Origin of the sequence: Puerhibacterium puerhi (assembly GCF_009846865.1) — a bacterium.
GTDB classification, from domain to species: domain Bacteria; phylum Actinomycetota; class Actinomycetes; order Actinomycetales; family Cellulomonadaceae; genus Puerhibacterium; species Puerhibacterium puerhi.
In genome coordinates this window covers 1-206,356 of the sequence record NZ_WUWN01000002.1, presented here as the reverse complement: position 1 = coordinate 206,356, position 206,356 = coordinate 1, and the positions used below count along the sequence as shown (strand labels likewise).

The window sequence follows — 206,356 nt, the reverse complement described above, 5'->3', positions numbered from 1 at the left end:
GCCGCGCGCGCCAGGCCCTGGGCTCGGCCGGCGACGGCGCGGGCGCGCTCCTCGGAGGTGCGCAGGGCGAGCCGGGCCTCCGTCTCGGCCGCACGCGCCCCGGTGGCGGCCTGCTGGGCGGCGTCGCGCGCCGCCTGGGCGCCGGCGATCTCCTCCTCGGACTGCGCGGGCTCGGCCTCCGCCACCTCCAGCCGCCGGGCGAGCTCGGCGAGCTCGGCCCCGTCCGCCTCGCGGCGGGCGAGGGCCTGCTCGAGCGTCGTGCGGTGGCGGTCGGCCTCGGCGCGCGCGGCGCGCTGCGCCGAGCCCAGGGTGCCGAGCCGCTCGGCGACCGCCGCCAGCGCGGCGTCCGACTCGTGCAGCCGCTCCAGCGTCTCGTCGTACCGGTCCTGCGCCGTCGCCAGGCGCTCGCGCGCGGCGACCAGCTCGAAGCGGCAGCGCTCCCCCTCCGCCGTGGCCTCGGCCGCCTGCTGGCGCGCCTCGTCGAGCGCAGACTGCAGGTGCAGCACGCTCGGGGCGGCCGCCGAGCCGCCCCACGCGCGGGTGCCGCCGAGCAGGTCGCCGGCCCGCGTGGCCGCGACGACGTCGGGCCGCGCGCGGACCAGCGCCCGCGCCTGGGCGAGGTCCTCGACGACGACGACGTCCGCCAGCAGGGTGCGCAGCGGCGCCGCCGCCGGTCCGCTGACGCTGACCACGTCGAGCGCGCGGCGGGCGCCGTCCGGCCACGCGGGGTCCGGCGCCGCCGGGGCCGCGTCTGCCGCGGCGTCCCCGTCGGGCGCGCCGACGACCAGCCCGGCGCGGCCGGCGTCGTCGTCGCGCAGCATCCGCAGCGCGTCGACCGCCGCGTCCAGGTCCGCGACGGCCACGGCGTCGGCGAGCGGGCCGAGCGCCGCGGCGACCGCCGCCTCGTACCCGGGCTCGACGCCGAGCAGCGCCGCCACCGAGCCCAGGACGCCCGGCGCGTCGGCCGCGAGGAGCGCGCCGGCGCCGTCCTTGCGGTCGAGGCTCAGCTCCAGCGCCTCGACGCGCGCCGACCAGGTGGCGCGCTCCTTCTCCGCCGCGTCCGCCCGCGCCTCGAGGTCGACGACGACACCGCGAGCGTCCTCGAGCGCGTCGGCGGCGGCCTCGTGCTCGGCGTCGAGGCCCTCCTCCCCGGCCTCGGCGCCCACGACCTGCGTCTCGAGGGCGACGAACTCCCGGGTCGCCTCCTCGGCGCGCCGCTCGGCGTCCTCGAGCGCCGAGCGCAGGCGCTCGATCTCGGACTCGGTCGCCTCCACGCGCGAGCGGCGGGCCGCCACCTGGCCGGCGAGCCGGGCCAGGCCCTCGCGGCGGTCGGCGGCGCCGCGCTGGAGGGTCGCGAGCTCCTGCTCCCCGGCCCGGGCGGCCTCCTCGGCGGCGGTGCGGGCCTGGACGGCGGCCTCGAGCGCCGCGCGGGCCAGCTCGACCTCGCGCTGCAGCTCCGCCTCGGCGGCGCGGGCGCGCTCGGCCTGCTCCTCGAGGGCGTCCGGGTCCTGCCCGCGGTGCTCCGGCTCGGCGGTGCCGAGCAGGCGCACCCGCTCGTCGGCCAGGGTCTGCAGGCCGCGCAGCCGCTCGCGCAGCGCCGACAGCGCGTGGAAGGTGTCCGCGGCGCGGGACGCCGCCGCCGTCGTGCCGGCCGCCGCGACCTCCAGCTGCGACAGCCGCGCCCGCGCCGCCTCGAGCGCCGCCTCGGTGGCGCGCTGCCGCTCGCGCAGCGCCGCCTCGTCGGCGGTGTCGGCCTCGATCTGGGCGGTCAGCTGGGCGAGGTCGTCGGCGAGCAGGCGGGCCTTGGCGTCGCGCAGGTCGGCCTGGACCGTGCGCGCCCGGCGGGCGGCCTCGGCCTGCCGGCCGAGCGGGCCCAGCTGGCGGCGCAGCTCGGCGGTCAGGTCGGTCAGGCGCGCGAGGTTGCCCTGCATCGCGTCGAGCTTGCGCAGCGCCTTCTCCTTGCGCTTGCGGTGCTTGAGGACGCCGGCTGCCTCCTCGACGAACCCGCGGCGCTCCTCGGGCGTGGCCCGCAGCACGGCGTCGAGCTGGCCCTGGCCCACCACCACGTGCATCTCGCGGCCGATGCCGGAGTCGCTGAGCAGCTCCTGGATGTCGAGCAGGCGGCACGGGCTGCCGTTGATCGCGTACTCGGACCCCCCGCTGCGGAACAGGGTCCGGGAGATCGTGACCTCGGTGTAGTCGATCGGCAGCGCGCCGTCGCTGTTGTCGATCGTCAGGGAGACCTCGGCGCGGCCCAGCGGAGGGCGGCCGGTGGTCCCGGCGAAGATGACGTCCTCCATCTTGCCGCCGCGCAGCGACTTGGCGCCCTGCTCGCCCATGACCCAGGCCAGGGCGTCGACGACGTTGGACTTGCCCGAGCCGTTGGGGCCCACGACGCACGTGATGCCCGGCTCCAGGTGCAGCGTCGTCGCCGAGGCGAACGACTTGAAGCCCCGGAGCGTGAGCGTCTTGAGGTGCACGGGCGGGAGCCTAGCCGCCGGCCCCGACGCGGCAGCGCACGCGGGCGCCGCCGAGGGGTGCCCGGAGCATCGTCGAGCCGGCGGTCGCAGCGCCCCTCCCCGCCGGCGGCCGACCATCGCCGCCGGGCGCACGTCGGTCTTCGCCCTGGCCCGGCCTTGGCCCGTTCGTCCCGACCCTGCCCGTGGCCCGGGCCTTGTCCCAGCCCCGGGCCGGCCCCGGGCCGGCCCCGGGCCGGCCCCGGCCTTCTGTTCGGTGATTCGTTGGCTGTTCGGCGATCCGGATCGCCGAACAGCCAACGAATCACCGAACAGTCGGCCAGCCGGAGGGTCGGGGCCGGGGCACGGCGCACTCGGACGGACGCGCACCACCGGCCCGCGCCAGCAGGCCCGCACCACGGGCCCGTGCCACAGGCCCGTGCCACAGGCCCGCGGCAGCACGCCCGCGCCACGGGGCCCGGACGACGGACGCCTCCGCCCACCGACGGACGTCGGCGCGCGGAGGCGTCAGGGCGACGGCGCGGGGCCGTCGGGCCGGTCCCCGGTCAGAGACCCGGGAACCAGAGCTTGATCTCGCGCTCGGCCGACTCCGGGGAGTCCGAGCCGTGCACGATGTTCTGCTGCACCTTCAGGCCCCAGTCGCGGGCGAGGTCGCCACGGATGGTGCCGGGCGCGGCGGTCGTCGGGTCGGTCGTGCCGGCGAGGGAGCGGAAGCCCTCGATCACGCGCTGGCCCTCGGCGACGACGGCGAGCGTCGGGCCGGACAGCATGAAGTCCACGAGCGGCTGGTAGAACGGCTTGCCCACGTGCTCGGCGTAGTGCTCGGCGAGCAGCTCGGGCGTCGCGGTGACCAGCTGCACGGCGGCCAGCGTGTAGCCCTTGGCCTCGATGCGCCGGAGCACCTCGCCGACCAGGCCGCGGCGCACGCCGTCGGGCTTGACCAGCACGAGCGTGCGCTCGACGGCGGGGGAAGCGGAGGGGGTGGCTTGCGTCATGGGCGGAAGCCTATCGGCCGGCCCGTGCCGCCGTCCCTGCCGGCGCCCGTCCGGTCACGGGCAACGGGCACGGCACCGGGCCACAGACGCAGACCGCCCCGCCGTCGGCGGACGGCGGGGCGGTCGGTGGAGTGCGGCGACGGGGCCGTCAGACGTTCGGCGCGGTCTCCGGGTGCTCGGCGTCGTAGGCGGCACGCTCCCGGTCGATCCGGGCGCCGAGCCGCAGCGAGACGACCCACATGATCACGAAGATGATCGCGACCACCCACATCATCGTCAGCACCAGTCCCGTCGCGAGCACGGGGATCTGCGCGACCGACCCGGCGACGTAGCCGCCGGGCGTGCCCATCATGCGCGAGAGCACGAGCAGCACGACGAACAGCGTGCCGCCGACGACCCAGATCGACGCCGGCGACGGCAGCTCGAAGGGGCCCTTCTCGTACGGCATGTCGCGCAGGCCGTACAGCGCCACCGCGGCGAAGGCCACGCAGAAGGCCTCGAGCGCCAGCACCGTGGAGGTGAACTGCACGCGGGCTGGCTTCTTCGGCTTGATGCGGTCGCCGGGGGCGGGACGGTCCTTGCTCACCGGTCCACGATATCCGCGGCGGGCCGCACGTCCGAAGCCGGGTTCCGCGCCGGACCGGCCGTCGCGTCGGCGACCGGGTCACCGGCGTCCGCCGTGGCGGGGTCCGCGGACCCCGGCACGAGCACCGTGTCGCCCTCGGCAGCGTCGGCACCGTCGGCAGCGGCGGCCTTGGCGGCCTTGGCCGGGTCGGCCTGGGCCTCGCCGCGGGCCACCATGCCGGCGACGTCGGACAGCTTGACCTCGCGCAGGAAGAACGCCAGCACGACGCCGACCACCACGAGCGGCAGCAGGTACCAGAACGCCGGGGCGAGCGCGTCCGCGTAGGCGTCGATGACGCCGGTCCGCAGCGGCTCGGGCAGCGCCTGCACCGCGGCGGGCGTCAGCGTCGCCTCGGACGCCGCGGCGTCGGTCCCGCCCTGGGCGCCGAAGACGCCGGTGAGGTTCTCCGTCAGGCGCGAGGTGAAGATCGTCGTGAACAGGGCGGTGCCCACCGCGGCGCCGATCTCGCGGAAGAAGTTGTTCGACGACGTCGCCGTGCCGAGCTCGTGCGGGTCCACGGCGTTCTGCACCGCGAGCACGATCGTCTGCATGACCAGGCCCAGGCCGGCGCCCAGCACGAAGATCATCGCGCCGAACAGGACCAGCGACATCTCGCCGGTGATCCGGGTCAGCCACACCATGCCGAGGGCCACCACGATCAGGCCCACGACCGGGAAGACCTTGTAGCGCCCGGTCTTGGAGATCGCGATGCCCGACGCGATCGAGGTGAGCATCACGCCGGCCATCATCGGCAGCATCAGCCAGCCGGACTCGGTGACGCCGGCGCCGGTGGACATCTGCAGGAACGTGGGCAGCATCGCCATGGCGGAGAACATGCCCATGCCCACGACCAGGCCGATCAGCGTGGTGATCGTGAACGTCGGGTTCTTGAACAGCCGCAGCGGGATCAGCGGCTCGGCGGCGCGGGTCTCGACCAGCACGAACGCGGCCACGGCGGCCAGCGTCACGGCCAGCAGGGTGGGCAGGCGCCAGTCGGTCCAGTCGTAGCCGCCCTCGGCGATGGTCTCCCAGCTGGTCAGCACGACGATGCCGGTGGTGGCCACGGCCATGGTCACGATGCCCGCCCAGTCGACGGGGCGCCCGGCGCGGTGGGTCGGCAGGCGCAGCGCCCACCAGGCGACGGCGAACGCCGCGATGCCGACGGGCACGTTGATCCAGAAGGTCCAGCGCCAACCGGGGCCCTCGGTGAGCCAGCCGCCCATCAGCGGGCCGATGACGGCGGAGATGCCGAACAGGGCGCCCATCGGGCCCATGTACTTGCCGCGCTCGGAGGCCGGGACGATGTCGGCGATGATCGCCTGCGACAGGATCATCAGGCCGCCGCCGCCCAGGCCCTGCACGGCGCGCCAGGCGACCAGCTCGGGGAAGTTCTGCGCGAACCCGGCGCCCGCCGAGGCGATGGTGAACAGGCCGACGGCGACCAGGAACGGCCAGCGCCGACCCCACAGGTCGCCGAACTTGCCGTACAGCGGCATCGCGACGGCGATGGCGAGGATGTAGGCGGTGATCACCCAGCCCTGGTGCGCGACGCCCTCGAGCTCGCCGACGATCGTGGGCATCGCGGTGCCGACGATGGTCTGGTCGAGGGACGACAGGAACATCGACGCCATGAGGGCGCCGAAGATCAGCCAGACGGTGCGTGGGGTCAGGACGACGAGCGGCTTGTCCGCCGTCGCTGTCGGGGCGTGGCTCACGGTTCTCCCTGAGTCGTGGTGGGTGAGGCTGGCCGCTCCCGGGCGCGGCCGGGAGCGAGATCGGTCGGCCGCCCGGCGGTGCCGGGCGGGGGCTGACGTGCAATGAGGCGTGCGGAGCGGTGTGCGGAGTAGCGCGGGGTGTGTCGTCAGGCGCCGGCGGTCAGGCGGTCAGGAGCCGGCCACCGCGGCGAGGTCCTCGACGGCGGCGTGCACGTGCACGGCGATGTCGCGCCCGCGCCCGGCGGCGTCCCACCGCTCACCCGTGGCTCGGACGAGCGTGAGCACCAGGTGCGAGCAGAACGTCGGGCCGGCCGGCAGCGGTCGGGCGAGGTGACGCTGCGCCAGCAGCGTCTCGACCTGCGCCCGGTGCTCCTCCAGCCAGCCGAGGTGGCGGGCGACGAGCCGCGGCTCGGCCGCCATCACGCGGAACGCCCGCTCGCCGCGCTCCGGGTGCTCGGTGGCCCCCTCGACGAGCGCCAGCAGCAGCACCTCGAGGTCGGGCAGGAACTGGCCGGTCGGCCCGCCGGCGACGAACGCCGCGGTGACCGCCGCGTCCAGGTCGAGCTCGCGGTGGCCGAGCACCGCCGCGTCCTTGGTGTCGAAGTAGTTGAAGAAGGTGCGCGGCGAGACGCCCGCCTCCTCGGCGATCGCCTCCACGGTGACCGCGTCGAGCCCGTGGGCGAGCACGAGCCGCTGGGCGGCGTCGACGATCGCGTCGGCGCGCGCCTGCTTCTGGCGCTCGCGCAGGCCGGGGGTCGCGGTGGTCACCCCACAATCATGCAGTCACTGCAAACTTGCACCAAGCGCAATTCGATGTGATGCCGGTCACGTCTCGGGGTTCTGCTCCAGCAGCGCGACGACGGCGCGCACGGCCTCGGCGGCGCCCGGGCCGCTCGCGGCGACCTCGACCTCCGTGCCGCCCCGCACGCCGAGCGTCATGAGCTGCAGCAGGCTCGCGGCGTCGGCGCCGTCGACGGTGACCGGCACGCCGAGCTCGGCCACGGTCCGGGCGAGGACGGCGGCCGGGCGGGCGTGCAGGCCGAGCGGGTCGCGCACGACGACCCGCGCCACCTGCCGGTCCTCGGCGGCCGTGCGGCCCGCCGCGCCCGGCGCGGGCGCCGACTCCACGCCGGCCCCGACGGCCGCGGCGGCCCGCGCCTGGGCCGGTCCGCCCGCCGCCTCCGGCTTCGTGGCTCCCCCGCCCGGCTGCACCGCTCCCCCGCCGGGCGTCGCCACGAACGTCGCCCCGGCCGCCTCGGCCGCGGCGACGACGTCGGCGAGCGCCTTGCCCTGCTGCGCCGCCACGGCGGCGGCCACGGCGCCCTCGACGAACGGCGCGGTGGCGAGCCGCACGCGCCCGGCGAGGTCGTCGTCGAGCTCGAGCACGGACTCGACGGTCAGCACCGCCGAGCCGAGGTCGGCGAGCACGGCGGCCGCGTCGGCGCGGGCCAGCGCGGCGTCCACGGCGGCGCGCACCACGTCGTAGGACGTGCCGAGCGTGCCGTCGGGCATCCCCGCGCCGGGCAGCACCGCGACGTCGGGCGCCATCTGCCCGGCGAGCTCCGCCGCGCCCTCCGCCAGCCGTGCGGAGTGCGAGACCAGCACCAGGGCGACGCTCATGCGGGGTCGGCCGCCTCGGCCGCCACCACCGCCGCGCGCAGCAGCAGCGCCGTCGAGCGCGCGCCCGGGTCCTCGTGGCCGGCGGACCGCTCCCCGAGGTAGGAGGCCCGGCCCTTGGTGGCCACGAGCGGGATGGTCGCCGTCGCGCCGGCGTCGGCGGCGTCGGCCGCCGCCCGCAGCACGGCCACGCCGTCCCCGCCCTCGCCCGCGACCTTGCCCGCCGCGTCGACGGCGGCCTGCCACGCGTCGACCATCGTCTTCTCGCCGGTGCGGGCGTGGCCGCGCGCCTCGATGCCCTCGAGCGCCGCCTCGAGCATCGCGACGACGCTCGGCGCCTCGATCGCCTCGCGCCCGCACACCTTCGACGCGCGCAGGAACGCCGTGCCGTACAGCGGGCCGGCCGCCCCGCCGACCGTCGACATGAGCGTGGTCGCGACGAGCTTGAGCACGTCGCCGACCTGTGCGGGCCCGCCGTCCGGCGCCGCGGCGACCTCGTCCAGCCGCGTCACCACGGCGCGAAACCCGCGGTCCAGGTTGGCCCCGTGGTCACCGTCGCCGATCTGCCGGTCCAGCTCCGTCAGCTCGTCCCGGTTCGCGGTCACCGCGTCCGCAGCCGTGCGGACCCACCGCTCCGCCCACTCGACGTCGAGCGTCATCCCTCGGTCCTCCGCCTTCCTCGTCCCGCGGGCCCGCGCGGGCCCGCGTGCCGACCTCCGTGCGGCGCGCTCACCACTGCAGCGCCGCGGTGCGCACCGGGGCGTCCCACAACGCCTCCAGCTCGTCGTCGAGGCGCAGCACGGTCACGGACGCGCCCTGCATCTCGAGCGACGTCACGTAGTTGCCCACGAGCGAGCGCGTGACCTCCACGCCGCGCTTCGAGAGCAGGTCGTGCGCCCGACCATAGACCACGTAGAGCTCGCTCAGCGGCGTACCGCCCATCCCGTTGACGAACAGCAGGGTCCGCTCCCCCGCCTCCAGGGTCAGGTCCTCGACGACGGGCTCCAGCAGGGCCTGGGTGACCTCGGTGGCCGTCGACATGGGGACGCGCCGCCGCCCGGGCTCGCCGTGGATGCCGATGCCGATCTCGATCTCGTCGTCGGCGAGGTCGAAGCCGGGCCGCCCGACGTGCGGCACGGTGGCCGGCGTCAGCGCGACGCCCATCGAGCGCACGCCCGCGATGACGCGCTCGGCGACGCCCCGCACCCCGGCGAGGTCGTCGCCTCGCGCCGCCGCGGCGCCGGCGATCTTCTCGACCAGCACGGTGCCGGCGACGCCGCGCCGCCCGGCCGTGTACAGCGAGTTCTCCACGGCGACGTCGTCGTCCACGACCACCGTGGCGACCTCGACGCCCTCGGCCTCGGCGAGCTCGACGGCGGTCTCGAAGTTGAGCACGTCGCCGGTGTAGTTCTTGACGATCGCCAGGACGCCCGAGCCGGAGTCCGACGCCTGGATCGCGGGCTGGATCTGGTCGGGCGTCGGCGAGGTGAACACGGCGCCGGGCACGGCGGCGTCGAGCATGCCGTCGCCGACGAAGCCGGCGTGCAGCGGCTCGTGGCCGGAGCCACCGCCGGAGACGAGTCCCACCTTGCCGGAGACCGCGCCGCCGGCCCGGGTGACGTAGGTGGGCGCGTAGTGGACCTCGACCAGGTCGGCGTGCGCGAGCGCGAAGCCGGCGAGCGAGTCGTCGACGGCGTTCGCCGGGTCGTCGAGCAGCTTCTTCATGGGTGCGTCCTCTCCCTGGTAGCCCTCGCCGTCGAGGGCCTCCGGGGCCATTCCACACCCGGCGAGGGCCCTGCGCACAGAGCCCTCGCGCCCGTTCACCCCGACGGGCGGGCAGGCCGCCGCCGGTCTCAGGTGTAGTACAGCGCCACGCGGCGCCCGTCCACCTCGTGGATCGTCACGTCGACCTCGTAGACCTCCGTGAGCACCTCGGTGGTGATGACCTCCTGCGGCGAGCCGTGGGCCACCACGCGCCCGTCGCGCATCGCCACGACGACGTCGGACCAGCAGGACGCGAAGTTCACGTCGTGCAGCACGGTCACGACGGTCTTGCCGAGGTCGTCGGCGGCGCGGCGCGCGAGGGCCATCATGGCGCGCGCGTGCTTGAGGTCGAGGTTGTTCAGCGGCTCGTCGAGCAGCACGTAGTCGGTGTCCTGCGCCAGCACCATGGCGACGAACGCGCGCTGGCGCTGGCCGCCGGACAGCTCGTCGAGGAACCGGTGCTGCAGGTCGGTCAGCTCCAGGTACTCCAGCGCCGCGTCGACGTGCGCGCGGTCCTCGGCGGTCGTGCGGCCCTTGGTGTGCGGGTAACGGCCGAAGGTCACGAGGTCGCGCACGGTGAGGCGCACCGCGAGGTGGTTGTCCTGGCGCAGGATGCCCAGGCGGCGTGCCATCACGTCGCCCGCGGTGCGGGCCACGTCGTCGCCGTCGACGACGACGCGCCCGCCGTCGGACGGCAGCAGCCGCGCGACCATCGACAGGAACGTCGACTTGCCGGCGCCGTTGGGCCCGATGATCGAGACCACGCCGCCGGCGGGCAGGTCGATGGACACGTCGTCGACGACGACGGCGGTGCCGTAGCGCTTGGTGACGCCCTCGGCGCGGATGGACCGGGCGCGCGGCGCGGCCGCGCCCGGGGTGCCCGCCGCGCCGGCGGGCGCGCTCGCCGTCGCCGTCATCGCCGCCTGCTCCCCGCGACCAGCATGCCGATGAACACGATCCCTCCCAGGAACTCGACGACGACGCTGAGCACGGTGTCCTGGCCCAGCAGGTGCTCCAGCACGGCCTGCCCGCCCACGAGCGTGACGACGGCGAGCAGCGCCGCCGCCGGCAGGGTGACCGCGTGCCGGTGGCTGCCCGCCAGCGCGTACGCGAGGTTCGCGACGAGCAGCCCGAAGAAGGTGATGGGCCCCACGAGGGCCGTGGAGACGGAGACGAGCACCGCCACCAGCGCGATGAGCAGCAGCGACGTGCGGCGCACGTCGAGGCCGAGGGCGACCGCCGTCTCGCGGCCGAGCGCCAGCACGTCCAGGCGGCGGCGCATCGCCCACAGCACGGCGCTGCACACGGCCACGACGGCCGCCGCGACGGCGAGCAGCCGCTCGTCGACGGCGCTGAAGCTGGCGAACAGCCGCCCCTGCAGCACCTGGAACTCGCTGGGGTCCATGACGCGCTGCAGCAGCGCGGTGACCGAGCGCAGCAGCGTGCCCAGCACGACCCCGACCAGCAGCACGAGGTGCAGCGAGCGGCGCGCCCCGCCGAACAGCCCGAGGAACAGCGCCAGGGACGCGCCGAGCATGACGACCACCGAGACGCCGAACTGCGGCAGCGCGCCGATGCCGGCGACCGCGACGCCGCCGAGGACGAAGACGAGCGCGGTCTGGATCGCCTGGTACAGGGCGTCGAAGCCCATGATCGACGGCGTGAGGATGCGGTTGGCGGTGAGCGTCTGGAAGACGACCGTGGAGACCGCCACCGCGACGCCGACCACGACCATGGCCGCCACGCGCCGGCCGCGGAACGGCAGCACGAACGCCCACCCCGCGCGCACGTTCACCGTGAGGTAGACGGCGACCACGACGAGCGCCAGCAGCGCGAGGCCGGCGAGCACGAGCACCTCGCGGCGGCGGCGCCGGCGCTCGGCGTCGGAGCGCCCGGGGCCTGCGCGTCCGGGCCCCTGGGCCACCGGACCGGAGCCCGAGGCGCCCGAGACGCCCGCGGCGCCGAGCGGGTGCGGCAGGACCTCAGCCGACATCGGGGGCCTTTCGCAGCAGGAGCCAGAGGAACACGGCGGCGCCGACCACGCCCATGACGACGCCGATGGGGATCTCGTACGGGCGGATCACCAGGCGGCCGACGACGTCGCACACCAGCACGAGCGCGGCGCCGAGCACCGCCACCCAGGGCAGCGAGCGGCGCAGGTTGTCGCCGACGAGCATGCTGACCACGTTCGGCACGACGAGCCCCAGGAACGGCAGCGCCCCGACGGTGACGACCACGACCGACGAGGAGACCGCGACCACCGCCAGGCCGAGTGCCATGACGCCGCGGTAGCCGAGGCCGAGCGCCGTGGCGACGTCGCGGCCCATGCCCACCACGGTGAAGCGGTCGGCGACCAGGTAGACGACCAGCGTCATCGCGCCGACGAGCCACAGCAGCTCGTAGCGGCCCTCCATGACGCCGGAGAAGTCGCCGGTCAGCCAGGCCGACAGGGTCTGCATGAGGTCGTACCGGTAGGCCAGGTAGGCGGCCAGCGCGCCGACGACGCCGCCGAGCATGATGCCCACCAGCGGCACCGTGACCACCGAGCGGATCGGCACGGCGCGCAGGACGCCGAGGAACAGCAGGGTGCCCAGCACCGCCGCGAGCGACCCCACGGCGATCTTGCCGGTCATGCTGAGCGCGGGCGCCCAGATGGTCACCGCGAGCAGGCCGAGCGAGGCGGACTCCGTGGTGCCGATCGTCGACGGCTCCACGAAGCGGTTGCGCACGAGCATCTGCATCACGACGCCGGCGACGGCCGTGGCCGCCCCGGCCAGCAGCAGGGCCACGGTCCGCGGCAGGCGGGACAGGCGCACCAGCTCCCAGGCGTGCGGGTCGCCGGCCAGCAGCGCACCGGGCGAGACGTCGCCCGCGCCGACGAGCAGGGAGACGACGGCGCCGGCGGCGAGGAGGGCCAGCCCGCCCGCCCACAGCAGCGCGCGGCGCGGGCCGGAGGGCGCCGCGCGCTCCCCGGCCCGAGCCGCCACGGTGGCCGCTGCCAACGTCAGGCCTTCTCGTCCAGCGCGGCCGAGACGTCGTCGGCGATCTGCTGGAGGGCCACGACGCCGCCGCCCATGATGTACCAGCTGGTCGGGTCGGCGTAGACGATGCGGTCGTTCTTCGCGGCCTTCGTGCCGTTCACCAGCTCGTTGTCCATGACCTGCTGGGCCGCCTCGCCGCCCTCGCCGGTGGCGGCGTCGCGGTCGATGACGAAGATCCAGTCGGGGTCGTGCTCGGCGATGAACTCGAACGAGATCGCCTGGCCGTGCTGGGCCTCCTCGGTGACCTCCGCGGCGGGCGCGAAGCCGAGCTGGTCGTGCAGGAAGCCGAAGCGGCCGCCGGGGCCGTAGGCGGTGACCTTGCCGCCCGAGGTCAGGACGATGAGCGCGTTCCCCGCGTCCTGGGACTTCTCCGCGACCTCGGCGACCTTCGCGTCGAGGTCGTCGACCAGCTGCTGGGCCTCGGCGGTCTTGCCGAAGATCTCGCCGAGCTTCAGGGCGTTCTCCTCGGACGAGGCGACGTTGTCGGCCCAGTCGTTGGACAGGTCCACGGTCGGGGCGATCTTCGCCAGCTCCGGGTAGGCGGCCGAGGAGCGGCCCGCAACGACGATGAGGTCGGGCGCCTCGGCGGCGATCGTCTCGTAGTCGGGCTCGAACAGCGTGCCGACGTCGACGACGTCCTCGTCGGCGGCGAGGTCCTCGAAGCCGGCCGGCGGGTTGCTCTTCGGGATGCCGTCGATCTCGACGCCGAGCTCCTGCATGACCGCGGCAGCGGCGAAGTCGAAGACGAAGACCTTCTGCGGCGTGCCGTCGAGCTCGGTGGAGCCCTGGGCGTGCTCGACGGTGATCGGGCCGGACGCCGCGGCGGGGGCGGACGAGGCGGGCTCGCCGGCCTCGGAGGTGCCGCCGCAGGCGGCCAGGACGAGCGCGACGGCGGCGGCCGGGGCGGCCAGCCGGGCGGCGCGCAGGGCGGAGCGGACGGTGGTCACGCGGGACTCCTCGGTGGGGACTGAAGCTGCGGGGCGCAGCACGGGCACGGGTCGTCCGGCGCTGACGCGCGGGCGACTTAGCGCTGCCTAACCTAAGTGACGGTCGTCGCCTCGTCCAACAATTCCGCAACGGCGGTGTTGCGTAAATGTCCCGGTAGATGACGTGTCAGAACCCTGGTGCGCTCTGGCGCACCAGGGTTCTGACAGTCGCGTTCCGGCGCGGGGCCGGTGGGTGACGCCCGCTGCGGGCCAGCGGCGCCCGAGGGTGCGGTCAGCCGCGCCCGAGCAGGATGCGCGCGTCGGCCACCGTGATCACCGAGCCGGTCACCAGGACGCCGGTGCCGATGCCGCTGCCGACGGGGTCGTGCCGCTCGGCCAGGTCGGTCGCCACCTGGAGCGCCTCGTCGAGCCGCTCGGCCACGTGCACCCGGTCCTCGCCGAAGACGTCGCGGGCGACCTCGGCCAGGTCCTGCGGGTCCGCGGAGCGCGGCGCGGAGTTCCGCGTGACGACGATCTCCGCGAGCGTCGGCTCGAGGGCGGCGAGCAGCCCCTCGGCGTCCTTGTCGGCCATGATCGCGACCACGCCCACCAGGTGGCGGAAGTCGAACGCCTCGTCCAGGGTGGCGACCAGGGCCTCGGCGCCGTGCGGGTTGTGCGCGGCGTCGGCGATGACTGTCGGCGAGGCGCGCACCAGCTCCACGCGCCCGGGCGAGGTGACGCCCGCGAAGCCCGCCTCGACCAGGGCGCCGTCGAGCGCCCCGCCCCCGCTGAGCAGCGCCTCGGTGGCCGCGAGCGCCAGCAGCGCGTTGTGCGCCTGGTGCTCGCCGTGCAGCGGGACGAAGACGCCGGTGTACAGCCCGGCCGGGGTGCGCAGGTCGACCATCTGGCCGCCCACGGCGAGCTGGCGGCCGGCCACCTCGAGCTCGACGCCCTCGCGCAGCAGGTGCGCCCCGACCTCGGCCGCCCGCGCGCGCAGCACGGCGTCGGCCTCCTCGGTCTGGGCGGCGACCACGGCGGTGGAACGCGCCTTGATGATCCCGGACTTCTCGGTGGCGATCTCCTCGACCGTGGAACCGAGCCAGCGCTCGTGGTCCACGGCCACGGGCGTGACCACCGCGACGTCGCCGTCGGCGACGTTGGTGGAGTCCCAGAAGCCGCCCATGCCCACCTCGACGACGGCGACGTCCACCGGGGCGTCGGCGAACGCGGCGAACGCCATCACGGTGAGCACCTCGAAGAAGCTCAGCCGCGGCCCGCCCGCCTCCTGCGACTCGCGGTCGACCACGCCGATGTACGGCGCGACGTCCTCGAACACCTCGACGAACCGCGCCGCGCTCAGCGGCTCGCCGTCGACCTGGATGCGCTCGGTGACGCTGGTCAGGTGCGGCGAGGTGAACAGGCCGGTGCGCAGGCCGTGCTCGCGCACCAGGCTCTCGACCATGCGGGCCGTGGAGGTCTTGCCGTTGGTGCCGGTCAGGTGCACCACGCGGTAGGCGCGGTGCGGGTCGCCGAGCAGCTCCAGCACGCGGCGCACGCGGTCCAGCGTCGGGTCGATGTCGTGCTCCGGGGCGCGCGACATGATCTCCCGGTAGACCTCGCGGAGCGACTCCTGCGCGGCGACCTCCTCGGCGGCCTGCTGGGCCGCCTTGCGGCCCGAGCCCTTGGCGCCCCGGGCGCTCATCGGGCCTCCCCCGCCTCGGTGGCGGCGCCGGACCCGGCCGCGGCGTCGGCCTTGGCGACGCGCACGGCGCGCTCGGCGCCGTCGGCGGGGGCCACCACGAGCTCGACCGCGAGCGTCTCGGTCATCACCAGCTCGCGGTGCGCCTCGACGTCGCCCACGTGCTCGGCCGGCACGTCGAGCTCGAGGCGGATGCGGTCGCTGACCTCGAGGCCGGCGGCCTTGCGGGCGTCCTGGACGTCGCGCACGACGTCGCGGGCGTAGCCCTCGGCCTCCAGCTCCGGGGTCAGGGCCAGGTCGAGGACGGCGAACCCGCCGCCGGGCAGGACGCTGGCGGCGACGTTCTCGCCGGCCTCGTCGCCCACCACGGTGGTCAGCTCGTACTCGGTCTCGAGCAGCGGCACGTCGCCGTCGTCGGTGGTGACGACGACGCCGTCCGCCGTCTGGCGCCACGCGCCGGCCTTGGCGGCCTTGATGACCGCCTGCACCCCCCGGCCCAGGCGCGGGCCGGAGGCGCGGGCGTTGACCGCCAGCCGCTCGGTGATGCCGAACCGCTCGGCCGCGCCCGCGTCGGCCTGGACGAGGTCCACGGCCTTGACGTTGAGCTCGCTCGCGAGCAGGCCCACGTAGTCGCGCAGCGCCTCCGGGTCCTCGACGGCCACGGTGAGGCGGGCCAGCGGCTGGCGCACGCGCAGCTTGTTCGCCTTGCGCAGCGCCAGCGCGGTCGACACCACCGCGCGCACCTCGTCCATCGCGGCGACCAGGGCGTCGTCGGCCACCAGGGCGGCCTCGGGAACCTGGTGGACCGCGACCGCGTACATGCCGTCGGCACCCTCGAACCGCTCGCCGACCTCCTGCGTGGTGGCCGGCCAGTCGGCCAGGTGCACCGACCGGCCGCCGGTCAGGCCGCGCCAGACCTCCTCGGCCAGGAGCGGCGCGAGCGGGGCCATGACGCGGCACAGCACCTCGAGGGCGGTGTACAGGGTGTCGAACGCGTCCGCGTCCTCCTCCCAGAACCGGTCGCGCTGGGTTCGCACGTACCAGTTGGTCAGCACGTCGAGGTGCTCGCGCACCGACTCGCACGCCCCGGCGATGTCGTAGACGTCCAGCTGCTCGGTGACGCGCACGACGAGGTCGTGCGTGCGGGCCAGCAGGTAGCGGTCCAGGGCGGGCAGGCTCGGCACGCGCTCGGGCGTGACCTGCTGCGCGGTGTACCCGGCGCCGCCCTTCGCGGAGTTCGCGTACAGGGTGAAGAAGTAGTACGTGCTCCACAGCGGCAGCAGCACCTGGCGCACCGAGTCGCGGATGCCCTCCTCGGTGACCACGAGGTTGCCGCCGCGCAGGATCGGCGAGGACATGAGGAACCACCGCATGGCGTCGGAGCCGTCGCGGTCGAACACCTCGTTGACGTCCGGGTAGTTGCGCAGCGACTTGCTCATCTTGCGGCCGTCGGAGCCCAGCACGATGCCGTGCGAGACGGACGTGCGGAACGCGGGCCGGTCGAAGATCGCCGTCGCCAGCACGTGCAGCGTGTAGAACCAGCCGCGGGTCTGGCCGATGTACTCGACGATGAAGTCGCCGGGGTAGTGGTCCTCGAACCACTCGCGGTTCTCGAACGGGTAGTGCACCTGGGCGTACGGCATCGAGCCGGAGTCCACCCACACGTCCATGACGTCCTCGACGCGGCGCATCGTCGACCTCCCGGTCGGGTCGTCCGGGTTGGGCCGGGTGAGCCGGTCGATGTACGGCCGGTGCAGGTCGGTGACCTCCACGCCGAAGTCGCGCTGCAGCTCCTCGAGCGAGCCGTAGACGTCGACGCGCGGGTACTCGGGGTTGTCCGACTTCCACACCGGCACCGGCGAGCCCCAGAACCGGTTGCGCGTGATGGACCAGTCGCGGGCGCCCTCGAGCCACTTGCCGAACTGGCCGTGCTGGATGTGCTCCGGCGTCCAGGAGATCTGCTCGTTGAGCTCGAGCATCCGCTCCTTGATCTTGGTGACGGCCACGAACCACGACGACACGCCCATGTAGATCAGCGGCTGCCGGCAGCGCCAGCAGTGCGGGTAGGAGTGCGCGTACGACTCGCGGCGCAGCAGCACCGTGCCGGCGCTGGTGGCGCCCAGGGCGCCGACCTCGGCCGCGGGCGCGCCGCCGCCCTGCGCGGCGTCGAGGCGGGTGCGGGCCTTGAGGTGGTCGATGATCACCGGGTTGGCGTCGAAGACCTGCAGGCCCTCGTAGTCGACGACCGGGAAGGTGAACTTGCCGTCCGCGCCGACCGGGATGACGGGCTCGACGCCCTCGCGGTCGGTGACGACCTTGTCCTCCTCGCCGAACGCGGCGGCGTTGTGCACGAGGCCGGTGCCGTCCGTCGTCGTGACGTAGTCGGCGGCCACCACGCGGTGGGCGCGGTCGTGGCCGCGGTAGTAGGTGAACGGCGGCTCGTACGCGGCGCCGACCAGGTCGGCGCCCCGCAGGCGCGCGACGACCTGCGTCGCGACGTCCTCGACGCCCTCGTCCTTGAGCTCGCGCTCGTAGGCGGCCAGGCGGTCGGCGGCGAGCAGGTAGCGCTCCGCGACGCCGGTGAAGCGCGACTCGACGACGACGTACTCGATGTCGTCGCCGACGGTGACCAGCAGGTTGCTGGGCAGCGTCCACGGCGTCGTCGTCCAGATGAGCACGAGGTCGCCGGCGCGCACGCCCGCGGCCTCGGCCGACGCCGGGACGTCGGTGAGGCGGAAGCCGACGGTCACGGCCGGGTCCTGGCGCTGCTGGTAGACGTCGTCGTCCATGCGCAGCTCGTGGTTGGACAGCGGCGTCTGGTCGTTCCAGCAGTAGGGCAGCACGCGGAAGCCCTCGTAGACCAGGCCCTTGTCCCACAGCTGCTTGAAGCCCCACATGACGGACTCCATGTAGGACAGGTTCAGCGTCTTGTAGTCGTTGTCGAAGTCGACCCAGCGCGCCTGGCGGGTGACGTAGTCGCGCCACTCGGACGTGTACCTCAGCACCGACTGGCGGCAGGCCTCGTTGAACTTCTCGATGCCGAGCTCGAGGATCTCGTCCTTGGTCTTGATGCCGAGCTGGCTCATGGCCTCGAGCTCGGCCGGCAGGCCGTGGGTGTCCCAGCCGAAGCGGCGCTCCACGCGGCGCCCACGCATCGTCTGGTAGCGCGGCACCACGTCCTTGGCGTAGCCCGTCAGCAGGTGGCCGTAGTGCGGCAGGCCGTTGGCGAACGGCGGGCCGTCGTAGAAGACGAACTCGTTGCCGCCGTCCTCGCCCGCGGGGTTCTTCTCCACCGACGCCTTGAAGGTGTCGTCGGCCGCCCAGTAGGCGAGCACGCCGCGCTCCAGCGCGGGCAGGTCCGGGGAGGCGGGGATGCCGAAGGCGGCGCCGGGCCGGTTCTCGGCCTGGTCCTGACCGGCCTGGTTCTCGGACGACGCGTGCAGCGGATAGGCCATGGCGGGCGGCTCCTCGAGCGGTGGTACGGGCACGTTCTCGGCTGCGAGGACGACGTCGCCCGTGCGCTGCGCGCCCGGTGCGGTGCCGCGGTACCACCCCGCTTGCCGGCCCTCCGCCGCCGCACGGCCTGCGCGGGGGACGCGCGTCGTGCGGCGACGAGCGGGCCGACCGCTCGTTCACGGCTGTGACGGGCCTACCCGTCCGGTTCTACTGAGCGGACCCGCTGGTCGCGGGGCCGCCGTTCTTCCGGAGGCTCGCCGGTGATGGCCGGGTCGACGCCTGTGCCTCCATGGTAGCCAGGGGCGCAACTCCGCCTCGCCCTGCCCCGCCTCTCCGCCCTCCGCGCTCCCGACCGCCGGTTCACGCCGAGACTTGAGTTGTGGTTGCCTCCGAGGCCTCGGAGGCAACCACAACTCGAGTCTCGGCACGGGGCTGTGGACGGCGCCGGCGGGCGCGCGGTCTCCCGGAGCACGCTGTGGCGCATGTCGCGACCCGCACCGCTGCCTCGCGCTCTCGCCGGCCGAGCCTTCACCGTGCACGAGGCTCGCCGTGCCGGTCTGAGCCGTGGCCGCCTGCGGTCGGCGGACCTCGCGCGCCCGACGCGCGGGGCGCGCATGCCGACGGTGCTCGCCGACGACCACGTCGAGCGCTGCCGCGCCGTGCTCGCAGCGAGTCCGCCGTCGGCCGTGGTCAGCTACGTCAGCGCGCTGCGGCTCGTGCGCGTCGAGATCCCGCGGCGGCTGTCCGGCGACGAGCGGGTGCACATCACCGTGCTGGAGGGCGACGTCGCCCCGCAGCGCCGCGGCGTCGTGACGCACACCCACGCGTCCGACGGGCGCCGATATCGAGGACGCCCCCTGCCGACGGTCACCGCCGCAGGGCTGCCCGCGGTCGCGCCCGAGCGTACGTGGCTGCAGCTGGCGGGGTCGCTGACGGCCGACGAGCTGGTGGTGCTCGGCGATGCGATGACGCGACGCAAGTCGCCGGTGACCACCGTCGTCGCCCTGCGTGGGGAGGTCAGTGCCGCGCCACCGGGCACTCGCGGGATCCGCCGCGCCCGCGATGCCGTCGAGCTGGTCCGGCCCGGCACCGACTCGTCACCGGAGTCCTGGGTCCGGCTGCACATGGTCCGGGCGGGGCTGCCGTGCCCGCTCGTCAATGCCAAGATCTACGACGACCGCGGCGGCTTCGTGGCCATGCCGGACCTGGCCCTGCCCGCGCTCAAGATCGCGATCGAGTACGACGGCGACGTGCACCGCACCGACCGCGAGACGTGGATGCGCGACGTCGCCAAGCGCGAGCAGCTCCGGGACCTCGGCTGGCTCGTGGTCGTGGTCGTGGGCGCGCACCTGCGCGACCCCGACGCGCTCGTCGCCATGCTGCGGCGCGCGGTCCGCTCGCGCTCCTGAGCGCCAACTCCGACGCACCGAGACTTGAGTTGTGGTCACCTCCGAGGCCTCGGAGGCGACCACAACTCAAGTCTCGGCGCCCAGCGGGGGCGGGCGCCGGGTCAGACGCCCGTGCGGACCGTCTTGACGTTGTTCGCCTGCGCGCGCGGACGCACCACGAGCAGGTCGACGTTCACGTGCGCCGGGCGGGTCAGCGTCCAGGCGATGGCGTCGGCGATGTCGTCGGCCACCAGCGGCGTGTACCCCTCGTAGACGGCGGCGGCGCGCTCGGCGTCGCCCTCGAACCGCACCAGGGAGAACTCCTCGGTGGCCACAGCGCCTGGCGCGATCTGCACCACGCGCAGCGGCTCGCCGGCGATCTCCCAGCGCAGGGTCGTGGCGAGCATCCGCTCGGCGTGCTTGGCGGCCGTGTACCCGGCGCCGCCCTCGTAGGCGTCGTGCGCCGCCGTAGAGGTCACGACGACGACGTCGGAGCCGCCGGTGCGCTGCGCCGACTCGCGCAGCAGCGGCAGCAGCGCCTTCGTCACGCGCAGCGTGCCGAGCACGTTGAGCTCGTACATCTGCCGCCAGCCGTCGAGGTCGGCGTCCTCGACCTTGTCCAGCCCGAGCGCTCCGCCGGCGTTGTTCACGACGGCGTCCAGGCCCCCGGTCGCGCGCAGGTGCCCGGCGAGCGCGGCGACGGCGTCGTCGTCCGTGACGTCGAGCGGGTACGCCTCCGCGCCGGTCTCGGCCGCGAGCGCCTCGAGCCGGTCCGCGCGGCGCGCGGCGACGACGACGCGCCAGCCCTCGGCGGCCAGGCGCCGGGCGGTGGCGGCGCCGATGCCGGAGGAGGCCCCGGTGACCAGGACGCGGCGCGCGGCGTCGGCGGACGGGGTGGGCTCTGCGGAGGCGGAGCGGTGCTCGGCGGGGGTGGTCGTCATGCCTCGCACCCTAGCCGCGACCTGCGCGGCCGATCCCCGCCGCCCCCCTTTATCGGCGCACGCGACCAGCGCACGCTGGGAGGTGTCGTCATCCGTCACGGTCCGAGGAGGGACACCATGACGACCCCTCTCTCCCCCGCGGTCCCGGCCGAGCTGCTGGCGACCGTCCGCACCAAGCACCACGCCCTGTGGGCCTCCGGCGACTACCCCGCCGTCGCGGAGGTCGTGGCCGGCCTCGGCCCGGCGCTCGTCGAGGCGTGCGAGGTCCGCCCCGGCCAGCGCGTCCTCGACGTCGCCGCCGGCTCCGGCAACGCCGCCATCCCCGCCGCGCTCGCCGGCGCCGACGTCGTCGCCTCCGACCTGACGCCCGAGCTGTTCGACGCCGGCCGGGCGCGGGCCGCCGCACAGGGCGCGCAGCTGCGCTGGGAGCAGGCCGACGCCCACGCGCTGCCGTACGCCGACGGCGAGTTCGACGTCGTCATGTCCTGCATCGGCGTCATGTTCGCGCCGTTCCACCAGCTGGCCGCCGACGAGCTCGTCCGCGTCACCCGGCGCGGCGGGCGGATCGGCGTGGCGTCGTGGACGCCCGACGGGTTCATCGGCGAGCTGTTCGCGACGCTGCGCCCCGACGCGCCGCCGTCCCCACCCGGCGCGCAGCCGCCGCCCCTGTGGGGCGACGAGACGCACGTGCGCGAGCTGCTCGGCGACCGCGTCCGGCACCTGCGGGCCGAGACGCGCACGCTCACGGTGGACCGGTTCGCCAGCGGCGCCCAGTTCCGCGACTTCTTCAAGGCGACCTACGGCCCGATGATCGCCACGTACAGGCACGTCGGCGACGACGCCGAGCGCGCCCAGCGCCTCGACGAGGAGCTCGCCGCCCTCGGCGACCGCTACCTGACCGGCCACGACGGCAGCAGCACGATGGAGTGGGAGTACCTGCTGGTGACGGCGACCCGCCGCTGAAGCACTCGCCGCCACAGCACCCGCCGCTGGGCCCGCAGCCGCGACGCGGCGCGGGGCAGTCGCGACGACGGCGTACTAGGCTCACCGGCGGACCGCGGGCCGCGCATCTGGCCCGTCGGCGCGACCCGTGCGTTGGGGCCGCGGGTCCGTGGACGCGAGATGGCGCGTCGGTCAGCCACCCGGCACCCTCAGCCACACCTGGAGTCACTCGCGTGCGCCTGCGCCCCACCCGTCGCCCCGCCCTGCCCGCCGTCCTCGCCGCCACCGCCTCCGCCGGCCTCGTCCTCGCCCTCGCCGCGTGCGGCGGCGACGTCGACGGAGCCGCCGGCGCCGGAGCCACCGCGGCGACCACCCCGGCGGCGTCGTCCGACGCCCCCGTGGCCACGACCTACCCCGTGACGCTCGACAACTGCGGCTTCGCCGTGACGATCGACGCCGCCCCGCAGCGCGTGGTGACGATCAAGTCCTCGACGGCGGAGATGCTCCTCGCGCTCGGCCTGGGCGACCGGATCGTCGGCTCCGCCTACCTCGACGGCCCGGTGCCCGACTCCCTCGCCGACGCCGCCCGCGGCACGGCCGTCGAGACGCCGTTCAGCGACGAGGTGCCCGGCACCGAGGCCACGCTCGCCCTCGAGCCGGACCTCGTCTACGCCGGCTGGGAGTCCAACGTCACCGCCGACGGCGCGGGCGACCGCGGCACGCTGGAGCAGCTCGGCGTCGACACGTACGTCTCGCCGTCGGCGTGCAAGGGCGAGGGGTACATGCCCGACCCCCTGACGTTCGACCAGGTCTTCGCCGATATCACCGAGGCCGGCGAGATCTTCGACGCCAACCAGGCGGCGGCCCACCTGGTGGCTCAGCAGCGTGAGACGCTCGCGGGCGTCACCCCGGACGACCGCGGCCTGAGCGCCCTGTGGTACTCCTCCGGCGGGGACACGCCCTACGTCGGCGCCGGCATCGGCGCGCCGCAGATGATCATGGACGCCGTCGGGCTGGAGAACGTCGCCGCCGACGTCCACGACACCTGGACCTCGATGTCCTGGGAGCAGGTCGTGGCCGACGACCCGGACGTCATCGTGCTGGTCGACGCCACCTGGAACAGCGCCGAGGACAAGATCGCCCGGCTCGAGTCCAACCCCGCCACCGCGCAGCTCACCGCGGTGCGCGAGCACCGCTACCTCACCGTGCCGTTCCCGGCCACCGAGGCGGGCGTGCGCAACGTCGACGCCGTCGTCGACCTCGCGGCGCAGCTGCAGGAGCTGGACCTGCGGTGACGAGCGCCCCGACCGGCACCTCGGCCGACGCCTCGACCGGTACCGCGGCGGCACCGCGGGCGACGAGCGGCGCGCGCCGCACCGGCCCGTGGGCCGCCGTCGGCGCCGTCGCGCTGCTGGCCTCCGTCGTGCTGGCCGTGGCCGTGGGGCCCGCCGACCTCGCGCCGGGCGACGTGTGGCGCTCGGTCGCCACGCACCTGGGCCTGGGCGACGCGCTCGGCCTGGCGCCGCTCGACCGGCTGCCCGACGCGATGGTGTGGCAGCTGCGGCTGCCGCGCGTGCTCACCGCCGCGGCGGTGGGCGCCGGGCTGGCGGTGTGCGGCGTCGTCATGCAGTCCCTGACGCGCAACCCGCTGGCCGACCCCTACCTGCTGGGCCTGTCCTCCGGCGCGTCGCTCGGCGCGGCGGCGGTGCTGGTGCTGGGCGCGACGGTGCTGCTGCCGGTCGCGGCGTTCGTCGGCGCGACGGCGGCGCTGGTCGCCACGCTGGGCCTGGCCGCGGCGTCCGGGCGCGGGCGGGGCATCGCCCCGGCCCGCACCGTGCTGGCCGGCCTCGCCGTCGGGCAGCTGGCCGCCGCAGCGACGAGCTTCGTCATCTTCTGGTCGGCCAAGGGCGACCAGTACCGCGAGATCCTGTCCTGGCTCATGGGTTCGGTGGCCGGGGCGACGTGGACGTCGGTGGCCGTGGCCGGCGGCGCGGTGCTCGTGCTGGGCACCGCGCTGGCGTGCACCGGCTCGCTGCTGGACGCGTTCACCTTCGGCGACACCGCCGCCGCGACGCTCGGCGTGCCCGTGGCCCGCGTGCGGTGGGTGCTGCTAGTCGGCGTCGCGCTGCTCACCGGCGCGCTGGTCGCGCAGTCGGGGTCCATCGGGTTCGTCGGGCTGATCCTGCCGCACGCCGTGCGGCTGCTCGTGGGGGCCCGGCACCGCGCCCTGCTGCCGCTGTCCGCGCTGGCCGGCGGCACGTTCCTGGTCTGGGCCGACACCCTGGCGCGCACCGTGTTCGAGCCGCGCGAGCTGCCGGTCGGCATCGTCACCGCGGCGATCGGCGCGCCGGTCTTCGCGGCCCTGCTGTGGCGGGGGCGGGCCCGTGCCTGACACGACGACCGGTCCCGCGACGACCGCGACCCCGACGACGGCGGCCTCGACGGCGATGCCCGCGACGACCGCCGGCGACCGCCCCGCGACCACCGCGAGCCCCGCCGGCGCGCCCACCGGGCTGGCCGCCGAGCGCGTCGCCTGGGGCGTCGACGGCCGGCTCGTGCTCGACGGCGTCGACGTCACCGCTCCCCCGGGCGCCGTGACCGGGCTGCTCGGCCCGAACGGGGCGGGCAAGTCGACGCTGCTGCGCATCGTCGCCGGGGTCCAGCGGCCCGACGGCGGTCGCGTGCTGCTGGCGGGTGGCGACGACGACGGTGCGGACCTGCTGGCGATGCCGCGCCGGCGCCGGGCCCGCACCCTGGCGCTCGTGGAGCAGGACGCCGGCACGGACCTGCCCGTCACCGTGCTGGACGCCGTCCTGCTGGGCCGCACCCCGCACCGCTCCTGGCTGGCCGGCGACTCCGCCGACGACCGCGAGGTCGCCCGGGGCGCGCTCGCCCGCGCGGGCGCCGCGCACCTGGCCGACCGCGAGGTCACGACGCTGTCCGGCGGCGAGCGCCAGCGGGTCCACCTCGCGCGTGCCCTGGCCCAGCAGCCGCGCGTGCTGCTGCTCGACGAGCCGACCAACCACCTCGACGTCGCCGCGCAGCTCGCCACGCTGCGGCTGGTGCGCTCGCTGGCCGACGACGGGGTCACGGTGCTCGCCGCGCTGCACGACCTCACGCTCGCCGCGGGCACGTGCGACCACGTCGTGCTGCTGGCGCCCGGGCGCGACGGCGCCGGCGGACGCGTCGTGGCGGCGGGGCCGGTCGAGGACGTCCTCGTGCCCGCGGTCATCGACCCGGTCTACGGCGTGCGCACCACGGTGCTGCGCCACCCGCGCACGGGGCGGCCGGTGCTGGCGTTCGACTGAGCACGCCGGGCCCGGGCGCCCGGCGCGTCGCGGACGCCCGGCTCGTCCCGGTCCGCGGTCCTCCGGTCGTGCACCCCCGTCCTGGCCGCCGTCAGACGGGGACGCGCGCGGGCCGGTGCAGCACCCCGCGCAGGAGCCGGCCCACGCCGAACGCCTTGAGGGCCGCGGTCAGGCCGGGCCCGAGCGCCGCGTCGTCGACGTCGACCAGCTCGAGCCCGTCGGCCAGGTACTCCTCGCCGCGGCGGGTCAGGCTGAACCGGCCGGCGGCCCGCACGTTGCGGCACCAGTCGGTGTCGGCGCCCCACGGCAGGGGGATGTAGACGTGCACGTCGCGGTCGCTGCGGGTCACCACGGGCCGGCCGGGCACGGCGGTCGCGCCCGGGTCGATCGGGGCGCGTGCCGCGAAGGCGACGAGCGGGGTCCGGTAGGCGTGCCCGCTCGTGCGCCCGACGTGCTGCACCACCACCCACGGCGGCACCTTCGCGGCGACGCGGAGCATGGACGGGTTCGCGCGCCGGGCGACCGGCTGCATCGGTGCGGGCAGGCCCATGGCCCCATGGTGCGACGGCGTGCCCGACGGCGCGAGAGAGCGCGCCGGGCCGCCTCGGTCAGCCGATGAGCAGCTCGGTCGTGTCGACCACGCGCTCGTACCCCAGGCGCTGGTACAGCGCGTTGGACACGGGGTTGGCCTGGTCGGTGAACAGGCACACCCGGTGCCCGGCGTCGAGCAGCGCCTGGCTGACGTGGGCGACCAGCGCGCCCGCGTACCCGCGGCCGCGGTGCGCCGGCGGGGTGAACACCGGCCCGACCCGCGCGACGCCGAGCGCCGGCCCGGCCACCCCGGTCATGTGCACGGTCTCCCCGGCGTCCTCCCACAGCCAGACGCGCCCGTCGGCGACCCGCCGCGTCACGTCGTCGGCGGACAGGAAGTGCCCCGCCCGGCCCTTCGGAGCGCGGCCGGCCTGCCGGGCAGCCTCCGCCCCGAACGCGTCGAACCACCCCTGCACCGTCGCCAGGTCGGCGGTGGTCGCGAGGCGCGGCCCGCCCGGCGGCGTCCGGACCGGCCGCACCACCGTGCGCACCTCGAACAGCCGCGTGCGGACGGCTGCCGTCACCGCGGCGCCGGAGCGCGCCGCGACCCGCTCGGCGACGAGCCGGGCGGCCGGCAGCGCGCCGTTGGCCCCGCCCGGCAGCTCCCCACGGGCGACCAGCGCGTCGGCCAGCGCGACGGCGGCGTCGTCGGGCATGGGCAGCAGGTACAGCGGGTGGGGCGGCATGGGCGCGGTCCGCATCGCCACCCCGACGACGTCGCCGCGGTCGCGCGTGACGGCGAACCAGTGCGGGTGCTCCGGCGGCCCCTCCCCGGCCGCCGCACGTGCCGCGAGCCGCTGCGCGGTGGTCGACACCACGGTGGCGAGCACCGGGTCGGCGGCGAGGTGCTCGCCCGCCACCGCCAGGAACTGGGCAGGGTCGATGAAGAAGTCCCAGGTCGCGACGCTCATGCGCGCACTCTGCACCACCGCGGGGGCGTGGGCCACGACGTCGGGCGCGCGTCGCCGATCCGGACCGCCGGCGGCCGGCGGCGCGGCGTCCGGCTCCCCCGCGCGCGGCTCAGCAGTCGGTGTGCCCCGGGGCGCACCAGCGGTGGCCGACGTCGACCACCAGCCGGGACCCGTGGCCCGGTCCCGGCACGACGAACGCCCGGAAGGGCAGCCGCGCCCGCACCCCCAGCCCGACCGTCGTGACGCCCTCGAAGCTGCCGGCGTACACGACGTCGCGGAAGGTGCGGAAGCCGGCCGTGCCGGCGAGCCGGGTGCCGGGACGGACGGCGAGCGGACCGTCCGGGTCGATGCCGACCCGCGCGACGACCTCCATGCGGGCCCCGCCGCGGACCGGCACGACGTGCCCCGACCCGTCGGCGACGACGCGGCTCACGTACCGCACCGACCAGCCGGTCAGCGGGCGGCTCACGTCGAGCACGAGCCGGTCGAAGCAGGCGTGGCGGCCGGCGCGCACGTCGGTGAGCTGCCCGCGGGACATGCCCGGGTCGCTCTTGGCGAGCGAGGTCCACGCCTGCCCGCAGTACGGATGGGCCGCTGCCGTCGGGGCCACGAGCACGGTCCCGGCGAACAGCAACGACAGGACGGCCAACCAGGCGAGCAGTCGACGGCGCATGGTGCACTTCCTTCGTACGCCACCAGGATCCTCCGTGCGCCGGGCCTGGTCAACGGCCTGCCGCGGCGTCGTCGGCCAGAATGGGCGCATGACCTCCGCCCTGTGGCTCACCGGCGACGCCGAGTCCGACCAGCTGCTCTCCGACGACCCGTTCGCGCTGCTGGTCGGCATGCTGCTGGACCAGCAGTATCCGATGGAGGCCGCCTTCGCCGGCCCCCGGAAGATCCGCGACCGCATGGGCACCCTGGACCCGCGCGCGATCGCCGACGCCGACCCCGACGCGTTCGTCACGATGGCCACCACGCCGCCGGCGATCCACCGCTACGGCCGCTCGATGGCCGGCCGCGTGCAGGCGGTGGCGCGCGCCGTCGTCGACGACTACGACGGCGACGTGACCCGCATCTGGACGACGCCGGGCGCCGCGGGCGAGGCGCCCACCGGCGCCGAGGTGCTCGCGCGCCTCGAGGCGCTGCCCGGGTTCGGCACGCAGAAGGCACAGATCTTCCTGGCCCTGCTGGGCAAGCAGCGCGGCGTCACCCCGGCCGGCTGGCGCGAGGCCGCCGGGCACTACGGCGACGAGGGCTCGTTCCGCTCGATCGCCGACGTGACGAGCGCGGACGCCATGGCCAAGGTGCGCGAGTTCAAGAAGGCGCAGAAGGCCGCGGCGAAGCAGGCGGGGACGAAGCAGGCGGGGACGAAGCAGGCGGCCGCGAAGGCCTGAGGCCCCGCCGGACCCGCCCGCAGACCTCACCCGCTGACCGGGGGTCTCGGGCGCGCGAGGGGTCGGCGCCCGTGTCATCCTGCAAGGAACCAGGCGACCAGTAGCCAGGGGGGACTGGCCGTTCACCCAACCCAGCAATCGTTGGGAGTCGCCATGGATGACAAGCTCAAGCTCGCCGCGCTCGTGATTGGCGGGTATCTGCTCGGCCGTACGAAGCACGGGAAGACGGCGCTCGCCCTCGCCCTGGCCATGGCCGGCCGTGGACTGGCCGGCGGCGAGGAGTCCAAGGGCGAGGCCGGTGGCGCCGGCGCCGCCGGTGGGGCGCTGGGCGGCCTGTCGGGCCTCCGGGACACGCTGATGTCGTCGCCGGAGATCAAGAACCTCACCGACCAGCTCACCGGCAAGCTCGTGGACGCCGCCAAGACCGCGGCGTTCGCCGCCGCCACCCGCGGCGTCGACTCGCTCAGCTCCAACCTGCAGGAGCGCACCGACCGCCTCCAGCACACCGCCGGCGAGGCGGCCGGTGGCGCGGCAGGAGCTGCCGGGGACGCGGCGGGGGCTGCCGGGGACGCGGCAGGGACCGCCGGCGAGACGGCCGGGAAGGCCGGCAAGAGCGCCGGGCGGGCCGCGAGGGGCGCGGCCGGCAAGGCCACCGGCGCGCTGTCCGGGCAGGGCGAGGAGGAGCCCGCCGAGGACGAGGCCCCGGAGAACGAGGGCGCCGAGCCGGAGGCGCCCGAGGAGGAGGGCCCGACCGACGAGGCCGCAGAGGACGAGGGTCCCGAGGAGGAGGCGCCCGAGGAGGAGGGCACCGACGAGGGCCCCGAGGAGGAAGCCCCGGAGGAGGCCCCCGAGGACGAGGGCACCGAGGTGCAGGGCGACGAGCCCGCGAAGGAGCCGGAGGAGCGCCCGGCGCCGCGGCGGACGGCTCGGTCGTCGTCCACCGCCCGCCGGCCCGCGCCCCGCACGGGCTCGCGAGCCCGCTCGTCGAGCGGCTCCTCGGCCACCGCGGAGCGGGCCTCCGGCACCACCGAGAAGCCCCAGCAGACGCGGCGGCGGTCCTCCGGCTCGAGCCGGTCGAGCTGACCGGGCCCCGGGCGAAGGAGCAGCGCGATGAGCGACAACACCCTCAAGCCCGACGTGCCGAAGCCGGGCCTCGGGCTGCCGATGGCGGTGCTGAAGGCGGCGGCCGGCAGCTACGCCAAGGCCGTCGGGGGCCGTGCGGTCAACCGGCTGTCGGAGTCCGCCGGCAACCTCACCGACCGCCTGACCCAGTACGCCGAGGGCGGCGGAAGCGGCAGCAAGGGCGGCGGGAAGAACGGCGACGGCAAGAACGGCGACGGTGACGACGACGGCGGAGGCAAGAGCAGCCCGATGGCGTCGGCGGTCGCCGAGGGCGCGAGCAAGGTCGCCGAGGGCGGCTCCCCCGTCAAGGCCGGGCTCTCCGCCGTCGGCACGGGCCTGAAGGAGACGGTCAAGGGCATCTTCGGCCGCGGCGAGGGCGGCGGCGGCAAGGGCAGCGGCAACAAGAAGTTCAAGTTCAACAACATCGTCGAGGCCATCGACGTCGGCGCCCCGGTCGACGTGGTCTACGACGCCTGGACCACCTACGACCAGTGGCCCGACTTCATGAAGAAGCTCGAGAAGGCCGAGCTCGACCCGGACGAGGGCAAGGCGAAGTTCAAGGGGCAGGTCTTCTGGTCGCACCGCGAGTGGGAGACCACGATCAAGGAGCAGGTGCCCGACCGGCGCATCGTCTGGGACTCCTCGGGCCCCAAGGGGCACATCAGCGGCGCGGTGACCTTCCACGAGCTGGCCGAGGACCTCACCCGCATCGTGATCGTCCTCGAGTACCACCCGCAGGGGTTCATGGAGAAGACCGCCAACATCTGGCGGGCGGCCAACCGACGGGTGCGGCTCGAGCTCAAGTTCTTCGTCCGGTACGTCATGAAGGACGCCGTGCTGCACCCCGACGACTTCGAGGGCTTCCACGCGGAGATCCACGACGGCGAGATCGTGCGCAGCCACGAGGACGCCCTCGCCGACCGCGAGGAGCAGGACGAGGGCGACGAGGGCGACGAGGGCGAGGCCGCGGAGGGCGCCGAGGGCGAAGGCGCCGAGGACTACGACGCCGGCTACGACGAGGAGTACGAGCCGGAGTCCCACGAGGGCGACGACGGGGCGTACGACGAGGGCGAGTACGACGAGGAAGAGCCGGCCGACGAGTACGACGAGGAGGACTACGGCGACGAGGGCGAGGAAGCCGACGAGGGCGAGGAAGGCGACGAGGACTACGCCGAGGACGAGTACGCCGAGGACGAGGAGGAGCCTGCCGACGAGGACGAGGAGGAGGCCGACGACGAGGCCGCCTCGCAGGAGCCCGCCCCGGCCCGCCGTCGGAGCCGTCGGTAGCGCCCGGAGACAGCAGACGAAGGAGGCACCATGAGTGCGGTCACCACCACCCGCAGCGGCGGGTATCTCGATCGTCCGTCGTCCGCCTCGCTGGCCGACGTCATCAACATCATCCTCGACAAGGGTCTCGTCATCGACATCTTCGTGCGGGTCTCCGTGGTCGGCATCGAGCTGATCACCATCGACGCCCGCATCGTCATCGCCAGCGTGGACACCTACCTCCGGTTCGCGGAGGCCACCAACCGCCTCGACCTCACCCAGACCGGCGGCAAGGACCTCACCGAGCTCACCGAGGGCATGATGCGCGGCGGCGCCCGCGGCAAGTCCCGCGGCGTGATCGACTCGGTCAAGGAGGCCTTCACCGGCGACGACGACGATGACGACGACAGCGGGCAGCGGCAGGAGGAACCGCGTCGGCGCCGGCCCGCTCGGCAGGGGCGCTCGTGAGCGCCGCGGTGTCGACAGACGTGGGGACGCAGGTGGCGGGGCTCTACTTCTACGGGATCGCCCCGCCGGGCACCGCGCTCCCCCGCGGCCTGACGGGCGTGCACGGGGCCCCGGTGCAGGTGCTGCCGCTCGGGGAGGTCGCCGCGCTGGTGTCGGACCTCGACGGGCGGGCCGTGGTCGGCCTTCCTGTTGAGGTGCGCGACCACGTCGCCGTGCTCGACGCCGTCGCCGCCGCCGGCCCGGTGCTGCCGGTCCGCTTCGGCACCACCGTCGACGACGTCGACGCGATGGGCGCAGCGTTCCCCGCGCCGCAGCAGCGCGACCACGCGGACCGCCTGCGCGACCTCGCCGACGTGGTCCAGATGACCGTCCGGGCCCGGTTCGTGCAGGACGCCGTCATCGCGCAGCTCGTGGCGGAGGAGCCGGAGATCCGCCACCTGCGCGAGCAGACGCGCCAGCACCTCGAGGAGGAGACGTACCGGGCCCGCATCCGGCTGGGCGAGCTGGTCGTGGCGGGCTTCGAGCGCAAGCGCGCCGAGCAGGCCGCGGCGCTCGAGCGCGCTGCCGCGCCGTACGCGGTGGAGCTGCGCCAGCGGCCCACGTCGCAGGTGGACGACGTCGCCGAGGTCGCGGCGCTGGTGCGCCGCCGCGACACCGCGACGTTCGAGGGCGCGCTCGAGCGGTACGCCGCCCGGACGGCCGGCCTCGTGGCGGTCCGGCTGGTGGGCCCGCAGGCGCCCTACGACTTCGTCGAAGGGGCCTGACATGGGCCTGCTCGGCGCCCTCTTCTCGCTGCCCCTCGCCCCGGTGCGCGGCACGGTCTGGGTGGCCGAGCAGGTCCGCCGCGAGGCCGAGCGGGTCTACTACGACCCCGGCAGCATCCGCAGGCAGCTCGAGGACGTCGAGCGGGCCCGTGCCCAGGGGGTGCTCGACGACGCCGAGGCGGACGCGCTGGAGGAACAGCTCGTGGCGCGGCTCGTCGAGGCGGGCCGTCGTGACCGGGAGGGGCAGCCGTGAGCGAGACCAGCACGAGGGACACCGAGCGGGCGCCGGAGCGGCGCCCGCGGCGGCGCGCAGAGGACGCCGACCGCCCGGAGCGGCGCGCGCGTCCCCGGCCTGGCCGGCGCGAGAGGGCCGAGGGGGCGGAGCGGCGCCGGCGGCCGACGTCGGACGACTCGGCCGTGCACGACGGGTCCGCCGAGCGGGACGACCGGGACGAGCGCGCCGAGCGGGCGGAGCGCGGTGAGCGCCGCGAGCGCCCCGCGGGCGACCGGCGCCAGCAGGCGCCGCGGCGGCCGACCCGCCGGCGCGACGAGCAGGCCGACGTCCGCGACGGAGCCGGCGACGACGTCGACGTCCACGACGGTGACGGCGACGGCCAGGGTGACGAGGCGCGCCGCGGCCGCCGGCGTCCCCGCCTCGGCGCCGGCGAGGCGGCGCGGCGCGCGCGGGACGAACTCGCCGCGCTGATCCGCCACGAGGTCGAGGGCGTCGTCGCCGTCGAGCGCTCCGAGGACACGTGGCTGGTCACGCTGGACGTGGTCGAGGACCCGCACGTGCCGAGCAGCTCGGACGTGCTGGCCGAGTACGAGGTGCGGCTGGACGCCGACGGCGACCTGCTCGCCTACCGGCGCGGCCGGCGGTTCGTGCGCGGCCGGGTGGAGGGCTGAGCGAGCGTCCCGGCGCGGCAGCCGCGCCGGGACGGACGGGAGCGCGCCGGGACGGGCGCGCTCCGACGGAGGGAAGGCGACCGATGACCGTGGTGGGTGGCGGCCCGGGCCGGGCCATGGAGCCGCAGCGCGAGCGCGAGGGCACGCTCGCGCACGTCATCGAAACCCTGCTCGACAAGGGCCTCGTGCTCAACGCCGACATCATGGTCTCGGTCGCCGGGGTCGAGCTGCTGGGCATCCGCATCCGGGCGGCGCTGGCGTCGTTCGACACCGCCGCGCGCTACGGGCTGGAGTTCCCGTCCGGCACGGACACCGACACCGTCGCCTGGCGCGCCGCCACCGAGGCCAAGGAGACCTGCCCCAGCTGCGGCAAGGCCTCCCCCACCCGGCAGCTGCTCGAGGAGTACTGCCCGTGGTGCGGCTGGCGCAGCGCCCAGGCGCTGCGCGGCGAGCGAACCGGGCCGGGCGCGGACCGGGTGATCGAGGCCGAGGACCCCGACGAGGACCCCGACGAGGACTCCGGACGGGACCCCGGCGAGGACGGCGCCGCGCCGCCGGACGCACGCGACGACGACGTCGACGACCCCGAGGCCGTCGGGGCGCAGGAGGTGGGCCGCGATGACTGAGCTGCTGAGCGACGACCGGCCGGGCCGGGGGGCGCCCGACGCCCTGGAGCCGACACGCGACCTGCGCGCCACGCTGCCCGACCTGGTCGACGTGCTGCTCGACAAGGGGGTCTACCTCGACCTCGACCTCATCGTCACGGTCGCCGACATCCCGCTGATCGGCGTCAACCTGCGCGCCACGGTGGCGGGGATCGAGACCCTGCTCGAGCACGGGATGATGCGCCGCTGGGACGCCCAGACCCGGGCGTGGGTGCGCCGGTCGGTGGCCCGGCACCTGCCGCTGGCGGACGACGAGGACGTCGTGGCGCGCATGGCGGGCGGCCACCGGCAGGAGGAGCCGGTGCCGCTGTGGCGGCCCGGGACGATCTACCTCACCACCCGCCGGCTGCTGGTGTGGCGCGCGGACCCCCGCGAGCTGCTCTGGCAGGCGGACCTGGCCGACGTCGTCGGCATCGCGCTGCGCGCGGAGCCCACCATCGGCGGCGAGGACCGCACGCGGGTGGTCGTCGAGACGTCGGCCGGGACCACGCTGCTCTCCGCGGCGGCGCCGGAGCGCCTGCGCGACCTGCTCGTGCAGCACGGCGCCCGGCCGGCGGCCGGCGGCCCGGCGCGCGACGAGCCCGCCCCGCCGCTGCTGCGGGACCACGCGTGGTACTGCGAGCGGCTCGCCGGCCGCAGCACGTGGCGCGGTGGCACGGCGACGCTCGACGAGACCGCCGGGCTCGTGTGGCAGGGCCCGCTCGACTCCCGCCCGGCCGTGCGCCTGCGGCCCGACCGCATCGCGGCGGTCGACGTCGAGCGCGGCCGCACGCCGACGGGCGCGCGGGTGCTCGTCGTGCACGGCCGCACGGGCGACGGCACCGCGACCACGGTGCGGCTCGCCGTGGCGGACGCGAGCCGCTGGGCGCGCGCGGTGGCCGAGCTCGCGGGGCTGCGGGCGCTGGAGCCCACGGGAGGGCCGCGATGACGCTGCGCGTCGACGAGGGCAGCCTGAAGAACGGGGTGCTGACGCTCGTCGTGACGCTGGTCGAGGTGATCCAGGAGGCGCTGGAGCACCAGGCGCTGCGACGCATCGAGGGCGGCGACCTCACCGAGGAGGAGCAGGAGCGGCTCGGCCAGGCCCTGCTCGACCTCGACGACGCGCTGGAGCAGATCAAGGCCGACCACGGCCTCACCGCCTCGGTGGCCGACCTGCACCGCGGCCTCGACGACGTGGTCGACGAGCTGGTGGACAAGCTGGTCAACCCGGCACGGTGGGCCGAGCAGTCCCGGCGGGAGGGGCCGTGAGCGCCGCGGCATCCCCGGAGATCCCGGGCGTGGGCACCGGGCTGTACGTCTACGCCGTCGTCGCGGGGGCGCCAGCGGACCTGGGCACCGGGATCGACGGCGCCGCGCTCGACGTCGTGCCCGCGGCCGGGGTCGCCGCCGTCGTGCACCGGCACGCCGACGGGCCCTACCAGGGCGCCGACGACGACGTGCGGCGCTGGATCGTGGAGCACAGCGACGTCGTCGACCGGCTGTGGCAGGCGGGCGTGCCGGTGCTGCCGATGAGCTTCAACGTCATCGTCGCGGCCGAGGAGGACGGCGACAGCCCGGCGGACCGCGACGGCGACGGCCCGGCGGACGGCGAGGGCGCCCTGGACGCCGGCGTCGCGACGGCGCGCCGCCGCCTCGAGCGATGGCTCGGGGCGCACGCGGCGGACCTGCGCGACCGGCTCGAGGCGCTGCGCGGCCGGGTCGAGCTGCGGGTCGACGTCGCGCTCGACCAGCACGCCGTCGGGCAGCGCGACGAGGCCACCCGCGCCGTCCGGGCCGAGCTGGAGTCCCGGCCGCCGGGCGTCCAGCGGCTGCTGCGCCGGCGCCTGGACCGGCTCGAGCGGGACGCCGCCGACGCCCTGGCCGACGAGCTCTACCCCGCCCTGCGGCGCCGGCTCGCGCAGGTGGCGGAGGAGCTCACGGAGAACCGCCGGGCCCGGCCCGAGGAGGGCCACGTCCCGGTGCTCACCGTCTCGCTGCTCGTGGCCCGCGAGGCGATGCCGAGCGTGGGGCGCGAGCTCGCCGCGGTCCGGGACGAGCAGCCCGCCGCGCGCATCCGGTACCTCGGCCCGTGGCCGCCGTACTCGTTCGCGGACGTGCCGGGGATCGAGGCGCCGGGCAGCGAGGCACCGGGGATCGAGGCGCCGGGCAGCGAGGCCCCGGGCAGCGAGGCACCGGGCAGCGAAGGGCCGTCGAACGATCTGACCGAACCGTCGGGCAAGTCCGACCCGTCCCCTAGAGTTGAAACATGAACGACGTCGCGCCCTCCCCCACGTCCGAGCGCCCCGAGCACGCGCAGGGCGGCAGGTACACGGTCAAGGGCCAGGAGTACGTGCGCGACCAGCGGTACATCACCACCCGGATCACCCGCGGCGGCGGCGCGCCCGACGGCGGGCACGACGCGGCGTCGGACACCTACCCCGTCGAGGCCGGCCGCTACCGCCTCGTCGCGGCGCGCGCCTGCCCCTGGGCGAACCGCAGCATCATCGTGCGGCGCCTGCTCGGGCTCGAGGACGCGATCAGCCTGGGCCTGCCCGGGCCGACGCACGACGAGCGCAGCTGGACCTTCGACCTCGACCCCGGCGGCAAGGACCCGGTGCTCGGGATCGAGCGGCTGCAGGAGGCGTTCTTCGCCCGCCAGCCCGGGTACCCGCGGGGCATCACCGTGCCGGCGATCGTCGACACCCGCGACGGCGCCGTCGTCACCAACGACTTCGCGCAGATCACGCTCGACCTGTCCACCGAGTGGGCCGAGCACCACCGGGCGGGTGCGCCGCGCCTGCTGCCCGCCGACCCGGACGAGCGGGCCGAGATGGACGCGGTGATGCAGCGCGTCTACACCGAGGTGAACAACGGCGTGTACCGCTGCGGGTTCGCCGGGTCGCAGGAGGCGTACGAGGCCGCGTACGAGCGGCTGTTCGTGGCGCTCGACTGGCTCGAGGAGCGCCTGACCGACCGGCGCTACCTCATGGGCGACCACCTCACCGAGGCGGACGTGCGGCTGTTCACCACGCTGGTGCGGTTCGACGCCGTCTACCACGGGCACTTCAAGTGCAACCGCAACAAGCTGGTCGAGATGCCGAACCTGTGGGCCTACGCCCGCGACCTGTTCCAGACGCCGGGCTTCGGCGACACGGTCGACTTCGTGCAGATCAAGCAGCACTACTACGTGGTCCACAAGGACATCAACCCCACGCAGATCGTCCCGGCCGGCCCCGCGCTGGACGGCTGGCTCGAGCCGCACGGCCGCGAGCGCCTGGGTGACAAGACGTGGGGCGACGGCGGCACCGCGCCCGGGCCGGTGCGCGAGGGCGAGCAGGTGGCCGCGGGGCACAACCCGCTGTACCCGGCCTGAGCCGAGCCGCCGACGTCGGTCGCACGCCGGCACCCGCCCGGACCCTGTGCCGCACCACCCGCACCGACGCCCGGCCGGCGGCGACTCCGGCCGGGCGCCGGCGTCGGTCCCGGCTCACCAGTCGTGCACGGTCCCGTCGACGAGGCGGTTCACCGGCAGGTAGCCGGGCCGGTACGGGAAGGCCGCCGCCGCCTCCTCGTCGAGCTCGACGCCGATGCCCGGCGCCTCCCCCGGGTGCAGGTACCCGCCCTCGAACGTGTACGCGTGGCGGAACACCGCGTTCGTGGCGTCGGTGTGCCCGGAGTACTCCTGGATGCCGAAGTTGTGCGCCGCCAGGTCCAGGTGCAGGCCCGCGGCCATGCCGACCGGCGAGATGTCCTCGGGCCCGTGGATGCCGGTGCGCACCTGGTTCACCGCCGCGTAGTCGAACAGCTTGCGCATCGGCGTGATGCCGCCGAAGTGCGTGACGGCGGAGCGCACGAAGTCGACCAGCTGCTCGTCGAGCAGCGTCTTGTAGTCATGGATCGTGTTGAACACCTCGCCGATCGCCAGTGGGGTGGTGCTGTGCTGGCGCACCAGCCGCAGCGCCGCCTGGTTCTCGGCGGGCGTGCAGTCCTCCAGCCAGAACAGGTCGTACGGCTCGACGGACTTGGCCAGCCGGGCGGCCTGCTGCGGCGACAGGCGGTGGTGCACGTCGTGCAGCAGCGGCAGCTCGGGGCCGAACTCCGCGCGCACGGCCTCGAGCACCGTCGGCACGTGCCGCAGGTAGGCGGCCGTGTCCCAGTCCTCGACCAGCGGGCGGGCGTCCTCGCTGCGCGACCGGTCGCCCGAGGGCACCGGGTCGCCGGAGTGCACGCCGTAGACCCGCCTGAGCCCGGGCACGCCGGTCTGCACGCGCACGCTGGTGTGGCCCTCGGCGAGCCGGGCGCGCACGGAGTCGAGCAGCTCGGGGATGTCGCGGCCGTTGGCGTGGCCGTAGGTGCGCAGGCCCTCGCGGGAGGCGCCGCCGAGCAGCTGGTACAGCGGCAGCCCGGCCACCTTGGCCTTGACGTCCCACAGCGCGACGTCGACGGCGGCGATCGCGGCCATGGTGACCGGCCCGCGCCGCCAGTAGGCGCCGCGGTACAGGTACTGCCAGGTGTCCTCGATGCGGTGCGGGTCGAGCCCGATCAGCAGCGGCACCACGTGCTCGCGCAGGTAGGCGACGACGGCCTGCTCGCGGCCGTTCAGCGTGGCGTCGCCCAGCCCCGTGACCCCCTCGTCGGTGGTGATCTTGAGGGTGACGAAGTTGCGCCCCGGGCACGTGACGATGACGCGGGCGTCGACGATCTTCATGGCGGCCTTTCGGTGTGGTGCAGGTGGTGGGAGGAGATGCGGGAGCGGGGGCGCTCAGCCCTTGGTGGCGCCCGCGGTGAGGCCGGCGACGAGGAACTTCTGCCCGAAGACGGCGGCCAGCAGCACCGGGACGATCATCAGCGTGGAGGCCGCCATGAGGCCGCCCCAGTCGGTGCTCGCGTAGGAGATGAAGTTGTACAGCGCCACGGGCATGGTCTTGGTGGTCTCGTCGGCGAGGATCAGCGCGAACATGAAGTTGTTCCAGCTGAAGATGAACGCCAGCACGCAGGCGGTGGCGGTGCCGGGCGCGGCCAGCGGCAGCGCGATGTGCCGGAACGCCCCGAACGCACTGAGCCCGTCGGTGCGGGCGGCCTCCTCCAGCTCGATCGGCAGGCCCTCGAAGAAGCCGATCATGATCCACAGGATCAGCGGCACCGAGACGAACATGTGGCTGAGCACCAGGACGGTGTAGCTCCCGACCAGGCCGAGCTGGGCGAAGATGTAGTACCAGGGCACGAGCAGCGAGACCGCCGGCACGATGCGGGCCACGAGCACCAGCGAGCCGGTGCGCCGCATGCGGAACCGGCCCACGGCCCAGGCCGCCGGCACCGCGACGAGCGCCGACAGCACCGTGGAGACCACGCCCACCAGGGCGGAGTTCCCCAGCGAGCGCACGATCTCGCCGTCGGCGAGCACGTTGCCGAAGTTCTCGAGCGTCGGGGTGAAGAACAGGCCCACCGACGGATCGGTCACCTGCACGTTCGTCTTGAACGCGGCGGCGATCATCCACACGACGGGCAGCGCCAGGACGAGGCAGACCACCACGATGAGGGCGGCACGCACCCAGGACCAGGCGGTCAGGCGGCGGTCGGTGCGCAGCGCCTGCGGGCGCGGGGACGACGACGCGCGGTACGTCGCCGGGGCGGTGGCGCTCATGCGGACTCCTTCCCGGAGCCGCGGCGCAGCAGCGCCACGACGCCGACGATGAAGATCGTGAACAGCACGAGCACGGCCGCGGCCAGCCCGTACTCCTGGTAGTCGAATGTGAGGCCGTAGGCGTAGACGTTGAGCGTCTCGACCTCGAAGTCGGAGCCGCCGCCGGGGCCCTTGGTGGCGTAGAGGATGTCGAACGTCTTGAGGGCGTCGACGGCGCGCAGCACGAGCGCCGTGATCAGCGTCGGCGCGAGCATCGGCAGGATCACGAACCAGAAGCGCTGCCAGACGCCGGCGCCGTCCACGCGGGCAGCCTCCTCCGGCTCCTCGGGCAGCGTGGACAGACCGGCCAGGAACAGCAGGGTCATCATGGGCGTCCACTGCCACACGTCGATGAGCATGAGCACCGGCAGCGACTGGCGCACCGAGCCGAGGAACTCCTGCGGCGGCACGCCGAGGTAGCCGAGCAGGTGGTTGGCGATGCCGTTGGTCGGGTCGAGGATGAGCAGCCAGAGGATGCCGACGGCGACCGGCGTCGCCAGCAGCGGCACCATGAGCACGGTGCGCACCACCCGCATGCCGCGGAACGGCCGGCGCAGCAGCACCGCCAGCGCGAGGCCGAGCACGGTCTCGAGGACGACGGCCCCGACGGTGAATCCGACGGTCCGCCCGACGGCGGGCCAGAACCGGCGGGTGTCGGTCAGGGCGTCGCCGAAGTTCAGCAGGCCGACGTGCTGGCTGCCGGCGTTCACCGCGCCGAAGGCGTCGGTGAGGCTGAGGTTGAGCGTGAACACCAGCGGGAAGACGATCAGCAGGCCCACGAAGCCCAGGGCGGGCGAGAGCATGAGCCACTTGAGCCGCCGGTTCTCGCCGGCGAACGAGCCCGCGCGACGACGGCGTCCGGCGGGGCGGCGCGAGGCGGGCGCGGGGTCGGCCACCGGTGCGCGGCCGAGCGTCCCGCTCGTGGTGACGGACATCAGAACTCCTGGTGGCGGTTGTCGCGGACGAGAAAGTCGGCGAACTCGGCGTCGGCGGCCGCGGCGGCGGCCGCCACGTCCTGGCCGACGATGGCGGCGACGAGGGGCTGGCCGACGATGTCGCGGGCGCGGCCCACCTGGATGACCTCGGGGCGGTCGTGGCCGATGCCGTTGGCGGCGTTGACGCTCATGGTCTGCGCCAGCTCCTCCGGGAAGGCCGCCAGCGTGCTGGGGTCGTCCCAGGCGGAGGAGCGGGCACCGGGGATGCCGTCGGCCTGCAGGTCCTTGACCATGTCCGGGCCGGCGGCCCAGCGGACGAACGCCCACGCGTCGTCCCGCAGCCGGGAGAAGGCGCTCACGCCCAGGCTCCACGAAGGGATGTTGTGCGGGCGGGACCCGGCCGGCCCCGCCGGGAACGGCGCGAAGCCGACGGTGTCCTGGACCGTGGAGATGTCCGGGTCGAGGAAGTTGGAGTAGATCGCGTCGGCGTCCACGTAGAACGCCGCCTTGCCCTGGGCGAAGATCGGCATGGCCTGCTCGAGGCTCATGTTGGTCACGCCGGGCGGGCCGACCTCGTTCAGCAGCCCGCCGTAGTACTCGTAGGCGGCCACGGCCTCGGGCGTGCCGATGCCGGACCGGCCCGCGTCGTCGGTGAAGTCGCCGCCGTACGAGTACAGGAAGCTGGACCACTGGCTCACCGCGCCGTTGCGCTGACCGCGCGCGACGAAGCCGAAGACGCCGGGGTTCGCCCCGGCGATCTCGAGCGCCTGCTCGCGCATCTCCTCCAGCGTCGCCGGCGGCCCGCCTAGGTCGGCGACGAGGTCCTTGCGGTAGTACAGGGCCGGGCGCTCGGTCACCACGGGTACCGAGAACACCTTGCCGCGGGTGACCGAGCGGTCGCGTGGCGCGTCCTGGAAGTCGTCCCACGCGAAGTCGGCGTCCGCCACGTCGCCCGTCAGGTCGGCCATCCAGCCGTTGCGCGCGAACAGCAGCTGGTCCTGCAGGGGGCGGACCATCATCACGTCGATGTCCGTCGCCGACGCGTTGAGCTTGACGTTGTAGCTGTTGGAGAGCTGGTCGGCGGTGAGCATCTGCACGCTCACGCGCCGGCCGATCTGCTCTTCGAGCTCCTCGACCCGCTCGAGCATCGCGTGCGTCCACACGTGGTTGATCGCTGCCACGCGCAGGGGCGTCGACGCCGACGGCGCTCCCGCGCCGCGCGGGGCGCATCCCGCCACGGCGGCGGTACCGGCGGCGGCCGCGAGCAGGCGGCCGAACGAGCGTCGACTGAGCTCAGTGTCTGTCCACGGTGTCCAGGACTTCATCGTCACCTCGTCGTGAGTCCGCAGCGATGCGGAGGGGGCATGGTGGTCCAACTGGTAGGACCAGTTGGACCATAGCAGCCCGACGCCGGCGGGCCAACCCTTCGGAACGTCGGCGTCGCTCCCCTGCCGCCGGCACTTCGGCGGGCGAGCGCGACGCTCGCCGCGGGACGCTTCGCCCCGAGGCGTCCGTGGCCTCAGCCCTCCCCGGCGCCGCCGGTCGCCTCGTCCTTCGCCTCGGCGAGCAGCGATTCGATGTGCCGCGTCGCCATGGCGTCGAGGCTGAGGTCGAGGTCCGGGCCGTAGGTCCGCAGACCGAGCGCCAGGTGCTCGCGCATGCGCTCGCGGGCCAGGTCGACGTCGTGCGCCGCGATGGCGGCGAGGATCTCCGGGTGGTGCGGCACGCCCGGCTCCGCGATCCGTGGGTCGGTGTTGGAGCGCAGCATCATCTCGAACATGAGGTTCGACGCGGCGGCGAGCATGCTGCGCAACACGGGGTTGCCGCTCGCGGCGGCGATGGCGTCGTGGAACCCGACGTCGGCCCGGGCCTTCTCCACCGGGTCGACGGCGTCGACCATCCGCTGCTGGGCGCGCTCCAGCGTGCCCAGGTCGGCGTCGGTGGCGCGGGCGGCGGCGAGCCCGGCGATCTCGACCTCCAACGGCATCCGGGCCTCGATGAGCTGGCGCACCGTCGCGCGGCCGGAGCGGTACTCGGCCTCGAAGCCCGAGGCTCGGTCGGTGGACTCCCGCACGAACGACCCGCGCCCAGGCTCCACGTCCAGCAGGCCGTGCGCCTCCAGGCGGCGCAGCGCCTCGCGCACCACGTTGCGGCTGGCGCCGAACTCCTCGGCCAGGCGGCGCTCGGAGGGCAGCTTGCTCCCGGGGACCAGCACGCCCTTGCGGATGTCGGCCTCCAGCCGACGCGCCACCCGCTCGGTCAGCAGGCCCCGCGTGGGCAGCGACGACGCCGCGCTGGCTGCGTCGGTGGGCTCCGCTTCAGGCATGGGACGAGGGTACGGGACCGCGCCCGAGCAGCGGCTTCACCCGCCGACAGCGACCTCGCCTGCGCCGAGCGCCTGCCGCGCCAGCGCGACGCCGACGCGCGTCGGGAAGTCGCCCGGGTAGCCCCGCCCGTCCGGGTGGAACCCGCCGAGGCGCTCCAGCAGCACCCGGGTGGGCCGCGCCTCGGCCCGTACGTCGGCGAAGTCGACGTCCAGCGCCTGCGCGGCGTCCCCGCCGAGCGAGGCGTACGCCTGCCCGGCGCGCCCGTCGCGGTCGACGAGGAACCCACGCTCGGCGAGCGGGTCGTCGGCGCCGCCGCGGTGCGCCGCCGACCCGAACGCGGCGCCCGCCCCGCCGCCCGCGCCCCGCGGCACGGCGCCGTCGGACCCGGCGAGCCGCAGCAGCAGCACCGCGCCGGCGTCGCGCAGCGCCGGGTCGTCGCCGACCGGCAGGCCCGCGGCGATGCGGTCCCATAGGGCGCGCGGGTCGTCGACGAGGGCGGGCGCGTCGGCCGCGGCGGTCAGGCGGCCTCGCTCCGCCCGCAGCAGGCCGAGGTCGGTCAGCACCTCGCGGAACCACAGCACCGGCCGCACGTCCTCCTCCGCGCCGAGGTCCGCGCCGGGCCCCGCGCCGCCGGCCGGGGTCGGCTCGTCCAGCCCCAGCCGCTGCGCCGCCTCGCGCACCAGCACGGGATCGAGGTAGCCGTCTGCGGTGAGGGCCGCGCCGTCCGTCCCGACCCGCCGCACGAACCACGCGACGGCGTCGACCGCGGCCGCCACCTCGGCGGCGGACACCCGCACCGGCGCCGCGCGCAGCACGTCGCGGTAGAGGCTGAGCAGGGCGGCATCGTCGGTGGCGCGGTCGAGCAGGTCGCGCAACAGCGGCGGAGCGGACTCGGCCAGCGTCCACACGCCGGCCAACAGCCGGGCCGCGGCCGCGACGTCGAACGCGTCGAGGGCGGCCAGGATCTCGGCCGGGGCGAGGCCCGGGTACTCGGCCGCGAGCGCCTCGGCTACCTCGTCCGGCACGCGCCGCCCGTGCTGCAGCATCGCGGCGGCGTCGCGCAGCACGTCGTAGCCGACGACGCCGCCGACGTCCTCGGGCGGGCAGGCGCGGGCGCCGTCGAGCAGCCGGACGGCGGAGCCGGTGTCCGCCGGCTCCTCGGGCGCGTCCGCGGTCAGCACCGCCTCCAGGCGGACGGTGTGCCGCCAGGAGTCCGCGAGGTCGTAGAGGTAGCCGAGGGTGTCGCCCGGGGCGGCGAGCACCTCGTCGAGCCGGACCTCGGACTCCGGCCGCCCCGCGTCCGGGCCGCCGGCCTCGTCGTCCATCACGACCAGCGATCGCGGGTCGCGGAGGTCGCCCGACGGGGCGAACAGGTGCCGGTGGGCACCCGACCAGCCCATCGCGAGCTGCAGCGCGCGGTGCACGTCCCGCATCGGCAGGTCGGCCGGGACCTCGAGGCGGCGCCACACCGGCGGCTCGATCTCGTCGAGCCGGACGTGCAGGCGGTAGCGGGCGGCGGTGCTCACCGCAGCATCCAAGCAGCGCGCCCGCGGCCGCGCGAGGGGCCGAGCGTGCCCCGGCGCCGGCTCACTCCCCCGCGACGACGCCGGCCGCCCGCAGCCGGGCCAGCGCCGGCTCCAGCGGGACGGCGTGCCGGGTGCCGCGGTGGCCCACCATCGTCGTCGCGGTGAACACGGAGTCGAGCAGCGCCTCCTCGACGGCGTCCATCGTGGCGGCGAACAACGGGTCGAGGCGGGCGTCCGCGGCGAGCGGCGCGTCCGGCGCGGCGGTGCTGAACGCGAGCGCGTAGTCGCCGCTGCCGTGCGAGAAGTCGGCGCCGACGCGACCCATCGCGAAGACGGCGCGGCGCGCGACGCGGGCCAGGCGGCGGGCGTCGAGCGGGGCGTCGGTGGCGACGACGATCATGCAGGAGTTGCCGTCGTCGACGCCGTTGGCCGCCTCGGCGGCGCGCTGTTCCTCGGCGAGCAGCGCCGTCGCGGGCAGCGGCACGCCGCGCACCGTGAGCGTCCCGCCGAAGTTGCTCTGCACCAGCGCCCCGACGGTGTGCGCCCGCCCGGCGATGTCGACCACGCGCGAGGCGGTGCCGATCCCGCCCTTGTAGCCGAGCGCCGCCGTGCCGCTGCCGGCGCCGACGCTGCCCGTAGCCACCGGACCGAACATGGCGCCGTCGAGCGCGGCGAGCACGTGCGCCTCGGTGACCGGCCGGGCGCGCACGTCGGACAGCAGGCCGTCGTTGGTCTCCCCCACCACCGGGTTGAGGGTGCGCACGTCCTCGTAGCCAGGGCGCGCGAGCATCCAGGTGGTCAGCGCGTCGGCGGCGCGGAACGCCGAGAGCGTCGCGGTGAGCACGACCGGCGTCTCGATCGCGCCGAGCTCGGCCACCTGAGTCGCGCCGACGAGCTTGCCGAACCCGTTGCCGACGAACAGCCCGCACGGCAGGGTGGCGCGCTCGCGGCCGGGTAGGCCAAGGCCGAGCTGGTCGGGCACGACGGCGGTCACGCCCGTGTGCACGCGGTCGCCGTCGTGCACGGTGGTGTGGCCGACGCGCACGCCGGCGACGTCGGTGATCGCGTCGTGCGTGCCGGTGGGCAGCGGGCCGATCGTCATGCCGAGGTCGCGGACGCGGCGGGATGCAGGCATGCGCGGATCGTCCCACGGAGGCGCCGGCGCCCTGACGGCCACGGTCGCAACGGGGTCGCAACGGGCCGGCAACATCCGCCGCTCCGGAGTATTGGATGAGTGAATTCGTTATCCGTAGGGGTTGACGTGGCGGATTCCCCCATCCACGATGGCGCACATGCAGGAGTCCTCCATCCGGCTCGACGCGCTCGATCGTCGCGTCATCGCCGCGCTCCAGGTCAACGGTCGCGCGTCGTGGAAGCAGGTCGCCTCCGCGATCGACGCTCCCGAGTCGACCGTGACCCGGCGCGGCACACGGCTGCTGGCCACGCGCTCGGTCTTCGTGACCGGCGTGCTGGACCACCTGCGCACCGGGCTGGGCATCTCGGTCTACATGCGCTTCCGCGCCCGGCCCGGGCGCGCGCTGTCCGTGGCGCAGGCCCTCGCCGCGCACTCCGCCCCCCGGTTCGTCACCGTCATGCTCGGCGCCTTCGACGTCGCGGCCGAGGTCGTCGTCAAGACGCCCACGGACGTGCTGACCGTGCTCAGCGACCTGGAGAACATCGACGACGTCGTCGAGTCCGAGTCGACGGTGGTGCTGCGCAAGTTCGCCGCGTTCGAGGAGTGGAACCCCCAGACGCTGTCCCCCGAGGGGGTCACCCTGCTCCAAGGGGCCAGCGCGGCGCCGTCGTACCCCCACCGCGAGTGGGTCGAGCCGGAGACGCTCACGTCGCAGGAGCTCCAGATCGCCCGGGTGCTCGCCCGGGACGGTCGCGCCTCGTACGCCGCGGTCGCCGCGGCGGTGGGGATCAGCGAGTCGACCGCGGCGCGGCGCGTGGAGTCCCTGACCACGCGGGGCTGCCTGCGCTTCCGCACCCTGTTCGCCCCGCGGCTCATCGGCCTGGGCATCGAGTTCATGCTCTGGCTCGACGTGGCCCCCGACCGGGTCGACGAGGTCGGCGAGAAGCTCGCGACCCTGCCGTCGACCCAGTACGTCAGCGCCGCGACGGGCCGGCACAACCTGATCCTGCAGGGCGTGCTGCCGAGCCACGGCGACCTCTACCCCTACCAGACCCAGGTCATCGGCGCCCTGGACGGCGTCCGCTCCGCCGACATGACCCTGCAGATCCAGACCCTCAAGCGCGCCTGGGTGCCGATCGGCACCGACGGGCGACCCGAACCTCAGGAGGACTGATGTCCCAAGAGCCCTGGCAGTGGCCGGAAGCCACGTGGCGCGGCTACGTCGAGAAGGTGCGCGCCGGCCGGAGCCTGCAGCCGGCGAGCTGGCCCGGCGGCGCGCGCGTCGCCGTCGCCATCTCCTTCGACTCCGACCACGAGACGATCCCGCTGCGCGACGGCGAGACCAGCCCCGGCCGGCTCGCGCAGGGCGAGTACGGCTCGCGCGTCGCCGCGCCGCGGATCGTCCAGCTCCTGGAGGACTTCGAGGTCCCCGCGAGCTTCTTCATGCCCGCCGTGTCCGGCCTGCTGCACCCGCAGGAGGTCGAGCTCTACGTGCGCCACGGCCACGAGGTCGCCGTGCACGGGTGGATCCACGAGCGCAACATGCTGCTCAGCCACGCCGACGAGCTCGAGCTGACCGGTCGCGCCGTCGAGACCCTCGAGAAGCTCACGGGCACGCGCCCCACCGGTATCCGCACCCCGAGCTGGGACTTCTCCGACAGCACGCTCGACATCGTCGCCGAGTTGGGGCTGGCCTACGACTCGTCGCTCATGGCCGACGACGAGCCGTACGAGATCGTCGCGCAGGGCAGGCCGACCGGCATCGTCGAGATCCCCGTCGAGTGGATCCGCGACGACGCCCCCTACTTCATGATGGAGCGCTACGCGAGCCTGCGGCCGTACATGCCGCCCCGCTCCGCGCTGCAGATCTGGATCGACGAGTTCGACGCCGCCCGCGAGGCGGGCGGGACGTTCCAGCTGACCCTGCACCCACACATCATCGGCCACCGCTCCCGCCTGCTGGTCCTGCGCCGGCTGCTCGAGCACATCCGCCAGCACGACGACGTCTGGTTCGCCACCCACGAGCAGATCGCCGAGCTCGTCCGCCCCGCCGTGAGCAACGCCGCCACCGCAGAAGGAGCATCCGCATGACCACCACGCCCGCCGTCGCCCCGCCCGCCGCGGCGACGAAGCTGACGCCGAAGCAGCGCAAGGCGCTGCTGGCCGGCTCGGTCGGCAACGCCGTCGAGTGGGTCGACTGGGCGCTGTACGCGACGCTCGCGCCCGTGTTCGCCGGTCAGTTCTTCGCCGGTGACGACCCAGCGATCGCGCTGCTGTCCACGCTCGCCGTGTTCGCCGTGGGTTTCGTCATGCGCCCGATCGGCGGCGCGGTGCTCGGCGCCTACGCCGACCGGCACGGCCGCAAGAAGGGGCTGACCCTGACGATCGGTCTCATGGCCGGCGCCTCGATCGCCATCGCCGTCATCCCGACCTACGAGACGATCGGCATCTTCGCGCCGCTCCTGCTGCTGCTCGCCCGCCTCGTGCAGGGCTTCTCGGCCGGCGGCGAGTTCGGCTCCTCCTCGTCGTTCCTCGTGGAGTCCTCGGCCCGCGGCCGCCGCGCCTTCGCCGGGTCCTGGCAGCAGGTCTCGGTGGGCGCGGGCTCGCTGATGGCCACGCTGATGGGCTACATCCTGACCACCACCCTCAGCGACGAGGCCATGGCCGCCTGGGGCTGGCGCCTCGCCTTCGTCATCGGCGGCGTCCTGGGCCTGATCGGCCTGGCGCTGCGGATGACCGTCGAGGAGACCGACAGCTTCAGCAACGCCACGGCGTCGGGCCGCACGAGGAAGGGCGCCCTGCTGCGCGTCTTCCGCGAGCACCCCCGCGCCGCGCTGCTGGTGGTCGGCATCACCATCCCCGGCACGCTCCTGTACTACATGTGGATGAGCTACATGCCCGGCTACGCGAGCACCGTGGTGGGCGTCGAGCTCAGCGACGCGCTGCTGGTGGGCACCATCTGCACCGCCTACTTCCTGGTGCTGCTGCCGTTCGTCGCCCTGCTGTCCGACCGGTTCGGCCGCAAGCCCACCCTGCTGGCCTTCACCCTCGGGTTCCTGGTCTTCGCCTACCCGGCGTTCCAGATCCTGCAGCAGGGCACCGTGTGGTCGGTGCTGGTCGTCCAGCTCATCGGCGTCACGCTGCTGACCGGCTACTCGGCCAACTGCGCCGTGGTCATGGCCGAGCAGTTCCCGCCGGAGGTGCGCGCCACCGGCATCGGCCTGCCGTACGCCCTCGCCGTCGCGCTGTTCGGCGGCACCGCGCCGTACATCACCACGTGGATGGCCGACGCCGGGCTGCGCCAGTACACCTGGGTCTACGTCGCTGCCGCGGCGCTGATCGGCTGCGTCGTCTACGCCACGATGCCCGAGACCAAGGACCGGGACTTCGAGTGACCGGCCGCCACGTCCTCGTCACCGGCGCCGCCGGCGGGATCGGCCTGGCCTGCGCCGAGGCCTTCGCCGCCCGCGGTGACCGCGTCACCGGCGTCGACGCCCGCGAGGTGGAGCTGGCCGAGGCCATGACCGCCCTCGCCGAGCGCCACGGCGTCCCCACGGCCGCGTTCGCGGTCGACCTGGCTCGACCCGACTGCGGCGACGTCGTCGCCTCGGCCGCGGCGGCGCAGGGGCCGGTCGACGTGCTCGTCAACGCCGCCGGCATCTACCCGGCGACCCCGTTCGACCAGCTGACCGCCGAGACCTGGGACCGCGTGCAGCACGTCAACGTGCGCGCTCCCCTGCTGCTCACGGTGGCCCTCGGCGCCCAGGAGCCGGCGGCCCGGGCCGTGGTGAACATCAGCTCCGGGGCGGCCACCCGCGCCCGCCCCGGCGCCGCGCACTACTGCACCTCCAAGGCCGCCCTGGAGATGGTGACGCGGGCGTGCGCCGTCGAGCTGGCCCACCGCGGCACCCGGGTCAACGCCGTCGCCCCGGGCTTCGTCGAGGTCGACAGCAGCGTCAACCCCGTCACCGACGAGTACGCCGACGCCGTGTCCGCCAACCCGCTCGGCCGCAAGGGCCGGCCCGCGGAGATCGCGGCGGCCGTGGTGTGGCTGGCGGGCGAGGAGGCCTCGTTCGCCACGGGGTCCGTGCTGCGCGTCGACGGCGGCGCCACCGCCGGCACCACGCAGCTGCCGCTGCACTACCCGACCAGCACGTCGCTGCAGAGCGCATGAGGGGAACAGACATGACCAGCTCGTACACCGTGGTGGGCGCCGGGGCCATCGGCGGCACCCTCGCCTTCCACCTCGCGCGCGCCGGGCACGACGTCACCGTCGTGGACGCCGACGCCGCGCACGTCGCGGCGATCCAGGCCGACGGCATCACCCTCGAGCGCGACGGCGTCACCCGCACCCAGCGGGTGGCCGCCGCCGCGACGCCCGACGGCGGACCCGACCGCCTGGGCCGCGTGCTGCTGGCGGTCAAGGCGCAGGCGACCCCCGCCGCGCTGGACTGGATCACGCCGCGGCTGGCCGACGACGGCTTCGTCGTCTCCCTGCAGAACGGGCTCAACGAGCAGACGATCGCCGAGCGCGTGGGCCCCGGCCGCACCGTCGGCGCCTTCGTCAACCTCTTCGCCGACGTCGTGGGGCCGGGCACGGTCCGCGACGGCGGGCTCGGGGCGCTCGTCGTCGGCGAGATGGACGGCACGGTCACCGACCGCGTCGAGTCCGTCGTCGCCGACCTGCAGGCGTGGGGCCCGGCCAAGGTCACCACCAACGTGCCGGGCTACCTGTGGTCCAAGCTCGGCTTCGGCGCGATGCTCACCGCCACCGCGCTGGCCGACGCCCCGATGGCCGACCTCATCGACCGGCACCGGCCGGTGATGTACGCCCTGACGGCGGAGATCTTCACGCTCGCCGCGCGGCTCGGGATCGCCCTCGAGCCGTTCGACGCGTTCGACCCGGCGCCCTACGCCGGCGCCGACGTCGCCGCAAAGGACGCCGCCACCGACGCGCTCGTCGCCTGGCTGCGCACCCAGGCCAAGGACCGCAGCGGGATCTGGCGCGACATCGCCGTGCGGCGCCGCCCGACGGAGGTGCCGACGCACTACCTGCCCGTGCTCGAACGGGGCGTCGAGGAGGGGCTGGCGATGCCGCTGCTGCTCGACCTGGTCACGCAGATCCGGGCCCTGGAGGGCGGCGCGGCGATGTCGGAGGACCGCGTGGCGTCGCTGGGCGGGGTGCGCCGATGACGGCCGACGTCGCCGCCGTCCGCGACTGGGTCGCCGCGCGCCGCGCCGAGATGGTGGCCGACCTCGTCGCGCTGGTGAGCCTCGAGACGCCGTCGGACGACACCGGGCTGCTCGACGCCGCGCTGCGGTCGATCGAGTCCTGGGTCGTCGAGCGGCTGGGGGCGCCCGAGGGCCGCACCCTGCACCCGGCCGAGGACCACGGCGACGTGCTGGTGCTCGACTTCGCCGGCGACGGCGAGCAGCAGGTGGTGGCGCTGTGCCACTACGACACGGTGTTCGACGCCGGGACGCTGGCCGGCTGGCCGGTGCGGGTCGACGGCGACCGGCTGAGCGGCCCGGGCGCGTTCGACATGAAGGCCGGGCTGGTCCAGTGCGTGTGGGCGCTGCGGGCGCTGGACGCGCTCGGCGTGCCGCGCCCGCCGGTGCGGCTGGTGCTCAGCGGCGACGAGGAGATCGGCAGCCCGTTCTCCCGGCCGCTGCTGGAGAAGGCCGCCCAGGACGCGGCGGCGGTGCTCGTCTTCGAGGCGAGCGTCGACGGCGCGGTGAAGACCGCGCGCAAGGGCGTGGGCCTGTTCGAGCTGGTGGCCGAGGGCATCGAGGCGCACGCCGGGCTGGACCCGCTGGCGGGGGCGAGCGCGGTGCACGCGCTCGCCGACGTCGTCGTGCAGCTGTGCGCGGCGGCCGACCTGGCCGCCGGCACCTCGATCAACGTGGGCACCTTCCGCGGCGGCACGCGCGCCAACGTCACCGCCGGCGCGGCGTCCGCCCAGGTGGACGTGCGCGTGGTGACCGCCGAGGAGCAGCGCCGCGTCGACGACGTGCTGCGCGGGCTGACCGTGCCGGACGAGCGCGTGCGGCTGGAGGTGCGCGGCGGCTGGAACCGGCCGGTGATGGAGCGCGGGCCGCAGATCGCGGCCATGTACGAGGTCGCCCGGGCCGCAGCCGCCGCCATCGGCGTCGACCTGCAGGAGGCCTCGGCCGGCGGGGCGAGCGACGGCAACTTCGTCGCGGCGCTCGGCATCCCCGTGCTCGACGGCCTGGGCGCCGTCGGCAACGGAGCGCACGCCCGCAGCGAGCACGTCAGCATCGACGGGATGGTCGAGAGGGCCGCCGTGGCCGCCGGGGTGTTCGCGCACTTCGCGGCGTAGCGGCGTTCGCCTCGCTCGGCCCGGACGGCCGGCCACCGCCTCGCGCGGGGGCCGGCCGTCAGCCTGTCGCCTCGGCGCGCACCCACGCCAGGTACTCGGCGTTGCCGCCGATCACCGGCGTGCGCAGCACCTCGGGCACGTCGTACGGGTGGTGCTCGACCAGGAAGGCCTCGAGCGCGTCGGCCCGCGCCCGGGTGGTCTTGAGCGTGGCGCGCCACTCGGCGACCGTCTCCAGGGCGCCCTGCCACCAGTAGACGCTGGTGACCGGCCCCTCGAGCTGGGCGCACGCGGCCAGCCGCGCGGCGACGGCGTCGCGCGCCACCGCGGCCAGGGCGTCGGCGTCGTCCGCGGTGGTGGTGACCTGCACGACATCGTCCGCTGCCATGCGTCCATCGTCGCAGGTCAGCAGCCTGCGCGACAGGTGCGTGGCCTGCGTCGCACGCCGGGACGGGCGCCGCGCCGACTACCCTGGCGACCGTGGCAACCTTCTCCGCAGTGACCCGGCAGCACATCCTCAAGGCCCTCGCGGAGTACGACGACCGCGGCAAGGACGCCTTCCTCGGCGTCTACGGGTTCCAGCCCTCCCCGGCCAGCACCCTGGTGCACGAGAGCCGGGTCTACGACGCGAAGGCCGTGCTCGGCGTCGCCCACCGCTACGCCACCGGCCGCGTGGCCATGGCCGAGGAGCTCGAGGGCGGCAAGGTCGACCCGATCGCCATCCTGCGCAAGCACGGCTTCGAGATCGTCGGCGCGCCCAAGGCCTCGGCCGCGGCGCCCAAGCGGGCTCCGCGTACCCCGCGGGCGGCGGCGCCCAAGGCCGCGCCGACGCGACGCCCCGCGCCCGAGGACCGGCCGCTGGCGATCTGCCCCACCTGCTTCACCGCGCTGCCCGCCACGGGTGTGTGCGACGAGTGCGCCTGACGCGCGCCGCGTCCTGAGCGGGCTCGAGCCGGGGTGTTCGGCTACAGCGAGAGCCTCACGTCGAGCGGCTGGTCGTCGACCGTGAACGTGGCCGACGCAGCGCCCGAGTCGCACTCGGCCAGCGCCCTGTAGTCGCCCGGCTCCAGCGCCAGCGACGACGCGCCGTCCGCGCCGCTGATCAGGCCGATCTCGGGCACCCCCGGCCCCGACACGGACTCGAACGCCACCCGGCATCCCGCCACGGGCGCACCGCCGTCCGCGACCCATACCGTGACCGTCTGGGGCGGCGGGGGTCCGCACGCGCCGGCGGCGAGCAGCACGGCCACTCCCGTCGAGGCGGCCTGGAGCCGACGCCGACGCCAGGAGCCGCGGGGTTGCGCCGTCATGCAGGGCCCCTCGTCGTCGATGCACGGATGGTCGCGAGCATCGTAGGGGCTGAGCGCCGCCGCCGGCCGGGCCGGGGCGCGTGGTTGGATGCCGCTCGTGCGCGCGATCGTCTTCGACCAGTTCGCCGGCCCGACCCAGGTCCGCGAGGTGCCCGACCCCACCGCCCCGGCCGGCGGCGTCGTCGTGGACGTGCACGCCACCGGGCTGTGCCTCAGCGACTGGCACGCCTGGGCGGGGCACGACGACGGCATCCCCGCGCTCCCCCACGTGCCCGGCCACGAGCTGGCCGGCGTCGTCAGCGCGGTCGGCGAAGGCGTCACCCGCTGGCAGGTCGGCGACCGCGTCACCGTGCCGTTCGTGTGCGGCTGCGGCCGCTGCGAGTGGTGCCTCTCCGGCCAGGCGCAGGTGTGCCCGGACCAGACCCAGCCCGGCTTCACGCACTGGGGCTCCTACGCCGAGAAGGTCGTGCTGCACGCCGCCGACACCAACCTCGTCGCCGTCCCCGACGGCGTCTCCTTCGAGACCGCGGCCGCCCTCGGCTGCCGGTTCGCCACCGCCTACCGCGCCGTGGCCGGCCGCGCGCGCGTGCAGCCCGGCGAGTGGGTCGCCGTCGTCGGCGCGGGCGGCGTCGGCCTCTCGGCGACGATGATCGCCGCCGCGCTCGGGGCCCAGGTCGTCGCCGTCGACCGGCACGAGGGCGCCCTCGAAGCGGCCCGCCGCGCCGGCGCCGCGCACACCGTGCTCACCGACGGGCGGGACGTGCCCGCCGCGATCCACGCCCTCACCGGCGGCGGCGCGCACGTCGCGATCGACGCCGTCGGCTCCGAGCAGACCTCCGCCGACGCGATCCTGAGCCTGCGCCGCCGCGGCCGGCACGTGCAGGTCGGCCTGCTGCTCGGCGACGATGCCCGCCCGCGCCTGCCGATGGGCCGGGTCATCGCCTGGGAGCTGGACCTGCTCGGCTCGCACGGCATGGCCGCCGCCGACTACCCGGAGATGCTGGCCCTGGTCGCGTCCGGCGCACTGCGCCCGCAGGACCTCGTCGCCCGCGTCGTCGGGCTCGCCGAGGGCGCCGCCCTGCTGCCCGGGCTGCACGACGCCCGGCGGGCCGGCATGACGGTCATCGACCCGCGGCGCTAGCCCCGGATTCACCCGGCCGAAAGGGCTGGTCAGGGCTTCTTCGTGGGCGCCGCCCGGTGCCATGCTGAGCTGCACCAGGCGGCCACGACGGCGTGCCGCCCGCGCACCGCCATCGCTCCCTCGACGGAGAGGCCCCGACGATGACCGCAGCGACCCCCTCCCGGCCGGCGACGCCGCCCGTCCCGTCCCCGGCGGCGGCGCCCCGGCGCTCCGTCGGCCGCCGCATCGGGACCGGCCTGGCCGCCGCGCTGCTGGCCGGCCTGGCCGGCGGGCTCGCCGCCCGGGTCCTCATGCGCCTCGCGAACCTCGTCGTCGGCGGGGAGACCGGGTTCTCCGTCCCCGGGACCGCGATCATCGTCGTGCTCTTCGTGCTCTGCGCGATCCCCGGCGCCCTCACGGTCGCGCTCGGCGCCCGGCGCACCGGCGCGGTGCTGCTCGGGCTGGGCGCGGCGTTCCTCGCCTACCAGTGCGTCCTCGTCGGGGTCCAGGACCTCGGGTCCCACCACCTGAGCGGCCCGCAGACGGCGGCCGTGGTCGCGATCGCCCTGGGCTTCGCCGCGGCCGTCGTCGGCGAGGCGCTCCTGGCGTGGCGGTGGGCGACGCGCGCGGCCCGTCGCTAGCGCCCCATCCACCCGCCGTCGACGGCGAGCACCTGGCCGTGCACGTACGCCGCGGCGGGCGAGGCGAGGAACACCACCACGTTGCCGATGTCCTCCGGCGTGCCCCACCGCCCGGCGGGGATGCGCGCGGACAGCTGCTCCAGCCGCGCCGGGTCGGCCAGCAGCGCCTCGTTCATCTCCGTGGCCATGTAGCCGGGCGCGACGGCGTTGACCCGCACGCCGCGCGCGGCCCACTCGTTGGCCAGCGCCTTGGTCAGCTGCGCGACGCCGCCCTTGGACGCCGCGTACGCGGCGACGTTGAGCCCGCCCTGGAAGCTCAGCAGCGACGCGAGGTTCACGATCGCGCCCTCGCCGCGCTCCAGCATCGGCCGGCCGAACCGCTGCGCCAGCTGGAACACCACCCGCAGGTTCACGTCGAGCACGCGGTCCCACGCCTCCAGGGGGAACTCCGCGGCCGGGTACCGGTCCTGCACGCCGGCGTTGTTGACCAGCACGTCCACCCGCCGGCGGCCCAGCATCTCGTCCGCGGCGGCGTCCACCGCGTCCGCGTCGCCGAGGTCCACCGCCACGTGCTCGAGCGTGCGCCCGAGCCGCGCGGCGGCCTCGGCGAGCTCCTCGGGCACGTCGCGGCGGGCCAGCACGACGACGTCGGCCCCGGCCGCCAGCAGCGCCTCGGTGATGCCGGCGCCCAGGCCGCGGCCGCCGCCGGTGACGACGGCGGTGCGGCCCGCCAGCGAGAACGGCCCGGTCATCGGGCCGCCGCCGGCGAGCGGACCAGCACCTTGAGGTTGTCCTCGCCCGCCGCGGCGGACGCGAACGCGGCGGCCACCTCGTCGAGCGGGAACTCGGCGACCGGCAGCCGGTCGAGGCGAAGGGCGTCGGCCGCGACCAGCTCGACCGCCTCGGTGACGTCGGCGTGGGTGTACACCCGCACGCCCACCAGCGTCTGCTCCTTGAAGCAGACGGCCTGCAGGTCCAGCTCGGCGGGCTTCTTGTGCACCCCGACCACCACGACGCGGCCGAGCACGCGCGTCACCGCGGGCAGCTGCGCCGCGACGGCGGGGTGCCCGGCGGCGTCGAAGGCGACGTCGGCGCCCTCGCCGCCGGTCAGCGCGGCCAGGTGCTCGGCGGCGGTCACGCCGTCGGGCACGACGTCCAGGCCCAGGCCCTCGATCACCGAGCGGCGCCACGCGCGCGGCTCGGCGACGACGACGCGCGCGGCGCCGGCGTGCCGGGCCACCAGCGCGGTGAGCACGCCGATGGGCCCGCCGCCCAGCACCGCGACGGTGTCCCCCGCCGCCACGCCGCCCAGCCGCACGGCGTGCACGGCCACGGCCAGCGGCTCGACCAGCGCGGCCAGCCGCGCGGGCACGTGGTCGGGCACCACGTGCAGCACCGCGGCGGGCAGCGCCACGTACCGGGCGAGCGACCCGGGGGTGTCGATGCCGTAGAGCTTGAGGTCGCGGCACACGTGGGTGGCGCCGGAGCGGCAGGCGCGGCACTCGCCGCAGGAGATCAGCGGCTCGGCCACCACGCGGGCGCCCGCGGGCAGGCCGGTGGTGCCGGCGTCGGCGACGCGCCCGACGATCTCGTGCCCGGGCACCAGGCCCGCGGCGGCCCGCGGGTGGGTGCCGTGCAGGATCGACAGGTCGGTGCCGCAGATGCCGGTGTACTCGACCTCCACCAGCGCCCAGCCCGCCGGGACCTCGGGCACCGGCACGTCGCGCACGCCGATGCGGTCGGCGCCCTCCCACACGGCGGCGCGCATCGTGGCGGCCTCGCGCGCGGCGTCCGGCGTCGTCGTCGTGCTCATCGGTTGTCCTCCGTCACCAGGTTGGCCGACCCGCGGCCGGCGATCACGTCCACCGCGTTCTGCACCGTGCGCCGCTTGAGCTCGGCGTACGACTCCTCCGTGTACCAGGCCAGGTGCGGGGTGAGCACCACGTTCTCGAGCCGGGTCAGCGGGTGGCCGGTGGGCACCGGCTCCTGTTCGTGCACGTCGATGCCCGCGGCCCGCAGCCGGCCGCCCGCGAGCGCGGCGACCAGGGCGTCGGTGTCGACGACGCCGCCGCGGCTGGTGTTCACCAGCACGGCGGTGGGCTTGAGCAGCGCGAGCTCGCGCTCGCCCAGCAGGTGGTGGGTGGCGTCGGTCAGCGGGGTGTGCAGGGACAGCACGTCGGCGCGGCGCAGCACGTCCTCGAAGGAGGCCAGCGGCACGCCGTGCCACTCGGTGGCGCCCTCGGGCGCCATCACGTCGTGCCCGAGCACCTCGTAGCCCAGGCCGCGGGCCTTGGCCGCGGTGGCCTGCCCGATCCGGCCCAGCCCCAGCACGGCGAACGTGCTGCCGCGCACCTGGCCCACCGGCCGCACGGCCTCCAGCTCGAACCGCCCGGCGCGCACGCCGCGGTCCAGCCGGGCGATGCCGCGCGAGGCGGTGAGCGCCAGGGCGATCGCGTGGTCGGAGACGGCCTCGGTGCCGTAGTCGGGCACGTTGCACACCGCGACGCCGCGCGCGGCCGCGGCCGCGAGGTCCACGGAGTCCACCCCGACGCCGTACCGGCTGACCACGCGCAGCCGCGGCAGCCCGTCGAGCACCTCGGCGGTGATGTCCGCGTACTGCACCACGAGACCGTCGGCGTCGGCGGCGACCTCGAGCAGCTCGTCGCGGGTGCGCGCCTGCGCGAGCCGCAGCTCGACGCCCGCGGCGCGGGCGACGGCGATCTCCGCGTCGAACGCGTCGTGGTCGCAGTCGGTGATCACGACGACGGGGGCGCCTGCCGCCCCGGGCACCAGCACCTCGGCGCTCATCGGGCCAGCCACCCTCCGTCGACGGGCAGCACGACGCCGTGCACGTAGTCGGCCGCGGGCGAGGCGAGGAACACCACGGCGTCTGCCACGTCCTGCGGCGCGGCCCACCGGCCGGCGGGGATGCGCTCGAGGATCGCGGCGCTGCGCTCGTCGTCGGCGCGCAGCGCGGCGGTGTTGTCGGTGGCGACGTAGCCGGGGGCGACGGCGTTGACGTTGACGCCGCCGGCGGCCCACTCGTTGGCCAGCGCCTTGGTGAGCCCGGCGATGCCGTGCTTGGCGGCGGTGTAGCCGGGCACGTTGATGCCGCCCTGGAAGCTGAGCATCGAGGCGGTGTTGACGATCTTGCCGCGGCCGCGGGCCAGCATGGCGCGGCCGACCTCGCGCGAGAGCACCCACTGGGCGCGCAGGTTGATCTCCAGCACGGCGTCGAAGTCGGCGTCGGGGTGCTCGGCGGCCGGCGCGCGGCGGATGGTGCCGCCGTTGTTCACCAGCACGTCCACCTCGCGCCCGGCGAGCTCGGCGGCGAGCGCGGCGACGGCGTCGCGGTCGGACAGGTCGCAGGCGATGGGTTCGAACCGGCGCCCGGCGGCCTCGACGGCGGCACGGGCGGCGGAGTCGCCGTCGGGCATCGTGGCCGAGACGCCGACGACGTCGGCGCCGGCGCGGGCCAGCGCCGCGGCGATCGCCAGGCCGATGCCGCGGCTGGCGCCGGTGACGACGGCGGTGCGGCCGGCAAGGCCGAACCGCTCGGACAGGTAGGGATCAGACGTGCGCATGGCGAGGGTCGTTCCTCCGTCGCCGGCGCACGTCGTGGTGCGGCCGGCTGGTCAGCGATGTGGGGTGTAGCCGAGCGACCGGGAGATCGCCTCGGCGGTGGCGATGGCGTCGGGCGCCATCGCCACGAGGTCGTCGCGGCTGTGCTCCACCGCGAGGGACGAGATGCTCACGCCGTACTTGGCGCGGCCGGTGTGGTCGCGCACCGGCGCGGCCACGCAGACCACGCCCGGCGCGTTCTCCCCCTGGTCGAGGGTGAAGCCGCGCTCGCGCGCCTCGCGCAGCTCGGCCAGCAGCGCCTCGACGTCGGTGAGCGTGTACTCCGTGCGGGCCGGCAGCCCGGTGCGCGCGGCGTAGCGGCGCACCGCGTCGTCGGACTGGTCGGCGAGGATGCTCTTGCCGATCCCCGAGGAGTGCATGGGGATGGCGTGCCCCACCCGCGACGGCATCCGGTACGGCTTGTCGGAGTCCGAGCGGATCAGGTAGATCACCTCGTCGCCGTTGGCCGCGCCCACGTGCACCGTGCAGTGCACGCGGCCCACCAGCTCGTCCACGAACGGCTGGGCGATCGCGGAGATGTCGATGTTCTCCAGCGCCCGGCCGGCCAGGGACAGCAGGGTGGGGCCCGGCTGGTAGCGGTGCCCGACCAGCACGAGGAACTCGTGGTCGATGAGCGTGGTGAGGATGCGGTGCGCCGTGGCCTTCGCCAGCCCGGTGGCCGCGACGACGTCGGAGAACCGCTCGTGCCGCAGCGCCGCCTCGAGCACGATCAGGGTCTTCTCGCTGGCGTTCGCCGTGCCGCGCGCCGGCGAGATCGCGCTCGTGTCCGTGGCCATTCCGCTCCCACCTCGTGCTCATCGCGGCCGCCCTACCGCATCGCGGTCACGGGGAAGCCGTCCATGTCGTCGAACGTCTGATTCTCTCCGGCCATGGCCCAGACGAACGAGTAGGCGGCGGTTCCCACGCCGGAGTGCACCGACCAGCTCGGCGAGATGACCGCCTCCTTGTCCGCGACCACCAGGTGCCGGGTCTCGTCCGGGCGGCCCATCAGGTGCACCACCCGGGCGTCGGCCGGCAGGTCGAAGTACAGGTAGCACTCCGTGCGCCGGTCGTGGGTGTGCGCCGGCAGGGTGTTCCACATGCTGCCCGGGTGCAGCGTGGTCACGCCCATGACGATCTGGCAGCTCTTGACGCCGTCCGCGTGGATGTACTGGTTGAGCGTGCGGCGGTTGGAGGTGAGCTGGTCGCCCAGCTCGCGCACCGTGCCCTCGCCCGGGCGCACCAGCGTGGTCGGGTACGCGGCGTGCGCCGGCGCGCTGAACAGGTAGAACGCGGCGGGCTCGGCGGCGTCGTCGGACGTGAACACCACGTCGCGCGCCCCGCGGCCCACGTACAGGCACGCGCCGTGGGCGAGCTCGTGCTTCTCGCCGTCGACGTTCACGGTGCCGGCCGCGCCGACGTTGACCACGCCGAGCTCGCGGTGCTCGCAGAAGTACTGCGAGCGGATCTCGTCGTAGGTGGGCAGCGGCAGCGGGTCCGACGTCGGCACCGCGCCGCCCAGCACGACCCGGTCGTGGTGGGTGTAGACGGCGTTGACCTGGCCGGGCACGAACAGGTCGGTCACGAGGAACCGCTCGCGCAGCTCGTCGGTGGTCATGGTGCGCACGTGCTCGGGGCTGGTCGCGTAGCGCTGTTCCATGGACGCTCCTTCGGGGGTGGGGGCGGTGGCCCGCGCGGGGCGGGGGCGGGCCACCGCGGCCGGTGGCGACTGTGCAGGTGGTGGCCCGTCAGGCGAGGCCGGTGAGCCTCGGCAGCCACATGGTCAGGTCGGGCACGAACACGATGAGGAAGAGCATCGCGATGAGCACCAGGAAGAACGGCATGAGCCACTTGATGACCGGCTCGAGCCGCGCGCCGGCGACCTGCGCGCCGACGAACAGGACCGGCGCCGACGGCGGCGAGATCACCGCGATCGACAGGTTGAACACGAGCATGATCCCGAAGTGCACCGGGTCGATGCCGTAGGAGACGGCGATCGGCAGGAAGATCGGCGTGAAGATCAGGATCGCCGGGGTGGCGTCCAGCGGGATGCCGATGATCAGCAGCAGCAGCATCATCAGCAGCAGCACGACGACCTTGTTGTCGGTCCAGCCGAACAGCGACTCGGCCAGCAGCTGCGGCATGCGCGTGAAGCTCATGACCCAGGACATGATCGACGACACGGCGATCAGGAAGATGACCACCGAGCTGGTGCGGCACGCCTGGTAGAGGATGCCGGGCAGGTCCTTGAGGCCGAAGCCGCGGTAGACCGCCGAGAGGACCAGCGCGTACACCACGGCGATGCACGAGCCCTCGGTGGGCGTGAACCAGCCGGCCACGATGCCGCCGATGACCAGCAGGATCATCGCCAGGCTCGGCAGCGCCTGCACCACGGTGGCGGCCGTCTGGCGCCAGGTGACCTCGCGCCGCACGGTCAGCTCGGGGTGCTTGCGGGCGTAGAGCCACACGACGACGGAGCAGGCCGCGGCCCACAGCAGGCCCGGCACGTAGCCGGCCATGAACAGCGCCCCGATGGAGGTGCCGCCGCTGGCCAGCGCGTACACGATCAGCGTGTTGGACGGCGGGATGAGCATGCCGGCCGGGGCCGAGGCGACGTTGGTCGCGGCGGCGAAGGCCCGGTCGTAGCCCTCCTTGCGCTGCATCGGCGCCATCGTGGAGCCGACGGCCGCCGCCGCGGCGACGGCGGAGCCGCTGACCGCGCCGAACAGCACGTTGGCCGCGACGTTGGTCTGCGCCAGCGGGGCGGGTGCCCGGCCGACCACGACCTTGGCGAGGTTGATCAGCCGGGCGGCGATGCCGCCGTTGTTCATGATCACGCCGGCCAGCACGAAGAACGGGATGGCCAGCAGGGCGAACGAGTCGACCCCGCTGAACATGCGCTGGGCGGAGGTGAGCGCGCCGCGCTCGGTGCCGAGCACCAGCAGCATGCTCACCGCGGACGGCAGGCCGATCGAGATGCTGACCGGCGCGCCGAGGGCGAGCAGGATCACCATGCCGCCGATGAGGATCGCGGCGATGAGCTCGGGCGAGGTCATACCTCCACCTCCTCCTCGGGGTCGATGTCGGGGATGCCCGCCCAGGACGGCGTGAGCGTCTTGGCCAGGTGGTAGAGCAGGTACAGGCCCATGAGCACGCCGGCCACGGGCACGGCCAGGTAGAGCTGGCCGGCCGTGAGCGGCAGCACGGGGTGGGTCTGGTGCCAGGCCATGGACGCCTGGTGCCAGCCGCCCCACACCATGACGACCAGCACGAACGCGATCGTGGCGAGGTAGGCCAGGGACTCGGTGACCCGCTGGCCCGCGACGGGCAGCTTGCGCACCAGGAAGTCCATGACCACGTCGGCCTTCTCCCCCGTGGCGATGGAGATGCCGATGAGGCTCAGCCAGATGAAGACGTTCTTGGCCGCCTCCTCGGTCCACACGTTGGGGTTGTCGAGGACGAGCCGGGTGAACACCTGCCACGTGACCAGCACGACGAGCAGCGCGAACAGGGTCACGCAGATCGCCCGCAGGACGCCGTCGAGGACGGCCTTGACTCGGGACATGCCGGGACTCTCTTCAGGGAAGGGCGCGCGTCAGTCCGCGGCCATGATGGCGTCGTAGACCTTGCGCTGGGTCTCGGAGGTGACCAGCTGCTCGTGCAGCGGCAGCACCGCCTCGCGGAACGCGTCGACGTCCACCTCGGTGAACGTGGCGCCGGCCGCCTCGGCCTCGGCGGTGGCCTTCTCGACCGCCTCGCCGAACAGCGTCAGCTCGGTGTCGACCGAGTCGGCGACCAGGTCCACCAGCGCCTGGCGGGACTCGTCGTCCATCGACTCCAGCACCGTGGGGTTGACGATGAGGAAGTCCGGCATCATCAGGTGCTGGGTCTTGGAGTAGTTCGGGGCGACCTCGTCGTGCGCCATCGAGGAGTAGACGAGCTCGTTGTTCTCGGCGCCGTCGAGCACGCCGGACTGGATGGCGGTGTAGACCTCGCCCTGGTCCATGGGGGTGCCGACGCCGCCCATGAGCTCCATCATCTTGACGTTCGTGTCCGAGCCGATGACGCGGATCTTCTGGCCCGCGAGGTCGGCCGGCGTCTTGACGGGGCCGTCGGTGGTGTACACGTTGCGCACGCCGCCGTGGTACGCGGCGAGGATGCCGATGTTGTCGCCCTCGAGGGAGTCGAAGAGCTCGCCGGTGATGCTCTCGTCGTTGAGCACGGTCATCTGCTGCTCGGCCGAGGTGTACAGGTAGGGCAGGTTCACCACGGAGAAGTCGGGGTTGAACGACTCCAGCAGGGAGCCGGCCACCACGGCCATCTCGATGGTGCCGCTCTGGACCTGCTCGATGGTGTCGGCCTGCGCGCCCAGCAGCTCGTCCGGGTAGACCTCGACGGAGTACTTGCCGTCGGTGGCCTCGGAGAGCTTCTCCCCCAGCTCGGTGAGCGCCTGCGCCTGCGGGTGCTCGGCGTTCTGGTTGAACGCGATCTTGAACGTGGTGGCGGCCTCGCCGCCACCGCCGCCGCCCTCGCCGCCGGCGGTGGCCTCGCCGCTGCTGCACGCGGCGAGCGTGAGGGCCGAGACGCTGGCCAGCGCCAGCAGGGACAGGGTGCTGCGTCGCTTCATGAGTGACTCCTCGTCGAGTGGCTCTGCGCGGCGGACGTCGTCGTCGGAGGTCCGGGCAACGGTGCCGGTGTGTTCCGCCGCACGGACCTTAGTTCCGTCTGGAGGAACTTGTCCAGCGCGGCGCGGGTCACGATTCGGTCGCGGGGAGACCGGCGCCTCCGGGACTTCACTCCCCTAGGCACGCGAACGCCGCCTCGGCCCCCGCGGGACCGAGGCGGCGTTCGTGCGCGTAGTGGTCGAGCTTGGTGCGCGGCGCCTACGCCCTGCGCGGTGATGCACTCGGGATGAAGTTACGGAGGTACTGCCTCAGCGCCGGGTCGACGACGTAGACGAAGGTTCCACGCATGCCCCTCGTCATCAGCACCGAGTAGATGTTGGTGACGAACTCCAGCAGATCGTCGTCGCTGTACGTGATGCCTAGCTGAGGGTTGTTCTGCATCCCCTTCGCGTCGTGGTACGACGACCGATCGAAGTACAGTCGCTTGGCCTGGGGGTCGTACCGGAGGTCCTCTCCGATGATCACGCCGGCATAGTTGAGGTCGTAGCCCTGCACCGTGTGGATGGACCCGACCTCGTTCACCGAAGTGGCGCTGTTGATCCAGTCCTTCGTCGTGCGATTCCACACCATCCGGACACCGTCGAGCTCGATGTCGAACGCGTCGCGGCTGGTCTTGCTCTTCCACTCAAATGCGTAGCCGGCGACGAGCCGGGAGAGCCCGTACTCCGCCTCGCGTGCAGCGATCGCATCCCGCATTGCCGCGAGGTTGTCGAACATCTGGAACTCGTAGCCAGCGAACCGCTGCGGCCGAGGATCCTTGCCAGCGAGCACCCGTCGCACGTAGTCGATGTAGTCCTGACCGGCGATGACACGCATCTGCGACGACAACGGGTAGAGCCGCTTGGAGCTCCGAGCCTCCTCGGCGAGAGCCTCCAGGGCGTCGCTGGGCAGGTCCGCAGGCCTGACGCGCTGAGCCGAGTCCAGCAGGAAGATCTGGTGCCTGCTCTTGGCGCGGATCCAGTCGAGCTGCGTCTTCGAGCGGTCATCCTGGCCGAACAGCCGCTGATTGATGAGGGGAAACTTCCCGTTCAGCACTCCTGACGCAAGGCTCGCACGCTGGTTGAGCCTGTGGGTCTCATCGACGATGAGGAGATCGAAATCTTCGTCGCTCTCGCCGACCTCGAACGGAGTGAGCACCATCTTCTGGCTCAAGCCGGGGGTGCGGCGGAAGACCCCCTGGATCGACGTTCGGAGCGACTGCTGCGGGACCACCAGGGCCACCTTGAAATCTCTGAGCAGCTCCGGATAGCCCTGCGCGAAGAACTCCCCGAACATCGTCTCGGTGTTGATCGCCTCGCTCACGTCCGCGAGCTCGATGTCGCGGAGCAGCTTCATCAAGTAGATGCCGACGATGGTCTTGCCGGTCCCCGGGTCGCCCTGGACGACGATCGTGCTCTCACGGCCCTGGTCGAGGTCTTGGAAGAGACCCTCAAGGATGTCCTCGACGGCGATCGCCTGGTCATGATTGAGCGCCTTGAACGGCGAGAGCTTGAAGAGGTCGCTGTTCTCGATCTCGGGGATCGTGCGGGTGAACAGCCCTTCGGACCGAAGTTCCTCGAACACCTCGCGAAAGACATCTTGGTACTTCGCGCGATCGAAGTAGTCCGCGTCGACGATGCCGAAATTCCGGTTCAAGACCTGGAGGCGCCCATCGCCGGCGAACCACCTGATCAAGTGGGACTCGAGGTCCAGGCACGCGGACTTGTTGGCCGAATCGTCGATGACGATCCGGATGCGCTGGAGGTGCCCCTTGTCAGGAGAGTCCAGGTGCTGTCGCATGCGCGCGACCGCGTTCAGCGTCTCACCGACGTACACGTCCCGGTCACCATCGATCGCGTAGACGACCGGCCAGTTCGTGAGGCGCGCGTCGCTCCGCTTCGCGCTGACTGCGCTGGCCTCGAACGGGAGCCGCTCGACCCTAAAGCGCGTCATACTTCGTGCTCCGCCCGCGGGCCTTTTCGACGGGGTACTTCTTCGCGGTGACGGCGAGCTTGTCGAGGACGATCTGGTCGACGTCCATGCCCAGCTTGTCAGCCAGCAGGATGCAGTAGGTCAGCACGTCCGCGAGCTCGGACCTGACCTCGTCGGCGGTGAAGTCGGGGCCCCACTGGAAGCACTCCAGGAGCTCGGCCGCCTCGATCGAGATGCTCTTCGCCAAGTTCTCGGGCGAGTGGAACCGGCCCCAGTCGCGTTCGGCGACGAAGGCTCTCAGTGCCTGAAGTACAGCGGCGTCGGGCATGGCCTGGAACGTAGCACGGCCGGCCGGACCGGATCCCGAGCCAGCCCAGCCGCCATCGACGAGTAGACCGCACAGGACGCCGCTCTCGCTGTCGGGTACAGGTACGGCCGCCGCCTACGGTACTTGGGACCTCAGCGACGGCAGGAAGCCTGGGCGCGCCACCGACAGCGCCCTCTCAGGAGAGCACTCTGGGCACCCGCCGAATATGTACCGGGTACCCGCCGGTGGGCGTCGCGCTTTCGCGACGACGCCCGCCTGGCCACCCGGGATGGTGGCGCACAGAAGGGGCTGCCCTAGGCGGTGCAGCTTGTGACGAACTAGAACAAGCACGACCTCACAGTTTGCTGGCCGACTTCTTACGGGTCGCGTCCACTACCGCCGTCTTGAGGTCAAATCCGCTCTCTTGCCTTGCGTCCTTCGTCGCCGCCCGGAGCATCTCAACCTTCCGCAGCTCCGAGCCGCTGTCGTAGAAGCGCACGGCGAGGTACCAGCCCCTCCCACATCCGTCACTTTCGATGTAGGAGACCAGTTGCTTGGTTAGCCCGTCGATCAGCTTATTGCTGCTGACTCTCTTAACCTCCAGCAGGACCCGCTGGGCGGCACTCGTCGAGATGACGAAGTCGACAGGGCCTCGCCCCAGTTCAACCTCCCGGTCGAGCATCACTCCGTTCGCGGCGCATTGCGCCTGCACGATCCCCTTAAATAGGAGTTGAATCGAAGTTTCCCGCTTGGGCTTGCCGTTGTCATCGTTCCACAAAAGTCTCCAGCCGCCCTGCAACTCAACGAACTGGCGGAAGTAATCTATGATCTTCCCAATGAAGACGTCGAGCGAATCAGCGTCAGTGACGGCATATGAGATCGGATTGTCAGCGACGAACTTCTGAGCCATGCGAAGCCAGTTGTGAAGACCCGCCGGGTCGCGATCGACCTTGTAAGGGTAGGACGGCTGGTCCTCGCGCTTCTCCGTCCACTCTCGAACCTTCTCGGCGTGACTCCTCGCCAGGTCAATTATCAACTTCTTGTCGACACTGAGGCTGATGTCGAGGTTTACGTCAGCACGTAGGTCGTGCTCAGCGAAGTGCCACCAGTCCCGGGCATTGAGGGTTGGCAGTTCACGCAGGAACCGCTTCGGCGTGAGGATCACCGGCCGGCCGGTGATCTTGTTCACGGGCAACCAGTGGGTTCGAGGGACACGGCGGCGTCGAATGGGATCGAGCGCCGCGCTTGCCACCTCCACCTCCTGCATCTCAATCCCAAGATTGATGCACACGTCTTGCGTGTACTTAATGAACCGGTGCTTAAGAATGTTGCAAGTGATGTCGGAAATCCTGTCCCGGCCGATACCCGGCACAAGGAGCCCCAGCTCCTCGAAGTGCGACATGTCCTCAAGGCCTCGCGCGATGGCCTCTGCCATTGCAGCAACAATCAACCGGGCGAACCCTGACGCCGTGCCAGCGCCATCCTGACCCTCAGCTACAAAGCCGAGGCCGAATTCCTTCGGCTCTGGAAAGGTCATAACCGTCTCGGTGCGCCTGTAGCGCTGATCGTGAGGCTTGTCCCACGCAGGGGCGAGCAGTTCGAACGCAGCTTGGAAATATCCGATGAGTTCGTCATGCGCGTCCGCCCAAACACCTGAGGACTCTTCGTAAATGAGGAACGGGTCGACGAAAAGCTGCGTATCAGTGTCAAGAACGGGATCAAACCAGTCGAATGAGGACTGATACTTAACACCCACAGATTCACTGAAGTACATCAATGCACCCTTTGCGCTTCGTTGCTTGGTGAACCCGACCGTGCCACAGGCACCCTATTGGTTGCCTCGGTACGCGAGCCAGCGTTCGCGCCGCGTGGGACATTGACTTCACCCGCACGGTGCCCTCCGACGCAGCCGGGGCCGGATCAGGGGGACGGGTGACGCCTCACGCTCGTCCGCGGGCCATGCAGCCTGCTTCGGGCGCGCCCGAACCACCCGCGACCTGAACGGGGTTATCAGCGGCCCTTGGGCGTGAAGCTTGGCTCACCCACCTACCACTCATTGGGGCTAGCGGTGGCGGCGCTAGAGTCGCCGCTACCGACGTTGACAGTTGACCAACTCGGACCTCTCCACGACTCATCGTGGCGCCCTGCGCCTGATCTCGAGCAAGAACCAATGCCCGTTGACTCGTTCGGCGTTCTTCTTTGCCCGGCTGCACGACGCGGCGCACACCATCGGTTACAACACCGACCCTCGCCGCGGCGTCACACGACCCCGCTGACCCCGAGCAGCGACCCGAGCCCGAACGTCACCGCCAGCGCCAGCGCCCCGCCGACCACCACGCGCAGCACCGATCGGCGGGGCGCCGACCCACCGATCCACGCAGCCGTCCACCCCGCCACCGCCAGCGCCGCCAGCACGGCCACGAACGTCACGGGCACCTTCCACGGCACCGGCACGGCCAGCACGGCGATCAGCGGCAGCACGCCTCCGACGAGGAACGCGACCGCCGAGGCGAACGCCGCATGCCAGGGGCTGACGACGTCGGCCTCGTCGAGCTCCAGCGTCCCGCGCTCGATGTGCGCCTTCTCGGCGTCGCGCTGGCTGGAGACCGACACGTACTCCCCCAGCGCCATCGAGATCGCGCCACCGACCAGTGCCGCGAGACCCGCGGTCAACAGCGCGGCATGCGCCGTCGTCGCGCCGGCGACGCCGACCACCACGGCGGCCACGGAGACGATGCCGTCGTTGGCGCCGAGCACGCCCGCGCGCAGCCAGTTGAGCCGCTGCGCCAGGCTCTCCGGGCGGACCTCGTCCGCCGACCCCGACGAGCCCTGCGCCCCACCCTGACCGGACCGGTCGACGCCGATCCCCAGTAACTCACCGATGCTCATGGCATCAGTGAAGCCGTCTATCTGACACGCCGCCAGCAAGCGTAGGCAAACCTGCGTCGGCGCAGGTCAGCCTCATTTTCTCGCTGACCTGCGCCGACGCGGAGCATCCGACACAGGCCTCTCGTCAATACGCCGGAATCGAGTGCCTCAGCGCTCGGAGCCGTCCGCTTCCCGGGACAGAGAAGACCGCCCGTCGGCATACCCGCGGGCGTACGCCTCCGCGCTGCCCTCGCGGAACAGGTCGTCGGCGCTGGGCCGCACCAGCACGCGGGCGCCCGGCCCGTCGCCGTCGGGCCCCTCCCCCGCGAGCACGAACCGGGCCAGCCCGCGCACCACCGCGACCGGCCGGCCGGCGGCCTTGGCGCGCACCAGCTCGGAGGCCGAGGCGACCTCGTCGACCACGGCTGTCACCGTCACGTTCAGCGGGCGGCCGTGGGCGTCGACCCCGCCGCGCAGGTCGTCGACCACCTGCACGCCGGCGGCGCCGATCGCTATGTCCACCAGCCCGTCGCGCCAGGCGCGCCCGGCGGTGTCGGTCACCACGACGCCGAGCCGGTCCAGCCCGAACCGGCGCCGCAGCGCCGCACGCAGGGCGCGGGCGGAGGCGTCCGGGTCCTCGGGCAGCAGCAGCACCGTGCCCTCGGGCGTGTTGGACGCGTCCACCCCGGCGGCGGCCATCACCAGGCCAAGCTTGTTCTCCACGATCCGCAGCGGCGGCAGCCCGGGCCGCTCGCGCTGGGCCACCACGCGGACGGTCTCGTCCGTGATGGCCTGCTCGCGGTCGGCGGCGGCCACGACGCGGCCCTCGGCCTTGGAGACCACCTTGGAGGTCACCACGACGACGTCGCCCTCGGCCAGCCCGGCCGGGGTGACGGCGTCTCCCACGAGGGCGGCAAGGTCGTCGCCCGGCCGCACCTCGGGGAACGCCGCCGGCGCCCACACCGACAGCCACGTGCCCGCGGCGGCCGCGCCGTCGTCGGGCACCGACGACCCGCTCACCGGGCGAGCTTCGGCAGCACCTCGCGGCCGAAGACCTCGATCCACTCCTTCTGGTTCCGCCCCACGTTGTGCAGGTAGATGCGGTCGAAGCCGAGGTCCACGTACTTCTGGATGGCCTCGCGGTGCTTGTCGGGGTCGGCCGAGATGACCATGCGGCCCTCGAAGTCCTCCGGGCGCACCAGCTTGGCCATCTGCGCGAAGTCGTGCGGCGAGCGGATGTCGGCCTTGGGGAACTTCATGCCGCCGTTGGGCCACTCGGTCATCGCGTTCTCGAGGGCCTGCTCGTCGGTCTCGGCCCACGACATGTGCACCTGCAGCACCTTGGGCATGCCCTCGGGGTCGCGGCCGGACTCGCGCACGCCCTCGTCGAACTTGCCGAACAGCATCTCGATCTTCTCCAGCGGCGCGCCCACGGTGATCAGGCCGTCGGCGTGCTTGCCGGCACGCTTGGCGGTGACCGGGCCGGCGGTGGCCACGAGGATCTCCGGCGCCTGCTCCGGCATGGTCCACAGCCGGGTGGACTCCATCTTGAAGAACTGCCCGGAGTGCTTGACGTCCTTGCCGTCGATCCCGGACTGGAAGAGCTTCTTGATGACGTCGATGGCCTCGAACATCCGGTTGATGCGCTCGGGCGCCTCGGGCCAGTAGCCGGCGGTGACGTGCTCGTTGAGCGCCTCGCCCGAGCCCAGGCCCAGCCAGTGCCGGCCCGGGTACATCGCGGCCAGCGTCGCCGAGGCCTGCGCCACCGTCGCCGGGTGGAAGCGGAAGGACGGGCAGGTGACGCCCGGGCCCAGGTCGCCGCGGGTGCGCTCGCCGAGCGCGGTCAGCACGTTCCAGACGAACGCGGCCTGGCCCTGCTGCGGCACCCAGGGCTGGAAGTGGTCGGCCGCCATAACGCCGGAGAAGCCGTTCTCCTCGGCGTAGGCCGAGTACTCGACCACGTCGGTGGGGTGGAACTGCTCCAGCATCGCGGCATAGCCGATGGTCAGGTCAGATGCAGCCATGACTTGGAGCCTAGACCCGTGATGGCGTCCGTCGCCGCCAGGGCGGCGCCCGCGGCCGTCAGCCCCGCCGCGGCCGGCTCGGCGCCGTCCGACGCACCGCCCGACGAGCCGTCCGACGACGCCGGCGCGCCGTGCCAGGCCACGTGCAGCACGCACGCGTCGTCGCGCTGGTTGGCCTCGGCGTCGAAGAAGTGCGACAGCAGCTCGCCCTCGTCGCCGATGCCGCGCTCGGCGGCCACGGCCGCGAGCTGGTCCAGCCCGGCGCGCAGCGGCCGGTCGCGCCGCTCCACGACGCCGTCGGTGTACAGCAGGACGACGTCGCCGGGCTTCAGCAGCACCGAGCCCTCGGCGCGTGGACCGCGAAGGTTGGGCACGCCCAGCGGCGCCGACCGGCCCTCCCACAGGTACTCGGCCCCGCCGTCGCGCACCAGCAGGGGCGGCAGGTGCCCGGCGCAGGCGTAGCTGAGCGTGCCGGTGGTGGTATCCAGCTCGGCGTACACGAGCGTCGAGGCGAACCCCACCTGCCGGCGCCGCACGAACTGGTCGAGCAGCTCCAGCGTGGCCGCCGGGCCCAGGCCCGGGGCCGCGAGCGCCTGGGTGGCGGTGCGCAGCTGGCCCATGGCGGTGGCGGCGTGCAGGCCGTGCCCGACGATGTCGCCGAGCGCGAGCGCCACCGTGGTGTCGTCCAGCCCGAACGCGTCGTACCAGTCGCCGCCCACCTCCAGCCCGCTGACGGCCGGTCGGTACTCGGCGTTGACCTCCAGGTCGGCGCGCCGCGGCAGGTTCTGGGTGAGCATGGCGTGCTGCAGCTCGCGGGCCACGGACTCGCTCTGCTCGTGCAGCCGGGCGCGCTCCAGCGCCACCCCGCCCTGCTGGGCGATGATGGCCAGGGCGTCCGGGTCGATCGGGACGTCGCCGGGGCGTCGGTGCGGCGTGACGACGAGCGCGCCGAACGCCTGCCGCGTCCCGGTCACCGGCACGACGAGGCTCGCCCCGGCGTCGCCGAGGGCGCCGTCGTCGCGCAGCTGCGCCGACTCCACGGCCGGGTGCCGCTCGACGGAGCGCACCAGGGCGTCGGTGACCTCCCGCAGGCCCGCGGCGCCGGACAGCTCCGCCGTCGCCTCCTGCACCCACTGCAGCCGGGCGGCGGCGTGCTCGGCCGCCTCGCGCGCGGCGACGAGCTCGCGCTCGAACCGGGCGCGCTCCTGGGCGGCGAACAGCGCGACGTCGACCACCGGCTCGGGCGCCTCGGTGCGCGCCACCGCGGACAGCAGCACCGGCAGCGGCGCGCCGGGCGTGCGCAGCTCGACGGCGACCTCGTCGACCCGGCCCTGCAGCGTCAGGATCGGCGCCATGTGGGTCTCCCAGTAGATCCGCCCGCCCACGGTCAGCAGGTCGCTCAGCCGGCGGCCCCGCACGTCGGGGCGCGTGCCGGCGTCCGCGTCCGACGCCGGGGCGCCGGCGCCGTCCTCGGGCGCCTGCGCCCCGGTGCCCTCGCCGTTGGCCCACGCGAGGAAGGTGTCGTTGGCCTCGAGGATGCGGCCCTCGGCGTCGAGACGCAGCAGGGCGACGGGGCTGTGGGCCCAGGAGCGGGCTCGGCCGGCGGGGGTCACGCGACCACGGGCTCGCGCGCAGGCTCGCTCAGGTACTCGCGCATGGCGGCGACGAGCGCGTCGGGGGCGCTGAGGTTCGGGCAGTGCCCGACGGCGTCGATGAGCGCGAACCGGGAGCCTTCGAGGTTCTCGTGGACGTACCGGCCCACCTCGACCGGCGCGATGACGTCCTCGCGGCACTGCACCACCAGGCTCGGGGTGCGCACGGCCGCCAGGTCGGCGCGGTTGTCGGACAGGAACGTGGCGCGCGCGAACCGCTGGGCCACGGTCGGGTCCGTGCGGCAGAACAGCTCGGTGAGCTCCGCGCCCAGCTCCGGGCGGTCGGGGTTGCCCATGATCACCGGGGCCATCACCGACGACCAGCCCAGGTAGTTGGTGTCCATGGTGGCCAGCAGCTCATCAATCTCCTCGGTCGAGAAGCCGCCGCGGTAGCCGTCGTCGTCGATGTACCGCGGGCTGGGGCCCACCAGCACGAGCCGGTCGAACAGGTCCGGTCGGCGGGCCGCGGCGAGCAGGCCGATCGTCGCGCTCACCGAGTGGCCCACGAACACGACCGGGCCCAGGGCCAGCTCGTCGAGCAGGTCGACGACGTCGCCGGCGTAGCCGTCGAGGGTGGCGTGCCGGTCGTCGTCGTAGAGGGCGGGGTCGGCGCCGCCGGCGCCGGCGTGGTCGAACAGCACCACCCGGTGGTCCGCCTCGAACCGCGGCGCCACGAGGCGCCACATCGACTGGTCACAGCCGAACCCGTGGGCGAACACCATGGCGGTGCCGTCCGGCGCACCGGACAGCCTGACGTTGTGGCGCTCTCGTAGGGTCACGTGGCCACAGTAGCCCGGCAAAACGGTCACGTCTCGAACGAGCGTCCGATATTGCCGCACGTCACGCCGCGCCGCCACCCGCGGCCGCGTCGGCGTGCGCCGGCTACGCGCGCAGGTCGGCCGTGAACGCCGCGACGAGCTCGCGCCGCTCGGCCGCGCTCAGGTGCGCCAGCCCGAACGTCAGCGGGTGCGCGATCGGCTCGTACCGCAGCTCGACGTCCAGGTCGGCGGGCAGCCCCGGCGGCTCGACGACGTCGTGGTCGGGCACCTGCAGCGCCACCGACCGCAGCGCCGAGCGCGGCACGGCCACCACCTCGATCTCGCCGTCGCGCGGCGGCGTCGGCCCGGCCCCGTGCATCCCGGCCACCCGCACGTGCGCCACCAGGTCGGCCGCGACCACCAGCAGCTCGCCGCTGAGCGTCCGGGCCCCCTGGTCCTGCTGCACGTTCGCGAGGACGTGCTCGGGCGCCTGCCCGCCCAGCGCCGCGTCGATCACCGCGGCGGTCTGGCCGATCGGCCGGTACTCGCCCCGCGTCGCGGCCTCCACCGCCGCCGCGAGCGCCTCGAGCCGCTGCGTCGTCTCGTCCACCTGGCGTGCCTCCCGTCGTCGAACCGGTGTCCCGAACGGTCCCACGAACGCCGCCGCGCCGCGCGGGGTGCCGGTCCGTGCGCTGCACGCCACACCCGGCGGAGTGGGCCGGGCGCCCGTCGGTGGTGCACAGTGCTCGGGTGGAACGCGTGCACGGTGAACGCAAGGTCCCCGGCGGCAAGCTCGTCGTGGTCGACGCCCGGCTCGACGACGGCGGCGCGGGCGGCGTCGCGGCGAGCGACGGCGTCCCCGACGTCCCCGGTGCCGGGCACGCGGCGCGGCTGCGCGACGTCGTGCTGTCCGGCGACTTCTTCCTCGAGCCCGACGACGCCCTGCCGCGCCTGACCGCCGTGCTCGAGGGCACCGCCGTCGACGTCCCGTTCGACGAGCTGACCGCGAAGCTCGAGGGCGCCGCCGCAGGGGCCGCGCTCATCGGCTTCGCGCCGCGCGACGTCACCCTCGCGGTGATGCGCGCCGTCGGGCGGGCCTCCACCTGGGAGGACCACGCCTTCGAGCTGCTCGACGCCGGGTACCAGGGCCCGCGCATGCAGATGGCCCTCGACGAGGTGCTCGCCCGGCAGGTGGCCGAGGGCCGCCGCAAGCCGACCCTGCGGTTCTGGGACTGGGCGTCCGGGTCGGTGATCATCGGCTCGTTCCAGTCGCTGCGCAACGAGGTGGACCTGCCGGCGGCCGACCGGCACGGCCTGGAGGTGGTGCGGCGCATCACCGGCGGCGGCGCGATGTTCGTCGAGCCGGGCAACGCCATCACCTACTCGCTGTACGTGCCCGACACCCTCGTGGCCGGCCTGAGCTTCGCCGCGTCCTACGAGTTCCTCGACCAGTGGGTGCTGCGCGCGCTGCGGACCCTGGGCATCGACGCCACCTACGCCCCGCTGAACGACATCGCCTCGCCGCTGGGCAAGATCGGCGGCGCGGCGCAGAAGCGGCTGGCCGCCGGCGCCGTGCTGCACCACGTGACGATGAGCTACGACATCGACGCCCAGAAGATGGTCGAGGTGCTGCGCATCGGCCGGGAGAAGATGTCGGACAAGGGCACCAGGAGCGCGGTCAAGCGAGTGGACCCGCTGCGCTCGCAGACCGGCATGGCGCGCGAGGAGATCATCGACGCGCTGGTCGCGGAGTTCGAGCGGTCCTACGGGCTGACGCCGGTGACGCTCGACGACGCGACCCGCGCCGAGGCGCAGGAGCTGGCCGACACCAAGTACGCCGACCCGGAGTGGCTCGCGCGCGTGCCGTGACGCCGCGCGCGGCTCGCCCGCGCGCTCGCCGAGACTTGAGCTGTGGTTGCCTCGGCACGCCCGGAGGCGACCACAGCTCAGGTCTCGGCGACGGGGGCCGGCGCGGCGGTAGGTGCGGCGGCCGACGGCGCGCCCGTCGCGGCGAGGAACTCCGCCCACGTGCCGCCGCCGCGCCGCGCGCTCGGCCCGGCGAGGTTCTCCCCCGCCCGGTAGGCGCGCCCGACGGCACCGGGCAGCCGCACGGGCAGGCTGAGCCGGCGCGTCCGCGCCCCGTGCGCCCGCCGGTACGCACCGACCAGCGCCGGCACGTCGAGCACCTGCGGCCCGACGACGTCCGGCACCCGCCCGGCCGGGGCGCCCAGCGCGACCTCGACCAGCCGCGCCGCCACCTCGGCGACGTCGACCGGCTCGAACCGCAGGCCGCCCGGCACGAGAAGCACCGGCAGGCGGGACAGTCCGCGCGCCACGGGCAGCACGAAGTCGTGCAGCTGCGCCGCGCGCAGGATCGTCCACGGCACGCCGGAGGCAGCCACGACCCGCTCGGCCTCCGCCTTGGCGCGGAAGTAGCCGATCGGCATCCGGTCCGCCCCCACGACGGAGATCAGCACGAGGTGCCGGACGCCGGCCGCGCGGGCCGCGGCGGTGAGGTGGCGGGCCGCGACGTCGTCGCCCTTCGCGCCGCCGGCCAGGTGCAGCACGACCTCGACGCCGTCGAGCGCCGGCGCCAGCCCGTGGCCGGCGACGACGTCGCCCGCCACGTGCTCGACGCCGGGCCCGCTGGTTCGCGGGTGGCGGGTCAGGACGCGGACGTCGCGGCCGGCGGCGGTCAGCAGCGGCACGACGTGTCGGCCGATGGTTCCGGTGCCGCCGGTGACGAGAATGGGTGTGCTCACGGGTCTGCTCCTCAGCTCTTCGCGTGCATGCCCGGTGCATGTCACGGACGAGGACGTGCCCTCGTCGACATCTCGACGACACGACTCCGGAGGATGTGACATGACCGACCGACGACTGCTCGCCCGCCGCTTCGACACCGAGCGGCCCCGGCTGCGGGCGATCGCCACGCGCCTGCTCGGCTCGCCCGCCGACGCCGACGACGCCGTGCAGGAGACCTGGCTGCGGCTGGAGCGGGTGGACGTCGCCGCGATCGACAACCTCGACGCGTGGCTGACCACCGTCGTCTCGCGGGTGTGCCTGGACCAGCTGCGCAGCCCGCGGCGCACCCGCGAGGAGTCGTGGCACGTCGAGGCGTGGCGCGACGAGCCGGTCGCCGACGACGGCGACCCGGTGGCCGAGGCCGAGCGCGGCGACCAGGTGAGCACCGCCCTGCTGCTCGTGCTCGACACGCTCAGCCCCGCCGAGCGGATCGCGTTCGTGCTGCACGACGTGTTCGGCCGCCCGTTCGAGGAGGTGGCCGACGCGCTCGAGCGGTCGCCCGAGGCCGCCCGCCAGCTCGCGTCGCGGGCGCGGCGCCGGCTGCGCGGGGCGCCCAAGCCGGGACGCACGCCGCCGCGCCGGGCGCGCGAGGTCGTCGACGCCTGGCTCGCCGCCGCCCAGCGCGGCGACCTCACCGCGCTGCTCGGCCTGCTCGACGACGGGGCGGTGCTGCGCGCGGACTACGGCGCGCGTGGCGGCCAGGTCGTCGAGGGCGGCCGGGCCATCGCCGAGCAGGCCACGCTGTTCGCGCGGGTGGCCGCGCACTCGACGCCGCTGCTGGCCGGGGGCCGCCCGGCCGTGGCCGCCGTCCTGGACGGGAGGGTCGTGTCGGTGATGGCGTTCGAGATCGCCGACGGCCGCATCACGGGGCTGGACGTGCTGGCCGACCCCGAGCGGCTCGAGGAGCTCGGGGTGGCGGGGGTCCTGGGGCTGCGCTGACCAACAACGCCGAGACCCGGATTCTCGGGGGAATGAGCGGGCTCATTCCCCCGAGAATCCGGGTCTCGGCGAAGTAGCGCGCGGCGCGCCCGGGGTCAGGCCACCTGCTCGGCGGCCGCGCGGGCCGTCCGGCGCGCGGCCTGCCGGTCCGGGTCGGCCACCGGGGCCGCCGCGACCAGCGCGCGGGTATACGCGTGCCGCGGCGCCTGCAGCACCTGCGCCGTCGGGCCCTGCTCCACGATCCGGCCCGCCTGCATGACCGCCACCCGGTCGGCGACCCGCTCGACCACCGCGAGGTTGTGCGACACGAACAGGCACGCGAAGCCCAGGCGCTCCTGCAGGTCGCGGAACACCTCGAGCACGTGCGCCTGCACCGACACGTCGAGGGCCGACGTCGGCTCGTCCGCCACCAGCACCCGGGGCGCGAGCGCCACCGCGCGGGCGATCGCCACGCGCTGGCGCTGCCCGCCGGACAGCTCGTGCGGGAACCGCACGGCGTGCTCCGGCCCGAGCCGCACGAGCTCGAGCAGCTCGAGCACGCGCGCCCGCCGGGCGTCGAGGTCGAGGTCGGTGTGCAGCATCAGCGGCTCGGCGATGGACCGGCCCACGGTCCAGCGCGGGTTGAGCGTGGAGGCCGGGTCCTGGAAGACGATGCCGGTGTGCCGGCGCCGCTCGGCCCGCTCGGCCCTGCCGGCGCGCGCCAGGTCGACGCCGCCGACCAGCACCCGCCCCGACGTCGGGGTCAGCAGCCCGGAGACCACCTGCCCGAGCGTCGACTTGCCCGAGCCGGACTCCCCCACCAGGCCGAGCACCTCGCCCGGCGCGATGGCCAGCTGCACGTCGTCGGCCGCGCGCACCGGCGCGGTCCCCCGGTGGCCGGGGTAGACCACCGAGACGTGGTCGAGCACGACGGCGGCACCGTCCGCGCCGGGCGCCCCGTCGGCACCGTCGGCACCGGCGGCCTCCGCCGGGGCGCGGTCGGCCCCCGAGCCGTCCTGCCCGAGGTGCGGCACGGCGTCCAGCAGCGCCCGGGTGTACTCCTCGCGCGGCGCGGCGAACAGCTCGCGCACGGGCGCGTGCTCCACGACCCTGCCGGCGCGCATCACCACGACGTCGTCGGCGAGGTCGGCGACCACGCCCATGTCGTGGGTGATCAGCAGCACCGCGGTGCCGCGCTCGTCGCGCAGCCGGCGCAGCAGGTCCAGGATCCCGGCCTGCACGGTGACGTCCAGGGCCGTGGTCGGCTCGTCGGCCACCACCGCCACCGGGTCCTGCGCGAGCGCCATGGCGATCATGGCGCGCTGCAGCTGGCCGCCGGAGAGCTGGTGCGGGTAGGACGACGCCACGCGGGCCGGGTCCGGCAGCCCGGCGTCGCCGAGCAGCTCGAGCACGCGCTCCACCGCCGCGCGCCGCGGCAGCCGCTCGCGGCGCGCGCGGTGCGCGTTCAGCGCCTCGGCGACCTGGTCGCCGACGGTCAGCACCGGGTTCCAGGCACCCATCGGCTCCTGGGACACCAGCGAGACGACGGCGCCGCGCACGCCGCGGACCGTGTCCGGCCCGGCGCCCACCAGCTCGGTCGGCCCGGCCGGCGCCCCGGGGACGGCGAGCCGGATCGAGCCGCCCACGCGGGCGGTGCGCGGCAGCAGGCCGAGCACCGCCATGGCGGACACGCTCTTGCCGGAGCCGGACTCCCCCACCAGGGCCGTCACGCGGCCGGGGCGCAGCGCCCAGGACGCGCCGTCCACGGCCCGCGGGGCGGCGTCAGCAACCGGCGCGCGGCCGTCGTCGAACACGACGGACAGCCCCTCCACCGTCAGGAGGGGCTGCCCGTCGAACACCGGGTCGGTCACAGGGACGTCACTGCTCCAGCGAGGTCTGCAGGTAGTTCGGGTAGGCCGGGAAGTCCGGGATCCGGAAGTTGACGACCTTGGACCCGTGCAGGAACGAGTTCTTCGTGTAGATCAGCGGCACCACGGGGGCGTCGGCAGCGATCGTGCGGTCGGCCTGCGACCAGATGGTGCCGGCCTTCTCCGGGTCGGTCTCGGCGGTCGCCTGGGCGATGAGGTCGTCGACCTCCGGGTTGGAGTAGCGGGCGAGGTTGTAGCCGCCCCCGCCGATCTGCGAGGAGGCGAACAGCGGCTGGATGTTGCCGTTCGCGCTCGGGAAGTCCGGCTGCCACGAGCCGAGCGTCAGGTCGTAGCCGGAGCCGTCGCCCTGCGTGACGGTCTGGGTGTAGACCTCGTCGGCCTGCGGCTCGATCGCGACCTTCAGGCCGGCGCGCTGCAGGCCCTGCTGGATCGCCTGGGCCTGGGCGAGCGACGCCTCGTCGTCCTTGACCACGAACCGCAGCTCGCGGCCGTCCCAGCCGGCGCCGGCCAGCAGCTGCTGGGCCTGCTCCGGGTCGCCCGACGGCTCGACGTCGTCGAACAGCGTCTCGTACTCCTCGCGGCCCGGGATGCCCGGGGTGATGAGCGTCGAGGCGAAGTCGCCGGCGATCTCGCCGCCGGAGGCGACGCGGTAGGCGTTGCGGTCCACGGCCAGGCTGATCGCCTTGCGCACGTCGACGTCGTCGAGCCCCGCCGCCTGGGTGTTGATCGCCAGGTAGGCCAGCGCGCCCGGGCCGGAGGTCACGAGCCGGTCGGCGGCCGGGCCGCCCTGCACCTGGGCGAGCTGCGCGGCCGGCACGAAGTTGGCGCCGAACGCGTTCTGGTCCTCGCCCGAGTCGGCGATGAGGCGCTGGGCCGCCACGGTGGCGTCCTGGCCCAGCTCGAAGACGATCGAGTCCGGGCCGGCGGCGCGGGCCTCGTCGGTGTCGGCGTCCCACTCGGGGTTGCGCTCGAGCGTGATCGACGTGCCCTCGACCGTCTCGGCGACCCGGTACGGGCCCGTGGCCACCGGCTGGGTGGAGTAGGTGGCCGGGTCGTCCTTGCCCTGCGGCACGGCGCTGAAGGCCGGCATCGACACGATCCACGGCCAGTCGCCGTAGGCGCTGTTCAGGTGGAAGACGATCGTCTTGTCGTCCGGCGTCTCGATCGAGTCGAGCTCCTGGCCCTGGTACGGGCCGGTGTAGTCCTCGGCGCCCTCGAGCAGCGACTTGTGGTAGCTCAGGCCGCCGGACAGCTCGGGCGCGAAGGAGCGCTCGACCGAGTACTTGACGTCCGCCGAGGTGATCGGCGTCCCGTCCTCGAACGCCAGGCCGTCCTTGAGGGTGAACGTCCAGGTCTTGCCGTCCTCGGACGGCGTGCCGGTGTCGGTCGCCAGGTCCGGGACCACGGTGGTGTTGCCCTCGGCGTCGGTCTTCCACGCGGTCAGGCGGCGCTCGACCAGGCCGAGCGAGGTGATGGCCAGGCTCTGGCTCATCGCCGGGTCCCAGTTGACGCTGGTGGCCGAGGTGAGGATGCGCAGCGTGCCGCCCCGCTCGACGGCGGTGGGCGACGCCGACGCCGCGGCGTCGTTCGCGCGCTCGTTGGCGTTGCAGCCCGTCAGCAGCAGCGCGGCCGCGGCGACGGGGGCGACGACGGCGGCGAGGCGCCGGCGTCGGGAGGTTGCGGTGGTGGACATCGTGTCTCCGGTTCAGGGGGTGGTGCGGGGGCGGCGACGGCGGCGCGCGGGGCCCGGGCGGGACGCGCGCGCCGTCGTACATCGCCGGCCGGGACGTGCCAGGAGGTCCGGCCGGCTCATCGGGCGACCCTCCCCTGCCGCACGCGCGGGTCGAGCAGCGTGTACACGACGTCGACCAGCAGGTTGGCGACGACGACGATCGCAGCGGTGAACACCGTGACGCCCACCAGCACCGGCACGTCGGTGTTGCCGACGGCGTCGATGAGCAGGGCGCCGAGCCCCGCCATCGAGAACACCTTCTCGGTGATGACGGCGCCGCCGAGCAGCGCGCCGAGGTCGAGCGCGAAGATCGTGACGACCGGGATCATCACGTTGCGCAGCGCGTGGCGGGTGACCACGCGGCCCTCGGTGATGCCCTTGGCGCGGGCCGTGCGCACGTACTCCGAGCCGAGGGCGTCGAGCATCTGCGCGCGGGTCAGGCGCGTGTAGATCGCGGCGTTGAGCAGGGCCAGCACGACCCAGGGCAGGACCAGGTGCCACGCCCAGTCGACCGGGCTCTCGCGCAGCGGCACGTACCCGCTGACCGGGACCATGTCGAGCGTGAAGCCGAACAGCAGGATGCCGAGCAGGCCCACGAGGTAGCTCGGCGCCGAGACGCCGGTGATCGCGCCGACCATCAGGGAGCGGTCCAGCGCCGTGCCGCGGCGCACCGCCGCCACCACGCCGCCGGCCACGCCGGCCAGCAGCCACAGCACCGCGGCCCCGATCGCGATCGACGCCGTGACGGGGAAGCGGTTCAGGATGAGCTCGGTGACCGGGGTGTTGAGCCGGAACGAGTAGCCCAGGCACGGGGCGGGGCAGGTGATCGTGGCGCCCGAGCCGCCGAAGGTGCGGCCGGCGAACACGCCGTGCAGGAAGTCCCACCACTGCTCGACCCACGACTTGTCGAGCTGCATGAACGCGCGCGCCGTCTCCAGGCGCTCGGGCGTGCACGGCTTGCCGCACGCGAGCTGCGCCGGGTCGGCGGGCAGGACCACGAACACCGCGTACGTCAGCAGCGACACCACGAGCAGCACGAACACGACCGAGGCGAGGCGCGTGCCGAGGAACCGGGCGACCCTCACGCGGCCACCTCCTTCCGGTCGTGGCCGGCCTGCCGGCGGGCGTCGCGCTCGGCGCGCCGCTGCCGGCGCCGGGCCCAGCCCCGCCCGCCCGGGCCGAGGGCGGCGGTGCGCGGGTCGAGCGCGTCGCGCAGGCCGTCGCCGAGCGCGTTGAACGCGAGCGTGATGCCGAACAGGGCGACGCCGGGGAACACCAGGTACATGGGGTCGACGGAGAACCAGGTCACGGCGTTGCCGATGGACCGCCCCCAGCTCGGGGTGGGCGGCGGCACGCCGACGCCGAGGAAGCTCAGCGCGGCCTCGGAGCCGATGGCACCGGGCACCGCGATGGTGGTGAACACGACGATCGTCGCAGCGAGGTTGGGCAGGATCTGCCGGCCGAGGACGTGGGCGTGCGAGGCGCCCAGCGCGCGCGACGCCCGGACGAACCCGGCGTTGCGCAGCGCGAGCGTCTGCCCGCGCACCACGCGGGCGATGCTCGACCAGCCGAACAGGCCGATGACCAGCACCAGCAGCAGCGTCCGGGGGAACCACGCGGGGGCGACGGCGCCGACGGCGATCATGAAGATCAGCGCCGGCAGGCCGATCAGCACGTCGATGCTGCGGGCCACGACCCAGTCGGCCCAGCCGCCGAAGTAGCCGGCCGCCAGCCCGAGCAGCGTGCCGACGAGCACCGAGACCGCCGTCGCGCCCAGGCCCACCAGCAGCGACGTGCGCGAGCCCATGAGGACGATGGCGAACAGGTCGCGGCCGGTCAGCGGCTCGACGCCGAACCAGTGCTCGGCGGAGATGCCGCCGAACGCGCCGGCGGGCGCGCCGCTGGGGCCCAGCGCGTCGAGGTCGTAGGTGTACGGGTCGACGCCGAGCGCGCGGGTGATCAGCGGCGCCAGCAGGGCCAGCACGACGTACAGGGCGACGACGACGGCCCCGGCGAAGGCGAACCGGTCGGCGGCCAGGCGTCGCCACAGGGCCGGGCGGCCGGAGCGGCGGCCGGGTGCGCCGCCGGGGACGCCGGGCGCGGCGGTCGAGCCGACGGTCCCGCCGGGGGCGGCGAGCTCGTCGGAGCGCTCGAGCGACACGGGATCTCCTAGGGACGGGGGTGCGGGGCGGTGGCGGTGCGGGTGCGGCAACGGCACCGACAGCACGCCACGAGTCGCACGGCACGTCCTTCCAGGATGGTGGGGCCCGCGCGCACACGCCGGGCGGGGGCGACGGTGCGCCCGCGGGCGCCGAGCCGTCAGGAGAAACGATAGCCCACGTCTCTGGGTTCGATAGACGTCACCTCGGAATCGGGGCGGTATCCCCCGTCACAGCGCCCCCGCGCGGGTGGCCGCCCGCGGGCCGGGACCGGGTGCTTCCGCGGCGCCGGCATCTGGGAGAATGGGCGACCATGAGCGACTTCCCGACGAACGCCGCCGCGCCGGCCCCCGGCGCCGGCGCGGAGCAGACCTCCCCCGCTGCGACCACCCCCGGCACCTCGGTAGCCGGCGACGTCGTCCGCGCGGTGGTCCGGGAGGTACCGGACAAGGTCAGCCTCGACGGGCTCGAGGCCAAGCTCGACGCCCGCTGGGCCGCCGAGGGCACGTTCGCGTTCGACCGCACCGCGACGCGCGAGCAGGTGTACTCGATCGACACCCCGCCGCCCACGGCGTCGGGCTCGCTGCACGTGGGCCACGTGTTCAGCTACACGCACACCGACGTCGTCGCGCGCTTCCAGCGCATGCGCGGGCGCGAGGTGTTCTACCCGATGGGCTGGGACGACAACGGCCTGCCCACCGAGCGCCGCGTGCAGAACTACTACGGCGTGCGCGTGGACCTGTCGCTGCCCTACGACCCGGACTTCGTGCCGCCGCACGAGGGCACCGAGGGCAAGGCGGTCAAGGCCGCCGACCAGGTGCCGGTCAGCCGCCGCAACTTCGTCGAGCTGTGCGAGCGCCTCACCGCCCAGGACGAGAAGCAGTTCGAGGAGCTGTGGCGCCGCCTGGGCCTGTCCGTGGACTGGGCGCAGACCTACCAGACCATCGACGTCAACTCCCGCGCCACGGCGCAGAAGGCGTTCCTGCGCAACCTCGCCCGCGGCGAGGCCTACCAGGCCGAGGCCCCGGGCCTGTGGGACGTCACGTTCCAGACCGCCGTCGCGCAGGCCGAGCTCGAGGCCCGCGACTACCCCGGCTTCTTCCACAAGGTCGCCTTCCACCGCCCCGACGGCGAGCAGGTGGTCATCGAGACCACCCGCCCCGAGCTGATCCCCGCCGTCGTGGCGCTCATCGCGCACCCCGACGACGAGCGCTACCAGCCGCTGTTCGGCACCACGGTGACCTCGCCGCTGTTCGGCGTGGAGATCCCGGTGCTCGCGCACCCGGCCGCCGAGCCCGACAAGGGCGCCGGCATCGCGATGTGCTGCACCTTCGGCGACCTCACCGACGTGCAGTGGTGGCGCGAGCTGCAGCTGCCCACCCGCTCGATCATCCAGCGCGACGGGCGCCTGTCGCGCGAGACGCCCGAGTGGATCGCCGGCGGCCCCGGCGAGGCCCTGTACGCCGAGTCCCTCGCGGGCAAGACGACGTTCAGCGCCCGCACCGCCGTCGTCGACGCGCTGCGCGAGTCCGGCGACCTGGTCGACGAGCCCACGCCCACCCAGCGCAAGACGAACTTCTTCGAGAAGGGCGACAAGCCGCTCGAGATCGTCACCAGCCGCCAGTGGTACATCCGCAACGGCGGGCGCGAGATGCCCGGGCGAGACCTCAAGGCCGAGCTGCTGCAGCGCGGCAAGGAGCTGGACTTCCACCCCGACTTCATGCGGGTGCGCTACGAGAACTGGGTCAACGGCCTCAACGGCGACTGGCTCATCTCCCGCCAGCGCTTCTTCGGCGTGGCGATCCCGCTGTGGTACCCGGTGCTGGAGTCGGGCGAGGTCGACTACGCCCACCCGATCGTGCCGTCGGAGGCCTCGCTGCCGGTGGACCCGACGTCGCAGGCCCCCGAGGGCTACGACGAGTCGCAGCGCGGCCAGGCCGGCGGGTTCGTCGGCGACGCGGACGTCATGGACACCTGGGCGACGTCGTCGCTCTCCCCGCTCATCGTCTCGGGCTGGGACCGCGACGAGGACCTGTTCTCCCGCGTCTACCCGATGGACCTGCGCCCGCAGGGCCAGGACATCATCCGCACCTGGCTGTTCTCCTCGGTGGTGCGCTCGCACCTCGAGCTGGACACGCTGCCCTGGGCCAACGCCGCCATCAGCGGCTGGATCCTGGACCCCGACCGCAAGAAGATGTCGAAGTCCAAGGGCAACGTGGTCACGCCGATGGGGCTGCTGGAGACGCACGGGTCGGACGCCGTGCGGTACTGGGCGGCCTCGGCCCGCCTGGGCACCGACGCGGCCTTCGACGAGGGCCAGATGAAGATCGGCCGCCGCCTGGCGATCAAGGTGCTCAACGCCTCGAAGTTCGCGCTGTCCTTCGGCGTGGACCCGGACTCGGGCACCGGCGAGATCGTGCTCGACCCCGCGCGGGTCACCGTGGCGCTCGACCGGGCGATGCTCGCCGGCCTGGCCGGCGTCGTCGACGCCGCGACCGAGGCGCTGGCGGCGTACGACCACACCCGGGCCCTCGAGCTCACCGAGACGTTCTTCTGGACGTTCTGCGACGACTACCTCGAGCTGGTCAAGGACCGCGCGTACGGGGCGGGGCTCTCGGCGGCCGAGGTCTCGGCCGAGACCGAGTCGGCGCGCACCGCGCTCGCGATCGCGCTCGACGTGATGCTCCGCCTGCTGGCGCCGTTCATCCCGTTCGCCACCGAGGAGGTCTGGTCCTGGTGGCGCGAGGGCTCGGTGCACCGCGCCCCGTGGCCGACGTCGGACGCCCTGCGCGCCGCCGCGGGCGACGCCGACCCGGCGCAGCTCGGCGCTGCGGGCAACGCCCTGGCGGCGCTGCGCAAGATCAAGTCGGAGGCCAAGGTCTCGATGCGGACGCCGATCCTCGGCGCGACGCTGGCCGTACCGGCCGCCGCGCTGCCGGGTGTGGCGTCGGCGATCGACGACGTCAAGGGCGCCGGCCGCGTCGAGGGCGAACTGGAGCTCGTCGAGGCGGCCGAGGGCCAGGGCGACGCCGACGTCCAGGGCGGCATCGTCGTCGTGGCCAGCGAGCTGGGCGAGCCGCCGGCCAAGCAGCCGCGCGCCTGACCCTCCCGCCGGCCTTCTCGCCGGTCTTCTCGCCGAGATAGAGAGGCCCCGCGCCGAGATAGAGAGCTCCCCACTCTATCTCGGCGCGGGGCCTCTCTTTCTCGGCGCGGGGCCTCTCTATCTCGGCGGGGGTCAGCGCTCCTGGAGCCGGACGCCGTCGCCGCTCATCGACGCCGCCACCTCGTGCGGGGTGGAGTCGTCGACCCAGCGCAGCGTCGCTCCCACCCCGTCGCGCAGCTCCACGGAGCCCACCGGGGCGAACGTGAGGCCGGCGTCCTGGCCGACCGCTGCGCGGACCATCGCCACCGCCGCCGGGAGCTCCTCGAAGCCGTCGGTCACGCCGGCGTCGCGCAGGTCGTCCTGGGACAGCGCGATGTGCAGCGGGTCCGGCCCGACCCACAGGCACCGCCCGCCGAGCGGGCCGCCGCCGTCGGAGCCCGGGGCCAGCGCCGGGTCGTAGACGACGTCCTCGCTCAGCACCAGGTCCTTGACCTGCCCGCGCGCCAGGACCGCCACGACGTCCGCCACGCTGGTCACCGCGGCCTGCTCGCGCCCCTGCTCCTGGCGCAGCTCGGACAGCACCACCTCGCGGCGCCGCTCGCGGTAGGAGTCGAGCGCGTCCTCGAGGTTCTGCACGAACACGTCCTCGCGCACGCCGGCGTTGCGCCCGCCGCCCTGCACCTCGACGGTGATCTCGCTGACCGGGCGGCTCAGGGCCGTCTTGGTCATGTTCACCGTGCGCACGTCGCCCGTGAGCACCACGAGCTCCGGCCGCTCCTCGGCGACCACCCTCTCGATCTCGCGCGCGACCGCCGCGCCGTTGCGCTCCCAGGAGTCGAGCGCCCGCGCCTCCACCGTCGCGGTGCTGCCGCGGTCGGAGTTGTTGCCGTGCGAGGAGCCGCCCTGCGCCGCCATCGTGATGTCGTCGTGCGGCATCTCGAACGTCCGCGGCTCCTCCCAGCCGCGCTGGCCCAGGAGCATCAGGTCGGCGCCCGTCCGGTCGACGGCCACCTTGAGCACGTCGACCGACTCCTCGCCGGCCAGCGCCGCCTGGAGCAGGGCCGGCACGTGGTTCCAGACGCCGGCGGAGACCGCCGGCGGCGTCCGGAACGGCTTGTCGACGAGCACACCTGACTCGTCGGCGATGATCACCCGCCCGTGGGCGCCGTGCTTGCGCGTCCGCTTGAGCGCCGCGTCCTCGACGGCGTCGAGCACGGTCTCCGGCGCTCCCTGGTCCGCGAGCGTCCTGCGGACGCCGTTCCACCGGGTCACGACGTCCTTGTCGGCCGCGTCGGCCGAGCGGGTGGCGTCCAGGTAGACGGTGGCGAACGGGCCGGGGCGTCCGACGAGCGGCTTGATCCAGTCGATCTTCATAGCAGTTCTCACACCTCGCTGGGGTCGGGTCCCCCCAGCCTGCGACGCCCCGGAGGGCGTCGCCACCGCGCGGGACGGACCGGGCGTCCTCGCCCCGAGGTCAGACGGGTGTCACTGCGTGCGGGGGCTGCCTAACCCCTTCATGAGTAGGTGTCGAGCGGCGGGACGTCGCCCTGCCGCCGGCCCTCGGCGTACTCCTCGGCGATGAGCTCGTGGTGGCGGATCACCTCGGCCACGATGAACGCGCGGAACGCCTCGGCGAACTGCGGGTCGAGGCCGGCCTCGGTCGCGATGCCGGTGAGGCGCTGGATCTGCTGCTCCTCGCGCTTCGGGTCGGCCGGCGGCAGGTTGCCGACGGCCTTGAGCTGGCCCACCCGCCGGGTCATCTTGAAGCGCTCGGCCAGCAGGTGGACGAGCGCCGCGTCGATGTTGTCGATGCTGCTGCGCAGCTCGAGGATCTCGCCCGGCATGTCGGATTCGGCCATGCCCCGATCCTACGGTCCCGGCCCGGTCCCCCAGCCCGCGTCCGCCGGCCCCGGCGCCCCGGCCCGTCACGCGCCGTGTAAGGTCGACAGCCGGTCGACGAAGGATGGAACGCCCCGCATGATCACCGCCACGACGCCGGCACTGTTCGAGGTGCCCGAGACGACGAGCATCAGCACCCTGCTGGTGGACCGCGTCGCCCGCGCGGGCGACGCGACGCTCGCCGAGCGCCGCGAGACCTCCGGCGGACCGTGGCTCCCGGTGACGGCGCGGCAGTTCGAGGACGACGTGCTTTCCGTGGCCCGCGGCCTGGTGGCGCGCGGCATCCGCCCCGGCGACCGGGTCGCCATCATGTCCCGCACGCGCTACGAGTGGACGCTGCTCGACTACGCCGTCTGGGCGGTCGGCGGCGTGCCGGTGCCCGTCTACGAGACGTCCTCGGCGGACCAGGTGCACTGGATCCTGTCCGACGCCGGCGTGCGCCTCGCGTTCGTCGAGACCGAGGAGCACGCCGCGACGCTGGACACGATCCGCGACCGGCTGCCGGAGCTCGAGAGCGTGCTCGTGCTCGACGGCGGCGCCCTGGGCATGCTGCGCGTGCTCGGCCAGGACGTGCCGGTCGAGGACGTGCGCGCCCGGCGCGACGCCGTCCGCCGCGACGACCTGGCGACCATCATCTACACGTCGGGCTCGACCGGCCGCCCCAAGGGCGCGGAGCTCACGCACGGCAACTTCGCGCACCTGGCGATGAACGCACGCCTGGCGCTGCCCGAGGTGCTGGAGCGCGACGGCGCCCGCACGCTGCTGTTCCTGCCGCTGGCGCACGTGTTCGCCCGGCTCATCCAGGTGGCCGTCGTGGCCTCGAACGCGGTGCTGGGCCACGCCCCGGACGTCAGGAACCTGGTGGTCGACCTCGGCTCCTTCCACCCGACCTTCCTGCTCGCGGTGCCGCGGGTGTTCGAGAAGGTCTACAACAGCGCAGCCCAGCAGGCCGCCGCCTCGCCGCTCAAGCGGCGCATCTTCGCCTGGGCCACCCGCACGTCGGAGGCCGCTTCGCGGGCGCTCGACGCCGGCGGGCCGTCGCCGCTGCTGCGCGCGCAGCACGCCGTGGCCGACCGTCTGGTGCTCGCCCGGCTGCGCGCCGCGATGGGCGGCGCCGTCGAGTACGCCGTCTCCGGCGGGGCGCCGCTCGGCGAGCGGCTCGGCCACTTCTTCCGCGGTGTCGGGGTCACGGTCCTGGAGGGCTACGGCCTCACCGAGACGACGGCGCCGACCGCGGTCAACCTGCCCGCCTCCGTCGCGATCGGCACCGTCGGGCCCGCGTTCCCGGGCACCTCGATCCGCATCGCCGACGACGGCGAGATCCTGCTCGCCGGCCCGCACATCTTCCGCGCGTACCGCAACCAGCCGGAGCTCACGGCCGAGGCGCTGGTGAACGGCTGGTTCCGCACCGGCGATCTCGGCTCCCTCGACGCCCAGGGCCGCCTGCGCATCACCGGCCGCAAGAAGGAGATCATCGTGACGGCCGGCGGCAAGAACGTCGCCCCCGCCGTGCTCGAGGACCGCCTGCGCGGGCACCCGCTGGTCTCGCAGGTGGTCGTCGTCGGCGACCAGCGCCCGTTCATCGCTGCCCTGGTCACGCTCGACCCCGAGATGCTGCCCGGCTGGCTGGCCACGCACGGGCTGCCGGAGATGTCGGTGGCCGAGGCGCGCCAGGACCCGACGGTGCTGGAGCACCTCGAGCGCGCCGTGGGCCGCGCCAACGAGGCCGTCTCCCGCGCCGAGTCGATCCGCAAGATCCACGTGCTCGAGGACGACTTCACCGAGGCGAACGGCTACCTGACGCCGTCTCTCAAGGTGAAGCGCCCGCTGGTGCTGCGCGACTTCGCCGACGTCATCGACGCCATCTACGCGGCCCCGAGGCCCGAGCCCGCTCCCCCGGCGGCCTGACCCGGCGGCCTGACCGCCGGCTCCGGCGTCGCTGCTCTCTGACCGCCAGCTCCGGCGTCGCTGCTCTCTGACCGCTGAGGTCGGCACTTCGTCGTGAGCTCGGCACCTCGAGGTGCCGAGCTCACGACAAGCTGCCGAGCTCCTGGAGCCGCGGCAAGCGACGGCGCGCCCGGCGCGACCCGCCGACGCCGGTCGACCCGCGGACGACGAAGGGCCCGCACGCTCTCCGCGTGCGGGCCCTTCGTCGTGCCGGAGTAGAGGCTCAGGCGCTCTTCTCGCGCGGCGTGCGGCCGCGCACCGGGTTGGCCCGGGGCACCAGGGTCGGGTTGACGTTCTCCAGCACCACCTCGCGCGAGATCACCACGCGCTCGACGTCGTCGCGGCTGGGCACGTCGAACATGACCTGCTGCAGCACCTCTTCCATGATCGCGCGCAGGCCGCGGGCGCCGGTGCCGCGCAGCAGCGCCTGCTCGGCGATCGCGTCGACGGCGTCCGGCTCGAACTCCAGCTCCACGCCGTCGATCTGGAACATGCGCTGGTACTGCTTCACCAGGGCGTTGCGCGGCTCGGTGAGGATGCGCACCAGGGCGTCGCGGTCGAGCGGCGAGACCGACGCGATGACCGGCAGGCGGCCGATGAACTCCGGGATGAGGCCGTACTTCTGCAGGTCCTCGGGGCGCACCTCGGCAAACAGGTCCTCGTCGGCGCCGGTCTCCATGGGGGCGGCGAAGCCGATGCCGCGCTTGCGGGCGCGGGAGGCGACGATGTCGTCCAGGCCGGCGAAGGCGCCGGCCACGATGAACAGCACGTTCGTCGTGTCGATCTGGATGAACTCCTGGTGCGGGTGCTTGCGGCCCCCCTGCGGCGGCACCGAGGCCGTGGTGCCCTCGATGATCTTCAGCAGCGCCTGCTGCACGCCCTCGCCGGAGACGTCGCGCGTGATCGACGGGTTGTCGGCCTTGCGGGCCACCTTGTCGACCTCGTCGATGTAGATGATGCCGGTCTCGGCCTTCTTGACGTCGTAGTCCGCGGCCTGGATGAGCTTGAGCAGGATGTTCTCGACGTCCTCGCCCACGTAGCCGGCCTCGGTCAGGGCCGTGGCGTCAGCGATGGCGAACGGGACGTTGAGCATCTTGGCCAGCGTCTGCGCGAGGTACGTCTTGCCCGTGCCCGTGGGGCCGATGAGCAGGATGTTCGACTTCGCGATCTCGACGCCGTCCTCGGCGTCCCGGCCCGCCTCGGCGGCCTGGATGCGCTTGTAGTGGTTGTACACCGCCACGGCCAGGGCCCGCTTCGCGCTCTCCTGGCCGATGATGTACTGCTCGAGGAAGTCGAAGATCTCCCGAGGCTTCGGCAGCTCGGTCAGGCCGAGCTCGGCGGCCTCGTTGAGCTCCTCCTCGATGATCTCGTTGCACAGGTCGATGCACTCGTCGCAGATGTAGACGCCCGGGCCCGCGATGAGCTTCTTGACCTGCTTCTGCGACTTCCCGCAGAACGAGCACTTGAGCAGGTCAGCCCCGTCACCGATCCGTGCCACCAGGCGTCTCCTTCACTTCGAGGGGTCCTGCACGTCCTTCGTTCCATTCCACACCACGCGCCCCGCGCATGTCAGCCGGGCGCTCCGGTGCGTCGTCGAACGGTATCGCCAGCCACCCACAGGCGGTCACCCGCCGTCGGGCCGGTGGCGACGGCCGCGCCCGGCGGCGGGCCACCCGGGGGGTGACGACGCCGCCGGGCGCCGGCGGTCAGCGCGCGGCGATGACCGGCGCCTTGCGCGACTCCAGCACCTGGTCCACCAGGCCGTAGTCCTTGGCCTGCTGGGCGGTGAGGATCTTGTCGCGCTCGATGTCCTCGCGGACCTGGTCGATCTCGCGGCCCGAGTGGTGCGCCAGCGTGCTCTCGAGCCACTCGCGCATGCGGATCAGCTCGTTGGCGTGGATCTCGATGTCCGAGGCCTGCGCGTACGCGCCGCCCTCGATCGCGGGCTGGTGGATCAGCACGCGGGCGTTGGGCAGGGCGAGGCGCTTGCCCTCCTGGCCGGCGGCCAGGAGCACCGCCGCGGCCGAGGCCGCCTGGCCCAGGCACACGGTCTGGATCTGCGGACGGATGTACTGCATCGTGTCGTACAGCGCCGTCATCGCGGTGAACGAGCCGCCCGGGCTGTTGATGTAGATGACGATGTCGCGGTCGGGGTCCTGGGACTCCAGCACCAGCAGCTGCGCCATGATGTCGTCGGCCGAGGCGTCGTCCACCTGCACGCCGAGGAAGATGATGCGGTCCTCGAAGAGCTTGGTGTACGGGTCCTGGCGCTTGAAGCCGTAGGCGGTGCGCTCCTCGAACTGCGGCAGCACGTAGCGGCTGCTCGGGGCGCCGTACGGCAGGCCGATCCCGCCCGGTCGGGCGAAGTCGCCGGCGAGGCGGCCGGCGGTCGCCGCGAACTGCTCAGGGCTCATGTGGCTCACGGGGGTTCTCCTTCGCGTTGGTCCGTGCGGCGTCAGGACTGGTTGTTCATGCCGCCGCCGCCCGAGACCGAGGCGACGTTCTCGACCACGTGGTCGATGAAGCCGTACTCGAGCGCCTCCGAGGCGGTGAACCACTTGTCGCGGTCGTTGTCCTTGAGGACCTTCTCCAGCGGCTGGCCGGTCTGCTCGGCGGTCAGCTCGGAGAGGACCTGCTTCATGTGCATGATCAGCTGGGCGTTGATCCGCACGTCGGTGGCGGTGCCGCCGATGCCGCCCGAGGGCTGGTGCATCATCACGCGGGCGTGGGGCGTGGCGTAGCGCTTGCCCTTGGCGCCCGAGGAGAGCAGGAACTGGCCCATCGAGGCCGCCATGCCCATCGCCACGGTCGCGACGTCGGGCTTGACGAACTGCATCGTGTCGTAGATCGCCATGCCGGCGGTGATCGAGCCGCCCGGGCTGTTGATGTACAGCCAGATGTCCTTGTCCGGGTCCTCGGCGGCGAGCAGCATCATCTGCGCGCAGATCGCGTTCGCGTTCTCGTCGCGCACCTCCGAACCGAGCCAGATGATGCGCTCCCGCAGGAGCCGGTTGTAGATGGAGTCGTTGAGGCCGAGGCTGGCACCGTCGGCACGTCCGACGGGGCCCGTGCCGTCCATCCGCAGCAGGTCGTTCACGTCCGTACTCCTTACGTTCGTCGTCGCCTGACCCTAACGCGCGGGTCGCGGCCGAACGTCCCTGGCCGGGCCGGGTTTCGCTCACGGCGCATGGCGGGCCGACGACGGCCGGGAAGCCGGCCCGCGCGCGACGTCGCGGCGGGCGGCGGAGCGCACCCGAGGAGACGACGACGGCCCGCACCGCCGGGCGGTGCGGGCCGTCGTCGGACGACGCGGACCCCGAGGGGTCCGGGCGGGTCAGGCCTCGGTGGTCTCCTCGGCGTCCGCCTTCTTCGTGGTCTTGCGGGCGGCCGGCTTCTTGGCGGGCTTCTCGTCAGCCGCCTTCTCCTCGGTCGCCTTCTTGGCCGGAGCCTTCTTCGCGGCGGCCTTCTTGGCCGGCTTCTTCTCCTCGGCCGGGGCCTCCTCGGCGGGGGCCTCGGCGGGCGAGTCCGCCGACTCGGCCGACTCCGCGCTCTCGGCGGACTCAGCGCTCTCGGCGCTCTCGGCCGACTCCTCGGCGGCCGGGGCCTCGGCCGCGTCCTCCTCGTCCGTGCCGATGAACTCGGTCAGGTCGACGACGTTGCCGTCGGCGTCCTTGACCTCGATCGAGCGCAGCGCCACGGCCAGCGCCTTGGAGCGCGCGACCTCGCCGACCATGGCCGGGATCTGGCCGCCCTGGTCGAGAGTGGAGATGAACTGCTGCGGGTCCATGCCGTACTGGCGCGAGGCCTGGACGAGGTACTCGACGAGCTCCTCCTGGCCGACCTTGACCTTCAGCTGCTCGGCGAGGGTGTCGAGCAGGATCTGGTTCTTCAGCGCCTGGGTGGCGTCCTCGGTGACCTCGGCACGGTGCTTGTCGTCGTCGAGGCGGTTCTCGGACTCGAGGTGACGGTGCACCTCGGCCTCGACGGCGCCCTGCGGCACCGGGATCTCGACGGCGGCGAGCAGCTTCTCGAGGAGCTGGTCGCGGGCGGTGACGGCCTGGTTCGACTTCTTGATCGAGGCGACCTGCTCGCGCAGGTCGGCGGTGAGCTCCTCGAGCGTGTCGAACTCCGAGGCGAGCTGGGCGAAGTCGTCGTCGGCCTCGGGCAGGTCGCGCTGCTTGACGGTCGAGGCGGTGACGGTGACGTCGGCCTCCTCGCCCTCGTGCTCGCCACCGGCCAGCTTGGCCTTGAACGTGGTGGTCTCGCCCGCGGACAGGCCGGTGAGCGCCTCGTCCAGGCCCTCGAGCATGTTGCCCGAGCCGATCTGGTACGAGATGCCCGACACGGAGTCGACCTCCTCGTCACCGATGACGGCCTTGAGGTCGATGACGACGTAGTCGCCCTCGGCGGCCGGGCGGTCCACGCCGACCAGCGTGCCGAAGCGCTCGCGCAGGGCGTCGAGGCGCTCGGTGACGTCCTCGTCGGTGACCTCGGTCGAGTCGACGGTGATGTCGAGGCCGTCCAGGGCGGGCAGCTCGATCTCGGGGCGGACCTCAACCTCGGCGGCGAACTTCAGCTGGCCCTCGCCGGCCTTGGCGGGGATCTCGGTGACCTCGACGGACGGCTGGCCGAGCGGGCGCAGCTTCTGCTCCGAGGCTGCCTGGCCGTAGAAGCCGGACAGCGCGTCGTTGACCGCGTGCTCGACGACGGCGCCCCAGCCCACGCGCTGGTCGATGATGCGCGGGGGGACCTTGCCCTTGCGGAAGCCGGGGATCGTCACCTGCTCCGCGATGTGCTTGTAGGCGTGGTCGATGCTCGGCTTGAGCTCGTCGTAGTCCACCTCGACGGTCAGCTTGACCTTGGTGGGCTCCAGGGTCTCGACGGCGCTCTTCACTTCGATGGTCTCCAACTGTGATCGGGTGCGTGCGCGCGCGTCGGGTCTCGAGAGGCGTGCGGTGCCTGCCGTTAGCGGCGCGGGGTGCGCGCCCGTACGACGGGCGTACGGGCAACCCGTCCATCCTACGGCACCGCGGCCGGCGGCACCCGTGCGCCGGCCCCGCCCCTCGGCGCCGTCGGACCACGTCGGCGCACGCGGACGGGTGGCGACGCGGCGCCGGCCCCGCGTGCGGCCGGGCGACCGCCGGGTTACGACGGAGTCATGGCTTCTCCCATCCTGGCCGCGGTCTCGGCGGCCGAGCTCGTCAGCAGCGTCGTGGGTATGAGCCGCTCGCTGCGGCACGGCCTGCCGCCCAGGCTCGCCGGCGTCGCCCCGCCGGCCGAGAACCACACCCTCAACGCGCTGGTCCTCGGCACCGCCCAGTCGCCGCCGGTGTGGCTGATGGCGGTGCAGGGCTGGGCGACGTTCCAGGTCGCGCGGGCCAACGACCCCGTGGCGCAGAACGTGCTGCGCGGGATCGGGGCGGGCATGGCCGTCGGCCACCTGATCGCCACCGACTCCCCGGTGTGGAAGGGCCGGCACAGCCCGATGTCGACGCCGCTGTACGTGCTCGGGCTGGCCGGCGCCGTCGGCATGGCGGTGCTGGCGCGGCCGGGCGCCGCGCGGGTGCGCGACGAGGGGCTGCGCGGCTGGCCGGACGCCAGCGCCACGGGCGACCGGATCTGAGGGCGCGCCGGGTCGGCCGTGCCCACCCGGCGCGGACCGGGGCGGCTCCCCTGGCGAGCACCCGAGCGAGGTGCGTACGGTCGCAGCACGGCTGGGAGACGGCACGCCGGCACGGGGTCCTCGTGCGCAGGCTCCCTCCGGCCACCTCGGGTCGACGCCGCCTCGACGTCCCGCGGCGAGGGTGCCCGGGAGTCCCGCGCGACGACGTCTCGGGACCAGCGTCCGGCCGCAGGGCCGTGGCACGTCACCCCGAGACCGCCCGACCCGGTGCGCCACGAGGTCGCCGACGTGGGGCGGCGCCGTCCCGCCGGCTCGACGCACCAGGCGCGAGCGGCGGCGCCCCGTCGGAGGAGCACCCCGTGAACGATCGACAAGGTGGCGAGCGCTCCGTCGGCGCACGAGGCGCCGCAGTCACACCCGCGCCAGTCCGGGACCGAGCACCGCGCCCGCCCTCGGAGCGGCGCCGCATGACCCAGGACTACTCCGTCCTGGCCCGCAGGGTGCGCGAGTCGGGGCTCCTGCGGCGGCGCTACGGGTACTACTGGACGCACCTGGTCCTGACCGTCGCGGCCTGGGTCGCGGCGTGGGCGGCGGTCGCGCTGGTCGGCGGCTCCTGGTGGCAGCTGGCGATCGCCGCAGCGCTCGGCCTCGTCCTGGCGCAGCTGGCGTTCCTCGGGCACGAGTGCGCCCACCGCCAGGTGTTCCGCTCCCGCGCGTGGAACGACTGGACGGCCCGGGTGATCGCGAACGTCCTCGTCGGCATCTCCTACGACTGGTGGACCGCCAAGCACGACGCCCACCACGCCGCGCCGAACCAGGAGGGCAAGGACCCGGACGTCTCCCCGGGCGTCATCGCCTTCACCCCGGCCGTCATGGCCACGCGGCGCGGGTGGCGCCGGTGGGCGGCGCGTCGGCAGGGGTGGTTCTTCCTCCCGCTGCTGACGCTGGAGGGGCTCAACCTCCACGTCGCCAGCGTGCGCACCGTCCTGGGCCGGGCCCCGGTCCCCCACCGGGCGGTCGAGGCGCCGTTGCTGCTCGCCCGGCTCGGGGTGTCCGTGGGGCTGCTGTTCGTCCTGCTGCCGCCCGGGCTCGCGACGGCGTTCCTCGGCGTCCAGCTGGCCGTCTTCGGCGTGGTGCTGGGCGGCAGCTTCGCCCCCAACCACAAGGGCATGCCGGTCGTGCCGGCCGCCGCCGAGGTCGACTTCCTGCGCCGGCAGGTGCTGATGTCGCGCAACATCCGCGGCGGCTGGTGCGTCGACCTCCTCATGGGCGGGCTCAACCGCCAGGTCGAGCACCACCTGTTCCCGAGCATGCCACGGCCCAACCTGCGCCGTGCCCAGCCGATCGTGCGTGCCTACTGCGCGGAGCTCGGGGTGCCGTACGCGGAGGTCGGCTTCTTCACCTCCTACCGGATCGTGATCGGCTACCTCAACGACGTCGAGAACCAGGGCCGCGAGCCGTTCACCTGCCCTGTCGCCAGCACGTACGGCCGCTGACGTGCCCGTCCGTTCCACCAGGCGGGACACCGCCAGGGCGCCCGGACAGCGGAAGGGGGCCACGCACGGCGCGGCCCCCTTCCGGCGTCATGCCGTCGACGCGGTACGCGCCGACGGCATGAGCTCACAGTGCGCGGATGTTGGTCGCCTGGGGGCCCTTGGGGCCCTGGGCGACGTCGTAGGCCACGCTCTGGTTCTCCTCCAGCGAGCGGAAGCCGGTGGCCGCGATCTCGCTGTAGTGGGCGAACACGTCGGCGGTGCCGTCGGAGGGGGCGATGAAGCCGAAGCCCTTGTCGGCGTTGAACCACTTCACGGTGCCGGTAGCCATGATGTCTTCTTTCGTCGGTGCGACCGGCCCACGGGCGTGGGTCCGGGTGCTGCGCCTGGTGAGGCCCAGTGGTTGGTGGGGTCTCGCCGCGAGGGCCCGTCCAGCGCGTGCGGAGCGGCGAGGAGCCGGCTCGCGTGGTCGAGCGCGGCGACGACCCGGAGCGGTCGTGTGTAGCGGTCGTGGACGTGGAAACCGTCCGGAAGCTGGGTGACCAGCCCGGCGTACTCGCCGTTCGACGTCGCGACCCAGAGGTCGTCGTCGGCGCGGCGCAGGACGACCTGGGGTCGAGATGCACCCCCGGGCGCGGTTGCGGCCTCAGGGCGTTCGATGGTGGGACAGGTGATGGAAGAAGTGATGTTCTCTGCTCTCGCTCCGCGCTCCGTGGCGCGGGATCGTTGGCGGCAGCTCCTGCTGCCCCGCGCGTGGCCTAGCTCCGATGCTGAGGACCGAAACGTCGTGGGGGTTCCACGACCAGAGCGCGACCCCCGACGTTACAGCATGTCGTCCGGCACGGTCGCACGCAGCCGCCCGGCTGCGTCCCTCCGGGCGCTCGGGGCGGGCGTCGGCGGGAGGCCGAGGCGCCGCGCGCCGCGGAACGAGCGACGGCCCTGGCCTGCGGTGATGCAGGCCCGAGCCGTCTCGTCCGGTCGGGGTGACAGGATTTGAACCTGCGACCCTCTGCTCCCAAAGCAGATGCGCTACCAAGCTGCGCCACACCCCGGTGGCCGCGCGGCGAGCCCCGTGCGGCCGCGGTCAGTCTAGGGCCGCGGGCGGCCGACGGCGGACCTCGGTGTTCTTGCTATGGTGAGGCCCGCGCTCGACGCCCCGCCTCCTCGCGGGTGCCGTCGCAGCCGTGCGGGCGTAGCTCAATGGTAGAGCCCCAGTCTTCCAAACTGGCTACGCGGGTTCGATTCCCGTCGCCCGCTCCCCGTCCTCCTCGAGGCCCACCTCCCCGAGGCCCGTGGCGGCGCCTCCCGGCGCCGCGACGTCGGCCTCCACCTCGTCCCACCACGGCCCGTAGCCGAGCCGCGCCTGCTCGGCGGCCACGACCTCGCGCGCCAGGCCCGGCGTCGTCACGTCGACCGCCGCGGTGGCCGCGGCCACCGACGAGGCGCGCACGTAGGCGTCGAAGACCTCCCGCTTGCCGGCCAGCAGCTCGACCATCCGTTCGTCCACGGTGTCCTCCGCCAGCAGCCGGTGGGCGCGCACCGTGCGGGCCTGCCCCATGCGGTGCAGCCGGGCCACGGCCTGCTCCTCCGCGGCGGGCGTCAGCTGCGGCTCGCACAGCACGACGACGCTGGCGGCCTGCAGGTTCAGCCCCGTCCCGCCCACGGTCACCTGGGCCAGGAGCACCGGCGCGCCGGCGTCGGCGGTGTACGCGTCCACCAGCGCCGCCCGCTCGGCGACGGGCACGTCGCCGGAGAGGGGGCCGTGCACCGGCACGCCCCGCTCCCCCAGCGCCCGCCCGGCGACGTCGAGCACGTCCTTGAAGTAGGAGAAGACGACGGTGGCGCGGCCCTCCGCGCGGGCCGCGTCCACGATCTCCAGCAGCCGCGCGAGCTTGGCGCAGCGCCGCGGCCCCGCGGCGCCCGCCGCCCACGCGGCCCGGCGCATCGCCATGAGGTTCCCCGCGGCCACCGCGGCGCGGTAGTGCTCCGCGTCGTCGGCCGTCGGCTCGACCCAGTCGTCCGCGGCGAGCACGCCGGGCAGCTCGACGAGCACGTCGGCCTGGTTGCGACGCAGGTACACCGGGGCGACGGCGCGGCGGAAGCCGTCCGGGCCGAGCACCGCCAGCGACCGCGGCAGCCGGTCCACCAGCTCCGGCTGCAGCACGCGCACCAGCGCGAGGAAGTCCTCCAGCCGGTTGTCCATCGGCGTGCCGGTGAGCATCAGCACCCGCCACACCCGCTGCGCCCACGCCGCGACGGCGCGGGCCCGGCGGGTGGCCGGGTTCTTGACGTAGTGGGCCTCGTCGACGACCAGCAGCCCGACGTCGGGGACGTCGACCGGCACGTGCGCCAGGCCCTCGTAGGAGGTGACGGCGACGCCGCCGTCCGCACGCCACGCCCGCGCCGCGGCGTCGCGTCCGGGGCCGTGCAGGCGGTGGGCGGTGAGCGTGGTGCGGGCGCCGACCTCCCGCGCCCACGTGGCCAGCAGGCTCGCGGGGCACACGACGAGGAACCGGCGCTCGCCGGCCGCGGCGAGGTCGGACATCACCGCGAGCGCCTGGACGGTCTTGCCCAGGCCCATCTCGTCGCCGAGCAGCGCGCGGCCCTGGTTGAGCGCGAACCGGGCGCCGAACTGCTGGTAGCCGCGCAGCGCCACGGTCATGGCGGACAGGTCGAGGGGCCGGGCCTCCACCCGCTCGACGAGGTCGGCGGGCAGCAGGCCGCGCGCCGCTAGCGCCGTCGCTGCCTGCGGGACGACGTCCTCCAGTGCGGTGTAGTACTCGGCCGGGCGCGCGAGGAAGTCGCGCGCCAGGTCGAATGGTCCGGGGTCGGGGCGCTCGACGGCGGCCTGCAGGTCGGCGAGGACGCGCGGCAGGTCCGCCGCGGCGAGCCAGGGCTCCCACGCGGCCAGGGAGGCCAGCGCGGCGCGCGCCTCGCGGCGGGCGCGGGGCAGCGAGAAGGCCAGGCGCAGCGCCGAGGCGGCGCGCCGGGCGGGCGCGAGCGCGGCCCCGGCGGTGCGGGCGTAGTCCGTGAGCGCCGTGCGGTGCGGCTCGACGAGCGGGCGCAGCCGCAGCAGCCGGTGCAGCAGCGCGAGCAGCCGGTCGGCGCCCTCGGGGGTCGGCAGCCCGGCCCGGTCCACCTCGACGCGCAGCGGCCGCAGGGTGGCGGCTGCACCGGCGAGCTGGTCGACCGCGGCGACGACGGCCTTGGCGGTGGTCGGCCCCACGCCGGGCAGGGCGTCGAGCTCCTGGGGGCCGACGCCCAGCAGGTCCTCCGCGGTCGCGTACCCGGCGGCCTGGACGGCGGCGAGCCGCAGGTTGCGGTCGGTGGTCTCGCCGAGGCGCTCGACCGGCACGAGGGCGAGCTCGGCGCGCACGCGCCGCCGCTCGTCGTCGGCCACCCAGGCGGCCACGGCGACGACGGTGCCGTCGAGGTGGTCGAGGATCCCGCGGGCCGAGCTGACGAGCGCCTCGTGACGCCGAACGAGCTCCCGCGCGGCTTGGCGGGACGGGACGTCCGCGGGCGCGGCGGGCAGGGGCTCGGGCACACCCCGAGCGTAGGGGCAGGCGCACCCGGCGTCGCGGCACACCCGACGTCGCGGCACACCCAGCGTCGCGGCACACCCAGCGTCTGTTCGGTGATTCGTTGGCTGTTCGGCGATCCGGATCGCCGAACAGCCAACGAATCACCGAACAGACCTGCACCAGGCACCCCGACGCGCGAACAGCCGCGTGCGCCCGGTGAACCCCGGCGCCCCGACGCGCAGAGCGGCGCCATCCCCGCCCGGGCGGCGCGGCGACCTGGCGCGGGCGGCGTCGGAGTGGCTAGGTTGTCCGTAGGAGCCGAGCCGGCCGAGAGCCGGGCTCACCAGCGGACACGGAGGGAGCCGAGCATGCGCACGCACGCCGCCGTCGTCCGCCTCGCCTCCGCCGCCTGCTGCGCTCCGGGCTGCGGCCCCACCCGGGCGCGCGCCTGTCGCTGTCTGTAGGGCGTCCACGCCACGCCTGACCCGCCGCCCTCGGGCGCGCGGGCCGCGGCGCCCGTGCGACGCTCGTTCCCCCGCCCCGGCTCCTCCCGGTGGCGCGACGCCCGGCCCGTGACCAGGCTGGAGGCGTCAGCCCCCTGCGACGCGGCTCCCGCGCGGCCCCGGCACGCCGCCGGCACCGGCCCCGCACGCGCCACCCCACGCACGCACGCACGCACCACCGCACGACCGACCCGAGAGAGAAGGACCGACCCACCATGGCCCGCATCTACGACGACGCGACCAAGCTCATCGGCGGCACCCCGCTGGTGCGCCTCAACAAGCTCACCGAGGGCCTCGGCGCCACGGTGCTCGCCAAGCTGGAGTTCTACAACCCCGCCAACTCGGTGAAGGACCGCATCGGCGTGGCGATCATCGACGCCGCCGAGGCCTCCGGCGAGCTCAAGCCGGGCGGCACGATCGTCGAGGGCACGTCGGGCAACACCGGCATCGCGCTGGCGTGGGTGGGCGCGGCCCGCGGCTACAAGGTCGTGCTGGCCATGCCGGAGACGATGTCGAAGGAGCGCCGCGCCCTGCTGCGCGCGTACGGTGCCGAGCTGGTGCTCACCCCGGGCGCCGAGGGCATGAAGGGCGCCGTCGCCACGGCCGAGCGCATCGTCGCCGAGCGCCCCGGCGCGATCCTGGCGCGCCAGTTCGCCAACCCGGCGAACCCGGAGATCCACCGCCGCACCACGGCCGAGGAGATCTGGGCCGACACCGACGGTGCCGTGGACGTCGTCGTGGCCGGCATCGGCACGGGCGGCACCATCACCGGCGTCGGGCAGGTGCTCAAGGAGCGCAAGCCGGGGATCCAGATCGTGGCCGTCGAGCCCAAGGAGTCGCCGATCCTCAACGGCGGTTCCCCCGGCCCGCACAAGATCCAGGGCCTGGGCGCCAACTTCGTGCCCGAGCTGCTCGACACGAAGGCCTACGACGAGGTCGTCGACGTCGACGCCGAGACGTCGGTCGAGTGGGCGCGGCGCGCGGCCAAGGAGGAGGGCCTGCTCGTGGGCATCTCCTCGGGCGCGGCGCTGGCCGCGGCCGCCGAGGTGGCCGGCCGCCCGGAGAACGCGGGCAAGACGATCGTCGTCGTCGTCCCGGACTTCGGCGAGCGCTACCTGTCCACCATCCTGTACTCCGACCTGCTGGACTGACGTTGACCGACCTGCGCGCCGTGCGGGAGGCGACCCTCGACGGTCGCCCCGCCGCCGAGCCTGAGCACCCCATGCCGCCGGGCCACCGCCCGGGGCTGCGCCACCTGTGGGAGATCCTCCAGGAGGACCTCGCCGCGGCGCACGCCCACGACCCGGCGGCCCGCACACGCCTCGAGGTGGCCCTGGGCTACCCCGGGGTGCACGCGCTGTGGGTGCACCGGCTCTCGCACCGGATGTGGCACCACCCGCCGCTGCGGCTGGCGGCCCGGCTGCTGTCGCAGGTCGCGCGGTTCGTCACCGGCATCGAGATCCACCCCGGGGCGGTGATCGGCCGGCGGCTGTTCATCGACCACGGCATGGGCGTGGTGATCGGCGAGACCGCCGTGATCGGCTCCGACTGCATCCTGTTCCACGGCTCCACGCTGGGCGGGCGGTCGATGACGCGCGGCAAGCGCCACCCCACGCTCGGCGACCGGGTCATGGTCGGCGCCGGCGCCAAGGTGCTGGGGCCGGTGACGCTCGGGGACGACGTGCAGGTCGGCGCGAACGCCGTCGTGGTCAAGGACGTGCCGGCGGGCGCGGTGGCGCTCGGCGTCCCGGCCCAGGTGCGCATGCCCCGCCGCCCAGCGGCCGAGCGCGACAAGCACGCCGACCCGGCGCTGCTCATCGAGTACATGATCTGAGCGCCCGGGCCCGGCGACGGCCGGGCCCGCGCCGCAGCACCGCCCGCGACGGGGGTGCGGCCGCCCGGCCGCACCCCCGTCGTCGTACCTCCGGGCCCGGCGCGGCAGGTTGTTCGCATTGACATAGAACAACTAGGGTGACCGTGTGCTCTGGACCGTCGACCCCGCCGCCGAGGAGCCGCTGTACGCCCAGCTCGTCGCGCAGGTGCACCTGGCGCTCGCCCGCGGCGAGCTCACGCCGGGCGAGCGCCTGCCCGCCGCCCGAGAGCTGGCCACCTCGCTCGAGGTCAACGTGCACACGGTGCTGCACGCCTACCAGCAGCTGCGCGACGACGGCGTGCTCGAGCTGCGCCGCGGGCGCGGCGCCGTCGTCGTCCAGGGCGCCGGGACGGCCGGCCGCGACCTGTCGGTCGTCGAGCGCGCGCTCGCCGCGTTCGTCGACGCGGCACGCGGCGCCGGCCTGTCCACCGAGGCCACCACCACCCTGCTCAAGGAGGCGCTGAAGGGATGACCCCGAGGACGACGACCCGACGGTGGCGCGCGAGGCGCGGCACCTCCCGCCGGCACGCGCCCGTCCTCGTGGCGGGCGGCGTCGGCCTGGCCCTCGCCGTCGTCGCGGCGGCCGTCGCGTGGGGCTGGCGCGACGAGCTGCCCGACCCGGTCGCGAGCCACTGGTCCGGCGCCCGCGCCGACGGCTTCATGAGCCTCGAGGCCGACCTGGCGGTCATGGTCGGGACGTCGGCGGCGTTCGTCGCGCTGTTCGTCGCGATCGGCGTCCGGGCCGGGCAGTCCGCGGCCGCGCGGAAGGTCGCGGCGGCCGGGGCGGTGGGCCTGAGCGCGCTCATGGCCGTGCTGGTGCCCGGCAGCCTCGCCGCGCAGCGCGGGCTGGCCGACGCGGCGGACGCCCCCAACCCCGGCACCGCGACGGCGCTGTCCTTCGCCGCCATGGTCGCGCTCGGCGCGGCGGCCTGGTTCGCCGTGCCCGGCGACCCGCCGAGCCGCGCCGACGGCCCGGTCCCGGCGGACGCCCCGCGCGTCCCGCTCGGTGACGGCGAGCGGGCCGTGTGGCTGCGCCGGGCCGCCGGCGGCGTCGGCATCGCGATCGGCGCCGTCGCGGTGCTCGTCGCCGTGTCGAGCGCCCTGGCGAGCGGCACCTGGGGCACCCTCGTGGTGCCGCTCGTCCTCGCCCTCGTGCTGGCCGCGATGTTCGCCTTCACGGTCCGGGTCGACGCGACGGGACTGACGGTGCGCTCGGCGCTCGGCTGGCCGCGGTCGCACGTGCCCGCCGACGAGATCGAGCGGGCCTCCGTGGTGCAGGTGCGCCCGTTCGGCGACTTCGGCGGCTGGGGCTGGCGCATCGGGCGCGACGGCCGGGTCGGCGTGGTGCTGCGGGCGGGCGAGGGCCTCCTCGTGGAGCGCTCCGGCGGCCGCTCGCTGGTGGTCACGGTGGACGACGCCGCCACCGCCGCCGCGCTGCTCAACACGATGGCGGAGCGGGCGCGATGAGCCGCCGCACCGCCCCCATCCCGCCGGCCGCCGGGCCCGCCGGCTGGCGCGGCCCCGTCGTCTTCGTCGCGCTGGCGTGCGCGCTGGGCTGGCTCGCCGCCGCCCCGCTGTACGCCACGGGCGGGCTGGCCAGCCCGCTGTTCCTGCCGCTGTCGCTGCTGGTGATGACGACGCCGGCGGTCGCCGCCCTCGTCACCGTGCGGTGGGTCGACGGCGAGCGCGCGGTGTGGTCGCGGCTCGGGGCGGTCTCCCGGGGCCGGTCGGTCGCCGCGATCCTGGGCTGGGCGGCGATCGCGCTCGGCGTGCTGCTGGGCGCCGTGGTGGTCGCGCTGCCGGTCGGGGCGGCCCTCGGCGTCTACCCCGCGGACTTCACGGGGCTGTCCGGGCTGCAGGCCGTGCTCGACGCGCAGCTCGCCGCCCTGGGCGCCCCGCCGGTCGCGGCGCCGCTCGGGCTCGTGCTGGCCGGCCAGCTCGTCAACGTCGCGATCGGGTCCGTGATCAACACGGTGCCGGCGGCCGGCGAGGAGCTCGGGTGGCGCGGCTACCTGTTCCCGCGCCTGCTGCCGCTCGGCACCGTCCCGGCGGTCCTCGTCTCCGGGGTGGTGTGGGGGCTGTGGCACGCTCCCCTGCTGCTGCTCGGCTACAACTACCCCGGCGCGCACCCCGCGGTCGCGCTGGCGGCGATGTGCGGCATGTGCACCGTGGTGGGCGGCCTGCTCGCGTGGGTGCGGCAGCGGTCGGGCTCGGTGTGGCCGGCGGCGCTCGGGCACGGCACCGTCAACGCCGCCGCCGGGCTCGGCGTCGTGCTGGCGCGGGCGGGCGAGACGGTCGACACCGTCCACGCGACGATCCTCGGCTGGTCGGGGTGGATCGTGCCGGCGCTGGTGCTCGCGCTGCTGGTGGCACGGGGGGCGCTACGCCCCCGACCTGTGGCCTGAGCCGTCGGCCCGGTGGCCCCGGGCGAGCGGCGCGGGCGCCGTGGCCAGCCACGCGTCCTCGAGCGCCTCCGCGAGCTCCTCGGGGCCGACGGCGTCGAGACGCACCAGCACGACCGGGTGGCCGTCGAGGTGCGGGATGTCGAGGAACGTGGCCGGGTGCTCGGCGAGCACCGCCTGCTTCTCCCCCAGGTCCTCGACCGCGAGGGCGAGGACCGGGCCGGCCGGCACGGGCCGGTCGCCGAAGCGGCGCACGTCGGCCTTCGAGAACGGGCGCAGCCACGCGAACCGCCGCCCGCCCACGAGCCAGGCGCGGTGTCCGTAGGAGGTGCCTTCCTCGACCCCGGGCAGCGCGGCCGCGAGCCGCGCGACGTCGTCGACGCTGACCACGTGCCGACCGTAGCCGCAGGGGCCCCGGTCGGCACGTGGTCGCGCGCACCGCCGTCAGCGGAAGCGGCGACCCTCGTCGCGGCGGTAGGCGGTGACCGCCAGCGCGGCCAGCACCACGACCCACCCGGCCAGCACCGCCCAGGCCGCGCCGTACGCCGGCTGCCCGGTGAGGGCCTGCACCAGCAGGTCGCGCCCGGCGCGCGTCGGCGTGGCCATGGAGATCCCGTCCAGCCACGCCGGGAAGAGCTGCGGCGGCATGAACAGCCCGCCGGCGAAGGCGAGCGGGAACAGGATCACCTGCACCACGGGCAGCGCGGCCTTGGCCGGCAGCGCGTAGCCCACGGCCATGCCGAGCAGCACGAACGGCACGGAGACCAGCAGGATCGTGCCGACGCCGGCCAGCAGGCGCACGGCGGCGACGCCGGCCTCGGTGAACAGCCAGCCGATGACCGTCAGCGGCACCAGCCCGAACAGCGCGAAGACCGCGCCGTTGCCGATGCGCGCGACCATCCGCGGCGCCGGCCCGGCCGGCAGCGAGCGCAGGAACGGGTCGAACGGCAGCTGGCGGTCCTCCGCCACGCCCAGGCCGTACGTGAACAGGCTGGCCGAGCAGACGGCGAACAGGCTCAGCGAGGCCACGGCCGTGGTCGCCGCCACCGGGTCGCCCGCGACGGCCTCCTGCGGCACCACGAAGAAGAACATCGCCAGGGCGGGGAACAGCAGGTTGCCCAGCACCGCGATCGGCACCCGCACCGTCTCGAGGAACTGGTACCTCAGGTGCAGCCAGGTCAGCCGGAGCGTCCCCGGACCGGCGGGCCGGCCCGCCCCGGCCGCCGACGTGGCCGGCGTCGCGCGCGTCGTCGTGCTCATCGGGCTGCCCCCTGCTGTGTCGTGACCGCCGTCGTGGCTGACGTCGCTGCCACCGTCGTGCCCATCGCGCCCGCGGCGCGCCGCGCCGCGCCGTCGTGCGCCACCATCTGCTCGAACGCCTCCTCCAGGCTCGCCCCGCGGACCTCCAGCCCGCTGAACGCGACGCCGGACAGCACGAGGTCGCGCACCAGCGCGTCGGCGTCGGGCGTGTAAACCTCCTGCCGGTCGCTGCCGGGGTCGCGCTCGGCGCGCACCACGCCCGGGCGGCCGGACAGGTCCTGCGCGCTGTGCACGACGACTCGACGCAGCGACACCTGCCGCAGGATCTGCTCGAGCGGCGCGTCGGCGCGCACCACGCCCTGGTCGATGACGACGACGCGCTGCGCGAGCGCCTGCACCTCCTCGAGGTAGTGGCTGGTCAGCAGCACGGTGCCGCCCCCGGCGTGGTACGCGCGCACCGCCTCCCACAGGGCCTGGCGCCCCGAGACGTCGAGGCCGGTGGTCGGCTCGTCGAGCAGCACGACGCGCGGGCGGCCGACCATCGCGAGCGCCACCGCCAGGCGGCGCTTCTGCCCGCCGGACATCGCGCCGGTCTGCCGGCGCGCCAGGTCGGCGAGGCCGAACTGCTCGAGCAGCTCGCCGGTGGGCACCGGGTCCGGGTAGTGCCCGCCGACGAAGTCCACGACCTCGCGCACCCTGAGGGTCGCGGGCAGGCCGCTCTCCTGCGGCGTGATGCCCAAGCCACGGCGCGACGCGGCGTCGCGCGGGTCGCCGCCCAGCAGGCGCACCGCGCCGCCGTCGGGCCGGCGCAGGCCGCTCACCAGCGACAGCAGGGTCGACTTGCCGGCGCCGTTGGGGCCGAGCAGGCCGACGAGCTCGCCCGGCGCGACGGCGAGCGAGACGTCGTCGAGCGCGACGACGGTGCCGAACCGGCGCGTCACGCCGGTCACCTCGATCACCGGCGCGGCGGTGGGTGCGGCGGTGGGTGCGGCGGCGGTGTGCCGCGGCGGGGCGTGCGGGCTGGGCGGGGTGGTCACGATCCGGCTCCCTTCAGGAGGGCGTCGAGGGCCTCGGTGTAGTCGTCGAAGGCGCGCCGACCGCGCGGGGTCAGCGCCACGTAGGTGGCGGGGGTGCGGCCCTCGTGGGTCTTGGTGACGGCCACGTAGCCGGCGTCCTCGAGCTTGCGCAGGTGGGTGGACAGGTTCCCGGCCGTCATCTCGAGGAGCTTGCGGAGCTTGGGGAAGGACAGCTCGTCGCCGGCAGGCAGGGCGGCCAGCGTCGCGACCAGCCGCAGGCGGGCGGGCGCGTGGATGACGGGGTCCAGGGCCTCAGGCACGGGACGGCCCCTCCCCCGCCACCACCGACGGCGCCGCCGCGCGGCCGGCGCGCCGGCGCCGGGACCGCAGCACCTGCTCCAGCGCCGCGAGCAGCAGGAACCCGCCGCCGCCGGCGAGCGCCATCACCAGGTACGTCAGCGGGATGCCGACGAACGAGGCCACGGCCGCGACCAGCAGGATCCACACGCCGAGCACGTAGAGCCGGGTCTCGCCGAACACCATGCCGCCGGCGAGGTAGAGCAGGCCGACGACGAGGCAGGCGGTCGCGTTGCTCGCCAGGCCCATCACCTCGGGGCTCGCCCCGGCGCGGGCGAGCCCGCCCTGGATGAAGGCGATCGCGAGGAAGCCTAGGAACCACGCCCAGCCGTAAAGGGCGCCGGTGCGGGCGCTGGCTCCCCGGGTGCCGGCGGTGCGGGTCACGGTGTGGACGATGGTGAAGGCCACCGCAGCGAGGATCGCGCCGCCGAAGACGGCGAACGCCCACGGTTCGGGCTGCCCGGACGCGCCGGCCGCGCCGTCGGCCGTGCGCCGCGAGCTCGACCAGAGGCACAGGTAGCCCACGAGCCAGGCGGCGCCCCACGCGGCATAGAGGGCGCGCCCGTCCGGCTCCGTGGCGGCGCGCGCGCGCTCCTGCTGCTCGCGGATGAGCCGCAGGCTGGCCGCCGCGTCGAGCGTCACCTCGCCGGGCTCGTCGGGCCTGCCGGTGCGGGCGTCGTCGGTCATGGGGTTCCTCTCGGTCGGTGCTGCGGGTTGCCGGGCGTCGGTGTGGGGTGCGGCTCTGCAGAGTGGTTTGTGCTGCAAACTAGTCTGCACCATCTCGGACGTCGTGTCGAGACCCGGCCGCGCTAGGGTGGGTCGGCGTTACCCGGGACGGCGCGTCCCGGGCATCCGACTCGACGAGGAGCCACCCGTGCGCATCGGCATCCAGACCGGCTACTGGTCCCGCAGGCCCCCGACGGGCATGGTGCCCGCCCTGGTGGCGGCCGAGGCGCTGGGCCTCGACTCCGTGTGGACCGCCGAGGCGTACGGGTCCGACGCCTTCACGCCCCTGGCCTGGTGGGGCTCGCGCACCCGGCGGGTGCGCCTGGGCACGGGCATCGCGCAGATGGCCGCGCGCACCCCGACCGCCACTGCGATGCACGCGCTCACCCTCGACCACCTCTCGGGCGGCCGGTTCGTGCTGGGCCTCGGCGCGTCCGGCCCGCAGGTGGTCGAGGGCTGGTACGGCCAGCCGTACCGTCGGCCGCTGGCCCGCACGCGGGAGTTCGTCGACGTCGTGCGCGAGGTGGTGGCCCGCGAGCGCCCGGTGACCTACGACGGCGACTTCTACCGGCTGCCGCTCCCCGCCGACGCGCCCGGCGCCACCGGCCTGGGCAAGGCGCTGCGGCCCACGGTCCACCCGCGACGCCGGGAGATCCCGATCGTGCTGGCCGCCCAGGGCCCCCGCAACGTCGCGCTCGCCGCCGAGATCGCCGACGGCTGGCTCGCCGGCTTCTACGCCCCGCGGATGGACGCGACGTTCCGCGAGCTGCTCGCCGAGGGCTTCGCCGTCCGCCGCGAGGAGCGCTCGCCGGCGAGCGGCTTCGAGGTGCTGGCCACCGTGCCGGTGGTGGTGCGCGACGACGTCGAGGCCGCGGCGGACGTCATCCGGCCGCACGTGGCGCTCTACGCCGGCGGGATGGGCGCGAAGGAGGCCAACTTCCACAAGGCGTCGCTCGACCGGCTCGGGTACGCCGAGGCGCTCGACGAGGTGCAGGACCTCTACCTCGCCGGGCGCAAGGACGACGCCGCCCGGGCGGTGCCGCTCGAGCTGGTCGAGGAGATCGCCCTCGTCGGGCCGGCGGAGAAGGTGGCGCGCGACCTGGCACGCTGGGACGGCACCGCGCTGACCACCATGCTGCTGCAGGGCGACCCCGCCTCGGTGCTCACGGTGCTCGGCGCCGCGCAGGGCGCGCCGGGCCCGGACGGCACGACGTCGGCCGCCGGCCGCGTGCGCGCGACCGCCGCGTCGGCGCTGGCGCGGGTGGCGCCGCGCAAGGCCTGACGCCCGCCCGGCTGCGTCAGTCCGCCGGCGCGTCGTCGATGCCGGGGAACCAGACCGCCCGGCGCAGGTCGACCCGCCGGCCGTCGCGCGCCAGCGGGCACCCCTCCGCGCGCAGGGCGTCGAGGGCCGCGGTCACCAGGTGCGCCGGCGGGGCGCCCGCCGCGTTGACCACCCGCCACCACGGCACGCCGTCGTCGACCGCCGGGCCCACCACGACGGCGCCGTCGGGCACGAGGTGCGCGTAGCGGTCGCCGGAGCCGGCCAGCACCCGCCCCACCTGCCGCGGGCCGCCGCGGTGCAGCGTCTCGGCCACCACCTCCGCGACCAGCCCGTACGTCGTGGCCCGGCCGGACGGGACCTGGCGCACGACGTCGAGCACGGCGGCCGCGTACTCCTCGGGCGACCCTGGCGGGAGCGCCGCGGGGTCGCCGGAGCCGTCGCCGGGCTCGTCCACCGGGTACGGGGCGCCGAAGGGCCAGGTCACGCGGCCAGCGTAGGCCGCTCGCCGCGACGGCGACGAGCCTCCGCCACAAATCGCTGGCCGCGCAGGCGGCCCCGGCCCCAGGATCGGGCCGTGACCACCCCGCAGCCCACCGCCGCCGAGCCCACCGCCACCAATCCCGCCGCCGCCGAGCCCTTCTCCGTCACCGTCGCCACCCCCGGGTGGCGGGCCGCGGCCGAGGCGTGGGTGCGCGACGCCGTCGGGCGTCGCGACGCGCGGGTGACCGGCGTCGAGCAGCCGCGCGTGCGGCCGTGGTCCACCCAGCTGGTGGTGGACACCACGGCCGGGCGGTTCTGGTTCAAGGCGTGCTGCCCCGCGCAGGCGTTCGAGCCGGCGCTGCAGGCGCTGCTGGCCGACCTGGTGCCCGGCGCGGCGGACGCCCCCGTCGCCGTCGACGCCGACCGCGGCTGGCTGCTGACCGCCGACCGCGGCGCGACGCTGCGCGAGGACCACGAACCGACCCCGGACGACTGGGCGGCCGTGCTGACGGCCTGGGTCGCGGTGCAGCAGGCCCTCGCCGCGCACCGCGACGCGGTGCTCGCCGTCGGCGTGCCGGACTGCTCGCCCGCGACCGTGCCCGCGCGGTTCGACCTCATGCTCGCCCGGCTGCGGGCGCTGCCGGCCGCCCACCCCTCGCACCCCGACCCGGACGCCGCCGCCCGGCTGGAGGCCGCGCGCCCGCGCGTGGCGGCGGCCGCCGGGCTGCTCGCCGCCGACCCCCTGCCGGCCAGCCTGCAGCACGGCGACCTGCACCCGGGCAACGTGTTCGCCACGCCCGGCGGGCTGCGGGTGTTCGACCTCGGCGACGCGCAGTGGGCCCACCCGCTCGAGGCGCTCGTCGTGCCGCGCGCCGTCATCGGCGCCTCCGGGCTGGACCCGGCACCCGCGCTCGCCGCGGCGCGCGCCGCCTGGGGCGCCGCCGACGACGCCGGCTGGGACGCGCTGCTGCGCGCCGCGGGGGTGACCCACGCGGTCAACCGGAGCCTCACGTGGTGGGACTGCCTCGTCGGGGCCACCGACGCGGAGGTCGCCGACTGGGGCGAGGCGCCGCTGCGGCACCTGTCGCGGGTGCTCGAGGACGTCTGACCGCCGCGCGGCCAGGCGCCGCAGGCCGGTCACACGCGCGCCCGGGCCCGTCCGGGCCGGCGGCCCCGGCCGGGCGGGTCAGACCTGGCAGGCGGCGCACCAGAACAGGTTGCGCCCCGCCAGCTCCTTGACCAGCACCGGGGTGCCGCAGACCCGGCAGGGCAGCCCGTCGCGGTGGTAGACGTAGAACGCGTCCTCGGCCGGCACCGCCCCCGGGGTGCCGTCGGTGTTCTGCCGCGTACGGCGCCGGGGCGCGCCCGCCGCGTCCGCCGGCGCGCCGGCGGCCGCCGCGCCGGCCGCGTCGCGGTGCTCCGGACGGGTGGTGACGATCGCGCCGTGGTCGGCGCCGTCGCGCATGAGCACCACGAGGTCGTCCCAGATGCCGCGCAGCGTCTCGGCGTCGACGTCGCGGCCCGGCCGCATCGGGTCGAGCCGCGCGCGGTAGAGCGCCTCGGCGCGGTAGATGTTGCCGACGCCCGCCACCACCGCCTGGTCCATGAGCTGCTGCCCCACCACCACCCGCGAGCGCCGCACCCGGGCGACGAAGTCGTCGCGGGCTGCCTCGAGCGAGGCGCGGCCGCCGTCCGGCCGGATCGGGTCGGGGCCCAGCCGCGCCTCGACGGCGGCCTTCTGCTCGGGCGTGACGACCTCGCAGGCGGTAGGGCCGGTGAGGTCGGCGACGGCGTGCGCGCCGCGCAGCCGCACGCGCACCGCGCCGCGCGGGGCGGGCGGCGCCCACTGCGCGGCGCCGTCCGCGGCCGCCGGCGTGGGACCGGCGGGCACCGTCTCGCGCTCGCCGATCCGCCGGCGCGGTGCGCCGATGGCGTGCACGACCGCGGCGGTGCCGTCACCGGCGAAGGTCCACGCGCCGTAGAGGCCGAGGTGGACGCGCAGCCACCGCTCGGCGCCTGCCCGCGCCGCACCGTCCGCGCCGCCGTCGGGCGCGAAGCCCAGGAACAGCTGCTTGCCCCACGCCTCGGCGGCGACCAGCCGGGCCCCGTCGAGCAGCGCCGCGCCGGCGGCGAACCGGCGCTGCGGGCTGGTCACCGCCAGGCGCTCGCCGGCGAACAGCGCGTCGAACGCCCGCGCGAGGCGGTGGACGGTGTGGCCCTCGGGCACGTCAGGCGCTCGCGCCCGACCGCCGGGCCTCGTAGGCGGTCATCTGATCGATGCGGCGCTGGTGGCGCGGGTCGCCGCTGAACGGCTCGGCGACGAACGCGTCGACGATCGCCGTCGCCTCCTCGAGCGAGTGCATGCGCCCGCCGACCGAGACCACGTTGGCGTCGTTGTGCTGGCGCCCGAGCTTCGCCGTCTCGATCGACCAGGCCAGGATCGCCCGCACGCCGGGGACGCGGTTGGCGGCCAGCTGCTCCCCGTTGCCGGAGCCGCCGATGACGATGCCGAGCGAGCCGGGCTCCGCGACGACGGCCTCGGCCGCCGCGATGCAGAACGCCGGGTAGTCGTCCTGGGCGTCGTACTCGAAGGCCCCGTGGTCCACGACGTCGTGGCCCTCGGCGCGCAGGTGCTCCAGGAGGTGGGTCTTGAGCTCGAAGCCGGCATGGTCCGTGGCGATGTGCAGGCGCATGCCGCCATTGTCCACCACCCGCCCGGGCGGTCCAGCAACCTCGCGGCGGGCCCCCTGCGGACGGTCGGGCCCGGCCTCTAGGCTGCCAGCATGACGACCGAAGCCCTGAGGTCCGGCATCGACCTCGACGCCCTGGACCCGTCCACGCGCCCGCAGGACGACCTCTACCGCCACGTCAACGGCCGGTGGATCGCGTCGCACGAGATCCCGGCCGACCGGTCGATGGACGGCTCGTTCCGCGCCCTGCACGACCTGTCCGAGGAGCGGGTGCGCGCGATCATCACCGACCTCGCCGCGCAGGACGACCTCGAGCCCGGCTCGACGCCGGCCAAGATCGGCGCCCTGTACGCCAGCTTCATGGACACCGAGCGCGTCGAGGCGCTCGGCACCGAGCCGATCCAGCCCGAGCTGTCGCTGATCGCCGGCGCGACGACGCAGGCGGAGCTGGTCGGCGTGCTCGGCGCGCTGCAGCGCACGGGTGGCGGTGGCGTCGTCGGCCTCTACGTCGACAACGACGCCAAGGACCCCGAGCGGTACGTCACCTACCTCGCCCAGGGCGGCATCGGCCTGCCGGACGAGGCGTACTACCGCGAGGAGCAGTACGCCCCGATCCGGGAGAAGTACACGCCGCACGTGGCCCGCATGCTGCGCCTGGCCGGCGTCGCGGCGGACTCGCCGTGGGGTGTCGACGCCGACGACGCCGCCGCCCGCGTCGTCGCGCTGGAGACGGCGCTGGCCGGCCACCACTGGGACGTGGTGCGCGACCGCGACGCCGACCTCACCTACAACCCGATGCCGCTGTCGCAGCTGGTGGAGCAGGCGCCCGGCTTCGACTGGGAGGCGTGGGTCACCGCGCTCGGCGCGCCCGCCGGCGCGCTGGACGACGTCGTCGTCCGCGAGCCTTCCTTCGCCACGGGCTTCGCCGCGCTGTGGGCCTCCGAGCCGCTCGAGACCTGGAAGCTGTGGGCGGCCTACCACCTGGTCACCGCCCGCGCGCCCTACCTGAACGACGAGCTGGTCGAGGCGAACTTCGACTTCTACGGCCGCGTGCTGTCCGGCGCGCAGCAGGTGCGCGACCGCTGGAAGCGCGGCGTCTCGCTGGTCGAGGGCGCGATGGGCGAGGCCGTCGGCGAGCAGTACGTCGCGCGGCACTTCCCGCCGTCGCACAAGGAGCACATGGACCGGCTCGTGGGCCACCTCGTGGACGCCTACCGCGAGTCGATCCAGCAGCTCGACTGGATGACCGACGAGACCAAGGCCAAGGCCCTGGCCAAGCTCGAGAAGTTCACGCCGAAGATCGGCTACCCCGTGAAGTGGCGCGACTACTCCGAGCTCGTCGTCGACCCCGAGGACCTGGTGGGCAACGTGCGGCGCGCGCACGCGTTCGAGCAGGACCGCGAGCTGGGCAAGATCGGCAGGCCGATCGACCGCGACGAGTGGTTCATGACCCCGCAGACGGTCAACGCCTACTACAACCCGGGCATGAACGAGATCGTCTTCCCCGCAGCGATCCTGCAGCCGCCGTTCTTCGACCCCGAGGCCGAGGACGCGGTGAACTTCGGGGGCATCGGCGGCGTCATCGGCCACGAGATCGGCCACGGCTTCGACGACCAGGGCTCCAAGTACGACGGCGACGGCCGCCTCGAGGACTGGTGGACGGCCGAGGACCGTGCCGAGTTCGAGAAGCGCACCAAGGCCCTGATCGCGCAGTACGACGCGTTCCGCCCGGCCCAGCTGCCCGAGGACGCCCCGCACGTCAACGGCGGCCTGACGATCGGCGAGAACATCGGCGACCTCGGCGGCCTGTCGATCGCGCTCAAGGCCTACCGCCTCGCCCTGGGCGGCTCGCTCGACGACGCCCCGGTGATCGACGGGCTCACGGGCGTGCAGCGCGTGCTGCTCGGCTGGGCGCAGGTCTGGCAGTCCAAGGCCCGCGACGAGGAGGCCCTGCGCCGCCTGGCCGTCGACCCGCACTCCCCCAACGAGTTCCGCTGCAACGGCGTGGTCAGCAACGTCGACGAGTTCTACGCGGCGTTCGACGTGCGCGAGGGCGACGCGCTGTACCTGCCCGAGGAGGAGCGGGTGCGGATCTGGTGACCCGCTGACGCCGGCCCGACGACGAAGGCCCCGCCCGCGATGCTCGCGGGCGGGGCCTTCGTCGCGCGTCCGGCACGCCTCCGGCGCGGCCGGGCTCAGAACGTGCCGATGCCCGCCTTGGCGACCGTGAAGCCGCGGCCGGACTCGTCGTCCTTGCACTGCATGCCGGTCTTCTCCGACGTGCAGGTGAACTGGCCCTCCGAGACGGACTCGCCGTAGTCGAGCCGGTCGAGGTCCCCGGACGCCGCCTGCGGCTGGTCCTGCGCGGCGACGCACGGCAGCTCGACCTTGCCGTCGGCCGCCGTGACGCGCACGACGTAGCCGGTGGTGCCGTCGCAGCCCTCGACGGGCGCGGGCTGCTGGTTCAGCGTGGCGATGCCGCACGTGACGGCGTCCTCGGTGATCGTGCAGGAGATGTTCCCGCTCGGGGAGGCGAACTCCGCGAGCACCGCGGCCGGGGTCGCCGAGGCGGTGGCCGACGGCGCGGTCGCCGCCGCGTCGCCCGCCGCCGACGTCCGCGGCGCCGGACCGGAGAAGAGGTTCACCGCGAAGACGACCGCCGCGACGATGAGCACGACGTCGAGCAGGATGAACGCGATCCACCCGGCCGACAGGCGCCGACGCGGCCGCTCGCCCGGGGTCGGCGCCGCGCCCGCCGCCGCGGCGGCCGGAGGCGCCGGGGTCGCCGGGGACGCCGGGGACGCCGCGTAGCCCGGGTGCTGGGCGTAGCCGGCCTGCGGCTGGTGACCGGGCGCGGGCTGCGGCGCGTAGCCCTGCGGCGCGGGTCCCGGCTGGGCGCCGTACGCGGCGGGCGCGACCTGCGGCGTCGGCGCGTACGGCTGCTGGGCGTACGGCGGCTGGGCGTGCTGCGTGGCGTACGGCGGCGCGTACTGCTGCGTGGCGTAGCCCTGCGGCGCGGCGGCCTGCGGCGCGGCGGACTGCGGCGGTGGTGCCGCGGCCGGCGGACCGGGCGGCGGCGGCACGGTCTGGGCGGGGGCCGTCGGGGCGCCGGGCAGGTCCACCGGCGGCATCGCCGCGGTGGGCGGGCCGGCGTCGGGCGCCGCCACCTGCTGCAGGGGCACCTCGTCGGTCAGCCGCACGGTCTGCTCGGCCGGTGACGGGGCGCCGGGAGCGAACGACGGCGGACGGCGCTCACCGCGCGGCACGCGCGGGACCGTGCGGCGCACGGGCGGCACGGCGCCGGGGGCGGCGGGCACGGGACCGCCGTCCGCGGCCGCCGGGTCGGGCGGCGGCGGGGGCGGCGGGACGGAGCCCGGGGTGTGCGGGCCGGACATGCGATCTCCCTCCGGGACGGTCCGGTGATGGGCCGGACGGGCGCGGTCGCGCGCCGGGGCGCGGCAGCGCAGCGGGCAGGATGTCACGGTTCGGTGACGCGCGTCGAACCAGCGCGGGCACCCGCGGGCGGGCCGGAGCGCCCCGCGGCGGCGAGTCGCGCCGGGTCGCGGTGCGGCCTCCTGCGGCGGCCGTGGTGGCCCCGGCAACGGCCCGATGCGAATGGGGTTGCCCGAGGTGAGAGGATCGACGACGGGTCGCAGGGGACCCACCGAACGCCGCCCCGCGGGCACGACCCGCGGCGCACACACCGAGGAGAATCTGTGCCCGGAGAGAACCTGACCCGTGCCGAGGCGATCGAGCGCGGGAGCGTCGTCACCGACGTCGAGTCCTACGCCATCGCCCTCGACCTGACCACCGGTCCCACCACGTTCGCGTCCACGACCACCATCCGGTTCACCGCCGTCGAGGGTGGCAGCACGTTCCTCGACCTGGTCGCCCCGGCGGTGCGCTCGGTGTCGCTCAACGGCCGCGAGCTCGACCCCGCCGAGGTGTTCGCCGACTCGCGCATCCGCCTCGACGGCCTCGCCGCGCAGAACGAGGTCACCGTCGTCGCCGACTGCGCCTACACGAACACCGGCGAGGGCCTGCACCGCTTCGTCGACCCGGTCGACGGCGAGGTGTACCTGTACACGCAGTTCGAGGTGCCTGACGCCCGCCGCGTGTTCGCCACGTTCGAGCAGCCCGACCTCAAGTCGCCGTTCCAGCTGACCGTCACCGCGCCGGCGCGGTGGGAGGTCGTCTCGAACCAGCCGACGCCGGAGCCGACGCCGGCCACCGCCGTCGAGGGCGACGAGGAGGCAGCGACCTGGACCTTCGGCCCCACCCCGCGGATCTCCACCTACCTCGTGGCGCTCGTCGCGGGCCCCTACGCCGTCGTGCGCGACGAGCTGACCTCCGCCGACGGCCGCACCATCCCGCTGGGCGTGTTCTGCCGCAGGTCCCTGTCGCAGTACATGGACGCGGACTACGTCTTCGAGACCACCCGCCGCGGGTTCGAGTTCTACGAGAAGACGTTCGAGTACCCGTACCCGTTCGACAAGTACGACCAGCTCTTCGTGCCCGAGTACAACATGGGCGCGATGGAGAACCCGGGCGCGGTCACGTTCACCGAGGCCTACGTGTTCCGCGGCCAGGTGCCGGACGGGCGCAAGGAGCGCCGCGTCGTCACGATCCTGCACGAGCTGGCCCACATGTGGTTCGGCGACCTCGTGACCATGAAGTGGTGGAACGACCTGTGGCTGAACGAGTCGTTCGCCGAGTTCGCCTCCACGCTCGCCACCGCCGAGGCCACCGAGTGGGAGGGCGCGTGGACCACGTTCACCGCCTCCGAGAAGACCTGGGCCTACCGCCAGGACCAGCTGCCCTCGACGCACCCGATCGTCGCGCCGATCAACGACCTCGAGGACGTGTTCGTCAACTTCGACGGCATCACTTACGCCAAGGGCGCCTCGGTGCTCAAGCAGCTCGTGGCCTGGGTCGGCCGCGAGGAGTTCATGAAGGGCCTGGCCGCCTACTTCCGCAAGCACGAGTGGTCGAACACCGAGCTGCGGGACCTGCTCGTCGAGCTCGAGGCCACCAGCGGCCGCGACCTCGAGGCCTGGAGCGCCGCGTGGCTCGAGACCGCCGGCGTCAACACGCTGCGCCCCGAGATCACCGTCGACGCCGACGGCACCATCACCGGCTTCGCCGTGCTCCAGTCGGCCCCCGCCGACCACCCGACCATCCGCCCGCACCGTCTCGGCATCGGCTTCTACGACACCGACGCCTCGGGCGCCGTGGTGCGCACGCACCAGGTCGTGGTCGACGTCGACGGCGAGCGCACGGAGATCGCCGAGCTGGTGGGCCGCAAGCGCCCGGGCCTGGTGCTGCTCAACGACGCGGACCTGGCCTACGCCAAGGTGCGTCTCGACGCCGACTCGCTGGCGTTCGCGGTGGCCAACCTGTCGAAGATCGCCGACTCCCTGGCGCGCGGCGTCATCTGGGGCTCGGCGTGGGACGCGGTGCGCGACGGCGAGACCCCCGCGTCGTCGTTCGTCGACCTGGTGCTGAACAACGTGCTGGCCGAGACCGAGTCGACCACGGTGACGATGGTGCTGGGCCAGCTCGCCACCGCGGCGGGCGTCTACGCCGACCCGGCGCGCCGCGCGGCGCAGACCGAGCGCGTCGCCGACGGCCTGTGGGACCTGGTCCGCGAGGCGCGACCCGGCTCCGACCTGCAGCTGCAGCTGGTGCGCGCGTTCGCCACGGTGGCCGCCACGCAGGAGCACGGCACCGCGCTGCGCGGCCTGCTCGACGGCTCCTCGCCGCTCGAGGGCCTGCAGGTCGACACCGACCTGCGCTGGGACCTGCTGCAGGGCCTCGTCGCCGTCGGCCTGGCCGACGACGCCGAGATCGACGCCCAGCTCGAGGACGACGACACCGCGTCGGGCCGCCAGGCCGCCGCGCGCGTACGGGCCAGCAAGCCGACCACCGCCGGCAAGGAGGCGGCGTTCGCCTCGATCGTCGACGACGACTCGGCGCCGAACGCGATCATCCGCGCCACCGCGGCCGGCTTCCGCCGCGCCGTCGACCCGGCCGTGCTCGCGCCGCTCGTGCAGCGGTACGTCGACGCGCTGCTGCCGATCTGGGAGTCGCGCACGTACCAGATGTCGGAGGAGCTCATCGAGGGCCTCTACCCGGCGCCGGTCGCGTCGGCCGAGCTGCGTGACGCCGTCGCCGGCTGGCTCGAGGCGCACGCGGACGCCGCGCCGGCCCTGCGCCGGATGGTGATCGAGTCGCTGGCCGACACCGAGCGGGCGCTGCGCGCCCAGGAGGTCGACGCGGCGTCCCACCCCGCCTGACGCCGAGATAGAGAACCCTTCTCGCGAGATAGAGAGCTCCCACCGCGAGATAGAGACCTCCGACCGCCAGATGGAGAAGGGCTTCGAGGACGTCGTCCTCGGAGCCCTTCTCCATCTCGTCGCTTGCTGCTCTCGCGCTCGGCGGCACCGCTGGACCGGTCGATCTAGCCCGGTCCAGCCGTGAGGCGCCCCCAGCGGCCGTGCAGCGCTCGGCGCACGCTCAGCACGTACCCGCTCGGCTCGTCGACGTCGCTCCACCCGGCACGCTCGATCCGCCACCCCTCGTCCTCGATCGCGGCCTGCCGCTCGCGCTGCCGACGGCGCACACCCTCAGGGTCGCCCTGCGCGAGGTCGGCGTACTTGACGTCCCCGTCGAACTCGACGCCCACCCGCGCCTCCTGCCATCCGATGTCGATCCAGCGATCACCGAGCGCCGTCCGGACACGGACCTGCGTCTGCGGCCGAGGCAGTCCGGCCTCGAGGAGCAGGAACCGGGCCAGGGTCTCTCCGGGCGACTCGGAGCCCGGGGCCGCGAGGGCAACGATCCGCCTCGCCTGCACGACACCACGCTTCCCGCGCGACTCCTCGAGGATCTGGCCGATAAGCCGCAGGTCCGCCCCGTGCCGGAGGGCGCAGTCCATGGCGACCAGCGCCGCCGCCGGCGACAGAGAGCGCGCGCAGTCCACCGCGGTGCGCTCGAGGGTCGTCACGGGGATCCCGGCCACGATCGTGCGGTCCCGCCGAGGCAGGCGCGTCCAGTGCCTCGTGACGCGGAACCGGTGCTCGTAGGAGTCGTCGGCCCGGCGCACCTGCGGCGGGTAGAGCTGCGTCACGTGGACCCGGTCCTGGAGCCGATAGGTCCACAGCCCATGGAGCAGCGCCGCAGTCTGATGGCTGAACCAGTAGTCGCTCTCGAGGGTCCGGTAGGTCGCGGCGACGCGCGCGAGCACCAGGTCTCGCCGCGCGGCGGCTGGCGCGGCATCCGGGTCGGACGTCGTGTACAGCCCTGGCCTCAGCCGGTGGAGGGAGTCGTCGGCCGTGGCCAGCTGGTCGAGCGCGCTGTTGGTCGTCGCCGTGAGGAGCGCCGGCAGCGACGGAGGCGCCAGGGGCTCGGGCCACGCACGGATCGTCATGCGGCGACACGATGCCCGCGGGGCTCCGCGCGGACGGCGCGGCGGCCCGTGGATGTGGACCGCCGCCGCGCCACGCGGTCTGTGCGCACGGTCCGCGCCAAAGAGGCCGGGCGCAACGGACGGGTCCGTCGCGCCCGGCCTCTCTATCTCGCCGGGAGACCTCTCTATCTCGGCGGGAGGGGTCTCTATCTCGGCGGAGGGGGCGGGAGGCGCCCGGTCAGCGCGTCAGCAGAGCAGTCAGCGCGGGTCGTCCATCACCGCCAGCAGGCTGCGCAGCCGCTGCAGGCCGAAGAGGTCCTCCAGCAGGATCGGGTTGCCGTTGGCGTCGCCCAGCGGCACCTTCCAGTTCGGGTACTCGGTGTCGGTGCCGGGCTGGTTCTGCGAGCGGCGCTCCCCCACCGCATCGACCAGCTGCACGCCCACGAGCGCGGCCGGCGTCCGGCGCAGGTAGCGGTGCATCGCCTCGACGATCTCGCGCTCGGACGGGTCCTCGCCCACCAGCCCGCGCTCGGCCAGCGCCTGCACGAACATGTCGCGCTCGGCGCGGGCCTTGCGCCGCACCACCGGCACCGGCTCGTCGAGCAGCCCGAGCCGCTCGCGCAGGTCCACGTGCTCCCCGGCCAGGTACCCGGCCGTGGGCGGCATGTCGTGCGTCCCGACGGTCGCCATCGTCAGGTGCCGGTAGTCCTCGGGCGGCGTGGGGGCGCCGTCGGTCTGCTCGAACCACAGCACCGACGTGCCCAGCACGCCGCGGTCGGCGAGGTACTCGCGCACCCACGGCTCGAAGGTGCCGAGGTCCTCGCCGATGAGGATCGCCCCGGCGCGCTGCGCCTCGAGGCACAGGATGCCCACGAGCGCGTCGTGGTCGTAGGTCACGTAGGCGCCGTGCGCCGGGCCCGAGCCGCGCGGGATCCACCACAGGCGGAACAGCCCGAGGATGTGGTCGACGCGCAGGGCGCCGGTGTGCCGCAGCACGGTGCGCAGCATGTCGCGGTACGGCGCGTACCCGGCGCGGGCCAGCGCGCGCGGGTTCCACGGCGGCTGCGACCAGTCCTGCCCCTGCTGGTTGTACATGTCCGGCGGGGCGCCGACGGAGACGCCGCGCGCCAGGTAGGCGGCGTTGGCCCAGGCGTCGGCACCGGCCGGGTGCACGCCGACGGCGAGGTCGTGCATGATCCCGATCCGCATGCCGGCCTCGCGCGCGGTGCGCTGCGCGATGTGCTTCTGCTCGTCGCAGACCCACTGCAGCCAGGTCCAGAACTCGACGCGCTCCGCGAGCTCCTCGCGCAGCGCGGCGACGCCCGGGGCGTCCGGCCCGTCGAGGTCGGCGGGCCACGGCCGGCCGGCGAGGTTCTCGACGATCGCGCACCAGGTGGCGAAGTCGCGCAGCCCCCTGCCCTGCTCGGCCACGAACGCCTCGTACGCCGCCTGGCGGGCGGCGCGCCGCGGCGCCGTGAACACGACCTCGAGGGCTGCCTTCTTCGCGTCCCAGACGGCGTCGCGGTCGATCGGGCCCGGGTCGGTGTCGAGGTCGCGCACCGGGTCGGCCGCCCACTCCACGAGCGAGCGGTCGGCGGCGGACAGGTACGCCGTCTCGGGGATGTCCTCGACCCGCACGTACGCGGGGTTGAGGAAGCGTCGGCTGGTCGGCAGGTACGGCGACGGCGTCACGGGCGTGACGGGCTCGGCCGCGTGCAGCGGGTTGACGGCGACGAAGTCGGCGCCGCCCTGGTGGGCCGCGAGCCAGGCGATGTCCGCAAGGTCGGCCAGGTCGCCCATGCCCCACGACGTGCGCGAGCGCACGGAGTACAGCTGCACGAGCAGGCCCCACAGCTGGCCCTCGCGCAGCTGCGGCGGGTCCAGCCGCGCCGGGGTGACGACGAGCGCCCCGCGGGCCTCCGTGCCGTCGGTGGCGGCGTGCAGCGAGTGCCAGCCGAGCGGCAGGTCGGTGGGCAGGGCGAAGGTGGCCCGCCCGACCAGCCGGCCGTCCACGGTGCGCGGCTCGACGAACACGTCGACCTGCGTCAGGTCCCGCCGCTCGCGGCGGGCGCGCGCCGGTGCGCCCGGCTCGGCGCCGTCGATCTCGATCCACACGGTGACGTCGGAGCCGTCCGTGACGTGCACCGGCACGGTCACCTCGTCGCCCTCGCGCACGACGACGCTGGGCGGCACCACGTGCCGCCACTCCTCGTCGCGCTCGCGCGCCAGGCTGAGCGAGACCTGCTGGGGCGTCGACGCCGGGACGTCCAGCGCCTCGAGCACCGCGACGAGCGTCGGGCCGCTCACGTGCTTGGTCGTGCCGTCGAAGCCCTCGTACTCGGTGCGCACCCCGTGGACGCGGGCGAGCTCGACCAGCTCAGCGGGTACCTCGTCGGGCAGCGTCGTCTCCTGGGTCACGAGGACGATCCTGCCACCTGACGGGTCTCGTAGCAGGTCACCGGCCCGGAACGGCGCCGGTTCCACCCGCTGCGGCTTCCCGGGCGTGGCGCAGCGCACGTCGGGCTCCCCGCAGCCGTCCCCGTCCACCTCACGCGACCTCCACACGTCGCCGCTACGGTGTCCGGCGTGATCGACCTCGGACCGAGCACCCTGACCGCCCGCCTCCTCGCTGCCGCGCCGTCCCCGTCGCCGAGCGACGACGGGCTGGACCAGGTCGTCGACACGGGCAAGCAGGTCGCCTCCGACTCGTGGGAGTGGCTGACCGGGTGGCCGCTGCAGGTCGCGATCATCCTGGCGGTCGGCGTGCTCGTGCTCGCCCTGGTGCGCCGCACCATCAAGCACGTCACCGAGCGGATCGCGTCCGGCGCGACCCGGGTGACCTCCGCCGACCAGGCGGGCGAGGGCCGCCGGTGGCTGCGCCGCCCGGCGATCATCGAGGACGCCCTGACGCTGGCCAGCCCGATGGCGCGCGAGCGCCGCGCGCAGCGTGCCCGCACCGTCGGGTCGGTGCTGCGCTCGACGGCCAACATCGTCATCGTCACGGTGATGATCCTGATGATCCTCTCGGCGGTCGGCGCGAACGTGGCCCCGCTGCTGGCCTCCGCCGGTGTGGTCGGTGTCGCCGTCGGTTTCGGCGCCCAGAGCCTGGTGAAGGACTTCATCTCGGGCATCTTCCTGCTCATCGAGGACCAGTTCGGCGTCGGCGACGTGGTGGACCTCAACGGCGCCGTGGGCACCGTCGAGGAGATGGGGCTGCGGCTGACGCAGGTGCGCAGCTTCGACGGCACGCTCTGGTACGTCCGCAACGGCGAGATCCTCCGGGCGGGCAACCTCACGCAGCAGTGGTCGCGCGCGGTCGCCGAGATCCGCGTGCCGCTCGACGCCGACGTCGACGCCGTGCGCGCGGCGCTCGGGCGCGCGGCGGACCGCGTGCAGGCGGACGACGAGCTGGCCCCGCACCTGCTCGAGGCGCCGTCGGTGCGCGGCGTGGACGCGTGGAACGACATCACGATGACCTTCACGCTGCACGCCCAGGTGCGCCCCGCCATGCAGTGGGACGTCTCCCGGGCGCTGCTCGGCGCCGCGCAGGACGAGCTGCGGCGGGCCCGGCTGCTGCGCGACGACGTCGACGACGCGGACGCCTCGGCCGCCGCGTCGCGCAACTGACGCCTCCGGGCCCGGCAGGGCGCGGACGGGCGCAGACACGTCGGCCGGCGCGACCTCGTCGTCGCGCCGGCCGACCCGTCCCCGGCTCCTCGTCGCTCAGGTGCGCAGCACGTCGAGCTGGGCGGCCAGGTCGTCCGCCTCGGGGCCGACGATGACCTGGATGACGCGGCCCGAGCGGACGACGCCGAACGCCCCCGACTGCTTGAGCCGCGGCTCGTCCACCAGCTTGGGATCGGTCACCTCCACCCGGAGCCTGGTGATGCACGGTTCGAGCTCGACGACGTTGGTCGTGCCGCCGAGCGCCGCGAGGATCTGGTCCGCCTTGCTCATCTGCGCCTCTCCCGTCCCTTCGCCTCGTCGCGAAGTTCACACTGGTCGTCAGTCCGCTGCCTCGTTGCAGGTCCGTCCAGACTAGCCCTCGCGCCCGGTCCGCGTCCCGCCCCCGGCGCGTGCGGAGGCGGCGCGCCTCTCTGGCACGATGAGCGGGTGAGACCCAGCACCTTCTACGACGAGGTCGGCGGGCACGAGACGTTCGTCCGGCTGGTCGACGCGTTCTACGACGGCGTCGCCGCCGACGACGTGCTCCGCGCCATGTACCCCGAGGAGGACCTGGGGCCGGCCAAGGAGCGCCTCACCTTGTTCCTCGAGCAGTACTGGGGCGGCCCGACGACGTACTCCGAGCAGCGCGGCCACCCGCGCCTGCGGATGCGCCACATGCCGTTCAAGGTCAACCCCGACGCGCGGGACCGCTGGCTGCGGCACATGCGCGCCGCCGTCGACACGCTCGGCCTGCCGCCCCTGCACGAGGCGCAGCTGTGGGACTACCTGGAGCGCGCCGCGTTCTCCATGGTCAACACCTTCGAGGAGTGAGCCAGTGAGCGACCTGAGCACGTCCGCCGACGCCCCCACCACGGACACCTCGGCCTCCGCCGCCGCCAGGCCGGAGGCCGCCGTCGGGCCGGACGCCGACGCCGCGCCCGACGCGCTGGAGCGCCTGCTCGCGGTCCTGGACCTGCGGGAGGTCGAGGGCTGGGGCCCGCACGGCGAGGAGGACCTGTGGCGCGGGCGGTCGGTGCCCGGCCTGGCCAACCGCGTGTACGGCGGGCAGGTGCTGGCGCAGGCGCTCATCGCCGCGGGCCGCACCGTGGACGCCGACCGCCTGCCGCACTCCATCCACGCGTACTTCCTGCGCGAGGGCGCGCTCGACGTGCCGATCGACTTCGCCGTCGAGCGGCTGCGCGACGGCCGCTCGTTCTCCGCCCGGCGCGCCCACGCGCTGCAGGGTGGCACGCCGATCCTGTCGCTCACCGCCTCCTTCCAGGTCGACCAGCCCGGCTTCGACCACGCCGCGCCCATGCCGCAGGGCGTGCCCGCGCCGGAGGAGGTGCCCAGCGCGTTCGAGCTGCTGGGCAGCGTCAACCACCCGGCCGCGCGGTTCTGGGTGCACGACTCGGCGTTCGAGCTGGCGCACGCGGGCCGGTCGCTGTACCTCGGCGCGGACCCCGCCGCCGCGAGCACGCAGATGGTGTGGGTGCGCGCCCGGCGCCCCCTGGACTCCGACGACCGGCTGCTGCACCGGGCCCTGCTCGCGTTCGCCTGCGACCAGGTGATGCTCGAGCCGGTCCTGCGCGCGGCGGGCACGTCGTGGCTCGACGTCGGCGGCAAGGTCCCGATGGCCAGCCTCGACCACGCCATGTGGTGGCACCGCGACGCCCGCGTGGACGACTGGCTGCTGTTCGTCCAGGAGGCGCCGAGCGCCCAGGGCGGGCGCGGGCTCGGCCTCGCGCGGGTGTACACCCGCGACGGGGAGCTGGTCGCGTCCATCGCCCAGGAGGGCATGGTCCGGCTGCCCGCCTGACGGCGGCACGACGGCGGCACGGCGGCGGCACGGCGGCGGCCCCCGGCCCCGCCCGGGGCCGTTCGCGCTGCGGGTCCCGCCCGCCGCGGCCACACTGACGGGCGTGCCCCGCCTGCGTCGTGTGTCCGTCTCCTCCCCCGGGTTCGGGCGTCGGCGTGCGGGCAAGGGCTGGGTCTTCCTCGACGTCGACGGCACGCCGCTGGCGGACGACGACGCCGTGGCCCGCTGCCGCAAGCTGGCGGTGCCGCCGGCCTGGAAGGACGTGTGGATCTGCCAGTTCCCCAACGGGCACATCCAGGCCTTCGGCTACGACGACGCCGGGCGCGGGCAGTACCTGTACCACGAGGCGTGGACCGAGCGGCGCAAGCGCCGCAAGCACGACCACGTGCTCGACATCGGCCGGCGGCTGCCGGACGCGCGCAAGCTCGTGAGCGACGACCTGGCCCTGCCCGGCATGCCCCGCGACAAGGTGCTCGCCCTCGCCTTCCGGCTGCTGGACCTCGCCTACTTCCGCGCCGGGGGCGAGATCTACGCCAAGCGCAACAACAGCTACGGCCTGGCGACGATCCGCAAGGAGCACGCCCGGGTGCGCCGCGACGGGTCGGTGCACTTCCGCTACCCCGCCAAGTCCGGCCAGGTGCGCGACGTGATCGTCGACGACCCGGTGGTGGCCGAGCTCGTCGCCACGCTGCGCCGCCGCCGCGGCGGGGACGACCTGCTGGCGTGGCGCACCACGGGGCCGGGCGGCCGCGCCGTCTGGCACGACGTCACCAGCAACGACGTGCAGCAGTACGTCAAGGAGCGCCTCGGGGACGACGCGACGCCCAAGGACTTCCGCACCTGGCACGCCACGGTGCTCGCCGCGCGGGCCCTGGCCGACGCGGGCGCCCCGCCGGCGTCGCAGCGGGCGCGGCGGCGCGTCGTGAGCGGCATCGTCAAGGACGTGTCCGAGGAGCTGGGCAACACCCCGGCCGTGGCGCGGGCGTCGTACATCGACCCGCGGCTGTTCGACCTGTGGGAGCGCGGCGAGACGATCGGCGCGACGCAGTCGCAGCAGCGGGCCGAGGAGGCGGTGCTCGACCTGCTCGGCTAGGCCCGGCCGACCCACGCGCGCGGCGCAGCGCGCACGACGAGGAGACGACGATGCGGACAGCGGTCACCGGGGTCACCGGCTACGTCGGCGGGCGGCTCGTGCCCGAGCTGCTGGCGGCGGGCCACGAGGTGCGGGCCCTGGCCCGCCACCCGGAGCGGCTCGCGGGGCGCGACTGGGCGGGCGACGTGGAGACGGTCACGACCGACGCCGCCGACGCCGCGGCGACCCGCGCCGCGCTGCAGGGCGTCGACGTGGCCTACTACCTCATCCACTCCCTGGGCACCGGCCCGACGTTCGAGGCGCGCGACCGGCGCACGGCGCTGGCCTTCGCCCGGGCGGCCCGCGAGGCCGGCGTCGGGCGCATCGTCTACCTCGGCGGGCTGACGCCGGACGTCCCGGACGACGAGCTCTCGCCGCACCTGGCCTCGCGCAAGGAGGTCGGCGAGATCCTGCTGGCGTCGGGGGTGCCGACGACGGTGCTGCGCGCCGCGGTGATCCTCGGGTCCGGCTCCGCGTCGTTCGAGATGATGCGCTACCTCACCGAGCGGCTGCCGGCGATGACCACGCCGCGCTGGGTGGACAACCGCATCCAGCCGATCGCGATCCGCGACGTGCTGCACTACCTCGTCGGCGCGGCCGGGATGCCGCCGGAGGTCTCCCGCGGCTTCGACATCGGCGGGCCGGACGTGCTCACCTACCGGCAGATGATGCAGCGCTACGCCGCCGCCTCCGGCCTGCCGCGGCGGTTGATCGTCAGCGTCCCGGTGCTCACCCCGCGGCTGTCCAGCCACTGGGTCGGGCTGGTCACGCCCGTCCCCTCGGGCGTCGCCCGGCCGCTGGTGGAGTCGCTGCGGCACGAGGTGGTCTGCCGCGAGCACGACGTCGCCGCGTACGTGCCGGACCCGCCGGGCGGCCTCACCGGCTTCGACCGGGCGATCACCCTGGCGCTGCAGCGCATCCACGACGGCGAGGTCACCACCCGCTGGTCGTCGGCCGCGCTGCCGGGCGCGCCGTCGGACCCGCTGCCGAGCGACCCGGACTGGGCGGGCGGGTCGTTCTACACCGACGAGCGGCGCCGGGTGGTGCACGCGCCGTCGGACGTGCTGTGGCCGGTCATCGAGGAGATCGGCGGACGGCGCGGCTGGTACTCCTGGTCGCTCGCGTGGCGGGTGCGCGGCCTGGTGGACCGGCTCGTGGGCGGCCCAGGCCTGCGGCGCGGGCGCCGCGACGAGCGCCGGCTCGTGGTCGACGACGTGCTCGACTTCTGGCGCGTCGAGGCGCTCGAGCCGGGCCGCCTCCTGCGGCTGCGCGCCGAGATGCGCCTGCCCGGCCTGGCGTGGCTCGAGCTGCGCGTCGACGAGGCCGCCGAGGAGGTCACGGCCGACGACGACGCCGGGCCGCGCGAGGCCGCCGCGCCCGGCCGCACGTGGTTCGTGCAGCGGGCGCTGTTCTCCCCGCGCGGCCTGGCCGGCCAGCTCTACTGGTGGGCGGTCAAGCCGTTCCACGGCGTCGTCTTCGGCGGCATGCAGCGCAACGTCGCGCAGGAGGCCGAGCGCCGGGCCCTCAGCGCCGGAACGTCACCGGGTCCTCGACGAACTGCGCCCACGCGGCCCGCTCCTCGGGCGTGATCCGCCGGGGCCGGCCCGTGGCGGCGTCCACGACCACGATCGAGGTCGACGCACGCACGTAGGGCTGGGCGCCCGACGCCGGCCCGGTGCGCGGGAACCCGGCCGGGTCGCCGTCGTGCACCTCGTAGCAGACCTGCAGGCTGGCCCCGCCGATCTGGCCGATCCACAGCTCGACGCGCACGGGGGTGCGCGTGAAGGCGAGCGGTCGCAGGTACTCGATCTGCTGGCCCGCCACGAGGGTGTGGCTGGTCGCGTGCGGGCCGGTGTCGAGGATCGCCGTCGGCCACGGCTCGCCCACCTCGTCCGCGGTGTGCCGCCAGAACGCCGTGATGCGGGCGTCCTCCAGGAGCCCGAACATCGCGACGTTGTTGACGTGCTGGTAGGCGTCGAGGTCGGACCAGCGGGTGTGGACGGGCACGTGCAGACGGGTCATGCCCGCAGGCTACTCACGACGCCGCGATGTGGGCCGCCGCCCGGCAGCGCGCCAGCGCGGCCAGCTCGTCGGCCACCGGGCCGCGCACCAGCCCGTCCGCCACCCGGCCCACCGACTCGCGCAGCCGACGGCGTGCCCGCCCCGCGCGCCGCCGCGCGCCCACCGCGGCGCACAGCCGCGAGACAGCCGCCAGCAGCACGCCCGCCACCACGCCGCCGGCCACCAGCACCGTCGCCCACGGCACGTCGAGCCCGGCCCCCTGCCCGCCCCACGCCGCACCGCCCACGGTGAGCACCGGCGTCGGCAGCGGCGGCAGGCGGAAGTACGCCAGCGCGAACGCCGCGCCGAGCCACAGCAGCCCGGCCACCGCGGCCGCGAGCAGGAGCCACTGCAGCACGTCGACCACGCGCCACCAGGCGGGCCGCCGGCCCGCCGCGAGCCGGGTGCCCGCGACCGCCTGGTCGAGCGCGTCCGGCAGCCGGTCGATCCCCTCCTGGGCCCGGCGCCGGGCCGCCAGGACCCACGGGTCCGGCGCGCCGACGGTCACCTGCTCCACGTAGGTGCGCACGGCGGTCGCGGCGGCCGCCCGCACGCTGGGCCGCGCCGACGGCAGGGACGTGCGCGCCAGGTCCGTGCGGTCGGTCGGCACGCGCACCTCGTCGGGGCGCAGCCCGAGCCGGCGCAGCGGGTCGGCCCGCAGCCGGCCCAGCCAGCGGGTGACCGGCCAGCCGGTCGCCGCGTGCGCGTCCCGGCGCGCCGAGGTGCGCACGGCGTCGACCACCGTGGGCACGCCCGCCGCGTCCTCGAGCGCTGCCAGCAGCCCGGACCTCGCGCGCTCCCCCGCCCGCTCCGGCGGCGTCTGGCCGCAGGCCGCGACGAACCGCTCGGCCACCGCCCGCTCGTCGAGCGCCAGCCGGGTGGTGGCCGCCTCGCGGCGCTGCGCCGCCTCGGCGAGCAGCCCGCGCAGCTGGTCGACGCCCTGGCCGGTCGCCGCGGACACGGGCAGCACGCGCGCGCCGGCCAGCCCGTCCTCGGCCACGAGCCGCTCGAGGTCGGCGACCATCGCCGCCGCGTCGTCGGGCGCGAGGCGGTCGGCCTGGTTGAGGGCGAGCACGACGACGTCGGCGCGCCCGGCCAGCGGCCGCAGGTACCGCTCGTGCAGCGCCGCGTCCGCGTACTTCTGCGGGTCGACCACCCACACGAGCAGGTCGGCGCGCTCCACGAGCCGTTCCGCGCGGACCCGGTGCTCGACGACCACCGAGTCGTGGTCGGGCAGGTCCAGCAGCACCAGGCCCGTGGTGATGCCCGCCGGGGTGCGCTGGCGCCGGAACAGCCCGCCGACGCCCCCGCGGACGGGGGCCGGCTCGTCGGGCACCGGGCCCGCCGGCATCTCGTGCCGGGTGGGCACGTCGAGCCAGTCGAGCAGCGGCCCGGCACCCGGGCCCCACACCGCGGCCATCGCGTGCGCCGTCGTCGGGCGCCGCACGCCGGTGCGCGCCAGGTCCGTGCCCGCGACGGCGTTGAAGAGGCTCGACTTGCCCGACCCGGTGGCGCCGGCGAGGGCGACCACGGTGTGCTCGGCGCTCAGCCCGCCGCGCTCGCGGGCGCGGGTCACCATCGCGCGGGCCTCGTCGAGCAGGGCCGGGTCGAGCCGCCCGGAACCCTCGCGCGCGGCCGTCTCGAGGGCGTTGGTGCGCCCCGCCAGGTCGATGCGGCTCATGCGCGGTCCTCGCGCTCGTCCCGGCGGCCGAAGAGCCTGCTCCAGAACCCGGGCCGCTCGTCGCGGCCCTCGCCGCCCTCCTCGGGCGTGCCGGCCTCGCCGGGGCGCCGGACGGCGGGTACCGGGCGCGACGGCGGGCGCAGCGTCCCGGCGCCGCGCAGCAGCCGCCCCGTCCACGGCCGCGTGCCGCCCCGCACCGGCTCGGCGCGGCCGGCGCGCTCGGCGCGGGCGGCGGCCTCGACGCGGCGGGCGGCGTCGCGCAGGCCGGCACCGCCGGCGTCCTCGGTGCCGAGCGCGTCGAGCTGCGCGGTGTACCGCGCCTCCTGGCCAGCCATCACGCTGCGCACCCGCGCGGAGAGGCGCTGCTTGGCCTGGACGGCGAGCTTGCGCACCGCCTCGTCGCCGAACACGGCCTCGAGCAGCTTCTGGGCGACGATGGCGGTGCCGCCGGCGATGCCCACCTCGGCGCCCGTCAGCCCGGCGGTCGAGGCGAACACGAGCACCATGAGGCTCACGCCGAGGGCGTTGACCCCCAGGGACAGCGCCCGGGCGGTCCCCCGGCGGGCCGCGCCCTGCTCGCGCACCAGCCCCAGCACGTCGCCCTGCCAGGCGCGCACCTGCTCGGCGACCTCGGCGCGCAGCTGCCCGGACGCGCGGCTGAGCTCCAGCCCGTCGAGCAGCGCCGCGCCCGCGCTGTCGCCGCGCCACGCCTCGTAGGTCCGCTCGGCCGCCTGCTCGGCGGCGTCCAGCACCACCGACTCCAGGCCGTGGGCGAGCGCCTGCTCGACCTGCGGCGCCGCACCGGGCCGGCCGCGGAAGAAGCCGACGACGGCGTCGCGCACGCGGCCGACGCCCTTCTCGACGGCGCGGAAGAACTCGCTGGTGCCCACGAAGTCCTGCCAGCGGGCCAGCACCTCGCCGCGCATGAGCGCGCCGTCGCTCGTGGCGGCCTCGACCTGGCGCACGGCGTCGGCGTGGTGGCGCTCCACCGCCTCGCGCAGCCGGGCGTCGGCGGCCTCCTGCGCGTCCGCGGCGTCCGCGAGGTGCACGGCGCGACGCACGAGGTCGTCGACGACGCCGTCGCGGGTCGCGGCGATGACGCGCGCCCGGGCCTCCGGGTCACCACCGAGGCCGGACAGCCACGTGCTGACCTCCGCGACGGCGGCCTCGGGCAGCAGGCCGTCGGTCAGCCCGCCCGGCTCGCCCCCGCCGGCGGCCTCCGGCACCACGAAGAGCGGCGCGTCGCCGAGCCCGTGCTCGCGGGTCATGCGGCGCAGGTCCTCGGCGACGGCCTCCGCGCCGGGGTCGACGCGGTCGAGCACGAGCGCCACCTGGGCGTGCCGCGCGGCGGCCTGCTGCAGCAGCCCCCACGGGACGGCGTCGGCGTACCGGGCCGCCGTGGTGACGAACAGCCACAGGTCGGCGGCGCCCAGGAGCTGGGCGGCGAGCTCCCGGTTGGCCGTCTCGACCGAGTCGATGTCCGGCGCGTCGAGGAGCGCCAGCCCCTGCGGCAGCGCGTCGGAGGCCACGAGCCGCAGCGAGCGCGACGGCGGCACCCGGGCGCCGGCGGCGTCCGCCGCCGGGCTGCCCGCGTCGGCGGGCGGGGCCGGGTCGGTCGCGCCCGCCCTGGCCCCACCCGAGACGCGCGCGAGGCCCGGCAGCACGCGGTCGGTGGTGAACCAGCGCGCGTCGAGCGGGTGGTGCACCAGCACGGGGGCACGGGTGGTGGGCCGCAGCACGCCAGGGGCCGAGACGTGCTCGCCGAGCACCGAGTTGACCAGCGTGGACTTGCCCGCGCCGGTCGAGCCGCCGACCACGACCAGCAGCGGCGCCCGGGCCGCCCGCAGCCGCGGCAGCAGGTAGTCGTCGAGCTGGTCGACCGCGCGAGCCCGGTCGGTGCGGGCCGCCGCGGCGCCGGGCGTCTCCAGCGGCAGGCGCAGCGCGGCCAGCCGCGCGCGCAGCGCGTCGAGGGCGTCGACGAGGTCGGCGGTGCGGTCGCCGGACGGCGACGCCGCATGCCGGGCGGCGTCCTCCGCGGGCCCTCCCGACGGTGCCGGCGGTGCCTCCTCCGGCGGCCGCCCCGAGGCGGGCTGCTGCGGGTCGTCGGGCGCCGTCATGGGGCCAGTCTGCCCACACCCGCGCGCACGTGCAGGTCAGCGCGCCGGGGGCGGCGCACCTCTGCGCGCCGGGCGGTCCGTGCGCGACGAGGCGCCGCCCCCTGCAGAGGGGACGGCGCCCCGTGGTGCGCGTGCGAGGGTCAGTCGCGCGTGAGCTTGCGGTAGGTCACGCGGTGCGGGCGCGCGGCCTCGACGCCCAGGCGCTGCACCTTGTTCTCCTCGTACGCGGCGAAGTTGCCCTCGAACCAGTACCAGCTCGCCGGGTTCTCCTCGGTGCCCTCGTAGGCCAGGATGTGCGTGGCCACGCGGTCGAGGAACCACCGGTCGTGGGAGACGACCACGGCGCAGCCGGGGAACTCCAGCAGGGCGTTCTCCAGCGAGCCGAGGGTCTCGACGTCCAGGTCGTTGGTGGGCTCGTCGAGCAGCAGCAGGTTGCCGCCCTGCTTGAGGGTCAGGGCGAGGTTGAGGCGGTTGCGCTCGCCGCCGGACAGCACGCCGGCGGGCTTCTGCTGGTCCGGGCCCTTGAACCCGAAGGACGCGACGTAGGCGCGCGAGGGGATCTCGGTGTTGCCGACCTTGATGAAGTCCAGGCCGTCGGAGACGACCTCCCACAGCGTCTTCTTCGGGTCGATGCCGCCTCGCGACTGGTCGACGTAGGAGATCGAGACCGTCTCGCCGACCTTGAGCGAGCCGCCGTCGAGCGGCTCCAGCCCGACGATCGTCTTGAACAGCGTCGTCTTGCCCACGCCGTTCGGGCCGATGACGCCGACGATGCCGTTGCGCGGCAGCGTGAAGCTCAGCCCGTCGATGAGCTTGCGGTCGCCGAAGCCCTTCTCCAGCTTCTCCGCCTCGAGGACCACGTTGCCCAGGCGCGGGCCCGCGGGGATCTGGATCTCCTCGAAGTCGAGCTTGCGCGTGCGCTCCGCCTCGGCAGCCATCTCCTCGTAGCGGGCCAGGCGCGCCTTGCTCTTGGCCTGGCGGCCCTTGGCGTTGGAGCGCACCCACTCGAGCTCGTCCTTGAGGCGCTTGGCGAGCTTGGCGTCCTTCTTGCCCTGGACCTGCAGGCGCTCCTGCTTCTTCTCCAGGTAGGTCGAGTAGTTGCCCTCGTAGGGGTACAGGCGGCCGCGGTCGACCTCGCAGATCCACTCCGCGACGTGGTCGAGGAAGTAGCGGTCGTGGGTCACGGCGAGGACGGCGCCGGGGTAGGTCGCCAGGTGCTGCTCGAGCCACAGCACCGACTCGGCGTCCAGGTGGTTGGTGGGCTCGTCGAGCAGCAGCAGGTCGGGCTTCTCCAGGAGCAGCTTGCACAGCGCCACGCGGCGGCGCTCACCGCCGGAGAGCACCTTGACGTCGGCGTCCGGCGGCGGGCAGCGCAGGGCGTCCATCGCCTGCTCGAGCTGGGAGTCGAGGTCCCAGGCGTCGGCCGCGTCGATCTCCTCCTGCAGCTGGCCCATCTCGGCCAGCAGCGCGTCGAAGTCGGCGTCGGGCTCGGCCATGAGGGCGGAGATCTCGTTGAAGCGGTCGATCTTGCCCTTGATCCCGGCGACGGCCTCCTCGACGTTGCCGAGGACCGTCTTGTCCTCGTTCAGCGGCGGCTCCTGCTGCAGGATGCCGACCGTGTAACCCGGCGAGAGGCGGGCCTCGCCGTTGGAGGGCTGGTCGAGGCCGGCCATGATCTTGAGGATGGTCGACTTGCCGGCGCCGTTGGGGCCGACGACGCCGATCTTCGCGCCGGGCAGGAAGTTCAGCGACACGTCGTCGAGGATGACCTTGTCGCCGTGCGCCTTGCGCGCCTTGTACATGGTGTAGATGAACTCAGCCACTGGCTCGTTTCCACCGTTTCGATCGCACGGGCTTCCCGCCCGCCCGCCGGACCGGGAAGGTCGTGCGGCGGGGCGCGGGACGGATGCTGGGAGGCCGGCACGGGCGGCCGACCCCCCAGCCTACGCGACGCGCCCGGCTCAGGCGGGAACGGGCACCTGGGCAGTGCCTCCGCGCCGGGTGCCGGCCCCGTCGGTCCCGCCCTCCTCGTCCGCCCCCTCGGCGTCCTCGTCGGCCGCCTCGTCGTCGGCGACGTCCGCGGCGCCGCCCGCCCCCGCGCCCGGTGCGGCCGTCCACGGGTCGGCCCCGCCCGCGCCCGTCCGCGCGGCCTCCCCGACCGCGTCGCCGGGCCCGCCCGGGACGGTGTCCCGGTGCACCACGCGGGTGTACGTCGCGACGCCGCGGGAGACGTCGAGGGCCACGACGGCGTTGTCGACGAGCAGGGCGGTGCGCCGCTCGGTGACCTCGGCGGCGGGCTCGCCGTCGGGCGCCGGGACGCCGCGACGCACCTCGTACTCGTCCACGCCGAGCCGGCCGGTGACGACCACGGGCGTGCCCTTGGCCAGGGACTGCGAGACGTTGAAGGCGCGGTCGCCGAACGCCTTGACCGTGAACCACAGCGTCGGCCCGTCGGCCCACTCCCCCGTGCGGGGGTCGCGCACCCGCCGGGTGCTGGCCACGCGGAACGACGTCCACGGGGTGCCGCTGGCGGAGAAGGAGATCACTGGCTCGTTCCCCACGTGGCCGGTGACGGTGACGTTGACGTCGCTCATGCTGATCCTCCGGGGTCGTCGGCCCGCCCGGTGCCGGCCGCTGCCAGGAGGATCAGTCGCGGGCCGCCTCCAGCGGGCGGTCGGCGGCCGCGCCTGTGGACACCTCCGGGACCGCGAGCACTGTGGGCAGCCTCACCGCGCCCGTCAGCGGCCCGGCGGCCGGCAGGTCGCGGGCAGCCTGCGCGAGCTCGTGCGCCCGGCGGTGCTCGGCGAGCAGGCGCTGCGTCGGCGCGCCGAGCCCCTCGACGAGCACGCGGGCCAGCGCCTCGCGGCCGGCCTGGCGCACCTCCTCCTCGCGGCGGCGCGCCAGCGAGCGCCGGGTCACCACGGCGCCGAGCCACAGCGCCGCGCCCACCACGGCGAGCACCGCCGCCGCGCCCCACGCCACGACGGGCCACGGATCCGCGGCGCCGACCACGCCCGTGGTCACGAGCAGCGCCACGACGGCCGCGACCACGGCGAGCCCGAGCCCGGCGGCCGCGAGGCGCTTGACCAGGCGCGAGCGAGCGGGGCCGCGCGCGTCCAGCCCGACGGTCTGCGTCGCCGCGGTCACCTTGGCGCGCAGCTGGTCGGCCCCGTCGACCGCCTCGGCGAGCGCCCGCTGCCAGCCCGGCCGCAGGGACGCCCCGGCCCGGGTGAGCCAGCTGGAGCGGGCGAGCGTGACGGCGTCGCGGTCCGGGACGGGGAACTCCGGCTTGCCGTAGCCGTTGCGCACGGCGGCGCCCACCTGCCCCGCGACGGCGTCGAGGCCGGTGGCCTCGACCAGGACGGGCAGCTCGCGCTCGACGGCCGGCCCGAGCTGCCAGGGGATCTCCGCGGGCGTCTGGGCGAGCAGCATCCGCGCGGCGGCGTCGAGCTCACCGGCGGCGCGCCCGGCGGCCACCGACCGGCGGGCGCACACCTCCTCGAAGATCTCGCGCACCCGGGCCACGCCCTCGCCCGTGCGGGCGGACACGGGCACCACCGGCACGCCGCGCAGGCCGTCGTCCTCGAGCAGCCGCCCCAGGTCGGCCAGCAGCTCCTCGCGGCGTGCCGGCGGCACGGTGTCCACCTGGTTGAGCAGCACGAGCATGGAGGCCTCCATGCCCACGGACTCGCGCAGGTAGCCCGAGTGCAGGGCGTGGTCGGCGTACTTCTGCGGGTCCACGACCCACACCAGGAGGTCGACCAGCGGCAGCACCCGGTCCACGACCTCGCGGTGGCGCGGCTCCACGGAGTCGTGGTCGGGCAGGTCGAGCAGCACCAGGCCGGCGAGCGCCTCGGTCCGGTCGTCCTCGAGCTCGTCCGCCTGGACGATCCGCCGCTCGCGGTCCACGCCGATCCAGTCGAGCAGCGCCTCGGCGCCGTCGTCCCACGAGCACGCGGTGACGCGCGCCGTCGTGGGCCGCTTGACGCCGACGTCGGCGAAGGTCAGCCGGGAGATCTTGTTGAACAGGCTCGACTTGCCCGAGCCGGTGCCGCCGGCGAGCGCGACCACCGTGTGGTCGACGCCGAGGGCCAGCCGCTCGCGCACGCCGTCCACGGCCTGCTGGACGCGCGCACGGGTCGCGTCGTCCAGGCGGGGCCCGGCGACGGACAGCGCCTCGGCGAGGTCCTCGGTACGGGCCCGCAGGGTCGTGTCGTCGGTCACGTGAGCCTCCTCAGCTCGGCGAGCCGGACGCGCAGGCCGCTGGCCGCGTCGTCGGCGAGGGTCGGCGAGTCCAGCAGGGTCAGCACCGCGTCGAGCTCGGCCTCGACGACGGCGGCGGCGCGGTCGGCCAGGTCGTCGCGCAGGCCGGCCACGGCGGCGTCGGGCACGTCGCCGAGGACGCGCGCCAGCAGCCGCGCGGCGTCGTCGCTCCCCGCGGCGGCGGCCAGCAGCAGCGTGCCCAGGCCGTGCGGGCCGAACGCCTTGACCGCCGCGGCGACGCGCTCGGGCGCCTCGGGACCGAGCGCGTCCACCGCGGCGGCGGCGCTCTCCGACCAGGCCGCCACGCCCGCGGCGGCGGCGCGCTGCTGCGCGTCGGCCCGCTGCTCGGCGTCGGGCACGACGGCGACGCCGCCGTCCGGCGTCCCGGGGCCGGTGAGCACGGCGCGCAGCCGCTCGTGGGCGCGGGCCCCGGCCGCGGCGAGCGTGCGCGCGGCGGCGGCCTCGACGTCGGCGCGCAGCGTGCGCAGCGCCTCCTCGCGGGCGCGTCCGCCGCGGCGCGTCGAGCGCACGGTGTCGTTCTTGACCTTGACCCGGTCGACCTTGGCGCTGCCGCTGACCTCGCGCCAGCGGGCCTCGACGGACGCGCCGGCCACGACGCCCGCGGTGACGCCGTCCCTGGCGAGCGCGACGGCGTCGGCCCGCTCGGCCTCCACGGCGGCCCGCAGCCGGTGCGCCGCCTCGGCCTGCCGGTCGACGGCGTCGGCGAGCGCGGTCACCCACGCCGGCAGCGCGCCGAGCGCGCCCTTGAGGGTGCGCACCACGACGGCGCGCGAGCGCTCCGGACCGGCGAGCAGCGTCAGCCAGCGCCGGATCGGCGCCACGGTCGCGGGCTCCAGCAGGCCCTCGTGCGGGCCGACGTCGGGCACCACGAACAGCGGCACGTCGGTCATCCCGTGGTCGCGCAGGCGCTGCAGCAGGTCGCCGCGGACGGTGGTGAGCGTCTCGCGCGGGACCCGGTTGAGCACCATCGCCACCGAGGCGCCGCGCTCGGTCGCGCGCGCCAGCGCCTGCCACGGCAGGGCGTCGCCGTACCGGGAGGCGGTGGTGACGAAGAGCCACAGGTCAGCGGCCTCGAGCAGCTGCTGGGCGGTGGTGCGGTTCTCCGACAGGAACGAGTCGAGGTCCGGGGCGTCCAGCAGGGCCGTGCCGCGCGGCACGCCCGCGTGGTAGACGACCCGCGAGGCCTCGGTGGCCGGACCCTTCTGCACGACCTCCTCGTCGGCCGGGTTGAAGGCCAGGACCGGCTGGCGGGTGGTGGGGCGCAGCACGCCGGCCTCGGAGACCTCCTCGCCCAGCAGGGAGTTGTACAGCGTGGACTTGCCCGCGCCGGTGGACCCCGCGACGACGACGATCGCCGGCGAGGACAGCTCGCGCAGGCGCGGCAGCAGGTGCTCGTCCAGCTGGGCGAGCAGGCGGCCGCGAGAGGCCTCGGCGTCGGTAGCGCCCTCGATCGGCAGCACCAGGCGGACGGCGTCGATGTCACGGCGCAGGTCGCGCGCGACGTCGTAGACGGTGAGGCCGAGCTCGTCGGCGGCGCCGGGGTCCGGTCGTCCTGCGTGGCGGACGGCGCGCGATCCCAGGGGGTGTGTCACGGGGTTCATCCTGGCGGCATCCTGCCACGGCACCAAACGACCGCGCCGAGACGTCCGCCCGGAAAGTGCGAGGACCCCCGCGCCGACGGCGCGGGGGTCCTGCTGCGGGGTGGCTAACCGGGCTTGAACCGGCGACCTCCTGGACCACAACCAGGCGCTCTACCAACTGAGCTATAGCCACCACGGCCCACGTGGTGCCCCTCCGCGAGGAGGGTTTCCCTCAAGGGCCGACGGAAAGCATACCCGAGCCGAGGGGCTGCTCAGGACACGGCCGGGCGCCGCGTGACCGACGTCTCGGCGATGCGCTCGGCGACCGCGCGCACGGTCGCCGAGTCGGGGCCGGGCTGCGGCACGAACAGCGCCTCGCGGTAGTACCGCAGCTCGTCGACCGACTCGAGGATGTCGGCCAGCGCGCGGTGCCCGCCCTGCTTCTTCGGCGAGGCGAAGTAGACGCGCGGGAACCAGCGGCGGGCCAGCTCCTTGATCGAGCTGACGTCGATGATCCGGTAGTGGAGGTGTCCCACGAGCGCGGGCATGTCGCGGTCGAGGAACGTCTTGTCGGTGCCCACGGAGTTGCCGGCCAGCGGCGCCTTGCCCGGCTCCGGCACCCACTCCGCGATGTAGTCGAGCACCTGCTTCTCGGCCTCGGCGAGGGTCAGCCCGCCCGACAGCTCGTCGAGCAGGCCCGACCTCGTGTGCATCTCGCGCACGAAGTCGCCCATCTGCTCCAGCGCCCCCGCCGGCGGGGCGACGAGGACGTCGACCCCCTCGCCCAGGACGTTGAGCTCGGAGTCGGTGACGACGGCGGCGACCTCGACGAGCGCGTCGGAGCGCAGGTCCAGCCCGGTCATCTCGCAGTCGATCCAGACGATGCGGTCGTTCGGGGTGCTCACGGGCCCAGCCTACGTTCCGGCACCGCCCCCGCCGCGCCGGTGCCCGCACCGGCTCCCGGGTACGGCGAGGGCCCCGGCGCTCCGGACGGCTCGCGAGGAGACGTGCGGGCGGCGGGGCCCTCGTGCAGGTGCGGCGCCAGGCCCCGGGGGCCCGGACGTCGGGGTGGCGGTCACAGCGCCCGCCAGCCCACCAGGATGGCGGGCCGGTACTGCGGCCAGCGCAGGCCGCGACGGGGACGGACCGGGAGGCCGACGCGTCGCTCGCGAGCGAGGCGACGGACGAGGCGGGCGTTCTCGGCTTCGGCGAGACGCTCGCGGTGGTCGGCCTGCGCCAGGGCGCAGACCATCTCGGGATGCATGGTGGTGCTTCTTTCGTGACGACGGAGTGCTCGGGACGGGCCAGGTCCCCTCCACCGCCCGGCATGGGGCCGGGTCGGACGTCACCGCGGTGCGTCCCAGACTCTTCCAACGACCGTGGCTCCGGCGCGACTCTTTTTCCCGCGTCTGACGGGGTGGCGTCCGGCGGTCCGTCCAGGACCTCCGCAGGCCACGGCCGGTGCACCCCCGGGGCGCACCGCGGAACGGGCCGACCGGCGCGGCTGGCTACGATGGTGGCCACGCCTCCGTAGCTCAATGGATAGAGCACCGGCCTTCTAATCCGTAGGTTGCAGGTTCGAGTCCTGCCGGGGGCACCACGCCGGCCGGCACGCGACCCGTCCAGGCCACCGTTCAGGCCAGGGCGATCCCGACGAGGGCGAGCAGCGGCACGAGGCCCTGGCCGACCGAGCCGCCGAGGCCCTTGCCACGCTCGCGGCCCAGCCCCATCCGGTCGGCGACGACGAGCGCGAGGGCTGCCAGCAGCATGAGGCTCATGAGATAGATCGCCAGCGTCCGGCCGGCCACGTCCTGCCCGCTCGCCCACAGCACGACCGAAGCGATCGCGCCGAGGCCGATGAAGAGGTTGTAGAAACCGACGCCGAACGCCCACAGCCGGATCGCGGGGTCGTAGGCGGGCAGCCGGAACAGGCCGGAGTACACGATCGGCCGGTCGATGAGGAAGGCCTCGCAGACGAAGACCACGACGTGCACGATCCCGGCGATCAGGATCAGCACCCACACGGCGACGAGCATGCTGCCTCACCTCACCACGAGCGGCCGGACCGGACCGCCGAGCCACGATCGGCGTCGACCGGTGCTCGCGATCACGGTAGCCCTCGAGACGACGGCGCGGCAGGTCCCCGCCGGGGGAACCTGCCGCGTGGTCGGACGGCGGCTCGGAGGCCGCCGGAAGGTCAGACCCGCTTGGCGATCGCGTCGGCCAGCGCGTCGAGCGTGCGCGCCTCGCCGGAGTGCTGCAGCCACAGGGACGGCTCGGTGAGCTCGAGCTCGATGACCGTCGGCACGCCGTCCTCGCCCTCGACGAGGTCGACCCGCGCGTACAGCAGCGGCTCGGCGAGGCCGACCGCCTCCGCCGCGACCTGCAGGGCGCGGCGGGCCACGTCGATCTGCGCCGGCGTGGCCTCGACCGGCGACATCTCCTCCTCGCGGTACGAGGTCGACGCCTCTGCCGGGCCGCTCAGCAGCGCCTTCTTGTGCGCGGCGTGGCGGAACTCGCCGTCCACGAACGTCAGGCAGGTCTCGCCCTCGGTGTCCACGCTCTGGACGTACTTCTGGATCATGACCCAGCGGCCCGAGTCGAGCAGCGTCATCGCGTGCTGGATGGCCAGGGCGCGGGACTCGGCGCTGACCGGCTGGTAGCGGCCGGTGTCCTTAGCCCCGGCCGACACGACGGGCTTGACGACGAAGTCGCCGAACGCCGGCATGCGTGTGTGCACGGCCCGCTTGGACAGATGCCGGTCGGGGTCGAGCCAGATCGTCGGGATGACCGGCACGCCGGCGTCCTCCAGCGCGCGCAGGTAGCGCTTGTCGGTGTTCCAGCGCAGCACCGCGGCCGGGTTGGCCAGGCGCGGCACGCGCTCGGCCCAGGCCACGAACTCGTCGCGGCGGGCGGAGTAGTCCCAGGTCGAGCGCACGACGGCGAGGCCGTAGGCGTCCCAGTCGACGTCGGCGTCGTCCCACACCACCGGCTCGGCGGTCACGCCCCGCTCCGCGAGCGCGGCGACCAGGGGCTTGTCGTCGGTGTCGAGGTCGGGCAGCTCGGCACAGGTGACGAGGGCGACGCGGCGGGACGTGTGGTTCTCGGTGGTCACGCCCCGAGCCTAACCGGGGCCGGCGAGGCCGCCGGCGCCGCGGCGTCGGCGGCCCGCCGCAGCGCCGCGAGCACGCCGTCGGCGGTGAGCGTGCCGACGGCGTGGCTGGCGTCGTCGAGCACCCGCACCCGCCCGGGCGCCCCGGCCGGCAGGGCCGCGAGCGCCTCGAACGCCTCCGACAGCCGCGCCCCCAGCGGCACGGCCGGCGCGCCGGCAGGCGCCTCGACGCCGGCGGCCTCGACGTCGTCGCGCCCCACGCGGGCGAGCTGCAGCAGCCGCGTCTGCGCGCCCTCGCCGACGAAGTCGCGCACGCGCTCGCTCGCGGGGTGGGCGAGCACCGCCAGGGGCGGCGCCACCTGCTCCAGCACGCCGCCGGTGCCGAGGACGGCGACCCGGTCGGCGAGGCGCACGGCCTCGTCGATGTCGTGCGTGACCAGCACCACGGTGGTGCCGACGTCGGCGAGGATCCGGCCCACCTCGGCCTGCAGCTGCCGGCGCCGCTCGGGGTCCACGGCGCCGAACGGCTCGTCGAGCAGCAGCACCGGCGGGTCGGTGGCCAGGGCCCGGGCCACGCCCACCCGCTGGCGCTCGCCGCCGGAGAGCTGGTGGGGATAGCGGCGGCCGTAGGTGGCCAGCGGCAGGCCGACGAGCTCGAGCACCTCGGCGACGCGGTCGCGCGTGCGGCGCCGGTCCCAGCCGAGCAGCCGCGGGACCGTCGCGACGTTCGCGGCGACGGTCCGGTGCGGCAGCAGGCCGACGTCCTGGATGACGTAGCCGGTGCGGCGGCGCAGCCGCACCGGGTCGGTGCGCGCGACGTCCTCGCCGTCGAGCAGCACCCGCCCGCTCGTGGGCTCCACGAGGCGGTTGATCATCCGCAGGGTGGTGGACTTGCCGCAGCCGGACGGCCCGACGAGGGCGAGCACCTCCCCGGGTTCGACGACGAGGCTCAGCGACCCGACGGCCACCGTCCCGTCGGGGTACTCCTTGCGGACGGCGTCGAGCTCGATGCGCGCGGACACGACCCCGACACTAGCGGTCCCGTCGGCGGCGCCCGCTAGGTTCGGGGCATGCCCGGCAACCCGTGGTTCTCGCTCGAGTGGGTCCGCGCGAACGCTGACGTGCTCGCGACGCGCAGCTGGCAGCACCTGCTGCTCACCCTGGAGGCCGTGGCGATCGCCGCGGCGGTCGCGGTGCCGCTGGCGCTGCTGGTGGGCCGACGGCGGCGCGCGGCCGGCGCCGTGGTCGGCACCGCCTCGGTGCTGTACACGGTGCCGTCGCTGGCGCTGTTCGCCGTGCTCGCGCCGCTGCTGGGCATCGGTCGCACGCCCGTCCTCGTGGGGCTGGTGGTGTACGCGCTGCTGGTGATCCTGCGCCAGACGCTCGCCGGGCTGCAGTCCGTGGACCCCGCGGCGCTGGACGCCGCGCGCGGGCTCGGCTACGGCCCGGCGCAGGTCACCCTCCGCGTGCAGCTGCCCGCCGCGCTGCCGGCCGTGGTCTCCGGCCTGCGGCTGGCGACGGTCACGACCGTGGCGCTGGTGACCGTCGGCGTCGTGGTCGGCTACGGCGGCCTCGGGCAGCTGATGTTCGAGGGCTTCCGCAACAACTTCCACCGCGCCGAGATCACCACGGCCACGCTCGCGTGCCTGCTGATGGCCCTGGTCCTCGACACGCTGCTGTGGGCCGCCGGCCGCGCCGCGACGCCGTGGCTGCGGGGCCGGGCCGACGGCGGTCGCCGGGCGGGCCACGGGCAGCCCGCACGGGCGTCAGTGCGGGCAGGCACGGGGACTGACCTGGGGGCGGACGGGCGCGGGGAGGCGGCATGACCGGCGACGGCGTCCTGGCGCAGGCCCTGCGCTACCTCAACGACCCGCTGTCGTGGACCGCGCCGGGCGGGATCCTCGACCTGACCGGGCAGCACCTGGTGATGTCGGTCCTGGCGGCGCTGCTCGCCGCCGCCGTCGCGCTGCCGCTGGGCGCCTGGCTCGGCCACGCCGGCCGGGGCGCCGCCGTCGTCGTCGCGCTCTCCAACACGTCCCGGGCGCTGCCCACGCTCGCGGTCATCCTGCTGCTGGCCACCGCCGGGCTCTTCGGTGACACGGCCACGGTGCTGGCGGCCGCGCTGTTCGCCGTGCCCGTGCTGCTGGTCGGGGCCTACGAGGGGGTGCGGGGCGCCGACCCGGCTGCGCGCGACGCCGCCCGCGGCCTCGGCATGCCGGGCGGGCGGGTGCTGTGGCAGGTGGAGCTGCCGCTCGCCGTGCCGCTGCTGGCCGCCGGGGTGCGCACCGCGGTGGTGCAGGTGGTCGCCACCGTCCCGCTCGCCGCCCTGGCCGGCGGCGGCGGCCTGGGCCACGTCATCGCCTTCGGCATGGGCACGCAGCGCTACGGCCAGGTGCTCGCCGGCGGCCTGCTGGTCGCCGCGCTGTGCCTGGTGGTCGACGGGCTGCTCGCCCTCGCGCAGCGGTTCGCGGTGCCGCGGCCCCTGCGGGCTCGCGCGGCCGCCACCGCGGCGCGCTGACCTGCGGTGCGGCCGGGCGGCGGGACTGCCCGGCGCGCCGTCCGTGTTGCCGTTGTCGGTGGCGCACGGTCGAATGGGCCCGCCACCGGCGGCACGCGGCCACGCGCGCCACGACGGGACCCACAGAACCGGAGCAGACGATGACCCTCCCCCGCCCTGCCCGCGCCGCGAGCCTCGCGGCCGCCGCCGCGGCGATCCTCGCCCTCGCCGGCTGCGGCGCCCCCGGCTCCGCCGGCGGCTCCGCCGACGCCTCGGCCACGACGGGTGGTTCGGCCGCCCCGGTCGCCGCCACGTGCGAGCCCGTCCCGGACGACGCGCTGGTCGTGCTCGAGGACGACCGGCACCTGCAGACGGTCGACAACGTCGTCCCGGCGGTGAACGCCGCGACCGCCGACGCGGACCCCGCCCTCGTGCCGCTGCTGGACTCGGTCTCCGCCGCGCTGGACACCGACACGCTCATCCGGCTCAACCGCGCGGTCGACGTCGAGCGGCGCAGCTCGCAGGAGGTCGCCGCCGAGTTCGTCGAGCAGTCCGGCCTGGCCGCGACCGACGCCGGCGCCGGCGGGGGCCGCGCGGTCGCCGTGGGCGCCGCCGACTTCGCGGAGAGCGCCACGCTCGGGGCGATCTACGCCGCGGTGCTCGACTCGGCCGGCTACGACGTCACCGTGACCACGATCGGCAACCGCGAGACCTACCTGCCCGCGCTGCAGGACGGCTCGCAGGTGCAGGTGGTGCCGGAGTACGTCGGCACGCTGGCGGAGTTCCTCAACAAGCAGGTCAACGGCGCCGACGCCGAGCCGGTCGCCAGCGGAGACCTGGACGCCACGGTGGAGGCGCTCACCGGCCTCGGCGAGCAGTCCGGCCTCGTCTTCGGCACGCCGTCGGCCGCCCAGGACCAGAACGCCTACGCCGTGACCCAGGCGTTCGCGCAGGAGCACGACGTGCGGACCCTGTCCGACCTGGCCGAGGCCTGCGAGGGCCTGGTGCTCGGCGCCGGCCCGGAGTGCACCGACCGGCCCTTCTGCCAGCCGGGGCTCGAGGAGACCTACGGCCTGACGTTCAGCGAGTTCCGCTCCCTCGACGCCGGCGGTCCGCTGACCAAGGCCGCGCTGCAGAAGGGCGAGATCACCCTCGGCCTCGTGTTCAGCTCGGACGGCGCGCTCGCGACCTCCTGACCCGCACCGCGCACGGCTCCGCCCGGCGCCCTCGGCCACGGCCGGGTCGCCGGGCGGCCGCGTGCCGGGCGCGGTCGCGTCACAGGCCGTAGGCCTCCAGGAACCGCAGCCACACCTCGCTCACCGTGGGGTAGGCGGGCACCGCGTGCCAGAGCCGGTCCAGCGGCACCTGCCCGACGACGGCGATCGTCGCGGCGTGCAGCATCTCCCCCGCCTCCGGCCCGACGAACGTCGCACCGACCAGCACCCGCCGCTCCGTGTCCACGACGACCTGGGCGCGACCCGCGTAGTCGCGGCCGGTGACGCTGGCCCCGGCGACGTCGCCCAGCTCGTAGGCCACCGTCCGCACCGGCAGCCCGGCGGCGCGGGCCTCACGCTCGGTCAGCCCCACCCAGGCCACCTGCGGCCGCGTGAACACCACCTGTGTGCGCGCCGCGTGGTCAGCGGTCGCGGCGTAGCGCGACCAGGGGCGGGGCTCCTGCCCCGGCGCGGGGGCGGGCTCGCCCGCCGTCGGCGCACCGGACGCGCCGGCGTCGCCGAAGCGGGCGGCGATCACGTCGCCCACCACCCGGCCCTGGTACTTGCCCTGGTGGGTGGTCTGCGCGCGGCCGGTCACGTCGCCGCACGCGTACAGCCACGGCCCGTCGGGGCCGGCCGGCACGCCCTGCACGGCCAGGGTGTCGTCGACGGCGAGCGCCGTGCCCGCCTCCAGGCCCAGCGCGTCGACGCCGAGGTCGCCGGTGCGCGGCACGCGCCCGGTGGCCACGAGCACCTCGGCGGCGGTGACCGTCTGCTCGGCGCCGCCGTCGACGGCGAACGTCACGGTGACGGGGCCGCCCGGCTCGCTGCGGGACACGGACCGCACGTCGGCGCCGAGGCGCAGGTCGACCCCCAGGTCGCGCAGCGCCTGGCCCACCAGCTCGCCCGCGAACGGCTCCGCGCCCGACAGCAGGCCGCCGCGTGCCAGGAGCGTCACCCGCGAGCCGAGGTCGGCGTAGGCGGTGGCCATCTCGGCGCCCACCACGCCGCCGCCGATCACCACGAGCGACGCGGGCACCGTCGCGGCGGCGGTGGCCTCGCGGCTGGCCCACGGCGCCGCCTCGGCCAGCCCGGGCACGTCGGGCAGCACGGGCACGCTGCCGGTGGCGACGACGACGGCGTGCCGCGCCCGCAGGCGTCGCGGGGCGCCGCCGGCCACGCCCGCCGCGCGGCCGGCATCACCGTTTCCGTCCCCGCTGCCGTGCCCGTCCCCGCCGCCGTCCGCGCGTCCGGCGCCGACCAGCTCGTCGACCTCCGCGTCGACGGGCGTCACCTCGACGAGCCGCTCCCTCGCCAGCCGGGCGTGGCCGCGCACCAGCGTGATGCCGGCCGACTTGAGCCAGGCCTCCTGCCCGGCGTCGTCCCACCCGCTGGTGGCCTCGTCGCGCCAGCGCAGCACCGCCTCGACGTCGAGCGGCCCGTCCCCGAGCGGGCCGGCGCCGCCGACGCCGGGCGTGGCGGCGGCCGCCGCGCGGGCCGCGCCGGGGCGCAGGAGCGCCTTGGAGGGCATGCAGGCCCAGTAGGAGCACTCCCCGCCCACCAGCTCGGCCTCGACCAGCGCCACCGACAGCCCGGTGCGCCCGGCCCGGTCGGCGGCGTTCTCCCCGACCGGACCCCCGCCGATCACGACGACGTCGAAGGTCTCCTCGCCCGGGTCGGCCCGTCGGTCGGTCGCCGCCGCGGTCATTGCCTCGGTCTCGTTCCCCGTCATGCGGCCATGGTCGCCCGCCCGCGCGGCGGGCGCGCGGGCAGGCGACCGTGTCGGCGTGTCGTTCGGTGTGCCGTGGTGCCGGCCGGCGCCGGTCAGTGGCTGGCGGTGGCGCGCTCCGCGCCCGCGCCGGTGAGCGAGCGGACCTCCATCTCGGCGAACTTCTCCGGGTGCGGCGGCTCGGAGCTCACCAGCGTGCCGACGATGCCCAGCAGGAAGCCGAGCGGGATCGACACCAGGCCCGGGTTGGTCAGAGGGAACCAGTCGAAGTCGGCGCCCGGGATCATCGCCGTCTCGCTGCCGGAGACCACCGGCGAGAACACGATGAGCACGATGCACGAGATCAGTCCGCCGTAGATGCTCCACAGTGCGCCGGCGGTGTTGAACCGCTTCCAGAAGAGCGAGTACACGATCGTCGGCAGGTTGGCCGACGCGGCGACCGCGAACGCGAGCGCGACGAGGAACGCCACGTTCTGCTTCTGGGCCAGCACGCCGCCGCCGATCGCGACGAGCCCGATGACGACCACCGTCCAGCGGGCGATGCGGACCTCGGCGTCGGGGTTGACCCGGCCCTTCTTGATCACGTTGGCGTAGATGTCGTGCGAGAAGCTCGCCGCCGCGGTGATCGTCAGACCGGCGACGACGGCGAGGATCGTCGCGAAGGCGACCGCGGCGATGATGCCGAGCAGGATCTCGCCGCCGAGCGCGAACGCCAGCAGCGGCGCCGCCGAGTTCACGCCGCCCGGGGCGGCGTTGATGGTCTCGGGCCCCACGAGCGCGCCGGCGCCGTACCCGAGCACGAGCGTGAACAGGTAGAAGATGCCGATCAGCCAGATCGCCCAGACCACCGAGCGGCGGGCCTCCTTGGCCGTGGGCACCGTGTAGAAGCGCATGAGCACGTGCGGCAGGCCGGCGGTGCCGAGCACGAGGGCCAGCGCCAGGGACAGGAAGCTGAGCTTGGACAGCCCGGTGGCGCCGTACTGGCGGCCCGGCTCGAGCAGCGACTGCCCGCCCTCGCCGGCGGCGTCGACGGCGCCCTGCAGCAGCGCGGAGAGGTTGAAGCCGAACTTCGACAGCACCCAGATCGTCATCACGGCGGCGCCGGCGATGAGCAGCACGGCCTTGATGATCTGCACCCAGGTGGTGCCCTTCATGCCGCCGACCAGCACGTACAGGATCATCAGCACGCCCACGACGGTGATGACCGCGCTGATGCCCGCCGCGGAGTCCACCCCCAGGAGCAGGGCCACCAGGCCACCGGCGCCGGCCATCTGGGCCAGCAGGTAGAAGAAGACCACGAGCAGCGTGGCCAGCGCCGCGGCCATGCGCACGGGGCGCTCGCGCAGCCGGAACGACAGCACGTCCGCCATCGTGAACTTGCCGGTGTTGCGCAGCAGCTCCGCGACGAGCAGCAGGGCCACCAGCCAGGCGACGAGGAAGCCGATCGAGTACAGGAACCCGTCGTAGCCGTTGATCGCGATGGCGCCGCAGATGCCCAGGAACGAGGCGGCCGACAGGTAGTCGCCGGCGATGGCGGTGCCGTTCTGGGGGCCGGTGAACGACCGTCCGCCGGCGTAGAAGTCCGCGGCGGACTTGTTCTGCCGCGACGCGCGCAGCACGACGAAGAGCGTCACCGCCACGAAGGCGGCGAAGATGCTCAGGTTGACCGCAGGGTTGCCGACGTCGGTGCCGGCGGCGGCCTGCACGACGGTGCCCGGGGCCGCGGGGCCGGCGGGCAGGGCGGTGGCGATCGCGCTCACAGGTCGTCCCCCTCGATCTCACGGCGCAGGGCGTCGGCCTGCGCGTCGAAGCGCTGGTTGGCCCAGCGGGCGTAGAGCATGGTGATGACGAACGTCGAGACGAACTGCCCCAGCCCGAACAGCAGCCCGACGGTGATCGCCGAGCCGCCGAGGCGGATGCTCATGAAGTCGTGGGCGTAGTTGGCGAGCAGGACGTACACGAAGTACCAGACGAGGAACAGCGCCGTCAGCGGGAACACGAAGCTGCGGAACCGGCGGCGCAGGTCCTGGAACTCCGGTGATCTCTCGACGCGCTGGTAGTCCGTCTCGCCGGCAGAGCGTGCCGGCTCGGCAAGTTCGGCCATGATGCCTCCGTTGGCATGCAGTCGGCGGGCCAAGGTGCGCACCGTCGCGCACCGACCACCACCGAGAGGGGTCGCGCACACCCTGCCCGGCTCCGCGGGGTGACGCAAGCCACACGGCTGGCGCGCCGCGGCGGCCGGGGCAGATCCGGGCCGCTCCGGCCGCTCCGGCCGCTCCGGCCGCTCCGGCCGCTCCGGCCGCTCCGGCCGCTCCGGCCGCTCCGGCCGCTCCGGCCGCTCCGGCGTCAGCGGCGCACGTACTCCAGGTCCGTGACCGCCCGCCCGGCGGCGAGCCCCTTGCGCTCGAAGCTGGTGAGCACGCGCCCGGCGTAGCGCGGCGCGACGGCGCCGGCGCCGTGGGCGTTGCGGAAGTCCTCGCTCGCCTCGAGCACCTCGAGCATCTGCTCGCCGTACTCCGCCCAGTCGGTGGCCAGGCGCCACACGCCGCCGGGGCGCAGAACCCGGGCCGCGAGCGCGGCGAAGCCCGGGGTGACGAGCCGCCGCTTGTGGTGGCGCGACTTGGGCCACGGGTCGGGGAAGAAGATCCACAGCTCGTCGAGCGACCCGGCGGCCAACGACGTCTCGAGGAGCTCGGCCGCGTTGACCTGCAGCAGGCGCAGGTTGTCCAGGCCCTGCCCCGCGTTCTGCTTCTCCGCCCGGACGATGGTCTGCGCCAGCCCCGGCGTGTACACCTCGACGGCGAGGTGGTCGCGCTCGGGGTGGCGCGACGCGGCCTCCACGACGTTCTCGCCCTGGCCCGACCCGATCTCCAGGACCAGCGGCGCCCGCCGGCCGAAGACGGCCTCGGCGTCGAACCGCCACGCCGGGTCCACCGACGTGCGCGCCGTCGCCCGCGGCGCCTCGACGAGGTAGCGCCCCCGCTTGGCGTCCCAGGCGCGCTGCTGGCTGGTGGTCAGGCGCGCGCTGCGGCGCACGAAGCTCACCGGCTGCGTGCGGTAGCGGCGCAGGTCCGCGCCCGACGACGCCGCGGCGTCCGCCGGCAGGTCAGGGTCCGGCGCGGCGGTCGGGGTGAGGGAGGTCGGCTCGGGCACCGCACCAGGGTACGAGGCCTGCGGCCGACGTCGGCCCCGGACGTCGCCGCCGGCGGCGGCCCGCAGCGACGACGAAGCCCCCGCCTGCTGGCGAGGGCTTCGGAAGGGTGCGCCATCAGGGACTCGAACCCCGAACCCGCTGATTAAGAGTCAGCTGCTCTGCCAATTGAGCTAATGGCGCGTGGCGCAGATGCTAGCAGGCGACCCTGACGGCATCCGCTCACGGACGAGGCACCCACCGCCGGTGGGTGCCTCGCTGGTGCGCCATCAGGGACTCGAACCCCGAACCCGCTGATTAAGAGTCAGCTGCTCTGCCAATTGAGCTAATGGCGCGCAACGGGGAGAAACGTTACCAGGTCGCGGCGGCGTGCACGTACTCGGCGCAGGGTGACCTGCGCGACACGCCGACGCGCGCCGGCGACGTCGCCGCAGGTCACGTCCGGGCGACGGCGTCGCGGCCGGAGCGCGACGGCTCAGAGGTACAGGCCGGTGGCGCCGGCGTCCGACTCCTTCTCGCTCACCCCGTGCACGTCGCGCTCGCGCAGGAGCACGTAGTCGGTGCCGCCGAGCTCCACCTCGGCCCGCTCCTCGGGGTCGAACAGCACACGGTCGCCCACCGCGACCTGCCGCACGTGCTCGCCCTTGGCCACGACCACCGCCCACGCCAGGCGCTTGGGGCCCTTGGCCGTCGCGGGGATCACGAGGCCTGCCGACGTCTGCCGCTCGGCGGCGTCCACCTCCGGCTGCACGAGCAGCCGGTCGAACAGCATGCGGACGGGCACGGACGCCGGGGCGGTGGAGGTGCGGGATGCTGCGGTGCTCACAGGACAACGGTAGTCGGCCCGGGCGCGGATAGGCTCGGAGGACTGCTCGTCCTCCCCCGTCCCCCGCACCCCAGGAGCGCCCCGTGACCCGCCTCGCCGCCGGCGACGCCGCCCCCGACTTCACCCTGCCCGCCACCGGCACCGCCGACGGGACGTTCTCCCTGGCCAAGGCCCTGGCTGAGCCGGGCCGCAAGGGCGTGGTCGTGTACTTCTACCCGGCGGCGATGACGCCCGGCTGCACCACCGAGGCGTGCGACTTCCGCGACTCGCTCGCGTCGCTGCAGGGCGCCGGCTACGCCGTCGTGGGCGTCTCCCCCGACCCGGTCGAGAAGCTCGAGAAGTTCGCCGAGCGCGACGCGCTCACCTTCCCCCTGGTGTCCGACGCCGACCACGCCGTCCTGGACGCGTACGGCGCGTGGGGCGTGCGCAAGCTCTACGGCAAGGACGTCACCGGCGTCATCCGCTCGACCGTCGTGGTGGCGCCGGACGGCTCGGTCGCCGTCGCGCAGTACAACGTCAAGGCGACGGGCCACGTCGCGCGGCTGCGCAGGACGCTGGGCATCGACGCCTGAGCGCACGCCCGGCGCGCCCGCGCAGGCGCGCCGGGCCCCCGACAGGAGGGTGCACGACCTCTAGACTGGGGCCCGCGCGCGAGTGGCGTAATCAGGTAGCCGCGCTGGATTTAGGTTCCAGTGCCTTCGGGCGTGCGGGTTCGAGTCCCGCCTCGCGCACCTCGGCCCGACGGGCCGCACGACCCTCCCCGCGATCCCGCGCGGGCGGGAGGGCGCCGGCATACCGTGAGGAGTCACGGGCGGTATCGCCCCGGAGGCGTGAAGCCGTCGCGTCCCCCGCCGGAATCCTGGGGAGTCCGCCGTGCTGGACACCGAAACGCCGATACTCGCTCCTGCCAGGCCACGCCGGAGCCTCGGCCGCGCCGTCGTCAGCTGGGTGACCTCCACCGACCACAAGACGATCGGGCGGATGTACCTGGTCGCCTCGTTCGCGTTCTTCCTGTTCGCCGGGCTGCTGGCGCTGCTGATCCGCGCCGAGCTGTTCTCCCCCGGGATCCAGATCGTGCAGACGCGCGAGCAGTACAACCAGCTCTTCACGATGCACGGCACGATCATGATGCTGCTGTTCGCGACACCGCTGTTCGCGGGCTTCGCGAACATGATCATGCCGCTGCAGATCGGCGCCCCCGACGTCGCGTTCCCGCGGCTGAACATGCTGTCGTTCTGGCTGTTCCTGTTCGGCGGCCTCATCGTCGTCGGCGGCTACCTGACCGCGTCGGGCCCGGCCTCGTTCGGCTGGACCGCGTACACGCCGCTGTCGGAGACGACGTTCAGCCCGGAGGTCGGCGGCGACCTGTGGGTCTTCGGCCTGGCCATGGCCGGCTTCGGCACCATCCTCGGCGCCGTCAACTTCATCACCACGATCATCACCATGCGCGCGCCGGGCATGACGATGTTCCGGATGCCGATCTTCACCTGGAACACCCTCACCACCAGCCTGCTGGTGCTGATGGCGTTCCCCGTGCTCGCCGCCGCCCTGTTCGCCCTGGGCGCCGACCGCACGCTCGGCGCCCAGATCTACACCTCCAGCGGCGGCGGCCCGATCCTGTGGCAGCACCTGTTCTGGTTCTTCGGCCACCCCGAGGTGTACGTCATCGCGCTGCCGTTCTTCGGCATCGTCACCGAGATCTTCCCCGTGTTCAGCCGCAAGCCGCTGTTCGGCTACCGCGGCATGGTCTACGCCACGATCGCGATCGCGGCGCTGTCGATGACCGTGTGGGCCCACCACATGTTCGCCACGGGGGCGGTGCTGCTGCCGTTCTTCGCCTTCATGACGATGCTGATCGCCGTGCCGACGGGCGTGAAGTTCTTCAACTGGATCGGCACGATGTGGCGGGGCAAGCTCACCTTCGAGACGCCCATGCTGTGGTCCATCGGCTTCCTGGTGACGTTCCTGCTCGGCGGCCTGACCGGCATCATCCTGTCGAGCCCCGCGATGGACTGGCACGTCCACGACACCTACTTCGTCGTGGCGCACTTCCACTACGTCGTGTTCGGCACCGTGGTGTTCGCGATGTTCGCGGGCTTCTACTTCTGGTGGCCCAAGCTCGTCGGCCGCATGCTCAACGAGCGTCTGGGCAAGATCCACTTCTGGATGCTGTTCGTCGGCTTCCACATGACGTTCCTCGTCCAGCACTGGCTGGGCGTGGAGGGCATGCCGCGCCGCTACGCCGACTACATGCCGAACGACGGGTTCACCTGGGAGCACCGGCTCTCGTCCGTCGGCGCGTTCCTGCTGGGGGCCTCCACGCTGCCGTTCCTGTGGAACGTCTACACCACGTGGCGCAACGCGCCGAAGGTCACGGTCGACGACCCGTGGGGCTACGGCCGCTCGCTGGAGTGGGCCACGTCCTGCCCGCCGCCGCGGCACAACTTCGTGACGCTGCCGCGGATCCGCTCCGAGTCGGCCGCCTTCGACCTCCACCACCCGCAGGTGGTGGCGATGGAGGAGCACGCGCCCGGTCAGGGCGGGCTGTCCCTGGTCTACGGCGAGGCGGACCGTCGTGGCCAGCAGCAGCAGGCGCGCGAGCGTCAGCGGCGCCCAGGGAAGCAGCCGGGCGAGGACTCCACGACCGTGCGGATCACCGATCCGGACGAAGAGCGCTGACGGCGCCCCCGGCCCGTCCGCGCTCGGCGACCCGGAGCGTCAGACCACCTGCCCGGCACGACGACGGGCCCCGCACCTGCCGGTGCGGGGCCCGCCGGTCCTCGAGGACGCCGGGTCGCCGGCGCCGCGGCGGCTCAGGCCTGCGGCGCGTCCCCGTGCTCGTGCGGCGTGCCGTTGCTCTGCGCGGCGATCGCCTGGCGCACCTCGTCCATGTCGAGGTTCTTCACCGCGTCGACCACCTGCTGCAGGGCCGGACCGGGCAGCGCGCCTGCCTCGTTGAAGACGAGCACGCCCTCGCGGAACGCCATGAGCGTCGGGATGGCGGTGATCCCGGCCGCGGCGGCGATGCGCTGGTGCGCCTCGGTGTCCAGCTTCGCGTGGACCACCTCGGGGTTCGTCTCGGACGACTTCTCGTAGACGGGCGCGAACATCTTGCACGGGCCGCACCAGTCGGCCCAGAAGTCGACCAGCACGATGTCGTTCTCGGTGACGGTCTTCTCGAAGGTGTCGTCGGTCAGCTCGACCGTGGCCATGACCAGTCCTCTCGTCGGGTTCCCTTGGCACAGCGTCCCGACGTGCCCGGGTATTCCCGGCGTCGGGTCGCCCCGGCGACGTACCCACGGGGCGCCGCGGCCGCATGACCGGGGCTCCGCGCGGTGGATCTGGTAGCAATGTCCCGTGACCGACACCGCCGAGCTTCCCGAGCCGCCCGACGACTGGCGCCCCGACAACCCCCGCCCGGCGGGCTGGCTGACGCCGGAGGACCTCGCCGTCGTGCGCGCGCAGCTGCCGCTGGTCTACGTGGACGCCGTGCCGGTGCGCGTGGACGAGTCGGGCGACGTGGTCGCCGTGGGCCTGCTGCTACGCATGGGGCCGCGGGGCCTGACCCGCTCCCTGGTCTCCGGCCGCGTGCTGTACCACGAGCGCATCCGCGACGCGCTGCTGCGGCACATCGAGAAGGACCTGGGCCCGGTCGCGCTGCCGCAGGTGCCCGCCTCGCCGCAGCCGTTCACGGTCGCCGAGTACTTCCCCACCCCGGGCATCACGCCGTTCCACGACCCGCGCCAGCACGCGGTCTCGATGGCGTACGTCGTGCCGGTCGGCGGCGACTGCCGCCCGCAGCAGGACGCCCTCGACCTGGCTTGGCTCACGCCCGAGGAGGCGTGCAGCGACGTGGTGCAGGCCGAGTTCCAGGGCGGGCGCGGCGTGCTGGTCAAGCAGGCGATGGCCTGGGTGGGCCGGCTGGCCTGAGCGGGGCGCTCGCCGCGCGGCCGGCCCGGGGCGGGCGGCTCAGCCCAGCGTGAGCACCGGCCAGTCCGCCAGGTCGGCACGCATGCGCCGGTCGTGCGTGGCGACGACCACCGCCGCCGCGGTGCGCGCCAGCGCCCGGGTCAGCTCGTCGACGAGGTCGATGCTCAGGTGGTTGGTCGGCTCGTCGAGGATCAGCAGGTGCGGCGCCGCCACGAGCGTGCGCGCCAGCTCGAACCGGCGCCGCTGGCCCGCCGACAGCTCGGACAGGGGCCGGTCCAGGTCCTCCTCCGCGAGCAGGCCGAGCGCGGCCACCGGCACCACGTGGGCGGGGTCGAGCTGCCCGCGCGAGAGCAGCGCCAGCGCCTCGTTGGCCGCCGCGTCGAAGCCGGTGAGCGTGGCCGGGTCGTCGAGGCCGCGCCCGACGATCGGTCCGTTCTCCTGCCCCACGACGCCGACGCGCACGCCGGCGACGGCCGTGCGGGTGCCCCGGTCCAGCGGCAGCCGCCCCGCCAGCGCGGCCAGCAGCGTCGACTTGCCCGTGCCGTTCGGCCCGACGACGAGCAGCCGCCCCGACGGCGGGACCGCGAGGCGCGTGCCGGGCAGGTCGAGGCGCACGGCGCCGTCCGGCGCCACGACCCGCGGGCTGCGCAGCTCCACGAGCGGCTCGGCCGGGTCCCAGCCGGGCGACATCGCCGGCAGGTCGGGGAACGCCAGCTCCCGCGGCGGGGTCGGCACCTCGACCGCCTCGGCCTCGAGCCGCTCGATGAGCCGGTCGGCGGCCTTGACGTGGATGCGCGCGCGCGTGCCGCGGCGGTGCTTCTGCGACCCCTTGGGCGGGCGCCACTCGTCGGACAGGCCCTCGTAGGACGCGTCCAGCCGCTCGGCCAGGAGCGCCGCGCGCTTGCGCTCGGCGCGGTAGCGCTGGCGCCAGCGGTGCAGCGCCTGCGACTTGGCGAACCGGTAGGCGAGGTAGCCGGGCTGCCCGTACAGCGCCGGGCGGCCGTCCATCGCCGGGTCGAGGTCGAGGATCGCCGTCGCGACGTCGTCGAGCAGCTCGCGGTCGTGGGTCACGAGCACGACGCCGCCGCGCCAGGCCTGCAGCTCGGCGGTGAGGAACGCGATCGCGTCGTCGTCGAGGTGGTTGGTGGGCTCGTCGAGCAGCAGCAGGTCGCTGCGCTCGGCGAGCCGGCACGCCAGCCGCACCCGGTAGCGCTGGCCCACGCTGAGGCTTTCGAGCGGCCGGCCCGGGTCGCGCTCGGCGCCCAGGCGGGTCAGGGCGACGTCGACCCGGCGGTCGGCGTCCCAGGACTCCAGGTGCTCGGCACGGGCCAGCAGGTCGGTCAGCGCGCCGAGGTCCCCGGAGTCGTGGTCGAACGCCGCGGCGGCGGCCTCGAGCTCGGCCGCGACCTGCCGCACGCCGGCGAGCGTCGCCTGCACGACGTCGCCGACGGTCTGCCCGGGCGCGGGCGTCAGCTCCTGCTCGACGAGCGCGAGCGTGCCCTGGCGGCGCACCTGCCCGCTGCGCGGGTGCAGGTCGCCGGCCAGCAGGTGCAGCAGCGTCGACTTCCCGGAGCCGTTCTCCCCCACCACGCCGAGGCGCACGCCGTCGGACACCCGCAGGTCGACGTGCTCCAGGACCTGCCGGCCCGGGTAGGCGAACGCGAGGTCGGAGGCGACGAGGTGCACCCGACAACCCTACGGGGCGGCCCCGGGCGCGCGCTCGGGCCCTCCCCGGGTGCGGCTTCCGGCCGCCCCGGGCGCGTCGGGGGCCACCGCTAGGGTGGCCGCATGAGCGAGATCCTGCGCGCCGACGGGCGCACCCCCGACCAGCTGCGCCCCGTGACCATCACCCGCGGCTGGCTCGACGCCGCCGAGGGCTCCGTGCTGGTCGAGTTCGGCCGCACGCGGGTGCTGTGCGCCGCCTCGTTCACCGAGGGCGTGCCGCGCTGGAAGAAGGGGTCTGGCGAGGGCTGGGTCACCGCCGAGTACGCGATGCTGCCGCGCGCCACGTCCACGCGCTCGGACCGCGAGTCGGTCAAGGGCCGCGTGGGCGGCCGCACCCACGAGATCTCCCGCCTGATCGGCCGGTCGTTGCGCGCGATCATCGACGTCGCGGCGCTCGGCGAGAACACGATCGTGCTCGACTGCGACGTGCTCCAGGCCGACGGCGGCACCCGCACCGCGGCGATCACCGGCGCGTACGTCGCGCTGGCCGACGCGGTGGCGTGGGGCCAGCGCCACGGGCACATCACCGGCGGCAAGCCGGTGCTCACCGACTCGGTCTCGGCCGTGAGCGTCGGCATCATCGACGGCACCCCGATGCTCGACCTGCCCTACGTCGAGGACGTGCGCGCCGAGACCGACATGAACGTCGTGGTCACCGGCTCGGGCACGTTCGTGGAGGTGCAGGGCACCGCCGAGCACGCCCCGTTCGACCGCGACGAGCTGAACGTACTGCTCGACCTGGCCCTGGCCGGCAACGCCGAGCTCGCGCAGCTGCAGCGCGAGGCGCTCGGCGCGGAGCTGGTCCGATGACCGCCCCCGCCGACGCGGGCGCGCCCCTGGCGGTGCCGGCCGGCGCGCGCCTGGTGCTGGCCACCCACAACCGCGGCAAGCTGGTGGAGCTGGTCGCGATCCTGCGCTCCCAGCCGGGCCTGGACGCCTTGCCCGACGACGCCGTGGTGACCGCGGGCGACCTCGGCGCCCCGGAGCCGGTCGAGGACGGCCTCAGCTTCGCCGAGAACGCGCTGATCAAGGCGCGGGCGCTGTGCGCGGCCAGCGGCCTGCCGGCGGTGGCCGACGACTCCGGCCTCGCCGTGGACGTCCTGGGCGGCGCCCCGGGGATCTTCTCGGCCCGCTGGTCGGGCCGGCACGGCGACGACGCCGCCAACCTCGAGCTCCTGCTCGCGCAGATCTCGGCCATCCGCGCGCCGGAGCACCGCCGCGCGGCGTTCGTCTGCGCCGCCGCCCTCGTCACGCCCGACGGGCGCGAGGAGGTCTGCTTCGGGGAGATGCCCGGCTACCTGGTCGACGCCCCGCGCGGCCGGCACGGCTTCGGCTACGACCCGATCCACGTGCCGGACGAGCAGGCCCCGGGCCCGGACGGCCGCCCGGGCACGCGCACCTCGGCCGAGCTCACGCCGGAGGAGAAGAACGCCATCAGCCACCGCGGCAAGGCGTTCCGCGAGCTGGCCCCGCTCGTCGCGGCGGCGCTCGAGGCCTGACCCCGGCCGGTGCGCGCCGGCGGTACGTGCGCCGAGACCCGGATCCTCGGGCCTGTCCCGGGCGGGCAAGGCCCGACGATCCGGGTCTCGGCGCGTGCCGGGCGGACGGTCAGGAACGGGCGGCGGCCCGGCGGCGGGCCACGGTGTCCATGGCGCGCCAGCCGAGCATCGTCACGGCCAGGAACACGGCGGTGACGATCCCGAACGACACGGCGAAGCCGCCGCCGAACACCGGGCGCAGCAGCAGACCGCCCACGACCGTGGCGACCCAGACCGCGAGGCCCGTGGGCCACACCTGCGCCGGGGCGCGCCAGGCGCGCGCGGCGAGCCAGCCGACGGCGAGCGCGACGAGGAACGGCAGCCCGACCCCGGCGACGTGGCCGACGGACGTGGCCGACCCGTGGTTGAGCGTGCCGACGAGGGCGAAGACCGCGACGCACACGACGTCGCAGACGACGGCGGGCCACACGGGGCGCAGGGGCTGGTTCACGGCCCGATCCTCTCAGAGCTCGTAGACGTCGCCGGCGGCCGCCGTCTCGGCCGGGCCGCCGTACTCGGTGCGCGCCTCGGCGAGCGCCACCCGCGGGTCCGACCACGCGGGCAGGTGGGTCAGCACGAGGCGTCCCACCCCGGCGCGCGCCGCGACCTGACCCGCCCGGCGCCCGGTGAGGTGGATGCCCGGCTCCACGCCGTCGTCGCGGCCCTCCTCGAAGGCCGCCTCGGACAGCAGCAGGTCGACGCCGCGGGCCAGCTCGACGACGCCGTCGCACAGGTCGGTGTCGCCGGTGTACGCGAGCGTCACCGTCTCCCCCGGCCGCACCGACGACGGGCCGCTGACCCGCAGCCCGTAGGCCTCCACGGGGTGGAAGACCCGGAACGGGGTGACGGTGAGCGGCCCGACGCGCACGGCCTGCCCCGCGGTCCACGGGCGGAACGCGAAGACGCCGTCCATGGACTCGCCCGGCTCCGTGCCGTACATCGCCCGGGCACGCTCGGCGACGGCCGCCGGGCCCAGCACCGGCAGGTGCGGGTCGACGCCGGTGCGGTGCGACCCGCGGTGCGGGTGGTAGCGCAGGTAGACGTACAGGCCGGACAGGTCGCTGCAGTGGTCCGGGTGCAGGTGGCTGAGGGCCACGGCGTCGACGTCCGCGGGGTCGACGTAGCGCTGCAGGGCGCCGAGCCCGCCGTTGCCCAGGTCCAGGACCACCGACCAGTCGCGCGCCTCGACGCCCGCGGCGACGAGCTCGGGCGACGCGGCGACGTCGGCGGCGGGGACCTGCACGAGGTAGCAGGAGGCGGGCGAGTCGGGCCCGGGGAACGAGCCGGCCACGCCGACGGTGACGAGCCTCACCGGACCGGCTCCACGACGTTGACCTCGGGGCCGAGGAAGCGGCGCGCGAGGTGCTCGAACGGCTCCGGGCTGCCCGTGGCCATGAACCGGTGCTGCGGCGGCCCGGCCTCGGGCGAGCGCTCGAGGCCGTGCGCCACCAGGTTGCGGTACACGTCCTTGGCGGTCTCCTCGGCGCTGGACACCAGCGTGACGTCCTCCCCCATCACGTACGAGATCGCCCCGGTCAGCAGCGGGTAGTGCGTGCACCCCAGCACGAGGGTGTCGACGCCGGCGGCGCGCACCGGGTCGAGGTAGCGGTGCGCGACCTCCATGACCTTGGGGCCGGAGGTGATGCCCTCCTCCACCAGCGGCACGAACTCCGGGCACGCCTGCGTGGTGATCGTCAGGCCGGGCGTCACGGCGAACGCGTCGTCGTACGCGCGCGAGCCGATGGTGGCCTGGGTGCCGATGACGCCGATGCGCCCGGTGCGGGAGGTGACGACGGCGCGGCGCGCCGCGGGGCGGATGACCTCGACGACGGGGATGCCGCGGCGCACCGAGTACCGCTCCCGGGCGTCGGGCAGGGCCACGGCGGTGGCCGAGTTGCACGCGATGACCAGCATCTTCACGCCGTCGTCGACGAGCTGGTCCATGACCGCCAGCGCCATGGCGCGCACCGCGGCGAGCGGCTTGGGGCCGTACGGGGAGTTGGCGGTGTCCCCGATGTAGAGCAGCTCTTCGTGGGGCAGCTGGTCGAGGATCGAGCGCGCGACGGTCAGCCCACCGACGCCGCTGTCGAAGATCCCGATGGGCGCGTCGTTCACGATCGGCAAGCCTAGCCCTGACGGTCTGTCACGAACGGGCGTCGTGGCGAGCGCCACGGTGGCGCCGACCACAGGGTCCGGTCCGGCCCGGTCCACGGGCCGGGCGGACGCGGCGCGCTGCGGCGCCGGTCAGGCCTGCGCGTCGTCGCTGCGCCGGCGCGCCCGCAGGTCGTCGAGCATCGCCTCGACGAGCGACTCCTGCGCGAACCCGGCCGCGACGAAGACGCCGCCCCAGTACCGGCGGGTGTCGGCGTCCAGGCCGCGCACCGGGTCGTCGTCGACGGCGTCGGCCACCACGAGGTCGTGCATCTGCTCGACGTCCTCGTCCGTGTCGAGCCCGAGCCGCTGGGCGATGACGAGCCGCATGTCGGTGAGGGCCGCGGCGACGTCGCGCGCCGCGTCCCTGCCCACCGCCACGATGCCGCCGTCCCCGGCGTCGGGCCCGAGGTCCGCGTCGAGCCCGCCCGCCGCCGACGCCTCGTCGTCCCACCCGGGCCAGTCGTCGTCGTGGTCGGTGTCGACGAGGTCGGCGAACGTCTCCAGCGCGCGCACCTTCGCCGCGGCCAGGTCGGTCTGGGTGAGGTGGCGGAACTCGGCGGACACCTCGGCGTCGTCCCGGCTGGCGTCCGGCAGCAGCCGCAGGGCAGCCGGGTCCTCGGGCTCGCGGGCGGTGCCGGTGGACTGGGTCGTGGCGGACAGCGTCCCGAGCGGGTCGTCGTCGCCGTCGGGCAGGCCGGCCTGGTCGCGCAGCAGCGCGGCCACCTCGCGGGCCACCTCGGCGAGGACCGTCCGCTCGGCCTCCTCCCAGTGCGCCTCGTAGCCGTCGGGGGTCGCACGGAAGGGGGTCACGCGCCGGCCCCCTCGGCCGAGCCGTCCGACGCGCCCGCGCCGCCCTGGCCGGAGCGCTGCATCGTGGCCCACAGGCCGTAGGAGTGCATGGCCTGCACGTCCACCTCCATCCGTTCGCGCGGGCCGCTCGACACCACTGCCCGCCCCTCCTGGTGCACCTGCAGCATGAGCTGGCGCGCCTTCGCCGGCGGGTAGCCGAAGTAGCTCTCGAAGACGTAGGTCACGTACGTCATCAGGTTCACCGGGTCGTTCCAGACGATGGTCACCCAGGGGTCGGCGAGGCCGGCCTCGGGCTCCGTCGTCGTCTCCTCGGCGGTCTCGGGTCGGGCCGTCGTCACGCTCACAGCCCCCAGGCTACGCGGACGGCGCCCGCCCGCCGGGGGACGCCGGAGGACGCCGCACCGGGGCCCGGCCGCGCGCCCCGACCGGCCAGGACGCGTCGCGCGGCCTAACGTTGCCCCGAACCGACCAGGGAGTATCGATGACCGACCTCGCCCGGGAGACCGCCCCGCAGCCCGCCACGGCCGCGGCGGTGGCGCCCGTCCCGCGCCCCTCCACAGCGCTGCTGACCGACAAGTACGAGCTGACGATGCTGCAGGCGGCGCTCGCCGACGGCACGGCCGACCGGCGCTGCGTGTTCGAGGTGTTCACGCGCCGCCTGCCCACCGGGCGCCGGTACGGCGTGCTCGCCGGCACCGGCCGCGTGCTCGAGGCGCTCGAGCACTTCCGGTTCGACGACGCCGAGCTGGAGTTCCTGGAGCGCGCCGCCGTCGTCGACGCACGGACGCTGGAGTTCCTGCGCGACTACCGGTTCTCCGGCACGATCACCGGCTACGCGGAGGGCGAGACGTTCTTCCCCGGCTCCCCACTGCTGCAGGTGGAGGGCACGTTCGCCGAGGCGGTGCTGCTCGAGACGCTCGTGCTGTCGATCCTCAACTACGACTCCGCCGTGGCCTCGGCCGCCTCCCGCATGACGAGCGCCGCGGTCGACCGGCCCTGCCTGGAGATGGGCGCGCGCCGCGCCCACGAGCAGGCCGCGGTCGCGGCCGCGCGCGCCGCCGTCGTCGCCGGGTTCGCCGGGACCTCGAACCTCGAGGCGGGCCTGCGCTACGGGCTGCCGACCATCGGCACCGCCGCGCACGCCTTCACGCTGCTGCACGACGACGAGGTGTCGGCGTTCCGCGCCCAGGTCGAGACCCTCGGCACGGGCACCACCCTGCTGGTCGACACCTACGACGTGCGCCGCGGCGTCGAGAACGCCGTCGCCGTGGCCGGCCCGGGCCTGGGCGCCGTGCGGCTGGACTCCGGCGACCTCGGGTCGCTGGCGGTCGAGGTGCGTCGCCAGCTCGACGAGCTGGGCGCCCGGGACACCCGGATCACCGTGACCTCCGACCTCGACGAGTACGCGATCGCGTCGCTCGCCGCGGTGCCGGTCGACTCCTACGGCGTCGGCACGTCCCTGGTGACCGGGTCCGGCGCGCCGACCTGCGGGATGGTCTACAAGCTCGTCGCCCGCGAGGACTCCGCCGGCACGCTGCAGCCGGTGGCCAAGGCGTCGGCCAACAAGACCAGCCAGGGCGGCCGCAAGGGTGCCGGGCGCCGCCTCGACGAGGACGGCCGCGCCGTCGAGGAGGTGCTGGTCACCGGCCCGGACGAGGCCGTGGCGGGCTGGTCGGCCGACGACGCGGGCCTGCGCCCGCTGCTCGTGCCGCTGGTGGTCGACGGCGAGGTGGACGCCCGTCACGTGGGCGCCGACGGCGTGCGGCGGGCTGCCGAGACGCACCTGCGCTCCCGCGCGGAGCTGCCGCGCGGCGCCCGCCGGCTGTCCGCGGGCGACGCGGCGATCCCGACGGTGCAGCTCAGCCTCGGCTGAGGGGCCGCGGGCGGTTCGTCGGCGCGCTCACTTCGCGCCGACGAACCACCCGCGCACCATCTGCACCCGCGCCTCGAGCTGGTCGGCGGTGGCCAGGGGCACCTCCGGCCCGCCGCAGCGGCGGCGCAGCTCGTTGTGCACCGAGCCGTGCGGCCGGCCGCTCTTGCGGGCCCAGGCCGACACGAGCTTGGCGAGCTCCTTGCGCAGCGCGGCGGCGCGGCGGTGCTCCAGCTCCGCCTCCGCCTCGGTCATCTCGCGGGCCGGCGCCCCGCCGCGCCCGCGCAGCTGCTCGGCCTGCCGCTGGCGCAGCAGGGTGGCCACCTGCTCGGGCTCGAGCAGGCCCGGCAGGCCGAGGAAGTCGAGCTCCTCGGCCGAGCCGACGTCGCCGCCGGTGCCGAACTGGCCGCCGTCGAACAGCACGCCCTCGAACGACGCCTGGGCCTCCAGCGCCTCGAACGACCCGAGCAGGTCGCCCGACGCCTTCTCCTCGCGGTTGGCCGCCGCGAGGAGGGCCGCCTCGGGGTCGTAGTCGACACCCTCCTCCTCGGCCGTCTTGGGCCGGTCGAGGGCGTGGTCGCGCTCCATCTCCATGCCGCCAGCCAGCTCGAGCAGCGGGGCCACGGACGGCAGGAACACCGAGGCGGTCTCCCCGCGCTTGCGGGCACGCACGAACCGGCCGATGGCCTGGGCGAAGAACAGCGGCGTCGAGGCGCTCGTGGCGTAGACGCCGACGGCCAGGCGCGGCACGTCCACGCCCTCGGACACCATGCGCACCGCCACCATCCACCGGTCGGTGCTCTTGGTGAACTCCTCGATGCGCGCGTTGGCGCCGTCGTCGTCGCTGAGCACCACGGTGGGGCTGACGCCGGTGATCCGGGCCAGGTGCCCGGCGTAGGCGCGGGCGTCGGTCTGGTCGGTGGCGATGACCAGGCCGCCGGCGTCGGGGACGCTGCGGCGCACCTCGGTGAGGCGCTTGTCCGCGGCGGCGAGCACCGACGGGATCCACTCGCCGTTCGGGTCCAGGGCCGTGCGCCACGCCTGGGCGGTCATGTCCTTGGTCATGGCCTCGCCGAGCCGGGCGCTGATCTCGTCGCCCGCCTTGGTGCGCCAGCGCATGCTGCCGGAGTAGGTCATGAACAGCACGGGCCGCACGACGTGGTCGCGCAGCGCGTCGCCGTAGCCGTACGTGTAGTCCGCCTTGGACCGGCGCACGCCGTCGCGGTCCTGCTCGTAGGTGACGAACGGGATCGGGCTGGTGTCCGAGCGGAACGGCGTGCCGGTCAGCGACAGCCGGCGGGTGGCCTCCTCGAACGCCTCCCGCACGGCGTCGCCCCAGCTCAGCGCGTCGCCGCCGTGGTGCACCTCGTCGAGGATGACGAGCGTGCGCGCGGCGGTGGTGCGCGCACGGTGCAGCGCCGGGTTAGCCGCGACCTGGGCGTACGTCAGCGCGACCCCGTCGTAGTGGGAGCCGTGGCGGCCCTGGCTGTTCTTGAACTGCGGGTCGATGTGGATGCCCACGCGCGCGGCGGCGTCGGCCCACTGGTGCTTGAGGTGCTCGGTGGGCGCGACGACGGTGACCCGCCGCACGACCCCCTGCTCCAGCAGCTCGGTGGCCACGCGCAGCGCGAACGTCGTCTTGCCGGCGCCCGGGGTGGCGACGGCGAGGAAGTCCCGCGGCGCCCGCTGGCGGTACAGCTCGAGCGCCTCGGCCTGCCAGGCGCGCAGGTTCGACGCCGTGCCCCAGGGGGCGCGGCGCGGGAACGCCGGGCTGAGCTGGGAGGCGGCGGCGGACGACGGCGTCTGCGGGGTAGGGCGAGCACCGGCCGTCGTCGTGCTCGCGGCGGACGGGCGCGACGACGAGCGGGACTCCTCCGGCTCGGCGGCGGAGGCGAAGAGGTCGAAGGCGGACTCGGGCTCGGGCAGCGGCTCGGCGCTCACTTGCCCTGGTCGCCCTCGCCGTCCTGCGGGTCGCGGAGACCGTCGTAGATCTCCTTGCAGACCGGGCACACGGGGAACTTCTGCGGGTCGCGGCCCGGCACCCAGACCTTGCCGCACAGCGCGATGACGGGCTTGCCCGTCATCGCCGACTCCATGATCTTCTCCTTGCGCACGTAGTGCGCGAAGCGCTCGTGGTCGCCGGGCTCGACCTCCTGGCGGGTCTCCTCGCGCTCGAGCAGGCTCGTGCCGGCGCCGGGGCCCGTCGGGTCGTCCGTGGACGGCTGCGCGGACGGGGCCGAGAGGGGATCGCTCATGCCCCGAAGTCTACGACCCGGGCCCGACACGTCCGGTGTGACCAGGCCCGGTCCGGACGGCGCCGGAGCGGCGCCGGAGCGGCGTCCCGGCCGGTCCGCGCGCGCAGGTCGGGGACGCTCTGTGGTCCCCGGTTCGCCGCGGGCCGGCCGTCGCCCGCGGGCCGGCCGTCGCCTGCGGGCGGCGTCTCCCCCACGTCTTGCCAAAGCGGTCTGTTCGGCGATTCGTTGTCTGATCGGTGATCCGGACCGCCGATCAGACAACGAATCACCGAACAGACCACCAGGCCCGACGGCGACCAGCGCGCAGGCCCGCCGACCCACCCGCGCGCTGGCCGACCCGCCGACCCGCCGGCGCGCTGGCCGACCCGCCGGCCCGCCGATGCTCCACCCGCCGGCGCGGCGAGCGACCTACAGACCCTGCCAGGTGGGCTTGGAGGCGTAGGTCTGCCGGTAGTAGTCGGCCAGCTGCAGGCGGCTGGCGGCGGCGTCGTCGACCAGCACCGTCACGTGCGGGTGCAGCTGCAGCACGCTGCCGGGCCACATCGCCGAGACGGCGCCCTCGACCACCCGGTGCACGGCCTCGGCCTTGCCCCGCCCGGTGGCCAGCAGCACCAGGTGGCGGGCCTCCATGATCGTGCCCAGCCCCTGGGTCAGGCAGTGCCGCGGCACCTGCTCGACGTCGCCGTCGAAGAACCGGGCGTTGTCCTCGCGGGTCTGGCGCGTCAGGGTCTTGATCCGCGTGCGCGAGGCCAGCGAGGAGCCGGGCTCGTTGAACGCCACGTGCCCGTCGGTGCCCACGCCCAGCAGCTGCAGGTCCACCCCGCCGGCCTCGGCGATGGACCGCTCGTAGGCGGCGCACGCCGCCTCCAGGTCCTCGGCCAGCCCGTCGGGCCCCTGCACCTGCGCGGCGGGCCAGCCCACCCGGGAGGCGACCTCCCGGGCGATGACGTTGCGGTAGCGCTCGGGGTGCTCGGCCGGCAGGCCCACGTACTCGTCGAGCATGAACCCCCGGGCCCGGGCGAAGCTCAGCCCGGCCTGCTCGTGCCGGCGGGCCAGCTCGTCGTACACCGCCAGCGGGCTGGACCCGGTGGCCAGCCCCAGCACGGCGTCCGGCTTGCGGCGCAGCAGCGCCTCGATCGCGTCGGCGGCCAGCACCGCCAGCTCGGCGGCCGGGGCGATGATCACTTCCATCCGGGGGACTCCTCCTGTAGGTCGACCGGCTCCGGCAGGTGGGCCGGCGCGGGCGCGACGGCGGGGGCGGCCCCGCGCGCCCCGCCGTCGCGCCCGCGGCGGCCGAGCACCGCGGCGCCGACTGCCGCGACGGGCACGTGGTCGGGGGCGAGCCGCACCCGCTCGGCCAGCCCGAGCGAGCGCAGGAACGGCGACGTGGCGGCCTGCTCGTCGAGCGCGCGGCGCACCGCGTCGAGCAGGGGGCGACCGAGCTGGGCCACGCCTCCGCCCAGCACGACGTGCCGCACGTCGACGGACAGGACCAGCACCCGCACGGCGGCGGCCACCGCGGCGGCGTAGCGGCCGCGCGCGGCGGCCGCGTCCGGGTCGCCGGCGGCCGCGGCCGCGAAGAGCGCGACCGGAGCGGGGCGCCCGTCCGGCGTGGGCCACAGGGCCGCGACGGCGCTGCCCGACGCGTACAGCTCGAGGCAGCCGCGCTGCCCGCAGGGGCAGTACGGGCCCTGCGGGTCGACGGGCACGTGGCCGATCTCCCCAGCGGCGCCCGCGGCGCCGCGCCGCACGCGCCCGTCGAGCACCAGCCCGGCGGCCAGCCCCGTGCCGAGCGCGAGGTAGGCGAGGTCGACCGGGCGCCCGCCCGCGGCGGGGGTCAGGTGCGCCGCCCCGACGGCGGCCACGGTGAGGTCGTTCTCGACGACGACGCCGGCGCCGAGCGCGTCGGCCAGGCGCTCCGCGAGCGCCACCGGCTCCTCCCCCAGCCCGAGGTTCACTGCATGGCGGACGGAGCCGGCGTCGGGGTCGACGATGCCGGGCACCCCGACGCCGACGCTGGCCACCGGCCCGAGCGCCGCGGCGGCGTCGCCCGCGCGGGCGACGACGTCGCGCACCGCCCGCACCGCGCCGGCGACCACGCCGTCGGCCCCCGGCGTGCTGGGCACCCGGGCCTGGGCGAGGACGTCACCGGCAGGGCTCAGCAGCGCGGCGAGCGTCTTGGTCCCGCCGATGTCGAGCCCGACGGCGAGGCCGGCGGGGCGGCCCGGAACCGGGCCGGGGTCGTCGGCGGCCAGCGGCGCGGGGACCGCGGCGGGCGCGGCGGCGTCGACGAGCTCGCGCACGTCAGCCCTTCACCGCGCCGGCGACGAGCCCGCCGGTCATCCTGCCCTGGACGATCAGGAAGAAGACGATCACGGGGATCGACACGAGGATGGACCCGGCCATGAGGGCACCGTAGTCGGTCGCCTTGGTGGCCTGCTGGAAGGTCCGCAGCCACACCGGCAGCGTCATCGACTCCGGGCGGGACATGATCACCAGCGCGAGCACGAACTCGTTCCACGCCTGGATGAACGCGAACACGCCGGTGGAGACCAGGCCGGGCGCCAGCAGCGGGAACGTGACCTTCCAGAACGCCCGCGACCGCGAGCAGCCGTCGATCATGGCCGCCTCCTCGAGCTCGGCCGGCACGGCGGCGACGAACCCCCGCAGCGTCCAGATCGTGAACGGCAGCACGGCCGCCACGTAGAGCACGGTGAGCCCGGCGATCGTGTTGAGCAGGTGCCAGCCGTCGACCATCCGGAAGTAGGTCAGCAGCATCGCCTCGCCCGGGATCATCTGGACGATCAGGACCGCCACGAGGAACGACCGGCGCCCGCGGAACCGGTAGCGCCCCAGCGCGACCGACGCGAGGAAGGCCACCACGACGGCGATCACCAGCGTCAGGAACGTGACGACCAGGGAGTTCTGCATGGCGGGCAGGAACTGGGCCCGGTCGTGGTTGAGGATCACCGTCTCGTAGTTGCGCAGCGTGAAGTCGGCGCCGGGGAAGAACGTGGGCTCGGTCGCGCGGATCTTGTTGGTCGGCAGGAACGACGACTGCAGCATCCAGTAGACGGGGAACACCGAGCACACGAAGACGACGACGGCGAGCGCCGCCAGGAGGACCTCCGTCGCGCGTCGGCGCGGGGTGACCTTGCGCCGCCGCACGGCGGCGACGGGGCCCGGGACCGGCACGGGCGCGGGCGCGGGCGACGTGGTGACGACGGTCATCAGTCCTCCTCCTTGAGCGTCTGGCGCACGTAGCCGAAGGACACGGCGAGCATGATCACGACCATCACGACGGCGGCCGCGGCCGACATGCCGTAGTCCCCCGACGCGGTGCCGACCTGGTAGATCCACACGCCGAGGGTCGAGGTCTTCTCGTACAGGCCGCCGATGCCCTGCAGGGCGTACACCTGCGCGAAGATCCGCAGGTCCCAGATCACCGACAGCACGGTGAGGACGATGACGATCTGACGGATGTACGGCACCTGGATGAGGAAGAACCGCTTGCGGGCGCCGGCGCCGTCGAGCTGGGCGGCCTCGAGCACCTCGCCGGGCACCTGCGTGAGCCCGGCATACATCGTGAAGGCGATGAACGGCACGCCCATCCAGACCACGATGAGGCCGAGCACCAGGAAGAACGACAGCGGGTGGATGAGCCAGGAGTGGCCCCGCCAGCTCTCGCCGGTCAGCTGCGTCAGCACGTGGTTGACCACGCCGTACTGGGTGTCGAACATCCAGCCCCAGACCATGACGGAGGTCAGCGCGGGGATCGCCCAGGCCAGCAGCAGGCCGACCGACACGAGCGTGCGCCAGCCCTTGGCCAGCCGCATCATCAGCAGGGCCAGCAGGGTGCCGAGCACCATCGTGGTCGCCACGGCGGCGACCATGAACGCGAAGCTGCGCAGCAGCACGGCGTAGAACTCGCCGTCGGCCAGCAGGGTGGTGTAGTTCTCCACGCCGGCCCAGGTGGGCGGCTGGCCGAAGGCCTGCTCGCGCCCGAAGTGCTGGAACGACGTGATGACGAGGTTGACGAGGGGCCAGCCGACGAGCACGAGCAGGATGGCCAGGGCGGGCGCCAGGAGGGCGTACGGGAACGGCGAGGGCTTCCTCGCGCGGCGCGACGGCCCGGCGCCGGCCAGCGGCGGCGCTGCCGGGGCGGCAGGGGCGGTGACGGTCACGGGGGTCTCCGGGGACGATGGCGAGACGACGGGCGGTGGCCGGCCGCCGGGGCCGCGGGGGCCCGGCGGCCGGCGATGCCGGCGGGGGTGGCGCCGCGCGGCGCCGCCCCCGCGCGGGTCAGCCGTTGAGCGTCGACTCGATCTCGGCGTCGAGCGCCTTGGCCACGGCGGCCGGGTCCTCGCCCTGGGCGAGCTTGACGAACGAGTCCTCCAGGACGCCGGACGCCTCCACGTCGGCCCACTTCGGCGAGGCCGGGGTGAGCTTGGCCGCCGCGGCGGCCGCGGCGGACGCCTGGCTGAACGCGTCGTCGGGCAGGAACTTCGCCTGCGAGACCTTGGCCGGCACCAGGCCGTTCTTGGCGAGGATCTCCTGGTAGCCGTCGGACAGCATGATCGTGAGCGCCTCGTAGGCCAGGTCCTGGTGCTGCGACTTGGCCGGGATGGCGATGTTGGAGCCGCCGGCGAGCACCGGGGCGTAGGAGCCGGCCTCCTGGCCGGGGATGGCGAAGGCGGACAGCTTGTCCTCCGCGCCGAGGGTGGACAGGCAGCCGGGCGCCTCGGCGTCCTCGGCCGCGGCGATGGACCACCGCACCCAGCTCGGCGCCGCGAGGTAGGCGACCTCGCCGGCGCAGAACGGCACCTGCGGGTCGGTCTCGTCGGAGTCGGCCGGGGCGAGATTCTCGGTCGTCATGACCTTCTGCAGCTGCGTGAGGCCCTCGAGCGCCTCGGGCGAGGAGAACCCGCCCTTCCAGGTCCCGTCCGACTCCTGGGTGGCCATCTCGCCGCCGTTGGCCCAGACGAACGCCATCGCGTTGCGCCAGTCCTTGCCGGGGGTCCACAGGCCCGACACGGTGTCGCTGGACAGGCTCTCGATGTTGGCCAGGTACTCGTCCCACGTCGTGGGGACCGGGGTGTCCTTGGTGACGTCGGTGGAGTAGACGACGACCCGGGCGCCGGAGTAGTACGGCGCGGCGTAGAACTTGTCCTCGTACGAGCCGGACTCCACGAAGCCCGGCAGCAGGTCGTCGCCGCCCAGCTCCTCGTACTTGTCGGTGAGGTCGACGAAGGCACCGGCCGAGGTGAAGGCGGCGGCCTGGGTGTTGCCGATCTCGACGAGGTCGGGGCTGTCCGAGCCCGACAGCGCGGTCGTGTACTTGTCGACCAGGCCCTCCCAGGCCTGCTCCTCGATCGTCAGGGTGCTGCCCGGGTTCTCCTCCTCGAACGTGGACTTGAGGTAGTCGCGGGCCTCCTGGGGCGTGTCGGTGCCGACGAGCCAGACGCGGATGTCGCCGGTGCCGCCGCTGCCGCCGGCCTCGGAGGCGTCGTCGGAGGTGCCGCCCGAGCCGGTGCTGCTGCACGCCGTGAGGGCGAGGGCCAGGGTGATCGTCGACGCCACCGTCGTGGCGGCGATCCGGTTCTTCTTCACTGGGGTGGTTCCTCTCGCTGAGAGCGGTGGCGGGCGTCCTCGTCGACCCCCGCCGGTGGGGTGGCGGTGCTTCTCAGTGCTGCTCAGTGCTGCTCAGTGCTTCTCAGGTGGTGGTGCGCCGGCCCCGGGTGGGTGGTGCCGGGCCCGGTGGTGCTGGGAGCTTCCGGTGGTGCTGACGGTGGTACGGGTGGTCGCGGGGGTGTGGCGGGCCGGGCCCGTCAGGACACCCCCAGCTGCGCGGCGAGGACGAGCACGGCGGCGCCCGCGAGCACCACGTCCTCGTCCAACGTCGCCATGCGCACCGGCAGGTGGGCGCTCACCGCGCGCATCGTCCGGTCACGCAGGGTCTGGGTGGTCGCCTCGCGCAGGGCGCCGTCGAGCAGGTCCGCCGGACCGCTGAGCAGCACCTCGCCGAGGTTGAGGGCGCTGACGACGGGGGCGAGCGCGGTGCCGAGCACGCGCCCGACGCCGGCCAGGACGGCGTCGGCCGCCTCGGCGTCGAGCCCCGCGGTGGCCCGCCGCAGGGCCGGCACGGCGAGCAGCGTCTCGAGGCAGCCGCGCCGACCGCACGCGCACGGGGCTCCGTCGTCGACGACGGTCACGTGCCCGAGCTCGCCGGCGGCGTTGCCCGCCCCGTGCACGCGGGCGCCGTCGAGGATGATGCCGGCGCCGACGCCCTGGCCGACGGTGAGCACGAGCATCGAGTCGGCGGCGCCGCCGTAGGTGTACTCCCCCAGCGCTGCCGTGTCGGCGTCGTTGGCCACGTGCACCGGCAGGCCGAGGCGCTCGGTGAGGATGGCCGCGAGGGGCAGGTCGGCCCAGCGGCGGTTGGGCGCCTCGACGACGCGCCCGGCGGGGTCGACGACGCCCGGCGAGCCGAGGCCGACGCCGATCACCGGGCGGGTGGCGTCGTCCAGGAGCCGACGCGCGAGCCGGGCCACCAGGTCCACGAGGTCGTCGCCCGTGCGGCCGGCGACGTCGAGCGAGCGCCGCTCGACCGCCTCCCCGGTCAGGGTGAGCACCGCGCCGCGCATCACGCTCTCGTCCGACAGGTCGAGGGCGACGACGTGGAACTCCTCGGTCCGCATCCCGACGAGCATCGCCGGCTTGCCGACGCCGCCCTTGCGGACGCCGAGCTCCTCGACGAGCCCCTCGGCCAGCAGCGCGGCGACGAGGTCGGAGATGGTCACGCGGGTCAGGCCGGTGGCGCGGGCGAGGTCGGCCCGCGACGTCGGCCCGGCGTGGAACAGGTGCTGCAGCACCATCGACCGGTTGTGCGCGCGGGTGTGCTCGGGCAGCACCTTCGCGGTGGCCCGCAGGCCGAGCCCGAGGGCCCGGCGGCTCACTCCGGTCGTCGCCGTCATGTTTGTTAGTAAAGCCTCCTAACACTCTGCCGTCGAGACCCTGAGTGACGGAGTTCACCAAACTGTTACGTGGCGCCGGGGGTGGTGACACGCCGTTCACCCGGCGGCGCGCCGCGCACCGAGCTGCGGGTACAGAGCACGCCGGTGATCCGCGAGATGGCCGGCATGGCCTGCACCCACGACGACGGGCAGGTCACGGTCGCGGCACGGTCCGGTCACGATCGCGCTCCGTATCGCGCACGGCCCTGCGGCGACAGCCCCCTGCGTCGCTACGGTGACGCCCATGGCCCGCCGCGCGCAGCGTCCCGTCGCCCCGCCCGTCCTCGCGCTCCTCGTGGGGGCGGCGCTCGCGCTCGGCCTGGCGGGATGCACCGGACCGCAGGGCGACTCCAGCGAGGGCTTCTCCGCCGACGCCGGCTCGGCCGACCCGGCGCCGGGCGGGGGTGACACGGCCGAGGCCGCGACGGGCGAGGACTCCGCGGCGGGCCTCGCGGGCGCGACGGCGGGCGCCGAGGACCGCGAGGTCGTCACGCGCGGCACGGCCACCGTCGTGGCGGCGGACCCGGTCGCGGCCGCCCGCGACCTCGCGCGCATGGTGGAGGAGGCCGGCGGACGGGTCGAGCAGCGTGACGAGCAGCGCGCCGCCGACGGCGAGGCCGCGAGCGCCCGCCTCACGGTGCGCGTCCCGGCCGACCGGGTGACGAGCACCGTGGAGGCCCTCGGCTCGCTCGGCGAGGTGGCCGACGTGAGCATCAGCAAGGAGGACGTCACGGCGGCCGGCCGCGACCTCGACGCCCGCGTCGCCGCGCTGGAGACGTCGACGACGCGGCTGCGCGAGCTCATGGGCTCGGCCGCGGACACCGCCGACCTGCTCGCCGTGGAGAAGGAGCTGGCCGCCCGCCAGGCCGACCTGGACGCGCTGCGGGCGCAGCGCGACGCGCTCAGCGACCAGGTGGCGATGTCGACCCTCGAGGTGTGGCTCACCGGCGCGGACGCCGCCCCCGCGGCCACCCGTGCCGGCTTCACCGGCGGCCTCGCCGCGGGCTGGGAGGCCCTCGTGGTCACGGTCCGCACCGCCCTGGTCGTGCTCGGCGCGGTGCTCCCGTGGCTCGCAGTCGCCGGCGTGCTGGCGCTCGCCGGGCGCGGCGTCGTGCGCGCGGTGCGCTCCCGCCGGGGAGAGCCGGACGAGCCGGCCGTCAGCCCGTGACCGCTGCCGTGCGGTGCGCCCTCGTCAGGCCGTGATGGCCAGCGCGTCGATCTCCACGAGCATCTCCTCCCGCGGCAGGCCCACGAACACCGTGGTGCGGCCGGGCAGCACGCCCGACGGGCAGTGCCGCTGCACGAACGCGCCGTACGCCTCGTTCATCGCCGCGAAGTCCTCCCGCTTCGTGAGGTAGACCCGCAGCATCACGACGTCGTCGAAGCTCGCCCCGGCCGCCTCGACGACCGCCCGGACGTTCTCGAGCGTGCGCGTCGTCTGTGCCGCCACGTCCCCGGCGTGCAGGTACTCCCCCGTGTCCGGGTCCTGCGGGCCCTGGCCGCTCACCTGGACGAACGGGCCCTTGCGCACGCCCTGGTGGAACGTGTGGGCGGGCGCGGGCGCCCCGGTGGTGCTGACGGCGGACTTGGTCATGCTGCTCCTCGGGTCGGTGCTCACAGGTCGGTGCTCACAGATCGGTGCTCACAGATCGGTGCTCACAGATCGATCGGGTACAGGTCGACGACGAGGTCGCCGCGGGTCACCGCGGCGACGCGCCACTTGTCGAAGGTGGTGCACGGGTGCGAGATGCCGAGGCCGACGACGTCGCCGGGCGCCGGTGCGCCGGCCCCGCCGCCGTCCGCGGCGCCCCCGCCACCGTCCGCGGCGCCGTCGAGAGCCACGTACGCGTGCTGGTCGTTGAGCGCGGTGACGCGCGCGCCGGGCAGCGGCCGCGCGGGGCCGAGCAGCCCGTCGGGGCCCGGGGTGCACACCCACAGCGGCAGCGGCAGGTCGATGTCGAACGAGACGTCGCGGCGCCCCACGCCCAGCAGCACGAGCCCCGGCTCGGGCGCGGACAGCACCTGGCCCCACACGGTGATCGCCGGGCGCAGCGGGGCGGCGCCCGCGATGCGCGACCACGGGTCGGTCTCGGCGTAGTGGCCGTGGTCGTGGGCGACGTAGGCGCCGGAGCGCACCACGACGCGCGTGGCGTCGGGCGCCCCCGCGGGGCTGACGGGCAGCCGGTCGAGCACGACGTCGAGGAACGCCGACCCGCCGGCGGACAGCACGAGCGGCTCGTCGGCGCCCGCCAGCCCCTCGGCCCGCAGCCGCTCGCCGGCGGCGGCGAGCTCGTCGCACCAGGCGGCCACCGCGGCGAGCCCGGCGGCGTCCGCGTGCCCGGCGGCCGGCCCCTCGTAGCCGGCGACGCCGAGCACGCGCAGCCCCGCTGCCCGCGCGGACCGCGCCAGGGCGACGACGTCGCCGACGTCCCGCAGCCCGGTGCGCCCGCCGCGCAGGCCCACCTCGACGAGCACGCCGAGCCGGCCCACGACGTCGGGGCCGGCGCCGGCGAACGCCTCGGCGAGCACCGCGACCCCGCGCGGGGAGTCGACCTCGAGCCAGACCTCGGCGAACCCGTCGGCGGCCAGGCACCCGCGGAGCCACACGGCGTCGCGGGGGTCGAGCAGCTCGTTGGCCAGCAGCGCGCGCCGCACGCCCCAGTCGCGCAGCGTGCGCAGCTGCGCAGCGGTCGCCACCGTGGCGCCCCAGGCGCCGGCGGCCGCCTGGCGCTCCCACAGCGGGCGGGACATGTGCGTCTTGACGTGCGGGGCGTGCTCGACGCCGCGGGCGGCCAGGACCCGGGCGGCAGCGGCGACGTTGTGCTCCAGGGCGGCGTCGTCGAGCGTGAGCAGCGGCCACGAGAACAGCCCGCCGTCGACCCGCTCCCCCGCGCCCGGCCGCGCCTCGCGGGCGGCGGCCAGCCGCTCGCGCAGCACGGCGACGGGCACCTCGGCGTCCAGCCGCAGCCCCTTCGTGCGCGGGCCGGCGGTCTCCTGGGTCATGCGGTCTCCCTCGGCGTGCGGGTGGCGGGGGTCAGGGCGACGGCACCGGCGGTGCGCAGCGACGTGCCCGGCGGCGCCGGCCGTAGCGGCCGGCCGGGCGTGGCGCCGGTGAGCGCGCCGCCGGCGAGCACGGGCACGCCGCCGACCAGCACGTCGTCGACGCCCGACGCGGGGCGCCGGGGCTGGGCGTAGGTGGCGTGGTCCTGCACCGCGTCGGGGTCCAGCAGCACGACGTCGGCGGCGGCGCCCGCCCCGAGCGCGCCGCGCCCGGCGAGGCGGAAGCGCCGCGCGGCGCGCGCGGACAGGTGCTCGACGGCGTCGGTCCAGGTCCAGTCCCGCGTCTTGAGCACCCGCTCGGCCACGAAGGCGGGGAACGCGCCCCAGCCGCGTGGGTGCGGCGCTCCGCCGCCGCCCGCCTCGGGCGCGGCGTCCGCGCCGAACGGCGCGTAGATCGCGTCCGAGCCGGCCAGGTGCGCGGGGTGCAGCGCGAGCGTGCGCACCGCGGCCGCGCTGTTGGTCGGCGGCTGGGCGAAGACGCACGAGGCGCGCAGCCGCGAGGCCACCAGCAGCCGCAGCGCCGCCTCGGCCGGCGCGACGCCGAGGCGCGCCGCCACCGCGGGCAGGGAGAGGCCCTCGGCCCAGCGCACCGGCCTGCCGGTGGCCGGGTCCAGGCCGGGCACCCACGCCAGGGTGGTGCGGGGCCACAGGTCGTCGAGGCCGGCGAGGTGCGCGCGCAGCCGCGCCGCGTCGCCGCCCACGGTCCCGCGCGGGCCGGCGAGCGCCTCGCCCAGCACCGCCAGCGCGGCGTCGGGGTCGGCGAGCGGCAGCCAGGTGGGCAGCGCGACCATGGCCAGGATCGAGCAGCCGCACAGGTACGGGTAGGAGTCGAAGGTGACGTCCAGGCCGGTGGCCGCGGCGTCGTCGACCAGGGCGCCGAGCAGGTCCGCCGGCCCGTGCAGGTGGGACACGTGCGTGGCGACGCCGCTGGCGCGGGCGACCCGCTCGAGCTCGGCGAACGCCCCGGGCGCCGCGGCCTCGTAGCCGCGCATGTGCGACACGTGCGGCAGCCCGCGCCGCGCCACCGCGCGGCACAGCGCCACGAGCTCGGCCTCGTCGGCCCACGCGGCGGGCACGTACTCCAGCCCGGTGGACAGCCCCACCGCGCCGTCGTCGAGCGCCTGCTCGAGCACCGCCACCATCCGGGCCACCTCGTCGCCCGTGGCCGGACGCTGCGCCGCACCGGTGACCAGGCGGCGCAGCGTGCCGTGCGGCACCAGCGTGGCGACGTTGACCGGGGTGGTGCCGTCGTAGGTCGCCAGCAGCTGCGCCACGCTGCCGCCGCCGAAGAACGGGTGCGCGCCGTCGATGGCCGCGAAGTACTGGGCGGCCCAGGTGGCGGTGGCCTCGTCCGACGGCGCGGGGCCCACGCCGTCCTGCCCCACGACGACGCTGGTGACGCCCTGGCGCAGCAGCGCCAGCTGCACTTCGGGGTCGAACACGGCGGCCACGGCGTGGGTGTGCGCGTCGACGAAGCCGGGCAGGGCCAGGCGCTCGTCGGCCTCCAGCACCGCGACGTCCGGCAGCGGGCGCCCGGACGGCACGACGGCGGCGACGCGGCCGGCGGTCACGTGCAGGTCCTGCGGGCCCGACGTGCCGCCGTCGGGCTGCGGCAGCAGCGCCCCGCGCACCACGAGGTCGGTCACGCGCTCCCCCTCCCTCGGTCCCGCGGCGGGGCCCAGTGCCCGACCGTAGGGGGCGCCGACGACCGGCGCCACCTCGTCCCGCGTCGCACGATGATGGCAGAGGTCTTCCGCAGCGACCCTTGACGTGGCGCACGCGCCGGACCTGCTCGCCGAGCGCGGCGCCGCGGGCGCCCTACGCCTCGAGCGGTCCCTCGACGAGCTACTCGGCGCCCGCCCGGCCCTCGACCCACCCGCCGAGGCCGACGTCGCCGGCGACCGCGACCTCGGCGGCCAGGTCGCGCAGGTGGCCCTGCACGCCGGGGCGCGTCTGCCACGGGTGCGGGCCGGCGAGCGGCCGGTACTCGACGCCGGCGGCGTCGAGCCGGGGCAGGTGCGCCGTGCGCAGCCGCTCGACGAAGGCGCGCGAGGCGCGCGACCCCGGCGCGCGGTCGGCCGGCAGCCCGCGTGTCCACGCCACCTCGGCGAACGCCGCCAGCCGCGGGAACGCCGCGTAGTCGATGCGGCGGGCCGAGTCGAGGTGCTCGGTCCACACCTGCGCCTGGGCGCCGAGCAGACGGCCGGGCGCGACGCCGCGGGCCGGAGCACCGTCGACCGGCGCGCCGTCGGCCCGCGCGCCGCGGACCGCCACCCCGGTCACGCCGTCCGGCTCGGCGACCGGCTCGAAGGCGTAGACGTCCTCGAGCGTGCGCAGGAAGCCCACGGGCACCGGCTCGTCCGCGCCGTGACCCTGCCGGTGGTCGAGGTACACGTGCTGCTCGGGCGCCAGCACGACGTCGTGCCCGGCGGCGCGCGCCGCGCGGGCCACGGCGGTGCCGCGCCAGGCGGTCACCACCACGTCGCGCGGCAGGTCGGGGCCGAACGCCTCGTCCCACACCACTGCGCGCCGCCCGCGCGAGCGCAGGTGCTCGGCCAGGCGCGCCAGGAACCACCCGTGCAGCCGCGCGACGTCCCCGGCACCGTCCGGGCCGACGAGCCCGAGCCCCGCCGCCCGCGCGACGACGTCGGGGCGCTCGCGCCACGCCGTCGTGGGCACCTCGTCGCCGCCGAGCGCCACGAACGGTGCGTCGAAATCCTCGCAGACCTGGTCCAGCACGCGGGCGAAGAACTCCACGGCACGCGGGGACGGGTCGAGCACGTCGTCGCTGATGCCCCAGGTGGTGCGCACGGCGCGCGCCCCGGCGCGCGCCGCCAGCTCGGGGTAGGCGGCGAGCACCGCCTGCACGTGGCCGGGCACGTCGATCTCGGGGACCACGGTGACGCCCCGCTCGCGGGCGTAGGCGACGATCTCGCGCACGTCCGCGCGGGAGTAGCAGCCCCCGTGCGGGCGCCCGTCGCCGCGGCCGGTGCGCCACGTCCCCACCGTCGACTCCCCGCGCCACGAGCCGACCTCGGTCAGGCGCGGGTAGGCGTCCACCGCCAGGCGCCAGCCCTGGTCGTCGGTCAGGTGCAGCTGCAGCACGTCGAGGTGGTGGGCGGCCGCGAGGTCGACGAACCGCAGCACGTCGGCCTTCGGCAGGAAGTGCCGCGCGACGTCGAGCAGCACGCCCCGCCACTCCAGGCGCGGGGCGTCGGTGACCTCGCACGCGGGCAGCCGCAGCACGGCGGCCGGTGCGGGCGCGTACCGGAACGCCGCGGGCCCGGCGAGCTGGCGCAGCGTCTGGGCCGCCGCGTGCGCGCCGGCGAGGTCGGCGCAGGCCGCCTCCACGAGCGGCCCCTGCCCCGCGCCGACGCGCAGGCGGTAGCCGCCGGGCGGCAGCGCCGCGTCGAGCACGACGACGACGTCGGCGTCCGGCGCACCGGCTTCCACCGTGGCGATGTCGATCCCGAAGGCGGCCTCGGCGGTGCGCCGCCAGGCGCGGGCCGCCGGTGCCAGCTGCGGCGCGGCGGCGAGGCGCGCGCCGTCGGGCACGACGACGCAGCCCTCCGCGACCTGCAGCGACGCGGGCGCGGGCACGAGCCCGGGCGGGACGGTGGCGGCCGGACCGGCGGCGGTGTCGGGCACGCGGCCACCCTAGTGCCGCCGGCGGGTGCCGCTACCCGAGAGCCGGCGGGACGTAGACGTTGACGAAGACGAACACCGACAGGTTGCCGACGTCGACGAGGGCGTGGGAGAGGACCGCCCAGCGCAGGGACCCGGTCACGCGGCGCATCGCGTACCACGCGAGCCCCATGAGCGTCAGGGACGCGTAGAGCATGGGCGAGCGGTTGCCCTCCGAGAACACGCCCCACATCAGCGGGTGGCTCGCCACGAACAGCGCGGTGGTCCAGCAGGCGGCGGCCCAGGCCGGCCAGCGCGCCGTCGCGTCGGCGAGCGTACCGCGCCAGTACGTCTCCTCCAGCAGCGGGTTGACCGCGGCGAAGAGCAGCCACGGGACGACCAGCGCCGCGTGCGCGGCGACGAGGTCGAGGTGCAGCAGGAGGATGCCGGCGACGGGCATCGCGCCGAGCGCGAGCGCGGCCGGCACCACCCACCACGGCCGCCGGCCTGCCGCCGCCAGCCACGCGCGACGCTGCGCCGGCGTCGTCGCCGCGAGCGTGATCGCCGCCGTGGCGCCCCAGTACACGAGCGCCACCGGCACCCAGGCCCACCCGGGGTCGACGGCCGCCGCGGCGCGGGCGACCAGGTGGCCGGCCAGGACGACCGCCAGCGGCGACAGGGCGACGAGCAGCGGGGACCGGACGGTCGGCGCGGGGGCGGGCGGGGCTGGACGGGTTGCGTCGCGGGGCGCGGCGGTCGGCACGCCGCCGCATGCTAGTCGGCGAACGTGGCCGGCAGGCGAAGCGCCGGTGAACGCCGTCGCGCGCCGGGACGACGAAGGACCGCCCCTGACGGGACGGTCCTTCGTCGACATGGTGGAGCTGCCGGGAATCGAACCCGGGTCCGGTGGCGCTTTTCCAGGACTTCTCCGGGCGCAGTCTGCTCTGGATTTTCTCGGCCTCTACGCTTGCGCAGACTCATTCGTAGACAGGCCCAGTCGTCTAAGAGTCCCCCTAGCCCCGACGACGAGGGCTAGGAGCAGTGGCTCTCTAGATGACGCGAGCTACCGGGTCGAGAGCGATCCCGGGCTCACGGACTTCGAAGCTCGCTCAGGCGGCGAGGGCGAAGTCGTTGCGCTTGTTATCGGCAACTATGTGTGTGCAGGCATCGTTTACGAGATAAGCCTGCATCCTCGGCCCGCTTCTCCTCGAAGCACGACCACCGTCGAAACCGATCAGCCCCATGTGGTGTTGTCAACCTGTGCGGCCGGCTCGCGCCGACTCGTGCCCAACAGGCGCCCGGCGGACCGGGCGTCCCTCACTCTACTGGAACAACCCCGCGATCACCCACCGTATTCCGCGCACCGCTCAGCTGAGCAGCTCCTGGTGGCGCATCGCGCGCTGGGCCTCGCGCTTGTCCTGCGCCTCGCGCAGGGCCTGCCGCTTGTCGTACTCCTTCTTGCCTCGGGCCAGGGCGATCTCGACCTTGGCCCGGCCGTCGAGGAAGTACAGGCTGAGCGGGACCACCGTGTGGCCCTTCTCGCGCACCTTGGACTCCAGGCGCAGGATCTCGTCCTTATGCAGCAGCAGCTTGCGCTTGCGCCGCGGCGCGTGGTTGTTCCACGTGCCCTGGAAGTACTCGGGGATGTGCACGCCCTCGAGCCAGGCCTCGCCGCGGTCGAGGTGCACGAACCCGTCGATGAGCGAGGCGCGCCCCATGCGCAGGGCCTTGACCTCGGTCCCCGACAGCACGAGACCGGCCTCGTAGACGTCCTCGATCACGTAGTCGTGCCGGGCCCGCTTGTTGTTCGCCACGACCTGGCGCACGGGGCCGGCCGGAGCCTTCGCCTTCGGCTTCGGCTGTGCCTGCGGGATCTGCTTGGGCGCGCCCTTGGCCACGGTGTGCTCCTTCCTGGTCGTGCGTCGCTGTCGTGCGTCGCTGGTGCGGCAGCGGTTCGGCCGCACGGGTGTCGTCGGAGGGTGTCCTGGGACGCCGGACGCGACGTCCCAGGATACGCGTAGCGCCGCGGAGGGCCAGGGAATTCCCGGGCCCCCGCGGCGCCGCGCGGGGTGCTAGACGGCCCGTCAGGGCAGCCAGGGCACCGGGTTGGTGGAGCTGCCGTTGACGTACACCTCGAAGTGCAGGTGCGGGCCGGTGATGCGGCCGGTGCCGCCCGAGTACCCGATGATGTCGCCCTTGTTGACCCACTCGCCCACGCTGGCACGCCCGCTCGAGGCCAGGTGCAGGTACCGGGTGCGGACGTTCTTGCCGTTGTACGGCCCGTGGTTGATCCGGATGTTGCACCCCGGCCCGGCCGCGCAGTACGACGCGTCGACCTCGCCGCTCGCGGCCGCGTAGATCGGCGCGCCCAGCGGGGCGCGGAAGTCGGCGCCGGCGTGCAGCATCCACACCCCGTACGTCGGGCTGAGGCGCATGCCGTAGTTGCTGATCACGGTGTGGTTGGAGGTGGGCCAGCTCAGGAAGCTGCCCGAGGAGCCCGAGCTGCTGCCGCCGCCGCCGGACGAGCCCCCGCCGGAGCCGCCCTTCGAGCCACCGGAGCTGCCCTTCGAGCCGCCGGAGCCGCCCTTCGAGCCCTGCTGGGCCGCCGCGGCCCGCTCGGCCTCCTTGCGCGCCCGCTCCGCCGCGATCTCGGCGTCGCGCTCCTTCTGCTTCGCGATGAGGTCCTTGATCTCGGCCTCGACCGCCTGCTGGTCCTTCTCGTTCGCCTCGATGTCCGCCAGCGCCTGGTCCCGCTGGTCCTCGATCGTGGCCTTGAGCTCCTGCTGCTCGGCGATGAGCTCCTCGACCTCGGCCTTGCGCGCGGCCGCCTGGTCCTCGGCCTCCTTGGCCGCGACGACGTTCGCGTCGGCCTCGTCCTTGAGCTGGGTGATCGTCTCGCGGATCGCGGCGAGCCGGGCCTCCTGGTTGCGGGCCACGGCCTCGGCGTCCTGCAGCTCGGTGAGGGTGCGGGCCTGGCTGCGGGCCGCCGACGCGGTGACCGCGTAGTTGGCCAGGAACTCCTCGGTGCTCTGCGCCCCGGTCACGAGCCCCAGGGCCGAGACCTCGCCGCTGCCGCGGGCCGCCTCGCGCGCCATCTGCGCGATCTCGGCGCGCGCGGCGTCGACCTTGCCGGCCCCGTCCTCGATCTGCGCGGAGACCAGGTCCTCCTCGGCCTCCGCGTCCTCCAGGCGCTGGGCGAGGATCGCCGCCTGGCGCTCGGCCTCCTCGTGGGCGGCCTCCGCCTCGGCGAGCTCGGCCTGGGCCAACGGCAGGCGGCCCTCGACGGCGTTGAGGTCGAGCACGGCCTGGCTCAGCTCCGCGTTCGTCTCCGACAGCGTCGTCTCGAGCTGGTCGCGCTCGGCCTCCTTCTGGCGGGCTTCCCGCTCCGCGGCGGCACGCTGGTCGTCGAGGTCGTCGGCCGCCGCGGTGGGCGCCACGGCGACGACGGCGCTCAGCGCCAGCACGGCCGCGAGCGTGCCGGCCGCGCCGGCGCGCAGGATCCTCGTTGCCCTCATCTCACACCCTCGTGTAGCGGTTCAGCGTGACGACCGACGACACCACGGCGAGCAGCACGGCGATCCCCACCAGGAGCGGCGCGACCGCCAGCACGTCGGCGGTGCCGACGTACGCGACCCAGTCGACGGACTGCTCCAGCCAGTCCGTCACGAGGTAGCGCACGCCCAGCCACAGCCCGCCCACGGCGAGCACCGAGCCCACCACCGCGGCGATGGCCCCCTCGAGCATGAACGGCAGCTGCACGAACAGGTTGGAGGCGCCGACGAGCCGCATGATGCCCGTCTCGCGCTGCCGCGACACCGCCGACAGCCGGATCGTCGTCGTGATGAGCAGGACGGCGGCCAGGAGCATCACGACGGCGAGGCCGGCGGCGCACAGCGACGCGCGGTTGAGCGCCAGGAACAGCGGCTCGAACACCGCGCGCTGGTCCTCGACCACCTCGACGCCCTCGCGGCCCGACAGCACGTCCGAGACCACCTGGAAGTTCTCCGGGTCGGTGAGCTTGAGCCGGAACGACGCCTGCATGTCGTCCTCGGTGAGCTGGGTGCCCTGGTAGCCGTCCGGGTAGCGCTCCTGGAACGCCTCGAACGCCTCGGCCTTGGTCTCGAAGTAGGACCGGGAGACCTCGGAGCCGAGCTCGCCCTGGATCACCGACTCGATCTCGTCGATCTGGTCCTGGGTGGCCTCGCCGGCGGCGCAGGTGGGCATGGTCGAGCCGGTAGGGCACAGGAACACGGAGACCTCGACGAGGTCGTACCACTTGTCCTTGAGCTTGTCGACCTGCATCTGCAGGAGCGCGGCGGCGCCCACGAACGCCAGCGACACGAAGGTCACCAACACCACGGAGACGACCATCGACAGGTTCCGCCGCAGGCCGTGGCCGACCTCGGCGAGCACGAACTGGAAACGCACGCCTCAGCCCTCCCGGCCCGAACGGACGGCCCGCTCGCGCAGGACCTGGCGGACCACCTCGTCGGCGTCGGACGGCGGCGCCGCCGGCAGCGGCCCGGTGGGCGGCCGGTGCTGGGCGGGGTCGACGCGGGCCGCGGGCTCGTACGGGCGCGGCACCGAGTAGACGAGGGGCTCCGGCCGGGCGGGGCCGGCCGGATCGGGCTCGGTCGGCGCGGGCTCCGTCGGCGCGGCACCGGCGGCCGCGGCGGGGCCGGTGTCCGCCCCGGCGGGCACGAGCTCGGCCGAGGTCGTCGCGGCGGGGCGTCCGGCGTCGTCGTCGGCGGCGGGTCGGCCGGCGGCGTCGTCGGCCGGCGCCGCCGGGGTCGGCGCGAGCACCGCGACGACGTCGCCGGTGGCCGGAGCGTCCGTCCCCGTCGCGGCGGCCTGCTGCTGCAGGGCGGATCGGCGGCCCGCGCGCGTCCGGCCGCGCTCCTCGGCGCGGCGGGCGGCCTCCTCGGCGGCCCGCTCGGCCTCGAGGTCGGCCGGCTCGGGCGTGATCTCGATCCGCGGGGCCACGGCGCGGGTGCCCTGCCCGGGCGCGTCCAGCACGGGGCTCTTGCCGACGGCGGGCAGGATGCTCTCCCGCTCGCCGTAGCCGCCGGCGGCCTCGTCGCGCACCAGGCGGCCGGAGGTCAGCTCGACGACCCGCTTGCGCATCTCGTTGACGATCTCGTCGTCGTGGGTCGCCATGATGACCGTGGTGCCGGTGCGGTTGATGCGCTCGAGCAGGCGCATGATGCCCAGCGACGTCGTGGGGTCGAGGTTCCCGGTCGGCTCGTCGCACAGCAGGATCGGCGGCCGGTTGACGAACGCGCGCGCGATGGCCACGCGCTGCTGCTCGCCGCCGGACAGCTCGTGCGGCCGGCGCTTCTCCTTGCCGTCGAGGCCCACCATCTCCAGGACCTCGGGCACCGTCGTCTTGATGACGTGGCGCGGCTTGCCGATCACCTGCAGCGCGAACGCGACGTTCTCGTAGACCGTCTTGCCGGGCAGCAGGCGGAAGTCCTGGAAGACCATGCCGATGCTGCGGCGCAGCGACGGCACCTTCCAGTAGGACAGGCGCGACAGGTCGCGGCCGGCGACGTAGACCTTGCCGCGGGTGGGGCGCTCCTCGCGCAGCGCCAGGCGCAGGAAGGTGGACTTGCCCGAGCCGGACGCGCCCACCAGGAACACGAACTCACCCCGCGCCACGTCCACGCTGACGTCGTCGAGGGCAGGCCGCGCACCGCGGGCGTAGACCTTCGACACGTTCTCGAATCGGATCACGGCGCGTGCTCCCGTGCTCGGGGACAGTTCCAGGGCACGCCGCAGCGGCCCCGCACGAGGCTCGCACGCCCCTCGGCGCGCCTGCGGGCCGACACGCCGGGTGTGGCGCAACGCTCAGTGCCCCCGCGAACCGTCGCCCCGGAGGACCGACCGGGCCGGGCGACGGCGCGCCGGGCCCGGGAACGCGCACGCGCCGGCGGCCCGGGCGGGGCCGCCGGCGCGTGCGTCGGGCGGTGGGTGCGGTCGCCGGCTCAGGCCTCCGCGGCCTGCGCCGCGCGGCGCCAGCGGATGCCGGCCTCGATGAAGTCGTCGATGGCGCCGTCGAACACCGCCGACGGGTTGCCGGACTCGTGCTCGGTGCGCAGGTCCTTGACCATCTGGTACGGCTGGAGCACGTAGGAGCGCATCTGGTCGCCCCAGCTCGCCTTGATGTCGCCGGCGAGCTCCTTCTTCTTGGCCGCCTCCTCCTGCTGGCGCACCAGCAGCAGGCGCGACTGCAGCACGCGCAGCGCGGCGGCCCGGTTCTGGATCTGCGACTTCTCGTTCTGCATCGACACCACGATGCCGGTGGGCAGGTGCGTCATGCGCACCGCGGAGTCCGTGGTGTTCACGGACTGCCCGCCCGGGCCCGAGGAGCGGAACACGTCGACCTTGATCTCCGACTCGGGGATCTCGATGGAGTCCGTCTGCTCGATCAGCGGGATCACCTCGACGGCGGCGAACGACGTCTGGCGGCGGCCCTGGTTGTCGAACGGCGAGATGCGCACGAGGCGGTGCGTGCCGGCCTCCACCGACAGGTTGCCGAACGCGTAGGGGGCGTTGACCTCGAACGTCGCCGACTTCAGGCCGGCCTCCTCGGCGTAGGAGGTGTCCATGACCTTGGTCGGGTAGCCGTGGCGCTCGGCCCAGCGCAGGTACATGCGCATGAGCATCTCGGCGAAGTCCGCGGCGTCGACGCCGCCGGCGCCGGCGCGGATGGTCACGACGGCCTCGCGGGCGTCGTACTCCCCCGCCAGCAGCGTGCGGATCTCCAGCGCGTCGAGGTCCTTGCGGATCGCGTGCACCTCGGTCTCGGCCTCGGTGAGCGTCTCGTCGTCGCCCATCTCCTGGCCCATCTCGACGAGCGTCTCGACGTCGGCGATGCGCTGGGCGAGGTTCTTGACGCGGTCGAGCTCGGCCTGGGTGGCCGACAGCTGCGAGGTGACCTTCTGCGCCTGCTCCGGGTCGTCCCAGAGGTCCGGCGCCGAGGCGGCCTCGGAGAGCTCCGCGACCTTCTTCCGCAGCGCCTCCGGGTCGCTCACGGCCTCGATGGACTCGAGGGTGGAGCGCAGCGCGCGGATCTCTGCGGGGAAGTCGATGGTGGCCACGGTCCTCAAGGTTACCGGCCGCGCGGGCACCGGCCGACCCGGGCTCAGGCCCCCGGCAGCTCGGTGCCGAACATCTGCGCGGTGGCGCGGGCGCTCGGGGCGCCGGCGTCCGGGTCGGCGCCGGCCGCGAGCAGCGCCGCCACCACGTCGTCGGCCCGCTTGAACACCGCGCCGGCCAGCGGCGACTGGCCGCGGGCGTTGAGCCGGTCGACGTCGGCGCCCCGCTGCGCCAGGCCCGTGACCAGCGCGGCGTGCCCGTGGTAGGCGGCGAGCATGAGCAGCGAGTTGCCGGACGCGTCGGCGAGGTCCGGGTCGACGCCGGCGTCGACGAACTCCAGCAGCAGGTCCGCCCCGGCGCGGGCAAGGTCGAACATCTGGTCCAGGTCCACCGGGAGCTTGTCGGGCTGCGCGGCGGCCGGCTCGGTGCCCGGCTCCCCGCCCGGCTCGGGGGTCGTGGCGTCGCTCATGGGTCGAACCTACCCGCGCGGGCGGTCGCCGGCCGCGCGACGCCCTGACCGACGCCCTGCCCGACGCCCTGCCCGACGCCCTGACCTGGGATCGGGTGCGTGACCGTGGCACCGGTGCCACCGTGTGTCCATGCGCGTCGTCATCGTCGGAGCCACCGGGAACGTCGGGACCGCGGTGCTGCGCGCGCTGCTCGACGAGCCGCGGGTCACGTCCGTGCTGGGGATCGCCCGGCGGCTGCCGGACCGCACCGCCGACCCGTACCGGCACGCCGAGTGGGCCCCCGTGGACGTCGCCGTCGAGGACGCTGACGAGGCGGTCGTCCGGCGCCTCGCGGAGGCCTTCCGCGGCGCCGACGCCGTGGTCGACCTCGCCTGGCTGATCCAGCCGAACCGGGAGCGGGAGCTGCTGCGGCGCACCAACGTCGAGGGCACCCGGCGGGTGGCCGAGGCCGTGGTGCGCGCGGGCGTGCCGCAGCTGGTGGCGGCCTCCTCGGTGGGGGCCTACTCCCCCGTCGACGACGACACCCCGCGCGGCGAGGACTGGCCCACCGACGGCATCCCGACGTCGCACTACAGCGTCGACAAGGCGGCGCAGGAGCGGGTGCTGGACGAGCTGGAGGCCGCGCACCCGGAGGTGGCCGTGGCGCGGATCCGGCCGGCGCTGGTGTTCCAGGCGGACGCCGCCCAGTCGATCGTGCGGTACTTCGTCGGGCCGGTCGTGCCGGTGCGGCTGCTGCGCCACGGCCGGCTGCCGGCGCTGCCGCTGCCCGCCGGCCTGCGCCTGCAGGCCGCGCACGCCGACGACGTCGCCGACGCCTACCGGCGGGTGATCGTGGAGCGGGCGCGCGGCGCGTTCAACGTCGCGGCCGACGACGTGCTGCGCGGCGCGGACCTCGCCCGGGTCGTCGACCACGGCCGCGTGGTGGAGGTGCCGCCGCCGGCCGTGCGCGCCGCCGTCGCCGTCGCCTACCAGGCGCGGGTGGTGCGCGCCGACCCCGGCTGGGTGGACCTGGCGATGCGGGTGCCGGTGCTGGACACCACGCGGCTGCGCACCGAGCTGGGCTGGGCACCGCGGCACACGGCCGCCGAGGCGGTCGAGGAGCTGCTCGACGGCATCGCCGTCGGCCAGGGGCTGCGCTCGTCCACCCTGCGGCCGGCCACGCCGCGCCCGGCCGGCCACGCGGTGATGCCGCTGCGCCGCCGCGGCGAGGTGGGCATCCCGGAGTCGCTGGACCGCTACCTGCTGGGCCTGTACCTCTCCGATCACTTCACCGGCGCGACGGCCGGCCTCGAGCGCATGGAGCTCATGACGCGCAGCTACGCGGACACGCCGTTCCACGCGGAGCTGGCCGAGGTCACCGAGCAGCTGCGCGCCGAGCGCGAGCTCTACCGCGACCTGCTCGACGCGCTCGGGGTGCCCCGCCGGCGCTACCGGCAGGCGGTCGCGTGGCTGGGCGAGCGGGCCGGGCGGCTCAAGCTCAACGGCCGCCTGCTGGAGCGCTCGCCGATGACGGCGGTGCTCGAGACCGAGCTGATGCGCGCGGCCGTGCTGGGCAAGATCGGCGGCTACCAGACCCTGCGCGAGCACGCCGACGACCTCGGCCTGGACCCGGGGCAGCTCGACGAGCTCATCGCCCTCGCGCGGGGGCAGATCGACCTGCTCGACCGGTTCCACGCCTACGTGCGCGCCCGCGCGTTCCGGGTCGGGCGGCCGCTCGGCTCCGACGACGGGCGCTAGGTGGTGCACCGGTCCCGGGGCGGGCGCGGCCGGCGGCGCTCAGGTGCCCGGGCGCTCGACGTCGTCCGGCTTGGCGGCCACCGCGTGCAGCGCGGTCTTGGCCCGCTGCGGCAGCACGGCGCCCATCGCGGACATCGCCTTGGCCTTCACCGAGTGGACCACGACCTTGTCCTTGCCGCTCATCATCGCGCTGTAGGCCTCCCGCGCGACCTTCGCGGCGTCGTCCTTGGGGCCCTTGCCCATGGGGGTGCGGGTCTGCTCGCCGCCGGAGAAGAAGTCGGTGTCGGTGGGGCCGGGAAGCAGCGCCGTGACCGTGACGCCGGTCTTCTTGAGCTCGTGGCGCAGCGCCTCGGCGAAGGACAGCCCGAACGCCTTCGAGGCGGCGTAGGTGGCGTAGTACGGGCCGGGCACGACGGACGCCACGGAGGAGGTGATGAGCACGTGCCCCTGGCCGCGCTCGGCCATCGGCGGCACGAGCCGCTTGGCCAGGTGCACGGTCGCGGTGACGTTCACCGCGACGACGTCGAGGTCGTCCTCCAGGGGCGTGTCGACGAACGGCCCGACGTTGCCGACGCCGGCGTTGAGCGCGAGCACGTCGACCGGGCGGCCGACCGCCAGGACGGCCTCGACGAGCTTCGCCCGGCCCTCCTCGGTGCGCAGGTCGGCCTGCACGGCGTCGACGCGCGCCCCGGTGAGCGCCAGGTCCTGCGCGGCGGCGGCGAGGTCGTCGTCCTCCGCCGTGACGATGACGTCGAAGCCGTGCTCGATCAGCTCGCGCGCGAGCTCGAGCCCGATGCCGTGGGACGCGCCGGTGACGAGGCCGATCCGGTTCGGCTCCTCGGAGATCTCGTGGGACATGGTGCAGCCTCCTCGGCGCACGGGGGCGGTGGTGCGGCGCCTGCGGCACCGTGCTCCCTCGACGCTAGGCGGGCGGGCGGCCGCTCGCAGCGGCGACGCGGGGCACGGCGTGGCGGGGTCGCGCGGCCGGGTCACGCGGGCCGGGGCTTGTGCGCCGCCGCGCGAGTCGGGAGGGTATGCCCGTGACGGCCGCCGCTGCAGGACCCCGGGCCCGCCGCGTGCTCGAGCACGCGGCGCTCGTGCTGCTCGGGATCGGCGGCCCGCTCGCCTACCTGCTGGCCTCCCCGGTCTACTCCAGCGGCGACGAGGCCGCCCACGTCGACTACGCCCTGCAGGTGTGGCACGGCCGGCTGCCGGTGTTCGAGCGCGGGCTCGAGCTGCAGAACGCCGTCGGGTTCCACCCGCCGGTGCAGTGGGCGTCGCACCACCCGCCGCTCGTGTACCTGCTGCTCGCCCCGGTGGTGGGACCGCTCGTCGACGCCGGGCACGTCGACGGGGCCGGCATGGCGGCACGCGGGGTGATGGTGGCGCTGTCGGTCGCGCTGCTCTACGCCGTCCGGGCGATCGGCACCCGGATGCTGCCGGGGGTGCCCGGAGCGGGTCTGGCGTCGGCGGTGGTCGTCGGCCTGTCCGCGCTGTTCGTGCGCCTGGGCGGGGCCGTGTACACCGACATCCCGGCCGCGCTGCTCAGCGCGCTGGCGTTCCTCGCCCTGCTGCGGCTCGCGCTCGGCGACGCCCGGCGCCGCGACGCCGTCCTGTTCGTCGCGGCCTGCGCGGCGTGCGGCCTCACCCGCTTCTCGCTGCTGCCGATCGCCGCGCTCCTCGCCGTCGTCCTGGTGGTGGCGGGACACCTCCCCGGCCGCCTGCGGCCCCGCGCGGCGTGGGCGACGGCGCTGGCCGCGGTCGCGGCGGTCCTGGCGACCTCGGGCTGGTTCTACCTGCGCAACCGCGCGCTGACCGGCAACCTCGCCGGCGGCCACCCGGAGTGGGCGGCGGAGAACACGCGGCGGGTGGCGCGCCCCCCGCTCGAGGTGGTGACCGACCCGGCGTTCTGGTCGCGGATGTCCGAGCAGATGGCGATCGGCACCTACCCGCGGCTGCCGGACGCGCTCGCCGCCCCCTGGCCGTGGTGGACGCTGCTGCTCGTCGTGCTGCCGCTCGTGGCCGGGCTGGCGCTGGCCGTGGTGCGGCTCGTGCGCGGCCGCGACCAGCGAGCCGTCCGGGCGCTCCTGCTCGCCACCGTGCTGGCCGCCTGCGCCGGGATCGCCGCCATGCAGGTGCTGCACCACGCCGGCGGGGGCAGCGCGTTCGCCCGCTACTTCTTCGCGATGGTGCCGTTCCTGGCGCCGTTCGTCGCGCTGCCGCTGCTGTGGCTGCGCGGCGCGCCGCTCGTGCTGTGGGGGCTGGTGCGGGTGTGGCTGCTCGGGCTGGAGCTCGAGGTCACGCTGCAGCGGGACCTCCGGGGCCCGCAGGCCGAGCTGTACCCGGCGGGAGCCTGGTGGGCGTTCGGCATGACGGTGGCCGGGCTGCTGCTGGCCCTGGGCCTGGTGGTGGCGCGGCCGCGCGGGCGCCAGGGCGAGCGGCCGGACCAGCCGCGGACCGTGGGCACGCCGGCCGCGGACGACCGGCCGGCCGGCGCGCTGGCGCCCTCGTGACGGCGCCGCGCCAGGACCGGCCGGCGCCAGACCCGGGAGCCCGTGCGAGGGCTCCTGCTAGGGCCCGAGGAGCCGCGCGACGCCGAGCGTCACGACGGCGGTCACGACGGCGACGACCGCCGCACCGACCACCCGGGCGGTCAGCGTGCGGCGCGTGGTGAGCACGCGGGCCGCGCCGGCGGCGCCGAGCCCGAGGACGACGCCGTACGGCGCGCTCGACGGGAGCCCCACGCTCCAGGCGACCCACGCGGCCGTCGCCAGGCCGGCGAGCGCCGCCGCCGGCCACGGGCGCAGCCCCACGTCCGCCGCGAGCGCCGCGGCGAGCGCCACCACGAGCGTGACGACGGCGGGGACGAGCGCCCACAGCAGCAGCGAGTAGCCGACGAGGACCAGCGCCCCGCCCGCCCGCACGTCGGCCTCGCCGCCGGCCCGCACCACTGCCTCGGCGGCGATCACCAGCGCCACGCCGAGCGACGCCAGGAGCGCCCGGCGCGTGCCACGGCGGACGGCGTCGGACCGTCCGGACGCCGTCGTCACCTCTCCCCCGGGCCGCTGCGCGGACATGGCTCGCACGCTACTCCACGGCCGCGGCGGCCGGGCGCCTGCGCGTCACGCGACCGCGAGCAGCACGCACAGCACCGTGAGGCAGGCGGTCAGCGCCCCCATGCCCCACCGCTCGACGGGATGCGTGCCGGCCAGGTTGCCCACGGTGTTCACCGCGAAGAACGCGGCGAGCACCCAGCAGGCCACGGTCAGCGCCGCGCTGTCCGCGGCGGAGCCGAGCACGCCGCCGCGCAGCAGGATCAGGACGCCGGCGCCCACGAGCACCACGGCGGCGGCGAGGCTGGCGGCCCGGTACCGGCCCGGCAGGCGCCCGTCGGGCTGGGCCGCGCGGCCGCCGTAGGCGGCCGCGCCCCACGGCGCCCCGGCGGCGAGCGCCAGCTGGAAGGCCACGCCGAGCAGCAGCAGGCCGCAGGCGGCCATCGCCAGCACCTCGACAACGGTGGACGTCATCGTGCTCCCTCTCGTCCGGCCCACGACGGGCGCCGGGGGCGAGGCGATCATCGCCGCCGGCTGCGCGCCCCGAGGGTGCGACGCACCGGCGAGGCGCTACCCGGCGCGCGCCGACGACACCGCCTGGACGGTGAACCCGCCGCCGAACGTGTCGGTGAACCACCGCAGCAGCGGCGGGTGCGAGACGGCTGCCAGCGCGACGCGAGCGGTCCGGCCGTCCGGCGTGGACGCGTCGGCCACCCGCAGCCCGTCGAGCCCCGCGGCGGCCGCCGGGTGCTCGCCGAGGTACTCCGTGACCGACCGGCGCACGTCCTCGTCCGTCAGCGTCACCACCGCGGCGCCCCCGCCGGACGAGCCGGTGTACAGCCGCTCCGGCGGCATGGCGTCCGCGGCGTCGGCCGCCAGCACGTCGGCGAGGTCGAACAGCGACTTGCGGTCGAGGTGCACGGCCGTGGCGGACGCGACCATGCCGACGAGCATCAGCCCGACGACCACGCAGCCGAGGGTGAGCAGCAGGATCCGGCCCGACTCGCGCTCGGGGGCCTCCACCGGCGTCATCCCCGCACCTCGGCGTACCGGTCGACCTCGGCCACGTGGCTCGCCTCGACCGGGACGGCCAGCGGCACCCAGCCGCGCAGCGCCGCGGGGACGAAGGGCAGCGGCACCTCGACGCGCACGCGCACGCCGACCGTCGCGTCCGGCGAGAGGCACGGGTCGTGCGAGCACTCCACGGTCAGGACGTCGCCGCCGGCCGCGTCCACGTCGTCGAAGCCCTGGTCGGCGAGCGCGAGCTCGACCGACGTCCGGGCCCGCGCGACGCCCTGGGCGGAGGACTCCGCCGTGACGACGGCCCGGGCGGCGTCGCGGGCCGCCCCCTCGACGGCGAACGCGCCGGCCTGGACACGCCCGACGGTGAGCACCAGGTAGACCAGGGGCACGAGCAGGAGCACCGTCGCGCCGACGAGCTCCACGAGGGCGCTGCCCGCGTCGTCACCAGCCGCCGCGCGGACCCGGACGGCGCGCCGGGCGAGCGCCGTCGCGGCGGAGCGGCGTGCGGCTGCTGCGCCGCGTGCGGCTAATTCGTGACGTGCGGGCGCGCGGCCGGGACGTGCCGGAACGTGCTGCATCAGCCCTCCTCCAGCGCGTGCCCGCGGACGGTGAGCGCGCCGCTCGGGCCGACGAGGCCGACGACCGGCAGCGGCGCGCGCACGACCACCTCCACCACGGGCAGGCCGTCGTACGTCGTGCGCCCGACGCTGACGTCGGCGGCGTAGCGCGACGACAGCGACGCGGTGAGCAGCTCGCGCGTGCGGGCGGCACCGTCGTCTGGCGCGCGGTCCGCCCGGGCCGCGACGCGGGCGCCCTCGGCGGCCGCGTCGGTCGCGAGCGCGCGCACGTGCAGCGCGAGCGCCAGCTGGACGACGCCCAGGAAGAGCAGGAGCACGAGCGCGGAGACCATGGCGAACTCGGCGACCGCCGCTCCGCGCTCCCCCGCGACGCCGCCGCGAGGGCGCGGCGTCACCGCCCGGTGACGCTCGAGATCGCCTGGGTGAAGGCGTCCTCGAGCAGCGGGCCGGCGATCGCCCACAGCGCGACGACGAGGCCGGCGGTCATGAGGGTGACGAGCACCCAGCCAGGCACGTCACCCCGCTCGGGGTCGGCAGCGTCCGGACGCCCGGGCGGTACCTGCGGGTGCTGCGGAGCGCGAGGCGTGCGCTCGGCGGAGCCGTGGTGGGACATGGCGTCTCCTCTCTGTCGGCGGCACTGCTGGGTCTTGCTGGGCTCGGGAGCCGCCCCGGAGCGGGCGGCGCGGGCGGGCGTCACAGGTCGATCCGGAGGGTGGCGAGGGAGGGGAAGACGGCGAACACGACGGTGATCGGCAGGATGAGGAACACGACCGGCACGAGCATCGCGACCTCCTTCCTGCCGGCCGCCTCCATGAGCGCCCGCCGGCCGGCCTCCCGCACGTCCTGCGCCTGGGCCCGCAGCACCTCGGCCAGCGGGGTGCCGCGCTCCAGCGCCACGGCCACCCCCTCGGCGAACCGGGCCAGGGACGGCAGGCCGGTGCGGTCGGCCATGTCGGTGAGCGCGTGCGCCACCGGGGCGCCGCCGCGGACGTCGGCGAGCATGCGCGAGATCTCCACCGACAGCTCGCCGCGCGCCGTCGCGGCGACGCGCTCCAGGGCGGCGACGGGCGCCTCCCCCGCGGTGACCGCGAGCGCCAACAGCTCCGCGACGGTGGGGAACTCGGTGACCATGCGTTCCTCCCGCTGCGCGATCCGCCGGGACAGCGCCTGGTCGCAGGCGACGAACCCGCACGCCCCGGCGACGGCCACGAGCAGCGCGAGCGGCACGGGGGCGAAGCCCCGGGCGACGCCGACGAGCAGCGCGAGCGCGAGGCCGGCCACCAGCCCCAGCACCGTCCAGACGACCTGGCGTGCCCGGAACTGCTCGACCGTCTCCGCGGAGCCGGCGCGCTGCAGCCGGCGGCGCACCTCCTCGCGCGTCGAGCCGAGGCGCTCGAACCAGCGCGCGGCGTCGGCCGCCCACGGCGCGAGCAGCCGCTCGACCACCGGGAACGGACCGCGCACCGGCTGCTCGCGCAGCAGGCGCGAGGTCGCGTCCCGCGGGCGCAGCACCGGGGCGAGCCGGTCGTCCAGGGTGATGCGCCGGGCCCGCACCCCGGCGACGACGAGGACCGCACCGATGCCGCCGAGCAGGCCGACGAGCGCACCCGTCGCGCTGAACCACTCGGTCATCGCAGCACCCGGCCTTCCTCGGGCAGCCTGCCCAGGCGGACCATGAGCCGGTAGGCGACCACCGAGCTCGCGGCCCCGCCGAGCAGGACGGCGACGCCGGCCGCCGAGTCGTAGGCGCGAGCGGTCTCCGGGCGGGTCGCGAGGAACGCCAGCACCACCCACGGGCCGGCAGCGGCGAGGCGGGCACCGGTCACGGTCCACGACTGGCGGGCCTCGAGCTCGCCGCGGGTGCGGGCGTCCTCCCGCAAGAACGACGAGAGCGCCCGCAGGAGGCGGCCGAGGTCGGTGCCGCCGACCTCGCGGGTGAGCCGCAGCGCCTCGACGATGCGGTCGGCGACCGGGTCCGCGAGCCGCGCCTTGAGCAGGTCGAGGCTCTCGGCGAAGCGGCCCGTGGCCCGGTAGTCGGCGGCGAAGCGCGCGAACGGCTCGCGCAGCTCGGCGGGTCCGCGCTCCCCGAGCTGGCCGACCGCCTCCGGCAGCGACAGCCCGGCCCGCACGCCGGAGGCGAGGTGGTCGACCACCTCCGGCCACACGTCCCGCAGGCTGCGGCGACGCTTGCGGGCGCGGGCCCGCACGAGCGCCGACGGGCCGATGCCTGCCATGGTCCCGAAGCACAGCGCGAGCACGGGCGAGAAGGTCAGCGCCGCGACGGCGAGCGCGGCGCCGGCCGCGACCGCCGCGCTGGCGCCGACGAGCGCGGCCGGCGTCACGGACCCGGCGCCCGCCTGCACGAGCAGGTCCTGGGTGCGGGCCGACCACGCCGAGCGCCGCGGCGTCCGTGCCGGCGCCTCCCAGCACGACCACCAGACGCAGAACAGGCCCAGCCCGAGCAGCAGGCCCGCGAGCACGCCCACCTCAGCGCTCCCCCGCCAGCAGCGCCCGGACGTCGATGCCCGCGCGGGCGAACCGCTCGTCCGCGGCCGGGAACCCGTCCCCGCGCACGAGGCGGCCGCCGGCCGCCGCCGGCTCGCGGTGGAAGAGCCCCGCCGTCTCGACGCGTCCCTCCTCCACGCGGCCGGTCACGGCGACGATCTCGCGCACCTGCCGCTCGCCGTCGGGCGTGACGCCGAGGTGGACGACGACGTCCACCGCGGACGCGACGGTGGGCACGACGAAGTGGTGGGTCACGTTCTCGCCCGCGAGCAGCGGCAGCGTGCAGATCTTGGCGATCGCCTCGCGCGCCGAGTTGGCGTGGATCGTGCACATGCCCGGCACCCCCGCGTTGAGCGCCACCAGCAGGTCGAAGCTCTCGGCCTCGCGCACCTCGCCGATGACGATCCGGTCGGGGCGCATGCGCAGGGCCTCCTTGACCAGGCGCCGCAGCGGGATCTCGCCGGTGCCCTCGAGGCTCGGCTGCCGGCACTGCATGGCCACGAGGTCGCGGACGTCGAGCTGCAGCTCGAACACCTCCTCGCACGTGATGACCCGCTGCCCCGGGGGGATCGAGCCGGCCAGGGCGTTGAGCATCGTCGTCTTGCCGGCCTGGGTGGCGCCGGCCACCAGGATGTTCAGGCCGGCCCGCACGGCCGCGTCGAGGAACGCGGCGGCGTGCGTGCTGAGCGACCCGAGCCGCACCAGGTGCTCCAGGCGGCTCGCCCGCACCACGTGCTTGCGGATGTTGACCGCGAAGTGGTGCCGGGTGACGTCCGGGATGACGACGTGGAGCCGCTCCCCGCCGGGCAGCGCGGCGTCGACGAACGGGCTGGACAGGTCCAGGCGCCGACCGCTGGACTTGAGCATCCGCTCGACCAGGTCACGCACCTGCGCGCCGGTGAGGATGGTGGTGGTGAGCTCGGGCGTCCCGTCGCGTGCCACGAAGACCTGCGCGGGGCTGTTGATCCAGATCTCCTCGACCGCGGGGTCGTCGAGGTACTGCTGCAGCGGCCCGAGCCCGGCCACCGCGTCGACGACGGCGCGCGAGGCCGCCTCGGGGTCGGCGAGCGGCGGCAGCAGCCCGCGGGTGGCGCGCTCGGCGTAGTCGCCGACCGCCTCCGCGACGAGCCGGTCCAGGGCGCCGCGCTCGCGCACGGGGTCGAGACCCCGTCGGCGCACGAGCTCGCGCACCTCCTGCTCGAGGATCGCGACGCCCTCCGTGCCGACGCCCACGACAGCTGTCATGACTGCCCCCTGTGGCGTGCCGCCCCCTGCGGCACCGTCGGCAACCCACCATAGGTGACGTGCGCCACTCCGGGGAGGGGCCTGTGGACGGCCGGCGCCGCGCTCCTCAGCCGGCGCCCGCGGCGGGCTCGCGTCCCGGCCGGTCCTCCACCAGCGGCAGCAGCAGGTCGAGCACCCGGTCGGCGTACTCCGCGGTGACCGGCTCGGCGGCCACCAGCAGCCGGAAGAACAACGGCGCGACCAGCATCTGCAGCACCAGCTGCGGGTCGACGTCGGGACGCACCTCCCCGCGCTCCACGCCCCGCCGGACGAGCTCGGCCGCCGCCGCGAACCGCTGCCCCCAGAAGGTGCGCCCGGCCACGGTGATGTCCGGGGCGCGTCCCGCCTCGGACACCAGGGTGCGCAGCACGCCCTCGCCCAGCGGGGAGGTGATGCTCGCCGCGACGGCGTGCGCGAGGGCGCGCAGGTCGCCGCGCAGGCTGCCGGTGTCGGGCAGCGGGATCTCGCGTCCGGCCTGCGCCAGCAGCGCCTCGGCCACCAGCTGCTCCCGGCTGGGCCAGCGGCGGTACAGGGTCGCCCGGTGCACGCCGGCGCGGGCGGCGACGCGGTCGAACGTCAGCGACGCGTAGCCGCCGTCCACCAGCTCCGCGACGACCGCCGCCAGCACCGCCTCGCGCACCCGCGCGCTGCGGCCCCCGGGCCGCCGTCCGCGGCCCGGTGACTCCTGCTCGCTCACGCCGTCCCTCCGAGGTCCTAACGCGACAGGGTGTTGCGTTTACGCTTCCAGCGTGCCACGGTCGAACCACAGCGACAAACCGTCGCGTCAAACGAAGGGCCCGCTCATGTCGACCACCCTCGGCACCCTCCGACCGGGCGCCCCGACCGGCCGCACCCGGGCGACCACCTCGCCCAGGGTCCGCGCCGCCTGGGGTGCGCTGGCCGCCGTCATGCTGGCCGCCACCCTGGTCGGGACGATCACGCACGGCGGCGCCACGGTCGCCCTCGCCCTGCTCGGCGTCCTCGGCCCGGACCTCGCGCTCCTCGCCGGCGCGGGCCAGCCGCACGGGGCCGGGCAGCTGCCGCCCCGGGCGGTGGGGCCCTACAACCTCGTGCACCGGCCGTGGCTGCCGCTCGCCGCGATCGCCGGTGGCGCGCTCCTCGACCAGCCGGCGGCCGCCGCGCTGTCCACGCTCGGGTGCGCGTGGCTCCTGCACGTGGCCGTGGACCGGGTCGTCGGGTACGGGCTGCGCGCCGCCGACGGCTACCAGCGCTGACCCCGCACCCCGCCCGGAGGCCCACCATGCCCCTTCCCACCAGGACCATCACGGCCGCCGTCGACCTGGACGCCGCGCCGCGGCAGGTCTGGGACGTCCTCGCCGACGGGCCGTCGCACGCCGGCTGGAACCCGTTCCTCACGCGGCTCGACGGGACGCTCACGGTCGGCAGCAGGCTCGACGTGCGGATCGCCCCGCCCGGCGGCAGGCCGATGACCTTCCGCCCCGCCGTGACCGCCGTCGAGCCCGGACGCCGGCTCGCCTGGCTCGGCCGGCTCGTGCTGCCGGGCCTGTTCGACGGGGAGCACTCCTTCGTGCTCGACCCGCTGCCGGGCGGCGGCACGCGGCTGACCCAGCGCGAGACCTTCCGCGGCCTGCTCGTGCCGTTCACGGGGAGCGTCCTGCGCCGCACCGAGGCCGGGTTCGGGGCCATGCACGAGGCGCTGCGCCGGCGGCTCGCCGAGCCGCACGCCGCCTGACCGCGACGTCGGCCGGCCCACCGCACCGGCCGTCACCAGCGCCGCGACCTCATCCTCGACCGCCGGGCCCGCCGCGACTACCGTCGATGGGACGACGACGTCGCCACTGTCCCAGACGGGAGACCGCCATGAGTGACGGAGCGGGCAAGGGCAGGACCGGCAAGGGCAGCAGGGCCACCGGCGGGGCAGGCAGGGCGGGCACGTCCCCGAGAAGCTCCGCGGCGCGCCCCGAGGCGCGCCCACCGAGCGCGCCACCGACCGCACCACCGACCGCACCACCGAGCGCACCGTCGGACGAGCCCGCGCCCACGGCGGCCGCGTTCGGCGACCGGCTGCTGGCCTCCACGCTCAGCGCGGTGGAGATCCTCAGCGTCTACCTCGGCGACCGGCTCGGCTGGTACCAGGCCCTGGCGCAGGCCGACACGCTCACGCCCGAGGAGCTCGCCGGCGTCACCGACACCCAGGAGCGCTACGCCCGCGAGTGGCTGGAGCAGCAGGCGGCCGTCGGCATCCTCGAGCTGGTGCGGCCCGGGCCCGACGGCGGCCAGGCCGCGTTCCGCCTGCCGCCGGCCCACGCCGAGGTGCTCACCGACGAGCGGTCGCTGGCCTTCACCGCGCCCATGGCGCGGTTCTTCGGCGCGATCGGCCCCAAGCTGCCGCGGCTGCTCGAGGCGTACCGGCACGGCGGGGGCGTGTCCTGGGCCGAGCTCGGCGACGACGCGCGCGAGTCGCAGTCCGCGGGCAACCGGCCGTGGTACGAGCACCGGCTCGGCTCCGCGCTCGCCTCCGTGCCCGCCGTGCACGACGTGCTGGCCCGGCCGGGCGCCCGCGTCCTCGACGTCGGGTGCGGCATGGGGTGGTCCACGATCTCGCTCGCCCGGGCGTACCCGGAGGCGCGGCTCGTCGGCATCGACGTCGACGCGCCGTCCATCACCTCGGCGCGGGCCAACGCGCGCGCCGAGGGCGTCGAGGAGCGGGTCGAGTTCCGCGCCGCCGACGCCGCCGAGCTCGCCGCGCAGGAGCCGTTCGACGCGGCGTTCGCCTTCGAGTGCGTCCACGACATGCCGCGGCCGGTCGAGGTGCTCGGCGCGGTGCGCGCCGCCGTCCGGCCCGACGGCGCCGTCGTGGTCATGGACGAGGCCGTCGCCGACGAGCTCACGGCGCCGGCCGACCAGGTCGACCGGCTGATGTACGGCTACAGCCTGTTCGTGTGCCTGCCGGACTCGCTGTCGTCGCCCCCGTCGGTGGCCACCGGCACCGTGATGCGCCCCGCGACGCTGCGGCGCTACGCCCAGGACGCGGGGTTCGCCGACGTCGAGGTGCTGCCGATCGAGGACTTCTCGTTCTTCCGGTTCTACCGGCTGCTGCCCTGACCCGCGTGACCCGTGGCCGGCGCACCGGCGACGACGTCGGGCCCGCCGCGGACGCGGCGCCCGGCGCCGCGCGGGTGTCGGTAGCCTCGCGCCCATGACGTCGCTCCCCCGCGGCGCGTGGCAGGACGTCGCGCGCGCCACCGGCCTGCTGTCCCCCACCGGCACGTCCACCGCCGACGTCGCCTCGACGATCTTCGCCGAGATGTCCGCCCTGGCCGCGGCCACCGGCGCGATCAACCTCGGCCAGGGGTTCCCCGACGTCGACGGGCCCGGGTACGTCAAGGCCGCCGCGATCGCGGCGATCGAGGGCGACCACAACCAGTACCCGCCCGGCCCGGGCATCCCCGAGCTGCGCCGCGCCGTCACCGACCACCAGGCCCGCCACTACGGGCTCGACGTCGACCCGGACACCGAGGTGCTGGTCACCACCGGCGCCACCGAGGCGCTCGCCGCCACCGTGCTCGCCCTGGCCGGCCCCGGCGACGAGGTGATCACGCTCGAGCCGTTCTACGACTCCTACGCGGCCGTCATCGCCCTGGCCGGCGCCACGCACGTGCCGGTCGCGCTCGCCCCCACCGACGCCGGGTTCCGGCTCGACGTCGAGGCGCTGCGCGCCGCCGCGAGCGACCGCACCCGCCTGATCCTGCTCAACACGCCGCACAACCCCACCGGCACCGTGCTCACGCGCGCCGAGCTCGAGGCGGTCGCCGTCGTCGCCCGCGAGCACGACGCGCTCGTGGTCACCGACGAGGTCTACGAGCACCTGACGTTCGACGGCGCCGTGCACGTGCCGGTCGCCACGCTGCCCGGCATGGCCGAGCGGACCCTGACCATCTCCTCCAGCGGCAAGACGTTCTCGCTGACGGGCTGGAAGATCGGCTGGGTGCACGGCCCCGCCGCGCTGGTCACCGCCGTGCGCACGGTCAAGCAGTTCCTCACCTACGTCTCGGGCGCCCCGTTCCAGCCCGCCATCGCCCGGGCGCTGGCCGACGACGAGACGCCGCGCCGGCTCGCGGCGTCCCTGGCCGCGCGCCGCGACCTGCTGTGCGCCGGCCTCGAGGCCGCCGGGTTCGACGTCGTCGTGCCGCGCGGCACCTACTTCGTGGTGGCCGACGGCGCCCGCGTGATCGAGCGCGTCGCCGGCCTGCCGGACGGCGCCGACGGCGCCGAGCTGTGCCGCCGCCTGCCCGCCCTCGCCGGCGTCGCGGCGATCCCCCTCACCGCGTTCTGCCGGGAGGGCTCGCCCACGCACGCCGCGCTGCGCACCAGCGTGCGGTTCACGTTCGTCAAGCGCGAGGACGTGCTGCGCGAGGCCGCGGCGCGGCTCGGGGCGCTGGGGTCCTGAAAGCGCCCGGCCGGCGCCCTCGCCCCGGCCGGCTCAGCCGCAGACGCCGGGGAGCACCGACGGCGAGGCCGACGGCGTCGGCGAACCGCTACCCGCGCCGGCCGCGGCGTCCGTCCCCGCGCCGCCGTCCGCCCCGTCGCCCGCACCGGCGCTCGGTGACGCGTCGCTCGGCGGCGCGCCGCCGGACGGGCCCGCGCCGGCGGGGTCGCCCCCGCCCGAGGGGCTGGGCGCGGCGGCGGGCACCGGGTCCGGCAGCCCGGGCGGCGGGGCGTCGTCCCGGAGGCGCTCCCAGATCGCGTCGGCCTCCGACGTCCAGACCACGCGGTTGGGGTTGCTCGGCGCGTCGGTCACCGGCACCGCCGTGAACACCACGCGGCTCGGGTCGATGGTGCGCAGGCTCCACGCCAGGCCGGCCAGCGCGCGCGGGCTGGCCAGGTCCGGGTCGGTCGAGATGGACTGCAGCACGGCGTGCACCACGCGGTACAGCCGCGGGGAGTCGGTGAGGAGGTTCTGCGCCAGGATCTCGCGCACCATCGCGGAGACGAACGCCTGCTGCCGCTCGATGCGGCTGAGGTCCGAGCCCGTCTCGAGCCCCATGCCGGTGCCGTGCCGCACCCGCAGGAACTGGATCGCCGTCGCGCCGTCGAGCCGCTGCTCGCCGGCCGGCAGGTCGAGGTTGCCGTAGCGCCTGGTCTCCTTGATGGGCTCCGGCAGGCACATCGGCACCCCGCCGACGGCGTCGACCACGCCCACGACGCCGGACATCTCCACGACGACGTGGTCGGTGATCGACACGCCGGTGAGCTTCTCGACGGTGAGGATCGTGCAGGCCGCCGCGCCGGTGATGTCCTTGTCCTCGCCGCCGCCGATCGTGAACGCCTGGTTGAACATGGCGTCGTGCCGCGGCTCGCTGGTGCCGCCGCCGGGCAGCGGGCACGCCGGGATGTCCACGAGCGAGTCGCGCGGGATCGAGACCACCTCGATGCGGCTGCGGTCGCCGGAGACGTGGACGATCAGCGTGGTGTCGGAGTGGAACTCGTCGCCCTGGCCGGCGATGGCCTGGTTGTCCGCGCCGCCGCGGAAGTCGGTGCCCATCACGAGGATGTCGAGGGCGCGGCCCGCGAACGGGTCGTCGGGGTCCGCGGCGGCGGGCGAGGGCCGCTCCTGCGCGACCGAGCCGAGCAGGGAGTCGACGTCGGACACGTCGATCTGCGACTGCAGGTCGACGTAGGCGGCCACGGCGCCGCTCGCGGCGAGCGCCACCAGGCCGGTGAGCACCATGCCGGAGACCCGCAGCGCCCGGTGGACCTTCAGGGGCGCGGCGTGACGTGGCACCCCGGCGCGGGTCATGGCCCGAGGGTAAGCACGCCCGCGCGTCCTCGCAGGTGGTGGGGCTCGCCGTCAGGCCACCGCCGCCGAGTGGCCTCCCCCGGAGCCCCGCCCGGAGTCCTTCTCGAAGTGCCGCGCGGCGGCCGCGCCCAGGTCGGGGTTGTCGGTGAAGAGGCCGTCCATCCCGGCCTCGAGGAAGGTCCGGATCTCCGCCTCGAGGTCGCCGACGCCGTTCGGGTCCGCCGACGAGCGCAGCTCGGCGGGCAGGAACTGGTTCTCGCGGCGGAAGGTCCAGCCGTGCACCTCGAGCCCCGCCCGGTGCGCGTCCCGGATCACGGGGGTCGGCTCGCCGAGCGTGTCGTCGGCCCGGCGCGGGATCATCAGGCTCTTCTCCAGCCCGACCCCGTCCGCGTACCGCGCGACCTCGCGCAGCCCCGCGGGGGTGACCAGGTCGGCGTAGGTGCGCCGGTCCCCGGCGGCGACGAGGTCGTAGGGCGCGCCGGTCGCGTCGACCAGCTGCACCAGCCGCACCCGCGTCATCCGGTCGAGCTGGCGCAGGTTGCCGGTCTCGAAGGACTGGATGAACACCGGCGCGCGCCGGTGGTCCAGCCCGTGCGCGCGCAGCGCGGCGACCAGCGGCTCCTCCAGGGACAGGCCTACGGAGTCGAAGTACGTGGGGTGCTTGGTCTCCGGGTAGACGCCCACCGGACGGCCGTCGCAGGTGCGCGACCGCTGCGCGAGGTCGAGCACCTCGTCCAGCGTCGGCACCCGGTAGCGGCCGTCGAACCGGGTGTTCTGCGGCCGCGTGGCGGGGATGCGCTCCTTCGCGCGCAGCGTCCGCAGCTCCGCGAGGGTGAAGTCCTCGGTGAACCAGCCGGTCGCCTCGGCGCCGTCGATCACCTTGGTGGTCCGCCGGTCGGCGAACTCCGGGTGGGCGGCCACGTCGGTGGTGCCGCCGATCTCGTTCTCGTGGCGCGCCACCAGGACGTGGTCCTTGGTGGACACCACGTCGGGCTCGATGTAGTCGGCGCACTGGCGGATCGCCAGGGCGTAGGACGCGAGGGTGTGCTCGGGGCGGTAGCCCGAGGCGCCCCGGTGCCCGACCACGGTGACGTCGTCGTCGCGGTGGTTCGGGTGGTGGCTCGAGTAGGACGGACGGCCGCCGTGGCCGTCATCGCCCGGACCGCCGGCGCCGGGAGCAGCATGGTCGCCGCGAGCGCAAGCGCGAACCCGGCGACACGACGTTGGGTGCGGGTCCTGGTGCTCATGCTTCACGGTAGGACGCCCCTGCGGCGGGCGCGCGGCGGACGCACAGCGGGAGCGCGGCGGACGGGCAGCGGCCGCGCGGGCTGCGTTCAGACGGGCATGTGCCAGCCCCCGCGGCGGAACGCCGGGGTGGCCACGGCGAGCACCAGCAGCGCGAGGCTCACGGCCCCGAGCATGACCACGGTCATCGCGAACGCGTCGCCGCCGAGCAGGCCCACGACCGGGCTGATGAGCCCCGAGACGCCCGACTGCACGGCGCCGATGACGGCGGCCGCGGTGCCGGCGATCTCGCCGTGGCGCGACATGGCCAGCGCCGAGGCGTTCGCCGGGACCAGGCCCTGGAACGCGAGCACGCACCAGAGCACGGCGAGCAGCGCCAACAGGCCGCCGACCTGCGTCGTCGCCACCACGAGCAGCACGACGGCGAGCACGCCCTGGGCCACGAGGCCGGCGCGCAGCAGGCGCACCGGGGCGACCTTGCGCACCAGCGCCGCGTTGACCTGCGCGGAGACCACCAGGCCGATGCCGTTGAGCGCGAACAGCAGGGCGAACTGGCCCTTGGACAGCCCGAAGTGCTCCTGGAAGACGAACGGTGAGCCCACCACGTAGCTCATGAGCACCGCCTGCCCCAACCCCGGCACCACCGCCAGCGCCATGAAGTGCCGGTCGCGCAGCAGCGTGCGGTACCCCGCCAGCGCCGCCTTCGGGCCGCCGGAGCGGCGCGCGACGGGCGGCAGCGTCTCGGGCATGAGCGTCATGACGACGACCGCCATGACGGCTCCGAACAGCGCCAGCACGGCGAACACCCACCGCCAGCTCGCCTGCGCGGTGATCGCCGAGCCGAGCGTCGGGGCGAGCATCGGCGCGACGCCGATGACGAGCATGAGCCGCGACAGGATGCGGGCGGCCTCGGCGCCGACGAAGCGGTCTCGCACGATCGCCACGGCTGCGACGCCGCACGAGGCGTTGAAGAAGCCCTGCAGCAGGCGCAGCACGATGAGCAGGTTCATGTCCGTGGCGACGGCGCACAGGATCGACGTGACGACCTGGAAGGCCAGGCCCACCAGCAGCGGCAGGCGGCGGCCGTAGCGGTCCGACAGGGGCCCGATGACCAGCTGGCCGATGCCGCCGCCGACGAGCATCGCCGAGATGGTCAGCTGCGCCAGGGCGTCGGTGGAGCCCAGGTCCCGCGCGACGTCGGGCAGCGACGGCAGGTACATGTCGACCGTGAACGCCGGGAGCGCCGAGAGCGCCCCGAGCATGAGCACCCACTTGGCCGTGCTGCGGCCACGCATGCGGGCGGCCAAGGAGTTGTCGGGCATGGGCGCCATCGTAGTCGAAACGTTACGACCCGCAGCGCGGCGCGCCTCGTGACGGCGCTCACGCCCGCGCCGCCGAACGCCCGCGGGGAGCCGCACGGAGCCCGCACGGAGCCCGCACGGAGCCCGCACGGAGCCCGGACGGAGGCCCACCGGCGCGGAGCGCGGCCGGTGTCGGTGGGCGGCGGGACGATGGCCGCATGTGCGGCCGCTTCGCCTCCTTCCGCAGCGCCCAGGACCTCGCCGACGACCTCGCCGTCGCCGACGTCGCGCACGACGCGGGCCTGCTGGCGCCGTCGTGGAACGTGGCGCCCACGGACGCCGTGCGGATCGTCGTGGAGCGCCCCGCCCGCCTGCCGGGCGGCGGGCACGGCGCGATCACCCGCTCGCTGCAGCTGGCCCGCTGGGGCCTCGTGCCGTCGTGGGCCAAGGACCCGGGCGTCGGGGCGCGGATGATCAACGCCCGCTCGGAGACCCTGCTCGACAAGCCGGCGTTCGCCAGGCCGCTCGGCGCCCGGCGCTGCCTCGTGCCGGCCGAGGGCTACTACGAGTGGCGCCGGCTGCCGGCGCCCGACGGCCCGGCCGGCGGGGACCGGGGCGGGCGGGGCGCCACGGTGCCCAAGCAGCCGTACTGGATCCACCCCGCCCAGGGCGGGCTGGCGTTCGCGGGGCTCTACGAGTTCTGGCGGGACCCGGCGCGCGCGGCCGACGACCCGGCCCGCTGGCTCGTGTCCACCACGATCATCACCACGGCGGCGGCGCACGGGCTCGCCCACGTGCACGACCGGATGCCGGTGGCGCTGCCCCCGGCGGCGTGGGACGCGTGGCTCGACCCCGCCGTCGGCGCGCAGGAGGCGGCGATCCTGGTCGCCGAGCCGGTGCGCGAGCTCGCGCTCACGCCGGTCACGACGCGGGTCAACGCGGTGCGCAACGACGGGCCGCGCCTCCTGGAGCCCGACCCCGAGCCGCTCGACGCGGGCCTGCCCACGGCGCCGTAGCGCGGGCGCGCAGGGACCCCGGGGAGCCCTGCCGACCCGACGCCGCCGACCCGATGCAGCCGGTCAGGCGCCGGTGTACGCCCGCTGCAGGCGCACCGGGCGGATCGCGCCCAGGCCCTGCACCTCCTGCTCGGGCTGCTGCGTCAGCGCGTAGCGCGACGACGTCGCCAGCAGCGCCGCCGTCGGCGGGTCGACCAGCACGCTGCTCGGCTCGGCGATCTCCGTCAGGCGCGAGGCGAGGTTGACGCTCGGGCCGAAGACGTCGCCGAAGCGCGACAGCACCCGCCCCCACACGAACCCGACCCGCACGGGGATCTCCTCGCCCGCCGACGGCTTGGCGGCCAGGCCGAGCGCCACCTCGGCGCCGGTCTGCACGTCGTCGGCGATGAACAGCACGGCGTCGCCGATCGTCTTGACCACGCGCCCGCCGGCCTCGGTGACGACGTCGCGCGCCCGGGTCTCGAAGTGCTGCACGAACTCGCTGAGCTCCTCGGACCCCAGCCCGGCCGTGCGCTTGGTGAAGCTGACGATGTCGGCGAACCCGACGGCGCGGCGCAGCGGGAGCTGGTGCTCGTCGGTGACGTTCTCGCCGCGGGCGCCGCCGAACTCCGTGGCGAGCCGGCCGGTGAGCGCCGCGAGCTGGCGCCGCCAGGCGTGCTCGAGCTGGCGCGCCAGCCGGTCGGCGAGCTCGGGCACCCGGTCGATGACGGCCAGGCGCGCGCTGACGTCGTCGAGGTGGTGGTCGCGCGCGACGTGCTCGACGAACGCCTCGACCTGCCACAGCGCGAGCCGGTCGGTGGTGTGACCGACGGAGCGGATGAGCGTGCGCAGCGCCTGCTCGTCGAGGTGCTCGTCCTCGCTGAGCTCGGCGACCTCGCGCAGCGCGTCCATGTCGCTCTCGGTGAACCACGGCTCCGTGGGATGGGTGACGGGCAGGCCCATCCAGCGCCAGTAGCTCTCGATGAACTCGTGCGACAGCCCGGTGCCGACCACGAGGTCGTCGAGGGTGTAGCGCCGCGGGCCGCCGAGGATCTCCTCGTCGATCCGGCCGGCGATGTCCAGCCCGCCAGGGGCGTCCGCCGGCTGGGCGTCGGACTCGGTCGAGGTGTCGCTCGTCACGTCGCCACTCTACTGGCGCGTGGCTGGCAGGAACCTCGACGTCGGGTCTGCGCCCCGGGTCGCCCGCCCGGCCCTCAGCCCCGCCGCAGGTGGTGGACGTCGCCGGCGGCCACGACGTGCTCGGTGAGGCGCCCCGCGGCGTCGGCGACGCCCACCACGAGCGACCCGTCGTCGGCGAGCCGCAGGGCGGTGCCCTCGAGCACCGCGCCCGTGCCGGCGAGCTCGACGCGCACGGGCGTGCCGAGCGTGGCCGACGCCGCCGCGTACTGCGCGGCGAGCGCCGGGCCGCCGTCGGCGCCCGTCGCGTGCGGGTCGCCGCCGTCGTCGGCCCAGCGCCCGACGACGGCGGCGAGCTCGCGCAGCACCGCGACGAGCAGCCGCGTGCGGTCCCGGGCGGCGCGCTCCCCGGC

At 75.1% G+C, this 206,356-nt stretch carries 189 protein-coding genes, 7 tRNA genes, 1 other RNA gene and 3 pseudogenes; 66 read left to right on the top strand and 134 right to left on the bottom strand.

The annotated features are described in order from the left end of the window. The 14 genes from smc to ileS all read right to left on the bottom strand — a co-directional run. On the bottom strand, positions 1-2,480 hold a 2,480-nt coding region (smc, locus tag GSF02_RS02695; protein WP_159792449.1), incomplete at its 3' end, for a chromosome segregation protein SMC. Between the two features lie 542 nt (positions 2,481-3,022). Beyond that, a complete protein-coding gene (gene ndk / locus GSF02_RS02690; RefSeq protein ID WP_159792447.1) occupies positions 3,023-3,472 on the bottom strand; it encodes a nucleoside-diphosphate kinase in 450 nt (149 codons plus the stop codon). A gap of 148 nt (positions 3,473-3,620) precedes the next feature. Further along, positions 3,621-4,058, bottom strand: coding sequence for a DUF4233 domain-containing protein (locus GSF02_RS02685; RefSeq protein ID WP_159792445.1), 438 nt, complete (start codon positions 4,056-4,058; stop codon positions 3,621-3,623). Further along, complete coding sequence (locus GSF02_RS02680) at positions 4,055-5,812, bottom strand: MDR family MFS transporter (protein ID WP_159792443.1); 1,758 nt, start codon at positions 5,810-5,812, stop codon at positions 4,055-4,057. The genes GSF02_RS02685 and GSF02_RS02680 overlap by 4 nt, the downstream gene beginning before the upstream one ends. Positions 5,813-5,980: 168 nt before the next feature. Then, positions 5,981-6,580: a TetR/AcrR family transcriptional regulator gene (locus GSF02_RS02675; protein WP_159792441.1), complete on the bottom strand. Its 600-nt coding sequence runs from the start codon at positions 6,578-6,580 to the stop codon at positions 5,981-5,983. Positions 6,581-6,637: 57 nt separating this feature from the next. Then, entirely contained in the window at positions 6,638-7,432 is a 795-nt protein-coding gene (gene dhaM / locus GSF02_RS02670; protein WP_159792439.1) for a dihydroxyacetone kinase phosphoryl donor subunit DhaM, read from the bottom strand. Then, a complete protein-coding gene (dhaL, locus tag GSF02_RS02665; protein WP_159792438.1) occupies positions 7,429-8,088 on the bottom strand; it encodes a dihydroxyacetone kinase subunit DhaL in 660 nt (219 codons plus the stop codon). Before dhaL ends, dhaM begins: the two co-directional genes overlap by 4 nt. 70 nt (positions 8,089-8,158) lie before the next feature. Beyond that, positions 8,159-9,154, bottom strand: a complete 996-nt coding sequence (gene dhaK / locus GSF02_RS02660) for a dihydroxyacetone kinase subunit DhaK (protein WP_159792436.1) — start codon at positions 9,152-9,154, stop codon at positions 8,159-8,161. Between the two features lie 128 nt (positions 9,155-9,282). Further along, on the bottom strand, positions 9,283-10,110 hold the full coding sequence (locus GSF02_RS02655) for an iron ABC transporter ATP-binding protein (RefSeq protein WP_159792434.1): 828 nt from the start codon (positions 10,108-10,110) through the stop codon (positions 9,283-9,285). Then, a complete protein-coding gene (locus tag GSF02_RS02650; protein ID WP_159792432.1) occupies positions 10,107-11,186 on the bottom strand; it encodes an iron chelate uptake ABC transporter family permease subunit in 1,080 nt (359 codons plus the stop codon). Before GSF02_RS02650 ends, GSF02_RS02655 begins: the two co-directional genes overlap by 4 nt. After that, on the bottom strand, positions 11,176-12,195 hold the full coding sequence (locus GSF02_RS02645; protein WP_159792430.1) for an ABC transporter permease: 1,020 nt from the start codon (positions 12,193-12,195) through the stop codon (positions 11,176-11,178). Before GSF02_RS02645 ends, GSF02_RS02650 begins: the two co-directional genes overlap by 11 nt. A 2-nt stretch (positions 12,196-12,197) precedes the next feature. Beyond that, the gene (locus GSF02_RS02640) at positions 12,198-13,181 is read right to left on the bottom strand and encodes a siderophore ABC transporter substrate-binding protein (RefSeq protein ID WP_201308744.1); all 984 of its coding nucleotides are present in this window, start codon (positions 13,179-13,181) and stop codon (positions 12,198-12,200) included. Positions 13,182-13,452: 271 nt separating this feature from the next. Beyond that, positions 13,453-14,862, bottom strand: a complete 1,410-nt coding sequence (locus GSF02_RS02635) for a bifunctional folylpolyglutamate synthase/dihydrofolate synthase (RefSeq protein ID WP_159792428.1) — start codon at positions 14,860-14,862, stop codon at positions 13,453-13,455. Further along, on the bottom strand, positions 14,859-18,314 hold the full coding sequence (ileS, locus tag GSF02_RS02630; protein WP_159792426.1) for an isoleucine--tRNA ligase: 3,456 nt from the start codon (positions 18,312-18,314) through the stop codon (positions 14,859-14,861). The genes GSF02_RS02635 and ileS overlap by 4 nt, the downstream gene beginning before the upstream one ends. Before the next feature lie 483 nt (positions 18,315-18,797). On the opposite strand from ileS, the gene GSF02_RS02625 reads away from it, so the two are divergent. After that, on the top strand, positions 18,798-19,724 hold the full coding sequence (locus GSF02_RS02625) for a hypothetical protein (RefSeq protein WP_159792424.1): 927 nt from the start codon (positions 18,798-18,800) through the stop codon (positions 19,722-19,724). A gap of 101 nt (positions 19,725-19,825) precedes the next feature. On the opposite strand, the gene GSF02_RS02620 is transcribed toward GSF02_RS02625, so the two are convergent. Beyond that, complete coding sequence (locus GSF02_RS02620; RefSeq protein ID WP_159792422.1) at positions 19,826-20,644, bottom strand: SDR family NAD(P)-dependent oxidoreductase; 819 nt, start codon at positions 20,642-20,644, stop codon at positions 19,826-19,828. A 117-nt stretch (positions 20,645-20,761) separates the two neighbouring features. On the opposite strand from GSF02_RS02620, the gene GSF02_RS02615 reads away from it, so the two are divergent. From GSF02_RS02615 to GSF02_RS02600, 4 genes are all read left to right on the top strand, one after another. Next, the gene (locus GSF02_RS02615) at positions 20,762-21,607 is read left to right on the top strand and encodes a class I SAM-dependent methyltransferase (protein WP_159792420.1); all 846 of its coding nucleotides are present in this window, start codon (positions 20,762-20,764) and stop codon (positions 21,605-21,607) included. A 218-nt stretch (positions 21,608-21,825) separates the two neighbouring features. Next, positions 21,826-22,881 carry a putative F420-0 ABC transporter substrate-binding protein gene (locus GSF02_RS02610; protein WP_408003851.1) on the top strand — a complete coding sequence of 352 codons (1,056 nt, stop codon included), beginning with the start codon at positions 21,826-21,828 and terminating at the stop codon, positions 22,879-22,881. Continuing rightward, positions 22,878-23,978 carry a putative F420-0 ABC transporter permease subunit gene (locus tag GSF02_RS02605; RefSeq protein WP_159792416.1) on the top strand — a complete coding sequence of 367 codons (1,101 nt, stop codon included), beginning with the start codon at positions 22,878-22,880 and terminating at the stop codon, positions 23,976-23,978. The genes GSF02_RS02610 and GSF02_RS02605 overlap by 4 nt, the downstream gene beginning before the upstream one ends. Beyond that, entirely contained in the window at positions 23,971-24,894 is a 924-nt protein-coding gene (locus GSF02_RS02600) for a putative F420-0 ABC transporter ATP-binding protein (RefSeq protein WP_235915313.1), read from the top strand. Before GSF02_RS02605 ends, GSF02_RS02600 begins: the two co-directional genes overlap by 8 nt. Positions 24,895-24,985: 91 nt before the next feature. Here the strand turns inward: GSF02_RS02600 and GSF02_RS02595 are convergent, their stop codons facing one another. From GSF02_RS02595 to GSF02_RS02585, 3 genes are all read right to left on the bottom strand, one after another. After that, complete coding sequence (locus GSF02_RS02595; protein WP_201308743.1) at positions 24,986-25,444, bottom strand: hypothetical protein; 459 nt, start codon at positions 25,442-25,444, stop codon at positions 24,986-24,988. Positions 25,445-25,502: 58 nt separating this feature from the next. Continuing rightward, positions 25,503-26,396 (bottom strand): GNAT family N-acetyltransferase, encoded by an 894-nt coding sequence (locus GSF02_RS02590; RefSeq protein WP_159792414.1) that lies wholly within the window; start codon positions 26,394-26,396, stop codon positions 25,503-25,505. Between the two features lie 109 nt (positions 26,397-26,505). Continuing rightward, positions 26,506-27,069 (bottom strand): AMIN-like domain-containing (lipo)protein, encoded by a 564-nt coding sequence (locus GSF02_RS02585; RefSeq protein WP_159792412.1) that lies wholly within the window; start codon positions 27,067-27,069, stop codon positions 26,506-26,508. An 88-nt stretch (positions 27,070-27,157) separates the two neighbouring features. Here GSF02_RS02585 and GSF02_RS02580 point away from each other — a divergent pair, with 88 nt between their 5' ends. The 12 genes from GSF02_RS02580 (at position 27,158) to GSF02_RS02525 (ending at position 36,333) form a co-directional block, all read left to right on the top strand. Then, positions 27,158-27,790: an HhH-GPD-type base excision DNA repair protein gene (locus GSF02_RS02580; protein WP_159792410.1), complete on the top strand. Its 633-nt coding sequence runs from the start codon at positions 27,158-27,160 to the stop codon at positions 27,788-27,790. A 153-nt stretch (positions 27,791-27,943) separates the two neighbouring features. Then, on the top strand, positions 27,944-28,873 hold the full coding sequence (locus GSF02_RS02575) for a hypothetical protein (RefSeq protein ID WP_159792408.1): 930 nt from the start codon (positions 27,944-27,946) through the stop codon (positions 28,871-28,873). Between the two features lie 27 nt (positions 28,874-28,900). Next, on the top strand, positions 28,901-30,199 hold the full coding sequence (locus tag GSF02_RS02570) for an SRPBCC family protein (protein WP_159792406.1): 1,299 nt from the start codon (positions 28,901-28,903) through the stop codon (positions 30,197-30,199). Between the two features lie 30 nt (positions 30,200-30,229). Further along, the gene (gene gvpJ / locus GSF02_RS02565; protein ID WP_159792404.1) at positions 30,230-30,646 is read left to right on the top strand and encodes a gas vesicle protein GvpJ; all 417 of its coding nucleotides are present in this window, start codon (positions 30,230-30,232) and stop codon (positions 30,644-30,646) included. Next, positions 30,643-31,410, top strand: a complete 768-nt coding sequence (locus tag GSF02_RS02560; RefSeq protein ID WP_159792402.1) for a GvpL/GvpF family gas vesicle protein — start codon at positions 30,643-30,645, stop codon at positions 31,408-31,410. The genes gvpJ and GSF02_RS02560 overlap by 4 nt, the downstream gene beginning before the upstream one ends. A gap of 1 nt (position 31,411) precedes the next feature. Further along, positions 31,412-31,663 (top strand): gas vesicle protein GvpG, encoded by a 252-nt coding sequence (locus GSF02_RS02555; protein WP_159792400.1) that lies wholly within the window; start codon positions 31,412-31,414, stop codon positions 31,661-31,663. Then, a complete protein-coding gene (gvpO, locus tag GSF02_RS18480; protein ID WP_201308742.1) occupies positions 31,660-32,316 on the top strand; it encodes a gas vesicle protein GvpO in 657 nt (218 codons plus the stop codon). Before GSF02_RS02555 ends, gvpO begins: the two co-directional genes overlap by 4 nt. An 83-nt stretch (positions 32,317-32,399) precedes the next feature. Continuing rightward, the gene (locus tag GSF02_RS19055; protein ID WP_328798988.1) at positions 32,400-32,942 is read left to right on the top strand and encodes a gas vesicle protein; all 543 of its coding nucleotides are present in this window, start codon (positions 32,400-32,402) and stop codon (positions 32,940-32,942) included. After that, positions 32,935-33,909: a gas vesicle protein gene (locus GSF02_RS18475; protein ID WP_201308741.1), complete on the top strand. Its 975-nt coding sequence runs from the start codon at positions 32,935-32,937 to the stop codon at positions 33,907-33,909. The genes GSF02_RS19055 and GSF02_RS18475 overlap by 8 nt, the downstream gene beginning before the upstream one ends. Further along, positions 33,906-34,229: a gas vesicle protein K gene (locus tag GSF02_RS02535; protein ID WP_159792398.1), complete on the top strand. Its 324-nt coding sequence runs from the start codon at positions 33,906-33,908 to the stop codon at positions 34,227-34,229. Before GSF02_RS18475 ends, GSF02_RS02535 begins: the two co-directional genes overlap by 4 nt. Next, positions 34,226-35,230, top strand: a complete 1,005-nt coding sequence (locus GSF02_RS02530) for a GvpL/GvpF family gas vesicle protein (RefSeq protein ID WP_159792396.1) — start codon at positions 34,226-34,228, stop codon at positions 35,228-35,230. Before GSF02_RS02535 ends, GSF02_RS02530 begins: the two co-directional genes overlap by 4 nt. Next, positions 35,227-36,333, top strand: a complete 1,107-nt coding sequence (locus GSF02_RS02525; RefSeq protein ID WP_159792394.1) for a glutathione S-transferase family protein — start codon at positions 35,227-35,229, stop codon at positions 36,331-36,333. Before GSF02_RS02530 ends, GSF02_RS02525 begins: the two co-directional genes overlap by 4 nt. 114 nt (positions 36,334-36,447) lie before the next feature. Here the strand turns inward: GSF02_RS02525 and manD are convergent, their stop codons facing one another. The 7 genes from manD to GSF02_RS02490 all read right to left on the bottom strand — a co-directional run bounded on the left by manD (position 36,448) and on the right by GSF02_RS02490 (position 44,566). Next, positions 36,448-37,668 carry a D-mannonate dehydratase ManD gene (gene manD, locus GSF02_RS02520; protein WP_159792392.1) on the bottom strand — a complete coding sequence of 407 codons (1,221 nt, stop codon included), beginning with the start codon at positions 37,666-37,668 and terminating at the stop codon, positions 36,448-36,450. A gap of 54 nt (positions 37,669-37,722) precedes the next feature. Further along, positions 37,723-38,604 carry a carbohydrate ABC transporter permease gene (locus GSF02_RS02515; RefSeq protein WP_159792390.1) on the bottom strand — a complete coding sequence of 294 codons (882 nt, stop codon included), beginning with the start codon at positions 38,602-38,604 and terminating at the stop codon, positions 37,723-37,725. Next, positions 38,601-39,578, bottom strand: coding sequence for a carbohydrate ABC transporter permease (locus GSF02_RS02510; protein ID WP_159792388.1), 978 nt, complete (start codon positions 39,576-39,578; stop codon positions 38,601-38,603). Before GSF02_RS02510 ends, GSF02_RS02515 begins: the two co-directional genes overlap by 4 nt. Further along, positions 39,578-40,903, bottom strand: coding sequence for an ABC transporter substrate-binding protein (locus GSF02_RS02505; RefSeq protein WP_159792386.1), 1,326 nt, complete (start codon positions 40,901-40,903; stop codon positions 39,578-39,580). Before GSF02_RS02505 ends, GSF02_RS02510 begins: the two co-directional genes overlap by 1 nt. A gap of 194 nt (positions 40,904-41,097) precedes the next feature. Next, positions 41,098-41,904, bottom strand: a complete 807-nt coding sequence (locus GSF02_RS02500; protein ID WP_159792384.1) for a FadR/GntR family transcriptional regulator — start codon at positions 41,902-41,904, stop codon at positions 41,098-41,100. Between the two features lie 36 nt (positions 41,905-41,940). Beyond that, the gene (locus GSF02_RS02495; RefSeq protein ID WP_159792382.1) at positions 41,941-43,431 is read right to left on the bottom strand and encodes a plasmid pRiA4b ORF-3 family protein; all 1,491 of its coding nucleotides are present in this window, start codon (positions 43,429-43,431) and stop codon (positions 41,941-41,943) included. A 61-nt stretch (positions 43,432-43,492) separates the two neighbouring features. Beyond that, entirely contained in the window at positions 43,493-44,566 is a 1,074-nt protein-coding gene (locus GSF02_RS02490; RefSeq protein ID WP_159792380.1) for a P1 family peptidase, read from the bottom strand. A gap of 157 nt (positions 44,567-44,723) precedes the next feature. Between GSF02_RS02490 and GSF02_RS02485 the strand changes: the two genes are divergently transcribed. The 6 genes from GSF02_RS02485 to GSF02_RS18465 are packed head-to-tail and all read left to right on the top strand — an operon-like array spanning position 44,724 to position 50,907. Beyond that, on the top strand, positions 44,724-45,740 hold the full coding sequence (locus GSF02_RS02485; RefSeq protein WP_159792378.1) for an Lrp/AsnC family transcriptional regulator: 1,017 nt from the start codon (positions 44,724-44,726) through the stop codon (positions 45,738-45,740). Continuing rightward, positions 45,740-46,657, top strand: a complete 918-nt coding sequence (locus tag GSF02_RS02480) for a polysaccharide deacetylase family protein (protein ID WP_159792376.1) — start codon at positions 45,740-45,742, stop codon at positions 46,655-46,657. Before GSF02_RS02485 ends, GSF02_RS02480 begins: the two co-directional genes overlap by 1 nt. Next, on the top strand, positions 46,654-47,961 hold the full coding sequence (locus GSF02_RS02475; protein ID WP_159792374.1) for an MFS transporter: 1,308 nt from the start codon (positions 46,654-46,656) through the stop codon (positions 47,959-47,961). Before GSF02_RS02480 ends, GSF02_RS02475 begins: the two co-directional genes overlap by 4 nt. Beyond that, positions 47,958-48,740, top strand: a complete 783-nt coding sequence (locus GSF02_RS02470) for an SDR family NAD(P)-dependent oxidoreductase (protein ID WP_159792372.1) — start codon at positions 47,958-47,960, stop codon at positions 48,738-48,740. Before GSF02_RS02475 ends, GSF02_RS02470 begins: the two co-directional genes overlap by 4 nt. Positions 48,741-48,751: 11 nt before the next feature. Beyond that, on the top strand, positions 48,752-49,759 hold the full coding sequence (locus tag GSF02_RS18470; RefSeq protein ID WP_201308740.1) for a ketopantoate reductase family protein: 1,008 nt from the start codon (positions 48,752-48,754) through the stop codon (positions 49,757-49,759). Next, entirely contained in the window at positions 49,756-50,907 is a 1,152-nt protein-coding gene (locus GSF02_RS18465) for a M20 family metallopeptidase (RefSeq protein WP_201308739.1), read from the top strand. Before GSF02_RS18470 ends, GSF02_RS18465 begins: the two co-directional genes overlap by 4 nt. 58 nt (positions 50,908-50,965) lie before the next feature. On the opposite strand, the gene cutA is transcribed toward GSF02_RS18465, so the two are convergent. Continuing rightward, positions 50,966-51,292, bottom strand: coding sequence for a divalent-cation tolerance protein CutA (gene cutA / locus GSF02_RS02460; protein WP_159792370.1), 327 nt, complete (start codon positions 51,290-51,292; stop codon positions 50,966-50,968). 92 nt (positions 51,293-51,384) lie between these two features. On the opposite strand from cutA, the gene GSF02_RS02455 reads away from it, so the two are divergent. Then, complete coding sequence (locus GSF02_RS02455; protein ID WP_159792368.1) at positions 51,385-51,828, top strand: hypothetical protein; 444 nt, start codon at positions 51,385-51,387, stop codon at positions 51,826-51,828. 41 nt (positions 51,829-51,869) lie between these two features. Here GSF02_RS02455 and GSF02_RS02450 read toward each other — a convergent pair whose 3' ends face one another. Further along, positions 51,870-52,055 (bottom strand): hypothetical protein, encoded by a 186-nt coding sequence (locus GSF02_RS02450; RefSeq protein WP_159792366.1) that lies wholly within the window; start codon positions 52,053-52,055, stop codon positions 51,870-51,872. Positions 52,056-52,311: 256 nt separating this feature from the next. Here GSF02_RS02450 and GSF02_RS02445 point away from each other — a divergent pair, with 256 nt between their 5' ends. After that, the gene (locus GSF02_RS02445; protein ID WP_159792364.1) at positions 52,312-53,355 is read left to right on the top strand and encodes a zinc-dependent alcohol dehydrogenase family protein; all 1,044 of its coding nucleotides are present in this window, start codon (positions 52,312-52,314) and stop codon (positions 53,353-53,355) included. 140 nt (positions 53,356-53,495) lie between these two features. Further along, positions 53,496-53,975 (top strand): hypothetical protein, encoded by a 480-nt coding sequence (locus GSF02_RS02440; protein ID WP_159792362.1) that lies wholly within the window; start codon positions 53,496-53,498, stop codon positions 53,973-53,975. Here GSF02_RS02440 and GSF02_RS02435 read toward each other — a convergent pair. The 18 genes from GSF02_RS02435 to GSF02_RS02350 form a co-directional block, all read right to left on the bottom strand. Beyond that, a complete protein-coding gene (locus GSF02_RS02435; protein ID WP_159792360.1) occupies positions 53,972-54,727 on the bottom strand; it encodes a glucose 1-dehydrogenase in 756 nt (251 codons plus the stop codon). The two genes, GSF02_RS02440 and GSF02_RS02435, sit on opposite strands and share 4 nt — an antisense overlap. After that, complete coding sequence (locus GSF02_RS02430) at positions 54,724-55,788, bottom strand: zinc-dependent alcohol dehydrogenase (RefSeq protein ID WP_201308738.1); 1,065 nt, start codon at positions 55,786-55,788, stop codon at positions 54,724-54,726. Before GSF02_RS02430 ends, GSF02_RS02435 begins: the two co-directional genes overlap by 4 nt. Next, entirely contained in the window at positions 55,785-56,783 is a 999-nt protein-coding gene (locus tag GSF02_RS02425) for a C-terminal binding protein (protein ID WP_159792358.1), read from the bottom strand. The genes GSF02_RS02430 and GSF02_RS02425 overlap by 4 nt, the downstream gene beginning before the upstream one ends. Beyond that, positions 56,780-57,559, bottom strand: a complete 780-nt coding sequence (locus tag GSF02_RS02420; protein WP_159792356.1) for an SDR family oxidoreductase — start codon at positions 57,557-57,559, stop codon at positions 56,780-56,782. The genes GSF02_RS02425 and GSF02_RS02420 overlap by 4 nt, the downstream gene beginning before the upstream one ends. Positions 57,560-57,610: 51 nt before the next feature. After that, a complete protein-coding gene (locus GSF02_RS02415; RefSeq protein WP_159792354.1) occupies positions 57,611-58,393 on the bottom strand; it encodes an IclR family transcriptional regulator in 783 nt (260 codons plus the stop codon). A 32-nt stretch (positions 58,394-58,425) separates the two neighbouring features. Further along, positions 58,426-59,256 (bottom strand): 5-dehydro-4-deoxy-D-glucuronate isomerase, encoded by an 831-nt coding sequence (gene kduI, locus GSF02_RS02410; RefSeq protein WP_159792352.1) that lies wholly within the window; start codon positions 59,254-59,256, stop codon positions 58,426-58,428. 88 nt (positions 59,257-59,344) lie between these two features. Further along, the gene (locus GSF02_RS02405; protein WP_159792350.1) at positions 59,345-60,652 is read right to left on the bottom strand and encodes a TRAP transporter large permease; all 1,308 of its coding nucleotides are present in this window, start codon (positions 60,650-60,652) and stop codon (positions 59,345-59,347) included. Beyond that, positions 60,649-61,161 (bottom strand): TRAP transporter small permease, encoded by a 513-nt coding sequence (locus GSF02_RS02400; protein ID WP_159792348.1) that lies wholly within the window; start codon positions 61,159-61,161, stop codon positions 60,649-60,651. Before GSF02_RS02400 ends, GSF02_RS02405 begins: the two co-directional genes overlap by 4 nt. Positions 61,162-61,191: 30 nt before the next feature. Then, positions 61,192-62,223 (bottom strand): TRAP transporter substrate-binding protein, encoded by a 1,032-nt coding sequence (locus GSF02_RS02395; RefSeq protein WP_159792346.1) that lies wholly within the window; start codon positions 62,221-62,223, stop codon positions 61,192-61,194. A 256-nt stretch (positions 62,224-62,479) separates the two neighbouring features. Then, the gene (locus GSF02_RS02390) at positions 62,480-64,213 is read right to left on the bottom strand and encodes a DUF2075 domain-containing protein (protein ID WP_159792344.1); all 1,734 of its coding nucleotides are present in this window, start codon (positions 64,211-64,213) and stop codon (positions 62,480-62,482) included. Then, positions 64,200-64,520: a nucleotide pyrophosphohydrolase gene (locus tag GSF02_RS02385; RefSeq protein WP_159792342.1), complete on the bottom strand. Its 321-nt coding sequence runs from the start codon at positions 64,518-64,520 to the stop codon at positions 64,200-64,202. The genes GSF02_RS02390 and GSF02_RS02385 overlap by 14 nt, the downstream gene beginning before the upstream one ends. 334 nt (positions 64,521-64,854) lie before the next feature. Next, entirely contained in the window at positions 64,855-66,273 is a 1,419-nt protein-coding gene (locus GSF02_RS02380; protein ID WP_159792340.1) for a hypothetical protein, read from the bottom strand. Between the two features lie 485 nt (positions 66,274-66,758). Beyond that, on the bottom strand, positions 66,759-67,388 hold the full coding sequence (locus GSF02_RS02375) for a VIT1/CCC1 transporter family protein (RefSeq protein WP_159792338.1): 630 nt from the start codon (positions 67,386-67,388) through the stop codon (positions 66,759-66,761). Positions 67,389-67,535: 147 nt separating this feature from the next. Then, a complete protein-coding gene (gene cofE / locus GSF02_RS02370) occupies positions 67,536-68,387 on the bottom strand; it encodes a coenzyme F420-0:L-glutamate ligase (RefSeq protein ID WP_235915312.1) in 852 nt (283 codons plus the stop codon). Continuing rightward, positions 68,384-69,391: a TIGR03557 family F420-dependent LLM class oxidoreductase gene (locus GSF02_RS02365; RefSeq protein WP_159792336.1), complete on the bottom strand. Its 1,008-nt coding sequence runs from the start codon at positions 69,389-69,391 to the stop codon at positions 68,384-68,386. Before GSF02_RS02365 ends, cofE begins: the two co-directional genes overlap by 4 nt. Further along, the gene (locus tag GSF02_RS02360; RefSeq protein WP_159792334.1) at positions 69,373-71,004 is read right to left on the bottom strand and encodes a SpoIIE family protein phosphatase; all 1,632 of its coding nucleotides are present in this window, start codon (positions 71,002-71,004) and stop codon (positions 69,373-69,375) included. The genes GSF02_RS02365 and GSF02_RS02360 overlap by 19 nt, the downstream gene beginning before the upstream one ends. Continuing rightward, positions 71,001-71,765 carry an alpha/beta fold hydrolase gene (locus tag GSF02_RS02355; RefSeq protein WP_159792498.1) on the bottom strand — a complete coding sequence of 255 codons (765 nt, stop codon included), beginning with the start codon at positions 71,763-71,765 and terminating at the stop codon, positions 71,001-71,003. The genes GSF02_RS02360 and GSF02_RS02355 overlap by 4 nt, the downstream gene beginning before the upstream one ends. A 160-nt stretch (positions 71,766-71,925) precedes the next feature. Beyond that, complete coding sequence (locus tag GSF02_RS02350) at positions 71,926-72,411, bottom strand: hypothetical protein (RefSeq protein ID WP_159792332.1); 486 nt, start codon at positions 72,409-72,411, stop codon at positions 71,926-71,928. A 149-nt stretch (positions 72,412-72,560) separates the two neighbouring features. Between GSF02_RS02350 and GSF02_RS02345 the strand changes: the two genes are divergently transcribed. After that, positions 72,561-73,670 (top strand): lipoate--protein ligase family protein, encoded by a 1,110-nt coding sequence (locus GSF02_RS02345; RefSeq protein WP_159792496.1) that lies wholly within the window; start codon positions 72,561-72,563, stop codon positions 73,668-73,670. 77 nt (positions 73,671-73,747) lie between these two features. Here GSF02_RS02345 and GSF02_RS02340 read toward each other — a convergent pair whose 3' ends face one another. Beyond that, positions 73,748-74,563, bottom strand: coding sequence for an SDR family oxidoreductase (locus tag GSF02_RS02340; RefSeq protein WP_159792330.1), 816 nt, complete (start codon positions 74,561-74,563; stop codon positions 73,748-73,750). Between the two features lie 100 nt (positions 74,564-74,663). On the opposite strand from GSF02_RS02340, the gene GSF02_RS02335 reads away from it, so the two are divergent. After that, complete coding sequence (locus GSF02_RS02335; protein ID WP_159792328.1) at positions 74,664-75,542, top strand: sigma-70 family RNA polymerase sigma factor; 879 nt, start codon at positions 74,664-74,666, stop codon at positions 75,540-75,542. 95 nt (positions 75,543-75,637) lie between these two features. On the opposite strand, the gene GSF02_RS02330 is transcribed toward GSF02_RS02335, so the two are convergent. From GSF02_RS02330 to GSF02_RS02315, 4 genes are all read right to left on the bottom strand, one after another. Next, on the bottom strand, positions 75,638-77,392 hold the full coding sequence (locus GSF02_RS02330; protein WP_159792326.1) for a dipeptide ABC transporter ATP-binding protein: 1,755 nt from the start codon (positions 77,390-77,392) through the stop codon (positions 75,638-75,640). A 7-nt stretch (positions 77,393-77,399) separates the two neighbouring features. Next, on the bottom strand, positions 77,400-79,103 hold the full coding sequence (locus GSF02_RS02325; RefSeq protein WP_159792324.1) for an ABC transporter substrate-binding protein: 1,704 nt from the start codon (positions 79,101-79,103) through the stop codon (positions 77,400-77,402). A 116-nt stretch (positions 79,104-79,219) separates the two neighbouring features. Then, positions 79,220-80,227 carry an ABC transporter permease gene (locus GSF02_RS02320; protein ID WP_159792322.1) on the bottom strand — a complete coding sequence of 336 codons (1,008 nt, stop codon included), beginning with the start codon at positions 80,225-80,227 and terminating at the stop codon, positions 79,220-79,222. Continuing rightward, positions 80,224-81,303, bottom strand: a complete 1,080-nt coding sequence (locus GSF02_RS02315; protein ID WP_408003850.1) for an ABC transporter permease — start codon at positions 81,301-81,303, stop codon at positions 80,224-80,226. The genes GSF02_RS02320 and GSF02_RS02315 overlap by 4 nt, the downstream gene beginning before the upstream one ends. A gap of 311 nt (positions 81,304-81,614) precedes the next feature. On the opposite strand from GSF02_RS02315, the gene valS reads away from it, so the two are divergent. Next, the gene (gene valS / locus GSF02_RS02310; RefSeq protein WP_159792320.1) at positions 81,615-84,404 is read left to right on the top strand and encodes a valine--tRNA ligase; all 2,790 of its coding nucleotides are present in this window, start codon (positions 81,615-81,617) and stop codon (positions 84,402-84,404) included. A gap of 132 nt (positions 84,405-84,536) precedes the next feature. Here the strand turns inward: valS and GSF02_RS02305 are convergent, their stop codons facing one another. Together GSF02_RS02305 and GSF02_RS02300 are read right to left on the bottom strand one after the other, a co-directional pair. Continuing rightward, the gene (locus tag GSF02_RS02305) at positions 84,537-85,778 is read right to left on the bottom strand and encodes a baeRF2 domain-containing protein (RefSeq protein ID WP_159792318.1); all 1,242 of its coding nucleotides are present in this window, start codon (positions 85,776-85,778) and stop codon (positions 84,537-84,539) included. Positions 85,779-85,918: 140 nt separating this feature from the next. Next, complete coding sequence (locus tag GSF02_RS02300) at positions 85,919-86,263, bottom strand: chorismate mutase (RefSeq protein WP_159792316.1); 345 nt, start codon at positions 86,261-86,263, stop codon at positions 85,919-85,921. A 118-nt stretch (positions 86,264-86,381) separates the two neighbouring features. Between GSF02_RS02300 and GSF02_RS02295 the strand changes: the two genes are divergently transcribed. After that, positions 86,382-88,211: an AMP-dependent synthetase/ligase gene (locus tag GSF02_RS02295; RefSeq protein WP_159792314.1), complete on the top strand. Its 1,830-nt coding sequence runs from the start codon at positions 86,382-86,384 to the stop codon at positions 88,209-88,211. A 262-nt stretch (positions 88,212-88,473) separates the two neighbouring features. Here GSF02_RS02295 and clpX read toward each other — a convergent pair whose 3' ends face one another. From clpX to tig, 4 genes are all read right to left on the bottom strand, one after another. Then, complete coding sequence (gene clpX, locus GSF02_RS02290) at positions 88,474-89,748, bottom strand: ATP-dependent Clp protease ATP-binding subunit ClpX (protein WP_159792312.1); 1,275 nt, start codon at positions 89,746-89,748, stop codon at positions 88,474-88,476. 208 nt (positions 89,749-89,956) lie between these two features. Next, complete coding sequence (locus tag GSF02_RS02285) at positions 89,957-90,664, bottom strand: ATP-dependent Clp protease proteolytic subunit (protein ID WP_159792492.1); 708 nt, start codon at positions 90,662-90,664, stop codon at positions 89,957-89,959. A 41-nt stretch (positions 90,665-90,705) separates the two neighbouring features. Further along, positions 90,706-91,329, bottom strand: coding sequence for an ATP-dependent Clp protease proteolytic subunit (locus GSF02_RS02280; protein WP_159792490.1), 624 nt, complete (start codon positions 91,327-91,329; stop codon positions 90,706-90,708). A gap of 255 nt (positions 91,330-91,584) precedes the next feature. Then, positions 91,585-93,144, bottom strand: coding sequence for a trigger factor (tig, locus tag GSF02_RS02275; protein ID WP_159792488.1), 1,560 nt, complete (start codon positions 93,142-93,144; stop codon positions 91,585-91,587). A gap of 264 nt (positions 93,145-93,408) precedes the next feature. On the opposite strand from tig, the gene GSF02_RS02270 reads away from it, so the two are divergent. Both GSF02_RS02270 and GSF02_RS02265 read left to right on the top strand, forming a co-directional pair. Further along, positions 93,409-93,873 carry a hypothetical protein gene (locus GSF02_RS02270; RefSeq protein WP_159792311.1) on the top strand — a complete coding sequence of 155 codons (465 nt, stop codon included), beginning with the start codon at positions 93,409-93,411 and terminating at the stop codon, positions 93,871-93,873. A gap of 467 nt (positions 93,874-94,340) precedes the next feature. After that, on the top strand, positions 94,341-95,369 hold the full coding sequence (locus GSF02_RS02265; protein ID WP_159792309.1) for a fatty acid desaturase family protein: 1,029 nt from the start codon (positions 94,341-94,343) through the stop codon (positions 95,367-95,369). A gap of 124 nt (positions 95,370-95,493) precedes the next feature. Here the strand turns inward: GSF02_RS02265 and GSF02_RS02260 are convergent, their stop codons facing one another. Continuing rightward, entirely contained in the window at positions 95,494-95,697 is a 204-nt protein-coding gene (locus GSF02_RS02260; protein ID WP_159792307.1) for a cold-shock protein, read from the bottom strand. A gap of 647 nt (positions 95,698-96,344) precedes the next feature. Further along, positions 96,345-96,418: transfer RNA gene (locus GSF02_RS02255), tRNA-Pro, on the bottom strand. A gap of 134 nt (positions 96,419-96,552) precedes the next feature. Between GSF02_RS02255 and GSF02_RS02250 the strand changes: the two genes are divergently transcribed. Then, positions 96,553-96,623 (top strand) — tRNA-Gly (locus GSF02_RS02250). Here GSF02_RS02250 and GSF02_RS02245 read toward each other — a convergent pair. Continuing rightward, entirely contained in the window at positions 96,595-98,913 is a 2,319-nt protein-coding gene (locus tag GSF02_RS02245; RefSeq protein WP_201308737.1) for a DEAD/DEAH box helicase, read from the bottom strand. The two genes, GSF02_RS02250 and GSF02_RS02245, sit on opposite strands and share 29 nt — an antisense overlap. 695 nt (positions 98,914-99,608) lie before the next feature. Between GSF02_RS02245 and cysK the strand changes: the two genes are divergently transcribed. From cysK to GSF02_RS02220, 5 genes are all read left to right on the top strand, one after another. After that, entirely contained in the window at positions 99,609-100,544 is a 936-nt protein-coding gene (gene cysK, locus GSF02_RS02240; RefSeq protein WP_159792305.1) for a cysteine synthase A, read from the top strand. A 71-nt stretch (positions 100,545-100,615) separates the two neighbouring features. After that, positions 100,616-101,227 carry a serine O-acetyltransferase EpsC gene (gene epsC / locus GSF02_RS02235; RefSeq protein WP_159792484.1) on the top strand — a complete coding sequence of 204 codons (612 nt, stop codon included), beginning with the start codon at positions 100,616-100,618 and terminating at the stop codon, positions 101,225-101,227. 145 nt (positions 101,228-101,372) lie between these two features. Then, the gene (locus GSF02_RS02230) at positions 101,373-101,738 is read left to right on the top strand and encodes a GntR family transcriptional regulator (protein ID WP_159792303.1); all 366 of its coding nucleotides are present in this window, start codon (positions 101,373-101,375) and stop codon (positions 101,736-101,738) included. Continuing rightward, positions 101,735-102,733: a DUF1648 domain-containing protein gene (locus tag GSF02_RS02225; RefSeq protein ID WP_201308736.1), complete on the top strand. Its 999-nt coding sequence runs from the start codon at positions 101,735-101,737 to the stop codon at positions 102,731-102,733. Before GSF02_RS02230 ends, GSF02_RS02225 begins: the two co-directional genes overlap by 4 nt. Continuing rightward, the gene (locus GSF02_RS02220) at positions 102,730-103,671 is read left to right on the top strand and encodes a CPBP family intramembrane glutamic endopeptidase (protein WP_159792301.1); all 942 of its coding nucleotides are present in this window, start codon (positions 102,730-102,732) and stop codon (positions 103,669-103,671) included. The genes GSF02_RS02225 and GSF02_RS02220 overlap by 4 nt, the downstream gene beginning before the upstream one ends. On the opposite strand, the gene GSF02_RS02215 is transcribed toward GSF02_RS02220, so the two are convergent. From GSF02_RS02215 to GSF02_RS02195, 5 genes are all read right to left on the bottom strand, one after another. Beyond that, entirely contained in the window at positions 103,648-104,058 is a 411-nt protein-coding gene (locus GSF02_RS02215) for an MmcQ/YjbR family DNA-binding protein (protein WP_159792299.1), read from the bottom strand. The two genes, GSF02_RS02220 and GSF02_RS02215, sit on opposite strands and share 24 nt — an antisense overlap. A 54-nt stretch (positions 104,059-104,112) precedes the next feature. After that, positions 104,113-104,928: an ABC transporter permease gene (locus GSF02_RS02210; protein ID WP_159792297.1), complete on the bottom strand. Its 816-nt coding sequence runs from the start codon at positions 104,926-104,928 to the stop codon at positions 104,113-104,115. Further along, entirely contained in the window at positions 104,925-105,869 is a 945-nt protein-coding gene (locus GSF02_RS02205; protein WP_159792482.1) for an ABC transporter ATP-binding protein, read from the bottom strand. The genes GSF02_RS02210 and GSF02_RS02205 overlap by 4 nt, the downstream gene beginning before the upstream one ends. A 92-nt stretch (positions 105,870-105,961) precedes the next feature. Beyond that, the gene (locus GSF02_RS02200; RefSeq protein ID WP_159792295.1) at positions 105,962-106,264 is read right to left on the bottom strand and encodes a winged helix-turn-helix domain-containing protein; all 303 of its coding nucleotides are present in this window, start codon (positions 106,262-106,264) and stop codon (positions 105,962-105,964) included. Continuing rightward, complete coding sequence (locus tag GSF02_RS02195; RefSeq protein ID WP_159792293.1) at positions 106,257-106,988, bottom strand: hypothetical protein; 732 nt, start codon at positions 106,986-106,988, stop codon at positions 106,257-106,259. Before GSF02_RS02195 ends, GSF02_RS02200 begins: the two co-directional genes overlap by 8 nt. 187 nt (positions 106,989-107,175) lie before the next feature. On the opposite strand from GSF02_RS02195, the gene GSF02_RS02190 reads away from it, so the two are divergent. Beyond that, entirely contained in the window at positions 107,176-108,309 is a 1,134-nt protein-coding gene (locus GSF02_RS02190) for an LLM class F420-dependent oxidoreductase (RefSeq protein ID WP_159792291.1), read from the top strand. Positions 108,310-108,325: 16 nt separating this feature from the next. Here the strand turns inward: GSF02_RS02190 and GSF02_RS02185 are convergent, their stop codons facing one another. Next, on the bottom strand, positions 108,326-108,793 hold the full coding sequence (locus tag GSF02_RS02185; protein WP_408003849.1) for an MGMT family protein: 468 nt from the start codon (positions 108,791-108,793) through the stop codon (positions 108,326-108,328). Between the two features lie 90 nt (positions 108,794-108,883). On the opposite strand from GSF02_RS02185, the gene GSF02_RS02175 reads away from it, so the two are divergent. After that, positions 108,884-109,897, top strand: a complete 1,014-nt coding sequence (locus GSF02_RS02175) for a phosphotransferase (RefSeq protein ID WP_201308735.1) — start codon at positions 108,884-108,886, stop codon at positions 109,895-109,897. A 78-nt stretch (positions 109,898-109,975) separates the two neighbouring features. On the opposite strand, the gene GSF02_RS02170 is transcribed toward GSF02_RS02175, so the two are convergent. Together GSF02_RS02170 and GSF02_RS02165 are read right to left on the bottom strand one after the other, a co-directional pair. Beyond that, on the bottom strand, positions 109,976-111,016 hold the full coding sequence (locus GSF02_RS02170; protein WP_159792287.1) for an Fpg/Nei family DNA glycosylase: 1,041 nt from the start codon (positions 111,014-111,016) through the stop codon (positions 109,976-109,978). Between the two features lies 1 nt (position 111,017). Beyond that, positions 111,018-111,482: a ribose-5-phosphate isomerase gene (locus tag GSF02_RS02165; protein ID WP_159792285.1), complete on the bottom strand. Its 465-nt coding sequence runs from the start codon at positions 111,480-111,482 to the stop codon at positions 111,018-111,020. Between the two features lie 90 nt (positions 111,483-111,572). Between GSF02_RS02165 and GSF02_RS02160 the strand changes: the two genes are divergently transcribed. Next, positions 111,573-113,579 carry a M13 family metallopeptidase gene (locus GSF02_RS02160; RefSeq protein ID WP_159792283.1) on the top strand — a complete coding sequence of 669 codons (2,007 nt, stop codon included), beginning with the start codon at positions 111,573-111,575 and terminating at the stop codon, positions 113,577-113,579. 95 nt (positions 113,580-113,674) lie between these two features. Here the strand turns inward: GSF02_RS02160 and GSF02_RS02155 are convergent, their stop codons facing one another. Further along, positions 113,675-114,874 carry a hypothetical protein gene (locus GSF02_RS02155; RefSeq protein ID WP_159792281.1) on the bottom strand — a complete coding sequence of 400 codons (1,200 nt, stop codon included), beginning with the start codon at positions 114,872-114,874 and terminating at the stop codon, positions 113,675-113,677. A gap of 321 nt (positions 114,875-115,195) precedes the next feature. On the opposite strand from GSF02_RS02155, the gene pepN reads away from it, so the two are divergent. Next, positions 115,196-117,775 carry an aminopeptidase N gene (gene pepN / locus GSF02_RS02150; RefSeq protein WP_159792279.1) on the top strand — a complete coding sequence of 860 codons (2,580 nt, stop codon included), beginning with the start codon at positions 115,196-115,198 and terminating at the stop codon, positions 117,773-117,775. Positions 117,776-117,939: 164 nt separating this feature from the next. Here pepN and GSF02_RS02145 read toward each other — a convergent pair whose 3' ends face one another. Together GSF02_RS02145 and malQ are read right to left on the bottom strand one after the other, a co-directional pair. Continuing rightward, positions 117,940-118,908: a type IV toxin-antitoxin system AbiEi family antitoxin domain-containing protein gene (locus tag GSF02_RS02145; protein ID WP_159792277.1), complete on the bottom strand. Its 969-nt coding sequence runs from the start codon at positions 118,906-118,908 to the stop codon at positions 117,940-117,942. Positions 118,909-119,145: 237 nt separating this feature from the next. Then, on the bottom strand, positions 119,146-121,305 hold the full coding sequence (gene malQ, locus GSF02_RS02140; RefSeq protein WP_159792275.1) for a 4-alpha-glucanotransferase: 2,160 nt from the start codon (positions 121,303-121,305) through the stop codon (positions 119,146-119,148). A gap of 168 nt (positions 121,306-121,473) precedes the next feature. On the opposite strand from malQ, the gene GSF02_RS02135 reads away from it, so the two are divergent. Next, positions 121,474-122,514 carry a mechanosensitive ion channel family protein gene (locus tag GSF02_RS02135; RefSeq protein WP_235915311.1) on the top strand — a complete coding sequence of 347 codons (1,041 nt, stop codon included), beginning with the start codon at positions 121,474-121,476 and terminating at the stop codon, positions 122,512-122,514. A gap of 96 nt (positions 122,515-122,610) precedes the next feature. Here GSF02_RS02135 and GSF02_RS02130 read toward each other — a convergent pair. Next, positions 122,611-122,850: pseudogene (locus GSF02_RS02130) on the bottom strand (glucose PTS transporter subunit EIIB); the annotation flags it as partial. Between the two features lie 150 nt (positions 122,851-123,000). Between GSF02_RS02130 and GSF02_RS02125 the strand changes: the two are divergent. The 4 genes from GSF02_RS02125 to GSF02_RS02110 all read left to right on the top strand — a co-directional run bounded on the left by GSF02_RS02125 (position 123,001) and on the right by GSF02_RS02110 (position 127,093). Beyond that, positions 123,001-123,384 carry a globin gene (locus GSF02_RS02125; RefSeq protein WP_159792271.1) on the top strand — a complete coding sequence of 128 codons (384 nt, stop codon included), beginning with the start codon at positions 123,001-123,003 and terminating at the stop codon, positions 123,382-123,384. Between the two features lie 124 nt (positions 123,385-123,508). Then, on the top strand, positions 123,509-124,372 hold the full coding sequence (locus GSF02_RS02120) for an acyl-CoA thioesterase (RefSeq protein ID WP_235915318.1): 864 nt from the start codon (positions 123,509-123,511) through the stop codon (positions 124,370-124,372). A 103-nt stretch (positions 124,373-124,475) separates the two neighbouring features. Beyond that, the gene (locus tag GSF02_RS02115) at positions 124,476-125,465 is read left to right on the top strand and encodes a DNA topoisomerase IB (RefSeq protein ID WP_159792269.1); all 990 of its coding nucleotides are present in this window, start codon (positions 124,476-124,478) and stop codon (positions 125,463-125,465) included. 50 nt (positions 125,466-125,515) lie between these two features. Continuing rightward, positions 125,516-127,093, top strand: coding sequence for an SDR family oxidoreductase (locus tag GSF02_RS02110; RefSeq protein WP_159792267.1), 1,578 nt, complete (start codon positions 125,516-125,518; stop codon positions 127,091-127,093). On the opposite strand, the gene GSF02_RS02105 is transcribed toward GSF02_RS02110, so the two are convergent. From GSF02_RS02105 to GSF02_RS02060, 10 genes are all read right to left on the bottom strand, one after another. Then, the gene (locus tag GSF02_RS02105; RefSeq protein WP_159792265.1) at positions 127,029-127,526 is read right to left on the bottom strand and encodes an acyl-CoA thioesterase; all 498 of its coding nucleotides are present in this window, start codon (positions 127,524-127,526) and stop codon (positions 127,029-127,031) included. The genes GSF02_RS02110 and GSF02_RS02105 overlap by 65 nt on opposite strands. A gap of 13 nt (positions 127,527-127,539) precedes the next feature. Continuing rightward, entirely contained in the window at positions 127,540-129,246 is a 1,707-nt protein-coding gene (locus tag GSF02_RS02100) for a GTPase (RefSeq protein WP_159792263.1), read from the bottom strand. After that, positions 129,243-131,363 carry a dynamin family protein gene (locus GSF02_RS02095; RefSeq protein ID WP_159792261.1) on the bottom strand — a complete coding sequence of 707 codons (2,121 nt, stop codon included), beginning with the start codon at positions 131,361-131,363 and terminating at the stop codon, positions 129,243-129,245. The genes GSF02_RS02100 and GSF02_RS02095 overlap by 4 nt, the downstream gene beginning before the upstream one ends. Before the next feature lie 140 nt (positions 131,364-131,503). Continuing rightward, complete coding sequence (gene ettA / locus GSF02_RS02090) at positions 131,504-133,186, bottom strand: energy-dependent translational throttle protein EttA (RefSeq protein ID WP_159792259.1); 1,683 nt, start codon at positions 133,184-133,186, stop codon at positions 131,504-131,506. Positions 133,187-133,324: 138 nt separating this feature from the next. Further along, on the bottom strand, positions 133,325-133,957 hold the full coding sequence (locus tag GSF02_RS02085) for a single-stranded DNA-binding protein (protein WP_159792257.1): 633 nt from the start codon (positions 133,955-133,957) through the stop codon (positions 133,325-133,327). 52 nt (positions 133,958-134,009) lie between these two features. Further along, positions 134,010-135,587, bottom strand: a complete 1,578-nt coding sequence (locus GSF02_RS02080; RefSeq protein WP_159792255.1) for a GTPase — start codon at positions 135,585-135,587, stop codon at positions 134,010-134,012. After that, positions 135,584-137,248 (bottom strand): GTPase, encoded by a 1,665-nt coding sequence (locus GSF02_RS02075; protein WP_235915310.1) that lies wholly within the window; start codon positions 137,246-137,248, stop codon positions 135,584-135,586. Before GSF02_RS02075 ends, GSF02_RS02080 begins: the two co-directional genes overlap by 4 nt. A gap of 99 nt (positions 137,249-137,347) precedes the next feature. Beyond that, a tRNA-His gene (locus GSF02_RS02070) sits at positions 137,348-137,420 on the bottom strand. 79 nt (positions 137,421-137,499) lie between these two features. Next, complete coding sequence (gene orn, locus GSF02_RS02065; RefSeq protein WP_159792251.1) at positions 137,500-138,132, bottom strand: oligoribonuclease; 633 nt, start codon at positions 138,130-138,132, stop codon at positions 137,500-137,502. Positions 138,133-138,302: 170 nt separating this feature from the next. Then, a complete protein-coding gene (locus tag GSF02_RS02060; protein ID WP_159792249.1) occupies positions 138,303-138,491 on the bottom strand; it encodes a hypothetical protein in 189 nt (62 codons plus the stop codon). A 260-nt stretch (positions 138,492-138,751) separates the two neighbouring features. On the opposite strand from GSF02_RS02060, the gene GSF02_RS02055 reads away from it, so the two are divergent. Continuing rightward, a tRNA-Arg gene (locus tag GSF02_RS02055) sits at positions 138,752-138,827 on the top strand. Positions 138,828-138,861: 34 nt separating this feature from the next. Here the strand turns inward: GSF02_RS02055 and GSF02_RS02050 are convergent. The 3 genes from GSF02_RS02050 to GSF02_RS02040 form a co-directional block, all read right to left on the bottom strand. Beyond that, a complete protein-coding gene (locus tag GSF02_RS02050) occupies positions 138,862-139,263 on the bottom strand; it encodes a DUF1304 family protein (protein ID WP_159792247.1) in 402 nt (133 codons plus the stop codon). A gap of 161 nt (positions 139,264-139,424) precedes the next feature. Beyond that, positions 139,425-140,342, bottom strand: coding sequence for an ATP-grasp domain-containing protein (locus GSF02_RS02045; RefSeq protein WP_159792245.1), 918 nt, complete (start codon positions 140,340-140,342; stop codon positions 139,425-139,427). Then, entirely contained in the window at positions 140,339-141,361 is a 1,023-nt protein-coding gene (locus tag GSF02_RS02040; protein ID WP_159792243.1) for an ABC transporter ATP-binding protein, read from the bottom strand. The genes GSF02_RS02045 and GSF02_RS02040 overlap by 4 nt, the downstream gene beginning before the upstream one ends. 48 nt (positions 141,362-141,409) lie before the next feature. On the opposite strand from GSF02_RS02040, the gene GSF02_RS02035 reads away from it, so the two are divergent. The 3 genes from GSF02_RS02035 to GSF02_RS02025 all read left to right on the top strand — a co-directional run bounded on the left by GSF02_RS02035 (position 141,410) and on the right by GSF02_RS02025 (position 144,032). After that, the gene (locus tag GSF02_RS02035) at positions 141,410-142,165 is read left to right on the top strand and encodes an ABC transporter permease (protein ID WP_159792241.1); all 756 of its coding nucleotides are present in this window, start codon (positions 141,410-141,412) and stop codon (positions 142,163-142,165) included. Then, positions 142,162-142,857 (top strand): ABC transporter permease subunit, encoded by a 696-nt coding sequence (locus GSF02_RS02030; protein ID WP_159792239.1) that lies wholly within the window; start codon positions 142,162-142,164, stop codon positions 142,855-142,857. Before GSF02_RS02035 ends, GSF02_RS02030 begins: the two co-directional genes overlap by 4 nt. Positions 142,858-142,997: 140 nt before the next feature. Further along, complete coding sequence (locus tag GSF02_RS02025) at positions 142,998-144,032, top strand: glycine betaine ABC transporter substrate-binding protein (RefSeq protein ID WP_159792237.1); 1,035 nt, start codon at positions 142,998-143,000, stop codon at positions 144,030-144,032. Between the two features lie 79 nt (positions 144,033-144,111). On the opposite strand, the gene GSF02_RS02020 is transcribed toward GSF02_RS02025, so the two are convergent. From GSF02_RS02020 to GSF02_RS01985, 7 genes are all read right to left on the bottom strand, one after another. Continuing rightward, positions 144,112-145,758, bottom strand: coding sequence for a dihydrolipoyl dehydrogenase family protein (locus GSF02_RS02020; RefSeq protein ID WP_159792474.1), 1,647 nt, complete (start codon positions 145,756-145,758; stop codon positions 144,112-144,114). Between the two features lie 116 nt (positions 145,759-145,874). Further along, complete coding sequence (locus GSF02_RS02015) at positions 145,875-147,485, bottom strand: solute symporter family protein (protein WP_235915316.1); 1,611 nt, start codon at positions 147,483-147,485, stop codon at positions 145,875-145,877. A 50-nt stretch (positions 147,486-147,535) separates the two neighbouring features. Next, positions 147,536-147,883 (bottom strand): DUF485 domain-containing protein, encoded by a 348-nt coding sequence (locus GSF02_RS02010; protein WP_159792235.1) that lies wholly within the window; start codon positions 147,881-147,883, stop codon positions 147,536-147,538. Between the two features lie 242 nt (positions 147,884-148,125). Beyond that, positions 148,126-148,932, bottom strand: a complete 807-nt coding sequence (trmB, locus tag GSF02_RS02000; protein WP_159792231.1) for a tRNA (guanosine(46)-N7)-methyltransferase TrmB — start codon at positions 148,930-148,932, stop codon at positions 148,126-148,128. A gap of 108 nt (positions 148,933-149,040) precedes the next feature. After that, positions 149,041-149,113: transfer RNA gene (locus GSF02_RS01995), tRNA-Lys, on the bottom strand. Positions 149,114-149,189: 76 nt separating this feature from the next. Then, positions 149,190-149,265 (bottom strand) — tRNA-Lys (locus tag GSF02_RS01990). A 140-nt stretch (positions 149,266-149,405) separates the two neighbouring features. Then, positions 149,406-149,756, bottom strand: a complete 351-nt coding sequence (locus GSF02_RS01985) for a GroES family chaperonin (RefSeq protein WP_235915309.1) — start codon at positions 149,754-149,756, stop codon at positions 149,406-149,408. Positions 149,757-149,839: 83 nt separating this feature from the next. On the opposite strand from GSF02_RS01985, the gene GSF02_RS01980 reads away from it, so the two are divergent. From GSF02_RS01980 to ctaD, 3 genes are all read left to right on the top strand, one after another. Continuing rightward, a complete protein-coding gene (locus tag GSF02_RS01980) occupies positions 149,840-150,328 on the top strand; it encodes a peroxiredoxin (protein ID WP_159792229.1) in 489 nt (162 codons plus the stop codon). A gap of 76 nt (positions 150,329-150,404) precedes the next feature. Then, positions 150,405-150,487 (top strand) — tRNA-Leu (locus tag GSF02_RS01975). 217 nt (positions 150,488-150,704) lie between these two features. Beyond that, positions 150,705-152,435: an aa3-type cytochrome oxidase subunit I gene (ctaD, locus tag GSF02_RS01970; RefSeq protein ID WP_235915308.1), complete on the top strand. Its 1,731-nt coding sequence runs from the start codon at positions 150,705-150,707 to the stop codon at positions 152,433-152,435. Between the two features lie 134 nt (positions 152,436-152,569). Here the strand turns inward: ctaD and trxA are convergent, their stop codons facing one another. Next, positions 152,570-152,968, bottom strand: coding sequence for a thioredoxin (trxA, locus tag GSF02_RS01965; RefSeq protein ID WP_159792227.1), 399 nt, complete (start codon positions 152,966-152,968; stop codon positions 152,570-152,572). Positions 152,969-153,113: 145 nt separating this feature from the next. On the opposite strand from trxA, the gene GSF02_RS01960 reads away from it, so the two are divergent. Further along, on the top strand, positions 153,114-153,686 hold the full coding sequence (locus tag GSF02_RS01960) for an NUDIX hydrolase family protein (RefSeq protein ID WP_159792225.1): 573 nt from the start codon (positions 153,114-153,116) through the stop codon (positions 153,684-153,686). Positions 153,687-153,725: 39 nt separating this feature from the next. Here the strand turns inward: GSF02_RS01960 and GSF02_RS01955 are convergent, their stop codons facing one another. Next, positions 153,726-155,372, bottom strand: coding sequence for an ABC-F family ATP-binding cassette domain-containing protein (locus tag GSF02_RS01955; protein WP_159792223.1), 1,647 nt, complete (start codon positions 155,370-155,372; stop codon positions 153,726-153,728). 102 nt (positions 155,373-155,474) lie between these two features. Here GSF02_RS01955 and rph point away from each other — a divergent pair, with 102 nt between their 5' ends. Then, positions 155,475-156,221, top strand: coding sequence for a ribonuclease PH (rph, locus tag GSF02_RS01950; protein ID WP_159792221.1), 747 nt, complete (start codon positions 155,475-155,477; stop codon positions 156,219-156,221). Beyond that, positions 156,218-156,910 (top strand): RdgB/HAM1 family non-canonical purine NTP pyrophosphatase, encoded by a 693-nt coding sequence (rdgB, locus tag GSF02_RS01945; RefSeq protein ID WP_159792219.1) that lies wholly within the window; start codon positions 156,218-156,220, stop codon positions 156,908-156,910. The genes rph and rdgB overlap by 4 nt, the downstream gene beginning before the upstream one ends. A gap of 109 nt (positions 156,911-157,019) precedes the next feature. Here rdgB and GSF02_RS01940 read toward each other — a convergent pair whose 3' ends face one another. The 5 genes from GSF02_RS01940 to clpS form a co-directional block, all read right to left on the bottom strand. Beyond that, entirely contained in the window at positions 157,020-157,400 is a 381-nt protein-coding gene (locus GSF02_RS01940; RefSeq protein ID WP_235915307.1) for a DUF3054 domain-containing protein, read from the bottom strand. A gap of 12 nt (positions 157,401-157,412) precedes the next feature. Continuing rightward, entirely contained in the window at positions 157,413-158,261 is an 849-nt protein-coding gene (locus GSF02_RS01935; RefSeq protein WP_159792217.1) for an MBL fold metallo-hydrolase, read from the bottom strand. Further along, positions 158,258-159,064 (bottom strand): glutamate racemase, encoded by an 807-nt coding sequence (murI, locus tag GSF02_RS01930; protein WP_159792215.1) that lies wholly within the window; start codon positions 159,062-159,064, stop codon positions 158,258-158,260. Before murI ends, GSF02_RS01935 begins: the two co-directional genes overlap by 4 nt. Before the next feature lie 129 nt (positions 159,065-159,193). After that, positions 159,194-159,913 (bottom strand): DUF2017 family protein, encoded by a 720-nt coding sequence (locus tag GSF02_RS01925; protein WP_159792213.1) that lies wholly within the window; start codon positions 159,911-159,913, stop codon positions 159,194-159,196. Continuing rightward, positions 159,910-160,257: an ATP-dependent Clp protease adapter ClpS gene (gene clpS, locus GSF02_RS01920; protein WP_159792211.1), complete on the bottom strand. Its 348-nt coding sequence runs from the start codon at positions 160,255-160,257 to the stop codon at positions 159,910-159,912. Before clpS ends, GSF02_RS01925 begins: the two co-directional genes overlap by 4 nt. A 137-nt stretch (positions 160,258-160,394) precedes the next feature. On the opposite strand from clpS, the gene GSF02_RS01915 reads away from it, so the two are divergent. After that, positions 160,395-161,786: a nicotinate phosphoribosyltransferase gene (locus GSF02_RS01915; RefSeq protein ID WP_159792209.1), complete on the top strand. Its 1,392-nt coding sequence runs from the start codon at positions 160,395-160,397 to the stop codon at positions 161,784-161,786. Between the two features lie 27 nt (positions 161,787-161,813). On the opposite strand, the gene GSF02_RS01910 is transcribed toward GSF02_RS01915, so the two are convergent. The 8 genes from GSF02_RS01910 to GSF02_RS01875 form a co-directional block, all read right to left on the bottom strand. Continuing rightward, a complete protein-coding gene (locus GSF02_RS01910) occupies positions 161,814-163,724 on the bottom strand; it encodes a DEAD/DEAH box helicase (RefSeq protein WP_159792207.1) in 1,911 nt (636 codons plus the stop codon). Then, on the bottom strand, positions 163,721-164,038 hold the full coding sequence (locus GSF02_RS01905; RefSeq protein ID WP_159792205.1) for a DUF3039 domain-containing protein: 318 nt from the start codon (positions 164,036-164,038) through the stop codon (positions 163,721-163,723). Before GSF02_RS01905 ends, GSF02_RS01910 begins: the two co-directional genes overlap by 4 nt. A gap of 408 nt (positions 164,039-164,446) precedes the next feature. Continuing rightward, a complete protein-coding gene (gene nagB / locus GSF02_RS01900; protein WP_159792203.1) occupies positions 164,447-165,229 on the bottom strand; it encodes a glucosamine-6-phosphate deaminase in 783 nt (260 codons plus the stop codon). After that, the gene (locus GSF02_RS01895; RefSeq protein WP_328798987.1) at positions 165,220-166,341 is read right to left on the bottom strand and encodes an ROK family protein; all 1,122 of its coding nucleotides are present in this window, start codon (positions 166,339-166,341) and stop codon (positions 165,220-165,222) included. Before GSF02_RS01895 ends, nagB begins: the two co-directional genes overlap by 10 nt. A 1-nt stretch (position 166,342) precedes the next feature. Then, on the bottom strand, positions 166,343-167,269 hold the full coding sequence (locus tag GSF02_RS01890) for a carbohydrate ABC transporter permease (RefSeq protein WP_159792201.1): 927 nt from the start codon (positions 167,267-167,269) through the stop codon (positions 166,343-166,345). Next, positions 167,269-168,222 carry a carbohydrate ABC transporter permease gene (locus GSF02_RS01885; protein ID WP_235915306.1) on the bottom strand — a complete coding sequence of 318 codons (954 nt, stop codon included), beginning with the start codon at positions 168,220-168,222 and terminating at the stop codon, positions 167,269-167,271. The genes GSF02_RS01890 and GSF02_RS01885 overlap by 1 nt, the downstream gene beginning before the upstream one ends. Positions 168,223-168,340: 118 nt before the next feature. Next, on the bottom strand, positions 168,341-169,648 hold the full coding sequence (locus GSF02_RS01880; RefSeq protein WP_235915305.1) for an extracellular solute-binding protein: 1,308 nt from the start codon (positions 169,646-169,648) through the stop codon (positions 168,341-168,343). A gap of 218 nt (positions 169,649-169,866) precedes the next feature. Beyond that, on the bottom strand, positions 169,867-171,012 hold the full coding sequence (locus GSF02_RS01875; protein WP_159792199.1) for an ROK family transcriptional regulator: 1,146 nt from the start codon (positions 171,010-171,012) through the stop codon (positions 169,867-169,869). Between the two features lie 283 nt (positions 171,013-171,295). Here GSF02_RS01875 and GSF02_RS01870 point away from each other — a divergent pair, with 283 nt between their 5' ends. Continuing rightward, positions 171,296-172,219, top strand: coding sequence for a DUF4349 domain-containing protein (locus GSF02_RS01870; RefSeq protein WP_159792197.1), 924 nt, complete (start codon positions 171,296-171,298; stop codon positions 172,217-172,219). A 24-nt stretch (positions 172,220-172,243) separates the two neighbouring features. Here the strand turns inward: GSF02_RS01870 and GSF02_RS01865 are convergent, their stop codons facing one another. From GSF02_RS01865 to GSF02_RS01810, 12 genes and pseudogenes are all read right to left on the bottom strand, one after another. After that, positions 172,244-172,645 (bottom strand): RidA family protein, encoded by a 402-nt coding sequence (locus GSF02_RS01865; RefSeq protein WP_159792195.1) that lies wholly within the window; start codon positions 172,643-172,645, stop codon positions 172,244-172,246. 62 nt (positions 172,646-172,707) lie between these two features. After that, positions 172,708-174,054, bottom strand: coding sequence for an alanine racemase (locus GSF02_RS01860; protein WP_159792193.1), 1,347 nt, complete (start codon positions 174,052-174,054; stop codon positions 172,708-172,710). Continuing rightward, positions 174,051-175,757 carry an N-acyl-D-amino-acid deacylase family protein gene (locus GSF02_RS01855; protein WP_235915304.1) on the bottom strand — a complete coding sequence of 569 codons (1,707 nt, stop codon included), beginning with the start codon at positions 175,755-175,757 and terminating at the stop codon, positions 174,051-174,053. Before GSF02_RS01855 ends, GSF02_RS01860 begins: the two co-directional genes overlap by 4 nt. A 199-nt stretch (positions 175,758-175,956) precedes the next feature. Next, complete coding sequence (locus GSF02_RS01850; protein WP_235915303.1) at positions 175,957-177,759, bottom strand: beta-N-acetylhexosaminidase; 1,803 nt, start codon at positions 177,757-177,759, stop codon at positions 175,957-175,959. Positions 177,760-177,790: 31 nt separating this feature from the next. Then, the gene (locus GSF02_RS01845; protein WP_159792191.1) at positions 177,791-178,498 is read right to left on the bottom strand and encodes a CPBP family glutamic-type intramembrane protease; all 708 of its coding nucleotides are present in this window, start codon (positions 178,496-178,498) and stop codon (positions 177,791-177,793) included. Positions 178,499-178,608: 110 nt separating this feature from the next. Then, positions 178,609-178,977: a transfer-messenger RNA gene (gene ssrA, locus GSF02_RS01840) on the bottom strand. 125 nt (positions 178,978-179,102) lie between these two features. Beyond that, positions 179,103-179,609 carry an SsrA-binding protein SmpB gene (smpB, locus tag GSF02_RS01835; protein ID WP_159792455.1) on the bottom strand — a complete coding sequence of 169 codons (507 nt, stop codon included), beginning with the start codon at positions 179,607-179,609 and terminating at the stop codon, positions 179,103-179,105. 210 nt (positions 179,610-179,819) lie between these two features. Next, complete coding sequence (locus tag GSF02_RS19050) at positions 179,820-181,250, bottom strand: peptidoglycan DD-metalloendopeptidase family protein (protein WP_159792189.1); 1,431 nt, start codon at positions 181,248-181,250, stop codon at positions 179,820-179,822. A gap of 1 nt (position 181,251) precedes the next feature. Continuing rightward, positions 181,252-182,163, bottom strand: coding sequence for a permease-like cell division protein FtsX (ftsX, locus tag GSF02_RS01825; protein WP_159792187.1), 912 nt, complete (start codon positions 182,161-182,163; stop codon positions 181,252-181,254). Positions 182,164-182,790: 627 nt separating this feature from the next. Further along, positions 182,791-183,468: pseudogene (gene ftsE, locus GSF02_RS01820) on the bottom strand (cell division ATP-binding protein FtsE); the annotation flags it as partial. A 251-nt stretch (positions 183,469-183,719) separates the two neighbouring features. Next, positions 183,720-184,835, bottom strand: coding sequence for a peptide chain release factor 2 (gene prfB, locus GSF02_RS01815; protein ID WP_159792185.1), 1,116 nt, complete (start codon positions 184,833-184,835; stop codon positions 183,720-183,722). A 44-nt stretch (positions 184,836-184,879) separates the two neighbouring features. Beyond that, entirely contained in the window at positions 184,880-185,302 is a 423-nt protein-coding gene (locus GSF02_RS01810; RefSeq protein ID WP_159792183.1) for an ankyrin repeat domain-containing protein, read from the bottom strand. A 130-nt stretch (positions 185,303-185,432) separates the two neighbouring features. Here GSF02_RS01810 and GSF02_RS01805 point away from each other — a divergent pair, with 130 nt between their 5' ends. Continuing rightward, a complete protein-coding gene (locus tag GSF02_RS01805) occupies positions 185,433-187,040 on the top strand; it encodes an NAD-dependent epimerase/dehydratase family protein (RefSeq protein WP_159792181.1) in 1,608 nt (535 codons plus the stop codon). A gap of 39 nt (positions 187,041-187,079) precedes the next feature. On the opposite strand, the gene GSF02_RS01800 is transcribed toward GSF02_RS01805, so the two are convergent. After that, a complete protein-coding gene (locus tag GSF02_RS01800) occupies positions 187,080-187,898 on the bottom strand; it encodes an SDR family NAD(P)-dependent oxidoreductase (RefSeq protein ID WP_159792179.1) in 819 nt (272 codons plus the stop codon). Positions 187,899-188,080: 182 nt separating this feature from the next. On the opposite strand from GSF02_RS01800, the gene GSF02_RS01795 reads away from it, so the two are divergent. Further along, positions 188,081-189,553, top strand: coding sequence for a hypothetical protein (locus GSF02_RS01795; RefSeq protein WP_159792177.1), 1,473 nt, complete (start codon positions 188,081-188,083; stop codon positions 189,551-189,553). Positions 189,554-189,610: 57 nt separating this feature from the next. Here GSF02_RS01795 and GSF02_RS01790 read toward each other — a convergent pair whose 3' ends face one another. The 10 genes from GSF02_RS01790 to GSF02_RS01745 form a co-directional block, all read right to left on the bottom strand. Further along, complete coding sequence (locus GSF02_RS01790; protein WP_159792175.1) at positions 189,611-190,117, bottom strand: hypothetical protein; 507 nt, start codon at positions 190,115-190,117, stop codon at positions 189,611-189,613. Between the two features lie 45 nt (positions 190,118-190,162). Beyond that, entirely contained in the window at positions 190,163-190,567 is a 405-nt protein-coding gene (locus GSF02_RS01785) for a hypothetical protein (protein ID WP_159792173.1), read from the bottom strand. Positions 190,568-190,663: 96 nt separating this feature from the next. Further along, positions 190,664-191,125 (bottom strand): hypothetical protein, encoded by a 462-nt coding sequence (locus GSF02_RS01780; protein ID WP_159792171.1) that lies wholly within the window; start codon positions 191,123-191,125, stop codon positions 190,664-190,666. Then, positions 191,122-191,694: a pilus assembly protein gene (locus tag GSF02_RS01775; protein WP_328798985.1), complete on the bottom strand. Its 573-nt coding sequence runs from the start codon at positions 191,692-191,694 to the stop codon at positions 191,122-191,124. The genes GSF02_RS01780 and GSF02_RS01775 overlap by 4 nt, the downstream gene beginning before the upstream one ends. Beyond that, positions 191,694-192,089 carry a TadE/TadG family type IV pilus assembly protein gene (locus GSF02_RS01770; protein WP_268892826.1) on the bottom strand — a complete coding sequence of 132 codons (396 nt, stop codon included), beginning with the start codon at positions 192,087-192,089 and terminating at the stop codon, positions 191,694-191,696. The genes GSF02_RS01775 and GSF02_RS01770 overlap by 1 nt, the downstream gene beginning before the upstream one ends. Then, the gene (locus GSF02_RS01765; RefSeq protein WP_159792169.1) at positions 192,086-192,307 is read right to left on the bottom strand and encodes a hypothetical protein; all 222 of its coding nucleotides are present in this window, start codon (positions 192,305-192,307) and stop codon (positions 192,086-192,088) included. Before GSF02_RS01765 ends, GSF02_RS01770 begins: the two co-directional genes overlap by 4 nt. An 80-nt stretch (positions 192,308-192,387) precedes the next feature. Next, entirely contained in the window at positions 192,388-193,326 is a 939-nt protein-coding gene (locus GSF02_RS01760) for a type II secretion system F family protein (protein ID WP_159792167.1), read from the bottom strand. Further along, positions 193,323-194,180, bottom strand: a complete 858-nt coding sequence (locus GSF02_RS01755) for a type II secretion system F family protein (RefSeq protein ID WP_159792165.1) — start codon at positions 194,178-194,180, stop codon at positions 193,323-193,325. Before GSF02_RS01755 ends, GSF02_RS01760 begins: the two co-directional genes overlap by 4 nt. Position 194,181: 1 nt before the next feature. Continuing rightward, complete coding sequence (locus GSF02_RS01750) at positions 194,182-195,444, bottom strand: CpaF family protein (RefSeq protein WP_159792163.1); 1,263 nt, start codon at positions 195,442-195,444, stop codon at positions 194,182-194,184. Between the two features lie 106 nt (positions 195,445-195,550). Next, entirely contained in the window at positions 195,551-196,180 is a 630-nt protein-coding gene (locus GSF02_RS01745; protein ID WP_159792161.1) for a TetR/AcrR family transcriptional regulator, read from the bottom strand. 106 nt (positions 196,181-196,286) lie between these two features. Here GSF02_RS01745 and GSF02_RS01740 point away from each other — a divergent pair, with 106 nt between their 5' ends. The 4 genes from GSF02_RS01740 (at position 196,287) to GSF02_RS01725 (ending at position 199,915) form a co-directional block, all read left to right on the top strand. Beyond that, a complete protein-coding gene (locus tag GSF02_RS01740; RefSeq protein ID WP_159792159.1) occupies positions 196,287-196,718 on the top strand; it encodes a DUF4260 family protein in 432 nt (143 codons plus the stop codon). 26 nt (positions 196,719-196,744) lie between these two features. Next, complete coding sequence (locus GSF02_RS01735; protein WP_159792157.1) at positions 196,745-197,197, top strand: SRPBCC domain-containing protein; 453 nt, start codon at positions 196,745-196,747, stop codon at positions 197,195-197,197. Between the two features lie 128 nt (positions 197,198-197,325). Beyond that, positions 197,326-198,570: a class I SAM-dependent methyltransferase gene (locus GSF02_RS01730; RefSeq protein WP_159792155.1), complete on the top strand. Its 1,245-nt coding sequence runs from the start codon at positions 197,326-197,328 to the stop codon at positions 198,568-198,570. A 94-nt stretch (positions 198,571-198,664) separates the two neighbouring features. Further along, positions 198,665-199,915, top strand: coding sequence for an aminotransferase class I/II-fold pyridoxal phosphate-dependent enzyme (locus GSF02_RS01725; RefSeq protein WP_159792153.1), 1,251 nt, complete (start codon positions 198,665-198,667; stop codon positions 199,913-199,915). A gap of 33 nt (positions 199,916-199,948) precedes the next feature. Here the strand turns inward: GSF02_RS01725 and GSF02_RS01720 are convergent, their stop codons facing one another. The 3 genes from GSF02_RS01720 to GSF02_RS01710 form a co-directional block, all read right to left on the bottom strand. Next, positions 199,949-201,265 carry an LCP family protein gene (locus GSF02_RS01720; protein WP_159792151.1) on the bottom strand — a complete coding sequence of 439 codons (1,317 nt, stop codon included), beginning with the start codon at positions 201,263-201,265 and terminating at the stop codon, positions 199,949-199,951. A 51-nt stretch (positions 201,266-201,316) separates the two neighbouring features. After that, positions 201,317-202,351, bottom strand: coding sequence for a glycerophosphodiester phosphodiesterase (locus tag GSF02_RS01715; protein ID WP_201308733.1), 1,035 nt, complete (start codon positions 202,349-202,351; stop codon positions 201,317-201,319). A gap of 248 nt (positions 202,352-202,599) precedes the next feature. Then, positions 202,600-203,832, bottom strand: coding sequence for a multidrug effflux MFS transporter (locus GSF02_RS01710; protein ID WP_159792147.1), 1,233 nt, complete (start codon positions 203,830-203,832; stop codon positions 202,600-202,602). A 197-nt stretch (positions 203,833-204,029) separates the two neighbouring features. Here GSF02_RS01710 and GSF02_RS01705 point away from each other — a divergent pair, with 197 nt between their 5' ends. After that, entirely contained in the window at positions 204,030-204,827 is a 798-nt protein-coding gene (locus GSF02_RS01705) for an SOS response-associated peptidase (protein ID WP_159792145.1), read from the top strand. A gap of 63 nt (positions 204,828-204,890) precedes the next feature. Here the strand turns inward: GSF02_RS01705 and GSF02_RS01700 are convergent, their stop codons facing one another. Further along, positions 204,891-205,946, bottom strand: coding sequence for an adenylate/guanylate cyclase domain-containing protein (locus GSF02_RS01700; RefSeq protein WP_159792143.1), 1,056 nt, complete (start codon positions 205,944-205,946; stop codon positions 204,891-204,893). A 74-nt stretch (positions 205,947-206,020) separates the two neighbouring features. Then, positions 206,021-206,356: pseudogene (locus tag GSF02_RS01695) on the bottom strand (hypothetical protein); the annotation flags it as partial.

Excerpts from the sequence above, each read along its gene's own strand:
- GSF02_RS02085 (WP_159792257.1), bottom strand. The coding sequence starts at position 133,957 with ATGAGCGACGTCAACGTCACCGTCACCGGCCACGTGGGGAACGAGCCA.
- GSF02_RS02480 (WP_159792376.1), top strand. The coding sequence starts at position 45,740 with ATGTCCCAAGAGCCCTGGCAGTGGCCGGAAGCCACGTGGCGCGGCTAC.
- GSF02_RS02095 (WP_159792261.1), bottom strand. The coding sequence starts at position 131,363 with ATGACGGCGCCCGACGACCCGCAGCAGCCCGCCTCGGGGCGGCCGCCG.
- GSF02_RS02575 (WP_159792408.1), top strand. The coding sequence starts at position 27,944 with ATGGATGACAAGCTCAAGCTCGCCGCGCTCGTGATTGGCGGGTATCTG.
- GSF02_RS19050 (WP_159792189.1), bottom strand. The coding sequence starts at position 181,250 with ATGAGGGCAACGAGGATCCTGCGCGCCGGCGCGGCCGGCACGCTCGCG.
- GSF02_RS18465 (WP_201308739.1), top strand. The coding sequence starts at position 49,756 with ATGACGGCCGACGTCGCCGCCGTCCGCGACTGGGTCGCCGCGCGCCGC.
- GSF02_RS02505 (WP_159792386.1), bottom strand. The coding sequence starts at position 40,903 with ATGAAGTCCTGGACACCGTGGACAGACACTGAGCTCAGTCGACGCTCG.
- GSF02_RS01780 (WP_159792171.1), bottom strand. The coding sequence starts at position 191,125 with ATGACGCCGGTGGAGGCCCCCGAGCGCGAGTCGGGCCGGATCCTGCTG.
- GSF02_RS02365 (WP_159792336.1), bottom strand. The coding sequence starts at position 69,391 with ATGGCTGCATCTGACCTGACCATCGGCTATGCCGCGATGCTGGAGCAG.
- kduI (WP_159792352.1), bottom strand. The coding sequence starts at position 59,256 with ATGGAACAGCGCTACGCGACCAGCCCCGAGCACGTGCGCACCATGACC.
- GSF02_RS02510 (WP_159792388.1), bottom strand. The coding sequence starts at position 39,578 with ATGTCCGTCACCACGAGCGGGACGCTCGGCCGCGCACCGGTGGCCGAC.
- rph (WP_159792221.1), top strand. The coding sequence starts at position 155,475 with ATGAGCGAGATCCTGCGCGCCGACGGGCGCACCCCCGACCAGCTGCGC.
- GSF02_RS02490 (WP_159792380.1), bottom strand. The coding sequence starts at position 44,566 with ATGCCTGCATCCCGCCGCGTCCGCGACCTCGGCATGACGATCGGCCCG.
- GSF02_RS02555 (WP_159792400.1), top strand. The coding sequence starts at position 31,412 with ATGGGCCTGCTCGGCGCCCTCTTCTCGCTGCCCCTCGCCCCGGTGCGC.
- GSF02_RS18470 (WP_201308740.1), top strand. The coding sequence starts at position 48,752 with ATGACCAGCTCGTACACCGTGGTGGGCGCCGGGGCCATCGGCGGCACC.
- GSF02_RS01735 (WP_159792157.1), top strand. The coding sequence starts at position 196,745 with ATGCCCCTTCCCACCAGGACCATCACGGCCGCCGTCGACCTGGACGCC.
- GSF02_RS01810 (WP_159792183.1), bottom strand. The coding sequence starts at position 185,302 with ATGAGCGACGCCACGACCCCCGAGCCGGGCGGGGAGCCGGGCACCGAG.
- rdgB (WP_159792219.1), top strand. The coding sequence starts at position 156,218 with ATGACCGCCCCCGCCGACGCGGGCGCGCCCCTGGCGGTGCCGGCCGGC.
- GSF02_RS01800 (WP_159792179.1), bottom strand. The coding sequence starts at position 187,898 with ATGTCCCACGAGATCTCCGAGGAGCCGAACCGGATCGGCCTCGTCACC.
- GSF02_RS02380 (WP_159792340.1), bottom strand. The coding sequence starts at position 66,273 with ATGTACTTCAGTGAATCTGTGGGTGTTAAGTATCAGTCCTCATTCGAC.
- GSF02_RS02195 (WP_159792293.1), bottom strand. The coding sequence starts at position 106,988 with ATGACCGACGACGCCCGCACCGGCAGGCCCGACGAGCCCGGCGAGGTG.
- GSF02_RS02430 (WP_201308738.1), bottom strand. The coding sequence starts at position 55,788 with ATGAGCACGACGACGACGCCGGACGCCGCGCGCGAGGCCGCCACGATG.
- GSF02_RS01705 (WP_159792145.1), top strand. The coding sequence starts at position 204,030 with ATGTGCGGCCGCTTCGCCTCCTTCCGCAGCGCCCAGGACCTCGCCGAC.
- ndk (WP_159792447.1), bottom strand. The coding sequence starts at position 3,472 with ATGACGCAAGCCACCCCCTCCGCTTCCCCCGCCGTCGAGCGCACGCTC.
- GSF02_RS19055 (WP_328798988.1), top strand. The coding sequence starts at position 32,400 with ATGACCGTGGTGGGTGGCGGCCCGGGCCGGGCCATGGAGCCGCAGCGC.
- GSF02_RS01870 (WP_159792197.1), top strand. The coding sequence starts at position 171,296 with ATGGCCCGCCGCGCGCAGCGTCCCGTCGCCCCGCCCGTCCTCGCGCTC.
- GSF02_RS02595 (WP_201308743.1), bottom strand. The coding sequence starts at position 25,444 with ATGGGCCTGCCCGCACCGATGCAGCCGGTCGCCCGGCGCGCGAACCCG.
- GSF02_RS01710 (WP_159792147.1), bottom strand. The coding sequence starts at position 203,832 with ATGCCCGACAACTCCTTGGCCGCCCGCATGCGTGGCCGCAGCACGGCC.
- GSF02_RS01860 (WP_159792193.1), bottom strand. The coding sequence starts at position 174,054 with ATGACCCAGGAGACCGCCGGCCCGCGCACGAAGGGGCTGCGGCTGGAC.
- GSF02_RS01890 (WP_159792201.1), bottom strand. The coding sequence starts at position 167,269 with ATGACCGTCGTCACCACGTCGCCCGCGCCCGCGCCCGTGCCGGTCCCG.
- GSF02_RS01785 (WP_159792173.1), bottom strand. The coding sequence starts at position 190,567 with ATGACGTCCACCGTTGTCGAGGTGCTGGCGATGGCCGCCTGCGGCCTG.
- GSF02_RS01725 (WP_159792153.1), top strand. The coding sequence starts at position 198,665 with ATGACGTCGCTCCCCCGCGGCGCGTGGCAGGACGTCGCGCGCGCCACC.
- GSF02_RS01765 (WP_159792169.1), bottom strand. The coding sequence starts at position 192,307 with ATGTCCCACCACGGCTCCGCCGAGCGCACGCCTCGCGCTCCGCAGCAC.
- manD (WP_159792392.1), bottom strand. The coding sequence starts at position 37,668 with ATGAAGATCGTCGACGCCCGCGTCATCGTCACGTGCCCGGGGCGCAAC.
- GSF02_RS02025 (WP_159792237.1), top strand. The coding sequence starts at position 142,998 with ATGACCCTCCCCCGCCCTGCCCGCGCCGCGAGCCTCGCGGCCGCCGCC.
- GSF02_RS02395 (WP_159792346.1), bottom strand. The coding sequence starts at position 62,223 with ATGAAGCGACGCAGCACCCTGTCCCTGCTGGCGCTGGCCAGCGTCTCG.
- GSF02_RS02435 (WP_159792360.1), bottom strand. The coding sequence starts at position 54,727 with ATGACCGGGCCGTTCTCGCTGGCGGGCCGCACCGCCGTCGTCACCGGC.
- GSF02_RS01750 (WP_159792163.1), bottom strand. The coding sequence starts at position 195,444 with ATGACAGCTGTCGTGGGCGTCGGCACGGAGGGCGTCGCGATCCTCGAG.
- GSF02_RS02625 (WP_159792424.1), top strand. The coding sequence starts at position 18,798 with ATGTCGCGACCCGCACCGCTGCCTCGCGCTCTCGCCGGCCGAGCCTTC.
- GSF02_RS01740 (WP_159792159.1), top strand. The coding sequence starts at position 196,287 with ATGTCGACCACCCTCGGCACCCTCCGACCGGGCGCCCCGACCGGCCGC.
- GSF02_RS02615 (WP_159792420.1), top strand. The coding sequence starts at position 20,762 with ATGACGACCCCTCTCTCCCCCGCGGTCCCGGCCGAGCTGCTGGCGACC.
- GSF02_RS01775 (WP_328798985.1), bottom strand. The coding sequence starts at position 191,694 with ATGCAGCACGTTCCGGCACGTCCCGGCCGCGCGCCCGCACGTCACGAA.
- GSF02_RS02635 (WP_159792428.1), bottom strand. The coding sequence starts at position 14,862 with ATGAGCGCCCGGGGCGCCAAGGGCTCGGGCCGCAAGGCGGCCCAGCAG.
- GSF02_RS02030 (WP_159792239.1), top strand. The coding sequence starts at position 142,162 with ATGACCGGCGACGGCGTCCTGGCGCAGGCCCTGCGCTACCTCAACGAC.
- GSF02_RS02110 (WP_159792267.1), top strand. The coding sequence starts at position 125,516 with ATGCGGACAGCGGTCACCGGGGTCACCGGCTACGTCGGCGGGCGGCTC.
- GSF02_RS01790 (WP_159792175.1), bottom strand. The coding sequence starts at position 190,117 with ATGTCCGCGCAGCGGCCCGGGGGAGAGGTGACGACGGCGTCCGGACGG.
- dhaK (WP_159792436.1), bottom strand. The coding sequence starts at position 9,154 with ATGAAGAAGCTGCTCGACGACCCGGCGAACGCCGTCGACGACTCGCTC.
- cutA (WP_159792370.1), bottom strand. The coding sequence starts at position 51,292 with ATGGCAGCGGACGATGTCGTGCAGGTCACCACCACCGCGGACGACGCC.
- dhaM (WP_159792439.1), bottom strand. The coding sequence starts at position 7,432 with ATGAGCGTCGCCCTGGTGCTGGTCTCGCACTCCGCACGGCTGGCGGAG.
- GSF02_RS02500 (WP_159792384.1), bottom strand. The coding sequence starts at position 41,904 with ATGCCTGAAGCGGAGCCCACCGACGCAGCCAGCGCGGCGTCGTCGCTG.
- ileS (WP_159792426.1), bottom strand. The coding sequence starts at position 18,314 with ATGGCCTATCCGCTGCACGCGTCGTCCGAGAACCAGGCCGGTCAGGAC.
- GSF02_RS02385 (WP_159792342.1), bottom strand. The coding sequence starts at position 64,520 with ATGCCCGACGCCGCTGTACTTCAGGCACTGAGAGCCTTCGTCGCCGAA.
- GSF02_RS02060 (WP_159792249.1), bottom strand. The coding sequence starts at position 138,491 with ATGCATCCCGAGATGGTCTGCGCCCTGGCGCAGGCCGACCACCGCGAG.
- GSF02_RS02590 (WP_159792414.1), bottom strand. The coding sequence starts at position 26,396 with ATGAGCGTCGCGACCTGGGACTTCTTCATCGACCCTGCCCAGTTCCTG.
- GSF02_RS02655 (WP_159792434.1), bottom strand. The coding sequence starts at position 10,110 with ATGACGGCGACGGCGAGCGCGCCCGCCGGCGCGGCGGGCACCCCGGGC.
- gvpJ (WP_159792404.1), top strand. The coding sequence starts at position 30,230 with ATGAGTGCGGTCACCACCACCCGCAGCGGCGGGTATCTCGATCGTCCG.
- GSF02_RS02585 (WP_159792412.1), bottom strand. The coding sequence starts at position 27,069 with ATGCGCCGTCGACTGCTCGCCTGGTTGGCCGTCCTGTCGTTGCTGTTC.
- GSF02_RS02355 (WP_159792498.1), bottom strand. The coding sequence starts at position 71,765 with ATGGTGTTCGCCCACGGGTTCGGCTGTGACCAGTCGATGTGGCGCCTC.
- GSF02_RS02650 (WP_159792432.1), bottom strand. The coding sequence starts at position 11,186 with ATGTCGGCTGAGGTCCTGCCGCACCCGCTCGGCGCCGCGGGCGTCTCG.
- GSF02_RS01865 (WP_159792195.1), bottom strand. The coding sequence starts at position 172,645 with ATGACCAAGTCCGCCGTCAGCACCACCGGGGCGCCCGCGCCCGCCCAC.
- GSF02_RS02405 (WP_159792350.1), bottom strand. The coding sequence starts at position 60,652 with ATGACCTCGCCCGAGCTCATCGCCGCGATCCTCATCGGCGGCATGGTG.
- GSF02_RS02075 (WP_235915310.1), bottom strand. The coding sequence starts at position 137,248 with ATGAACCCCGTGACACACCCCCTGGGATCGCGCGCCGTCCGCCACGCA.
- GSF02_RS02400 (WP_159792348.1), bottom strand. The coding sequence starts at position 61,161 with ATGTCCCGAGTCAAGGCCGTCCTCGACGGCGTCCTGCGGGCGATCTGC.
- GSF02_RS18475 (WP_201308741.1), top strand. The coding sequence starts at position 32,935 with ATGACTGAGCTGCTGAGCGACGACCGGCCGGGCCGGGGGGCGCCCGAC.
- GSF02_RS02515 (WP_159792390.1), bottom strand. The coding sequence starts at position 38,604 with ATGAGCGCCACCGCCCCGGCGACGTACCGCGCGTCGTCGTCCCCGCGC.
- GSF02_RS02220 (WP_159792301.1), top strand. The coding sequence starts at position 102,730 with ATGAGCCGCCGCACCGCCCCCATCCCGCCGGCCGCCGGGCCCGCCGGC.
- GSF02_RS02105 (WP_159792265.1), bottom strand. The coding sequence starts at position 127,526 with ATGACCCGTCTGCACGTGCCCGTCCACACCCGCTGGTCCGACCTCGAC.
- GSF02_RS02535 (WP_159792398.1), top strand. The coding sequence starts at position 33,906 with ATGACGCTGCGCGTCGACGAGGGCAGCCTGAAGAACGGGGTGCTGACG.
- GSF02_RS02570 (WP_159792406.1), top strand. The coding sequence starts at position 28,901 with ATGAGCGACAACACCCTCAAGCCCGACGTGCCGAAGCCGGGCCTCGGG.
- GSF02_RS02295 (WP_159792314.1), top strand. The coding sequence starts at position 86,382 with ATGATCACCGCCACGACGCCGGCACTGTTCGAGGTGCCCGAGACGACG.
- GSF02_RS02280 (WP_159792490.1), bottom strand. The coding sequence starts at position 91,329 with ATGGACGGCACGGGCCCCGTCGGACGTGCCGACGGTGCCAGCCTCGGC.
- GSF02_RS02300 (WP_159792316.1), bottom strand. The coding sequence starts at position 86,263 with ATGGCCGAATCCGACATGCCGGGCGAGATCCTCGAGCTGCGCAGCAGC.
- GSF02_RS02425 (WP_159792358.1), bottom strand. The coding sequence starts at position 56,783 with ATGAGCGCCGAGGTGCTGGTGCCCGGGGCGGCAGGCGCCCCCGTCGTC.
- GSF02_RS02475 (WP_159792374.1), top strand. The coding sequence starts at position 46,654 with ATGACCACCACGCCCGCCGTCGCCCCGCCCGCCGCGGCGACGAAGCTG.
- trxA (WP_159792227.1), bottom strand. The coding sequence starts at position 152,968 with ATGGCCACGGTCGAGCTGACCGACGACACCTTCGAGAAGACCGTCACC.
- GSF02_RS01915 (WP_159792209.1), top strand. The coding sequence starts at position 160,395 with ATGACCGACCTCGCCCGGGAGACCGCCCCGCAGCCCGCCACGGCCGCG.
- GSF02_RS02375 (WP_159792338.1), bottom strand. The coding sequence starts at position 67,388 with ATGAGCATCGGTGAGTTACTGGGGATCGGCGTCGACCGGTCCGGTCAG.
- GSF02_RS02440 (WP_159792362.1), top strand. The coding sequence starts at position 53,496 with ATGACCGCAGCGACCCCCTCCCGGCCGGCGACGCCGCCCGTCCCGTCC.
- GSF02_RS01805 (WP_159792181.1), top strand. The coding sequence starts at position 185,433 with ATGCGCGTCGTCATCGTCGGAGCCACCGGGAACGTCGGGACCGCGGTG.
- GSF02_RS02390 (WP_159792344.1), bottom strand. The coding sequence starts at position 64,213 with ATGACGCGCTTTAGGGTCGAGCGGCTCCCGTTCGAGGCCAGCGCAGTC.
- nagB (WP_159792203.1), bottom strand. The coding sequence starts at position 165,229 with ATGGAAGTGATCATCGCCCCGGCCGCCGAGCTGGCGGTGCTGGCCGCC.
- GSF02_RS01730 (WP_159792155.1), top strand. The coding sequence starts at position 197,326 with ATGAGTGACGGAGCGGGCAAGGGCAGGACCGGCAAGGGCAGCAGGGCC.
- GSF02_RS02620 (WP_159792422.1), bottom strand. The coding sequence starts at position 20,644 with ATGACGACCACCCCCGCCGAGCACCGCTCCGCCTCCGCAGAGCCCACC.
- GSF02_RS02145 (WP_159792277.1), bottom strand. The coding sequence starts at position 118,908 with ATGACGATCCGTGCGTGGCCCGAGCCCCTGGCGCCTCCGTCGCTGCCG.
- GSF02_RS02525 (WP_159792394.1), top strand. The coding sequence starts at position 35,227 with ATGAACGACGTCGCGCCCTCCCCCACGTCCGAGCGCCCCGAGCACGCG.
- GSF02_RS02260 (WP_159792307.1), bottom strand. The coding sequence starts at position 95,697 with ATGGCTACCGGCACCGTGAAGTGGTTCAACGCCGACAAGGGCTTCGGC.
- GSF02_RS02325 (WP_159792324.1), bottom strand. The coding sequence starts at position 79,103 with ATGTCCACCACCGCAACCTCCCGACGCCGGCGCCTCGCCGCCGTCGTC.
- GSF02_RS02010 (WP_159792235.1), bottom strand. The coding sequence starts at position 147,883 with ATGGCCGAACTTGCCGAGCCGGCACGCTCTGCCGGCGAGACGGACTAC.
- GSF02_RS02580 (WP_159792410.1), top strand. The coding sequence starts at position 27,158 with ATGACCTCCGCCCTGTGGCTCACCGGCGACGCCGAGTCCGACCAGCTG.
- dhaL (WP_159792438.1), bottom strand. The coding sequence starts at position 8,088 with ATGACGCTCGACGTCGAGTGGGCGGAGCGGTGGGTCCGCACGGCTGCG.
- GSF02_RS02160 (WP_159792283.1), top strand. The coding sequence starts at position 111,573 with ATGACGACCGAAGCCCTGAGGTCCGGCATCGACCTCGACGCCCTGGAC.
- GSF02_RS02155 (WP_159792281.1), bottom strand. The coding sequence starts at position 114,874 with ATGTCCGGCCCGCACACCCCGGGCTCCGTCCCGCCGCCCCCGCCGCCG.
- GSF02_RS02285 (WP_159792492.1), bottom strand. The coding sequence starts at position 90,664 with ATGAGCCCTGAGCAGTTCGCGGCGACCGCCGGCCGCCTCGCCGGCGAC.
- GSF02_RS02050 (WP_159792247.1), bottom strand. The coding sequence starts at position 139,263 with ATGCTCGTCGCCGTGTGGGTGCTGATCCTGATCGCCGGGATCGTGCAC.
- GSF02_RS02210 (WP_159792297.1), bottom strand. The coding sequence starts at position 104,928 with ATGAGCACGACGACGCGCGCGACGCCGGCCACGTCGGCGGCCGGGGCG.
- GSF02_RS01905 (WP_159792205.1), bottom strand. The coding sequence starts at position 164,038 with ATGAGCGATCCCCTCTCGGCCCCGTCCGCGCAGCCGTCCACGGACGAC.
- GSF02_RS02020 (WP_159792474.1), bottom strand. The coding sequence starts at position 145,758 with ATGACCGCGGCGGCGACCGACCGACGGGCCGACCCGGGCGAGGAGACC.
- GSF02_RS02415 (WP_159792354.1), bottom strand. The coding sequence starts at position 58,393 with ATGGCCACGGACACGAGCGCGATCTCGCCGGCGCGCGGCACGGCGAAC.
- valS (WP_159792320.1), top strand. The coding sequence starts at position 81,615 with ATGAGCGACTTCCCGACGAACGCCGCCGCGCCGGCCCCCGGCGCCGGC.
- epsC (WP_159792484.1), top strand. The coding sequence starts at position 100,616 with ATGCCGCCGGGCCACCGCCCGGGGCTGCGCCACCTGTGGGAGATCCTC.
- GSF02_RS01760 (WP_159792167.1), bottom strand. The coding sequence starts at position 193,326 with ATGACCGAGTGGTTCAGCGCGACGGGTGCGCTCGTCGGCCTGCTCGGC.
- GSF02_RS02420 (WP_159792356.1), bottom strand. The coding sequence starts at position 57,559 with ATGCGCACGTCTGATCCCTACCTGTCCGAGCGGTTCGGCCTTGCCGGC.
- GSF02_RS02485 (WP_159792378.1), top strand. The coding sequence starts at position 44,724 with ATGCAGGAGTCCTCCATCCGGCTCGACGCGCTCGATCGTCGCGTCATC.
- GSF02_RS02100 (WP_159792263.1), bottom strand. The coding sequence starts at position 129,246 with ATGAGCCGCATCGACCTGGCGGGGCGCACCAACGCCCTCGAGACGGCC.
- GSF02_RS02335 (WP_159792328.1), top strand. The coding sequence starts at position 74,664 with ATGACCGACCGACGACTGCTCGCCCGCCGCTTCGACACCGAGCGGCCC.
- GSF02_RS02270 (WP_159792311.1), top strand. The coding sequence starts at position 93,409 with ATGGCTTCTCCCATCCTGGCCGCGGTCTCGGCGGCCGAGCTCGTCAGC.
- GSF02_RS02035 (WP_159792241.1), top strand. The coding sequence starts at position 141,410 with ATGCCCGGCAACCCGTGGTTCTCGCTCGAGTGGGTCCGCGCGAACGCT.
- GSF02_RS02165 (WP_159792285.1), bottom strand. The coding sequence starts at position 111,482 with ATGCGCCTGCACATCGCCACGGACCATGCCGGCTTCGAGCTCAAGACC.
- GSF02_RS01720 (WP_159792151.1), bottom strand. The coding sequence starts at position 201,265 with ATGACCCGCGCCGGGGTGCCACGTCACGCCGCGCCCCTGAAGGTCCAC.
- GSF02_RS02225 (WP_201308736.1), top strand. The coding sequence starts at position 101,735 with ATGACCCCGAGGACGACGACCCGACGGTGGCGCGCGAGGCGCGGCACC.
- cysK (WP_159792305.1), top strand. The coding sequence starts at position 99,609 with ATGGCCCGCATCTACGACGACGCGACCAAGCTCATCGGCGGCACCCCG.
- GSF02_RS02305 (WP_159792318.1), bottom strand. The coding sequence starts at position 85,778 with ATGAAGATCGACTGGATCAAGCCGCTCGTCGGACGCCCCGGCCCGTTC.
- GSF02_RS02265 (WP_159792309.1), top strand. The coding sequence starts at position 94,341 with ATGACCCAGGACTACTCCGTCCTGGCCCGCAGGGTGCGCGAGTCGGGG.
- GSF02_RS01875 (WP_159792199.1), bottom strand. The coding sequence starts at position 171,012 with ATGACGGCGACGACCGGAGTGAGCCGCCGGGCCCTCGGGCTCGGCCTG.